General features: G+C 71.3%; 154 protein-coding genes, 1 tRNA gene and 4 pseudogenes (1 of these 159 running past the window's edge). 76 read left to right on the top strand and 83 right to left on the bottom strand.

Annotated features, from left to right (window positions below; genetic code table 11):
- Positions 1 to 247: pseudogene (locus tag HA073_RS21555) on the top strand (ATP-dependent Clp protease ATP-binding subunit ClpC); the annotation flags it as partial.
- Here the strand turns inward: HA073_RS21555 and add are convergent.
- Together add and HA073_RS21545 are read right to left on the bottom strand one after the other, a co-directional pair.
- Positions 238 to 1215, bottom strand: coding sequence for an adenosine deaminase (gene add, locus HA073_RS21550; RefSeq protein WP_205798055.1), 978 nt, complete (start codon positions 1213 to 1215; stop codon positions 238 to 240). The pseudogene HA073_RS21555 and the gene add sit on opposite strands and share 10 nt — an antisense overlap.
- Positions 1215 to 2021 (bottom strand): AraC family transcriptional regulator, encoded by an 807-nt coding sequence (locus HA073_RS21545; protein ID WP_223201160.1) that lies wholly within the window; start codon positions 2019 to 2021, stop codon positions 1215 to 1217. Before HA073_RS21545 ends, add begins: the two co-directional genes overlap by 1 nt.
- Before the next feature lie 413 nt (positions 2022 to 2434).
- Here HA073_RS21545 and HA073_RS21540 point away from each other — a divergent pair, with 413 nt between their 5' ends.
- The 10 genes from HA073_RS21540 to HA073_RS21495 are packed head-to-tail and all read left to right on the top strand — an operon-like array spanning position 2435 to position 15853.
- A complete protein-coding gene (locus HA073_RS21540) occupies positions 2435 to 3406 on the top strand; it encodes a DUF1702 family protein (RefSeq protein WP_064447377.1) in 972 nt (323 codons plus the stop codon).
- 4 nt (positions 3407 to 3410) lie between these two features.
- Positions 3411 to 5363: a CRTAC1 family protein gene (locus tag HA073_RS21535; protein WP_043325262.1), complete on the top strand. Its 1953-nt coding sequence runs from the start codon at positions 3411 to 3413 to the stop codon at positions 5361 to 5363.
- Entirely contained in the window at positions 5360 to 6331 is a 972-nt protein-coding gene (locus tag HA073_RS21530; protein WP_205798051.1) for an enediyne biosynthesis protein, read from the top strand. Before HA073_RS21535 ends, HA073_RS21530 begins: the two co-directional genes overlap by 4 nt.
- A gap of 32 nt (positions 6332 to 6363) precedes the next feature.
- Complete coding sequence (locus tag HA073_RS21525; RefSeq protein ID WP_166457154.1) at positions 6364 to 12135, top strand: SDR family NAD(P)-dependent oxidoreductase; 5772 nt, start codon at positions 6364 to 6366, stop codon at positions 12133 to 12135.
- A gap of 1 nt (position 12136) precedes the next feature.
- The gene (locus HA073_RS21520; protein ID WP_030503316.1) at positions 12137 to 12586 is read left to right on the top strand and encodes a thioesterase family protein; all 450 of its coding nucleotides are present in this window, start codon (positions 12137 to 12139) and stop codon (positions 12584 to 12586) included.
- Positions 12579 to 13142 (top strand): flavin reductase family protein, encoded by a 564-nt coding sequence (locus HA073_RS21515; RefSeq protein ID WP_233514703.1) that lies wholly within the window; start codon positions 12579 to 12581, stop codon positions 13140 to 13142. Before HA073_RS21520 ends, HA073_RS21515 begins: the two co-directional genes overlap by 8 nt.
- On the top strand, positions 13139 to 13702 hold the full coding sequence (locus tag HA073_RS21510) for a hypothetical protein (RefSeq protein ID WP_166457153.1): 564 nt from the start codon (positions 13139 to 13141) through the stop codon (positions 13700 to 13702). Before HA073_RS21515 ends, HA073_RS21510 begins: the two co-directional genes overlap by 4 nt.
- Entirely contained in the window at positions 13699 to 14394 is a 696-nt protein-coding gene (locus HA073_RS21505) for a copper resistance CopC family protein (protein WP_064447373.1), read from the top strand. The genes HA073_RS21510 and HA073_RS21505 overlap by 4 nt, the downstream gene beginning before the upstream one ends.
- A 26-nt stretch (positions 14395 to 14420) precedes the next feature.
- Positions 14421 to 15281, top strand: coding sequence for a class I SAM-dependent methyltransferase (locus HA073_RS21500; RefSeq protein WP_166457152.1), 861 nt, complete (start codon positions 14421 to 14423; stop codon positions 15279 to 15281).
- Between the two features lie 29 nt (positions 15282 to 15310).
- Positions 15311 to 15853 (top strand): EF-hand domain-containing protein, encoded by a 543-nt coding sequence (locus HA073_RS21495; RefSeq protein ID WP_030503321.1) that lies wholly within the window; start codon positions 15311 to 15313, stop codon positions 15851 to 15853.
- A gap of 55 nt (positions 15854 to 15908) precedes the next feature.
- Here the strand turns inward: HA073_RS21495 and HA073_RS21490 are convergent, their stop codons facing one another.
- From HA073_RS21490 to HA073_RS21480, 3 genes are all read right to left on the bottom strand, one after another.
- Positions 15909 to 17252 (bottom strand): cytochrome P450, encoded by a 1344-nt coding sequence (locus tag HA073_RS21490; protein WP_043325274.1) that lies wholly within the window; start codon positions 17250 to 17252, stop codon positions 15909 to 15911.
- An 86-nt stretch (positions 17253 to 17338) separates the two neighbouring features.
- A complete protein-coding gene (locus HA073_RS21485; RefSeq protein WP_030503323.1) occupies positions 17339 to 17884 on the bottom strand; it encodes a pyridoxamine 5'-phosphate oxidase family protein in 546 nt (181 codons plus the stop codon).
- A gap of 73 nt (positions 17885 to 17957) precedes the next feature.
- Positions 17958 to 19067 carry a DegT/DnrJ/EryC1/StrS aminotransferase family protein gene (locus HA073_RS21480; RefSeq protein WP_064447370.1) on the bottom strand — a complete coding sequence of 370 codons (1110 nt, stop codon included), beginning with the start codon at positions 19065 to 19067 and terminating at the stop codon, positions 17958 to 17960.
- Positions 19068 to 19537: 470 nt separating this feature from the next.
- Here HA073_RS21480 and HA073_RS21475 point away from each other — a divergent pair, with 470 nt between their 5' ends.
- The gene (locus HA073_RS21475; protein ID WP_205798049.1) at positions 19538 to 21292 is read left to right on the top strand and encodes a hypothetical protein; all 1755 of its coding nucleotides are present in this window, start codon (positions 19538 to 19540) and stop codon (positions 21290 to 21292) included.
- 43 nt (positions 21293 to 21335) lie between these two features.
- On the opposite strand, the gene HA073_RS21470 is transcribed toward HA073_RS21475, so the two are convergent.
- The 5 genes from HA073_RS21470 to HA073_RS21450 all read right to left on the bottom strand — a co-directional run bounded on the left by HA073_RS21470 (position 21336) and on the right by HA073_RS21450 (position 26368).
- Positions 21336 to 22451 (bottom strand): nucleotide disphospho-sugar-binding domain-containing protein, encoded by a 1116-nt coding sequence (locus HA073_RS21470; protein WP_166457151.1) that lies wholly within the window; start codon positions 22449 to 22451, stop codon positions 21336 to 21338.
- A 95-nt stretch (positions 22452 to 22546) separates the two neighbouring features.
- Positions 22547 to 23530, bottom strand: a complete 984-nt coding sequence (locus tag HA073_RS21465) for an NAD(P)-dependent oxidoreductase (RefSeq protein WP_166457150.1) — start codon at positions 23528 to 23530, stop codon at positions 22547 to 22549.
- Positions 23527 to 24279 (bottom strand): trans-aconitate 2-methyltransferase, encoded by a 753-nt coding sequence (locus HA073_RS21460; RefSeq protein ID WP_233514704.1) that lies wholly within the window; start codon positions 24277 to 24279, stop codon positions 23527 to 23529. Before HA073_RS21460 ends, HA073_RS21465 begins: the two co-directional genes overlap by 4 nt.
- Entirely contained in the window at positions 24276 to 25508 is a 1233-nt protein-coding gene (locus HA073_RS21455; RefSeq protein WP_166457149.1) for a class I SAM-dependent methyltransferase, read from the bottom strand. The genes HA073_RS21460 and HA073_RS21455 overlap by 4 nt, the downstream gene beginning before the upstream one ends.
- A 35-nt stretch (positions 25509 to 25543) precedes the next feature.
- Positions 25544 to 26368: a cyclopropane-fatty-acyl-phospholipid synthase family protein gene (locus HA073_RS21450; RefSeq protein WP_043325280.1), complete on the bottom strand. Its 825-nt coding sequence runs from the start codon at positions 26366 to 26368 to the stop codon at positions 25544 to 25546.
- Between the two features lie 164 nt (positions 26369 to 26532).
- Here HA073_RS21450 and HA073_RS21445 point away from each other — a divergent pair, with 164 nt between their 5' ends.
- The 3 genes from HA073_RS21445 to HA073_RS21435 all read left to right on the top strand — a co-directional run bounded on the left by HA073_RS21445 (position 26533) and on the right by HA073_RS21435 (position 28891).
- The gene (locus HA073_RS21445; RefSeq protein WP_051611109.1) at positions 26533 to 27537 is read left to right on the top strand and encodes an ATP-binding cassette domain-containing protein; all 1005 of its coding nucleotides are present in this window, start codon (positions 26533 to 26535) and stop codon (positions 27535 to 27537) included.
- A gap of 5 nt (positions 27538 to 27542) precedes the next feature.
- Entirely contained in the window at positions 27543 to 28358 is an 816-nt protein-coding gene (locus tag HA073_RS21440; protein ID WP_205798118.1) for an ABC transporter permease, read from the top strand.
- A 101-nt stretch (positions 28359 to 28459) separates the two neighbouring features.
- A complete protein-coding gene (locus HA073_RS21435) occupies positions 28460 to 28891 on the top strand; it encodes an SRPBCC family protein (protein WP_176722772.1) in 432 nt (143 codons plus the stop codon).
- Positions 28892 to 28935: 44 nt separating this feature from the next.
- Here HA073_RS21435 and HA073_RS21430 read toward each other — a convergent pair whose 3' ends face one another.
- Positions 28936 to 30339, bottom strand: a complete 1404-nt coding sequence (locus HA073_RS21430; protein ID WP_064447364.1) for an NDP-hexose 2,3-dehydratase family protein — start codon at positions 30337 to 30339, stop codon at positions 28936 to 28938.
- A 94-nt stretch (positions 30340 to 30433) separates the two neighbouring features.
- Here HA073_RS21430 and HA073_RS21425 point away from each other — a divergent pair, with 94 nt between their 5' ends.
- Complete coding sequence (locus HA073_RS21425; protein WP_205798047.1) at positions 30434 to 31159, top strand: DUF899 family protein; 726 nt, start codon at positions 30434 to 30436, stop codon at positions 31157 to 31159.
- Between the two features lie 17 nt (positions 31160 to 31176).
- Entirely contained in the window at positions 31177 to 32985 is a 1809-nt protein-coding gene (locus HA073_RS21420; protein ID WP_166457148.1) for a hypothetical protein, read from the top strand.
- Between the two features lie 12 nt (positions 32986 to 32997).
- Here the strand turns inward: HA073_RS21420 and HA073_RS21415 are convergent, their stop codons facing one another.
- On the bottom strand, positions 32998 to 33588 hold the full coding sequence (locus HA073_RS21415; protein ID WP_223201166.1) for a hypothetical protein: 591 nt from the start codon (positions 33586 to 33588) through the stop codon (positions 32998 to 33000).
- Between the two features lie 172 nt (positions 33589 to 33760).
- Between HA073_RS21415 and HA073_RS21410 the strand changes: the two genes are divergently transcribed.
- Positions 33761 to 34099, top strand: a complete 339-nt coding sequence (locus tag HA073_RS21410; protein ID WP_069087880.1) for a hypothetical protein — start codon at positions 33761 to 33763, stop codon at positions 34097 to 34099.
- A 98-nt stretch (positions 34100 to 34197) separates the two neighbouring features.
- The gene (locus HA073_RS21405) at positions 34198 to 34602 is read left to right on the top strand and encodes a DoxX family protein (protein WP_043325293.1); all 405 of its coding nucleotides are present in this window, start codon (positions 34198 to 34200) and stop codon (positions 34600 to 34602) included.
- A gap of 36 nt (positions 34603 to 34638) precedes the next feature.
- On the opposite strand, the gene HA073_RS21400 is transcribed toward HA073_RS21405, so the two are convergent.
- Both HA073_RS21400 and HA073_RS21395 read right to left on the bottom strand, forming a co-directional pair.
- Positions 34639 to 35763 (bottom strand): glycosyl hydrolase 53 family protein, encoded by a 1125-nt coding sequence (locus tag HA073_RS21400; RefSeq protein ID WP_166457147.1) that lies wholly within the window; start codon positions 35761 to 35763, stop codon positions 34639 to 34641.
- An 11-nt stretch (positions 35764 to 35774) separates the two neighbouring features.
- Positions 35775 to 36950 (bottom strand): cellulose binding domain-containing protein, encoded by a 1176-nt coding sequence (locus HA073_RS21395; RefSeq protein ID WP_166457146.1) that lies wholly within the window; start codon positions 36948 to 36950, stop codon positions 35775 to 35777.
- A 203-nt stretch (positions 36951 to 37153) separates the two neighbouring features.
- Between HA073_RS21395 and HA073_RS21390 the strand changes: the two genes are divergently transcribed.
- From HA073_RS21390 to HA073_RS21375, 4 genes are all read left to right on the top strand, one after another.
- Positions 37154 to 37432 carry a zinc ribbon domain-containing protein gene (locus HA073_RS21390; RefSeq protein ID WP_043325298.1) on the top strand — a complete coding sequence of 93 codons (279 nt, stop codon included), beginning with the start codon at positions 37154 to 37156 and terminating at the stop codon, positions 37430 to 37432.
- Positions 37433 to 37453: 21 nt separating this feature from the next.
- Complete coding sequence (gene fmdA, locus HA073_RS21385) at positions 37454 to 38707, top strand: formamidase (RefSeq protein WP_043325299.1); 1254 nt, start codon at positions 37454 to 37456, stop codon at positions 38705 to 38707.
- A gap of 13 nt (positions 38708 to 38720) precedes the next feature.
- Entirely contained in the window at positions 38721 to 39050 is a 330-nt protein-coding gene (locus tag HA073_RS21380) for a cupin domain-containing protein (RefSeq protein ID WP_064447525.1), read from the top strand.
- A gap of 75 nt (positions 39051 to 39125) precedes the next feature.
- Positions 39126 to 39539: a nuclear transport factor 2 family protein gene (locus HA073_RS21375; RefSeq protein ID WP_166457145.1), complete on the top strand. Its 414-nt coding sequence runs from the start codon at positions 39126 to 39128 to the stop codon at positions 39537 to 39539.
- 8 nt (positions 39540 to 39547) lie between these two features.
- Here the strand turns inward: HA073_RS21375 and HA073_RS21370 are convergent, their stop codons facing one another.
- Entirely contained in the window at positions 39548 to 40525 is a 978-nt protein-coding gene (locus tag HA073_RS21370) for a phosphotransferase (protein WP_043325302.1), read from the bottom strand.
- A 406-nt stretch (positions 40526 to 40931) separates the two neighbouring features.
- Between HA073_RS21370 and HA073_RS21360 the strand changes: the two genes are divergently transcribed.
- From HA073_RS21360 to HA073_RS21350, 3 genes are all read left to right on the top strand, one after another.
- Positions 40932 to 42020 (top strand): epoxide hydrolase family protein, encoded by a 1089-nt coding sequence (locus HA073_RS21360; protein WP_043325304.1) that lies wholly within the window; start codon positions 40932 to 40934, stop codon positions 42018 to 42020.
- A 76-nt stretch (positions 42021 to 42096) separates the two neighbouring features.
- Entirely contained in the window at positions 42097 to 42312 is a 216-nt protein-coding gene (locus HA073_RS21355) for a hypothetical protein (RefSeq protein WP_166457144.1), read from the top strand.
- Positions 42313 to 42696: 384 nt separating this feature from the next.
- Complete coding sequence (locus HA073_RS21350; protein ID WP_147265144.1) at positions 42697 to 43491, top strand: matrixin family metalloprotease; 795 nt, start codon at positions 42697 to 42699, stop codon at positions 43489 to 43491.
- Between the two features lie 178 nt (positions 43492 to 43669).
- Here HA073_RS21350 and HA073_RS21345 read toward each other — a convergent pair whose 3' ends face one another.
- Together HA073_RS21345 and HA073_RS21340 are read right to left on the bottom strand one after the other, a co-directional pair.
- Positions 43670 to 44566 (bottom strand): hypothetical protein, encoded by an 897-nt coding sequence (locus HA073_RS21345; RefSeq protein ID WP_166457143.1) that lies wholly within the window; start codon positions 44564 to 44566, stop codon positions 43670 to 43672.
- Positions 44563 to 44946 carry a PadR family transcriptional regulator gene (locus HA073_RS21340; RefSeq protein WP_043325311.1) on the bottom strand — a complete coding sequence of 128 codons (384 nt, stop codon included), beginning with the start codon at positions 44944 to 44946 and terminating at the stop codon, positions 44563 to 44565. The genes HA073_RS21345 and HA073_RS21340 overlap by 4 nt, the downstream gene beginning before the upstream one ends.
- A gap of 91 nt (positions 44947 to 45037) precedes the next feature.
- On the opposite strand from HA073_RS21340, the gene HA073_RS21335 reads away from it, so the two are divergent.
- Both HA073_RS21335 and HA073_RS21330 read left to right on the top strand, forming a co-directional pair.
- Positions 45038 to 46285 carry an NAD(P)/FAD-dependent oxidoreductase gene (locus HA073_RS21335; RefSeq protein ID WP_166457142.1) on the top strand — a complete coding sequence of 416 codons (1248 nt, stop codon included), beginning with the start codon at positions 45038 to 45040 and terminating at the stop codon, positions 46283 to 46285.
- Between the two features lie 8 nt (positions 46286 to 46293).
- Positions 46294 to 46770: a MarR family transcriptional regulator gene (locus HA073_RS21330; protein ID WP_233514707.1), complete on the top strand. Its 477-nt coding sequence runs from the start codon at positions 46294 to 46296 to the stop codon at positions 46768 to 46770.
- A 78-nt stretch (positions 46771 to 46848) separates the two neighbouring features.
- Here the strand turns inward: HA073_RS21330 and HA073_RS21325 are convergent, their stop codons facing one another.
- From HA073_RS21325 to HA073_RS21295, 7 genes are all read right to left on the bottom strand, one after another.
- On the bottom strand, positions 46849 to 47127 hold the full coding sequence (locus HA073_RS21325; protein ID WP_051611113.1) for a phosphopantetheine-binding protein: 279 nt from the start codon (positions 47125 to 47127) through the stop codon (positions 46849 to 46851).
- Between the two features lie 49 nt (positions 47128 to 47176).
- Positions 47177 to 47911 (bottom strand): SDR family NAD(P)-dependent oxidoreductase, encoded by a 735-nt coding sequence (locus HA073_RS21320; protein WP_069087888.1) that lies wholly within the window; start codon positions 47909 to 47911, stop codon positions 47177 to 47179.
- Entirely contained in the window at positions 47908 to 49074 is a 1167-nt protein-coding gene (locus HA073_RS21315; RefSeq protein ID WP_069087889.1) for an AMP-binding protein, read from the bottom strand. Before HA073_RS21315 ends, HA073_RS21320 begins: the two co-directional genes overlap by 4 nt.
- A 167-nt stretch (positions 49075 to 49241) precedes the next feature.
- A complete protein-coding gene (locus HA073_RS21310) occupies positions 49242 to 50126 on the bottom strand; it encodes a hypothetical protein (RefSeq protein ID WP_104114715.1) in 885 nt (294 codons plus the stop codon).
- A gap of 112 nt (positions 50127 to 50238) precedes the next feature.
- Positions 50239 to 51042, bottom strand: coding sequence for an ABC transporter permease (locus tag HA073_RS21305; RefSeq protein ID WP_166457141.1), 804 nt, complete (start codon positions 51040 to 51042; stop codon positions 50239 to 50241).
- A complete protein-coding gene (locus tag HA073_RS21300) occupies positions 51032 to 51790 on the bottom strand; it encodes an ABC-2 family transporter protein (protein WP_240925868.1) in 759 nt (252 codons plus the stop codon). Before HA073_RS21300 ends, HA073_RS21305 begins: the two co-directional genes overlap by 11 nt.
- Before the next feature lie 80 nt (positions 51791 to 51870).
- Positions 51871 to 52959 (bottom strand): ATP-binding cassette domain-containing protein, encoded by a 1089-nt coding sequence (locus HA073_RS21295; RefSeq protein WP_280841839.1) that lies wholly within the window; start codon positions 52957 to 52959, stop codon positions 51871 to 51873.
- Positions 52960 to 53034: 75 nt separating this feature from the next.
- On the opposite strand from HA073_RS21295, the gene HA073_RS21290 reads away from it, so the two are divergent.
- The 11 genes from HA073_RS21290 to HA073_RS21240 all read left to right on the top strand — a co-directional run bounded on the left by HA073_RS21290 (position 53035) and on the right by HA073_RS21240 (position 64238).
- The gene (locus HA073_RS21290) at positions 53035 to 54687 is read left to right on the top strand and encodes a condensation domain-containing protein (RefSeq protein WP_166457140.1); all 1653 of its coding nucleotides are present in this window, start codon (positions 53035 to 53037) and stop codon (positions 54685 to 54687) included.
- Positions 54688 to 55212: 525 nt separating this feature from the next.
- Positions 55213 to 56184, top strand: a complete 972-nt coding sequence (locus HA073_RS21285) for a ParB/RepB/Spo0J family partition protein (RefSeq protein ID WP_166457139.1) — start codon at positions 55213 to 55215, stop codon at positions 56182 to 56184.
- Positions 56185 to 56399: 215 nt separating this feature from the next.
- On the top strand, positions 56400 to 56570 hold the full coding sequence (locus tag HA073_RS21280) for a hypothetical protein (protein ID WP_157539106.1): 171 nt from the start codon (positions 56400 to 56402) through the stop codon (positions 56568 to 56570).
- Positions 56571 to 56725: 155 nt separating this feature from the next.
- On the top strand, positions 56726 to 57880 hold the full coding sequence (locus HA073_RS21275; RefSeq protein ID WP_166457138.1) for a nitroreductase family protein: 1155 nt from the start codon (positions 56726 to 56728) through the stop codon (positions 57878 to 57880).
- Positions 57880 to 58809, top strand: coding sequence for a nitroreductase family protein (locus HA073_RS21270; RefSeq protein ID WP_166457137.1), 930 nt, complete (start codon positions 57880 to 57882; stop codon positions 58807 to 58809). Before HA073_RS21275 ends, HA073_RS21270 begins: the two co-directional genes overlap by 1 nt.
- A gap of 10 nt (positions 58810 to 58819) precedes the next feature.
- On the top strand, positions 58820 to 59998 hold the full coding sequence (locus HA073_RS21265) for a YcaO-like family protein (RefSeq protein WP_166457136.1): 1179 nt from the start codon (positions 58820 to 58822) through the stop codon (positions 59996 to 59998).
- Positions 59979 to 60809 carry a hypothetical protein gene (locus HA073_RS21260; RefSeq protein ID WP_205798041.1) on the top strand — a complete coding sequence of 277 codons (831 nt, stop codon included), beginning with the start codon at positions 59979 to 59981 and terminating at the stop codon, positions 60807 to 60809. The genes HA073_RS21265 and HA073_RS21260 overlap by 20 nt, the downstream gene beginning before the upstream one ends.
- Positions 60810 to 60846: 37 nt before the next feature.
- Positions 60847 to 61731: a hypothetical protein gene (locus HA073_RS21255; protein ID WP_166457134.1), complete on the top strand. Its 885-nt coding sequence runs from the start codon at positions 60847 to 60849 to the stop codon at positions 61729 to 61731.
- Positions 61728 to 63299, top strand: a complete 1572-nt coding sequence (locus HA073_RS21250) for a class I adenylate-forming enzyme family protein (RefSeq protein WP_166457133.1) — start codon at positions 61728 to 61730, stop codon at positions 63297 to 63299. The genes HA073_RS21255 and HA073_RS21250 overlap by 4 nt, the downstream gene beginning before the upstream one ends.
- Before the next feature lie 10 nt (positions 63300 to 63309).
- On the top strand, positions 63310 to 63579 hold the full coding sequence (locus HA073_RS21245; RefSeq protein WP_069087898.1) for a phosphopantetheine-binding protein: 270 nt from the start codon (positions 63310 to 63312) through the stop codon (positions 63577 to 63579).
- Positions 63580 to 63689: 110 nt separating this feature from the next.
- Positions 63690 to 64238: a flavin reductase family protein gene (locus HA073_RS21240; RefSeq protein ID WP_309228051.1), complete on the top strand. Its 549-nt coding sequence runs from the start codon at positions 63690 to 63692 to the stop codon at positions 64236 to 64238.
- 90 nt (positions 64239 to 64328) lie between these two features.
- Here the strand turns inward: HA073_RS21240 and ileS are convergent, their stop codons facing one another.
- Positions 64329 to 67448, bottom strand: coding sequence for an isoleucine--tRNA ligase (gene ileS / locus HA073_RS21235; RefSeq protein WP_166457132.1), 3120 nt, complete (start codon positions 67446 to 67448; stop codon positions 64329 to 64331).
- 445 nt (positions 67449 to 67893) lie between these two features.
- On the opposite strand from ileS, the gene HA073_RS21230 reads away from it, so the two are divergent.
- From HA073_RS21230 to HA073_RS21210, 5 genes are all read left to right on the top strand, one after another.
- Positions 67894 to 68874, top strand: a complete 981-nt coding sequence (locus HA073_RS21230; RefSeq protein WP_166457131.1) for a hypothetical protein — start codon at positions 67894 to 67896, stop codon at positions 68872 to 68874.
- On the top strand, positions 68871 to 70121 hold the full coding sequence (locus HA073_RS21225; protein ID WP_166457130.1) for an amidohydrolase family protein: 1251 nt from the start codon (positions 68871 to 68873) through the stop codon (positions 70119 to 70121). The genes HA073_RS21230 and HA073_RS21225 overlap by 4 nt, the downstream gene beginning before the upstream one ends.
- Entirely contained in the window at positions 70118 to 71428 is a 1311-nt protein-coding gene (locus HA073_RS21220) for a nitroreductase family protein (protein ID WP_166457129.1), read from the top strand. The genes HA073_RS21225 and HA073_RS21220 overlap by 4 nt, the downstream gene beginning before the upstream one ends.
- Before the next feature lie 180 nt (positions 71429 to 71608).
- The gene (locus HA073_RS21215; protein ID WP_043325343.1) at positions 71609 to 71818 is read left to right on the top strand and encodes a hypothetical protein; all 210 of its coding nucleotides are present in this window, start codon (positions 71609 to 71611) and stop codon (positions 71816 to 71818) included.
- Between the two features lie 66 nt (positions 71819 to 71884).
- Positions 71885 to 72667, top strand: a complete 783-nt coding sequence (locus HA073_RS21210; protein WP_166457128.1) for an aminoglycoside adenylyltransferase domain-containing protein — start codon at positions 71885 to 71887, stop codon at positions 72665 to 72667.
- A gap of 42 nt (positions 72668 to 72709) precedes the next feature.
- Here the strand turns inward: HA073_RS21210 and HA073_RS21205 are convergent, their stop codons facing one another.
- The 4 genes from HA073_RS21205 to HA073_RS21190 all read right to left on the bottom strand — a co-directional run bounded on the left by HA073_RS21205 (position 72710) and on the right by HA073_RS21190 (position 77828).
- Positions 72710 to 75181: an ABC transporter permease gene (locus HA073_RS21205; RefSeq protein ID WP_166457127.1), complete on the bottom strand. Its 2472-nt coding sequence runs from the start codon at positions 75179 to 75181 to the stop codon at positions 72710 to 72712.
- Complete coding sequence (locus HA073_RS21200) at positions 75178 to 75927, bottom strand: ABC transporter ATP-binding protein (protein WP_166457126.1); 750 nt, start codon at positions 75925 to 75927, stop codon at positions 75178 to 75180. Before HA073_RS21200 ends, HA073_RS21205 begins: the two co-directional genes overlap by 4 nt.
- Before the next feature lie 129 nt (positions 75928 to 76056).
- Positions 76057 to 76740 carry an ABC transporter ATP-binding protein gene (locus HA073_RS21195; RefSeq protein WP_166457125.1) on the bottom strand — a complete coding sequence of 228 codons (684 nt, stop codon included), beginning with the start codon at positions 76738 to 76740 and terminating at the stop codon, positions 76057 to 76059.
- A complete protein-coding gene (locus HA073_RS21190; RefSeq protein ID WP_166457124.1) occupies positions 76737 to 77828 on the bottom strand; it encodes an FtsX-like permease family protein in 1092 nt (363 codons plus the stop codon). The genes HA073_RS21195 and HA073_RS21190 overlap by 4 nt, the downstream gene beginning before the upstream one ends.
- Before the next feature lie 171 nt (positions 77829 to 77999).
- Between HA073_RS21190 and HA073_RS21185 the strand changes: the two genes are divergently transcribed.
- The 3 genes from HA073_RS21185 (at position 78000) to HA073_RS21175 (ending at position 81098) form a co-directional block, all read left to right on the top strand.
- Positions 78000 to 79220 carry a sensor histidine kinase gene (locus HA073_RS21185; RefSeq protein ID WP_166457123.1) on the top strand — a complete coding sequence of 407 codons (1221 nt, stop codon included), beginning with the start codon at positions 78000 to 78002 and terminating at the stop codon, positions 79218 to 79220.
- Positions 79217 to 79855: a response regulator transcription factor gene (locus HA073_RS21180; RefSeq protein ID WP_166457122.1), complete on the top strand. Its 639-nt coding sequence runs from the start codon at positions 79217 to 79219 to the stop codon at positions 79853 to 79855. Before HA073_RS21185 ends, HA073_RS21180 begins: the two co-directional genes overlap by 4 nt.
- Positions 79856 to 79994: 139 nt before the next feature.
- The gene (locus HA073_RS21175) at positions 79995 to 81098 is read left to right on the top strand and encodes an FUSC family protein (protein WP_166457121.1); all 1104 of its coding nucleotides are present in this window, start codon (positions 79995 to 79997) and stop codon (positions 81096 to 81098) included.
- A gap of 20 nt (positions 81099 to 81118) precedes the next feature.
- On the opposite strand, the gene HA073_RS21170 is transcribed toward HA073_RS21175, so the two are convergent.
- Complete coding sequence (locus HA073_RS21170) at positions 81119 to 82192, bottom strand: XdhC family protein (RefSeq protein WP_166457120.1); 1074 nt, start codon at positions 82190 to 82192, stop codon at positions 81119 to 81121.
- 116 nt (positions 82193 to 82308) lie between these two features.
- Here HA073_RS21170 and HA073_RS21165 point away from each other — a divergent pair, with 116 nt between their 5' ends.
- Genes HA073_RS21165 through HA073_RS21130 form a run of 8 tightly spaced genes read left to right on the top strand, consistent with a single transcriptional unit; the run spans position 82309 to position 90470 of the window.
- On the top strand, positions 82309 to 83181 hold the full coding sequence (locus tag HA073_RS21165) for a xanthine dehydrogenase family protein subunit M (RefSeq protein ID WP_064447325.1): 873 nt from the start codon (positions 82309 to 82311) through the stop codon (positions 83179 to 83181).
- Between the two features lie 2 nt (positions 83182 to 83183).
- Entirely contained in the window at positions 83184 to 83732 is a 549-nt protein-coding gene (locus HA073_RS21160) for a (2Fe-2S)-binding protein (protein ID WP_043325358.1), read from the top strand.
- Positions 83729 to 86119 carry an aerobic carbon-monoxide dehydrogenase large subunit gene (locus HA073_RS21155; protein ID WP_113973334.1) on the top strand — a complete coding sequence of 797 codons (2391 nt, stop codon included), beginning with the start codon at positions 83729 to 83731 and terminating at the stop codon, positions 86117 to 86119. The genes HA073_RS21160 and HA073_RS21155 overlap by 4 nt, the downstream gene beginning before the upstream one ends.
- An 11-nt stretch (positions 86120 to 86130) precedes the next feature.
- Positions 86131 to 86997: an XdhC family protein gene (locus HA073_RS21150; protein ID WP_166457119.1), complete on the top strand. Its 867-nt coding sequence runs from the start codon at positions 86131 to 86133 to the stop codon at positions 86995 to 86997.
- Positions 86998 to 86999: 2 nt separating this feature from the next.
- Positions 87000 to 87578 carry an NTP transferase domain-containing protein gene (locus HA073_RS21145; RefSeq protein ID WP_166457118.1) on the top strand — a complete coding sequence of 193 codons (579 nt, stop codon included), beginning with the start codon at positions 87000 to 87002 and terminating at the stop codon, positions 87576 to 87578.
- Positions 87575 to 88444, top strand: a complete 870-nt coding sequence (locus tag HA073_RS21140) for a MoxR family ATPase (protein ID WP_166457117.1) — start codon at positions 87575 to 87577, stop codon at positions 88442 to 88444. Before HA073_RS21145 ends, HA073_RS21140 begins: the two co-directional genes overlap by 4 nt.
- Positions 88441 to 89238: an SRPBCC family protein gene (locus HA073_RS21135; RefSeq protein WP_043325368.1), complete on the top strand. Its 798-nt coding sequence runs from the start codon at positions 88441 to 88443 to the stop codon at positions 89236 to 89238. Before HA073_RS21140 ends, HA073_RS21135 begins: the two co-directional genes overlap by 4 nt.
- Positions 89220 to 90470 (top strand): VWA domain-containing protein, encoded by a 1251-nt coding sequence (locus tag HA073_RS21130; RefSeq protein ID WP_309228050.1) that lies wholly within the window; start codon positions 89220 to 89222, stop codon positions 90468 to 90470. The genes HA073_RS21135 and HA073_RS21130 overlap by 19 nt, the downstream gene beginning before the upstream one ends.
- Here the strand turns inward: HA073_RS21130 and HA073_RS21125 are convergent.
- Positions 90395 to 91351, bottom strand: a complete 957-nt coding sequence (locus HA073_RS21125; protein ID WP_064447319.1) for a LysR family transcriptional regulator — start codon at positions 91349 to 91351, stop codon at positions 90395 to 90397. The genes HA073_RS21130 and HA073_RS21125 overlap by 76 nt on opposite strands.
- A gap of 141 nt (positions 91352 to 91492) precedes the next feature.
- Positions 91493 to 92449, bottom strand: coding sequence for a YafY family protein (locus HA073_RS21120; RefSeq protein WP_166457116.1), 957 nt, complete (start codon positions 92447 to 92449; stop codon positions 91493 to 91495).
- Between the two features lie 58 nt (positions 92450 to 92507).
- Here HA073_RS21120 and HA073_RS21115 point away from each other — a divergent pair, with 58 nt between their 5' ends.
- The gene (locus HA073_RS21115) at positions 92508 to 93251 is read left to right on the top strand and encodes an alpha/beta fold hydrolase (RefSeq protein ID WP_064447317.1); all 744 of its coding nucleotides are present in this window, start codon (positions 92508 to 92510) and stop codon (positions 93249 to 93251) included.
- Between the two features lie 74 nt (positions 93252 to 93325).
- Here HA073_RS21115 and ygiD read toward each other — a convergent pair whose 3' ends face one another.
- On the bottom strand, positions 93326 to 94171 hold the full coding sequence (ygiD, locus tag HA073_RS21110) for a 4,5-DOPA dioxygenase extradiol (protein WP_043325374.1): 846 nt from the start codon (positions 94169 to 94171) through the stop codon (positions 93326 to 93328).
- Between the two features lie 129 nt (positions 94172 to 94300).
- Positions 94301 to 95524 carry an MFS transporter gene (locus HA073_RS21105; RefSeq protein ID WP_166457115.1) on the bottom strand — a complete coding sequence of 408 codons (1224 nt, stop codon included), beginning with the start codon at positions 95522 to 95524 and terminating at the stop codon, positions 94301 to 94303.
- Between the two features lie 165 nt (positions 95525 to 95689).
- On the opposite strand from HA073_RS21105, the gene HA073_RS21100 reads away from it, so the two are divergent.
- From HA073_RS21100 to HA073_RS21080, 5 genes are all read left to right on the top strand, one after another.
- Complete coding sequence (locus HA073_RS21100) at positions 95690 to 98965, top strand: BTAD domain-containing putative transcriptional regulator (RefSeq protein WP_205798036.1); 3276 nt, start codon at positions 95690 to 95692, stop codon at positions 98963 to 98965.
- A gap of 48 nt (positions 98966 to 99013) precedes the next feature.
- Complete coding sequence (gene wrbA, locus HA073_RS21095) at positions 99014 to 99655, top strand: NAD(P)H:quinone oxidoreductase (protein ID WP_064447314.1); 642 nt, start codon at positions 99014 to 99016, stop codon at positions 99653 to 99655.
- A 292-nt stretch (positions 99656 to 99947) separates the two neighbouring features.
- Positions 99948 to 101009 (top strand): SMP-30/gluconolactonase/LRE family protein, encoded by a 1062-nt coding sequence (locus tag HA073_RS21090; RefSeq protein WP_166457114.1) that lies wholly within the window; start codon positions 99948 to 99950, stop codon positions 101007 to 101009.
- 27 nt (positions 101010 to 101036) lie between these two features.
- The gene (locus HA073_RS21085) at positions 101037 to 102776 is read left to right on the top strand and encodes a PQQ-dependent sugar dehydrogenase (protein WP_166457113.1); all 1740 of its coding nucleotides are present in this window, start codon (positions 101037 to 101039) and stop codon (positions 102774 to 102776) included.
- Between the two features lie 394 nt (positions 102777 to 103170).
- Positions 103171 to 103647, top strand: a complete 477-nt coding sequence (locus tag HA073_RS21080) for a hypothetical protein (RefSeq protein WP_199744082.1) — start codon at positions 103171 to 103173, stop codon at positions 103645 to 103647.
- Here HA073_RS21080 and HA073_RS21075 read toward each other — a convergent pair.
- From HA073_RS21075 to HA073_RS21050, 6 genes are all read right to left on the bottom strand, one after another.
- Positions 103601 to 104548 (bottom strand): hypothetical protein, encoded by a 948-nt coding sequence (locus tag HA073_RS21075; RefSeq protein ID WP_043325384.1) that lies wholly within the window; start codon positions 104546 to 104548, stop codon positions 103601 to 103603. The genes HA073_RS21080 and HA073_RS21075 overlap by 47 nt on opposite strands.
- 141 nt (positions 104549 to 104689) lie before the next feature.
- Entirely contained in the window at positions 104690 to 105022 is a 333-nt protein-coding gene (locus HA073_RS21070; RefSeq protein WP_043330437.1) for a PadR family transcriptional regulator, read from the bottom strand.
- Positions 105023 to 105229: 207 nt separating this feature from the next.
- Positions 105230 to 105466 carry a hypothetical protein gene (locus tag HA073_RS21065; RefSeq protein ID WP_124778790.1) on the bottom strand — a complete coding sequence of 79 codons (237 nt, stop codon included), beginning with the start codon at positions 105464 to 105466 and terminating at the stop codon, positions 105230 to 105232.
- An 886-nt stretch (positions 105467 to 106352) separates the two neighbouring features.
- Positions 106353 to 106652 (bottom strand): sigma factor-like helix-turn-helix DNA-binding protein, encoded by a 300-nt coding sequence (locus HA073_RS21060; protein WP_158629854.1) that lies wholly within the window; start codon positions 106650 to 106652, stop codon positions 106353 to 106355.
- A gap of 14 nt (positions 106653 to 106666) precedes the next feature.
- Positions 106667 to 106867, bottom strand: coding sequence for a sigma factor (locus HA073_RS21055; RefSeq protein ID WP_158629855.1), 201 nt, complete (start codon positions 106865 to 106867; stop codon positions 106667 to 106669).
- Between the two features lie 48 nt (positions 106868 to 106915).
- Complete coding sequence (locus HA073_RS21050; protein ID WP_166457112.1) at positions 106916 to 107413, bottom strand: DUF6326 family protein; 498 nt, start codon at positions 107411 to 107413, stop codon at positions 106916 to 106918.
- Between the two features lie 232 nt (positions 107414 to 107645).
- Here HA073_RS21050 and HA073_RS21045 point away from each other — a divergent pair, with 232 nt between their 5' ends.
- On the top strand, positions 107646 to 108734 hold the full coding sequence (locus HA073_RS21045) for a histidine kinase (RefSeq protein WP_309228049.1): 1089 nt from the start codon (positions 107646 to 107648) through the stop codon (positions 108732 to 108734).
- Positions 108731 to 109387: a response regulator transcription factor gene (locus tag HA073_RS21040; protein WP_043325390.1), complete on the top strand. Its 657-nt coding sequence runs from the start codon at positions 108731 to 108733 to the stop codon at positions 109385 to 109387. The genes HA073_RS21045 and HA073_RS21040 overlap by 4 nt, the downstream gene beginning before the upstream one ends.
- 56 nt (positions 109388 to 109443) lie before the next feature.
- Here HA073_RS21040 and HA073_RS21035 read toward each other — a convergent pair.
- Positions 109444 to 110127, bottom strand: a pseudogene (locus HA073_RS21035) (multiprotein-bridging factor 1 family protein); the annotation flags it as partial.
- A 387-nt stretch (positions 110128 to 110514) separates the two neighbouring features.
- Positions 110515 to 111414, bottom strand: coding sequence for a hydroxymethylglutaryl-CoA lyase (locus HA073_RS21030; RefSeq protein WP_240925884.1), 900 nt, complete (start codon positions 111412 to 111414; stop codon positions 110515 to 110517).
- Between the two features lie 78 nt (positions 111415 to 111492).
- Here HA073_RS21030 and HA073_RS21025 point away from each other — a divergent pair, with 78 nt between their 5' ends.
- Positions 111493 to 112149, top strand: a complete 657-nt coding sequence (locus HA073_RS21025) for a GntR family transcriptional regulator (RefSeq protein ID WP_043325395.1) — start codon at positions 111493 to 111495, stop codon at positions 112147 to 112149.
- Positions 112150 to 112229: 80 nt separating this feature from the next.
- Here HA073_RS21025 and HA073_RS21020 read toward each other — a convergent pair whose 3' ends face one another.
- The 18 genes from HA073_RS21020 to hydA all read right to left on the bottom strand — a co-directional run bounded on the left by HA073_RS21020 (position 112230) and on the right by hydA (position 131491).
- Positions 112230 to 113189 (bottom strand): ABC transporter ATP-binding protein, encoded by a 960-nt coding sequence (locus tag HA073_RS21020; protein ID WP_043325397.1) that lies wholly within the window; start codon positions 113187 to 113189, stop codon positions 112230 to 112232.
- Entirely contained in the window at positions 113186 to 114217 is a 1032-nt protein-coding gene (locus tag HA073_RS21015) for an ABC transporter ATP-binding protein (protein WP_104114752.1), read from the bottom strand. Before HA073_RS21015 ends, HA073_RS21020 begins: the two co-directional genes overlap by 4 nt.
- A complete protein-coding gene (locus HA073_RS21010) occupies positions 114214 to 115080 on the bottom strand; it encodes an ABC transporter permease (RefSeq protein ID WP_073827217.1) in 867 nt (288 codons plus the stop codon). Before HA073_RS21010 ends, HA073_RS21015 begins: the two co-directional genes overlap by 4 nt.
- A complete protein-coding gene (locus tag HA073_RS21005) occupies positions 115073 to 116086 on the bottom strand; it encodes an ABC transporter permease (RefSeq protein WP_166457110.1) in 1014 nt (337 codons plus the stop codon). The genes HA073_RS21010 and HA073_RS21005 overlap by 8 nt, the downstream gene beginning before the upstream one ends.
- Positions 116086 to 116721 carry an isochorismatase family protein gene (locus HA073_RS21000; protein WP_043330441.1) on the bottom strand — a complete coding sequence of 212 codons (636 nt, stop codon included), beginning with the start codon at positions 116719 to 116721 and terminating at the stop codon, positions 116086 to 116088. Before HA073_RS21000 ends, HA073_RS21005 begins: the two co-directional genes overlap by 1 nt.
- Before the next feature lie 11 nt (positions 116722 to 116732).
- Positions 116733 to 117944, bottom strand: coding sequence for a CaiB/BaiF CoA-transferase family protein (locus tag HA073_RS20995; protein WP_043330443.1), 1212 nt, complete (start codon positions 117942 to 117944; stop codon positions 116733 to 116735).
- Between the two features lie 155 nt (positions 117945 to 118099).
- Entirely contained in the window at positions 118100 to 119521 is a 1422-nt protein-coding gene (locus tag HA073_RS20990) for an FAD-dependent oxidoreductase (RefSeq protein ID WP_043325401.1), read from the bottom strand.
- On the bottom strand, positions 119518 to 120324 hold the full coding sequence (locus tag HA073_RS20985; RefSeq protein WP_051611133.1) for an alpha/beta fold hydrolase: 807 nt from the start codon (positions 120322 to 120324) through the stop codon (positions 119518 to 119520). Before HA073_RS20985 ends, HA073_RS20990 begins: the two co-directional genes overlap by 4 nt.
- Before the next feature lies 1 nt (position 120325).
- Positions 120326 to 120847, bottom strand: a complete 522-nt coding sequence (locus HA073_RS30355) for a BMC domain-containing protein (RefSeq protein WP_309228048.1) — start codon at positions 120845 to 120847, stop codon at positions 120326 to 120328.
- A gap of 1 nt (position 120848) precedes the next feature.
- Positions 120849 to 121136, bottom strand: a complete 288-nt coding sequence (locus HA073_RS20975; RefSeq protein WP_043325403.1) for a EutN/CcmL family microcompartment protein — start codon at positions 121134 to 121136, stop codon at positions 120849 to 120851.
- A 20-nt stretch (positions 121137 to 121156) separates the two neighbouring features.
- On the bottom strand, positions 121157 to 121789 hold the full coding sequence (locus tag HA073_RS20970) for a hypothetical protein (RefSeq protein WP_043325405.1): 633 nt from the start codon (positions 121787 to 121789) through the stop codon (positions 121157 to 121159).
- Position 121790: 1 nt separating this feature from the next.
- On the bottom strand, positions 121791 to 122951 hold the full coding sequence (locus HA073_RS31200; protein WP_166457109.1) for a class I SAM-dependent methyltransferase: 1161 nt from the start codon (positions 122949 to 122951) through the stop codon (positions 121791 to 121793).
- Positions 122948 to 123715 carry a hypothetical protein gene (locus tag HA073_RS20960; RefSeq protein ID WP_051611138.1) on the bottom strand — a complete coding sequence of 256 codons (768 nt, stop codon included), beginning with the start codon at positions 123713 to 123715 and terminating at the stop codon, positions 122948 to 122950. Before HA073_RS20960 ends, HA073_RS31200 begins: the two co-directional genes overlap by 4 nt.
- Positions 123716 to 123749: 34 nt before the next feature.
- On the bottom strand, positions 123750 to 124049 hold the full coding sequence (eutM, locus tag HA073_RS20955; protein WP_104114777.1) for an ethanolamine utilization microcompartment protein EutM: 300 nt from the start codon (positions 124047 to 124049) through the stop codon (positions 123750 to 123752).
- A gap of 90 nt (positions 124050 to 124139) precedes the next feature.
- Positions 124140 to 126161, bottom strand: coding sequence for a hydantoinase B/oxoprolinase family protein (locus HA073_RS20950; RefSeq protein ID WP_166457108.1), 2022 nt, complete (start codon positions 126159 to 126161; stop codon positions 124140 to 124142).
- Positions 126158 to 128218, bottom strand: coding sequence for a hydantoinase/oxoprolinase family protein (locus HA073_RS20945; RefSeq protein WP_205798034.1), 2061 nt, complete (start codon positions 128216 to 128218; stop codon positions 126158 to 126160). Before HA073_RS20945 ends, HA073_RS20950 begins: the two co-directional genes overlap by 4 nt.
- Positions 128219 to 128352: 134 nt before the next feature.
- Entirely contained in the window at positions 128353 to 129945 is a 1593-nt protein-coding gene (locus HA073_RS20940; protein WP_166457107.1) for an ABC transporter substrate-binding protein, read from the bottom strand.
- 166 nt (positions 129946 to 130111) lie between these two features.
- Positions 130112 to 131491: a dihydropyrimidinase gene (gene hydA, locus HA073_RS20935; protein ID WP_043325410.1), complete on the bottom strand. Its 1380-nt coding sequence runs from the start codon at positions 131489 to 131491 to the stop codon at positions 130112 to 130114.
- 292 nt (positions 131492 to 131783) lie between these two features.
- On the opposite strand from hydA, the gene HA073_RS20930 reads away from it, so the two are divergent.
- Positions 131784 to 132572 carry a cupin domain-containing protein gene (locus tag HA073_RS20930; protein ID WP_166457106.1) on the top strand — a complete coding sequence of 263 codons (789 nt, stop codon included), beginning with the start codon at positions 131784 to 131786 and terminating at the stop codon, positions 132570 to 132572.
- Positions 132569 to 133027 carry a dimethylsulfonioproprionate lyase family protein gene (locus HA073_RS20925; protein ID WP_166457105.1) on the top strand — a complete coding sequence of 153 codons (459 nt, stop codon included), beginning with the start codon at positions 132569 to 132571 and terminating at the stop codon, positions 133025 to 133027. Before HA073_RS20930 ends, HA073_RS20925 begins: the two co-directional genes overlap by 4 nt.
- Positions 133028 to 133067: 40 nt before the next feature.
- On the opposite strand, the gene HA073_RS20920 is transcribed toward HA073_RS20925, so the two are convergent.
- The 9 genes from HA073_RS20920 to HA073_RS20885 form a co-directional block, all read right to left on the bottom strand.
- A complete protein-coding gene (locus tag HA073_RS20920) occupies positions 133068 to 133451 on the bottom strand; it encodes a hypothetical protein (protein WP_043325412.1) in 384 nt (127 codons plus the stop codon).
- Positions 133452 to 133552: 101 nt separating this feature from the next.
- Positions 133553 to 134845 carry a signal peptidase I gene (locus tag HA073_RS20915; RefSeq protein ID WP_166457104.1) on the bottom strand — a complete coding sequence of 431 codons (1293 nt, stop codon included), beginning with the start codon at positions 134843 to 134845 and terminating at the stop codon, positions 133553 to 133555.
- 11 nt (positions 134846 to 134856) lie between these two features.
- The gene (locus HA073_RS20910; RefSeq protein ID WP_309228052.1) at positions 134857 to 135474 is read right to left on the bottom strand and encodes a SipW-dependent-type signal peptide-containing protein; all 618 of its coding nucleotides are present in this window, start codon (positions 135472 to 135474) and stop codon (positions 134857 to 134859) included.
- A gap of 24 nt (positions 135475 to 135498) precedes the next feature.
- On the bottom strand, positions 135499 to 136116 hold the full coding sequence (locus HA073_RS20905) for a SipW-dependent-type signal peptide-containing protein (protein WP_043325414.1): 618 nt from the start codon (positions 136114 to 136116) through the stop codon (positions 135499 to 135501).
- 434 nt (positions 136117 to 136550) lie between these two features.
- Positions 136551 to 136850 carry a hypothetical protein gene (locus tag HA073_RS20900; RefSeq protein ID WP_166457102.1) on the bottom strand — a complete coding sequence of 100 codons (300 nt, stop codon included), beginning with the start codon at positions 136848 to 136850 and terminating at the stop codon, positions 136551 to 136553.
- Positions 136847 to 137185 (bottom strand): hypothetical protein, encoded by a 339-nt coding sequence (locus HA073_RS31195; protein WP_280841851.1) that lies wholly within the window; start codon positions 137183 to 137185, stop codon positions 136847 to 136849. The genes HA073_RS20900 and HA073_RS31195 overlap by 4 nt, the downstream gene beginning before the upstream one ends.
- Positions 137186 to 137362: 177 nt before the next feature.
- The gene (locus tag HA073_RS20895; RefSeq protein ID WP_166457158.1) at positions 137363 to 138574 is read right to left on the bottom strand and encodes a helix-turn-helix transcriptional regulator; all 1212 of its coding nucleotides are present in this window, start codon (positions 138572 to 138574) and stop codon (positions 137363 to 137365) included.
- 484 nt (positions 138575 to 139058) lie between these two features.
- Positions 139059 to 140600, bottom strand: coding sequence for a pentapeptide repeat-containing protein (locus HA073_RS20890; protein ID WP_240925867.1), 1542 nt, complete (start codon positions 140598 to 140600; stop codon positions 139059 to 139061).
- Between the two features lie 69 nt (positions 140601 to 140669).
- Positions 140670 to 141764, bottom strand: a complete 1095-nt coding sequence (locus HA073_RS20885; protein WP_309228047.1) for an IS110 family transposase — start codon at positions 141762 to 141764, stop codon at positions 140670 to 140672.
- A 2004-nt stretch (positions 141765 to 143768) separates the two neighbouring features.
- On the opposite strand from HA073_RS20885, the gene HA073_RS20880 reads away from it, so the two are divergent.
- On the top strand, positions 143769 to 144425 hold the full coding sequence (locus tag HA073_RS20880; RefSeq protein WP_166457101.1) for a hypothetical protein: 657 nt from the start codon (positions 143769 to 143771) through the stop codon (positions 144423 to 144425).
- Positions 144426 to 145086: 661 nt separating this feature from the next.
- Here HA073_RS20880 and HA073_RS20875 read toward each other — a convergent pair.
- A complete protein-coding gene (locus HA073_RS20875) occupies positions 145087 to 145275 on the bottom strand; it encodes a hypothetical protein (protein WP_166457100.1) in 189 nt (62 codons plus the stop codon).
- 555 nt (positions 145276 to 145830) lie between these two features.
- Here HA073_RS20875 and HA073_RS30720 point away from each other — a divergent pair.
- Positions 145831 to 146721: pseudogene (locus HA073_RS30720) on the top strand (replication initiator); the annotation flags it as partial.
- A gap of 19 nt (positions 146722 to 146740) precedes the next feature.
- Positions 146741 to 146965 (top strand): annotated as a pseudogene (locus tag HA073_RS30715) (tyrosine-type recombinase/integrase); the annotation flags it as partial.
- Between the two features lie 78 nt (positions 146966 to 147043).
- Here the strand turns inward: HA073_RS30715 and HA073_RS20860 are convergent.
- Positions 147044 to 147115: transfer RNA gene (locus HA073_RS20860), tRNA-Val, on the bottom strand.
- Between the two features lie 50 nt (positions 147116 to 147165).
- Complete coding sequence (locus tag HA073_RS20855; RefSeq protein WP_176722870.1) at positions 147166 to 147705, bottom strand: TIGR02611 family protein; 540 nt, start codon at positions 147703 to 147705, stop codon at positions 147166 to 147168.
- Between the two features lie 274 nt (positions 147706 to 147979).
- Between HA073_RS20855 and HA073_RS20850 the strand changes: the two genes are divergently transcribed.
- Positions 147980 to 148411, top strand: a complete 432-nt coding sequence (locus HA073_RS20850; protein WP_007457244.1) for an SsgA family sporulation/cell division regulator — start codon at positions 147980 to 147982, stop codon at positions 148409 to 148411.
- 72 nt (positions 148412 to 148483) lie between these two features.
- Here HA073_RS20850 and HA073_RS20845 read toward each other — a convergent pair whose 3' ends face one another.
- Positions 148484 to 149260: a glucose 1-dehydrogenase gene (locus HA073_RS20845; protein ID WP_043325516.1), complete on the bottom strand. Its 777-nt coding sequence runs from the start codon at positions 149258 to 149260 to the stop codon at positions 148484 to 148486.
- 159 nt (positions 149261 to 149419) lie between these two features.
- Here HA073_RS20845 and HA073_RS20840 point away from each other — a divergent pair, with 159 nt between their 5' ends.
- Positions 149420 to 150334, top strand: a complete 915-nt coding sequence (locus tag HA073_RS20840; protein WP_166457098.1) for an AraC family transcriptional regulator — start codon at positions 149420 to 149422, stop codon at positions 150332 to 150334.
- A 7-nt stretch (positions 150335 to 150341) separates the two neighbouring features.
- Positions 150342 to 150797 carry an Rrf2 family transcriptional regulator gene (locus HA073_RS20835; RefSeq protein WP_013284925.1) on the top strand — a complete coding sequence of 152 codons (456 nt, stop codon included), beginning with the start codon at positions 150342 to 150344 and terminating at the stop codon, positions 150795 to 150797.
- Position 150798: 1 nt separating this feature from the next.
- Here the strand turns inward: HA073_RS20835 and HA073_RS20830 are convergent, their stop codons facing one another.
- From HA073_RS20830 to HA073_RS31275, 7 genes are all read right to left on the bottom strand, one after another.
- Positions 150799 to 151410, bottom strand: coding sequence for a malonic semialdehyde reductase (locus HA073_RS20830; RefSeq protein ID WP_166457097.1), 612 nt, complete (start codon positions 151408 to 151410; stop codon positions 150799 to 150801).
- Complete coding sequence (locus HA073_RS20825; protein ID WP_043325522.1) at positions 151407 to 151970, bottom strand: flavin reductase family protein; 564 nt, start codon at positions 151968 to 151970, stop codon at positions 151407 to 151409. Before HA073_RS20825 ends, HA073_RS20830 begins: the two co-directional genes overlap by 4 nt.
- The gene (locus HA073_RS20820; protein WP_166457096.1) at positions 151967 to 153301 is read right to left on the bottom strand and encodes an LLM class flavin-dependent oxidoreductase; all 1335 of its coding nucleotides are present in this window, start codon (positions 153299 to 153301) and stop codon (positions 151967 to 151969) included. Before HA073_RS20820 ends, HA073_RS20825 begins: the two co-directional genes overlap by 4 nt.
- Positions 153302 to 153312: 11 nt before the next feature.
- On the bottom strand, positions 153313 to 154164 hold the full coding sequence (locus HA073_RS20815; RefSeq protein WP_166457095.1) for an ABC transporter permease: 852 nt from the start codon (positions 154162 to 154164) through the stop codon (positions 153313 to 153315).
- Positions 154157 to 154975, bottom strand: a complete 819-nt coding sequence (locus HA073_RS20810) for an ABC transporter ATP-binding protein (RefSeq protein WP_043325526.1) — start codon at positions 154973 to 154975, stop codon at positions 154157 to 154159. The genes HA073_RS20815 and HA073_RS20810 overlap by 8 nt, the downstream gene beginning before the upstream one ends.
- Positions 154972 to 156000, bottom strand: a complete 1029-nt coding sequence (locus HA073_RS20805) for an ABC transporter substrate-binding protein (RefSeq protein ID WP_166457094.1) — start codon at positions 155998 to 156000, stop codon at positions 154972 to 154974. The genes HA073_RS20810 and HA073_RS20805 overlap by 4 nt, the downstream gene beginning before the upstream one ends.
- Before the next feature lie 135 nt (positions 156001 to 156135).
- Entirely contained in the window at positions 156136 to 156213 is a 78-nt protein-coding gene (locus HA073_RS31275) for a putative leader peptide (RefSeq protein WP_355097166.1), read from the bottom strand.
- A gap of 264 nt (positions 156214 to 156477) precedes the next feature.
- On the opposite strand from HA073_RS31275, the gene HA073_RS20800 reads away from it, so the two are divergent.
- On the top strand, positions 156478 to 156651 hold the full coding sequence (locus HA073_RS20800) for a DUF4236 domain-containing protein (RefSeq protein WP_064498970.1): 174 nt from the start codon (positions 156478 to 156480) through the stop codon (positions 156649 to 156651).
- A gap of 114 nt (positions 156652 to 156765) precedes the next feature.
- Positions 156766 to 157284, top strand: coding sequence for a potassium channel family protein (locus HA073_RS20795; protein ID WP_113973371.1), 519 nt, complete (start codon positions 156766 to 156768; stop codon positions 157282 to 157284).
- On the opposite strand, the gene HA073_RS20790 is transcribed toward HA073_RS20795, so the two are convergent.
- Complete coding sequence (locus tag HA073_RS20790; RefSeq protein ID WP_166457093.1) at positions 157250 to 158152, bottom strand: hypothetical protein; 903 nt, start codon at positions 158150 to 158152, stop codon at positions 157250 to 157252. The two genes, HA073_RS20795 and HA073_RS20790, sit on opposite strands and share 35 nt — an antisense overlap.
- Before the next feature lie 48 nt (positions 158153 to 158200).
- On the bottom strand, positions 158201 to 158722 hold the full coding sequence (locus tag HA073_RS20785; RefSeq protein WP_043325531.1) for a VOC family protein: 522 nt from the start codon (positions 158720 to 158722) through the stop codon (positions 158201 to 158203).
- A 50-nt stretch (positions 158723 to 158772) separates the two neighbouring features.
- On the opposite strand from HA073_RS20785, the gene HA073_RS20780 reads away from it, so the two are divergent.
- Entirely contained in the window at positions 158773 to 159243 is a 471-nt protein-coding gene (locus tag HA073_RS20780) for a MarR family winged helix-turn-helix transcriptional regulator (RefSeq protein ID WP_043330503.1), read from the top strand.
- Positions 159244 to 159291: 48 nt separating this feature from the next.
- On the top strand, positions 159292 to 160896 hold the full coding sequence (locus tag HA073_RS20775) for a tetratricopeptide repeat protein (protein WP_166457092.1): 1605 nt from the start codon (positions 159292 to 159294) through the stop codon (positions 160894 to 160896).
- Between the two features lie 4 nt (positions 160897 to 160900).
- Here the strand turns inward: HA073_RS20775 and HA073_RS20770 are convergent, their stop codons facing one another.
- Positions 160901 to 161950 carry the 3' portion of a cell wall metabolism sensor histidine kinase WalK gene (locus HA073_RS20770; RefSeq protein WP_166457091.1) on the bottom strand. 354 nt of this gene lie beyond the right edge of the window, so 1050 of the gene's 1404 nt are visible here — the last part of the coding sequence; the start codon falls outside the window, past its right edge; its stop codon occupies positions 160901 to 160903.

The following is a 161950-nucleotide window of genomic DNA, read 5'->3' as shown; positions in this document are numbered from 1 at the left end:
CCTGGAACTGACCGACAACGCCAAGAAGTACCTCGCGAAGAAGGGCTTCGACCCCGTCCTCGGCGCGCGGCCACTACGCCGCACGATCCAACGCGACATCGAAGACAACCTGTCCGAACGGATCCTGTTCAACGAACTGCCCCCCGGCCAGATCGTCGTCGTGGACTGCGAGGGCGACCCCGACGACACCGACACGTCCACACTCGTCTTCCGGGCCGGCAAGCCGGTGCCGACGGGTCAGCCGTAGGCCCGCCGGCCCACCGCCATCAGATGATCACGCGTCGCGTCGTCGCAGAGCGCCCCGGCCACCCCGGCGGCGTACGCCCGCTCGGGCCCGAGCCCGAGACGCGCCGCCAACTCGTGCTCACGGCCCAGATCGGTACCGAACATCGCCGGGTCGTCGGTCCCGACCGAGCAGCGCAGACCGGCGGCGACGAGGCGGGGCAACGGATGCGCGGCCTCGGACTCCACCACCCGGGTCCGCAGGTTCGACGTGGGGCACACGTCCAGCACCACACCCCGGTCCCGCAGCTCGGCGAGCAGGTCGTCGTCCTCGGCGGCCCGGATGCCGTGCCGGATCCGGGCCGGAGCCAGCTCCAGCAGGTCGCGTACCGAATCCGGCCCGCCCGCCTCGCCGCCGTGCGGGACGAACGCCAGACCGCCGTCGCGGGCGATCGCCACCGCCCGGGCGAACGCCTTCGCCGGCGCGGCCAGCTCCGGCCCGCCCAGACCGAACCCGACCACGCCCCGGTCCCGGTACCGCACGGCTTGGCGGGCGCACTCCTCGGCGTCGGCCGGCGCCAGCTCGCGGTCCACGTCGGGCGTCAACAGCACCCGTACGCCGTGCCGCTCGTACGCCTCGGCCGCGCCGTCGGCGTACCCCTCGAAGATGTCCGCCCAGCCGACGCCCCGGCGCACCCGCTCGGCCGGCGAGAAGATGCCTTCCAGGTAGACAGCGCCGTGCGTGGCCGCCTCGGCGGCGTACGCCACCACGACGCGCCGGAAGTCGTCGGCCGTACGCAGGCAGTTGGTGGTCAACACCCAGGTGCGGACGAAGTGGTCGAAGTCGGTGAACTCGTAGAGCTGACGCAGACCCTCGACCGTCTCCGCGGGCAGCCGCTGACCGTTACGACGGGCGATGACCAGGAGCGTCTCCGGCCGTACCGTCCCTTCGAAGTGGACGTGCAGCTCGATCTTCGGGGCCGGCACGGCCATCAGGCGGTTCGGAGCGCGCGCCGCTCGGCCATCACCGGCGTCCGCCCCCGCCAGCCGGCCTGCGACACGCCCAGCAGCCAGCGCAGCGGCGTGGCCGAGAGCAGCGGCGGATCGGTGACCCGCACCTGGCGCACCGGCACCGTGAGCGTGGCCCGCGCGACGGTGATGCGCTGGGCGCTGCCCGTCTCGGCCGGTATCCGCAGGTCCGCGTCGCCGATCAGGAAGCTGTCCGGCGCGCCGTCGACGAGCGCCGAGGTGGCGTCCCGGTCCGGGCGCAGCAGCAGGACCCGGGCGCGGTGCTCGCCCGGCGGCACGGTGGCGGGCAGCGCGGCCGGCAGTGGACGCGGCGCGGCCGTCCACCATTCGTTGCGCCCCCCGTCGTGGGGCGCCACCGCGGCGAGCAGCAGCCCCGGCAGGTCCACGGTGTCGAGGTGCATCAGCGCCCGGGGGCCCTGGCCGGCGACTATCGCGCGGCTGCGGATCACCGGCAGCAGCGCCGCCACCGACACGCCCGCCAACTGCCGGGCGAGCTGGCGGAACCGCTCCGGGGGCAAACTCACCCAGCGCCGGAACTGGGTGGTGAACGTGCCGACGCTGGAGTACCCGACCTGGGCGCTGATCGCCGTGACGGTGAGCGAGGAACGCAGCAGCAGCCGTCGCGCCTCGGCCATCCGCAGGGCGGCCAGGAAACGTGCCGGTGTCATCGAGGTGGCCTGCTTGAACACGCGATGGAAATAGAAGGGGCTGAACGGGGCAAGGCGCGCCAGCGTTTCCAGCGGCAACGGCCTGCCGAGCTCTCTTTTCATGTGCTCAATCACCCGGACAATGGCGGCCGACCGGCCGTCATGTTCCTTGCAGTCGGCACCTGAAAACTGCCCCATGGCCCCTCCATCGCTACCCGGAAACCGTGACCAATAGTGCTGTGCGGCTCTTGAACGAGTCTTGATTTGCCGCACGCGGGCCGCTCGGGCGCCCTCGGCGGCAGGCGATACGTGCTGGCCGGAGCCGGTGCGGGACCCACTTCCAGGCTTGCGCGCACCCGGCTCCGCGCGCCCGCCGAAGCGGTGCCGACGGTCACCTGAGGCAACACAGCAACCTGCGAGAAGACAGTCGCCGAGGCGTTCCGCGAGTATTGGCCAGAGCGGGCACGCCAATCGAAGAACTTCTCTGCAGGCGAGCAGGATCCGCACGCGTACACCCACGGCGAATTGGACTTGCCATGGCCCGAATATTGTTGGCACTGCGACAACGAATCCTGACGCCGGATAAGCGCGAGGCGTTGTTTGACACACGCGGCTTCCATGTCAAGAACGACGCCGCGCGGCAGGCCCTGGAAAGCGCCGGGCAGAGTTTCATCGGCGGTTTCGGTGACGCCGCCGGGGCGCCGGAGCCCCGGGCCGCCGAGGAACTGCTGGAAAGCCGGCCGGCGCCGCTGCGCGGCTTCGCCTACGAGGGCGCCGCGATGGCGTACGCCCTGATGGACGGCCTCCGCCCCGGCGGCGGCCGGGGCATGGCGCGGTTCCTGGCCGGGCGCGGCGACGCGCACGTCTACATGGCCCACGTGGGCGCCGGCTGGGCCATGGCCCGGCTGCCCCGCTGGCGCCGGCCGGCGATCCTCCCGCCCGACCCGCTGCTGCGCTGGCTCGCCCTCGACGGCTACGGCTTCCACCAGGCCTACTTCCACACCGGCCGGTACGTCCACGCACGGCACCGCGACCCGGCGCACATCTGGCCGGCGGAGCTGCGGCACTACGCGCCGCACGCGGTGGACCAGGGCATCGGCCGGGCGCTGTGGTTCGTCGCCGGCGCCGACCCGGCCGAACTGGTCCGGCTGCTCCACCGGTTCCCCGCCGACCGGCACTCCGACCTGTGGAGCGGGGTCGGCCTGGCCGCCAGCTACGCCGGTGGCGCCGATCTGACGGAACTGCGAACGCTGCGCGAGGCGGCCGGCGAGCACCGGGCGGCGCTCGGCCAGGGCGCCGCGTTCGCGGCCAAGGCCCGGATGCGGGCCGGACACGTGCCGACGCACACCGCTGTCGCGGTCGGCGCGTTCTGCGTCACCAGCATCGAGCAGGCCGCCGCGATCACCGATGCCGCCCTGACCGATCTGACCGACTCGGCGTCGCTGCCCGCCTTCGCGGTGTGGCGTCAGCGGATCGCCGACCATCTCGTACTGCTGGGGAGGTGCTGACCGGGTGTCCATGATCCTGGGTTGGGGCCGACGTCATCTCGCCGGGCTGACCGCCCTGCTGCTGATCGTCGGCCTGTTCCTGATCGCCGAGCCGGCCACTGCTACCGACGAGGAACGGCGACGGGTGGCCGCGGGCTACCGGTTCACGCCGCTGTCCATCGCGATCCCGGGTGGTCTGCCGCAGCAGAGCATCCGCCGGGTCAACAAGGAGTACACGCACATCGACGCGTGGATCTCGTCGGTGGGCGCCGGGGTCGCCATGAACGACATCGACGGCGACGGCCTGGCCAACGACCTCTGCGTCACCGACCCGCGGATCGACCGGGTGGTGGTCACCCCGACGCCCGGGGCGCGCCAGGAGCGGTACCAGCCGTTCGTGCTCGACCCGGCGCCGCTGCCGATGGGGCCGCACATGGCGCCGATGGGCTGCGCGCCCGGCGACTTCAACGAGGACGGCCGCACCGACCTGCTGGTCTACTGGTGGGGCCGGACACCGGTGATCTTCCTGGCCCGCCCGGACGCCACCGGTCTGTCCGCGGCGGCGTTCCAGCCGGTCGAGCTGGTCCCCCGGCCCGCCGCCGCCGACGGCGGCTACACCGGGCCGCGGTGGAACACCAACACGGTGAGCGTGGCGGACTTCGACGGCGACGGTCACGAGGACGTGTTCGTCGGCAACTACTTCCCCGACGGCCCGGTGCTCGACCACACGGTCAGCGGCGGCGTGGCGATGAACAGGTCCATGTCGGCCGCGTACAACGGCGGGCGCGACCATGTCCTGCGCTGGACCGGCGCGACCGCCGACAGCGTCACCTTCGCCGACGTGCCGGACCTCTTCGACGACGACGTCTCCCGCGGCTGGGCACTCGCGTCGACCGCCACCGACCTCGACGGCGACCTGCTGCCCGAGCTGTACGTGGCGAACGACTTCGGCCCCGACCGGCTGCTGCACAACCGCTCCACACCGGGCCGGGTGCGGCTGGCCCTGGTCGAGGGCGAGGGCAGCCGGCTCACCGTGCCCAAGTCGAAGATCCTCGGGCACGACTCCTTCAAGGGCATGGGCGTGGACGTCGGCGACCTGGACGGCGACGGCCTCTACGACATGTACGTCGGCAACATCACCACCTCGTTCGGCATCCAGGAGAGCAACTTCGCCTTCGTCAACCAGGCCCGGGACACCGACGACCTGCGGCAGCGGCTCGCCGACGGGCGGGCGCCGTTCGTCGACCGCAGCGCCCCGCTCAACCTCGCCTGGAGCGGCTGGAGCTGGGACGTCAAGATCGCCGACCTGACCAACAGCGGCCGGCCCGACATCGTGCAGACCAGCGGCTTCGTCAAGGGCGAGGTGAACCGGTGGGCGCAGCTGCAGGAGCTGGCCACCGCCAACGACACGCTGCTGGAGCACACCTCGGCGTGGCCACGGGTCCGGCAGGGCGACGACATCGCCGGCGGGCAGCCGCTGCGCCTGCACGCCCGGATGCCCGGCGGCGCCTACGCCGACATCGCCGGCCAGCTCGGCCTGGCGGTGCCCATCCCGACCCGGGGCATCGCGCTCGGCGACGCCGACGGCGACGGCCGGCTGGACATGGCGGTGGCCCGGCAGTGGGACGCGCCGGTGTTCTACCGCAACGACAGCCCCGGCACCGGATCGCAGCTGTCCCTGAAGCTGAACCGGCCGCCGGCCGGCGACGCCGCCACCGGCTCCCCGGTGATCGGCGCGGACGTCACCGTCCGCACCCCGGACGGCCGTGTGCTGCGCGGCCGGGTCGACGGCGGCAGCGGCCACTCCGGCCGGCGCAGCTTCGAGGTGCACATCGGCCTCGGCGACGTCACCGGGCCGGTCCAGGTCGACCTGGCCTGGCGGGACCGCACCGGCGCGCCACGCGCGCAGACGGTGACGCTCACCCCCGGCCGGCACGCGCTCACCCTCGGCACCCAGGCACAGGAGGCGAGTTCATGACGAAGCCACGCGACCCGCGAGTGACAGCGCTGCGCCGCTTCGCGATCTCGATCACCGTCCTCAACATCCTCGGCTACACGGTCCTCGGCTTCGAGCAGCCCGCGCTCTGGCCGGTGTACGCCGTGCTCACCGCGTACGCCGCCGAGCTGCTGCTGGAGGCGGTGGGCGCCCGGGGTGAGGGCCGCGCCCCCCGGTACGCCGGCGGCGTGCGCAACCTGGTCGAGTTCCTCTTCCCCGCGCACATCACCGCGCTGGCGGTGAACATGCTGCTCTACACCAACGACCGGGTGCTGGTGATGCTCTTCGGCGTGCTGGTGGCGATCAGCGGCAAGTGGCTGCTGCGGGCGCCGGTCAACGGGCGGCTGCGGCACTTCATGAACCCGTCGAACTTCGGCATCGCGATCGTGCTGCTGCTGTTCCCGTGGGTCTCCATCGCGCCGCCGTACCACTTCACCGAGAACCTCTCCGGCCCCGCCGACTGGGCGATCGTGGCCGTGATCCTCGTCCTGGGCACGATGCTCAACGCGAAGCTCACCCGCCGGATGTGGCTGATCGCCGGCTGGCTGTCGATCTTCGTGGTGCAGTCGGTGGTCCGGGGCCTGGTGCTGGACACGTCGATCGTGGCCGCGCTGGCCACCATGACCGGTACCGCGTTCGTCCTGTTCACCAACTACATGATCACCGATCCGGGCACCACGCCGAGCCGGCCCGCCGCCCAGTTCGCGTTCGGTGGCGGCGTGGCGCTGGTGTACGGCGTGCTGACCGGCGCCTCGGTGACGTACGGGCTCTTCTTCGCCACCGCGATCGTCTGCCTGGTCCGCGGCACCTTCCTCTGGTCGCTGCACGCCTCGCGCCGCGAGCAGCGGCGCCGCGAGCAGGACCAACCCGTCTCGCCCGCAACGCCCGGGACACCGGTCACCGCCGGTCCCGTCTCCGCGGACAACGGCAAGCGGCCCGTGCCCGCCTGATCCGCGAATCGCACAACCCCAGGAGTGACGACATGAGCAGAATCGCGGTCGTCGGCATGAGCTGCCGCTACCCGGAAGCCGATTCGGTGGCCGACCTGTGGCGCAACGCCCTCAGCGGACGCCGCGCGTTCCGCCGGCTGCCGCCGGAGCGGATGAGCCTGGAGGACTACTGGGACGCCGACCCGGCCACCCCGGACCGGTTCTACAACCGGCACGCCGCCGTCATCGAGGGGTACACGTTCGACCGGATCCGGCACCGGATCGCCGGCAGCACCTACCGCTCCACCGACCTCACCCACTGGCTGGCGCTGGACGTGGCCGGCGAGGCGCTCGCCGACGCCGGCTGGCCGGACGGCGCCGGGCTGCCCCGGGACCGTACCGCCGTGGTGGTCGGCAACACCCTCACCGGCGAGTTCTCCCGCGCCAACGTGCTGCGGCTGCGCTGGCCGTACGTGCGCCGGGTGCTGGCCGCCGGGCTGCAGGAGCAGGGGTGGCCCGACCGGCGGATCGCGGAGTTCCTGGCGGTGACCGAGGAGCGGTACAAGAGCCCGTTCCCGCCGATCGACGAGGACACGCTCGCCGGTGGTCTCTCCAACACCATCGCCGGGCGGATCTGCAACCACTTCGACCTCGGCGGCGGCGGCTGGACGGTGGACGCCGCCTGCGCCTCCAGCCTGCTGTCCGTGGTCACCGCCGCGCGCGCCCTGGCCGACGGCGAGGTCGACGTGGCGGTGGCGGGCGGGGTGGACCTGTCCATCGACCCGTTCGAGATGGTCGGCTTCGCCAAGGCCGGCGCGCTGGCCCGCGACGAGATGCGGGTGTACGACGAGCGGTCGCAGGGCTTCTGGCCGGGCGAGGGCTGCGGCATGGTCGTGCTGATGCGCCACGACGACGCGGTGGCGCAGGGGCGCGTCGTGCACGCGACGATCGCCGGCTGGGGCGTCTCCTCCGACGGGCGCGGCGGGATGACCCGGCCCGAGGCGCAGGGCTACCGGCTGGCGCTGGACCGGGCGTACCAGCGGGCCGGCTTCGGCATCGGCACGGTCCCGCTCTTCGAGGGGCACGGCACCGGCACCGCCGTCGGCGACGCCACCGAGCTGCGTGCCCTCTCCGCCGCCCGGCGCGACGCCGGGGCCACCGATCCGGCCGCCATCGGCTCCATCAAGGCGCTCATCGGGCACACCAAGGCCGCCGCCGGGGTGGCCGGGCTGATCAAGGCGACCATGGCGTTGCGGCACGCCATCGTCCCGCCCACCGCCGGGTGCGCCCGTCCCCGCGCGGAGCTGACCGCCGCGGACCGTACGCTGCGCGCCGCGCCGGTGGCCGAGCCGTGGCCGGACGGGGCGCCGCTGCGCGCCGGGGTCACCGCGATGGGCTTCGGCGGGATCAACACCCACCTGGTGCTGGAGGCCGGCCCGTCCGCCGTGCCGGAACGTGTCCGGCGGCAGCAGTTGCGGCTGGCCCGGCACACCCAGGACGCCGAGCTGCTGCTGCTCGACGCGGCCGACCCGGTGGCGCTGCGGGAACGGGTGGCCGCGCTGCTGGATCCGCTGGCCCGGCTGTCGTACGGCGAGCTGACCGACCTGGCCGGCGCTCTGGCCGGCGAGGTACGCGGCCGGCCGATGCGGCTGGCGGTGGTCGCCGCCTCCCCCGCCGAGGCGGTGGACCGGTTCGAGCGTGCCCTGGCGGCGCTCGACCGGGGCGAGGAGGAGTTGTTCGCCGACGGGCTGGCGTTGCGGCGCACGCTGCGCCCGGCCCGGCTCGGGTTCCTCTTCCCCGGCCAGGGCTCCGGCCGCGGCGTCGACGGAGGCGCGCTGGCCCGGCGTTTCCCGGCCGCCGGCGAGGTGCACCGCCTGGCGGCGCTGCCGGCCGACGCGGACCCGGTGGCCACCGAGGTGGCCCAGCCGCGTATCGCCGCGGGTTCCCTGGCCGGCCTGCGGGTGCTCACCGAACTGGGCGTCGAGGCGCGGGTGGCGGTCGGGCACAGCCTCGGCGAGATCACCGCGCTGCACTGGGCCGGCACCGTCGACGCGGAGGCGCTGCTGCGGATCGCCGCGGCGCGCGGCGCGGTCATGGCCGGCTGCCGGGAACCGGGCACGATGGCCGGCATCGCCGCCGACGACACCGTCACCGCCCGGCTGATCGGCGCCGAACCGGTGGTGGTGGCCGGCTACAACGGGCCGCGGCAGACGGTGGTCGCCGGCCCGTCCGACGCGGTCCGGCGGGTGTGCGAGCGGGCCACCGACGCCGGTGTGCACTGGGCGGACCTGGCCGTCTCGCACGCGTTCCACTCCCCGCTGATGGCGTCGGCCGCCCGCGAGTTCGGCGACTGGCTGGAAGGGGTCCGCCTGGCCCCGCCGCGCCGGCCGGTGGTCTCCACCGTCACCGGCGCGGAGCTGACCTCCGGCACCGACCTGGCGGCGCTGCTGCGCCGGCAGATCACCGAGCCGGTGCGCTTCGCCGCGGCGGTCACCGAGGCCGGCCGGCGGGTGGACGCGCTGGTCGAGGTCGGTCCCGGCCAGGTGCTCGCCCGGATGGCCCGGGACCTGGTCGACGTGCCGGTGTTCGCCACCGGCACGGACGCGCCGACGCTCGCCGGGTTCCTCGGCACTGTCGGCGCGCTCTGGACGCTGGGCGCGCCCGTGGACCACGCCGCGCTGGTCAGCGACCGTCCGATCCGTCCGCTCGACCTGGCCGCGCGGCGGCGCTTCTTCGCCAACCCGTGCGAGGCCGCGCCCGCCGTGGCCGTGGCGGCGGCGTCCCCGACCGGGGCCACCCCGCAGGCCGCGGGCGGGCCGGTGACCGTCGACGAGACGGCCCCGGCCGGAGGCGGACCGGCGGCCGACCCGCTGGCGGTGCTGCGCCGGCTGGCCGCGTCCCGCGCGGAGCTGCCGCCCGAGAGCGTCGGCGCGGACACCCGGCTCCTCGACGGTCTGCACCTCAGCTCGATCGCCGTGGGACAGCTGGTGAACGAGGCCGCCCGGGAACTGGGCCTGCCCGCGGTGCAGGCGCCGACGAACTTCGCCACCGCCACGCTGCGGGAGATCGCCGACGCGCTGCGGGAACTGGACCCGGCCGCCCCGCCCGCCGACCGGCGGGTGGACGGCGTCGCCCCGTGGGTGCGCGGTTTCACAGTCGAGCTGGTCGAGGAACCGGTGGAGCCGGCCGGCGCCGGCCCCGGCGGCCCGGGTGCCTGGCAGTGGTACGCGCCGGCCGGGCACCCGTACGCGGAGGCGCTGCGCGACGCGCTCGCCGGTGCGGGCGTCGGCGGCGGCGTGCTGCTCTGCCCGGGCGAGGAGGTGGACCTGGACCTCGCGTTGCGCGCCGTCCAGGCGGCGGTGGCCCAGCCTCCGGGCAGCCGCCTGGTGGTCGTCCAGCACGGCCGGGGCGTCGCCGGGCTGGCCCGTACCGCCCGGCTGGAGGGCTCGGGTCTGCACGTGACGCTGGTCGAGGCGGCCCCGGCCGACGACCTGGTGGACCGGGTGGTGCGCGAGGTGGCGGCCACCGACGGGTACGCCGAGTCGCACCTCGGCCCGGACGGCCGGCGGCGGGTCCCCCTGCTGCGGCCGCTGCCGCCGCCCGGCCCGGCACGCCCGGGTCCGGCCGGTCCGCCGCTGCGGCCGGACGACGTCCTGCTGGTGACCGGCGGCGGGAAGGGCATCACCGCCGAGTGCGCGCTCGCCGTGGCCCGGGACACCGGGGCGCGGCTGGCCCTGCTCGGCCGGGCCGACCCGGCCGCGGACCCGGAGCTGGCCGCGAACCTGACCCGGATGCGGGAGGCGGGGGTGCGCCTGCGGTACGTGCGCGCCGACGTCACCGACCCGGAGGCGGTACGCGCCGCGGTGGCGCAGGTACGCGCGCACCTGGGCCCGGTCGCCGGGGTCCTGCACGGCGCCGGGGTCAACCGGCCGGCCGCCCTCGGCGCGCTGGACCCGGACACCCTGCGCGCCACGCTGGCGCCGAAGGTGGACGGCCTGACCAACGTCCTCGCCTCGGTCGAGCCGGACGAGCTGCGGTTGCTGGTGACGTTCGGCAGCGTGATCGGGCGCGGCGGCCTGCCCGGGGAGGCGCACTACGCGCTGGCCAACGACTGGCTGGCCCGGCTGACCGCCGAGGCCGGCCGGCGCTTCACCGGATGCCGCGCGGTCTGTCTGGAATGGTCGGTCTGGTCCGGCGTCGGCATGGGTGAACGGCTCTCCGCCGTCGAGTCGCTGCTGCGCGCCGGCATCACCCCCATCCCGCCGGACGAGGGCGTCCGGCTGCTGCGCCAGGTGCTGGCGCTGCCCCGGCTGCCCGCCTCGGTGGTGGTGACCGGCCGCACCGACGGGCTGGACACGCTGCGGCACGAGCGGCGGGAGCTGCCGCTGCTGCGCTTCCTGGAACGTCCGCTGGTGCAGTACGACGGCGTGGAGCTGGTGGTCGAGGCGGACCTGTCGGCCGAGAGCGACCCGTACCTCGCCGAGCACGACCTGGACGGCAACCTCCTGCTGCCCGCGGTGCTCGGCATGGAGGCGATGGCGCAGGTGGCCACCGCGCTCGCCGGCGCCACCGGCGTGCCGGTGCTGACCGGCGTCAGCTTCCCCCGGCCCGTGGTGGTGGCCCGCGGCGGGCGCGTCACCGTCCGGATCGCCGCGGTGCAGGCCGAGGCGGGCGTGGTGGAGGTGGCGATCCGCAGCGACGAGACGGGCTTCGCGGCCGACCACTTCCGGGGCACCGTCCGCTTCGAGCCGGACGAGGGCGACCGGGAGGCGCCGGGCGTGACCGGCGGGCTGCCGCCGGTGCCGCTGGAGCCGGGCCGGGATCTCTACGGTGATCTGCTCTTCCAGGGCGACCGGTTCCGCCGGCTGGTGCGCTACCACCGGGTCGCGTCCCGGCGGGCCGAGGCGGACGTCGCCACCACCGAGGACATGCGCTGGTTTCACGCGTTCCTGCCGCAGCGGCTGCTGCTCGGCGACGCGGGCGCGCGGGACGCCTTTCTGCACGGCATCCAGGTTTGCGTGCCGGACGCGACGCTGCTGCCGATCGCCGTGGACCGGGTGGAGCCGGCCGGGCCGAAGCTCGCCGCCACCGAGCAGGTCCGCTTCGTGGCGGTGGAGCGGGAGCACCGCGACGACACCTACCGGTACGACGTGACGGTCCTCGGCGCGGCCGGGACGGTGGTGGAACGCTGGCTCGGTCTGCGCCTGCGCGCGGTGCGCCACCGCCCGGCCGCCCTGCCGTGGCCGCCGGCGCTGCTCGGACCGGCGCTGGAGCGGCGGCTGGGCCGGCTGCTCGACGCCGACCTGGCGGTGGTGGTGGAACCGCGTCCGGACCGGACCGGCGGAGCACGCCGGGAGGTCACCGCCGTCGCCGTCGGACGGGCCGTGGGACGGCCGGTACGGCTGCGGTACCGGCCGGACGGGCGGCCCGAGGAGGTCAACGGCCGGCACGTCTCCGCCGCCCACAGCGAGGTCGCCAGCCTGCTGGTGGCCGGCGCCGGGCCGCTCGCCTGCGACCTGGAGGTGGTCCGGCCCCGGCCCGCCGAGGTGTGGGCCGACCTGCTCGGCCGGCACGCCGGGCTGGCCGGGCAGATCGCCGCCGACCTCGGCGAGGACGCCGACGTCGCCGCCACCCGGGTCTGGTGCGCCAAGGAGTGCCTGGTCAAGGCGGGGCTGCCGGTGGACGCCCCGCTGACGGTGGCCGGCGGCGACGGCGAGTGGGTGCTGGTGCGCAGCGGCCGGGTCACGGTGGCCACCGGCCCGGTCCGTCTGACCGGCGAGCCACAGCCGGTGGTCGTCGCCGTCCTCACCGCGACGGGGGTGTGACATGTCCGCCTGGTACGAGTACCGCCACGTGGTCGGGTTCGAGGAGACGAACCTCGTCGGCAACGTCTACTACGTCAACTACCTGCGCTGGCAGGGCCGCTGCCGGGAGATGTTCCTGCGCGAGCACGCCCCGGCGGTGGTCGACGACCTGCGCGCCGGGTTGAAGCTGTTCACGCTGCGGGTGGACTGCGAGTACCTCGCCGAGCTCGACGCGTTCGACGAGCTGCGCATCCGGATGAGCCTGACCGAGCTGACCCAGACGCAGCTCGGCCTGGCCTTCGACTACCTGCGCGACGGCCCGGGCGGGCTGGTCCCGGTGGCCCGGGGGCACCAGCGGATCGCCTGCATGCGGGAGGTCGCCGGGCAGGTGGTGCCGACCCGCGTACCGACGCCGCTGGTGCGGGCGCTGGCGCCGTACCGGGCGGCCGAGGGGGTGGCCGGCCGTGCCTGAGCGCGCCGTGGACGCGCCGCCGGCCACCGCCGCGCTGCGTACGGTGCTCGGCGAGTTCGTCACCGGCGTCACGGTGCTGACGGTCGGTGGTCCGCTGCCGCACGGGATGACGGCGAACTCGTTCACCTCGGTCTCGCTGGACCCGCCGCTGGTGCTGCTCTGCGTGAGCCGGGACAGCCTGATGTCCGCCTGCCTGTCCGACGCGGACGGGTTCGGCATCTCCGTCCTGGCCGGGGGGCAGGAGCGCCTGGCCCGGCACTTCGCCGACCGGCGCCGGCGGCCCGGGCGCGCGCAGTTCGCCACTGTCGGCTGGTCGCCGGGCGAGCGGACCGGCGCGCCGCTGCTGCACGGGGCGCTGGCCTGGCTGGAGTGCCGGCCGTGGCGCTGCCACGACGGCGGCGACCACGTGATCGTGGTGGGCCGGCTGGTGGCCGCGCGCACGGCTGCCGACAGCGACGCCCTGATCTTCCGGCGAGGCCGGTTCGACAGGTACGGGAACTCCCACCCGGCCGCCGGCCGCCGGCACGTCCAACCGCTCCTGAAGGAGGCGCAGTGACCCTGTCGGAGAAGCGCGACGCCGGCGCTTCGGGGCTCGATCTGAACGGCAGCCGGCACCGGGCGGCCCTGCAGATCTTCCTCGTCGTCGTCATCGCCCACTGGGCCGAGCACCTGGTGCAGGCCGCGCAGATCTGGGTGTTCGGCTGGTCCCGGCCGGAGGCCCGGGGCGTACTCGGCATGCCGTTCCCGTGGCTGGTGGAGAGCGAGTGGCTGCACTACGGGTACGCGCTCGTCATGCTCGCCGGTTTCTGGCTGCTGCGCGGCGGCTTCGTCGGCCGCGCCCGGACCTGGTGGATGGCGGCGCTGCTGATCCAGGTGTGGCACCACCTGGAGCACCTGCTGCTGCTGGTGCAGTCGCTGACCGGCAGCAACCTGGCCGGGCAGCCGGTGCCGACGAGCCTGCTGCAACTGGTGGCGCCCCGGGTGGAGCTGCACCTGTTCTACAACGCGGTGGTGTTCCTGCCGATGGTGGTGGCGATGTACCTGCACCGCACGCCGCTCGCCGACGAACTGGCCCGGATGCGGTGCAGTTGCCGCCGGGTGGCCGAAGTCCGGTGAGGCGCGGGCCGGGGCTGAGGTGGCTGGCGGCGGGTCTGCTCACGCTGCTCGCGCTCGGCCTGGCCGGGCTGACCCTGGCGGCGCAGCTGCGGCCGGCGCGGTTGGTGACCACCGACCCGCCGGCCGGCGCCCGGCTGACCACGGCGCCGGCGGCGGTGACGCTCACCTTCAACGGCCCGCTCGACGCCGAGCGGACCCATGTCTGGTTGATCGGCCCGGGCGGCGCGTTCGGCGCGACGGGCGCGCCGCGCTACCGCGACAACGGCGTCGAGGTGCCGGTGACGGTCGTGGGTGACGGGCGCTACCGGGTCGGCTACCACGCCCAGCTCGCCACCGGGCAGACCGCCACCGGCGTGGTCCCGTTCACCGTCGCCGCCGGGCTCGGCGCGCCGCCGCGGGCCGCCCCGGCCGCGTCCCCGCCGGCCACCGCGCCGCCGGACGGGTCCGCCGGGGGCGGCCACCACGGGGGTACGGGCGGAGCGGCCGGCCTGGCCCTGCTGCTGGCGCCGGTGGTCACCGGAGCGGTCCTGCTCGTGCTGATGGCGCGGGGACGGCGTGACCGGCCCGCCGGCGGCACGCCCTCGTCGGCCGGTCCGGGGCCGGGCGGGCGACGGCGGGCCTGGGTGCTGCGGGAGCCGGAGGACGCCGGCGACCGGCCTGCCGACCGCGAACCGGCCCGGCCGGGCGGGTGACCTGACGGACCACAGGAGGGAAAGCGATGTCCGTATCGACAGATGCCGCCGCGGTGAAGGCCGAACAGCGGCGGACCTGGGACGCCGTCAGCGACGGCTGGACCCGCGAGTGGGAGACCTTCGAGCGGGGCGGCGCGGCGCTCACCGCGCGGCTGCTGGCCCTGGGTGGCGTACGGCCGGGGCACCGCGTCCTGGACGTCGCGACCGGTCCGGGGGAGCCGGCGCTCAGCGCCGCCGACATCGTCGGCCCGGCCGGCACGGTCACCGGCGTCGACCTCTCCCCCGCCATGCTCGCCGTGGCCCGCCGCCGGGCCGAGGGCCGGCGCAACGTCAACTTCCTCGTCGCCGACCTGGAGACGGTGGAGCTGCCGCCGCACGCGTTCGACGTGGTGCTCAGCCGGCTCGGCCTGATGTTCGCCGTCGACCCCGGCGCCGCGTTCGGCCGGATCGCTCGGCTGCTCGTCCCGGGCGGCGTGCTCGCCGCGGCGGTGTGGGCGCCACCGCCGCGGGTGCCGCTGATGTCGCTCGGGTACGGCGTGCTCGCGCGCCGGCTGGACCTGCCGTCCGGGCCACCGGAAGCCCCCGGCCCGTACCGCCTGTGCGATCCGGAGGCGCTGGCGGCCGGGCTGACCGACGCCGGCCTGCGGGACGTGACAGTCGAGGAGTACCCGGTCCCGTTCCGGTTCCACGACCCGGCCGAGTACGCGCGGTTCACCCGGGCGGTGGCGCCGCCACCGGTACGCCGCCGGGTCGAGGCGCTCGATCCGGCCGGGCGGGACGCGCTCTGGGCGGAGGTGGCCGCCGCCGCCGAGGGACGCGCCGGCTCGGACGGACTGGTCGACCTGACCTCGACCGCGCTCACCGTCCGCGCGGTCGCCCCGGCCTGACCTCCATCCATCGCTACGAAAGGACCGAGATGACCACCGAACTGCAACGCCGCAAGCTGGAGAAGGTCTTCGCCTCGTACGACGCCGACGGGGACGGCGTCATCGACGGGCTGGACATCACCGCGATGGCCCAGATCTGGTGCGACACGTACGGCGTGGCGCCGTACTCGCCGGGCTGGCGGCGGATCCACGGCGCGGCGGCCCGGATGTGGCGCGGGATGCGCGGCAGCGACGGGCCCGACGGCGAGAAGCGGGTGACGGTCGCCGAGTGGGTGGCGTGGGCCGACAAGCCGGAGTTCCCGGAGTTCGTGACGAACGCGGCGGTGCCGTTCAGCCTGGCCGTGTTCGACGTGGCCGACGCGGACCGGGACGGGCGCATCAACCACGCGGAGATGTTCGCGGCGCAGAGCAAGAGCGGCATGCGCTCGGAGGACACGCAACGGATCTTCGACCGGCTCGACACCGACCGGGACGGCTACCTCACCAGCGAGGAGTACGGCCGGGCGGCGCACGAGTTCTACCTCAGCGCCGACCCGGACGCGCCGGGCAACGTGATCGCCGGGGAGCTCTGAGCGGCCGGACGCCCGGCCGCCGGTCCGTGTGGGCCGGTGGCCGGGCGTCGGTCGTTCAGCGGGTACGGCGGCGCGCGGTCATCGGCAGCGCGTCGACGGGCATGGTCATGGCCGGCACGGGCTTCGGCTCGTGGCCGGGCACCGGCTCCAGCCGCCAGCGGGCGGCGATGCTGGCCAGCGAGACGATCATCTCGGTCCAGGCGAACTGGTCGCCGATGCAGCCGTGCACGCCGGTGGCGAACGGCATGAACGCGCCGCGGGGCAGCGTCCGGGCCCGTTCCGGCAGCCACCGGTCCGGGTCGAAGAGCTCGGGCTCGGGGTAGATGCGCGGGTTGTGGTGCACGGCGTGGAAGCTGTAGAGCACGTCCGAGCCGGCCGGGATCAGGTAGCCGCCCAGCTCAGCGTCGCGGGCGGTGACCCGGTTGTTGAACAGGCCCTGGGTGCGCAGCCGCAGCGTCTCGGAGAGCACCTGGCGGGTGTACTCCAGCGCCGGCACGTCGGCGTAGCCGGCGGCCCGTCCGTCGAGCACCCGGTCGACCTCGGCGTGCAGCCGCCGCTGCACCTCGGGGTCCGCGCCGACGTGGTGCAGCGCCCAGCAGAGCGTGTTGGCGATGGTGTTGCTGCCGGCGATGAAGAACGTCATCACCTCGTCGTGGACCTGCTCGTCGCTCATCGCGGGCCGGCCGTCCTCGTCGCGGGCGAAGAGCATCATCGACAGCAGGTCGCCGTGGTCGGTGCCGGCCGCGCGGTACTCGGCGATGACCCGGCGGATGGTCGCCCGCAGGTACTCGGCCGCGGTGTCGTAGTCGCGGTTGGCCTGGGTGGGCAGGCGGGTCAGCACGCCCGTCACGTCGGTGATCCGGCGGAACAGTCCGCCCAGGACGGTGGTGGTCGCGGCCATGAACCGGGCGCGGTCCAGGCTTCGGTCACCGGCGAAGACGACCTCGACGACGTTGGTGAGGGCCAGCTCGTCCATCTCCTTCTCGACCGCGAGGCGCTGGCCGTCGCGCCAGGAGTCGAGCTTGCCGGCGACCGTCCGGCTCATCAGCTCGGTGTAGTGGATGACCTTGTTGCGGTGGAAGGCGGGCTGGATCAGCGCCCGCTGCCGGCGGTGGAACTCGCCCTCGGAGATGCCCAGGCCGTTGCCGAACATGGACCGGAAGCGCTCGGTCATCGGCCCGCCCCGGACGAAGGTGTCGCCGTCGCGCAGCAGCTCCCGCATCAGGGTCGGGTCGTTCACCACGTACGCCGGGCGCTTGCCGAGCGCGATGGTGACGACCGGCTCGCCGGACTGGAGTTCGAGCAGGAACTCGGCGGGTCGTCGTTTCATCTGCAGGCCGTGCCCGAGCACGGGCAGGCGGCCGGGCGCCGACGCGGGTGTGCGCAGGGTGGTGGTCATGGTGCGTTCCCTCGGTGTCGGGCCGCGCGGCTCGCCGCGTCGGCGGTGACGGGCCGGTCCGTCGTGCGGCGGCGGCCCGGTCGGGATCAGCGGGAGAGCAGCGCGCCGGTGGACGCGGGCCGCCCGGCGGCGTGCCAGACCCGCGACGAGCCGATGGTCTGGCCGTTGGCCAGGTCCTGAAGGGTGATCTGGACCCGCCAGGGGTCGAACTGGAGCACCTCGAAGCCGGCGTCGGCGGGGCCGTCGGGCCAGACCGCGTACGGGTCGAAGCCGCGCTGGGTCGCCTCGGCGGCGACGAGGTCCCAGACGTGGCGTTTGGTGTCGCCCGGCTCCAGCCAGGTGGCGCGGCAGTCGACGAAGACGGCGTCGTGCGCGGGTGTCCAGTAGCTGCACGAGACGTACGGGTTGCGGGCCAGGTGGGCGGTCTTGACCGGGGTGCGGGAGGTGCTGACCCAGCCGGTCGGGCCGGCGTCGCCGACCTCCCAGGAGACGTGCATGATCCGGCTGCGCGGCCGGTCGCGTCCGTCCACAGTGGCGACGGTGCACCAGCCGATCTCGGTGGTGAGCCGCAGGAAGTCGTCACGGAGGTCGGCGAAGTCGCCGACCGGGGTGCTGAACGTGGAAGGCTCCATGCCGAGATGGTAGATCCGCGCGAGCGCAGTTTGCTATATGATTCTCAATTCTTGCGGTGCCCGCTTCGGAGCGTCACCAGGCCCGAAGGATCGTGCGCAGCGCGTCGATCACCCGGGCCTGCGCGCCCTCGTCCAGCGACGGGTACATCGGCAGCGAGAAGATCTCCCCGGCCAGCCGCTCGGTCACCGGCAGTGACCCCTCGGTGTAGCCGAGGTGGGCGAAGCCGCGCATGGTGTGCACCGGCCAGCGGTAGCTGACGTTCAGCTCGATGCCGTGGCGACGCAGCGCCGCCAGGATCTCGTCGCGCCGCGGGTGCCGCACCACGTAGAGGTAGTAGACGTGCTCGTTGCCGGGCGCGGTGACCGGCAGGCCCAGGCCGGTGCCGGCGAGCCCCTCGTCGTAGCGGCGGGCGATCGCGCGGCGGGCGGCGACGTAGCGGTCCAGCCGCCGCAGCTTGCGGCGCAGGATCTCCGCCTGCACCTCGTCCAGGCGGCTGTTGCGGCCGGGCGTCTCCTCGACGTAGTAGCGGTCCTCCATCCCGTAGTACCGCAGCCGGCGCAGGCGCCGCTCCACGTCCGGGTCGGCGGTGATCGTCGCGCCGCCGTCGCCGTACGCGCCGAGCACCTTGGTCGGATAGAAGGAGAAGGCGGCGGCGTCACCGAGCGACCCGGCCACGCGGCCGTGGTGGCGCGCGCCGTGCGCCTGCGCGCAGTCCTCCAGCACCGCGAGGCCGTGCGCGGCGGCGAGCGCCCGCAGCGGCGCCATCTCGACGCACTGCCCGTAGAGGTGCACCGGGAGCAGCACCCGGGTACGCGGCGTGATCACGTCGGCGACCCGGTCGACGCGCATCAGGCAGGTCGCCTCGTCCACGTCGACGAAGACCGGCACCGCGCCCACCGCGTCGATGGCGAGCACGGTCGGCGCGGCCGTGTTGGCGACGGTGACCACCTCGTCGCCGGGGCGTACGCCCAGCGCCCAGAGGGCCAGCGAGATGGCGTCGGTGCCGTTGGCCACCCCGACGCAGTGCGGCACGCCGTGGTAGGCGGCGAACTCCCGCTCGAAGCCGCGCACGCTCTCACCGAGCACCAGCCGGCCGGAGGAGAAGACCTGGTCCACCGCGCCGAGGACGTCCTCCCGCTCGCTCTCGTACTCGGCCAGGTAGTTCCAGACTCCGATGGTCATGGCGGCGGACCTCCCCGGGAGCGTCGTCGCCGCGGCGCCTCACCCCGGCATCACCACCCCGCATCCTAGTCGCCGCCCCATCGGCTAGCTACACGTTCGTCAACCGACGTCGGTACAGGCGGCTCCCGGCCACTGGCCCGAACGGACGGAATCACCCGGGCCGCGACGCCGTCGCCGCGGACTTGGCACCAACCCTGCGGGGCGCGCGAACAGCCTTTCCCGGCAAGCCCTCAGGACCGAGCTGACCTGCCCCGACATCGGCCACTGTCGACCACCTAGGCCCCTCCGGCAATCGATGGAAATTGCGCGCAGTGGATCTCCCTGCAGTCGACTTCCCGTCAATTGACAGTTGCAATTCGGATAGTAGGCTCGCTGCCGCGGGCGCCGCTCCCCGGCACTTCTCCGTCCCCCTCGACCGCGACGCCTGGCATGTTCCGGCCTCAATCCCGCACGTGACCAGGAGGACGTCCATGCCCCGTCCACAACTGCGCGGTCCGCTCCGGCGGGCCGCCCACATCGGAGTGATCGCGCTCGTCGCCGTCAGCAGCGGCCTGGTGCCACCCCCGGCCGCGGCCGGGGCGTCCGTGCGACGGGTAACCTCGACGGTGACCGGCAGCGACGGCCAGCCGTACCGGATCACCAACCACCTCACCCGCACGGCTCAGGCCGCCGAACGTCCGGGCGCGCCCGCCCGCCAGTGGCTGCTGGTCTGGACCGGTGACGCCGCGCCCGGCCCCGACGGCAAGCCCGACCCCGACTTCCTCGCCGTCGTGGACGCCACCCCCGGCTCCCCCGACTACGGCCGGGTGGCGAACACCGTCACCGTCGACTCGGTCTTCGGCAACGAGCCGCACCACATGCAGTACACCTGGCGCAAGGGCGACAAGGTGTACGCGGGCGGCCTGCTCAGCGACACCGTCTACGTCTTCGACGTCAGCCGGCTGCCCCGGGTCTCGCTCAGCGGCGTGACGCTGCCGCACGACACCCCGTGCGGCTCGGTGCCGGACGCGTTCACCGTCCTGCGCGACGGCACCGCGTACGGGTCGTACATGGGCGGGCCCGACGTCGCCGGGCCCTGCACCTACTCCGACGGGCAGACCCGCGTGGGCAACGGCTTCGCCGGCTCCCCCGGCGAGGTGGTCCGGCTCGGCGCCGACGGCCGGGTGCTGGCCGAGATGCCGGCGGCGAAGAAGACCGCCGAGGACCCGGTCTCCTGCCCCAACCAGCCCGCGCTGCCGGTGCCGACCTGCGCCAACCCGCACGGCATCGCGCTGCGCGAGGACCTGAACCGGCTGGTCACCAGCGACTTCGTCGAGGTGCGGCACGTCGTCGCCGGCCTGGTGACCGACCCCAACCTGCAGCGCCGCACGGTCCGCACGTACGACATCAGCGACCGGAACCGGCCCCGCCTGCTCTCCCTGTCCTACCTGCCCGACGGGCCCCGGGTCGACGACGAGTACAGCCGCGAGGGTCTGCTGGCCATGGAGCCCGCGGTGACGCACCAGCCCCGGCACAAGGGAGCGTTCGTGGCCACCGGGATGGGCGCGGTCTACTACACGCCGGACATCACCAAGCGGGAGCTGACCTGGCGGCAGGTGTTCGACGACGCGACCGCCTTCCGCCGGATCTACCCGCGTGACACCCCGACCAGCGCGGCCGACGGCGGCAGCTGGCTCATGGTGAGCCCGGACGACCGTTTCCTGTTCCACACGGTGATGTTCGGCGGCAACAACTCACCGGCCGTCAACGCCGAGTCCGGCATGGTGTACGTGCTGGACATCCGCCGGCTCCTGGCCGCCGGCAGCCGCACCTCGTGCCGCATCGACACGATCGCGGAGACCGTACGCGGCGGCGCCGAGCCGGACTGTCCCGCGCTGGTCAGCGCCCTGCCCATCGTGGACACCACACTCGGTGGGCCGCACTGGGGCGCGATGGACACGTTCCGGCCGGTGGCGGGCGGGAAGCACTTCCGCCAGACCGACCAGGTCTCCCGGGTGGTCACCTCGAACTACTTCGTGGCGCCCACCGGACTCGACGGTGACGCCCGGATCTGCATGGCGCTGGTCGACCCGGCGGGCCGGCTCACCGAGGACCGCGCGTTCCGCGACGAGCACACCGGCCGGCGCTGCGTGAGCTTCGACCGGACGAGCTGGCCGCACGGCGACACCGGCAAGGCGAACCCGCACGGGCTGCTCTTCGCGGTGGCCGACGCGCAACTGCGCTGACCGCAACCGGCGGCGGGCGGCGACGAGCCGCCCGCCGCCGCGCTCACACCGCCGCGGCCAGCCGGGGCACCACCTCGGCCGGGGACGGCAGCGCCGCGATCTCGGCCCGCACCTCGCCGGTCACCCGGCCCAGCTCCGCGTCGGTGAGCAGCCGGCCGATCGCGGCGGCGTCCAGCTCGTCCACCGAGCCCAGCACGTGCGCCAGCCCCCGGCCGCGCAGCAGCTCGCCGGTGACCAGCTCGTCCGGCGAGCCGGGCAGCACCAGCTGGCGGACGCCGAGCGCGGCGCAGGTCAGCGTCGTGCCGTCGCCGCCATGGTGGATCGCGGCGGCGCAGCCGCGCAGCAACTGGTTCAGCGGCACCCAGCCGGTGGTCCGCACGTTCGGCGGCAGGTCGGCCGGAGCGGCCGACTCCCCGATCGCCAGCACGAACTCGGCGTCCAGCCCGGGCGCGGCGGCGAGCACCCGCGCGATGCCGGCGGCGAACCGGTCCGGCCCGCCGAGCGTGCCGAACGTGACGGCGATCCGGGGCCGGGCGACCGGTTCCCGCAGCCAGTCGGGCAGCACCCCGCCGCCGTTGTACGGCACGTAGCGCATGGAGATCTCGGCCGGTCCGCCCTCGACCAGGCTGGGCGGGGCGATGTCGACGGTCCGGATGCCCTCGGGCAGCGTCACCCCGTGCCGGCGCATCGCCACCGCGCCGGGCAGCTCGCGCAGCAGGTCGGGGGTGAACCGGGCCAGCCCGAGGCTGTGCGCCACCGCCGGCACCTTCAGCCGGGCGGCGACGACCGGGCCGACCGCGAAGATCGGGTCGTACACCACCAGGTCCGGCTGGACCCACTCGCCGAGCGCGACGTGGGCGTCGACGAACGGGTCCCAGGCCGACACGATGTACGGCTTGCGTTCCTCCATCTCCGCGATCGGGTCGGCGCCGATCGGCTCGAACAGGCGCGGCACGTCGCGGATGAACTGCGCCTGCATGTCCGAGGTGGTGCGTCCGGGCACCGCGTCCAGGACCGGCAGCCCGGCCCGGGCCACCGCCAGCGCGTCACCGGCGGTGACGAAGACGACCTCGTGCCCGGCGCCGCGGAACGCCCACCCGAGCGGTACCAGCGGGAACGCGTGGCCGATGGCCGGACCCGGCATGAACAGTACGCGCATGACTCCTGCCCTCCCTGTCGTCGCGGCGGCACGGCCGACGCCGTACCGCCGAGCCGGTGACGCCGGTCGCGCCACCTGTCGATTCCCCGCCGGCGCTACGGCGCCCGCTGACGCGGCGGCCCCGCCGCCGCCGGCTCCCCGTCGCCGGAGTAGCGGCGCAGCTCGTCGTGCCAGAAGTCGGTGACCGCCCGGCGCAGGTCGCGGCGCGGCCGCCAGCCGAGGGCCGCCGCAGCGGGCGCCGGGTCGACGCACGACCACCGGGTCCCGGCCCGCCAGCCGGTCGGGCCGGCACGCTCCACCACTGTCGCCTGCACCCCGCTGACCTGCACCAGGAGCCGGACCAGCGTCCGCACCGGCACCGCCTCGCCGCGGCCGATGTCGAGGACGCGGCCGGTCACCGGGCGCCCGGCGGCGGCCAGCACGGCCTCGGCGGCGTCCCGGACGTCGACGAAGTCACGCCGGGCCTCCAGCGGGGCGAGCGTCACCCGCGCGGCGACGCCGGCCCGCGCGGCCGGCGCCAGCGCGGCGGCGACCCGGCCCAGCAGGCTGGTCGCGGGCAGCCCCGGGCCGAGCGCGTTCACCAGCCGCAGCACCACCGCGTCGACCTCACCGGCGTCGGCTGCCGCCAGTACGGCCCGGGTCGCGGCCAGTTTCGCCCGGCCGTACGCGGTGTCCGGCGCGGGCGTACGGCGCGGATCGGCCGGCGCGACCGGCTGCCCGTACTCCAGCACCGAGCCGAGATGGACCAGCCGGGGGCGGCAGGCGGCGCGGCGCAGCGCGTCGAGCAGCAGTGCGCTGAGCCGGGTGCAGCGCTCCGCCATCCGGCCGGGGTCCAGTCCCCAGCTGCTGCCGGTGGAGTCGACCACGGCGACCGGGTCCTCGGCGTCCAGCAGCCGCGCCAGCGTCCCCGGACCGGTGCCGCCGAGGTCGAGCGCGGTGAACCGGTGCCGGTGGCCGGCCGGGGCGCGGCGGGCCACCGTGAGCACGTCGTGGCCGGCGTCGACGAAGGCGTCCGCGACATGGGCGCCGACGAACCCGGTGCCGCCGAGCACGACCACGCGAGGCCGGTCGCCGGTCACCGCGCACCTGCGGGCCGGGCGATCCACAGACCCCACCGGAACGGCGGCGCCGTGACGTGCGCGGCGGCGAGCCCGGCCCGGGCGAACGCGGCGGCGAAGTGCTGCGGCCGGAACAGCGTCAGATCGGTCGTCGCGGTGTCGTGCCGGATGCCGGCCTCCGGGTCGGCGTACGCCTGGTGCACTGTCATCCGGATCCGGTCGCGCGCGTCGTCGAGCCACGTCGAGTGGGACAGCCGGACCACCACCCGGTCCTGCTCCTGCACCATGTCGCGGGCCACGTAGCCGGGGACGAACGTCTCCGGCGTGTACCAGGGCTCGACCGCCAGCACGCCGCCCGGCGTCAGGTGGGCGGCCAGCCGTGCGACGGTCCGGTCCAGTTCGGCGGCGCCGCGCAGGTGCGGCACCGCGAAGAGGCAGACCACCACGTCGAAGGTGTCGGCCAGGTCCAGGTCGCGCATGTCGCCCTCGTGCAGGGCCACGTCCGGCACCCGGGCGCCGGCTCGGGCCAGCATCTCCGCGGACAGGTCCACGCCGGTCACCGGGGCGAAGTGGGTCCGCAGGTGCTCCAGGTGCAGCCCGGTGCCGCAGGCCACGTCGAGCAGCGAGGCGGCGGCCGGGTTCCGGCGCCGGACCGTCCGGGCGAGCGTGGCGGCCTCGGCGATGTGGTCGCGGCCCCGGTGCCGCATCACCAGGTCGTAGATCTCCGGGTATCCGGCGCGGTAGAAGCCGCGCGCCACCGATGCCGTCACCGTACGCGCACGGTGGGCACGTAGTGGATCCACCGGCCGCCGGCGGCCCGGAAGCCGGTCTCCTTCGCCATGATCTCCTCGGCGTGGTTCCAGGCGAAGAGCACCGCGTAGTCCGGGTAGGGGTCGGCGAATGCCTCGGGCGGGCGGACCGGGATGTGCGCGCCCGGGGTCAGCCGGCCCTGCTTGGCCGGGGTGGTGTCGCAGACGTACGAGATCAGCTCCGGCCCGAGCCCGCAGTAGTTGGTGACGGTGGCGCTCTTCGCGGTGGCCCCGTAGGCCGCGACGGTGCGGCCCTCCTCTCTCAGCGAGCGCAGCAGCGCGACCAGCTCGGACCGGGTACGCGCGACGGCGGCGGCGAACCGGCGCACCGCCGCCTCCCCGGTCACTCCCTGCTCCCGTTCCTGGCGCAGCAGGTCGGCGACGGCCGGGGACGGGGTACGCGCCCCGGCGCGGGCGAGCGTGTAGCGCACCTCGCCCCCGTGCACCGGGAGCCGCCGCACGTCCACGAGCTCCAGCCCGAAGCGGGCCGCGGCGGCCCGTACCGAGTGGGCGGTGAAGTAGTAGAAGTGCTCGTCGTAGATCTGGTCGAAGGCGGTCCGGGCGAGGATGTCGCCGAGGTACGGGTCCTCGAAAACGAGGACGCCGCCGGGGGCGAGCAGCAGCCGCGCGCCGCGCAGCACCGAGTCCAGGTAGGGCAGGTGGCAGATCGTGTTGGCGGCGTAGATGACGTCGGCCGGCCCGTCGGTGGCGAGCACGTCGGCGGCGGTCTCCTCCTCGAAGAAGTCGGTACGCACCCGTACGCCCTGCCCACGGGCCAGCTCGGCCACCCCGGCGGACGGCTCGAAGCCGAGGTGGCGTACGCCGGCCGCGGCCACGGTCCGCAGCATCACCCCGTCGTTGCAGCCCAGCTCGACGCAGAACGCGCCGGGCCGGGTCAGCTCGGTGGCGAGCAGTTCCCGGCCGGTGCCGGTGAAGTGCGCGCGCATCACCGACGACAGCGACGAGCGGTACGGGTAGTCGTGGTGGAACATCCGCTCGCGCGGCACCTCCTCGACGAGCTGGACCATCGTGCAGTCGGCGCACCGGCCCACCGCGAGGCGGTAGAAGAACTCGCCGTCGAGGTCGGCCGGGCGGGGGAACGCGTCGGAGAGGGGCTGGCGGCCGAGGTCGAGCATCTCGGTCACCGGGCCGCCGCAGATCCGGCAGCCGGTGACGGCGGGGGCGGTCATCTGCCTGCTCCTTCCGGTCACCGGTGCCGGGCGGGTCAGCGCGGCTTGTGGGCGGCGATGACGACGCAGCCGACCTTGGTGCGCAGGACGTCGAGCACGGCCGGCATCTCGGCGAGGAAGGCGTCGATCTTCTCGGCGCCGTGCGCGGCGGCGAGCGTGTCGCGCCGCTGCTGCACCCGCTCGTGGTACGCGGGGAACGAACGGCTGATCTTGTCGCCGCAGCTGAGGAACTCGTCCACCACGAATCCGGCGTCGCGGACCAGGTCGAACGCGGCCATCGGCGGGCCGGGCGGGGCGAGGGTGAAGTCGGTGAGGATCTGCCGGTCCCGCTCGGTGAGCGGGGCGTCCTCGGCGAGGTCGGTGAGCACGAGCCGGCCGCCGGGCTTGAGTACGCGGCGGATCTCGGCGAGCCACTGCCGGCGGTCCTGCGCGTGCACCAGGGACTCGAAGGCGAGCACCTTGTCGAAGGAGGCGTCGGGGTAGCTCAGCGCGGCGGCGTCGCCGAGCTCGAAGCGGACCTGGCCACGCAGCCCGGACTCGTTGACCCGTTCCCGGGCCCGCTTGAGGTGCTCGGCGCTGTTGGTGATGCCGGTGATGTCGGCGTCGCTGCGCTGGCCGAGCCGGATGGCCGGCTCGCCGGCGCCGCAGCCGACGTCCAGCAGCCGATCGCCGGGGCGCAGGCCGAGGCGGTCGCCGACGATGTCGGTGAACCGGTTGATGGCCTCCAGGAAGGGCGTGCGGTCGTCGTCGTCCTCCCACCATCCGAAGTGGATGTTTCCGCCGAGCACCTCGACGGCCCAGGCGCCGTCGTCGTAGATCTCCGCTACCTCGTCGATTTCGGTCAGCTCGCGTGTGGACACGTCCGCTCCTCCACTCTCGGCGGCAAGTTGCTGCTTGAGAATGTTATAGCTATCGACCGACGGGTGTCCATGCGACGATCACGTGGTGGCGGAACGCGCGCGACGCGCGGATCAAGAGGCGTGACCGGAGCGAAACGTCCTGCTACTATATGTTTGTGAACACAATGTCGCGTACGGCTGGGTTGTCCGCACAGCAGACCGACACTCCCGCCATCGAGATCACACGATTGCGCAAATCCTACGGCGAGGTGCGCGCGCTCGACGGGATCGATCTGCGCGTGTCGGCCGGAAGCGTGTTCGGCGTGCTCGGCCCCAACGGCGCCGGGAAGACGACGATCGTCCGCACCCTCGCCACGCTCGTCCCGCCCGACAGCGGCGAGGTCCGCGTGCTCGGCCACGACGTGGTGCGCGAGGCCGGGGCGATCCGCGACCGGATCGGGCTGACCGGGCAATACTCGTCGGTCGACGAGGAACTGTCCGGCCGGGACAATCTCGTCCTGCTCTCCCGGCTACGCGGCTTCTCCTGGAGCGCGGCCCGCCGCCGCGCCGAGGAGCTGCTCGCCACGTTCGGCCTGGAGGAGGCCGCCGCCCGGCTGGTGCGGACCTACTCCGGCGGCATGCGCCGTCGGCTCGACATCGCCAGCAGCATGATCGTGACACCCGACCTGATGTTCCTCGACGAGCCGACCACCGGGCTGGACCCGCACAGCCGCAACCAGGTGTGGGAACTCGTCCGGGGCATGGTCGGCGAGGGCGCCACCGTCCTGCTCACCACGCAGTATCTCGACGAGGCCGACCAGCTCGCCGACCGGATCGCGGTCGTCGACCACGGCCGGGTCATCGCCGAGGGCACGCCGGTGGAGCTGAAGCGGTCGATCGGTGCGAGCGTGCTGCGGGTGCGGTTGCGCGACGCCGGGCAGCGGGAGACGGCAGAGCGGATGCTGGCGGAGGCGCTGGGCACGGCGGTGCACGCCGGCGCCGACCGGATGGAGCTGACCGCGCAGGTCGCGGCCGAGGAGGAGGCCACCCGGGCGCTGGCCGCCCTCACCGGGGCCGGCGTCGGCCTGGCCGAGTACGCCTTCGGCCACGCCACCCTGGACCAGGTGTTCCTCGCCCTCACCGGGCACCGGGCGGACGGCTCGCGGACCGAGACCGAGGAGGCGGCGTGAGCAGCATGGTGGAGACCGGCACCGGCCGTGGCGCCTCGGCGCCGTCCGCGGCGCGGCCGGCACGTCCCGGCGCGCTGTCGTCCACGCTGACCTTCGCGTGGCGGGCGGTGCAGAAGGTGCGCCGGGACCCGACGCAGATCCTCGAGGCGCTCGGCGTGCCGGTCATGTTCACGCTCGTCTTCGGCTTCCTGTTCGGCGGCGCGCTGGCCGGTTCGACGTCGAGCTACATGCAGTTCTACATCCCGGGCATCGTGGTGTTCACCGGGATCATGATCAGCATGCGGATCGGCGCGGTGGTCAACCTGGACAACTCCCGGGAGGTGACCGACCGCTTCCGCGCGCTGGCCATCTGGCGGCCCGCCGCGATCGTCGGCACCCTGCTCGGCAACAACGTGCTCTACGTCGTCGGCTGCGCGGTCGCCGTGGCGGTCGGGCTCGCGGTCGGCTTCCGGCCCGACGGTGGCGTGCTCGGCGTCCTCGCCACGATCCTGATCACCCTGGTCTTCGTCTTCTCCTTCTCCTGGGTGTACGTGGTCTTCGGGCTCGCCCTGAAGTCACCGACCGCCGCCCTGAGCGCCTGCCAGGCGATCGTCTTCCCGGTGTCGTTCGTCAGCAACTTCTTCGTGCCGCAGGAGACGCTTCCCGGCTGGCTGCAGGCCGTGGTCGGCCTGAACCCGTTCGCGTTGACGGTCACCGCCGCGCGCGGCCTGGCCCATGGCACGGCGACCGCCGGTGAGGTAGGCGCGGCGCTGGTCGGCTGCGCGGCGCTGGTGGCCGTCTTCGCCCCGCTCTCCATGTTCCTGTACCGCCGGCGGGCCTGACCCCGCCACCGTTTGTACGCAGTGCCGATGACACGAGAAGGGAACACGGCTACCCCGTGGACAGCGACCGTTTGACTCAACCGCCTGCCGTCACCGCGCAGATGCTCATCCGCAGGCCCGCCGCCGAGGTCTTCGAGGCGTTCGCGGACCCGGCGGTGACCACGAAGTTCTGGTTCACCAAGAGCAGCGGCCGGCTCGAACCCGGCGCCACCGTCACCTGGGACTGGGAGATGTACGGCGTCTCCACCGTCGTCACGGTCAAGGACGTCGAGAAGAACAGCCGCATCCTGGCCGAGTGGGACCCGGAGTCCCCCACCCAGCTCGAATGGCGGTTCCTGCCGGGCGAGGGTGACACGACGCTGGTCCGGGTCACCGAGACCGGCTTCGCCGGCAGCGCCGACCAGGCCGTGGCGAAGGCGATCGACTCGATGGGCGGGTTCACCATGGTGCTCTGCGCCTGCAAGGCGCTGCTGGAGCAGGGTGTGCTGCTCAACGCGGTCGGCGACGCCCACCCGACCGGCTTCGGCGACTGACCGCCGTCGCGGCGGGCGGACCGGGCGCGACCCGGTCCGCCCGCTCAGCCGGCGTCCAGCAGCCCGCGCAGGCAGGCGATCAGGCTGCGGGCCGAGACGTTCACGTAGTTGCTGTGCCGCAGCAGTTCCGAGAGCTGGTGCAGCGTCACCCAGCGGTACTGGTCGCTCTCCAGGTCGACGTCGTCGGTCTCCACCACCAGATAGCTGCTACGGGCCCGGTAGAGCCGTCCGCCCTCCTCGGAGAGGAGCGCGCGGAACCGGACCCGCTCCGGCGGCGCGCCGAGCACCTGGTCCAGGAAGGGCGGACGCGCGGCGGCGGGCAGGTAGTCGAGCGTGGCGGGCGTGCACTGGACCGTCGGCGCCAGTTCCACCACGTCGACGAAGCCCGGTTCGACCCGGGCGTGCGCCAGCACGTGCAGCACACCGTCGAGACGGGTGGCCAGGAACGCCACCACCCCCTGGCCGCAGGGCCGCAGCATCGGCTGCGACCAGCTCGCCACCTCGCGCCCCTCGGCGTCCACGTCCACGCCGATGACCTCGAAGAACAGCCCACTGTCGTGTCGCAGGGAGACCTCGCCGAGATGCCACGCCGCCTGTCCGCGCAGCGCCGTCCGGTCGGCGTCCACCTCGGTCCGGCTGCGGACGTCGGTGATCCAGTGCAGCAGCTCGCCGGTGTGGTGCCGGCTGCCCGGCCCGGGTCGGCAGGAGCGGCGCAGCGCGGCCGTGAAGGCGTCCCCGGCCGGGCCGGCCGCCCGGGCCGTCAGCTCCGCCGGCAGGCACGAGAGCACGGTACGGATGTCCATGTTGACCAGGTCGTCGTGGCGCAGGAGCCGGTGCAGCTGGGCGAGGCTGAGCCAGCGGAACCCGGGCGGCGGCACGATGTCCTCGTCGGTGAGGACCACCATGTTGCGGTTGCGTTTGCGCAGGAACCAGGACCCGTGCTCGGACTGGCGGACGTCCACGAGCACCCGGCGCGGGTCCGGGTCGCGGAAGTGGTGCAGGAACGGCACCGGGCGGCCGCCGTGCACGCCGGTCCAGTTGCTCCGGGTGGCCTGGACGGTGGGCGCGAGCTGGTGGCCGTCCTGGTTGCCGGGCTCCGCCTTGGCCTGCACCAGCACCCGCAGCGTGTCGCCGTCGCGGCGGGCGAGCAGCCCGAGGATGCCCACCTCCGGCTGGTGCAGCACCGGCTGGTCCCAGCGGGGCACGGCCGCGCCCGGCACCTCGACGGAGAGCCCTTCCACCCGGAAGAACCGGCCGCTGCGGTGGGCCAGGACTCCGGTGTCGGCGTCCTGGCGCCAGCCGCGCAGGCCGGCCAGGGGCACGACGTCCACACGCATCGGGGCCTGGCGGCGCCAGTCGGCGAGCCACTCGTGGATGTCGGCGTCGGGGTCGGCGGTGGCGAACCGGCCGTGCTGCGGCAGCCCTGGTGGCGCGGTCGTCTCCGTCACGCGCGTACCCCCTTTGTCGACACCTACCCGTTGATCACTTCTATATCCTATAGCGAACGGCCGGCGTTAGCGCGGGTCGAGGAAGGACGAGAGGATGACTGAGGACGCGAGCGCGCCGGCGCTGCCGATGTGGCCGGACGGCGCCGACGCCGGATACGTGGCCGCGCGGCTGCGCCTCGCCGAGGCCGAACGCCGCCTGTGTGACCAGATCGAACAGGTCGCCGCCGCCCGGCGGGAGCTGCCGCTCGGCGCGCCGGTGGCCGACGTCGCGCTCACCGAGGGACCGGCCGACCTGACCGCGCCCGGCCCGTTGCGCCCCGTCCGGCTGTCCGCGCTCTTCGGCGCGCACCGCACGCTCCTCGTCTACCACCTGATGTTCCACCCGGACGCCGACGCCGCCTGCCCGATGTGCTCGATGTGGGTGGACGGGTTCCACGGCGTCGCCCACCACCTCCAGCAGCACACCGCGTTCGTGGTGGTCGGCAAGGCCCCGGCGGAGAAGCTGCGCGCCTGGGGCGCCCGGCGCGGCTGGGGCGGCCTGCGGCTGCTCTCCAGCCACGGCACCGACTTCAACGCCGACCTGCGCGCCGAGCACCCGAACGGCGACCAGCGCCCGATGGTCAGCGTGCTGGTCCGCGACGGCGACGGCGTCCGGCACTTCTACAGCCAGCCGGCCAACTTCGTCGACGGCACCGAGCGCGGCATCGACCTGCTCTCCCCGGTGTGGAACGTGCTCGACCTGCTGCCGCGGGGCCGCGGCGACTGGTACGCCGCCAACACGTATCCCCCGGTTGCCGACCCGGCCGATCGACCCGTGTGACAGCCGAGGAGACACGAGTGCCCGACCGCACCGCGACACCGCGTACCGCCGACGGTCGCCGGGGCGTACCCCGATCGGCCGGACGGCTCACCGGCGCGGCCCTCGCCGCAGTGGCGGCCACGCTGCTGGCGGCGGGGCCGGCCCACGCCGCGGACGGCGGCGGTGTCGCGCCGGCCGCCACCGGGTTCGCCGCGCTGCTCGCCCTCGCCGCGACGGCCACCACGGCTGGGCTTGTGCTGCTGCGACCGCTCGCCGCCCCGGCGCCCCGCCGCCTCACCGCCACGGCGGTGACCGCCGCCGTCGCGCACCTGCTCACCCTCGGCCTGGGCGGGGACGCCCCCGCCGCCGGAACGCTCGTGCTCGCGGCGGCCTGCCTCGCCCTGCCCGGGTGCGCCGGGCGGCGCGCGGTCGGCGTACCCCTGGCTCTGCTCGTGTCCGCCGGGGCCGGCCTGCTGGCGCTGTCCACCGCGACAGTCGCGGAGGCGACGGCCGCCGCCGGGCACGGGCTCGCCGCCGCGGTGCTGCTGGGCGGCGTCGCCACAGTGCTCGGCGCGGACTCGGCCCGGCGGCGCGTCGCCCACCGGGCGGCGCCCTGGATGCTCGCCGCCGCCACCGCCGAGGCGGCGGCCGGCGCGGTGCGGCTCGGTACCGACCACGCCGCCCTCGGCCCGGAAGGCCCCGGATGGGCCGGCCCGGCACGCTGGGTCTGCCTTGCGGTCGCCGTGGCCGGAGCCGTGGGCCTGGGCGCCGGCCTGCGACGCCGACGGCAGCCGGACCGGGCGTTGCTGCGGGGACAGGCGGTCGTGCTGCCCGCGGTCGTCATCGTCGCCGCCACCGCGACCGCCGTGGCGCTGCCCGCGCCGCCCGGCCGCCCCGGCGCGCCGCTGCTCGTCGCAGTGGACAACGGCGGCCGGGGCCTCCCGCTGGTGGTGGCGCCGCAGCGGCCCGGCTGGAACCTCGTGCACGTCGGCGCGGAGGGAGTCTCGGTCGGGACGCGGGCGGACCGCCTCTCCCCCGCCGTCCGGCTGCCCGGTGCCACCAACGGCTGGGCCCTCGTACACCTTCCGCCCGGCCCGAGCCGGCTGCACGTCGCGTACGGCGGACGCCAGGCCGTGATTCGGCTGGACGCCGGGGCGGCCGACGCGCCCGGTCCCGACCTGCGCGGTCCGGACGGGCCGGAGTGCGTCAGCGCGGCCCTCGGCGTGCTCCTGCGGGACGACCCGCAGCCGCTGTCGCGCTGCCCCGCGGACGCCCTCACCTCCGGTGACCGCGAGGACCTCGACGCCACAGTCGCCTTCCTCGTGCCCCGGGCCGAGGGCGCCCTCAGCGTCGTGGGCGACTCCTCGGCCCGCTCCGTCGCGGCGGTCGCCGCCGTCACCGACGCCGCGCGCCGCGCCGGACTGCGTGTCGTACCCCCGGGGTCCGGACGGCATCCGACGCTCGTGGTCACCGGCTGGGCCGGGGCGGAGGCGGCGCTGCGCGACGCCGCGCGGGGGCCGGGCGCGGCGGCCGGCACCTATCTGGCGCCCTGGCTGCTCACCGCCGCGGTGCTGCGCCCCGCGACCGGGCAGATGCTCGCGCTCCGGTTCGACCCGCGCGCGGAGCCGGTGTCCCGGTACGTCGCGGAGCTGGCCCGCCGTTTCCCCGGCGAACCCGCCACCGTCTCCGGTTACCTGGCCTGGCAGGGCGGCTCACCCGCCGGGCCGGCCCGGATGTACGCGGCGGCCGCGGTCTCGCTGCCCGGCCCGGTGGCGCACGGCGGGCACGGCCGTTCCGGCTTCCTGCCCGGCGGCACGGTGACCGCGGTGACCGGCCCGCTCGGCTGAGTCGCGACCGCGCTACCGCCCGGGCGGACTCCCGATGATCTTCGGACCGTCCTCGGCGGGCCGCCGCACGTCCTGGTGGTAGTACGCCCGCAGTCCGGCCCGGGCGGCCGCCGGGGCCCCGAGCCAGCGGAGCAGGTTGCGGCCGTCACTGCGGGGCGAACTCCCCGGAACGAGATTGCCCAGGCCGAGCAGCGCTCCGACGAACGCGGCGCTGAACAGCGCCAGGCGCGTCGACACCGTTGCCGTGTGCGTCGCCACGACGACGAGCGCCGCGGCGGCGCCCAGGTTCGCCACCGGGCCGCCGAGATGGAACAGCGCCATCCGCAGCGGCAACGCCGGCATCGACGCCGACGGCCGGACCGACACCTCGTTGCGCCATCCGGTGAAGGGCGCGATGTGGACCGCGACGACCGGCAGGCGCAGCAGCTTCGCCGCGACGAGGTGGCCTCCCTCGTGCAGGGCGAGGTGCAACCACAACGACAGGCAGGTGAGGCCGGCGGCGGCGATCGCACCCGTCAGGGACTCGGTGACGAGCAGCGCGAGCGCCATCGTCTCCACCGCCAGCAGCAGAGACGCGGCGACGAGCCGGCGGCGCAGCTTCACCGGGCGATGGTACGGCCTGATCGACCCATTGGGCGGCCCCGGAAATCGGATGCCTGGCCCGATCCATGATCAGCAGAATGGGGGCGTCCACCGGCGACGGGAGGTGACCGGCATGCCAGAGAGGCGTTAGTCCCGCGCATGGTGCGCGGGCGGCCGGAAGGGCGGTCGTCACATGGCCCGTACCGACATCCACCGACCCGAGCGTGTGCAGCAGCGGGATCCGTACCTGCGCCGCTGGTTCACCGACATCCACCGGCACCACCTGGGCGCCTGCGACCTGGCCGAGTTCCTCGCCGCGCCCGAGTGGATCCGCACCCGCTGCCACCGCGAGGTGTCGGCGCAGGCGCCCAACCTCTGCGGCTGCCGGCTCTGCACGTTCCAGGCCTGCCGCAGGCTCGGCCGCCGCCAGGAGCGCGTCGCCTGGCGTTCGATCCGCCGGCGGCTGCTCGCCGAGCACCGGGGCGGCGAGCGTGATCTCGACGTGCCCCCGATCCGCGGCAAGGCCTGGTAGCGGTCCGCCGGATCACCGATGAGTTCACATGTCCTGTCCGGTCTCAGCTGGTGCATCCGTTCGGATGCACCAGCTGATTCTTCAGGAGGACGAGAGCCATGAGCGTTGTCGACACCACTCCCCCGCCCGTCGCCCGTGGGCTGCACCGCACGCTGTGGGTGCTCCAGGGTTTCCTCGGCGTCTTCTTCATCGTCGCCTCGGCCGGCCCCAAGTTGTTCGGCGAGACGAACACCGTCCAGTCCTTCGAGGACATGGGCGCAGCGCCCTGGTTCCGCTACTTCATCGGCCTGGTGGAGCTGGCCGGTGGCATCGGGCTGCTGGTGCCGCGGCTCGCCGGCCTGGCCGCCGTCGGGCTGGCGCTGCTCATGGTCGGCGCCGCCATCACCCAGGCGTTCATCCTGGACGGCGGCGCGCTGGTCATCACCCCGGTGGTGCTGTTCTTCCTGTTCGTGTTCATCGCCTGGGGCCGGCGCGACTCGATAGGCCGCCTCTTCAGGCGATGAGCAGGCGGGTGCACCCGGGGTGCGGCCGGCGGCCGGTCACGGCGTCCAGCGCACCCCCGGGTTCACCCGCCCGGACCAGTCGAAGACGGCCATGTTGTCCCAGCCGTTCCCGGTGCCGTTGATGTTCGCCGGGTCCCAGCCGTTGCCGGGGACGGCGTACCAGGTCGGCTCCCAGTAGAAGACCCCGATGGCGCCGGCGTTGCGGGCGGTGTTCTGGACCCAGTCGAACTGCTGGGCCTGCCCGGCCCAGGTCGCGCTGATCCCGTCGCAGGTGACGTCGCCGATGACGTTCGGCTGGCCGTCCGCGTCGTCCCGGGTGAACGGGTACGCGGTCTCCACGATCACCACCGGCTTCCCGTAGCGGTTCCGCAGGTCGACGATGTTGTTGTAGAGGTTCGCCAGGCTGCCGTGCCACATGCAGTAGTACGACAGGGCGGTCATGTCCCACTGCACGCCCTGGGCGCGGATGCCGTCGTAGAACCAGCGGGCGTTGGCGTTGCTGTCGGCGTTGGCGGTGTGGATCATGACCGGGATGCCGCCGCCGCAGGCCTTCACCGCGTTGTAGCCCTGCTTCAGCAGGCCGGCCAGCGGGGCGAAGTCGTTGTTGACGACCTTCCCCTCGTTCCACAGCATCCCGACGTTGATCTCGTTGCCGATCTGCACGCTGTCCGGCAGCGTGCCCTGCCCGCGCAGGGCGGCGCAGACGTCGTACGTGAAGGCGTACACGTCGTTGCGCAGCTGGTTCAGGCTGTGGCCGGCCCAGGCGGCCGGCTTGTACTGCTTGCCGGGGTCGGCCCAGGTGTCGGAGTAGTGGAAGTCGATGAGGACCTTGAGGCCCTTCGCCTTGGCCGCTCTCGCCTGGACCAGCACCTTGCTCTTGTTGTTGTAGCCGCTGGCCGGGTTGTTCCAGACGCGCAGCCGGACGTAGTTGACGCCGGCGGACCTGAGGATGTCCAGCGGGTCACGGGCGACCCCGCCCGCGTCGTAGTACTTCGCCCCCAGGTCCAGGCTGCGCTGCAACGACGAGACGTCCGCGCCCCGCATGCTGAGCGTGTTCGCGGCGGAGACGGGCGCCGGCGTACCCCCGATCGTGGTGGTGACGGCGAGGACGACGGCCGTGACGGCCCCGGCCAGGGCGCGGCGGCGGTGGCGTGTGGTCACAGGACTTCCTCTCAGCCGACTGTGCAGGGGGCGCCGTTGAGCGAGAAGCCGGTCGGCGGCGCGTCGCTGGCGCCCCACCGTCCCTGGAAGCCGAAGGTCGCGGATCCGTCCGGGGCGATGACGCGGTTCCAGTCGACGTTGCGGGCGGTCACCGTGGCGCCGGTCTGCCCGACCGTGGCGTTCCACGCGTTGGTGATCTGCTGGTCGCCGGGGAAGCCGAACATGACGATCCAGCCGTCGACCGCCGCCGTCCCGGTGTTCTGGACCGTCACCGTGGCCACGAAGCCGCCGGCCCACTCGGACTGGTTCCGGTAGGTCACCCGGCAGGTCGAGGGCGGCGGTGGTGGCGGCGTGGTCGTCGTGGGCACGGTGACCGTGTTGGAGGCGATCGACACGTTGCCGGCGGCGTCCCGGGCCCGCACGTAGTACAGGGTGCGCAGCGGCGTCGACGGGGGCAGCGGCCCGGTGTACGTGGTCCCCGGCACGGTGGCGACGAGCGTCGAGGTGAACCAGCCGTCGAACCGGTAGACGTTGTACCCGAGCACGCCGACGTTGTCGGTCGACGGTGCCCAGGACAGCGTGGCGGTGGAGCCGGTCACCTCGCCGACTGTGAGGTTCTGCGGCGCGCTCGGCGGGGTGGTGTCCGGGCCGGTGTCGGTCACCGGGGTGACCACAGTCAGCGCGTCGGTGGCGGCCGAGCGGCGGCCGTCGCCGTCGCGGGCCGACACCCGGAACGAGTACTGCCGGCCCGGCTGGATGTAGTTGGTGATCGTGGTGGTGGTGACGTCGCCGAGGCTGAGGCTGTAGATCACGTCGTCGAACGCCTGGTAGTAGGTGATGTCGTACCCGACGACCGGGCAGCAGCCGCGCGTGGCGGCCGTCCAGGTGAGGGTGACCGAGGTGGTCCGCACCTGGGTGGCGGTCAGATTCGTGGGCGGGCTCGGCGGGAACGGCGTGGTGCTGGGCGTGCTGGGCGTCGACGTGGGCGGCGAGACGGTCCCGGTCGGGTCCGCGACGGGCGCCGCGGCCCCGCCGGGCGCCGGTGCGACAGCGGGGTACGCGGCGCCGGCGCCCGCCGGCGGCACCGCGGTCAGGGCGGTGCCGAGCACCGCCGTGGACACCACGACGGCCGCCGGCAGACCCGGCCGCAGACGGCGCAGAAGTGAGGACGAGGAGACGGCAGCCATACGCCGACGATGCCGCCAACGCATCGATGATCGCCAACGTATCCCACACCTCGGTCGGGGCGGCAACCCGGCGACCAAGGCACCACCTTTGCCTGATTCGTCGTTTTGCGCCGCCTATCTGAGCAATCAGCCACAATCGGAGAGACAGGGTGAGCCGCTGCGGAACGGCCACCGCACACACGAAGGCTGGACGGGAATCGGCGATGGCCACCTTCGAGTACCGCTGCCCGCAGGACGGCAGCTTCGACGTCGTGATGCCCGTCGGCACCGCGGGCCCGTCGACGAGCTGCCCCCGATGTGACGGCCCGGCGACCCGGGTGTTCTCCGCGCCCCGGCTCACCCGCACGCCGGCGGCGCTGCGCGAGGCCATCGACCGGACCGAACGCAGCGCGGAACAGCCGGCGGTGGTCGGGCAGGTGCCCGGCCGTCGCCCGGCGCGCCGCTCGACGAACCCGGCCCACGCCCGACTGCCCCGATGGTGACCACGAGAAGGGCTCAAGACCGTGCCTGAACTGCTGTTCCCCCTCGACTCCACGAAGAGGTTCACCGACCAGGAGAAGGTCGGGCACAACCGCTGGCATCCCGACATCCCGCCCGTGGCGACAGTACGACCCGGGCAGTCGTTCCGCGTCCACTGCCGCGAGTGGTTCGACGGCGCGATCCACAACGACGACTCCGCCGAGGACATCCGGGACGCTCCGCTGACCCGGGTCCACGCGCTCAGCGGCCCGTTCGCCGTCGAGGGCGCCGAGCCGGGCGACCTGCTCATGGTCGACATCCTCGACATGGGCCCGATCCCGCAGGAGTCCGGTCCGCTGGCCGGTCAGGGCTGGGGTTACACGGGCATCTTCCCCACCGGCAACGGCGGCGGCTTCCTCACCGAACAGTTCCCCGACGCGTACAAGGCGGTCTGGGACTTCACCGGCCGCAAGGCCACCTCCCGGCACATCCCCGGGGTCTCGTTCACCGGGATCGCCCACCCGGGACTGATGGGCACCGCCCCGTCCGCGTCGCTGCTCGCGACCTGGAACCAGCGGGAGGGGGCGCTGATCGCCACCGCACCCGACCGGGTGCCGCCCCTGGCCCTGCCCCCCGAGCCGCAGGACGCGATCCTCGGCAGCCTCACCGGCGCCGACTTCGACCGGGTGGCCGCGGAGGCGGCGCGAACCGCGCCGCCTCGGGAGAACGGCGGGAACCAGGACATCAAGAACTTCACCGTCGGCAGCCGGGTCTTCTACCCCGTGTACGTGCCGGGAGCCAACCTGTCCCTCGGCGACCTGCACTTCTCCCAGGGCGACGGAGAGATCACCTTCTGCGGCGCCATCGAGATGGGCGGCTTCGTCGACCTGCACGTCGACCTGATCAAGAACGGCATGCAGACGTACGGCGTCGCCGAGAACACGATCTTCATGCCGGGTGACACGCCGCCGCAGTACTCCCAGTGGCTGGCCTTCTCCGGGCTCTCGGTCACCCTCGACGGCGAACAGCGGTACCTCGACTCGCAGCTCGCCTACCAGCGCGCGTGCCTGCACGCCATCGACTACCTGACCCGCTTCGGCTACCAGCCGGAACAGGCGTACCTGCTGCTCGGCGCCGCACCGATCGAGGGCCGGCTCTCCGGCGTGGTGGACATCCCCAACTCCTGCGCGACCGTCTACCTGCCCACCGAGATCTTCGACTTCGACATCCGGCCCTCGGCCGCCGGTCCGACCCGGATCGACCCGGGCAAGGGCGCCCCGAAAGCCACCATGCCGTGAGCAGGTGACCCTCGTGCAGAAGTCATCCCTGACCGCACTGGCCCGCGAACAGCTCAAGCTCGCGCACGCCTCCTCCAGCGGCCGCAGCAGCTCCACCGTCTACGGCGGCCACGAGCACAGGCTCCGCCAGACGGTGATCGCGCTGACCGCCGGCCAGGCGCTCGGCGAGCACGAGAACCCCGGCGAGGCCACCGTCCACGTGCTGCACGGCCGGGTCCGGCTCGGCGCCGGCGAGACGTCCTGGGACGGCGCACCCGGCGATCTGCTGATCGTGCCGGACCGCCGGCACACGCTGGAGGCACTGGAGGACGCCGCGGTGCTGCTCACCGTCGCCAAGCGCTGACCGGCGAACCCGCCGTCCCCGCTGACCAGTACAGGCGGTCAGCGCTCCCGGATAATCGCTGTTACGTTGTCGTCAATGGACACCGATGATCACCCCACGGGGAACGGCGGCGCGGATCTCCCCGGCGTCGAAGCTCTACGCGCCGCCGAACGGCGTCTTCAACGTGCCCAACTGTCCTCCGACGTCGCGGCGCTGGATCGGTTGATCGATGACCGGCTCGTGTTCACCGGGCCGGACGGCCGCCTCTACTCCAAGCAGGACGACCTGCACGTGCACCGATCCGGGCAGCAGACGATCACCCGGGTGGACGAGGAGGACCTGGCGGTCCTCGTGGCCGGCGGCACCGGTGTGACGTGGTTCCTCGGCACCGTGGAGGGCACCCTCGCCGGCGAGCCGTTTCTCGCCCGGGTCCGCTACACGCGCACATGGATCCTCGACAATAACGAGGGGTGGCGGCTGCTCGCGGCACACGTCGGTCCGGCCGACTGAGGCTGCCGTCAGGTCGCGGCGAGCGCCTTGGTGATGTTCCACTCGGCCAGGTCGAGCATCCACTTCCGGTCCGGGAAGTCGGTGTCCGCGATCCGCAGTGGCCCTTCGATCAAGGACAACGTCTGCGCGTACCGGTAGAGCTCCAGCCGGTGGGGATCGAGATCGACCGGACGCAGCGCCGAATACGCTTCGCCGAAGCGCATCTGCAGCCAGGCATGATCCCATTCGACATCGAAGTACGTCAGCCCCTCGAAATCGATCATGACGGCCTCGCCGGCCGGCGTGACGAGCACGTGATCCGGGCCGAGTTCACCGTGCACCAGCCCGTACTCCACGCGTGGGGTGACCGCGCTCCTGAGACGGCGTACGTGGGCGGCGATCCGGTGATGGGCGTCGGCCAGCCGGGCGTCGCGGGCCGCTGCCGCGTCGAGGTGGCCGAGCGCTCGGTCGACGACAACGTCCTCCGTGCGCCGCGTCTGGGACGCCTCACCTCGCGCGACGGCCGCGACCTTGCCGTAGTGCGGTCCGAAGGCGGTGTGCATCCGGCGCAGGGCGTCACCGAGCGCGGCCAGCGGGGCGGCGGCGGTGGCCGGATCGTGTTCCAGCAACGTCTCCAGCCGCAGCGCGCCGGCGTCCTCGACGAGCGCGACGTCGGCGTCGAGGTAGCGGCCGTCCCGGTCGATCATCATCAGATGCGGGACACGCACACCCGCTGCGGTGAGCGCCGCGTGGCTGGCGGCGAAGAGATCCGCGCCCGACGCATCGGTGAACGGGTCGTCCGGGACGGTCGGTGACGGGGGCCAGTAGTTCTCGTCCGCGGCCCACACGTACAGCATCACGGTTGTCCGGTCGTCCAGCCGGAGCCGGTAGACGCCCTTCTTGGTGCCGCCCGTCAGCCGGTCCAGGGCAGCGAGCCGCCGGTCGGAGCCGAACTGGTCCGACACGAGGTCGTGCAGATCGTCCGGCTGCAGGAAGGTCCGCGTCATGGCCGCCTCTCGTCAGATCGAGGCAGCCAGGCTGCCAGGCCGGGGCAGCGGCACACAACCGAGTTGACGCAGCGGACTTCGCGGACCGGCCCGCCCCGGCGCTGACCGTGTTCGCGCTGCTGATGCAGGTCGGCTTCATCGGTGGTGCCACCGAGCAGCCGGCGCTTCCGCAGATGTTGGAGCCGTCCGGCGGCAGGCCAGGCGGTGGCTGCGGGGATCCGCCCCGGCCGGCAGCTGGTGGACAGGACATGCCCAGGGTGTAGGCCGTCATGGACAACGAGCCGTAGGCGTAGCCGTCGACGAGGACCTCGGTGTCGGGGATGTCTCGCCCGGATCGGAGATCGAGTCTGCAGCCTGCCCATTCGGGCGGCTGCCGAGTGACTCCTTGCGATGGAATCATGATCAGGTGACGCCCTTCCACATCGATGTGCCCGAAGCCGTCCTGGACGACCTGCGGGCTCGGCTCTCGCGGACAAGGCTCGCGCCGGCCGCCCCAGGAGAGCCGTGGGCCGCCGGCACCGACCCTGGGTACCTGGCAGGTCTGGTGCGGTACTGGCTCGACGGATTCGACTGGCGTGCGGTCGAGCGTGCCCTCAATCGGCACCCTCAGTTCGTCACCACGGTCCGGGGCACGCCGGTCCACTTCGTTCATGTCCGCTCGGCATCGCCCGACGCCACGGCGCTGATCCTGACCCATGGCTGGCCCAGCACGTACACGGAGATGCTGCCCCTGGTGTCCCGGCTCGCAGACTTCGACCTCGTCATACCGAGCCTGCCGGGCTTCGTCTTCTCCGGACCACTCGCCGAGGGCCCGACGACCGAGGCGGCTGTCGCGGACGTGTGGGCTGAGCTGATGACCCGTCTGGGCTACGACCGCTTCGGCGCCTACGGTGGCGACATCGGGTCCGGCGTGTCGACGTGGCTCGGCGCCCGCCACGCAGATCGGGTCATCGGGGTCTTCTCGCAGCACATCAAGTTCCCGCCGGCGGACCGCAGGGGCGACCTCAGCCCAGCCGAGGAGGCGTTCGTCGCCATGCTCGACGCGAAGGCCCAGGATGACTGGGGCTACGGAATCATCCAGGAGACACGGCCCGACACCCTTGCGGCCGCGCTGAGCGACTCGCCGTCCGGACTGGCCGCATGGATCATCGAGAAGTACCAGCGCTGGAGCGACTGCGGCGGCGACATCTCCCGCCGGTTCGGCTTCGACGAACTGCTGACCACCGTGATGCTGTACTGGGTCACCAACTGCATCGGCACGTCCTTCCGGCCCTACCGTGACGACCGCCTGGCCCCACCACTGCCGATCGTCGCCGTGCCCGCCGGTATCACGGTCAGCGTGGAGGACGCCGGCCTGCCCCGGTCGTTCGCCGAACGCACCTACGCCAACCTCACCCACTGGCGCGAGCCCACCGTCGGCGGCCACTTCTTCGCCCAGGAAGAGCCCGACCTGCTCGCTGCCGACCTGCGCGCCTTCTTCAGCGCGCTGCGGTGATCCAGTAGCTCAACCGGCGGCACCGCCGACCCGGACCGGTACCTGGTGGTGCCAGCTGGCGCGCCGCAGGAGCCGGGTGGCCGCGATCGTCGCCGCCCACGTCGACCAGCTACGCGCCCGCCGCTCGGAGATGGCGCGCGGGCATGCTGCGGCAGCCGGCGCGGAAACGACCAAAGAGGCCGCCGCCTCCGTCCGCCCGAAGGCAGGTGGAGGCGGCGGCCTCATCGCGTACGGGGTTATCAGGAGCGTCACGCTGAAGCTCCTGCGTAGACACATGATCGACCAGACGTAATTTCCGCACTGAGGAGCTTCCTGCTGCCTCGTCCTGTCCAGTTGTCGCGCACGGGCGAAGGACCTGAATCTTGACTAAGGGAACCCGGCCTCGTACAGTGTCCAGACATCCAAAAATTTAAGACTATGTCTCTCAACGGGGGTTGGGTGTTCCATGGCTCGAAAAGAAGGCCGTAGTAGGTCAGTTGGCACCGTAATCGCATTAACCGCTTTGATGCCTGCGGTCGCTTTGATGCCGACGACGCCGTCGTTCGCTGCCGAGATTCCATGCAGCTCAACCTTGTCACCAAGCGAGATCAAGTCGGTCGGCACTTCTTGCCAATTGGCTTCGGACACCGTCGTCCGAGTCGCCGAGGGTCTCGAGGTTGCAGTTCCGGAGCCAGGCATGGTCGCCATCGTGCAGGTTCTCCGGACGCCCGGCTCGACGGGCCCGAGCGCTGCTTCTGTCTATCGGGCGACCGACGGTCAGCTGGCGTTGCAGATCGACGAGACGCCCGCGCTTGGATCCACTGCCACAGCGGGCGCTCTCAAGCGCATCCTCGCCAAACGCGCAGAACCAGCCACCAAGCACCCAGAACCAGCCGGGGCAGCGAAGACTCAGTCATCTGGGCTCGCAGCTGTGCCTGCGTACTGCGGAAGCTCCTACGAATACAACTTCAGCGGCGGCGTATGGCAGCAATCTGTGTTTCCGTGGACCTACAACAGCCGGTCGCAGCCGGCCTCGGACGCGCTTCAAGCCATCAAGTACGGCTTCCAATTCATAACTGACACTTCTTCCGCATGCGGCACGTACTACACGTTCGCCTTCGCCGACTATCGAGGGTCAACCACCCGCTACACGTGGGGAACGAGGGACAACGGAAATGTAGTCGGATGGGCCGGATTTGATCCGGACATCTTGGGAGCCACCTACTCGTGGGTCGACGGCTCCGGCCTCAGGGTGGAGGTCGACATAGCATTCAACAACCGGGTCACGAACTGGTTCACCGGCCTTTCCGGGACTGTCCCTGCGGGGCGTTTCGACCTCATCTCCGTTGCCACGCATGAGGCTGGGCACGGCTTTGGCTTGGCGCACTACACGGGCAGCTCTTATCCGGTGATGTTCCCGACGCTCGGCACGGGAGTGAATAAGCGAGTCAAGCGAAGCGGTGATCTTACCGGGATGGGCACCTTGTACTGACAGGCAAGCCGTAGTACTCCGGCGTCGCTCGACTTCGGCGTTGGGTGTGGCGAGCCATGAGGACGGCCACCGCACGTTCATCGATGGTCTGAGGACCGCCGATGAACGTGCGGTGGCCGTGTGCCACAGTCGGCTACAGATCCCTGCCGGCCGCCGTTGTGGACCACCCGCGAGTTGGTCAGGCTCGGGTGCGCTGCCGCTGCCGGGTCGACACGACCGCGACGACAGCCATCAGGACCGCGACGACCAGGGACGGCAGGGCGTCCGGCCGGCGCAGCAACTCTCCCGTCAACCCGCTGTTGTCCAACTGGTGGAGCGTACCCAGCAGGAGGGTGGGGACGACGGCGATCAGCAGCCGCTGGTCGGCCGTGGCCACCCACAGGAATGCGGCAATCCCGGCGACGACCATGACGGCCACGACGATCCGCGGACCGGCGTCGGCCATGCGGAGGCCGCCCGCGGGGATGAGATGCAGGGCGAGGACGCCGGCGGTGACCAGGACGGCGTTGGCCCGGGGCGCCGGCGGCACGTCCGCCGGGCGCCGCAGCCCCAGCACGATCAGCGGCGCGGCGACGACCGGCGCCCACCACTGCGGCAGGCCGTTGCTGAACAGGTACGTGGAGATCACGGTCGGCACCACCGCCGCGGTCACCGCCAGGGCGGCAGCGGTACGCGCGCGGCCCGCGACGAGCGCCACCAGCGCGGCGATCAGCGCGATCTCGTGGATGCCCTGATTCCGCAGGACGGTCAGGGGGTCCGAGAGTCCGCCGAACTGGAAGGCCTCGATGATGTCGTCCAGGCCGATGAGCGCACCCAGCGCCAGCACCGCGATGGCGCCCAGGTGGATGCCCTGCCAGAACAGCACGGCGGTGGGCCGGGGCGCGGCGCCGCCGCCGTACACCCGCAGGCCGCCCCGGACGAGCGAGGCCGCCTCCCGGGCGCTGGGCCAGCGGCGGGTGGTGGGTTCGTCGCCGATCAGCGTGTCGATCAGCTCGTCGGCGCGTTCGCGGCGGTAGTCGGCGGGGTAGGCCCGCAGCAGCATCCGGTAGCGCTTCTCCAGGACATCGGAACTCATGCTGGTCTGATCCTCGCGGTAGAAGGGTGACGGGCACTTGCCTGCGATTGGACCCGGCGCGGCAGGCGGTCCATGACCACCCGGGCGGCCTGGGCGAGCCGGTCGGCCTCTTCGGTGAGTACGAGACAGCCCTCGTCGGTGAGTCGGTAGTAGCGACGGGCACGCCCGTTGACGATCTCCTCACCGTCGGCGGTGACGAGGCCCTCGCCGAGCAGCCGGTCGATCACGGAGTACAGCGATCCGGCGGCGAGGGTCACCCGCCCGTCGGACAGCTCCTTGACCCGCTTGATCACGGCATAGCCGTGGAGCGGCCCGCCGAGCAGAGCGGCGAGGACGAAGTACGACGGTTCCCGTAGCGCGGGACGCGAAGCCGATCCCATGAGGCGAATATACAACCTACTTGAGTATCCGTCCAAGGTGACTGTTCACAGTGACCTTTGCCCAAATTATCTTAATGATTAAGGTAACTGCATGAGCACATCGACGGACTTCTCGGTGGTGATCGCCGGCGCCGGCCTCTCCGGCCTCTGCCTCGCCCAGTACCTGACGCGCGCCGGCATCGACGTGCACGTCTACGAGCGGGACCCGGGCCCCTTCATCCGGCGGCAGGGTTACCGGATCATTCTCGACCGGTACGGGCTGGAGGCGCTTCGCGAGAGCCTGCCCCGCTCGCTCTACCACCTGGCGCTGGCCACCGGCGACGAGCCCGGCGGTCACCTGCGCTTCACCAACAGCCGGCTGCGGGACGCCTTCACCATCACGTTCAAGGACGAGCCGGGCGCGACCCGCCAGGTCGACCGGCTGACCCTGCGGTCGATCCTGCAGTCCGGGTTGAACGGGCGCATCCACTACGGCAAGGACGCCGTCGCGGTGGAGAGCGGCGGCCCGGCAGGGCTTCGACTGCGGTTCTCCGACGGCGAGGCCGCCGCGGCAACCGTCGTGGTGGGCGCGGACGGCGTCGGCTCGGCCCGGCGACCGCAGCTCATGCCGGACGCGGACCCGGCGAACACCTCGATGGCGGGCATCTACGGCCGCTCTCCCCTGCTGCGCAACGGCGAGAGCGTCATCCCCGACGCACTGCGTACCAGCGGGGTCCTGGCCATCGCCGACCGGCCCGGCAGCGCCTTCTTCTTCACCTCCATGCGGTTCGGCGAGAGCCCGCAGGCGGCGTTCGCACGCCTGGCCCCGGGCAACTACGCGCCCAGCGGCGACGACTACGTCATGTGGGGCCTGCTGCTCCGGCAGGAGGAACTGCCGGCCGACGTCCGCGGGAACCTGCTGGCGCTGTGGAAACTGGCCGACCGATTGAGTACGGACTTCCATCCGCTCATCCGGCGCCTGGTCGACACCGCCGAGCTGGACGCCACGGTGCTCAACCTCTTCGCCACCGGCCGACGGCCGCACCGGTGGGCGGTGCCACGGGCCACGATGATGGGTGACGCCGTACACGTCATGCCACCGTTCGGCGCCCACGGCGGCAACACCGCGCTCCGCGACGCCGCCCTGCTCGGCCGCCGGCTGGTCGAGGCGCGGGCGGGCGCCACCTCGGCGGAGGAGGCGATCGCCGCCTACCAGGACGAGATGACGGACTACGCCTTCCGCGCCGTCGACACCGCCTCCGGGCTGATGCGCCGCCTCACCGGGGGCGCGGCCGCGCCACACTGGGTGCTGACCCGCGTGCTACCTCGGCTGCACCGGGTCACCGTGCCGGAGGCATGATTGCCCGCATGTCCCACGATCCGGCCCGCGCCTCCGCGATCACCGACCTCATGCGCGCCGGGCGGGAGACGTCGCGGCTGTCCATGGTGTTCCGGTACGCCATCGCGGAGCGGCTGGGCCTCGCCGTGAGCGACCTGGAGTGCCTGGACTACCTGGCGGACATCGGCTCCGCCACCGCGGGGCAGATCGCCGAGCGGACCAGCCTCACCACCGGTGCGGTCACCAGCATGCTCCGCCGGCTCCAGCAGGCCGGTTACGTGACGGCCGAGCGCGACCCGGCAGACCGGCGGCGGGTCGTCGTCACCATACGGCCGGAGCGGATCGCCGACCTGGAGCGGCCGTACGAGCGTTTCGCCGAGCGGGCGGAACGGCTCGTCGAGGGCTACAGCGCCGAGGAGATCCGGCTGCTGGTCCGGCACCACGACCGCCTGCAGGCGATGTACCTCGCCGAGTTGGACCACCTCCGCGACGGCGACACCGCGTAGCCCGGCCGTCGCCCGTGACGACGGCGCGCCGATGGGCGCCCTTGGGAAGTCGTCCAACCTGCCGGGGAGCGGCAGTCATCACCTGTGAGGTGGGACGCTCTCCATTTGATTGCCGACGTAGACCTCCACCAACTCCCCCACCGTCCGGGGGAAGATCTCGTCCTCCAACGCGAGGAAGGGATCAAATCCCATCGACTGTTCGAGCCGCGTAACGAGGACGGCGAAGGCGAGACTGTCCAAGCCGCTGTCGGCCAGGCCGCTCTGCAGGCTGACCTCGCCGTCCTCGCCCCCTTCCTCTTTGATGAGCTTGACCACTTCACGAAGAACGATCTCCGCTACACGTTCCCGCTCGAGCACTGCGCCACCTTCCCTACGTGTTTGTCCGTCCACATTTCCGGTCCGGGCCTCATGCGGTGGAGCCGCCGTCCACGGTGATCAGCGTTCCGGTCACACCGGCGGCATCCGGGGAAAGAAGGTAGGTCACTGCGGCGGCCACTTCGTCGAGACGTGCGAACCGGCCGATCGGACTGCGCCCCTTGATGCGCGCCTGGCTCTCCGCCCCCAGGGCGCCGGTCATCTCGGTGTCAAGGAAGCCCGGCGCCACCGCATTGACCGTCACGCCGCGCCGCCCTACGTCGCGGGCCAGCGAACGGGTGAACCCCTCCAAACCCGCTTTCGCCGCCCCGTAGACGGACAGACCGCGGAATCCCGTCGAGGCAACGATCGAGGAGACGTTGACGACGCGTCCCCGGCCCGCTGAGATCATTGAGCGAACAAGATGCTTCGTCAGAACCATCGGCGACACAAGGTCGAGTTGCACTGTTTCCCAGATGGTTCTGTCCTTCACCAGCGGCAGGAGACCGTCGGTGCCGCGAGCGGCGTTGTTCACCAGCGCGTAGGGGGCGCCGTGCGCCTCCACGATTGCGCGTGCCAGGCCGGGCAAGGACTCCAGATCACTCAGGTCGGCACGGACGTGGACATAGCCCGGACCCACCTCCTCCGGCTCGACCTCGCGGCGGGCCAGGCCCACCACCCGGTATCCGTCGCTGCCGAGCCGCCGGGCCACCGCACGCCCCAGGCCACTGCTGGTTCCGGTCACTACCGCGTACGGACAGTCGCCGCGGGATTCCGCCTCGTTCACGCTCTGCTGACCTTTCCGGTGGGCGACAAGAAGAACTCGGTTACCGCGGTGATCGAGGCGGGAGTATGCGACCGGGGCAGATGGTCGGCGACGAATGACCGCAGGGCCGACTGCAGTTCGTCGGGGTCGAGCCCACTGCCGAGAGGCGAAGGCACAACCCGGGCGGTCAGGATCCAGCCCGTGATCGGGCTGCGCCTGGGCGTCACCACGGCATCATGTACTGCGGGATGCCGCCGGATCAGCTCCTCGACCCGCTCCGGCGAGACCTTGTCCCCTCCGACGTTCACCGTCTGCGACTTCCGGCCGACGAAGTAGACCCGGTCACCGCGAGGCTCGACGAGGTCGCCCGTGCAGACGAATCCGTCCGGCTGCGCCGTGCTGCTTCCCGGCGCCCGGACGAACAGGACGCCGTCGCGGATCTCCAGTGCCACACGGCCGGGAGCCGGCTCGAGAAGATGCCGGGGGAAACCTTCCCTGCCGTCGCTCACCGAGAAGGCGGCACCGGCCTCGGTGGACGCGTAGACATGCGTGACGCGCGCATCGAACCGCCGCCGCAACGCATTGATCAGCGACTGTGTCGCAATCTCACCACCCAGCGTGATCTGTTGCAGCCGGAGGTCGTCACAGGCCCTGCTGCGCAGAATCATCCGCCACATCGTCGGGGTCGCGGACAGTGCGTCGACGCCGGCTCCGGCGAACAGCTGGAGGCGCTCGTCGAGCCCGGCGGCGTGGTGGGCGTCCACCAGGGTGTCGCCGTGGATCGCCTGGAGGACGACCTGGATGCCCGCCATCCGGGTAGGAGAGAACAGGAGACCCCACCGCCGCTGCTCGCGGTCGCCGGGATTCCGCGCCGGGCGTACCGGGCGAATTCGCCGCGTCAGCGAGTCGAGACTGTGGTCGGTCGGGGTGGGGGTCCCCGTCGTGCCTGAGGAGAAGACACGCCAGAGCGTATGCACGTCGGTGCTCGCGTCGCCGGCCGACAGTTCGCCGTGGGATGCGTAGGCGGCAGCTGGGGCATCATCCCCGGCCTCGCGCAGGACCACCGCCTCCGCCGAGCCTACGGTCGGACTCAGGTCACCCACGAACTCGACCCGGGCGGCCCAGCCCTCGAGTGCGACGATGGCTGAGGCGACCAGGCGGGAACTCTGCCCCACCAGGGCCACGGTCGCACCTCGGGGTACGCGACGTCGCAGGCCGAGAACGTCAGCGTGCAGGTCGTGCGAGGTGAGCGGCGGAGACCGGCCGTCGATGACGACCGGACGACCGACGGCAGCGGCCCCCGCTCGGCCGCGCGTCCCGTCATGGTCTGCGACTTCCACCTCAGGACCGTTCATCCTGCTCCCTCACTGCACCGCGGGCCCGGCGCCCGACCGGGGCGGATCGACCGGAGCGTGAACTCGTAGAAGATCCTGCCGTCTTCGGTGACGCACGGATGAGCCGCGAACATGCCCTCGCGACTCGCGCGACGTAGCACCCGGTTACTGCCGGACCCGCAGCAGAACGCCTTGTACTCGGGCGTGAAGAAGAGGTCGGACAACAGGGCCATGGCCGGGTCGAGAATCTTGACCTCCCCGTCGGTGTCCACGAGCCGTACCCAGGAATGCAGGCCCAGGCGTGCGCCTCCGAAGATGTAGCCCGACTCCTGCTCGGCCGCCACACCACGGTCCAGCAGTTCAGACATCAGTACCTGACACAGCGAGTCGCAGTCGCCGACGCCCCGGTGCCTGGTGCCGGCGACATCGGAGGACAGGGTCATGGGTGTGAAGTGGAAGCGGTACCGCCGCAGCAGGTCGTCCCAGACCTCCCGCACCCTCGGGTCTCGCACCGTGGCGGTGTTCCCGGTCAGTTCGACCCTGCCGCGCCACTCCGCCCTGCCGGCCTGGATCTCTTCATGCTGCCACTGCACGTCCGGTAGGACAGGCGCGCTCCACTCGGACGACGGGCAGTGCTCCGCGCGGGGACACTGGGCCCAGCCGACGATCTCGTAGGCCCGCGCGGAGACCCAGTCCGCGCCGTACGACTTCAGCATCCTCGCGAAGAAGATCATGATCCGCTCCGGACTGCTGCGTCCGGTGCCGCTGAGCAGGCCAACGTTCCACACGTCGCAGTAGTCGTGTCGGCCGTCCTCCTCCACGAGGCCGGCGGCAACCAGTTGCGCCAGTTCCTCGGGCGTACACCGCAAGGTGTCCAGCGCCTCGGCCCTGCTGATCCACACCCGGTGCTCGGGTGGAGTCGGCACGACGTCCCGCAGCCCTCCGAGGAGACTCATCCGAGGGCTCCGAGAGACCGGACGACGGAATCGGCGTGGCGGCCGATGTGTTCGCACATCAGTGACCGGAGCTTTCATATCGTGAGAGCCCGTACCGGAAGACGGTCGTCCCGATCCACAGGCAGTAGATGGCGACGACCGGCGTCAGCAGCCCCAGCCAACGAGCCGGCCCGTGCGCGAGGACAGCCGCGGCGGGGAAGAAGCTCATGAACGCATAGGGCAGGACGACGGTAAGGGTGATCCGGACCCCAAGGCCGTAGATGGTGACCGGAAAACGAGCCAGTTCCCCGAAGCTGTGCATGGAGAACGCGAACATGGAGTACGGGGAACGCAACCAGAAGGCGGCGCAGTTCGTGAGGAGGTTGAGCCCGATCTTCACACCGGCCGCCGCAACCACGAGCAGCAGCCCGAGCGCGACGCGACCGACGTTCCAACTGACGTCGACGTGCCGCACCGCGGCGATCAGCAGACCGGTGCCGAGGACGAGATTGCCCAGTCCGTTCATTCCCACCGCGGAGCTGAGCACCTGGAGGACCGGTGGATAGGGCCGCAACAGCATCGCGTCCAGCTGTCCGAAGTTGACAGTCACCGCGAGAGTCCAGGCTCCCTGCGCGACCAGCACGCTCAGCCCTTCCGCGACGACCACCAGCGCGTAGATGAGCACGACTTCCCAGAACTGCCAGCCGTTGATCTCCGGGATGCTCCGGAAGATCGCCCACAGGAAGACCACGCCGACGGCCTGCACGAGAACTGCCGACAGGCTCATGATCCAGAAGTCGGCCTCGTACTGGAGAGTGGCGCGCACCTGGGCACCGAGCAGACGGCGGTAGAGCCACAGCGCTCGTCGTACTTCAGCCACCATGGACCGTCAGCTTCCGAGCGGCGGCCGACCACATCAACCGCGCCAGCCACCACAGCGCGACCGCCCAGGCCGCCTGCACCAGCACGGCGGTCGTCGCGTCGCTGCCGTCCAGTGAGCCGGTGTAGAGCAGCGCCGGGGTCGACGCCATTCCGACGAACGGCAGGTACGTGGCGATGACCCGCATCCACTCGGGCAGGAAGGCCAGCGGTACGAGTGCCCCGGAGAACAGCGTGATCAGGGCGATCCGGGCGGCCTGCACACCCACGTAGTTCTGTGTCCAGAAGACGAGCAGACCGCTCAGGTACACGATTCCGAACCGCAGGGGCAGCACCAGCAAGGCGGACAGGATGAACAGCGGCACGGTGTCCCGGTCCGGCGGCGACATGCCGCCGAAGATCGCGGCGGCTGCCAGGACGACCACGATCGCCGTGCCGGCTTCGTAGACGGCGAACCCGACGCTCTCGGCCAGGCGCGACCACTGGTAGTCGACCGGCCGAACCAGGTCCATGGCCACGTCGCCCTGCTGGATGCGGTTGGCCATTCGATAGTCGGTATAGCTGGACACCAGCGAACCGACGACGAACGCCACCAACAGGTACGCCTTCATCTGCGGCCAGTCGAATCCTTGCCGAGGGCCGGCGGCGAGTGCCGAGCGCCACAGGTACAGCATGGACAGGACGCCGAACGCCGAGGCCAGCATGCCGAAGAGGAAGCTCGTTTGATAGGCGAGAAGGCTCTTCAGCGCCATCCGGGCCATGCTCCGATAGGCACGTATCCGGCGTGATCGGGTATCAGCCGGCAACGGCACCGCACCGGCGGTCACGAATGTCATGACACGGTCTCCCGATCGACCCCGCCGCCGGGCTCGGGCCGCAACTGCCCCGCGTACACCTTCCGGACGACCGTCTCGATGGCCGGCTCGTCGATGTGCATGTCGACGATCTCCGCCTCGGCGAGCACTGCCGCCAGCACCTCTCGCGCGCCGAGCGTCATCCGGTCGAAGGTGACCGTGAGCTCGCGGTCGTCCGACCCCGCGCGGACCTGAGCGCCCGGCAGTCGCGCGGCGATCCGATCGACGCCCGCCAAGCCGGCGGCCAGCTCGAAGGACATCGACCGCTCGCGGACATGGGTGTCCTTCACCGACTGCAGGTCACCGTCGTACACCACACGTCCCGCGTCGATGATCACGATGCGCCGGCAGATGTCCTCGATGTCGGCGAGGTCGTGGGTGGTGAGCATGACCGTCGTCCCGTCCGCCACCAGCCGACGCACGAAGGAACGCACCCGGTCCTTCACCGCGATGTCCAAGCCGATCGTCGGCTCGTCCAGGTAGACGATCCGCGGTTCGTGGAGCAGCGCCGCGGCGAGGTCGGCCCGCATGCGTTGCCCCAGCGACAACTTACGGGCGACCACCGGGAGAAGGTCGGCCAAGCCGAGGACGTCGTCGAGGCGGGCCAGTGTCTCCCGGTACCGCGCGGCGCCCAGACCGTGCATGTCCCGCAGCAGTTCGAGCGAGTCACGTACGGGCAGGTCCCACCACAGCTGCGTTCGCTGCCCGAAGACGACGCCGACGCGTCGCGCGTTCTCCACCCTCGCCCGGTACGGCACCAAGCCGTCGACGAGGACCTGTCCAGCCGTCGGGACCAGGATCCCGGAAAGCATCTTCACCGTGGTGGACTTGCCGGCGCCGTTCGGACCGACGTAGGCCACTGCCTCGCCCTGTGCCACAGACAGATCGATGCCGTCCACAGCGACGTGCTCGGAGAATCTACGCTGGAGCAGGTGCCGGAGGGAACCGCGTAGCCCCGGCGCCTTCTCCGGCTTGCGGAAGACCTTACGCAGTCCTGCGACTTGGATCAATGTCACCGGACGAGCATGCACCATTTCCATCGCCGCGCCAACCACCTTGCCCCGCACGGATGCCAGCGATAGCCTTCGACGCAAGCCTCTCTCTGAATCGAATTGTTTTCGGTGTCCTGTTCAACGGAGAAGATGTCACTGCGGGACGGAGAAAAATTGGAAATTCGTTTTCGTGCGCCGTCCGGGCGAACCGCCGATCTGACCTGGGGACAGCAGAGGATGGCGCAACTGATGGCGGATCTCCAGCCGAACAACGCCTCGCTCAACCTCAAGTTCGCTCACCGGATCAAGCCGGGTCTGAAAGCCGACGAGGTCGCGTCCGCCATCAGAGGAATGGTCGAGGCCTGCGAGTCCGCGCGAACCCTGTTCGAGCCGGACGCGCCCTCCGCACAGCAAAGGGTCACAACCGAGGGAGTCCTGCACGTCGCGGTGATCACCGCCGTGACAGCCACCTTCACATCGGCTCTCGAATCGGCAGCCGAGCTGGCGGGCACCCCGTTCGGGGCCGACGACCTCCCCGTTCGCGTGGGCATCCTGACCGATCGGAGTGGCCCGGCCTTCGTCCTGCTGGCCATCAACCATCTCGCGTCGGACTACCTCGGCGCTCACTGGATGACCTGGCACCTCCGCCACGTCCTCCAGGCTGACTTCTCCGACGGCGAGCCGTCGGCGATCCACCCCGTCGATGTCAGCCACTGGGAGAGCAGTGAGGCCGGCCGGCGGGAAGGGGCCCGTGCGCTGCTCCGGCACGAACGGAGCCTTGCACGCATGCCTCAGAGCATGCTGCCCCGGCTCCCGGTCGAGCCGTTGCATCCCCGCTATCGGTACGTGGTGATGCAGACGTCAGCCGGCGCGTGGTGCCTGAGTCACCTGGCCAAGCGGCACGGGGTCAGCGAGACGGCGGTCGGCCACGCGGCCCTCTCCCTCGTGCTGGCCCACGTCAGCGGGCTGAGCCGGGCTCACCTCCAGGTGTGCGTCAGCAACCGGGCCGGTCGGGACACGACTGCCGTGGTGGGTTGCCTCACCCAGGACGTTCCCACCTGCGTGGCGATCGACGACGCCGACTTCGACGCACTGCTGCGGCGATCCGCCGGCGCCATCCACCACGCGACACTGACCGGGCGCTTCCCGCACCGAGGCCTGATGGAGGTGCGCGAGCGCGTCGAGAAGCGGCGCGGCTTCCCGCTGGATCTCTCCTACTGGCTCAACAGCCGACTGTTCGTGCCGCTCCCCGCGGAGGCACCGAACGCCGCGCGGATACGGGAGGAAGCGGCCAGGACCTCCGTCCGGTGGCTGGGCGGCGACCAGTGCAGCACGAGCACCCTCTTCTGCTACCTGGACCGCCGCGACGACATACTCGAAGTGCTGATGCTCGTCGACACCGCCTATGTCGCTCCCGGCGAGGCGGAGCAGTGGTTGCGTGCGTTCGAGTCGATTCTCGTCACCGCGGTCCTGCGACCGGAGCTCAGCGCGGACGCTCTCGTCGCGGAGACCGGCGTCGTGTCGTTCCGCGCGACGGACGACTGGGTCAAGATCGACCACAGCTGGATCCACCTACCCACCACGGCGGCACGCCTGCATGCGGCGCTTCCGGGCATGACCCTACGACTTACGGTTGAGACTCCCGGTGGTGAGGCTTCCCTGGTGGCGATGGTGGCCAGTCCTCGGAGCGGCCGCGAGACCAGCGCTCCTTCCGACACCGTTGTCGTCGAGGCGCTTCGTGGCTGCCGGGTCGGCATGCGCCCGCACCGGTTCGTCTCGAGGGCAGGGGATGTACAGGACTGATCGGCGACGTGGACCGCCTCGCGGCCCGGGTGCCCGGGCACGCGAGGACAGCAGGCCGCAGTCGCTCTCGAACCGGTCGGCGGCGCCCAGGTCGCCATGGCCCTCTCACTCCCGGAAGTTACGGAAAGGCACCGAGAATCCCGGCGCGGCAGTGATGCGGTTCCGCAGCTGCGCACGCGACACCGGGTCGCACGGCATGCCACCCGCGACCGCGTAGGTGACCCCCTGCCCTACACCACAGCGAGACCGACCGCCAAGCAGGGAAAAGAGCGTCGACGCATTGAATCCGAGAAATTTCCGGGTGCCGCGGGGCACCTGTGCAAGCGGTCAGAAGCTACAGTTGCACATGCCGCGGGCCGCCAGAGTACTCAGGATCGGCCCACTACCAGCGGCATCACCGGAGCCCGAAATTTCCGACAAGTTGTTCTCTGATTTATCGGACCGGTTCCACTCACGAGAGGCGACGACTGAGCCCAAGAAGAGCCGGTCAGCGAGGCATCAGCAGCTGTTCACGGGGAGGACAGGTTGATCGACGCCAACGATCCGCTGCAGGTTGTGGAGAGCTGGACCGAAGGAAGCCAGCAGGAGGCCGTATCGGTACCGATCCGGTCGCTCCTGCCCGGTCAGGGCCCCCGCCGGCACGGGGTCGACGAGACGCACGTACAGCTGTTGGCCCAGTCCGAACTCCAGCACCCGCCGATCCTGGTGCAGCGCAGCACCATGCGCGTCATCGACGGGATGCATCGTCTGCAGGCGGCACTGCTCCGTGGTGCGGACTCGATTCACGCGCTGATGCTCGACGACGACGACCAGATGGCCTTCCTGCGCAGCGTCACGAGCAACATCAAGCACGGCCTGCCGCTGACCCTGGCCGACCGCCGGGCGGCGGCCGAACGTCTGCTGGAGATGTTCGCGCATTGGTCGGACCGGTCACTCGGCCGCGCCACCGGGCTGTCGGCCAAGACGATCAGCACATTGAGGCAGCGCAGCGGCCAGCCGATGCCGGCCGAGCGGACCGGCCGGGACGGACGGGTCCGGCCGACAGACGCCGACGCGGGCCGGAAAGCTGTCGTCGCGCTCCTGGCCGAACGACCTGATGCTTCGCTGCGGGAAATCGCCCGGTTGGCCGGCGTCTCACCGAACACGGTCCGCACCATACGCCGCAAACAGAACGAAGGTGCGGCGGGTTTACCGTCGCCGGCACGGGCACTGTCCGCGGTCAAGGAGCCGCCCGGCGCGCCCGAGCCGAGCCGGGACGTCACCGCGTTGGCGCTGGAGAACCTCGCCAAGGATCCGTCCGTGCGCTACACCGAGGCCGGGCGCACCCTGCTGCGCATGCTGCATCAACAACTCAGCCTCGTCTCCGACCACGACATCATCAACGCTCTTCCACCGCACTGCCTCCCGCTGGTGGCCCGCCTCAGTCGCGGACTGTCGCAGCAGTGGGAGCAACTCTCCGCGCGAGCGGCGATCCGCGTCCAGACCGAGGTGGGTTGAGCGGCCAAACCCGCCGACCGTCCACACGCTGCGATCGTCCGCCCCACCGCACCTCAGCCTTGGCACTTCTTCGGCCACCGCCCGGCGCCGGGCGGTGGCCGGACGCTCGCTCGTCGCGTCGACGTCGAGGCGCAAATATGTCCGGAAGAGCCAGGACTCCGCCCGCCGCAGCTGCACTCATTGACATAGCTAAATAGCCCTGTAATGCTTTTTGCATGATGACAACCACCGCGCAGGAAATGTCCGCGCAAAACGCAGAGGTCTCCCTCAACGAGACCGCCGAGGAATCGTCCATCGACAACATCGAGGGTCTCTTCGAGGAGGTCGACCTCTTCTCGACGGCCCTCATCCAGGGCGGCTGCACCGGCGGCTTCACGTCCCTGTGATCCAACTGTCGCGTGCTAACCGGCCGTCTTTCGGCCGGTTAGCACGCGCTTTCCTGTCATCGGGCAGCCGTATCCGGGAACGCCGACAGGATGTCAATCATTCAGGTTGTCCAGAAAGTCAACCGGTCGGAGCGTACAAGAGATAGGACCCTGCTTTGGAGACGCTAGCTGAGGCTGCCGCAGAAAACGGCACCGACGCCCGTTCCGCAACGTATCGCGCGCACCCTCTTGTGCGCATCGAGCCGGCGGCCAGTGACCTGTGGCTCATCAGCCGAGACGACAGGTTGAACGGACACAAGGTTCCCGCGTCGGCTGCGGGTCTGCTCGTTGCCGCCTTCGCTCCGGGAACCATCTATTCCCTGTCGGAGCCGATCATGGCGGGGATCGGCTCCGTGCGCAGGGCCGAGCTGATCGCCGAGTGGCTGGTCGCCCACGAGTACCTGGTGCGCGATGACGACGCCGAGGCGATCAAGACGCGGCGGTGGCTGGAGTCGTGGGCCGAGAATGGATGGCGGGCCGCCTCCCGCTATCACGCGCGTACTTACGGATACCCCTTCGAGTTCTACGAGGCTGACGGCAACTCCGCGGAGGACGTACGCCGGATGGTCGCGTACAACGCGCAGCAGCCCGACGTCGATCGGGCCCGGCCCCGGCTGCACGACCAGGAGAAGGTGTACGCACTGCCGGACCCCGCCCCGGAGTTGTTCCCCGCGACCGCTTCGGCGGCGACGAACCTTGCGGTAGCGGCGCAGCCGCTGGACTACGACCGCCTTGCGTCGCTGCTCTCCCTGCTGACCCGACCGATTCGTCAGGCCAGGATGCCGTTCGCGGAATCGGCCAACCTGCTGCGGAAGACGAGCCCTTCCGGCGGTAGTCGTCATCCGACGGAGTTCTCCGTCGTCACGCATGCCGTCGACGGGATCGACGACGGTGTCTACCAAGTCGCGACCGTCGACGGTGCGCTGGACCGCATGGATCACCTCGACGCCTCGTCACGCGACCTGGCGGACCTGTCGGGTATCGCCGACGACAACCGCCCCTACGCACTCATATTCTTCAACTCCTATTTCGCCCGGAACCGCTACCGCTACCGGGAACCAAGGACCTTCCGGACGGTGCACATGGATGTGGGCCACCTCATGGGTACTGCCGAGTACCTGAGCCGCGCGAACGGTTGGGCGGTCCGGCATGCCCAGCACCTCGACGGCAAAAAGGTCGCGGACGCGCTCGGCACCGACCACCGCGTCGAGGCGACAATCGCAGCGACTCTCGTACACGCAGCCGATCAGCCTGCAGAAAGCCGGGATTGATGTCCACGACATGGTCGCCACTCCTCGTCATCCGACCCGACCGTGACGCCGCCGTTCTCGAAGACTCCCAGTCGGCGCAGTCGGTCCGCTTCGACGCCGCCGAACTCGCCCGGAAACTCGTGTCGGACGCCCCCGAGGTCGGGGCCCGCGAACTGTCTCCGTCGGACGACCTCGATTCGATCTCGACCGATTGGGTCACGAACGGGTGGCGTCCGAGCCTCGACTACTTCAACTGGTCCGAGCAGATCTCGGAGAGCAGGCGGGAGGCCCGGTATCCGGCACGCGGCAGTCAGGCTCAGCCGACGCGTCCAGCGACGTCGACGCCGCAGTGGAACTGGGCAGAAGAAGGCACTACGGCCGGCACCGGCGGGGTCAGCGTCGGTGAACTGCTGGTACGACGACGCACGGCCCGCCAATTCGAGCCGGAGCCCTTGTCGCGGCAGACCGTCGCCGCCATCTTCCGCTGCTTCTCCGCGCTCATGGCACCCTTCGAGCCGTCCGGCTCGCTGGCAGGCGTGCGTATGGCCGCCGTCGTGTACGCGATCAACGGCGTCGATTCGGGCATCTGGGCTCTCGACCTCGCCGGCGAGCGAGCCGATCAGCTGACCTCCGGCAGCTTCCGCCAGGAGATGGCCGATCTGATGTGCGGCATGCAGGCACCCATGACGGCAAGCGCCACGATCGTGCTGATCGTCGACTTCCCCCGCCGCCAGGAAATGTTCCCCTACGAGAGGGCCTTGCGCGAACTGTACGTCGAGGTAGGTCGAGTCGCGCAGAAATTCATCATCGCGGCGGAGTCGTACGACTGCGGCGCGCTGATCACCCCGGCGACAAATGACAACGTGCTGGCGGAGTTGCTCGGGCTCTCGGATGACGAGGCACCGGTCTACACCATCACCTTCGGTCGGAAGACCAGCAGGAAAGGCTGACCCACAAAAAATGGCACTCACCGCTGCGGTCGTCCGCGATGATTGGAAATGCGTCCGATTCACGAGTCCTTTCGACGGGCTCTTCGGCTCTGTCGTAGAGGCGGACGACGACGTGCTCGGCGTCGCGTGGGATCTTGACCCCGCACGGGCGGACGAGAGAGCACTGGGTGAGGCTGTCGAGCGCGCCGCGCTGCACGAGCCAGCCCTCGCACCTGTGCGTGCGTCCGCGAACGAGCTCGGCTCGAAGGCCATCCGTCTCGACGACCGGGCGACCTTCAGCCCGGAACAGTGCTCGCAAGAGCCGCTGCTCCGCCCGTTCGCATGGAACGCGCACTCCCAGAACACCTGGGTGACGATGCAGTCTCCGGACGGCGAGGTGTTCGTACCCGCCGACGTCGAGCGGATGCGGGTCCACGACTCGGATCCGACCCGCGTCAAACCGATGACCTCGATCGGCGCCGCCTGCGGGGTCGACTGGGACACGGCCCTCACCCGCGCGCTCACTGAGGTCGTGGAACGGCACGCCGTTGCGGCGGCCGTCTACTCCGGGCACCGCGCGGCCCGAGTCCGTCCCGGCGACGACCGGTACTCCGTTCACGACATCGCGGAAATTCTCGGCGGTGCGGCTGACGTGGTCGTCGGGCTGCTGCCCGGCAGCCATTTCGGATTGCAGGTCGCGCTGGCCGCCATCGTCGGCACCCGCGACGGACTGCCGGAGGTGGCCTTCGGGTCGGCCGCCCATGCGGACGCGGCGGATGCGATCCGCTCAGCGGCGATCGAAGCGGTGCACATCTTTCACCTCGGCTGGCGTCTGCTCCGCCGGGGAGACCCCGAGGAGCGGCCGGTGGGCATCAACACCCGGGCGCTGTGGTGGGCGAGGCACGGGCGCGCCCACCTGGGCGACTACTTCGTCGACCAGGTGGCCGAAGCCCAGGGCCCGACCTCGGGCGGACGTACCTGGACCGAGATCGGCGATGCCATCTCCGCAGAGGGGTTCCGCTGGGCGTACAGCGACATCACCCCGGCATGGGCCGCCGGCGCCGTGGTCGCTCGCGCGGTGGTCCCTGCCCTGCTCCATCTCCAGATCAATCCGTTCCCGCTGCTTTACGCTCCGCGCTTCCCGTCCGAGGTAGAGGCGTTCCTCCGTCGCTCGGGTGGCGGGGTGAACAATGACCATCCGTTTGTCTAGTCCAGGAACTCCGGCGGAACCGGTGCCCGCGGTCGTCGAGGAGCGCCAGATCGCCGACGCGCCGTTCACCGGCGGCGGGGCGCCTGGCGCGTCGCGGCATGGCGGAGGCCGGCCGGTGCTGCCGACCGATCAGGCCGTCGTCGTCTTCGAGTCGGGTGGGTGGCGGTCATATCCCACGTCCGGCAGTGATCGGGCACCGTGGCAGCAGCACGGATGGGGCGCCGCCTTCGACCTCGTCAGCGACGCGATGAGGAACGGCTCGTCGCCGCGCACGCTGTCGATGCCCGAGGCGCTTCCCGACCCGTCGAACATGGGAGCGGTGGTCGAGCACTACCCGCCTGTCGTGAGCGGGGCACGTCTGTCGCCCGCAGAACTCTTCGGCGCGGTGGGTCGGTGCCGCCGGCGGTATGCGGCGAAGGGGGTCGGGTTCCACGTCGCGGTTGTCGACGCCGGCGAACTGGGTCCCGGGTGGTACAGCCCGGACGGGACCCTGCTGATCCCGAGAAGCCGGCACGACCTCGGCGAGGAGTTGTCCTCCCTTCTTCCGGTCGCGTACGGCCGGGCGGAGTTCGACGTCGGCGCATCGGTAGTCGTATCAGTGTCCGTCGACGCCGAGCGGGACGCTGCCGACGAGTACATGGAGCAACTCTGGATCGGAGGACTCGCGATAGGCGAGCTCGAAGGGTACGGCTCGGACCTGGGATGGGCGACGCGCGGCAACTATGCGGTGCTCGCCGGATTCCATGACGTCGTCGGGCTGGACTCCGGCAGACAGTTGGCTGTCGGTGCTGTCTGCTGGGCAGGGCTGTGACATGGGAGCCGCGTACACGTGGGCTGCGGGAACGACCATGGAGAACGAGGGCTCCGACACCATCCGGATCAGCGCACCGGCGCTGGGCCGGTCGTGGCGCCTGGGCGCGGGCCGCGTCGAGCGGCTTCTGCACCAGGTCGTCGCCGAGGAGTTCGATGACCCGGCCGTACAGCAGTTGATCCGCCTCGGTCTCCTGGTCGAACGCGAAGGTGCCGACGGCACGTCGTGGGGGCCGGTGCGCCGCTACCACGCCTGGAGCGGAATCGATCATTTTCGCGACGGAGCGGATTCGACTGGTGGCCTCCGGGCATCGGCGCTGCGGCTGTTCTCGCAAGACGATCTCGATGCCCTGCGCGAGCCGGCTGTCCCCCAGGGTCGCCGGGAGCAGATTCCCGAACCGTGGGCGGCGGTGGTCTGGACCGCTCTCACCCGGGTGCGCGCCAATCGCCGGCGGTTGCGCGAGGCGGTGCACCCGGCCGAGCTGCTCTACAGCTACGGAGCGGCCCACGGGCTACTGATCGTGTCGCGCGTGGACGGTCGCGTCCTGGTCACTGTGGCCGACCCCGCCTCGTACGGTTCAGGAGTCCGTCTGGCGTCCATGGACGCCGCGGCGGATCCGCGACTTGACGTCCTGGCTCCCCTCGCCATCGGGGTCTTCGGCGATCTCGCCGCCTACCGGAGACGCTATCGCCACGAAAAGGCGTTCCGCGGCTTCCTCGTCGACGGCGGACGGCTGAGCGCGGAAGTCGCTCGCGCTCTTCGGGCGAAGGGCGTCAGCTCGACCACCCGCACGGGCCTCACCGACCCCGCTCTTCTGTCAGCGCTCGGCCTCCAGCCGTTCGTCCATCACCTCGCGGCCGCCTACGTCGCGGACGAGGAGGGCGCCGACCACCGATACGTCGCGACCCGGGTGGCACCGTGACGACGAGAGGGGCAGGTGGCGCGACGGACCGTTGCACGGGGACGTTCGGGCTGCTCGAGCGCGTAGCCGGGGAGGTTCCCGACCGCCTCGCGCTGGTCGAACCGTTCGTGCGTGGTCTCACCTTCGCGGAGTGGTTGCACGACTCGGTGGCGCTGGCCGCGCGCCTTTCCGAGGCAGGGATCACCAGTGGCATGCGTGTCGGTCTGCTGTTCGACCGCAGGCACTGGATCGATCTGTGCGTCGCCTACTTCGCGGTGCAACGGCTGGGCGCGGTCACTGTCACCGTCTCGGCGGGAGCTCCGGCGTCCGTCCGCGACTTCATCACCCAGGACGCCGGCATCTCCGCATGGATCGCTGCGGACTCGTCGCCGGTGGGGAACGGCCCGGGCGGCGATCCGTATCAGGTTCTTCCGGTCGAGCCTCCGCGCTGTGGGGACCGGGTTCCCCCGCCGGCGACGACCCGCCCCGAGCAGACGGCCGACATCCTCTACACGTCCGGCACGACCGGCCTGCCCAAGGCGGTCGTGACGCCGCACGCGCTCTTCACGGAGGTCTACGCCCGCCCGCCGTCCGCTCACGGCGGCATCGGCCCACCGATCCTGCACGCCTTCCCGATCGGTACGGCGGCCGCGCTCATGATGTTGTACGCCCCGTTCCAGGGCATCGACGGGCCCGGGCTCACGCATCCCATCACCAGGGCGGTCGCGGCGCTGCCGGAGTTCAACACCAATGACGTGTGCAAGGCGGTCGCCGACTGTCAGGTCACCCTGTTGTTCCTGACGCCTGCCATGCTGGCACATCTCACGACGCTCACCTCGTCGCAACGTGAGATGCTCGCGTCTCTGGAGGTAATCCACTGCGGTTCGGCGCCGCTGAATCCGGCTCATGTGGAACGAATCCGCCGGATGCTGCCGTCCGTTCGGGTGGTCAACGCGTACGGAACCACCGAGGCTTGGCCCGCGATGGTGGAGATGCCGTCAGCGGGCGCGGATCCCGATGTCGTCGGGAGACCGGCACGAGGCACCCGGATCCGCATCAGGAGCCTGGAGACGGGGCTCGTCGTCGGCCCGGGCGTCCACGGCCGCGTGGAGATGTCCTGTCCGCGGTTCCGCGGACGCCGCTCCTACCTGCACGACTCAGTGCCCTCGAAAACCTTCCTTCCGGACGGCTGGACGGCGACCGGAGACATCGGTCATCTCGACGAGGAGGGCAACCTGCATCTGAGCGACCGCGTCTCTGACGTCCTCAACGTCGGCGGGGAGAAGCTCTCGGCACGCCCGGTCGAGATCGCCCTCCTCTCGCACCCGATGGTCGAGGCCGCGGCCGTGCTCGGACTCCCGCATCCCCGGCTGGGTGAGTACGTCGCCGCGGTCGTGGTGCTCCGGCCGGGCCGGACGAGCCTGGACGACATTCGCGTGCACCTGCTCGAGCGTCTGCCACCGAAGCAGATACCGCGCCGCGTGTTCGCTGTCGGATCGATGCCCGTGACCGAGAACGGCAAGATCCTGAAGAACGATTTAAAGAATTCGATTGCGCGCGGCGAGGGCACGCTTTCGGAGCTTCGCTGAGGAGAGCGACGTGGATTCGTCTGAGGTACTCGAAACAGTTAGCGGATTCTGGCGGGAACTGCTGGAGACGGATGCGGTGGACGTCGACCACGATTTCATCGCGGCGGGTGGAGACTCCCTCCTCGCAGTGGAGCTGTTGGCGCGGCTGGAAGGAACCTTCCCCGACGCCGGCTTCGACGACCCCGCGAACGTCGGCTGGCTGACGATACGAGCGACCGCCGAGCAGATAGTGGCGAGGAGTTCCACCCGGTCGGCGATCGATGCCGGCTCCGGCGACTGAGCCGAGGCCGGTGCGCGCATGCCGCCGACCACTCACCTGACGGGGAAGGGAGCGCTGTGGATGATGCGCGACGTGCTGACGGCCCCGGTGGCTGACGGAAGAGGTGAACGGTGACAGCCGCGAAGCAGAAGCCCGTGTCCCGCGACCGCTGCGGCGGTGACCGTCACGTCGACATGCGGGCGGTGATGGGTGCGTTCGCCACGGGCGTCACGGTGGTGACGTCCGGGCGGGAACTCCCGCACGGCATGACCGCCAACGCGTTCACGTCGGTCTCGCTCGACCCGGCGATGGTGTTGGTGTGCGTGAAGCAGTCCGCCGCAATGCACAGCACAATTCTGGCGAACGGGATGTTCGCGGTGTCGATCCTCGCCGCAGGACAGGAAGAACTGGCGCGCTACTTCGCCAGTCCCAGCCGGCCGCGCGACGAGCGGGAGTTCCGTACCGTCGATTTCCGGCCCGGCGAGCACACCGGCTCCCCCATCATCGAGGGCAACCTCGGCTGGGTGGAGTGCGAGCTCGCCGCCGTGTACGAGGGCGGTGACCACTCCATATTCCTCGGCTCGGTGCTGGACATCGGCCACGGCGACCGCACCGACGCACTGGTGTTCCACATCGGGCGGTTCAGTGTTCTGGCCACGGACGTCCACGGGGTTCGCTGACCCGCCGCTCGGCCCACCGCCGGCCGATACGAAGGGCCGGGGCCACGACGCACGGCCGAACGGGCGGCGTGCTCGTGGCCCCGGCGCTCCTCATGCCTTACGCAGCCAGAACGTCAGGCCGAGCGTCTCGTCGGTGAAGGACGTCGCGTCTGCCCACGTCGGCCGCCCGAGGGTGAAGTCCGTCGCGAGCACCTCGTCGGCCACCAGCTTCTGATGCTCCGTCAACGCCGTCAGGGTGTCAGCGGTCGCCTCGTAGCGGAGTTCGATGCGATCGGCGACCTCCAGGCCGGTGGCCTTGCGGGCCTCCTGGATCTGGCGGATCACGTCCCGCGCGATCCCGGCGAGGCGGAGTTCCGGCGTGATGTCCAGATCCAGCGCCACCGTCGCACCTGCGTCGTTGGCGACCGCCCATCCGGCACGTGGAGTCTCGGTGATGACGACCTCGTCCACCGTGACGACCACCGCCTCACCGTCCACGTCGACGGTCGCCTCACCTCTCGTACGGAGGGCGTTGGCGAGGGCGGTCGGCTCGGCCGCCATAATCGCCGCGGCGACGCCTTGGACCGCCTTGCCGAACCTCTTGCCCAGGGGACGGAAGTTCGCCTTCACCGTCGTGTCCACGAGTGAACCGCTGGTGGCCGTGATGGGTGCCACCGAGACGACATTGAGCTCCGACGCGATCTCGGCGAGGAGTTCCGCCGGCAGGTCGGCGAAACCTGCCGCGGACACGACCGCGCGGGACAGCGGCTGGCGCGTCCTGATGCCGGAGTCGGCGCGGGCGGAGCGGCCGAGTTCGACGAGCCGACGCACGAGAAGCATCTGCGCCGACAGTTCCGGGTCGATCAGGGACAGGTCGCCGGTGGGGTATGCGGCGAGGTGCACGGACTCCGCCGCACCGGGCGTGACCGGAACCACCAGGTCCTGCCACACCTGCTCGGTCACAAACGGTGTGATCGGCGCGAGGAGGAGCGTCAGGGTGGACAACGTCTCGTGGAGCGTGGCCAGGGCGGCCGGGTCGCCGTGCCAGAAACGCCGGCGGCTGCGGCGAACGTACCAGTTGGAAAGATCGTCGATGAACGTGGACAGCAGCCGGCCGGCCTCGTGGGTGTCGAAGCGCTCCATCGCGGCGTCCACGTCGCGTACCAGGCTGTTGAGCTCCGACAACAGCCATCGGTCCAGCAGCGGGCGGCTACGGGGCGCGGGATCTGCCGCCGACGGCGACCAGCCGGCGGCACGGCCGTACAGCGCCCCGAAGGACACGGTGTTCCAGTAGGTCAGAAGAGTCTTGCGGACGACTTCCTGAAGCGTGTTGTGCCCGACGCGCCGGGCCGACCATGGGGAACCGACAGCGGCCATGAACCAGCGCACCGCGTCGGCACCGTGCTCGTCCATCAGCGGGATGGGTTCGAGGATGTTCCCCAGGTGTTTCGACATCTTGCGGCCGTCCTCGGCGAGGATGTGGCCCAGGCAGACGACCGTTTCGTAGGCCGACTTGTCGAAGATGAGGGTGCCCACCGCCATGAGGGTGTAGAACCATCCCCTGGTCTGGTCGATCGCCTCCGAGATGAAGTTCGCCGGGTACCGCTTCTCGAAGAGTTCGACGTTCTTGTGCGGATACCCGAATTGCGCGAAAGGCATCGAGCCCGAGTCGTACCACGCGTCGATGACTTCGGGCACCCGGCGCGCGGTGGCGCCGCATCGGCAGTCGAAGGTGACGTCATCGATATAGGGACGGTGGGGATCCAGCTCGGACAGGTCGGTCCCGGCCAGCTCGCTCAGCTCGGCCAGCGAGCCGACGCAGGTCAGGTGGTTGTCCGGGCAGCGCCAGATAGGCAACGGCGTGCCCCAGTACCGACTGCGGGACAACGCCCAGTCGACGTTGTTGTTCAGCCAGTCCCCGTAGCGGCCGTACTTGATGTTCTGCGGCTGCCAGGTCGTCGCCTCGTTCTCGCGCAGCAGCGCTTCCCGGATGGCAGTGGTGCGGATGTACCAGGACGGCTGCGCGTAGTACAACAGCGCCGTGTGACAACGCCAGCAGTGCGGGTAGCTGTGCTCGTACGCCTCCTCGCGGAAGAGCAGTCCCCGCTCGGCGAGATCCGCCACCAGGACCGCGTCGGCACTCTTGAAGAACGTGCCGCCGACGAGCGCGAGGTCGGACTGGAACGTGCCGTCCGGACGGACGGGGTTGACCATCGGAAGACCATACGCACGGCACGCGGCGAGGTCGTCAGCGCCGAATGCCGGCGCCTGGTGCACCAGGCCGGTGCCGTCCTCGGTCGTCACGTACGTCCCGAGGATGACGAAGTTCGCGTCCTCGACCTGGACCAGGTCGAATGGCCGCCGGTAGGTCCAGCGTTCCATGTCCTTGCCACTGAAGGAGTCGCCGACGACGGTCCATCCCTCACCGAGTGCGCTGCCCGCCAGCGCCTCCGCGACAACGAGCTGCTCCTGGCCGTCGGTCATTACGACGTAGGTGACGTCGGGATTGACCGCGACCGCGACGTTGGAGACCAGCGTCCATGGGGTCGTGGTCCACACGAGCAGGGAAGCCTGGCCCGCCAGGGGGCCCGAGGTGAGTGGGAACCGCACGAACACCGACGGGTCGGTGACCACCTCGTACCCCTGGGCGAGCTCGTGATCGGACAGCCCCGTCCCGCAACGAGGACACCAGGGCGCCACGCGGAAGTCCTCGACGAGCAGCCCTTTTTCGAAGATCTGCTTCAGCGACCACCACACCGACTCGATGTATTCCGGGTCCATCGTCCGGTAGGCGTCGTCCATATCGACCCAGTAGCCCATGCGTTCGGTCAGCTGGGCGAACTCGTCGGTATGCCGGGTCACCGACTCGCGGCACCGGGCGTTGAACTCCGCGATACCGAAGGCCTCGATGTCGCGCTTACCGGAAAAGCCGAGTTCGCGCTCGACAGCCAGTTCCACCGGAAGTCCGTGGCAGTCCCAGCCGGCCTTCCGCGCGACATGGAAGCCCTTCATCGTCTTGTATCGGGGAAAGACGTCCTTGAACACTCTGGCTTCGATGTGGTGCGCCCCTGGCATGCCGTTCGCCGTTGGGGGCCCCTCGTAGAAGACCCATTCCGGCCGCCCCTGCGATCTTTCCAGGCTGAGGGCGAAGACCTTACGATCACTCCAGAATTTGAGGATGCCGTGATCGATATCGGGAAAGCTCGCCTGCGCGGGCACAGCGCGGTACATGGATCCTCCAACGAAGCGGTTACCGAACTTCGGTGGAGGGACGAGGCCCGGGCCCCGCGGTACCACCCTCCTTGGCCACAGCGCGCGGCCCTCTCGTTAAGTTGTGGTCGGGTCTACTCGGCGTGACGCCTTTCTTCCGACGGCTCCAGGGTGATCTTCCCGCTGCGCACACCCCCGGGCTTCCACCATCCCCGGGTCTCTGCTGGCTGCGTGCAGTGGTACTCGTCCCTATCGACGCCTTTCCGGGCCAGTGTAGCCCATCGCGCCGTTCGGCCGATGGCGGCGGCAAGGAGGATGACGGACGCGAAAGTGGGTGGTGAACGTGCCTCACAGGCACGGCGCGCATCAACTGCCGACAGGTCGCACACCCTCGTGAACAAGCCACCCGAACGCTACGATCGGCGTCAATCTCAGCAATCAGTCGACGACGTCGAGGTGACCGCCCTTGTTCACGCCAGCTCAGCTAGGTCTGGACGATCCCGCTCGCTACGTCGAGGCAGAGGAACGGTTTTCCCGGACCGCTTCGGAATGCGCCGCTTCCGCGAATGTCGCCGGGGAGGGGCGAGCACTGCTCAACACGGCGTGGGCGGTGGAGAAGCAGGGCAGAGGGGCGGAGGCAATCAAGCTGGCGGAGACAGCGAGACATCTTCTCCGTGATTCGGAGGCCCTGTCGGCTCTCGCCGAATGTTGCCACTCCATCGGCGTATGGCGGTTTCACCACTTCGACGACGATCCGCCCGTGAACGACTTCCGCGAGGCGATCCAGGTGCGCCTCGGCACCGGAGATCTGATGGCTGCCGCCCAGTCGTGGCACAACATGGGATATGTCCAGTTGGCATCCGGTGACGTCGCGGGCGCCTGGTCCTCGTACGAGCACGCGACAGATCTCCTCCGTCAGGTTCGCGACGGCGGCGACACCGAACTCGCCTCGAAGGCGTTCCGCCAGTTCGGTTTCATCCTGTCGCACCAGGCGTTCGCTGCCGCACGTCACGACTCGGCCCGCGCCGCCCTTCAAGCGACAGGACGATACTTCGACCACGTCCGGCTTACCGGCGCCCACCGTGAGCCGGTCTACGCCTACCTCGCGCCGGGAATCGCCCTAGCCGCTTCCCGCGAGGTGCCCGAGGACGAGGCGAACGCGCTCGAGGCGCTGGTGGGCATCGCTCCAGACCCGGAGTCATGGCTGCTCGCTGCCGTCCGTCAGGCGACCGACGCCATGACGTCGCCTGTGGATACGGGCACCGGCCGGCACGCCTACCTGGGCGCCCGGATCCTCGCGCTGGCAGAGCTGGCGCGCTGGCACCACATGGCCGGGCGCGGCCGGGAGGCGGACGGACTGGTGGACTTGGCCGTGAATCTGTCGCGCGCGCGGGGATGGCACGGGGAGGCAGTGCGCGCTGCCCGCGTCTCCGAAGGATCGTCGTGACGGCCACGCCGACCGCGGATTTCACCATTGCCGGCTGCACCGTCATCGATCCGGATTCCGGCACCACCACCCTCGGCTCGTTGTCGATCATCTCCGGTTCAGTCAGCACACGCACCACCGCAGATGCCGACCTCCCACACCTCGACGGCACCGGTTTGTTCGCCGTTCCCGGGCTCATCGACATGCACGTCCACGCGACCAGCGATCCTCATGGCCGGACCGCGTCGAGCTGGTCGGACATCTCGGCCACCACCATGACGCTGACGGCTGTCGCGAATCTGGCGACCGCGCTGCGCAGTGGGATCACGACGGTCCGCGACCTGGGTGCTCCGCGTGACCTCGGGTACTCCATCCGCAACGCCTGGGCCCGGGACTTGTTCGTCGGGGCCAGGCCGTTCGTCGCCGGTCCGGTCATCACCGCAGTCGGCGGGCACGGAAGCTGGCTCGGTGTCGAGTCCGAAGGCGCCGGATCAATCGGCGCGCTCGTGCGTCGAAACGCCGCCGACGGCGCGGATGTGATCAAGCTGGTGATGCGCAGCGCGGCGCGCCGGATGGAACTCCGGCCGGAGGAACTGAGGGAGGCGGTCGCCGAGGCCCGTTGGCTGGACATCCCCGTAGCCGTACACGCGAACTTCTCGGAGCGTTCGATCGACGCGGCCGTGGAAGCCGGCTGCGACACCTTGGAGCACGGCTTCGCGATATCGGAGGCCGCTGCCGGTGCGATGTCGAAACAAGGCACCGCCCTCTGCTCCACCGCTGTAGCGCTCCAATCGATAGTGAGGCGTCCGCAGCTCTGGATCCGGCAGGGAGGCAAAAGTCTGGTGGAGATGGCCGTCAGGCAGCTCCCGGAGGCACGACGCAGCTTCGAGCGAGCTCTGGCGGCCGGCGTCACCCTCATCGCGGGGACGGACGCCGGAGCCGCCGGTGTGGGTTTCGACTCCCTGCCGTCCGAGCTGGAGGCCATGGTTGACTGGGGCGCCTCCCCGCACGATGCGCTCGCGGCGGCGACGTGCAGGGCAGCCGAGGCTCTCCGTCGTCCGGATCTGGGCTCCCTGAGCGATGGCACGGTGGCAGACGTCGTTCTGCTCCGCGCGAATCCGCTCGTCGACATATCCGCGTGCAGAGAGGTCGAAGCCGTGATCCAGGCCGGGCGTCTCGTTCGCCTGGACACACTGTCGCGGCTACACGGAATGGCGGTGTCCTCCGCTCCGGGCACAGTCCTTCCGCCCATCGGGTCGACGTCATGAGGCGCTGGGCCCCGGCAGCGGGGTGGAGCATCGAACCGGACGCCGACGGCCTCGCGTTGACCCACAGCGGCCGCCGGATGATCGTCCGCATGCCGCCCGAGGTCGGCAGGGAGATTGTCGCGGCCGTCGGCGGGCTGTCGTCCGCCCGGGAGCTCACCTCGCGAGGTGGCGAGGAGCTGGCCAAACTCGACGCCCGCGGCGTCCTCGGCGTAGAAGTCGTCCGTGAACAGCACGTACTCGCGCGGCATGAACCGGGCGCCCGCCGGGTCCGCCACTCCCCGCCGTCGCCGTACGTGCGGCCGGTTCGCGCCCTTCCGTCGGCCCACATGCGCTTCGGTCCCGACGGGCCGGAACTGGCCGGCGGGAACTCGGCAGATCGCGTCGTCCTGACCTCGACATGGGCCGTCGAGTTCGCCGCACGTCTGATCGCACGGGCGGATGTCGAGGTCGACTCTGCCCCGGAGAGTGAACTGCTCGACCTGCTGAGCCGGGCCGGCCTGTTGGTCACCGGGCGGAACCAGCATTCGGAGGAGTGGGAGTTTCACGATTCGCTCTTCCACGGGGCGACGCGCCTGGACACGAGCTTCGGGCTGTACGGTGCCAAGATCGGAACAACTCACTGGGAGGTCGACAACCCGGTCAGGCGCCCGATGACAGCGGAGCGCATCGCTCTCGGCCACGACGACCGCTCGCAGGAGGGCATGACGCTCCAGGAGGCGATTTCCGCCAGGTCATCGCTGCGCGACCATGGCGGTCCGCCCATCGGGAGCGCGGAGATCAGCGCCGTCCTCGATGCGTCACTTCGGATTCGCCGCTTGGAGCGTACCGTCGCGAGCGAGCGAGCGTGGCGTTCGATGCCGACCGGCGGGGCGCTGTCGGGGCTGTCCGCCGTCGTCATCGCGGCTTCGGCCCATGACCTGGAACGCGGGGCATATGAATACGACGCCGTGAGCCACGAACTCGCGCCGGCGTCAGGACCCGCGCCGGCGATCGACCGGTGGCTGGGCCTCGCCCATCGATTGACGGGCATCCCGCACACGTCGATTCAGGCGATGGTGCTGTTCGTGCTCGACTACGCCCGCCCCGCCCGTTCCTACGACTCCATAGTCTATGCGACCGCGTTGAAAGAGGTAGGTGCCGCGCTCCAGGCCATGGCCCTGGTGAGCGCCGATCGAGGGCTGTCCTTCTGCCCGATGGGTGGCGGCTTCGCGACGACCGCGGGACTGGGAGAGGGCATCCGAACCGGCGCCGTCATCGGTGAGGCAGTGCTGGGGCGGCCAAAAGGGACCGAACGAGCCGGCGAATGACGCCCCGGGAAGACCAGGCGTTCATTCGCCGGGCCGGGAGTCGGTCATCGGCGGAACGGCCCGGCTTCCCTGCGCGACGTCATCGATCACGAAACGTGAGCCTGCCGTCCTGCGGCGAACGGAGCAGCCCTCCGACCGTCACCACGGCGGGGCTGGCGCGTACGCCGTAGCGTCGATGGCATGAGAACGATGCTGGTGTCGCTCGCGGTGATCGTGGTGGTGGTGCTCGCGCTCGTCGTCTTCGTCGCCCGCCGCGACCGGACGAGGCGCCCGTCGGACGAGGATCCGGCCGCGGTTCGCCAGGCCGGCGCCGACCAGCACCGGCACGACGCGCAGCGGCAGATCGCGTCGGGCCTCGCCGAGCGGCACCGCAACCCGCCGAGCACGTAGGCACGACCGGCGGTGCGGGCCGGTTTATCGGTGGCCCCGCGGCGACCCACCGTGCAGGATCACCCGGTGGTCCCACCCGACACGGTTCTCTCCGACCTCCGCGAGGCGTGGCGCCGCACGCTGACGGACGACCTTCTCGGCCTGTACCTGCACGGGTCGCTCGTGGCAGGCGACTTCGACATGAACCGCAGCGACCTCGACCTGCTCGCGGTGCTCGCGAGGGACCCGGACGGGAAGCTCCTCGGCGTCCTCGCCGAACTGCACGCGGACCTCGACCGGCGGCACCCGCTGTGGGCCGGCCGGATCGAGGTGGAATACGTGTCACTGGACGCGGTACGCCTCGTTCCCGGCCGGGACCACGTGATCGCCCGGATCAGTCCCGGGGAGTCGTTGCACCTGCTGCCCGCCACCACCCACCGCGTCGTGACCTGGGCCGCCGTGCACGACTACGGCCGTACGCTGCTGGGACCGCCGGCCGGCGGGCTGCTGCCCGCCGTCGAACCCGGCCTCGTGCGCGCCGCCCTGCGGGACCACGTGCGCGACTGGCCGGACTGGGTGCTCGACATGACCCCACCCGGAGCCCAGTCGTACGCGGTGCTCACGCTCTGCCGCGCCTACCAGCGCCTGTGCGACGGGCGGCAACTGTCCAAGCGGCAGGCCGCCCAGCAGACCGCCGACGTCCTGCCGCGATGGGCGGACCTGATCGTCTGGGCGCGCGACTGGTGGTACGACTCCGGCCACGACAGCGATCCCGGCCGGTTCGACGAGGTCCGGGCGTTCGTGCACGAGGTCAGCGCCACCGTCCTGGCCGAGGAACGCAAGGCGGAAGCATCCGGCGGACACCTGTAGTTCGACGCCCTGACGATCAGGCTGCCGCACGTCCCGATGGACCTACTCCTTCAGGCCGATGTTGTCGATCGGCGGAGCGCCGAGCAGCCGCCGGACGGGCCACACCGTGCTCACCAGCGCCAGCAGTGCCGTACCGCCGAGCACCGCCGCCCACCCGAGCGGCGGCACGTACGGGATCGGGCTGCCGGTCAGCCCGTTGACGATCGCGGCCAGCGTCAGCACCGCGATCGTCGCGCCGATCAGCACCGCGGTGCCGAGCAGCCCGGCCTGTTCGGCCCGGACCATCCCGCGGATCTGACGGCGGGTGACCCCGACCAGTTGCAGCAATGCCAGCTCGCGGCGGCGGGCCAGCGCCGCCATCACCATCGTGGTGGCCGCCGCCAGCGCCGCGTACCCGACCATCACGCCGATCAGCAGCCGGTTCAGCCAGGCGCCGAGCGCCAGATCGGTGCTGAGCAGGCGCGTACGGGTGGCGGCGTCGAGAATCTCGGCGCCGGGCCGCGCCGCCGCCCACGTGGCCAACGCGGTGCCGGCGTCCGGGCCGCCGCGGACCAGCACCTCGTCGACGGTGTTCGCCGCGGTGTGCCCGGCGACCGTCTCGGCGGCCACTGTGACGTCGCCGAAGCCGAGGCCACGGTCGTAGATCGCGATCACGTCCAACGTGACCGGGGTGCCGTCGCCCAGCCAGAGTTCCGCCTTGTCGCCGACGTCCCAGCCGGACGAGGACGCCTGCATCGTGGACAGTGCGACGGTACCGGCGCGCAGCTCGGCCAGGGCGCCCTTGCGCACGGTGAGGTCCATCGTCGACGTGAGGCCCTCCGGGTCGACCGCTTGCGCGCCGACCGGCTCGATGCCGCCGAGCGCCCGCACCACGACCTGGGTGCGGCGTACCCCGGTGGCAGCCTGCACCCCGGCCAGCTCGCGGATCTCCCGGGCCGCGTCCGCCGGCAGTCCGCCCGGAGCGGTGAGCACCCGCTCGGCGAGCGTTCCGGCGCTGCTCTGCGTGGCGGTCTGCCGTTCCAGGTTGTCCTGCAGGAACCAGACCGAGCCGCCGAACCCGACGGACAGCACGAGGGCGGTCAGGACGGTGGCCATGCCCTGCGCGTTGGCCCGCAGGTTGGCTGCGGCCAGGTAGCCGCCGGCCCGCCAGATGCGCGGCAGCACCGGGGTGAGCAGGCGTGCCGCGTAGGCGTTGATCATCGGTGCGAGCAGCGCCACCGCGATGACGAACAGGTAGAGCATGCCGACCGCGCCGGCCAACGCCCCGGCCGACCCGGCGCCGCCGAGCGTGAACGCCCCGGCGCTGCCGGCCGCCATCAGCGTCAGCACGCCGGCGATCATCCGTGCCGGGCCGCTGCGCCGAGGCTCGACGGCGATCTCGCCGAGCGCCTCGATCGGCTTGATGGCGGTGACCCGGCGCGCGGCGATCAGCGCGGCGACCACCGCCACCAGGACGGCCGTACCGATGGCGGCCGGCACCGCGAACAGACCGCCCGCCATCGGGAAGCCGGCCGGCACGAACCCGCGCCCGACCAGTTCGCCGTGCACCCAGCGGGCCGCCAGCAGGCCGACCGGGCCGCCGATCGCGGAGCCGGCCAGGGCGAGCAGCGCGGCCTCGGCGACCAGCATGCGGCGCACCTGCCCCGGCGTGGCGGCGACCGCGCGCAGCAACGCCAGGTCACGTCGACGGTGCCGGACGGACAGCCCGATGGTGCCGGCCACCACGAACACGATCAACAGGACGACGTACCCGCCGAAGGCCGCCCCGGCCCCGACCAGCAGGCTCTGGGCGGCCAGGTTCTCCGACTGCTCGGCCTTCCCGCGGTCCTTTCCGGCGTACGTCGTGGCGCCGGCCGCCGACGCGATCTCGCGCACCGCGCCGAGGTCGGCGCCGGGCGCCATCCGTACGCCGATCGCGTCCACCCGGCCCGGGTGGGCGGACAGGCGCGCGGCCTGCGCGTCGGTGAAGAACACCGCCGCCGTACCGGTCTCGGCGGTTCCGCTCACCCGGTACGACCGGTTGATTCCGCCGACGACCAGCTCGATGGGGTCGCCGGGCGACACCCCGAGCCGGGTGTCGGCCACCACCTCGTCGTCGGTCCGGGGCGCGGCGCCCGCGGCGAGGCGACGACCGGTGAAGACATACGTGTCCCAGCCGTGCCCCACGGCTGCGGGTGAGCCGATCGGCACCCGGTCGTCGCCGGTGACGGCCACGACGCCCGGCACCCGGCGGATCCGGTCCACCAGGTCGGCGTCCACGGTGCCGCCCTCGGGCAGCGCCACCGTGCTCGTGGTGGTGTCACCGTCGAACTCCCGGAACGTGTGGCTGATCGTGCGGTTGGCGACGACCACGTCGGCACTCGCCCAGAGCCGCGGCTCCGGGCGGAACCGCAGCCCCGATTCGACGAGCGTGCCCATCGCCACCAGGATCAGCACGCCGACGATCAGGGCCAGCAGGGTCGCGGCGGCGGGGCCGGTGCGGTGCCGCAGCAGGCGGGCGGCGAGGCCGGTCATCGGAGGACCCGCCCGTCCAGCGACGCCAGGTGCTCGGCGATCCGGACGGCGCCGAGCTGCGGGAGGTCGGCGACCATCGCGCCGTCGGCCAGCACGAGGACCCGGTCCGCGTACGACGCGGCGATCGGATCGTGGGTCACCATCACCACCGTCTGCCCGTGTTCGTCCACGACCGCGCGCAACAGCGTCAGCACCTCCGTCGCGGTCCGCGAGTCGAGGGCGCCGGTGGGCTCGTCCGAGAAGATGACCTCGGGGCGGGTGGCCAGCGCCCGGGCGATCGCCACCCGCTGCTGCTGGCCGCCGGAGAGCGCCGCCGGCCGGTGGTGCAGCCGGTCGGCGAGGCCGACCCGCTCGACCACGTGGGTCAGCCAGGCCCGGTCCGGACGGACGCCGGCCAGACGCAGGGGCAGCACGATGTTCTCCTCGACGGTGAGCGCGCCGATCAGGTTGAACGCCTGGAAGACGAACCCGATCCGGGTACGCCGCAGCTCGGTCAGGCGCGTCTCGGACAGCCCGGACAGGTCGGTGCCGCCGAGGACCACCCGGCCGTTCGTGGGGCGGTCGAGCCCGGCCGCGATCTGCAGCAGCGTGCTCTTGCCGGAGCCCGAGGGTCCCATAACCGCGGTGAAGGTGCCCCGGCCGAAGCCGACGTCGACGCCCGCGAGCGCGGTCACCTGGTTGCGGCCGGCGCCGTACACGCGGGTGAGTTGTTCGACGCGTACCGCCGGTTCGACGGTCTGTCCCATTCTGGTGGCCTCTCTCCGTGGGCTCGGCAGGAACTGCGCGCACCAGAAACGCTATTGAGCTGGGGGAACGGCGACCATCCAGCGGGCTGCCCAGTCCGGGTACAGCAGGCACCACCTCCGACCCGTATCTCAGCGGGCCGGCGCCGGAAGGTGGAGGCGGCCGTCGTGGACCTCGGCGATCTGGTCGACGGCGGTGAGGTGCGTGCGGTCGTGGGTGACCAGGACGGTGGCGGTGGTCTGCTGGTGGGTGAGGCGGGTGATCAGGTCGATGACGGCGGCGCCGCGTTCGTGGTCGAGCGCGCTGGTGGGTTCGTCGACGAGCAGGACTGGGGGGTCGTTCATCAGGGCGCGGGCGATGTTGACGCGCTGGCGCTGGCCGCCGGAGAGCTGGTGCGGCCGGCGGTCGGCCTGACCGGCGAGGCCGACCGCGTCGAGGAGTTCCACGGCGCGGGTACGGGCTCCGGCCGGTGGGCGGCCGTCGATCTGGGCCATCACCTGGAGTTGCTCGGCGGCGGTGAGGGAGGGCAGCAGGTTGGGCTGCTGGAAGACGATGCCGATCTTGTGGCGGCGCAGGTCGGCGAGTTCGCCCCGCGTCATTCCGGTGGTGGGGGTGCCGTCGATGGTGACGGTGCCGGAGTCGGGGGTGATGAGGGTCGCGGCGACCGCGAGGAGGCTGGACTTGCCGGAGCCGGAGGGGCCGATCACGGCGGTCAGGCTGCCCTTGGGTACGTCCAGGGTGACGCGGTCGAGGGCGGTCAGGCGGCCCTCGCCGTCGGGGTAGGTGAGGGTGATGTCGGTCAGGTTCAGGCTCATCGGGCGCTCCCCAGGGCGGTCAGCGGGTCGACGGAGGTGATGCGGCGGATGGCCAGAGCGGCGCCGAGGGTGCCGAGGACGACGATCACGGCCGCGGGAAGGAGGACGGTCACCGGGGTGAGGAGGAACGGCACCGTGGACCCGGCGACGAGGGCGCCGAGCGCGGCGGCGATGCCGGTGCCGAGCAGGGTGCCGCCGGTGAGCAGGACGACGGCTTGTCCGAGGGCGTCCTTGAGGAGGTTGGCGGTGGGGGCGCCGAGTGCCTTGAGCACTGCGACGTCGCCGCTGCGCTGGATGGTCCAGACGGTGAAGAAGGCACCGATGACGAGGGCGGAGATGGCGAACAGGAAGCCGCGCATCAGCTGCAGGGAGCCGTTCTCGGAGGTGTAGGAGCCGATCGCGGACAGCGAGTCGGCCACGGAGACCGTCCTGGTGCCCGCCTGCCGGTCGGTGGCTCCCAGGTCGGCGTCCGCGGTGGTGGTGAGGGCGACGACGGTGGCCGTCTGGCTGCCGTCGCCGGTGCCGGTGGGAGGCGCGCTCTTCTGCCACACGTCCAGGCTGATCCACACCACGGGGGTGTGGCTGAAGGAGGCGTCGCCGCGTACGGCCGCCACTGTCAGTTGCTGCCCGGCCAGGGTGACGGAGTCGCCGGCCCGCACACCGAGGTCGTCGGCGGCCTTGGTGGACAGCACCGCCGAGCGGTCGTCGATCCGGCCGCTGTCGGGGGCCAGGCGGGAGCCGGGCCGGACGCCGAAGGCGGAGACCCCGACGCTCCGGTTTCCGGCGGTGGCCCTGGTCGTGGTGATGCCCAGCGGTTCGGCGCCGGTCACGCCGGGGGCCTCGGCCCACTGCTGCCACTGCCGCTCGGTGACAGTGGAGTTGGAGTAGGACACGTCCTGGCCCTCGCCGGGCGCCTGGAAGGCGATCCTGTCGGCGGGCAGGCCGGTGATGGCGGAAATGTTCTGCCGGCCCAGTCCGGCCGTCAGCCCGGACAGCAGCCCGACCAGCAGGGTGATCAGCACGATGACGGTCCCCATCAGGGCGAAGCGCCCCTTGGCGAACTTCAGGTCTCTCCAGGCGACGAACACGGCAGTGGCCTGTCCTTTCGGGCGGTGGAACGGTATGCATCCACGATCGCGGCCGGCGCCGGTGTGCGCGTCTGGCGTGGGACAGCACTTCGCGGGCCGAAAGGCGACGCCCGGGTTCTAACTTTCGATAGAGGCCCCCGGGGCGCCGGCGTCGGTAACGTGGGACGCACTGTGAGCACCGCTGCCCCTGCCCTGACCCCGACCACCCGAGCCCTGGCCTGGTGCCTGCACCTGCTGATCATCGGCCTGCTCGTCCTGGCCGCGGGCCGGGCGGTGGCCGGCGACCGGCCGCACGCCGGATCGATCGTGGCGGTGGCGGTGGCGTGCGGTCTGGCGTACGCCGTCGGGCCGCTCCTCCCCCGCATCCGGCGCTCGCGGCGGGTCGCCGCGTGGTGGCTGGCCGCTGTCGGCGCCGTGTGGCTGGTGTTGCTGGGCCTGTCCCCCGACGCGATCTGGGTGGCGTTCCCGCTGTACTTCCTCCAGCTCCACCTGTTGCCGCGCCGCGCCGGCCTGGCCGCCGTGATCGTCACCGCCGTGGCGGCCGTCGCCGGGTTCGGCGCCCACACCGGCTCCTTCACCCCGGCCACGGTGATCGGTCCCGCGCTCGGCGCCGCCGTCGCCGTCGGGGTGGTGTGGGGATACCAGGCCCTGTACCGGGAGAGCGAACAGCGCCGGCAGCTGATCGAGGAACTCACCGCCACCCGGGCCGACCTGGCCCGGGCCGAGCACACCGCCGGCGTACTCGCCGAGCGCGAGCGTCTGGCCCGCGAGATCCACGACACCCTCGCCCAGGGCCTGTCCAGCATCCAGCTGCTGCTGCGCGCCGCCGAGCGCGCCCTGCCCGGCCGGCCCGACGCCGCCTCCGGTCACGTCGACGCGGCCCGTCAGGTCGCCGTGGACAACCTCGCCGAGGCCCGCCGCTTCGTCGCCGCGCTCACCCCGCCCACCCTGGAAGGCACCACCCTGGCCGGGGCCCTGGAACGCCTGTGCAGCACCACCAGCGCCCGCCACCGCCTCACCGCCCGCTTCCACCTCACCGGCGACCCCGTGTCGCTGCCGACCGCCCACGAGGTGGCGCTCCTGCGTATCGCCCAGTCCACAGTCGCGAACACGGTCCGCCACGCCCGGGCCACGACGGCCGAGGTCACCCTCAGCTATCTCGGCGACCGCATCGCCCTGCACGTCGTCGACGACGGGCGCGGCTTCGACCCGGAACAGCTGCCCGCTCCCGACGTCGACGGCGGCGGCTTCGGCCTGGCGGCCATGCGCGCCCGCATGGCCGCCCTCGGCGGCACCCTGGCCGTCGCGTCCGCGCCCGGCCGGGGCACCGCCCTGACCGCCGAGCTTCCCCTCGCCCCGACCACCAGGACCGAGCCCGAGGGCCGACCGTGACCGACGACGTTCCCATCCGCCTCCTCCTGGCCGACGACCACCCGGTCGTACGGGCCGGACTGCGCGCCGTGCTGGAAACCGAACCCGACCTGGTCGTCGTGGCCGAAGCCGCCACCGCCGAGGAGGCCGTCACCCGCGCCGCCGCGGGCGACATCGACGTCGTGCTGATGGACCTGCAGTTCGGCAAGGGCATGGGCGGCGCCGAGGCGACCGCACGGATCACCGCCGAACCGGAAGCGCCGCGCGTGCTGATCGTCACCACGTACGACTCCGACGCCGACACCCTGCCCGCCATCGAGGCCGGCGCCACCGGCTACCTCCTCAAGGACGCCCCACCCGACGACCTGGCCGCCGCCGTCCGCACCGCCGCCGCCGGACGCACCACGCTGGCACCCACCGTCGCGAACCGGCTGATGAACCGCCTGCGTACGCCGGGCACCGCCCTGACCCGACGCGAGACCGAGGTCCTCGCCCTGGTCGCCGACGGTCTGTCGAACCACAGCATCGGCGCCCGCCTGCACCTGACCGAGGGCACCGTCAAGTCCCACCTGGCCCGCATCTACGCCAAGCTCGGCGTCGAGTCGCGTACCGCCGCCGTCGCCACCGCCACCGAACTCGGCCTCATCCGCCGCTGACCCCGGGCACGTGCGGTAGTCGGCCGCGCCGGCTACCGGCGTCAGCGATTGAGCAGGTCACAGCCGGGGTAGTGGGCCTCCTCGCGGAAGATCAATCGGCGGCCGGGTCCCGGCCTGTCCGGCGAGAGGGGTACGACCGGTGCGGAGCTGGGTACGCGACGCCGTCGCGCGGTTACGCGGCGACGGGATGACAGTGGTCGAGCTGACCGCCGCCGCTGTGGTCGCGTGGATCGTGGCGGCGGTGGTGATCCGTCACCCGGATCCGTTCTTCGCGCCGACCGCCGCGCTCGTCGTGCTCGGCGAGTCCCGCGGGCGACGGCTGCGGCAGACCGTCGAGATCCTGCTCGCCGTGGCAGCCGCCGTGCTCGTCGCCGAGCTGCTGGTGTACGCGCTGGGCCCGGGCACCGAGACGGTCCTGCTGGTGCTGCTGCTGACCACCACGACGCTCGTGGTGATCGGGGCCCGCCGTGCCCTGGTCGTGCAGGCCACCGTCTCGGCGATGTACCTGGTCGTGGTCTCCGCGCCGAACGGGACGCTGATGCCGTTCCGCTTCGTCGACGCGCTCATCGGCGGCGCCGTGGCGCTCGCCGCCAGCCAGCTGATGGCCGCCCGTGACCCGCTGGCACCACTGGTGGCCCAGGCCCGGCGCAGCTACACCGACCTGGCCGACCTGCTCGACCAGGTCAACGCGGCACTGAAGGGCTGCGACGAGGACGCCGCCCGCGCCGCGCTGGACCGGGCGCGGCAGGTGGACGACTGCGTCGCCGAGATGCAGGCCGCCGTGCTCGCCACCGGCGAGACGCTGCGGCTGGGACTGCGCCGGCGGCACCTGGGCAAGCTCGCCGAGGTGGAGGCCACGCTGCGGCAGCTCGACTACGCCGCCCGCAACATCCGGGTGCTGGCCCGGGCCGGCGTGACCCTGACCCGCCGGCACACCGCCACGCCGCCGGAGCTGGCCGCCGCGATCGGCGCGCTGACCTCCGCCGTACGGTCGGCTGGTGAGGCCATGGCCCACGACCTCACCGGCGCCGACGCCGACCGGCACGCGCAGCGGGCCGACGCGGCGGCGCTGGAGGCGGTCCGGATCGCCGCGGGCCTGCTGCGGACCGATCCGCCGCTGCCGGTCACCATGATCGTCGGGCAGATCCGGGCGACCGCCATCGACCTGCTGCGCGGTGTCGGCCACGACGACGTGACGGTGCTGGACCGGGTGGACGAGGCGCTCGGCCTGAGCCGGGGGTGACACGTTCGCCGCTGGTCCGCTCAGTGCTGGTGGATCGGGGTGTCGAGGTCCGTCAGCCGCCGGCCGGACCCTCCGGCGGCCAGGGCGACGAACTCGGCGGCGATCGCCACGGCGGTCTCCTCCGGCGTCCGCGCCCCCAGGTCGAGTCCGATCGGTGAGGAGAGCCGGGCGAGGGCGGCCTCGTCCACGCCCGCCTCGCGCAGGCGGCGCAGCCGGTCGGTATGGGTGCGGCGGCTGCCCATCGCGCCGATGTAGCGGGCCCGGGTGCGCAGGGCGACCTCCAGCAGCGGGACGTCGAACTTCGGGTCGTGGGTGAGGACGCAGAGCACTGTGCGCTCGTCGACGGCCGTCGACTCCAGGTATCTGTGCGGCCACTGCACGACGAGGTCGTCGGCGTCGGGGAAGCGCTTGCGGGTGGCGAACACCGGCCGGGCGTCGCACACCGTGACGTGGTAGCCGAGGAAGCGGCCGATCCGGGCCACCGCGACGGCGAAGTCGATCGCGCCGAACACGATCATCCGTGGTGGCGGCAGGTACGACTGCACGAACACGGACACCTCGTCGTGCCGCTGCTGCCCGCGCGTACCGAGTCGCACGGTTCCGGTGGTGCCGAGGGCCAGCATCCCCTCGGCCTGCTGCGTCACCGCGCGGTCCAGGTCGGCGTCGCCGAGGGTGCCGGCCACCCGGTCGGGCCAGACCACCATCTGGGCCATTCCGGCGGACGCCGTCGCCACCGGCGTACCCGCGCGGATCGCGGCGAGCACCGCGTCGGGCTCGGTCAGCACGACGTCCGGCTGCACCAGGACCTCGATGGTGCCGCCGCAGGTCAGGCCCACCTCGAAGGCGTCGTCGTCGCCGACGCCGTACGTCTCGGTGCGCACCTGGCCGGTGCGTATGGCCTCCCGGCACAGCTCGTACACAGCGCCCTCGACGCACCCTCCGGAGATGCTGCCGACGACCTCACCGTCGGCGCAGACCGCCATGGCCGCGCCCGGCGGTCTGGGCGCCGACTTCCAGGTCCGCACCACCGTCGCGACGGCGAACCGGACGCCGGCGGCACGCCACGCGCTCAACCCGTCGACGATGTCTCGCATTGCCGCACGATCCGTGAGCAGCCGCGGCACCGTCAACGCCGACCTAAGGACTTGCTTAGGTCGGCGTTGACTTCCGCGGGCACCGGCACCACATTGACGACTTCCGGAGGTGCGATATGCAGGTGCCGGCCCCGTTCGAGTACGAACGAGCAACCAGTGTGGACCACGCCATCAGCCTGATGGAACGGCTGGGCAGCACGTCACGGCTGATCGCCGGCGGGCACAGCCTGCTGCCGATGATGAAGCTGCGGCTGGCCAGTTTCGACTATCTCATCGACATCAACGATCTCCATGACGAGCTCGGCTACATCGAGGCGGGCCCGGACGAGCTACGCATCGGTGCGCTGACCCGGCATCGGGAGCTGCTGGAGTCCGCCACCCTGACGGCGGCCTTCCCGATCTTCGCCGACGCCGAACGGGTGATCGCCGATCCGATCGTGCGCAACCGGGGCACACTGGGCGGCTCCCTGTGCCAGGCGGACCCGTCGGAGGACCTGTCCGCGGTCTGCACCGCCCTGGACGCGAGCTGCGTGATCCGCGGGCCCGGCGGCGCCGAACGGGTGGTGTCCATGGAGGAGTTCCACGTCGGGCCGTACGAGACGGCCGTCGGCGACGGGGAGATCCTGGTCGAGGTCCGGCTGCCGGTGCGGCCCGGCTGCGGCAGCGCCTACGAGAAGGTGGAGCGCCGGGCCGGCGACTGGGCGGTGGTCTCGGCCGGCGCCGCGGTCTGGCTCGACGGCGGCGTGATCTCCGACGCGCGGGTCGGGCTGGCCGCCGTAGGCCCGAACACCACAGGTATCCCGGAGATCTCGGCGGCGCTGCGCGGGCAGACACCCAGCGAGAACCTCTTCGCGCAGGCCGGTGCGATCGCCGCGCGCAGCTGCGATCCGGCCACCGATCAGCGGGGCAGCGCGGACTACAAGCGGCACCTGGCCGACGAGCTGACCAGACGGACCCTGCGCCGGGCCGTGGAACGGGCGAGGAGCTGAGCATGCAGGTCACCATGACCGTCAACGACGTCGAGGTCACCCGGGAGATCGAGGGCCGGCTGCTGCTTGTGCACTTCCTGCGCGACGTGCTGGGCCTGACCGGCACGCACTCGGGCTGCGACACCAGCAACTGCGGCACCTGCGTCGTCTGGCTCGACGGCGAACCGGTGAAGTCGTGCACCGTGCTGGCCGCGATGGCCGGCGGCCACCAGGTGCGTACCGTCGAGGGCCTGGCCAAGGGCGCGGAGCTCGACCCGGTCCAGCAGGGCTTCATGCAGTGCCACGGCCTGCAGTGCGGCTTCTGCACGCCCGGCATGATGATGACCGCTCGGGCGCTGCTCAACCGCAACCCGGACCCGACCGAGGCGGAGATCCGCGAAGCGATCTCCGGCCAGATCTGCCGCTGCACCGGCTACGCCACCATCGTGCGCTCGGTGCGCTGGGCCGCCGTGCACGAGGCGAACGCGGCCGCCGCGGTCACCGAGACCACCGAATCACCCGAAGCCGGCGAGATCGACAACGCCGGCCGGCCCGCCGGGAGCGTCGTATGACGACTGTGCACGAGCGCGTGGACACCTTCCACGACAACGACCAGAAGCCGGTGGGCTACGGCCGGATGCTGCGGAAAGAGGATCCGCGCTTCGTGCGCGGCCGGGGCCGGTTCGTCGACGACGTCCGGCTGCCCGGGCTGCTGCACCTGGCCATCCTCCGCTCGCCGGTGGCCCACGCGCGGATCCTGAGCATCGACACGAGCGCCGCCGAGGCATCCCCCGGCGTCAAGGCGGTAGTGACCGGGGCGATGCTGGCCGAGCAGGGTCTGGCCTGGATGCCGACGCTCTCCAACGACGTGCAGGCCGTGCTCGCCACCGACAAGGTGCGCTTCCAGGGCCAGGAGGTGGCGTTCGTCGTCGCCGAGGACCCGTACGCGGCGCGGGACGCGCTGGAGCTGATCGACGTCGAGTACGACGTCCTCGACCCGGTCGTCGACGCCCGCCGCGCGCTGGAGCCGGACGCCCCGGTGATCCGCGACGACCTGGAGGGCAAGACCGACAACCACTGCTTCGACTGGGAGACCGGCGACGAGGCGGCCACCGCGGCGGTGTTCGCCCGGGCGGACGTCGTGGTCACCCAGGACCTGGTCTATCCGCGGGTGCACCCGGCGCCGATGGAGACGTGCGGCGCGGTCGCCGACTTCGACGCCGTCGAGGGCAAGCTGCGTCTCTGGTCCACCACGCAGGCGCCGCACGCGCACCGCACCCTCTACGCCCTGGTGGCGGGCATCCCCGAGCACAAGATCCAGGTGATCTCGCCGGACATCGGCGGTGGCTTCGGCAACAAGGTGCCGATCTATCCGGGGTACGTCTGCGCGATCGTCGCGTCGATCGTCACCGGCAAGCCGGTGAAGTGGATGGAGGACCGCTTCGAGAACCTGATCAGCACCGGCTTCGCCCGCGACTACATCATGCGTGGTGAGATCGCGGCGACCCGTGACGGCCGGATCCTGGCCATCCGCACCAACGTCCTCGCCGACCACGGCGCCTTCAACGGCACCGCCGCGCCGGTGAAGTACCCGGCCGGTTTCTTCGGCGTCTTCACCGGCAGCTACGACATCGAGGCCGCGTACTGCAAGATGACGGCGGTCTTCACCAACAAGGCGCCCGGCGGCGTGGCGTACGCCTGTTCGTTCCGCATCACCGAGGCCGTCTACCTCGTCGAGCGGATCGTCGACTGCCTCGCCGACGAACTGGGCATGGACCCGGCCGAGCTGCGGCTGAAGAACTTCATCCGCCCGGAGCAGTTCCCGTACACCACGAAGACCGGCTGGGTGTACGACTCCGGCGACTACGAGCCGACCATGCGGCTGGCGATGGAGATGGCCGGCTACGCCGACCTGCGGCGCGAGCAGCAGGAGAAGCGGGCCCGGGGCGAGCTGATGGGCATCGGCATCGCGTTCTTCACCGAGGCCGTCGGCGCCGGGCCGCGCAAGAACATGGACATCCTCGGCCTGGGCATGGCCGACGGTTGCGAGTTGCGCGTGCACCCGACCGGCAAGGCGGTGGTGCGGCTCAGCGTGCAGTCCCAGGGTCAGGGGCACGAGACGACGTTTGCGCAGATCGTCGCCGAGGAGATCGGCATTCCGCCGGACGACATCGACGTGCTGCACGGCGACACCGACAACACGCCGTTCGGCCTCGGCACGTACGGCAGCCGGTCCACCCCGGTCTCCGGCGCCGCGGCGGCCCTGGTGGCCCGCAAGGTCCGCGACAAGGCCCGGATCATCGCCTCCGGCATGCTGGAGGTCTCGGTCGCCGACCTGGAGTGGGACAAGGGTTCCTTCCGGGTCAAGGGCGATCCGGGTAAGAGCGTGACGATCCAGGACATCGCGATGCGGGCCCACGGCGCCGGTGACCTGCCCGAGGGCGTCGAGGGCGGGTTGGAGGCGCAGATCTGCTACAACCCGTCGAACCTGACGTATCCGCACGGGGCGTACATCTGCGTGGTGGACATCGACCCCGGCACCGCGCAGGTCAAGGTGCGGCGGTTCATCGCCGTCGACGACTGCGGCACCCGGATCAACCCGATGATCATCGAGGGGCAGGTGCACGGCGGGCTGGCCGACGGGGTCGGCATGGCCCTGATGGAGATGATCGCGTTCGACGAGGACGGCAACTGCCTCGGCGCGTCGCTGATGGACTACCTGCTGCCGACCGCGCTGGAGGTGCCCGACTGGGAGACCGGCTTCACCGTCACCCCGTCCCCGCACCACCCGATCGGCGCGAAGGGTGTGGGCGAGTCCGCCACCGTCGGCTCCCCGCCCGCGATCGTCAACGCGATCGTCGACGCGCTCGAACCCTTCGGCGTACGGCATGCCGACATGCCGTTGACGCCGTCGCGCGTCTGGGACGCGATGCGCGGCAACGCCCGCCCGCCGATCTAGGGGAGGTGGCCATGACGACTATCGCCCGCCGTACGCAGGATCTGACCGTCTCGCGCGCGCCGTTCGTGCACGCCACGGTGGTCCGGGCGCAGGACCCGACGTCGGCCCGGCCCGGCGACGACGCGGTGATCCTGCCCGACGGCACCATCGAGGGTTTCGTCGGCGGGGTGTGCGCCGAGAACTCGGTGCGGGCGGCCGCCCTGGACACCCTCCGCGACGGCAAGGCGCTGCTGCTGCGGGTCCTGCCGGACGGCACGCCCGCCTTTCCCGACACGCCGGGGGCACGGGTCGTGGTCAACCCGTGCCACTCGGGCGGGGCGCTGGAGATCTTCCTGCGCCCGGTGCTACCGGTACCCGTGCTGGGTCTGGTGGGCGACACGCCGATCAGCGCGGCGGTGGCCACCCTGGCGGCCTTCCTCGACTTCGAGGTGGCCACGTCCGGCGACTACGCCGGCGCGACAGCGGTCGTGGTGGCCGGCCTCGGCAAGGGCGAGCAGGACGCCATCCGCGCCGCCCTGGACGCCGGGGTGGGGCACATCGCGCTGGTCGCCAGCCGAAGGCGCGGGGCGGCGGTGCTCGACGAACTGGCGCTGTCCGACGCGGAGCGCGCCCGGGTCCGGACCCCGGCCGGGCTGGAGATCGGGGCGCGCTCACCACAGGAGATCGCACTGTCGATCATGGCCGAGGTGGTACGGGCGCTGCGGGTGGACGGCCTCGCTTCCTCCCCCGCACCACCCGCGGCGCTCCCCCAGCAAGCAGTCGACCCGGTGTGCGGGATGACAGTCCTGGTCGGACCGGACACCCCGCACGTGCGGATCGACGGCACCGACCACTGGTTCTGCTGCCCCGGCTGCCTCGACCGGCACGTGGCGGCGTAGCCGTGTTCGTCACCGGCCTGGTTCTGGCCGCCGGGGCCTCGGTGCGCCTCGGCGAGGCCAAACAGCTGCTGCCGTACCGCGGGCGGACGCTGCTCGACGCCACCCTCGACCTGGCCCGCTCGTGCGCCTTCGACCAGTTGCTGGTGACCCTCGGTGGCGCCGCCGACCTGGTCCGCGAACGGGTGGACCTGACCGGGGTCCGGGTCGTCGAGAACGCCGAGTTCAGCACTGGCTGCGGATCGTCGGTCCGCGCCGCGGCGCAGGCGGTGGACCCGCGCGCCGACGGGCTCGTGCTCCTGCTCGGCGACCAACCAGGCGTAGGGGCCGCCGACGTACGCCGGGTCGTGGCGGCGACCACCCCGCTCGCGGTGTGCCGGTACGCCGACGGTCTGGGGCACCCGTTCTGGTTCGCCCGCGACGTCCTGCCGGAGCTGCGTGTCCTGCACGGGGACAAGGCGGTGTGGAAGCTGCTGCACTCCGGCCGGTACCCGGTCACGGAGATACCTGTGGACGGGCCGGCGCCGATCGACGTGGACACCCGCGCGGACTACCGGCGGCTGCTCTCGGGCGAGGCGCGGTGAAGGACCCCCTGGCCGTTCGGCGCCGGCTCGACGCCGTCGACTACCTGGCCGACGACGGCATGGCGATGGCCGTCTTCCTCGCGCTCAAGCTGGGCAAGCCGCTGCTGCTCGAGGGTGAGCCCGGCGTCGGCAAGACGGCGGCGGCGAAGGCGCTGGCGCGGGCGCTGGACACGACGCTGATCCGGCTGCAGTGCTACGAGGGCCTGACGCCCGGCGAGGCGCTGTACGAATGGAACTACCAGCGGCAGTTGCTCGCCATCCGGCTGGCCGAGGCCCGGCACGCCTCGCTCACCGACGCCGACCTGTTCGCCGCGGAGTTCCTGCAGGAACGGCCGATCCTGCGGGCGGTACGCCACCCGGGGCCGGTCCCGCCGGTGCTGCTGATCGACGAGATCGACCGGGCCGACGACGAGTTCGAGGCGCTGCTGTTCGAGTTCCTCGGCGAGTCCGGGATCACCATCCCCGAGCTGGGCACGTTCACCGCGACCACGCCGCCGATCGTGGTGCTCACCTCCAACCGCAGCCGCGACCTGCACGACGCGCTGCGCCGCCGCTGCCTGTACCACTGGATCGACTTTCCGCAGATGGACCGGGCCACCGAGATCGTCCGGCGGGCCGTGCCGGGCGCCACCGAAGGGCTGATCCGCACGGCGACCGCCTTCGTCGGCGACGTACGTGCCCTCGGCCTGGACAAGGCGCCCGGCATGGCCGAGGCCATCGACTGGGTCGCCGCGCTGTCAGTGCTCGGCGCCGCCGACCTCTCCGCCGCCGACGTCGTCCGGACCATCGGCACCATCGCCAAGACCCCCGACGACCGCGCCGCCGTCGCCGCCGCGCTCGGCGCACACCAGGAGAGGCCGGCATGAAGATCACCAACGAGTTCACCGTCGACATTCCGATCGCGCAGGCGTGGGCGATCCTCACCGACCTGGAGGGCGTCGCGCCGTGCCTGCCGGGCGCCCAGTTGACCGGCGTCGACGGCGACGTCCACCAGGGCACGGTGAAGGTCAAGGTCGGCCCGGTCGTCTCCGAGTTCGCCGGCACCGCACGTTTCGTCGAGAAGGACGAGGAGCGCTACCGGGGGGTGATCGAGGCGAAGGGCCGCGACCGGCGGTCCGCGGCGAACGCGTCCGCCCTGGTCACCGCCGAGCTGCGGCCGGACGGTCAGCGCACAGTCGTCAACGTGGACACCGATCTGAAGATCTCGGGGCGGCTGGCCCAGTTCGGCAGCGGCATGATCAAGGAGGTGTCCGGCAAGCTGCTCGCCCAGTTCGTCGCCAACCTCGAAGCGAGGCTGGCGGCAGAGGAGACCGGCGACCCGCACGCGGCCACCGCGCCTGACGCATCCGAGCCCGCGCCGGCCGTCGCCGCCACGCCCGACCGCGCCACGTCCGCCGCGACCGGGCCCGACGCCTCCACGGCCCTGCCCCGTACCCTCGCGGCCGACGCGGACGCCACCCCGTCCGGGACCACCGTGGCCGGCACCCCCGTGGCCGTCTCGGCGCCCACCGGTCGACCGGATGCCGACGCCGACGCCGAACCGGAGACGCTGGACCTGCTCGACATCGCCGGTGGGGCCGTCGTCAAGCGCCTCGTGCCGGTGCTCGTCGGGATCGTCGTCGTCGGTGGGATGATCGCCTGGTGGGTCGCCCGCCGGTGAGCGGCGGTCTGCTGCGCGGCGTCGACCGCGCGGCGTTCGCGACGGCGTTCGCCGACCGGTTGCGGCGGGCCGGCGTACCCGCCGGGCTCACCGAGGCCGGTGACTTCGTCCGGGCGCTCGGCGTGTGGACGCCCGGTGAGACGACCGCGCTCTACTGGGCCGCCCGGATCAGCTTCGTGCGGCGGCACGCCGACCTCGCCGCCTTCGACCGCGTCTTCGCCGCTGTCTTCGCCGACGCGCCGCCGCTGCCGCTCACCCGGTCCGCGGCCCCGCCGGGGACCCGGGACGACGTGCACCTGCCGGTGCCCGCCGACACCGACGACACCGACGACGGTGGTGGGCTGCCGTGGGCGACGTTGCCGGCGCCCGTCGCCGAGGCGGAGCCCTCCGACGCCGGGGTGCGGCTGCCCGAGCGACGGCCCAGCGCCCTCGCCGGGCTCGCCGACCGGCCGTTCGAGGACCTCGACGCCGCCCAGCTCGCGCTGCTCGGCGACGCCTTGCGCGAGGCCGTCGCCCGCTGGCCGTCCCGGCGCACCAGGCGGCACGCCGTCGGTCCGGCCGGGCGGCGGGTCGCGCTGCGTCCGACTATCGCCCGGGCCCGTCGCACCGCGTGGGAGCCCGTCGAGGTCGTCCGCGAGCGACAGGTACGCCGACCGCGCCGGGTGGTGCTGCTGTGCGACCTCAGCGAGTCGATGCGGGCCCAGGCCCACGCGTACCTGCACCTGCTGCGGGCCTTCGCGGTGACCACCGACGCGGAGGTGTTCGCCTTCGCCACGACGCTCACCCGGCTCACCGTCGCGCTGCGGCACACGTCGGCGTCCGCGGCGATCGCGCACGCCGGCGCCGCCGTGACCGACCGGTTCGGGGGTACGCGCATCGCGACGAACCTGCGGGCACTGCTCGCGTCCCCGCACGGCGACGCGGTTCGCGGGGCGGTGGTGCTGATCGGCTCGGACGGCTGGGACAGCGACCCCTCGGACGAACTCGCCGCCGTGATGGCACGGCTGAGCCGCCGCGCACACCGGATCGTCTGGCTGAACCCACGGGCCGGCGCCCCCGGCTTCGCTCCCCTGGTGGCGGGCATGGCCGCGGCCCTGCCCTACTGTGACCGGCTGCTGCCGGCCGCGACGTTCCGGGACCTGCTGGACGCCGCCGGTCAGCTCCAGAGCGTCACGTGCACCGAGGGCCGGAAGCGGTTCACCGCGACGCCCACGCCGCGCATCATCGCCTGAATCGCCCGGGGCGTCGACGCGAAGCGGCACAGTTCCGCTGCCACGGACGGTGTGCCGGGTGTGACGAGCACCAGCGAGTGCCACACCGCCTCGGCCTTGGCGTGCGGCCCGGACAACGCCACGAGTTGGCCGCTGCGGAGATCCGGCGCGACGGTGAACGACAGCGCGGGCGCGATCCCCCGGCCGCGCTGCGCCTCACCCAGCGCCGCCGCGTGGCTCTGGAAGATCTGCTGCCGCTCCTCGGGTACGCCGAGCCGGCGCAGCATCGCCGGGACAGCGCCCACGGTGTCGGTGGCCGAAGGGCCGAGCAGCCAGGTCTGGTCACGCAGCTGCCCCGGCGAGGCCGGCACACCGGCCAGCGGATGATCCGGGCCGAGGACAGTCACCAGCCGGTAGTTCATCATCGGCCGGCCGGAGATCGCCGGATCAGCCACCGGCGGCAGCGGCCCCATCGCGACGTCCGCGGCCCGGGTCAGCAGCAGCGACTCGAAGGAGCCGGGGTCGCAGACGCTCAGCTCGATGTCGAGGTCGGCGGCGCGTCTGGCGAACAGCTCGATCAGTCTCGGCGCGGCGAACTCGGCGAACTCGCTGGAGGCGGCGACCCGCAGCATCCGGCGGCCGTGTGCCGCCGAACTGACCTCCAGGACCGTACGGTCCTGCAGGCCCAGCATCTCGGCCGCGCGGCTGGCGAGCCGCAGCCCGCCGGGGGTGAAGGCCAGCCCCGCCGCCGTCCGGGTGAACAACTGGTCTCCGAACTCCCGCCGGAGCTGGCCGATGAGCAGCGAGACCGCCGACTCGGAGACCTCCAGTTGCGCGGCGGCCTGCTTGACGGATCCCAGCCGGACGACAGCGACGTAGGCCCGTAGCTGCGTCGGAGTCATCGGCGTCGACCCGCCCTTCTGCTGCGCCGTGGACTGCTGCGGGCAGCCCGCGGTGTACCCCGATCATTCCCCGCCGATTGCCTCGCCGCCAGGGACAGCGCGCCCGGAGCGATCCGGCCGGTACGCGGGGTGAGTGCCCGATCAGGCGTCGGTGTCGGTGAGCAGCCGGGCGGCCAGGGCGCGTATCTCGTTCTTGAGTTCGTCCGGGCGCTCGATCGTGAACGACCAGCCGAGCCCGGCGAGCATCTGTGCCGCGCCGTCGAGCCGTTCCGCTCGGGCGGTGAGGCGCACTCCGCCGGGAACCTCGGTGAGCGTGCCGACCGAGGGCGGGATCCGTCGCTGCGCCTGCTCCGGGCTGGTGTGCAGCACCACGGAGATGTCGTGCGCGTACGGCACTGCTGCCAGCCCGGTGAGTACCTGCGTGGTGGGATCGAAGCCGGCCGGGATGTCGAACCTGCCCGGGGTGGGGCGGGCGGTCCCGATGCGGTCGAGCCGGAACGTCCGTACGGCCCGGCGGTTGTGGTCGTGGCCGGTGACGTACCACCGGCCGGCGTGGAAGACCAGCCCGTACGGGTCGAGCCGGCGCTCGCCGGCCTCGCCACGCCAGGCGGTGTAGGTGATGTCCACCGGTTGCTGATGCCGGGCCGCTTCCGCGAGCACCAGCAGCACCTCGATGCCGGGCGGGGCGGACTTCCGGACCCGTGCGGTGAAGTCCACGGTCTCCAGCAGCGAATCGATCCGCCGGGCGAGAACCGCTGGCAGCACCCGGCGGATCTTCGCGGTCGCGCTCTCGGCGGCCGCGCCTTCGGCGGTGACCAGCCCGGCCCGGCGGGCGGCGACGAGCCCGAGCATGACGGCGACCGCCTCCTCGTCGGTGAGCATGAGTGGCGGCAGCTTGTATCCGGGCGCGAGCCGGTATCCGCCGTAGCGGCCGCGCCGGGCCTCGACCGGGATGCCCAGGTCGGCGAGGTGCGCGGCGTAGCGGCGGACCGTGCGCTCGTCGACGCCCAGCCGACCGGCCAGGTCGGCGACGGTGAAGCCGCCGCCGGCCTGGAGGATCTCCAGCAACGCCAGTACGCGCGCGGTCGGCCGGGTCACGAATCCCCACTTCCAATCCGGGCGGAACCTGTCCGGTATTGATCGTAGCGTGTCAGGCATGACGACCTTCGTACTGGTTCCCGGGTTCTGGCTCGGCGCATGGGCCTGGCGCCCGGTCACCGCCGCCCTGCGCGGGCACGGCCACGAGGTGTACCCGCTGAGCCTGACCGGCCTGGGCGAGCGCGCCCACCTGGCCCGCCCGGACACCGACCTCGACGTCCACGTCACCGACGTGGTCAACCTGCTGCGCTACGAGGACCTGCACGACGTGGTGCTCGTCGGGCACAGCTACGCCGGCGCGGTCGTGACGACCGCCGTTGCCGACCGCATGACCGACCGCATCGCCCAACTGGTCTTCGTCGACACCGGCCCGCTGCCCGACGGGGCGGCGAACGAGGACTTCAGCCCGCCCCCGGAGCGTGACCGCAACGCGGCGATGGTGGCCGAACACGGCGACGGCTGGCGGCTGCCACCCCCGCCGTGGGCCGGGCTGGCGGCGAGCGCAGCAGACGTGGATGAATCGGTCGTCGCGTTGCTCGATGAGCGGTCGGTGGCCCAGCCGTGGGCGACTGCCACCACCCCGGTGCGGCTCACCGGCGCGTGGGAGAAGCTGCCCCGCCTCGGCGTGCTGTCGAGCTTCACCGCCGAGCAGGCACGCGAGATGGCCGCCACCGTGCCGCTGTGCCGGCACATGGCCGGCGATTCGTGGCGGTACGAGGAACTGCCGACATGGCACTGGCCGATGCTCAGCCGACCGGCCGAGCTGGCCCGGATCCTGCACGAGGCCAGGCCGACGGTGTAGCCCGCGGTGCCCGGGCGACCGCGCCCCAGGTCACCCGGGCACAAACATGGGGAACCATCGAACACAGCCGGTGCTCAGATGTTGGAGCCGTCCGGCGGCAGCCCGGGCGGTGGCTGCGGGGATCCGCCCCGGCCGGCAGCCGGTGGACAGGACATGCCCAGGGTGTAGGCCGTCATGGACAACGAGCCGTAGGCGTAGCCGTCGACGAGGACCTCGGTGTCGGGGGTGTCCATGGCGGCGGCCAGACCGGCGAGATACAACGCCGGGATGAAGTGATCCGGTGTCGGTACCGCACGGCGGAAGTCCCCGTGCGCGTCGAGGGTCGCGTACTCGCCCGGATCGGTCAACATCCGGGCCTTGGCGTCCTCGTCGAAGCGTCGCGCCCAGTCGAAGCCGTCGTCGGTCAGCGTCCAGTCCATGCCGCGCAGGTTGTGCACGACGTTGCCGCTCGCCACGATCAGCACGCCGCGCCGACGCAGTGGAGCGAGCCGGGCGCCGAGTTGAAGGTGGTAGTCCATCGGCTTGTCGGCGTTGATGCTGAGCTGGACGACGGGAATCGTCGCGTCCGGAAAGGCGTGCATCAGCACCGACCAGGTGCCATGGTCGATGCCCCAGCTGTCGACGTCCGCCCCGACCCAGGTCGGATGGACGACGTCACTGACCTCCTCAGCCAACTCGGGCAGCCCCGGCGCCGGGTACTGCACCTCGAACAGCTCCTGCGGAAACCCGTAGAAGTCGTGGATGGTCCTCGGCCGGGGCATCGCGGTGACGGCCGTGGCGTTGATGTACCAATGGGCGCTGACCACCAGGATCGCGCGGGGACGCGGCACCGCGGCGCCGAAGGCTCTCCACGCGGAGGTGTACCGGTTGACCTCGAGGGCGTTCATCGGGTTGCCGTGGCCCAGGAACGCCGCGGGCATCAACACATCCAGGGCCGGATGTACGTCTGAAGGCACGTGGACTTCCCTCCGTGGAGGACCGGATCGTACGGCGCGGCCCGCCGGACCTGAATGTCACGATAGTGCCGACCGCGACGTGACGTGGGGTGATCAGGCGGTCGGATGGGAGAGCGCCACGGCGATGGCTGGTCCGATCGCGACGCTGAGCAGGTAGGCGAGGTTGAACAGACCCAGTGCTTCGGCCCGGTGGGAGCCGGATACGACGCCGGCCGCGTGCAGGGCGAGTACGCCTTGGCCGGTCGCGGCGGCCAAGGAACCGAGCGTCATCGCCGCAAGCAGCAGCGGTACAGCGGTGGTGACCGTCGCCAGCAGCAGCGCGGCGGCGCCGGTGAGGAGCAACATGGCGACCGCGACGCGGCGTGGCACTCGCACGGATGCCGCGACCAGGAACCCGGAGCAGATGCCGCCGATCAGGTACGGCGCCAGCAGCACGAGCCCGCTCTGGGTGCCTGCCCATCCCGCGTGCTGTCGCAGCAGGTCCGGCGCGGCGTAGAGCAGAGCGAAGTTCCCCGCTCCCAGCGCGAAGGCCAGCGCGCACGCCGCGAGGAACCGGCCGTTCCGTGCCACCGCAGCAGGCAGGAAGCCGTCCGGGCGGACCTTGGTCCAGGCCACCAGCAGAGGCAGCAGCACGACGGTGGCCGGGCCGGCCACCAGCGGCCGGTGCGGAATGAGGACGGCTGCGGTGACCAGCATGGCCAGGATGGTCATCCCGAAGAAGTCGAACGGCGCCGGCGCCGCGTCCGGTGCGGTGGTGCCGCGGCGAGTCGCGGGCACGGCGAGCACCGCCAGCAGCGGCAACGCCAGCGCCGCCTGCCACGAGGAGAGGTCGGCGATCAGTGCGCCGGTCAGCGGACCGGTGGCCCCGACGACCGCCAGCGACGCGGCGACCACGCCCATCTGCCGGGCCGAGTCGGCCAGTTTCATCGCGGTCACGGTGAGGCCGGCAGACCCCAGTCCCTGCACCGCCGCACCGGCCACCATCGCCGACACGCTCGGGATCAGCACGAGGATGAGCGTCCCCGCTGCCACCAGCGCGGACGCGACGGTCAGGGCCGCTCGTACGCCGCGACGGGCGAGCAGCGCCGCCAACAGCGGCGTCCCCAACGCGATCCCCCAGCCGAAGGCGGTCACACCGGCGGCCGCGGCCTGTTCCCCACCACCCGTCGCGCGCGCCAGGTCGTCGAGCAGCAGTGCCGGTGCGGCAATCCCGAACGACAGCGGACCGGCCAGCAGGGCGAGCCAGGGTGTGGCCACCCGCCCCGGTGCGAGTTGCCTGTCGCGGCGAGCGGCTCGGCGCCGCTGTAGCTGATCCATGTCGTTCCTCCGGTGTCGGCTCGGTTCAGCCTTCCCGGGGCTCCTTACCGTCGGCTGATGGCCGGCTGACGTACGCGTCGGTGACCCCGCGTCGCTTCCCGTCGAGCAGAGCGACGGCCGGCGGACCTTCGCGGGGCGGGACAGCCGGCTGGCTAGTGTGAAGCGATGAGGTTCGGAGTGCTGGGCGACGTTGCGGTGTGGACGTCGGACGGCACACCTGTCGCCGTGCCCGGCCTCAAAGTGCGTGGTCTGCTGGCTGACCTGCTGGTTCACGAGGGGCGCCCGGTGACCGCCGACCGGCTGATCGAAGATCTCTGGGGTGACGAGGCGCCGGGCAACGCGCTCGGGGCGCTCCAGACCAAGGTGTCGCAGTTGCGGCGTGCCCTGGAGGCGGGCGAGGCGGGTGGCCGTGCGCTGGTCGAGTCCGGTGAGGCCGGCTACCGGCTGCGGACGTCGTCGGAATCGGTCGACGCCGGTCGCTTCGCCGCTCTGTTGCTACGTTCGGGCGCGCAGCGGGAGCCCGCTGTGCGGGCGGCGACGCTGACGGAGGCTCTGTCGCTGTGGCGCGGTTCCCCGTACGCCGACTTCAGTGACGAGCGATTCGTCCGCCAGGCGGTCGATCGGCTCAACGACCAGCGCCTGACCGCGCTGGAGGAACTGGCCGAGGCCCGGCTCGATCTTGGCCAGCACCACCTGCTCGCCGGGGAACTGACCGACCTGGTCGCAGGCCACCCGTGGCGTGAGCGACTACGGGCCGCGCACCTGCGCGCCCTGTACGGCTCGGGACGGCAGCATGAGGCGCTGTTCGCCTACGAGCAGTTCCGTCGGCAGGCGCGCGACGAACTCGGTGTCGATCCCGGCAGAGAGTTGGTCGAGCTGCACGGGGCGATCCTGCGCCAGGATCCCGCCCTCCAGCCGCCGGCACCGGCGTCGGCTCCGGCCCGAACCAACCTGCCGGCGCCTCTGTCGCCGGGTCCGTACGGCGGACTGATCGGGCGCGACGCGGCCGTCGAGGCGGTACGGGAGCGGCTGACGAACGAGCGGCTGGTGACCCTGACCGGTCTGGGTGGGGTGGGAAAGAGCAGGTTGGCGATCGAGGCCGCCCGGGTGCTGGGTGACACGTTCCCCGCTGGAGTGTGGCTCGTCGAGCTGGCCGGCCGGCCGTACAGCGGCGACCACGCGACCTGCACCGAGATCGTCGACATGGTGGCGGCGACGCTCGAGATCCGAGACGACAGTCCGCCCGGCCTGCCCGGTGATCGACCACCCCGCGAGCCGATGGACCGGCTGGTCGCCGCGCTGCGAGGTCGGCGGATGCTGTTGCTGCTCGACAACTGCGAACACGTGGTGGCGTCAGTCGCTCAACTGACCGAGAAACTTCTCGGCGCCGCGGCCGACCTGCGCATCCTGGCGACGAGCCGCGAACCGCTCGGGATCCCCGGCGAAGTCGTCATTCCGGTGCCGCCGCTGGCCCTGCCGGAGCCCGGAGCCGGCGCGCGGCAGATCGCCGAGGCTCCGGCGGTTCGGCTCTTCGTAGCCCGCGCCCGCGCCACCGAGCCGGGGTTCACCGTCGATCAGCGGAACACGGACGCGGTCGCCGTCATCTGCCGGCGGCTCGACGGCGTACCGCTGGCGCTGGAACTGGCCGCGTCCCGTCTGGCCGTTCTCGACCCGGACGAGCTGGCGGCACGGCTCGACGATCGCTTCCGGCTGCTGTCATCCGGCCGGCGCACCGCGCCCCCGCGTCAGCAGGGACTTCGCGCCGTGATCGACTGGAGTTGGGAGTTGCTGGCGCCTCCCGAACGCGCGGTGCTGCGCCGGCTCGCGGTCTTCGCCGACGGCGCCACCCTGGCCGCCGCCGAGCAGGTGTGCGCTGGCGGCCAGGTGGCAGCGGACGAGGTCCTTGATGTGCTGGCACGCCTGATCGACCGGTCGCTGGTCATGGTGCGGCACGGTGAGAGTCCGCGACGCTTTCGGCTGCCGGAGACGGTGGCTGCCTACGGTCTGGAACAGCTCGACAGCGCCGCCGAGCTGCCCGCAACTCGTCGCCGTTACGTCACGTGTTTCGCCCGTCTCGCCGAGCAGGCCGCCGGGCGGCTACGTGGTCACGATCAGAGCAGCGCGCTACGCGAGCTCGACGCCGAGAACGCGAACCTCCGGGCGGCGCTCGACGTCGCCGCCACTGACGGTCAGGCCCGCGTGGGCCTGGCGCTCGCCACCTCGTTGTCCTGGTACCGGCTGCTCCGGGGTCGGTTCGGAGAGGTGAGCCGGTCACTGCGAACGGCGCTGGACATCGTCCCGAGGAGCGAGGTCGACGTCGCACCGGACGGCCTGCGGCGACACGCGGAGATGTGGCTGACCGCTCTCGCCACCCGGGACGGCGATCCGACCGCTCCCCGGCAGCGGATCCTGGAGAGCTACCAGGACCACGAGGGGCCGGAGAAGGCGTTCGCGCAGTGGCTGTTCGCTTCCATGATGCTCGGCTCCGGAGATCCGGGCGCGGCGGCCGTCCTGGTCGACGCGGCGCTGGCGGCGTTCCGCGCCGGCGGGGACCGGTGGGGCATCGCTGCCGCCTGCGCCATCCGAGCGGACCTCGCGCTCGTACTCCGCAGCGACCTGCCCGCGGCGCAGCGTGACTGCGAGACCAGCCGGGCGCTGTTCGAGCAACTGGGCGACCGCTGGGGCCAAGTACATCCGACGAGCCTGTTGGGAACCCTGGCCGAGATCCACGGCGACTACGATCGCGCCGCCACGCGCTACCGGGAGGCGTTGCGCATCGCCGAACACCTGCGGCTGTGGACGTCGGTGTCCCGGCAGCTGGCATGCATCGGCCGGCTCGCCATTTTGAGAGGCGACCTCGACGAGGCCGTCGTCAGTCACGACCGCGCGCTACAGGTGGCCCAGGAACAGTCGAGCTCCTCCGCCGTCGCCTTCGCCGGCACGGGCCTGGCAATGATCGCGCGACGGCGGGGCGACCTCGACGCCGCCGAGACCCGGCAGCGGGACCTGCTCGACTGGAACCGCCGTGCCGGCTTCCTGCCGGGCTGCGCGCTCGCGCTGGCCGAGTTGGGGTTCATCGCGGAGCACCGCGGTGATGCTGTCCTCGCCGAGCGCCACCACCGTGAGTCGCTCGACGCGGCGCGCGCCACCGGTGATCAACGGGCGGTCGCCCTGGCTCTCGAGGGCCTGGCCGGGGCCATCAGCCTCGGCGGTGACAGTCGGCCCGCCGCGCGGCTGCTCGCCGCGGCACGGACGCTGCGCGAGGCCGCCGGCGCGCCGCTGCCTCCCGGCGAGCAACACGACGTCCAGCGCATCACCGCCCGCCTCCGGGAGGCGCTCGGCAGCGACGAACTCGCTGCCGAGATGAGCCGCGGCGCACAGCTCGACCTCGACGAACAGCCGTTCAGCGGCGTCGGTAAGGGGGTGGTCAGCGAACGGTAAGCCTGCTCGGCACGGTTGACCGAGTACCGAGCCGACCCAGGAGGCAGCATGCATACCGATGCCAGGATCGCCGTCATCTACTACTCCGCCACCGGCACCGTGCACCGGCTCGCGCAGGCATTTGTCGACGGAGCCGCGGACGCCGGCGCGGAGGTCCGCCTGCGCCGGGTGGCAGAGTTGGCGCCGGAGCACGTCATTGATGCCAAGCCGCAGTGGCGAGCCCACCTCGACGCCACTGGCGACATTCCGGTCGCCACCCTGGACGACCTCCGGTGGGCCAACGGGTACGCCTTCGGCACGCCGACCCGTTTCGGGAACATCTGCTCTCAGCTGCGCCAGTTTCTCGACACCACGACCGGCCCATGGCAGGCGGAGGAACTGGCCGACAAGCCGGCGACCGGTTTCACCGCCAGCTACGAGGAACACGGCGGCCAGGAGGCGACTCTGCTCAGCCTCTACCAGACCTTCCACCACTGGGGGTCGATCATCCTGCCTACGGGCTACCTGAACTACGACACCGCTCACGTCGCCGGCGGAAACCCGTACGGCGTCAGCCAGGTGGAGAGCCGCGCCAGCCGGGATCCCGAGTACGCCAGAGCTGTCCTCGAGACGGCCTGCTTCCAGGGCGCACGCCTGACCCGGATGGCAGCCGCTCTCGCCGCCGCCCGCGCGGACAGCAAGCTCGGGTAGGAGCCCGGCGGCGGGAGCAGTACGACACCGGGACGGAACCGTGAGTAGACGCGCGGGTCATGTCGAACATCGGCAGAAGGTGTACGGGCTGTCCGCGCTCAACCCGGTCACGTCATCGGCCGCCTTTCGGGGCATGCGCCGAAGGCGATCGTGGGGAACTGATGCGGGGCGCCGCTTCCTCGCCTAAGCTGCATCCGAATACATCGATACCAATCAATTGCAGGTGTCGGCAGCCGGGGCCGGTCCAGGCAGCCACGGGCCTCGCATTCACCGACCCCGATTGGAGTACCCGATGACCTGGCGTCCAACCATCGCCGCACTCACCGGCCTGTGCCTCGCGCTCACCACCGCACCAGGCCCCGCCGGCGCCGCGCCCCCGGCACCTCGGCGCGCCGCTCATGTGAACGTTCACACCTACCCGCTCGCCGGGCCGCCCGGCGCGCCCCCCGGGGTCTGCCCGGGCGGCACCGGGTACGGCCCGCCGCTGCCGGCCGGCTCCGTGTCCGCGACGAAGATCCAGGGCGGGTTCTCGTTCCTCGAAGGACCGGTCTGGATCGCCGACGGCGGCTACCTGCTGATGTCCGACATGGCCGCGGGCACCGGGCCGTACAACGTGCAGCCCTCCACGATCCGCCGGTTCACCCCGCCTTCGACCTTCGACACCTTCATCGCCGACTCCGGCAGCAACGGCCTGGCACTCAGCCCCGACGGCCAGCAGATCATCGCCGCCACCCACGACCAGCGGAACGTCTCCGCGTACCGGCTGGGCGACCGGACCCGCAGCACCGTCGCCGCCGACTACCAGGGCCGGGCATTCAACTCACCGAACGACGTCACGGTCCGCTCCGACGGCGTCGTCTACTTCACCGACCCCAACTTCCAGCGCGGCAACCGACCCGACCAGATGAGCGGACGTACCAGTGTCTTCCGCGTCTCCGGCGGCCAGGTTTCACTGGTGGACGACCGGCTGCGGCAACCCAACGGCATCGCGCTCTCGCCGGACGGCGGCACCCTCTATGTGGGTGCCTACTCCGAGAACAAGATCTACAAGTACGTCGTCCAGCCCGACGGCAGCACCGGCGCCCGCAGCGTCTTCGTCAACTACCTCGGCGGTCCCGACGGCGTCACCGTCGACTGCGCCGGCAACGTGTACTGGGCGTCCGGCTCGGACGGGCTGATCCACGTCTACTCGCCCTCAGGCGCGCAGCTCGGCACGATCCGCTCCGGCGGCGCCGGCACCACGAACGTGGCGTTCGGCGGACCCGACCGGCAGACCCTCTACATCACCTCCGGCCGGACGAACGACTCCGGCCTGTACAGCATCCGGCTCAACGTCCCCGGCTACCCGTACTGACCAAGAACCCCGGGAAGGAAAGCACCCGTGCGGACCAATCCTCACCAGCTCCGACACCGCGTACCGCTCGCCCTGCTGATCTGCGCCGGCACCGTCCTGACCGGCGTACCCGCAAACGCCGCGGCGGCCGCGCCGGCGGCCGGCAGCCGGCCGGCGGCCCGGCTCGCCGCCGACACCAGCCCGCCCACCCGGCCGACCGGCCTGCGCAGCAGCCGGCTGACCTGCCAGTCCGTCACGCTTTCCTGGTACGCGTCCCGGGACAACGTCGGCGTCGCCTTCTACGACATCTACCACGACGGCCAGCTCGTCACCTCGGTCTCGGGACGGACGCTGACCGCCACGCTCAGCGTCGTGCAGGGTGTCACCTGGGGCTGGTACGTCAACGCCCGCGACGCCGCCGGCAACGTCTCGCAGGCCAGCTCCACGCTCTCGGTCACCCCGCCGTTCTGCCAGCAGGACACGACTCCGCCCAGCACGCCGACCAACCTGGCCGCGACGGTGAACGGCACGGCCGTGACCCTCACCTGGTCGGCCTCCACCGACAACGTCGCGGTCACCGGCTACACGATCCTGCGCAACGGTACGGCCGTCGGCTCCACCACCGGCACCGGCGGAAACCCACCGGCGACCACGTTCACCGACACCGGGCTGACGCCCGACACCGACTACCGGTACACGGTGACCGCCCGCGACGCCCAGGGCAATGTCTCGGGGACGAGCGCCGCGGTCACCGCGCACACCGGCACGGGGTGCACGAGCCCGGTGTGCGGCGCCACGGTGGTCACCACCGAGAAGGACCTGCCCTGGGGCCTTGTGCAACTGCCCGACGGCACGGTCCTCTACGGCCGGCGCGACCTGTTCGACATCGTCGCCATGAACCCGGACGGCACCGACAAACGCAGCATCGGCACCGTGCCGAACGTGGCCGGCACCAGCGGCGAGGGCGGCGTGCTCGGGCTGGCCGTCTCGGCCACCTTCACCACCGACCGCTGGCTGTACATCTACCACACCACCACGACCGACAACCGGATCGTGCGCATCCGCTACGACGGCACGCTGCAGACCGGCACCAGGCAGGTGCTCGTCACCGGGATCCCGCGCAACAAGTACCACAACGGCGGCCGGCTGCGCTTCGGCCCCGACGGCAAGCTCTACGCCGCCACCGGCGACGGACAGAACCCCGACGTGGCCCAGGACACCAACAATCTCGGCGGCAAGGTGCTGCGGCTCAACCCCGACGGCACGGTGCCGGCGGACAACCCCTTCGGCAACCACGTGTGGAGCTACGGCCACCGCAACCCGCAGGGACTCGCCTTCGACTCCCAGGGCCGGCTCTTCGAGCAGGAGTTCGGCAACAACGTCATGGACGAGACCAACATCATCGTCAAGGGCGGCAACTACGGCTGGCCCGCCTGCGAAGGCACCTCCGGCGACTGCGCCAACCCGAGCTTCAGGGCCCCGATCCGGACGTACCCGGTGGCCGAGGCCTCGTGCAGCGGCATCGCGATCGTCCGGGACGTGCTCTACATCGCCTGCCTGCGTGGCAACCGGATGTACCGTGCGGAGATCAGCGGCGACACGCTCACCAACGTCCAGCAGTACTTCGTCGGGACGTACTTCCGGCTGCGCACCGTCGAACCGACCCTCGACGGCAATCTGTGGCTGACCACGAGCACCGGCGGGGACAAGGACAGCACCCCGAACAACAGCAACGAGAGAGTCCTCAAGGTGACCCTCGGCGGGGCGGCGTCCGGCCCCACGAGCTGAGAGAAGGCCTCCCGGTTGCCGGAGCGGTTGCTGGACAGCTCCACTCCACAACCGGGAGGCCTTCGTCATCACGTTCATCGACGTCATGCCTTCTCGGCCGGGTGAGGAGGCCGACGCACCAGTACCGGGCAGAGGGAGGATGGGTGGTGATAGGCAACTTGATCGCGATCGAAGAGCACTGGATCACGCCCGCGCTGACCGCCGCTGTTCAGGGCAGCGACGACAGTCTCCCGTTCGTGCTCGCGCTGACACCGCCCGGCACCCAGTCGCTGGCACCCGACGACGCGGTACGGCTCAGCCGGATAGCGAACGAGACGGCCGCCGAGGCCGTGAGCCGTCACCCACGTCGGCTGCGCGCGATGTCGAGCTGCCGATGTCGGCTCCGGACCGGGTCGTGCCCGAGCCGGAGCGCGCGGCGGCGGAGGGGCACGTCGGCACGATGGTCTACGGACGGTCCGGCGACCTGTTGCTGGACGACCCGGTGTACGAGGACTTCTTCGCCGCGGCCGAGGGGCTGGGACAGCCGGTCTCCGACTACATCCGGACGAACATCTGGATCACGACGTCGGGGATGCTGAACCCGGCGCTCCTGCAGCACGCGCTGACCGTGACCGGGTCGACCGTCGGATCTTCTCCACCGACTACCCCTTCCAGCACCCTGGCCGCGACGAGATCGACACGTTCCTCTCCCACTTCGCTCCCGACGCCCGGGACCAGGTCACCGAGGGCAACGCGCATGGGTCTGGACTGCCGGGCCTTCTGGTGGGGCGGACCGGGCGAGGGCGAGCATCACGGCAGTGCCTGGCGGGTGGCCGCGGCTTCGCTCAGCCGGCCAGCCCTCGCCGGCGCCTGTGGCCAGGCACTGCGGTGATCAGCAGCCCGCCGACGACGGCAGCCGCGCCGAGGTAGGCCAGCGGCCGGAAGAGCATGAACGTATACCCGATCCAGGCCGGTCCTGCTGGCTGGTGCGGGGCAAAGTAGCTGGCGACCAGCGCCAGGGCGCTCAGCGCAGTAGCGGGGAGAAGGGCGAGCAGTCCTGCGCCGGCTACGACTACCGTGAGGGCCCGCCGCGTTGGAGTGGCTTCCTTGATCCGCCGGAACGCCCAGGCCGCCATCAACCAACCGGCGGCAGCGCCGGCGAGTAGCCCAGCCGTGGTCAGTGGGAGCACGGCGACGGGCGTCGTACGGCTGACGGCTACTTGCAACCCATAGTGGGATTCGTCGAGGGCGCCCTCAGAGAAAACCTCCACCAGCCACCCATCCCGATAGACCGCTGACTCCGGGCAGCAACCGGACAGATCCGTTTTGGCTGGCCGCCAACCGGCCGCCCGCATGCGTTGCTCTGCCCCGTCAACCAACTGGCGCACCGGCCTGTCGTTGGGGTAGGTGAACTGGAAGAAGACCTTCCCCGCCCGGTACTCGTCGGTTCCGCCTATCAGGTACACCCATCGCGGATCGGTGTAGTCGGGGTTGTCGTCGTAGATGAAGTCCCACCGTTGCGGCACAGCCGACATCCCCGGCGGTAACGCCGGCTCAACCATTCGCAGCGCGTCGGAGTTGCTCGGCAAGGGTTGCGCGGTCTGCCAACCCAGATAGCCGCCGAGCGCGCCGAGCGCCACGGCCGTGACTGTGGCAGCGCAGATCACGCCGACTATTCCGGCTGCACCCCACACCCGGAATCGGAATCGGAGACCACCGGTGAGCAGGTCGACGACCTCGGCGCGGGTCGGCCAGGTCCTGTCGACTGGAGCGGCGTCCAGCAGTGTCGTCACGATCTCGGCGCCGCGTCGGCGTCGGTAGGACCGCGGGTACGTCAGCAGCAACCGTCGGTAGCGGCAGGTGAGCCTCGCCCGAGCGCCTGGTTCTGGCATCTGCACTCCTTGCCGATACGTGAGCACTGCTGATCAGAGGGATCAGGACGGAAGGAGACCGGGCCGCGATGTCCACCCGGCGAGACGGTTGACGGCGATCTCTGCATTGCTGCGTAGCCGGGCAGTCTCCTGCCGCAGTGCGGCACCGCCCTGTTCGGTCAGCCGGTAGTAGCGCCGCGCCCGACCATCGACCGTCTCCTCGCGGTCGATGGCGATCAGCCCTTCGGCGGTCAAGCGGTCCAACGCCGCGTACAGCGTGCCGGCGCTCAGCTTCACGCGTCCCTTGGACAGGATCGCCACCTGGCGCATCACGCCGTATCCGTGCAACGGCGGACCGGCCAACGCGGCGAGGGTCAGGAAGGTGGGTTCCCGCATGGTCACGCCAGCAATATACAGATGATCGATACAACCGAACAGATCCAGCCGGCCACAGCAACCGACCCCAGCGAGCACGGTAGACGACAAACAACGATCGGCCGCGCCGATGCCGCGTGGCACGTCAGGCAGTGCTAGCCGTCACCGAAGGCGATGGCCAGCACTGCCCGGGCGATACCGACGACGGAGTGTCGACGCGGTGTCAGGTCAGTTGACGCCGACGTTCAGGTAGAAGTGGCCGAGCTTGAGCGACAGAGAGGCGCCTCCGAAGTTGTGAATGAGCAGGGCCAGAAGTATGACGATCAAGATGCAGACGACGATCCAGATCAGGGTCCACACGAACCTTGGGATCCCGTAGCGACCGACGCGGGCCATCAGGCTCGCCCCCTCGGCGTCGGCGCTGCAGCAGGCGCCGCCACGCATGGCCTTGTCGGCTGTTGACAACTGCGTCCGACGCTAGCGGACGTCTCCATACACCCTCCTTCATCGAGGTGTCCGCGAAACTTCCCAACCGAGGCGCGCGTCAAACTGGGACGGACCCGCTGACCATCGACCGTCGAGGAATGGTCGGCGCACGAATCACTACGCCTCTCGCACGTACCCCGAGGAGTTGTGCCGCCCGGCCGCAGCGCTGGTGCTCGATTCCGGTCGCGCGATCCGCGACGTGGGCGAGGTCTCCCGCCGGAGGCCGGGGCCGGCGGGCCGGCGGGCCAGGTGACGCGCTTGAGCAGCTGCTCGCGGCTCTTGTCGTCCCCGGAGATGAAGGCCGTCGTCGCCTGAATCTCGTTGCTGAAAGCACGGTAGGTCCAGACGGACGGGAGCACGTGCTGGTCGGACTGCTCGACTTGGAGCAGCTGCCCATCCTTGACCACCAGCCGGTTCGGGTTGACGAGCGGAGCGACGCCCTGGTGCACGACAGCTATCCACGCCTGGCCTTCAGAGTTGCAGGCCCCGGGCGGGCCAGCCGTCGGTCTCGTGGCCTGGGGACCCCACCCCGCCACGAGGTAGACGATGCGCGGCTCGGCGGTGCAGGGGTCAAAGGTCGGACCTCGCTCGTGCGCCAGCCCTCCGGGACGGCGACCGACAGGCCACCCAGGCTCACCGTGGCCCCGGCGGCCTCGGACCCCCTTCGGGGGCGCACCTAGCTGGGGCAGGGCCACGACGGCCGCGGCCGCGACGGCGACGGCGACGGACCCAGCGGATCCCCAGGCACGGCGGCGGCGCTGCACGCTACGCCGTCCGAGGCGGACCAGCCGGGTGGCGGGATCAGTCTCGGCCGGCGTCACGGAGGCGGCCGCGCGGTCGAGCAGCTCGCTGACGTGGGTGGTATTCACGGCGTCTCCTTGGCAGATTCGACGAACAGGCCGCTGGCGCGCAACGCCGCCAGGGCACGGGACGTGCGGCTCTTGACCGTTCCCACCGCAACGCCGAGGGTCTGCGCCACCTCGGCCTCGGAGGCGTCGGCCCAGAACCGCAGCACCAGCACCACCCGCTGGTCGGCAGGCAACCGGCGCAGACTGGCGAGCACCTGCACGCTGAGATCCGACTGATCCGCGAACCCACCACGGGACGCGTCCGGCAGCTCCCCGGTCGGCGCCTCGTCGCGCCAGCGCCGGCGCCTGGCCCGCATCGTGGCCCGGACCATCACTGCCGGACGTACGCCTCCGGCCGCCCCTCCGGCACGCCCAACCGGTGCCACGACCGGTAGGCCGCGATCAGACCCTCCTGGGCGAGGTCCTCGCCCAGCCGGCCGTCACCGGTCAGCAGCGCGCCGAAGCGGACGATCTCGCGGTACCGGCTGGCGACGAAGTCCTCGTAGCCGGCGGGTTCCGCTCTGCGAAGCAAGCCCATACCTCATTAAGGGACCTGGACCTGCCCGTTGGTTCCCCCTGCCTAACCGGCGGTGACGGCAGAATTCCCCGCCACGTCGGCGAGGTCGCGGCCGGCGGTGGCTCGAATGGCCCGGGGCCAGGTCCATGCGGCGCGCAGGATGAAGGCCAGGAGCAGCAGTTCGAGCCCGATGGAGAAGCCGTAGAAGTAGAGGTAGGCCCAGGACTCGCCGTCCGCGTTGTACGCCGTGACGGGGATGTAGAGCGTTGCCACGACGAGGTTGGTGGCGCGGTTGACACGGGCGGGGAGCGTCGTGGAGAGCAGGATCATGAGGATCGGGACGGCCATGAGTGTGAGCGCGAGGGCGACGAAGGTCGGGCCCGTGTCGAACTCGTGCACGGCGCCGGCCAGGGTGTCGTCGATGAAGCCGGGCTTGTACAGGGCGAGGTAGTCGACGTAGATGTAGAGGAACATGAAGCTGGCCCAGGCCGCGGCGAGCTTCGCCTGGACCGGGAGGTGCGCTTCCTGGAGCGCACCGGCCCGTCTGTCGGTTCTGGTCATCACGTCTCCTGTCTGCTGGCGTCAGCCGGGTCGGCTCACTCGATGTCTCCACACTGACCAGCGTCGGCGGGCGTCACATCCGCTTGCGGGCTCGGGCTGTCCTGGCCCCGGGCGCGGGAAACTCGCCGTACTTTCGGCTGATCCGCCCGAGGGGCGGCCCCCTTACGTTCTCGGAAAAGGGGGAAGCATGCTTGCTGGGATCTGGGCTGAGCCCCGCCCCACAGGTGCGCCGGTGCGTCTGTGGCGGGACTGGGCGCTGTCCTCGGCTCTTGTCGTGATCTCGGTCGTCGAGATGCTGCTGCGCGACGACAGGGCATGGGCGCCGCTGCTGGTCGGTGTCAGCGTCGTGGTCGCGGCGTGCCTGCTGTATCGACGCACGCGACCGCTGGCCGCGGTAAGCGTTGCCTTCGGAGCCGTTCTCCTCTTCGACATCGCGAGGATCGCGGTCATCGACGCCACCGGTCTGCTGGGCATCGCAGGGCTGCTCGTGTTGCCCTACGCCCTGCTGCGCTGGGGAGCAGGTCGTGAGGCTGCCCTCGGACTCGGCATCATCCTCATCTGGCTACCCGTCACCCTCGTCGCGGAGTCGACCTCGCCCGCGGAGAAGGTCGCCGGTTACGGCTTCTTCCTGTGCTCTGCCGCGCTCGGAGCGGCAGTGCGCTACCGCACCAGAAGCCACGAGCGCGACGTCGAGCAGGTCCGGCTCCACCAGCGCAACGAACTCGCCCGCGAGCTGCACGACACGGTCGGCCATCACGTCTCGGCCATCGCCGTCCAGGCACAGGCAGGTCGCGCGCTGGCCGCCGCAGATCCGGAGCGCGCGCTGGCCACCCTGGTCACCATCGAGGAAGAGGCGTCCCGGACGCTCAGGGAGATGCGAGCCCTCGTGGGCGTGCTGCGCGACGGTACGGACGCCGATCTCACCCCTCGGCGAGGAGTGGCGGACATCGAGCGACTCGCTCGTCCCGGCGGCGAGGTGCTGGGCGTCCGCGTGCAGGTCTCCGGTGACGCCGAGGCCGTTGAGCCGGCGGTCGGCACCGCCCTCTACCTGATCGCCGCCGAGGCGGTCACCAACGCGACCCGCCACGCCCGCGGCGCCACCGGAGTCACCGTCGACGTCACCGCATCCCGCGACCAGGTGCACCTGCGGGTACGCGATGACGGCGAGGCGACCACGACCAGCTCTTCGCACGCCGGCTACGGGCTGCGCGGCATGGCCGAGCGGGCGAGCCTGCTCGGCGGCACCCTCCGGGCGGGACCTGCCGCGGACGGCGGCTGGAGCGTCGACGCCTCGCTGCCTCGGACAGCGCGCACGTCATGACCATCCGCGTGCTGGTCGCTGACGACCAGGACATCGTCAGGGCAGGGCTCTGCATGATCCTGAACGCCCAACCGGGCATCGCCGTCGTCGGCGACGCCGCCGACGGCCGCCGGGCGATCTCCATGGCCCGTTCGCTGCGTCCCGATGTGTGCCTGCTGGACATCCGCATGCCCGAGGTCGACGGGATCGAAGCCACCCGCCGGCTCGCCGGGGCCGACGTCGCCGATCCTCTGGCCGTCGTCGTCATCACCACCTTCGACCTCGACGAGTACGTCTACGGCGCGCTCAAGGCAGGCGCCCGCGGCTTCCTCCTCAAGGACGCCGGCGCCGAGATGCTCACCCAGGCCGTCCATGCCGCGGCCCGGGGCGACGCCCTGATCGCACCGAACATCACCGCGAGGCTCCTGTCCTCCTTCGCGAACAGCCGCCCGCGCTCGGTGCCACCTGAGCCTGTCGAGCCGCTGACCGCTCGCGAGGAACAGGTCCTGCTTGCTGCCGCTCGCGGGCGGACCAACAGCGAGATCGGCGATGAGCTGTCCATCAGCCTCAGCACCGTCAAGACCCACATCGCCGCCCTGATGCGCAAGCTCAACGCCCGCAACCGCGTCGAGATCGTGATGTGGGCCTACGAGACACGCCGCGTCGGCACCTGACCGACGCCCGCAGGCCCGGGTCGCGGAACCAACGCCGACCGCTTCGGTGTGAGCTGTCGGCACCAGTTCGACGGCACCACTCGCCCGGATGCCACGGCCTGCGCCCCGAGCGCAACCGCTTCGTCCGGCTGACCGGCGGCGACGAGAGCAAGTCCGAGGTCGAGGCCGCGCTCCCCCGTCACCGCGCGGATCCAGATCGGCCAGTACCGCCCGCGCCACCTGCGGCAAGTTCGCCGCCAATCAAGGTCACGAGCAGCTCGCAGCTGGGCAGCCGCAGCATTTCGCTGCCGCAGGTCGATGTGAACCGTGGCCCGCAGCACCGCCAACCAACCGCCGGCAACCAACAGCCGACGCTGTTGAGCAACTGTTACCCGTCAGTGCAGCAACCGCACCACATAGGAGAGGTGTCGTCGCACCAACGGCAACAGATCCGCCGGGGCCATCGTCGGATAGGAGCTGGCGAGGTCGTCGACGCCCTGCTCGATCCGTTCGAGCAGGGCGTTGCTGACATCAGTGGCGGCGACTCTCGCCCGCAACTCGCCTGCCTCGACCGCATGGTCGATCGGCGCATCGACCAGCCGAGCGAGCACTCCCCCGGCGTCAGGGATCCGGTCCAGGTGGCGGGCTGTGTCGACCGTCGGAGCTTCGAGCCCTGCCTCCAACTTGTGGATATGGCTCTTGCTCCGGTGAGCGAGTTGCCCGAGAGACCGAAGCGACAGGCCACGCCGCTCCCGGCTCAAGGGGCCTGGCGAATCAGCCGGCCGCCACCCCGTCGACGGTACCTAGACTCTTCACACGTGGATCTCCCATGCTCCTCACTTCTCGGTGAAGTGGCCTTGGACCTACCCCGGTCGACCTCGGGACTCGTCACCGGTTCACCCCACTGACGCAGTGTGACGCGCGGGGCGGGGCGTGGGGTTCGGCCCGGCTGACTTTCCGCCCCGGCGCCGTGGGCAGCCGGGGTGGTCGCTTCATCCGTAATCGCATCGACGGCGACAGGTGCGGGCGGCACCTGCGCCGGGATGAAGACCTCGTCCACCTGGTCGAACTTCCAGCGGAACAGCGCTCGCCCGGCGACCGCGTCGAGTAGTGAAGGGCGGGCCGGCCCACAGCCGGTCCCGATGACCTCAGGCCGGCTCGTCCGGGAACCAGCCGGCCCGGCCGAGGGCACCCGGCAGGCTGGCCTTGCCGAGCCGGTCACCGATCCAGGCCGCCGTCTCGATCACCGCACGCGGGTCGAGGCCGGTCTGGTGGCCGGAGCGGTGCAGGGCGTAGACCAGGTCCTCCGTGGCGACGTTGCCGGTGGCCGCCGGGGCGAAGGGGCAGCCACCGATGCCGCCGACGCTCGCGTCGAGCACGCTCACGCCGGCCTCGACAGCAGCCAGAGCGTTGGCGATTGCGGTGTTGCGGGTGTCATGCAGGTGCAGGCGCAGCGGTACGCCCGGCGCGGCCGCGCCGGCTGCGGCCACCAGGTGCCGCACCTGGGCGGGCACTCCCACACCGATGGTGTCGGCCAGAGCGATCTCGTCCGGCTCGCCCTCGGCGAGCCGGGCGACGAGCTCACCGACCGTCGACGGGGCGACGTCGCCCTCGAAAGGGCAGCCGAACGCCGCAGCGACGGTGACGCTGGCCCGACGGCCTGCGGCGTGGGCGGCTGCGGCAATGTCGGACCAGGCCTGGACCATGGTGTCGACCGAGGCGCCCTGGTTTCGCTGGCTGAACGTCTCGGTGGCGACCACGACGCAGTTCACCTCGTCCACCCCGGCGGCGAGGGCACGGTCGAGCCCGCGTCGGTTGAGCACCAGACCGATGTACGATACGTCGCTGCGGCGCGGCACCTCGGCCATGACGGCTTCCGCGTCGGCCATCTGGGGCACCCGGTCGGCGCGGACGAACGACACCGCCTCGACCCGCCGCGCTCCGGCCTCGACGCAGCGCCGGATCAGCTCGATCTTGCTCGCTGTCGGGAGGACCTCGGACTCGTTCTGCAACCCGTCCCGGGGGGACACTTCCACCACGCGCACCATCATCTGTATACAATCTCAGAGCGGCAGGCGGTCGGCAAGGTACCGGTCGCGACATCGCTTCAGACCACGGAGGCACGGGTGACCAATGCCGGGCAGGACGCCTACGAGGCGTTGCGGAGCGCGATCCTGAACGGATCCATCCGCCCGGGGGAGCGGCTGGGCGAGGTGGAGTTGTCCTCGCAGTTCGGGGTGAGCCGGACCCCGATCCGGGAGGCCCTGCGCCGGCTCACCGCCGAGGGCCTGGTCGTCTTCCAGCCCAACCGGGGGGCCCGGGTGGCCGAGTGGTCGCTCAGCGATCTGGAGGACACCTACGAGATCCGGGCCCGGCTGGAGAGCTACGGCGCGGCCCTGGCCGCCCAGCGCATCGACGCCGACTGCCTGCCGAGGCTGAGCCTGCTCTGCGACGAGATGGATCAGCGGGCGCAGCGGATGACCCCGCAGGATCTGGACGACATCGCCGACCTCAACGCCGAACTGCACGGTCTGGTCATCGGCGCTGCCGACAGCCCTCGACTGACCTCCCTGCTCTCGGCGGTGGTGGAGGTCCCCCTCGTGGTTCGGGCGTTCCGCCTCTACACCCCGGAAGCGCTGGCCCGCAGCATGGCCCACCACCGTGACCTGGTGGCAGCCCTCCGCGCCCGCGACGCCGAATGGGCGTCGAGCACGATGCGCGCGCACGTGCTGGCCGCCCGGCGAGTGCTGCTGGACGCCATGTCCGACAACCCGGATCTCTGAGCGCTCGGGGCGCGCCGTTCCGGCCGCGGTCCAGCCTCAGGGCCCGGTGGCCCGGAGGCTGGACGGGCCTCCGGGCCCGGTCAGCTCCCGGGTGCGCCCGGCTTGATGCAGGCCACCGCGCGGTCGGCGTCGAAGGGGGTCAGGCGCACCTCGTTTTGTACACACCGGTCCTCGCCGACCGGGCACCGACCGTAGAGGACGCAGCCGCTCACCTTCTCCGTCGGGCTCACCGGGTCGCCGACCAGGCGGGCCGGCGGCAGCTCCTGGTCGGGGTCGACGGGCAGCGCTGCGGCCAGCAGAGCGCGCGTGTAGGGGTGCTGCGGGTCGGCGAACACCCGCTCCGACGGGCCGGTCTCCACCACCCGTCCCCGGTACATGACCGCGATCCGGTCACTGACGTAGCGAACGGTGTGGATGTCATGGGAGATGAACAGATACCCCATGCCGAGTTCGGTCTGCAGGTCGGCCAGGAGTTGCAGGATCTGGGCGCGGACCGACAGGTCGAGCGAGGAGGTGGGTTCGTCGAGGACGATCAGGGAGGGCTCGGTGACGATGGCCCGCGCGATGCCGACCCGTTGCTGCTGTCCCCCGCTGAGTTCACCGGGAAATCGGCGGGCCATCTCGGGTGCCAGCCCCACCTGGTCGATGACCCTGGCGACCCGGCTCCGGCGGTCGGCCGCCGGGGTCTTCGGCTGGTGGATGGCGAGTGGCTCGCCGACGATGTCGGCCACCCGCATACGCGGGTTCAGCGACTCGAACGGTTCCTGAAAGATGATCTGCGCCTTGGCGCGCAGCTGGCGCAGTCCGGCTGCGGGCAGCGCGAGCATGTCGGTGCCCTGGAAGTGCACCGAGCCCCGGGTCGGCTCGATCAGGCGTAGGGCCAGCCGGCCCAACGTCGACTTGCCCGACCCGCTCTCGCCGATGACGGCCAGTGTCTCGCCGGCGTTCACGGTCAGCGACACGTCGTCGAGGGCGTAGACCGTGGTGGTCCCGCCGACGGAGAACTCCTTGCTGACGTTGGTCAGCTCCAGCAGGCTCACCGAGCGGCCTCCCTCTCCTGCGACAGGTGACACCAGTACGTCCGGCCCGACGCAGAGGTCGTCGGCTCCGGGAACACCTGCCCGCAGGGCTCGAAGGCGTGCGGGCAGCGGGCCTGGAAGGGGCAGCCGGCCGGATAGTCGACGAGATCCGGCAGCCTCCCGGTGAGGTGCACCAACGGATGGCCCGGCCGGGGAACGGCCCGGACCAGCGCCTGCGTGTACGGGTGCTGCGGGCTGGTGAGCACGTCACGGACCGAGCCGTGCTCGATCACCTTGCCGGCATACATCACGACCACCCGGTCGCAGTACTGGGCCACCACGCCGAGGTCGTGGGTGACCAGCAGCATCGAACGGCCGTGCTGCTGGACCAGGCCCCGGATGAGGTCGAGGATCTGCCGTTGCACGGTCAGGTCGAGGCCCGTGGTCGGCTCGTCGGCGATGACGAAGGCCGGGTTGAGCAGCATGGCCATGGCGATGACGACGCGCTGGGCCATCCCGCCGCTGAGCTGGTGGGCGTAACCGTCGAGGACCCGGTCCGGGCCCGCGATGCCGACGTCGGCCAGCGCGTCGCGGGCCCGGTCCCGGGCGATGGCGTCGGAGCGGATGCCGTGCGCAGCGAGGATGTTGGCGAACTGCCGGTGGATGCGCATCACCGGATTCAGCGCGCTGAACGGGTTCTGCGCGATGAAGCCGATCTCGGCGCCGCGCAGCCGGCGCAGTTCGGCCGCACGCAGACCGAGCAGGTCGACCCCGTTGAATCGGGCGGTGCCCTCGACCACCCGCCCCGGGGGACGGACCAGGCCGAGAATCGACCGGATCGTCACCGACTTGCCGCATCCGCTTTCGCCGACCACACCGACGATCTCGGCCCGGTCGACGTGGAAGTCGACGCCGTTGACCGCGTGTACCAGCCCGTCGGGGGTGTCGAAGCGTGTGGTGAGGCCGCTGACCTCCAGCAGGCGGGGCTCCCGGTCCGCGCCCTGGCCGGTGTTGGTGGGGCGGCTCAGCGCCTGGCGGGGGGCGCTCATCGCTGCCTCGCCCGTCCGAAGGAGTCCTGCAGCTCGTCGCTGATGGCGTTGAAACAGAGCACGGTCAGGAAGATGGCGAGTCCGGGGAAGACCGATACCCACCACTGGCCGGTCGTCATGTTCTGCGCTCCTGTCTGGATCATCGCTCCCCAGCTGGCGTCGGCGGCGTTGATGCCGATGCCGAGGAAGGACAGCGAGGCGATCACCACGATCGAGTGGGCCACCGCCAGCGACGCCTGGGCCAGGATGATGCCGGTCATGTTCGGCAGCACGTGACGGAACATGACCCGCGGCCCGGTCGCGCCGATGGCGTGGGCGGCCTCGACGTAGCGGCTCTCCCGGATGGTCAGCCCTTCGCTGCGGACCAGACGGACGAACCGGGGGACGTTGATGATGGCGATGGCCACCACGACGTTCTCGATGTTGTTGCCCATCAGGGCGACCAGTGCGATGGCCAGGACCAGCAGGGGGAAGGCCTGGAAGACGTCCAGCGCGCGGACCACGCGCTCTCCCCACGGCCCTCGGTGCAGGGCGGCCAGCCCGAGCAGTACGCCGACCACCAGCGAGATCAGCATGCCGGCGAGGGCCAGCGGGATGTCCACTCCGGCCGAGGCCACCAGGCGGCTGAAGACGTCGATGCCGAACTTGTCGGTGCCCATCCAGTGCTCGCCGTCGGGTGCGGCGAGGGTGTCGGGCAGCGGCTCGGCCGGGTCGTAGGGCAGCGGCGCGAGGTAGGCCGCCGCCAGCATGCCGGCGAGGATGCCGCTGGGCACCCACAGGCGCAGGCGGCGACGACCACGGCGGGGCTTGCGGCCCTTCGGCGCGGTGACCGTGGTGGGATCGGCGGCCAAGGTTTCAGTCATAGCGCACCCTCGGATCGAGCACCGCGACCAGGATGTCCAGTGCGGTGAAGGCCAACAGGGTTCCCAGGCCGGCGGCGAGGATGAAGCCCTGCACGGCCGGCATGTCGAGCTGGAGGATGGAGTCGATCGCCCACTCCCCGAAGCCACCCCACGAGAAGATCGTCTCGATGATCGCCGCACCGCCGAGCAGAGCGGCCAGCAGGATGCCGCCGTAGGTGAGGATCGGGGTGCGGGCCTGACGGAAGGCGTAGGCCAGCACGGTCCGCTCGGGCAGACCGCAGGCCCGGGCGAATTCGACCTGCTTGGACTCCAGGGCGAGCACCAGCGAGGCGTAGGTGCTGCGGGCGAAGTACGCCGAGTAGTAGATGCCCAGGGTCAGCACCGGCAGCATCGAGTGCGCCACCGCCGAACGGAACACCGTCATGTCACCGGCGATCAGCGAGTCGACCAGCAGTGCCCCGGTCACCGCCGGCGGCGGCTCGTCCATCAGACCGAGCCGGCCGACCGGGGCGGGAGCCCACCCGGCGAGATAGAAGCAGAGGTAGATCAACAGGAGGGCGAGGAAGAAGTCGGGGATCGACTGGAAGGTGGTGACCACAAATCGGGAGCCCCGGTCGGCCAGCCTGCCCTTGTGGTAGGCGCCCAGGGTGCCCAGGCCCACACCGAGCACCGCGGCCACGATGAGCGAGAGGATCACCAACTCCAGGGTGGCCGGGGCGAAGCGCAGGATCTCCGACAGGATCGGCCGGTCGGTGTAGTACGACGATCCGAGGTCGCCGCGGACCAGGCCGCCGAGGTAGTCGACGAACCGCTCCCACAGTGGCCGGTCCAGACCGAGACGTCGCTCGATCTCGGCCAGTTCCTCCGGGCCGGCGGCCGGCCCGGCGATGACCCCGACCGGGTTGCCCGGCAACGCGTTGACCAGGAGGAAGGCCAGCACGACGACCGAGAGCAGCCCCACGGGCAGGAAGAGCACCCGCCGTCGGGCGTAGCCGAGGACCCGCATCACAAACCTCCCGGTCCGAGCAGCGCCGTGGCTTCGTCCAGAGCCAGCACTTCGGCGTACTTGGCGCCGAGGTCGAACAGGGCGGCCTGGTGCGGTCGCGGGTCGCGGTCCAGGCATGCCTCGGCGACGACGAGGGGGACGAAGCCGTGCTGCAGGGCGTCCACCGCACTGGCCCGGACACAGCCGCTGGTCGACGCGCCGCCGATGACGAGGGCGTCCACCCCCAGGACACGCAGGGTGCTGGCCAGGCTGGTGCCGAAGAAGGCGCTGGCGTACTGCTTGGTCACCACCGTCTCGCCGGGCGCCGGGGCCAGGCTCGGCGGGGCGTCGGCGAACGCGCTGCCGTGTTCGAAGACCCGCAGGGCGGGCACCTTGCGGGCGAAGAGGCCACCGTCTGCCCCGCCCGGGCTCAGTTCCACCCGGGTGTGGATCACCGGCACGCCGTGGCGGCGCGCGGTGTCGAGCAGTGCGGCGCAGGCCCGCAGGGCCGGTGGGTCGGTGTCGCCGGCGTAGAGCGGTGAGGCCGGGTCGAGGTAGGCCCGGACGAGGTCGACCAGGAGCAGAGCTCGACGTGATCCGCGACCCAGGTCCCCGCCGAAGCCGGCCCTGCGGTAGTCGCCCTGGAGGTCATCCACCGTGTCCACCCCTAGATGACGCCGCTGGTTCGCAGCGCGTCGATCTCGGCGGACTCCAACCCGACGATGTCGGTGAGCACCTCGTCGGTGTGTTCCCCGAGCCGCGGCCCGGCCCACTTGATCCGCCCCGGGGTCGCCGACAGTCTCGGTACGACGTTCTGCATGGGGAACTCGCCGAACTCGGGGTGGGCGACCCGGACGATGGCTTCCCGGGCGGCGAAGTGCTCGTCCTCCAGCATCTCCGGGGCGCGGTAGACCCGGCCGACCGGGACGTCGTGCTTGACCATCGTGGCCATCAGGTGCTCGGTGTCGTGCTGCGCCGACCAGGTCGCGATGATGGCGTCCAGTTCGACCTGGTGGCGGCCCCGGGCGGAGTGCGTGGCGAAGCGCTCGTCGGTGCCGAGTTCGGCCATGTCCATGGCTGCGGCCAGCCGCCGGAAGACGGTGTCCTGGTTGGCCGCGATGAGCACCAGCCCGTCGTCGCGTGTGGGATAGACGTTGGAGGGGGCGATGTTGGGCAGGATGGCACCGGTGCGTTCGCGCACGTGACCGGCCAGGGCGTACTCCGGCAGCAGCGACTCCATCATCGCCAGCACCGCCTCGTAGATCGCCGAGTCGACCATCTGGCCCCGGCCGGTGCGGTCGCGGACCCGCAGCGCGAGCAGGGCCCCCAGGGCGGCGAAGGTGCCGGCCAGGGAGTCGCCGAGGCTGATGCCGACCCGGCTGGGCGGCGTCTGCGGGTCGCCGACGACGTAGCGCAGGCCACCCATGGCCTCGCCGACGGAGCCGTAGCCGGGGCGGGCGGAGTAGGGACCGTTCTGACCGAAGCCGGAGACCTGGACCATGACCAGCCCGGGATTGGTTTCGGACATCTGCTCGTAGCCCAGGCCCCAGCGCTGCATGGTGCCGGGCCGGAAGTTCTCCACCACCACGTCGCACTGGGCGATCAGCCGCTGGGCCACCGATTGGCCCTCGGGGGTGCGCAGGTCCACGGTGATGGACTTCTTGTTGCGCGCCACGATCGGCCACCACAGCGACTTGCCGTACGGCTTCTCCCGGCCCCACTCGCGCATCGGGTCGCCCTGGCGCGGAGGTTCGCACTTGATGACCTCGGCGCCGAAGTCGGCCAGGAGTTGGCTGCAGAACGGCCCCGCGAGCAGGGAGCCGAACTCGACCACGCGTACGCCGTGCAGCGGTCCCTCATGGTGCAGATCGCTAGACATGAACACCTCTCATAGCAGCCACTCAGTGGTCGTTGTATACAACAGGGAGTCGGGGCTCGCTGTCAACAGCAGTTTGGGCCGATCAGCCGCGCGCCAACGCGCTCACATTCCCACGTTTCTGCATACAGAAGTGGCCCGGGCGACCCCGACGCCTGTCACGCCCGTGCGCCCAGCCGACGGCCGAGCAGCCGCCCGAACGCCAGCGCCGGCGTCACCGCCATCCCCCCGCAGAACGCCGCGCCACTGGTGGCCCCCATGCCGATGGCCTCGCCGACGGCGTGCAGCCCGGGCACTATTGCGCCACCGGGCCGCCGGACCCGCAATTCGGTGTCCACGTCCAGTCCGCCGAAGCTGCACAGCAGCGCGGCCACCGAGCGAAGCGCGTAGTAGGGCGGCCGGACCAGGGGATGCGCGGGAGCCCGGCGGCCCAGCGGGTCCACCCCTTGCCGCACCGCGAGGTTGTAGGACCGCACGGTGTCGACCAGCCCTTGCGCGTCGATGCCCGCCCGGCGGGCCAGGCCAGGAAGGTCGTCGGCGACCCAGGCCACGTCCCCCCGCTGCGCCTCGACCCGGAACCGCTCGTGCCCCCAGGCCGGTACCAGAGGCGGCCCCGCCGCCAGGGCTTCGGAGTCGCAGACGATCCAGAACTCGCCCCCCGGCTGCTCCTGCACGGCCCGCTCGTGTCCGGTGACGTCGTCGAGGTCCTCGGCGACGAACCGTTGCCCGGCCGCGTTGACCCAGATCTCCCGGGGCGGGCGCTCGACCGGTGCGAGGTGCGCCAACTCCGACCAGAAGTCCACCCGCCCCGGCTGGGAGCGGCGTTCGAGCAGGCCGAGCCGGGGCGTGTGCAGATCAGCGAAGCGGACCTCGGCCCCCAGGGGCCTGGCCATCTCGATCGCGGCGCCGGTGGAGGTCGGCACCGCGTTGGTCACCAGCCGAGGGCCGCCCGGGGTCAGCGCGCGGAACAGCTCCGGGTTGGCGCCGTACCCGCCGCAGGCCAGCACCGTGACCCCGGCGCGGACCTCGCGGGGGCCCTCGGGGGTGTCCAGGAGCGCGCCGGTGACCGTGCCTGCGGCGCTGGTCAGCCGGGTGGCCCGCGAGCGCAGCCGCAGGGCGACCCGGCCCGCGGCCACCTGCTTGTCCAGCAGTGGACGCAGCGTCTCTCGGATCGACCGACCGTGCCCGATCCCCCAGTAGGTCCGCGGCCGGGAGTACGGGGAGTGCCCGTGGTAGACCACAGGTGTGCCCGGGGCGAACGGGAAACCATGCTCGTCGAGCCAGTCCACGACGCCGGCCGCCTCGTCGACCGCCAGCCGGATCAGCGCCGGGTCGCCGCGGTGATGACCGATGCGCAGTACGTCGGCGTAGTGCCGGTCCGGGTCGTCGTCGATACCCGCCTGGCGCTGCCGGCGGGTGCCCGCGGCGCTCATGTGCCCGGCCGAGACGCTCAGCGTGCCACCGATGTCGGTGCCCCCGTCGACCAGCTCGACGCGGAGCCCGGCCCGCGCCGCCTCGATCGCGCAGGGCAGGCCGGCGGTGCCGGCCCCGATCACCAGCAGGTCGACCTCGCCGCTCATCGCGCGCTTGCCCGGTCGGATACCAGCCGGCCCGTGGTGACGAAGGACGACAGCACCGCGGCGAACTCCTCGGGCACCCGCCAGGGCAACTGGCCGGTGGTGTCGGTCAGCCGCACGGCGACGGCGTCCGGACGGATTGCCTGCGCCAACGCGTCGCCGTCGGCCAACATGTCCCGGGCGGCGGTCAGCAGCAGCACCGGGCAGGGCAGGGCGCGCAGCGGCTCGGTCGGGTCGTAGGCGAACGCGGCCCGGTACGCCCAGTTGTACCGTTCGAAGACCGAGGCGATGTTGGCCACCGCGAGGTTCACCAACTCCGGAGGCCCCTCCCAGATGTCGAGGTAGCGGGCCCAGAGATCCTGCAGGTGTCGGCCGGCCGGGTCGATCGGCTTGTCCGGCGCCCAGGAGGCGCCGAGGCGCTCCCGCTCGGCCTGGTCCAGCACCAGCCCCGACAGGATGGCGTGAGTGACCCGGTCCGGCCCGGCGAGTTGGGCGACCGCCAGGGCCAGCGAGGCTCCGGTGTGCTGTCCGGCGACGGCGAACTCGGTGATACCGAGGGCGTCGACGGCGTCGAGCAGCAGGCGGGCGTAGCCGGGGATCTCCAGTGGGTCGCGGGGCGGGTCGGACAGCCCGTACCCGGGGGTGTCGAAGGCGAAGGCGCGCAGTGTGCGGCCGAGGGCGGGCAGGGCCGGGGCGAAGACGTTCGATGCCTGCGGCGACTCGTGGAACAGCACCAGGGCAGGCCCGCCGGTGCCGGCGGTGCGGTAGTGGATCTGCCCGCCGGGCGGGCCGACGTATCCGCGCATGTCACTTTCCTCGGGCTCGGGGGGCGGGGGGTTCGGGTGGTGGCTCGTACGGCCCGGCGGCGGGCGGACGCCGTTTCGGGGCGGTCGAGCGCGCGGCGCGCCGGGTGGGGCTCCCGCCGGCCTTTTCGGCCGATCGGCGGGCGGGCACGGCGGGCGGCGCCGCGGCGGGTCCGGGCTCCAACTCGGCCCCGCCTGCGACGGACGGTGGAGCGGTGGCCGGTGGCTTCGGCGCCCCGCCTGTCCGGGGCTCGCGCAGCAGGTCCGTCGGCACGGTCGGTCGACCGATCACGGTCGTCACGACAGTCCCGCCGATCGCAGCCACGGCCTGCCGGGCGCTCTCCACCGCGGACGTGACCGAGGCCATGTCGCCGACGAGGGAGACCGTGACAATTCCATCGCCGATGCGTTGCACGCCGATCAGCCGTACCTCGGCCGCCTTGCCCATCACGTCGACGGCGACGATCGAGGCGGTCAGCCCTTGTGTCTCGACCATGCCGAGCGCACCCGCATCCCACAGATCCACGTCAGTCCTTCACGTAGTTGAGCCACGCCTCGGTCTCCAGCCGGTCGACGATCGCGACGATGCTGGAGTCCACGGGCGCCTGACCGGGTTGCCGCAGCGCCAGCCGCGCGGCGCCACCCGTGGCGACCAGGACGACCTCTCCCCTGCCGGCGCCGACGGTGTCGACGGCGACGTAGGGCTCTCCGGCGGGCGCATCGCCCAGCGGCGCGACGACGAGCAGCTTGGCCCCGGTCAGCGCCTCCGACTTGACGGTGCTGACCACCGAGCCGATCACGCGGGCGACACGCATGCCGACACCACCTCGTTTCTCTAGCGTCGGTGCGACCAGGGCTTCGTCTCGAACGCTCGACGGACCGCGTCGCGCGCCGCCTCCACCTCCGAGTGCAGTCCGGAGATCCACAACCTGCCGAACTGGCCCACGCCCCGGACGTCGATGATCTTCACACTGGCGGACTTCTCCACCTCGTTGCCGACAGCGGAGATGTAGGCGGCGGGCTGACACTCGACCACCAGCATCGACTCGCCGGCCACCAGCAGGGAGCCCTTGCGGGAACGGTTGACCAGCTGCGCCTGGTAGGCGTCGATGTTGGAGACGACCTTCGCCGAGACCAGCTCCGCCGGCTGCGCGTCGGCCTCGGTGATCCCGAGCAGGTCCAGGATGGTCTGACCGGCCTGGCGCACCGCGTCCTGCGACATCGAGTGCAACTCGGTCATGCCGTACTGCCGCTCGACTACCTGGGAGCCAGGGCGCACCCCGGTGGCCTTGACGGCGGCGTCGACCAGGGCGTACACGTCGCTGCCCGGGGAGATCTCCAGGTAGAGCTCGGACATCCCCTCGACCACCGGGTCACCCGACATCACGCTGCCGAGCAGGGCGGCCATCTGCGGTTGGAGTCGGTCGACGAACGCGAAGGTACGCAACTCGACGTCGTTGTGGGCCATGTCAGCGCCGGCCCACGAGCAGCGCGAGGGTGCCGCTGCTGCGCCGCTCACCGCTCTGCAGCACCCGGCCGGTGGGGGTGGAGACCTCCTCGACGCACTCCCGCTTGCAGGACAGTTCGGTGCAGTCGCCGGTGAACCCGGCGTCCCGGGCGGCCTGGACCAGGTCCATGTCCCGCATCGGGCCCCAGAACGGCTCGTTGTTGTTCCAGGTGTCCCAGTCGATGAGGAACTGCACCAGCGGGTCCAACCCGGCGTAGCCCGGGAAATCCGCGTGGATCATCATCCCGCCCGGGGCGAGCAGCCGGTGGCATTCCCGCAGGACGGCGCGGACCGCCTCCGGTGGCATCTCGTGCAGCAGGATGTGCGAGACGACCAGGTCGAAGTGCCCCGACGGGAAGCCCGTGTCCTCGCCGTTGCGCTGCGCGAAGTGCACCTTGCGGCCCAGGGACTCCGCCCGGCCGTGGGCGTAGCGCAACAGAGCGGCACCGACGTCGATGCCGTGCACCTCCGCCTCGGGATAGGCGTCGACGTAGGGCAGCGTGGAGTTGCCGACTCCGCAGCCGATCTCCAGGATCCGCCTGGGGCGGAAGTCCTTGTGCACGGTCTTGAGGTAGTTGTTCACCACCGACTGGCCGTAGTCGTCGTTGAGCTCGCCCATCTGGCCCATGGCGTAGACGTAGACGCCGCGGTCGTAGAGCGCCCCGGCGGTGACGTCGTCGGGGACGTACTCGCCCCGGTAGCCGCCGGGCATGGCGTGGATGTCGATGCCCCAGAAATACCAGGGCAGGACGAAGTCGGGATCCAGCTCCAGCGAGCCGAGGGTACGGCCGGTCCGTTCCGCCCTGGCCCGCAGGTCGTCCAGTTGCCGGCCGATGCTGTCGGCCACCACGTTCCAGAGCAGGTCCTGGCTCGCCCGCCGCACCGAGCTCCAGAGCTGGTAGTACGGCTCGGGCTCCATCGCCCGGCGGACCGTCTCCCGGTCCCGGGGCGGGACGCCCATCTCCTGCTGGTACCTGGGCAGGACACGGTGCGCGTACAGCTCCCGTACCCCCGGGGTCACCTCGGTGGAGATGTGCGACTTCAGGGCCCGGACGAACGTCTCCCGGGCCAGTTCGTCGTGGTTCTCCGTCGGCAACAGGCCGTGTCGCTGCTGCTGTTTCACTTGTCCTCCCCCACCTGTGCGAAGGCCCGCCGGATGACCTCCCGGTAGGACTCCGGGGTCTCCTCCCGCACGATCTCTTCACGCCACTCGTAGAAGACCCGCAGCACCCGGGCGACGAACGCCGCCGCCTCGGCGTCTCTGGTCTCGGCGTCCTCGGCGGAGAGCGTGAAGCCGTCCACCGCGCCCCCCTCCACAACCCGCCGGTCGGCCAGCAGTTGTTCCAGGGTCATCACCCGCTCACGCAGCACCCACACCTCCGAGGTGAGGGTCACCATCGTCGAGACCAGGGCCTCCATACCCGGCTCAGCGAAGAACTGAGGGCGGGCGCCCTTGGCTTTCTTGGGCAGCAACTGTCCGGGCAGCGGTTGGGCCTGCTCGGGGCTGCCCACCCCGGGCCCGCCGTAGGCGCCGAGCGCCCGCAGCGTCTCGGTGGCGACAGTGGAGGCGTCCGCGTCGGGGTTGGCCGACACGACCGCGGCGGCGATGGTACGGATGGTCCGCTCCGCCTCCTCCGCGGCCTCGCAGCCACACGAGCAGCCGTCGGCGTCGTCGCAGCCGCCCTGGGGCTCGCCCCCGCCGGGGCCGGCCCCGGCGGGGGCGGCCGGCGCCGGTGCCGCCGACCCGCGCCGGACGTCGATGCCCAGCCCTTGGGCGATGTCCTGGGCGTGCGGGGAGATCAGGTCGCCCGGGCCCAGCAGGACTTCGCGCGGTCCGTCCGACCGGGCGATGTCTTCGATATCGACTGCAGTCCACACCCGACTCATGTCTCAGCTCCTTCGATGAGCACGCGGGCTCCGGTCAGGACTTCGTTCCGCCTCGACTCGAACCGGTCGGCAGGATCGCCTCGACCTCGTTGTGCGGGCGCGGGATGACGTGCACCGAGACGACCTCACCGAGCCGGGAGGCGCTGGCCGCACCGGCGTCGGTGGCGGCCTTGACCGCGCCGACGTCGCCACGGACGACGACGGTGACCAGGCCACCGCCGATGTACTCGGTGCCCACCAGGACGACGGTGGCGGCCTTGACCATGGCGTCGGCGGCCTCGACCGCCGCGACCAGGCCCCGGGTCTCGATCATGCCCAGCGCGGACATCTGCAGGTCAGCCATGACAGTTCTCCTTTGCGAGTTGGTTGGCGTGCGGGTGCCCGCCGTTGCCCAGGACCGTGGTGGTCTGGAAGTGGGGTGGTCTCATCGCACGGTCACCTGCCGAGCGATGTGGTGCACGAGCGCCTCCAGCGGGGACTGTGCCGGTCGCTGGGCGCGGGCGGGCCGGTCGCTGCCGCCTGCGGGCCTGGCGTCGCGATGGCGGGCCGGCGTCGCACCGGGCCGTGGGCCGGGAGGCGCCGGCTCCGGCCGCGCCCCGGCGCCCGCCGGTTCCCGGGGTGGGGTCAGTCCGGTCTCGGCGAGGCAGCGCGCCCGGAGTTCCTCCACGGTGCCGCCCCGGTTGAAGCGGGGCAGGTCGCCTCGGCCGGCGGCGAGTTCCGCGCGCCGGGTCCGGGTGCGCTCGGCATCGACCCGGCCGTCGACCAGGACCACTCCGTAGCGCCGGGCGCCGTCGACGGTGACCAGGCCCCGCTCGACGTCGTGGCGGACATGCTCCGGGTCGCGCTCGAGCGGGTCGCCCCAACCGCCGCCGCCCCAGGTGACGAAGTGCAGCAGGTCGCCGGGGCGGACCGCGACGTGGTCACACTTGGCCGGTACCACCTGCCGGGAGCCGTCGGCGCGTTCCAGGATCTTCGTGCCGCGTTCGCCGGGCTCGCCGCCGAGCACGCCCCAGGGTTTGGTGAACCATCTGTCGTCGTGGATCGAGACCTCACCCGGTTCCAGGAACCGGTAGCCGACCCGGATGCCGTTGCCGCCCCGGTGCCTACCGATGCCCCCGGAGTCGGGGACCGTCTCGTAGGACTCGATACGCAGCGGGTAGTAGGCCTCCAGGTACTCGTTGGGCACGTTGGTGAACGAGGGCCACATGGAGTGCCCGTCGAACCCGTCACCGACCGGTCGGGCGGGCACACCGCCGAAACCGATCTGGTAGAGCTGGAACCACTTGCCGTGCCGATCCAGGCCGGAGTACATCAGGTGCGGGCTGGAGGAGAACCCGGCGGCGGCGAGGAAGTCCGGCTGACACTGCCCCAGCAGTCCGGCGAGCACGTCGAAGAGCCGACCCAGGGCGTGGGTACGACAGGAGACGGCCGCCGGGCGCCGGGGCTTGAGCAGGCTGCCCTCGGGGATGCGGACGTCGACCAGGGGGTAGAACCCGTCGTTGAAGAGGATCATCGGGTCCACGGCCATGATGGTGTAGACCCCGAAGAACATCCGTAGGACGTTCTCGTTGAGCAGGAAGTTGATCGACCCCTCGGCCTGCTCGCTGGTACCGGTGAAGTCCAGCACCACCCGGTCGCCCTCGCGCCACAGCGAGCAGCGGATGCGGAACGGTCCCTCGCCGCGTCCGTCGTCGTCGACGAAGTCCTCGAAGGTGACCGGCTGCTCGGGCACGACCTGGCGGAACAGCTTCGCCATCGCCTGCCGGTTGCGCTCCAGCAGCAGCTCCAGGGTGGACAGGTAGGTGTCAGCGCCGAAGCGCTCGCAGAGTTCACGGACCCGGGTCTCGGCGGTGCGGCAGGAGGCCAGGACCGCGTTCAGGTCGGCGCGGTTCCAGCTCGGCAGGCGCACCTGGTTGAGCACGGTGTCCAGGAGCTGTTGGTCGAGGGTGCCGCCGCGGAACAACTTCACCGGCGGGACGATGACGCCCTCCTCGTGGATGGACACCGCGTCGGTGGGCAGGCTGCCGGGCACCTTCCCGCCGACGTCGCTCATGTGACCGAACATCGCCGCCCAGCCGACCAGCGCCTTCTCGAAGTAGATCGGCAGCAGCACCAGCCAGTCGTTGGCGTGGCTGATGGCGCCGTCACAGGCGTACGGGTCGGAGGTGAAGAAGACGTCGCCCTCCTCGACCGTGCCGTCGTATGCGGAGAGGAAGCCGTCGATGAAGGAGCCGAACTGTCCGGCGACCATGCGCCCGCGCCGGTCGGCGATCAACGGGAAGGCGTCGTGCTGCTCGCGGATGCCCGGTGACATCGCGGTACGCATCACCACCGCGTCCATCTCGAAACGGGCGTTACGCAACGCGTTCTCGACGATGTCGAGCACCGCGGTCTCGACCTCGACGCCACGCTCCGGGCGTACTGTCTCGACGATGACCGCACTCATCGGTTCCCTCCCTGCTCGGCGGGCAGGATGAGCAGGTTGCCCAGCCTGTCGACGCGCGCGACACAGCCCGGCAGGACCAGGCTGGTGGAATCCATCTCGACCACGATCGCCGGCCCGGACAGCTCGTTGCCGGCCCGCAGGGCGGTGCGGTCGTAGAGGGTGGCCTCCTGCCAGCCGCCGTCGACGTAGACCTGCTGACGGCCGACGATCGCCTGCGCGGCGTCGCGGTCACCGGATTCGATCTCGACCGGGGTGATCCGTTCGGCGTTAGAGACCCCGACCGCCCGGATGTTGACGATCTCGTGCCGCTCATCCAGTGCGAAGCCGAACAGGCGCTGGTGGGCCTCGTCGAAGCCGCTGCGCAGGTCGGGGATCACAGCCATGCCTCGGCCCGCGTCGACCTCGACGGAGACCTCGAAGCCCTGGCCGTGGTAGCGGACGTCGGCCTCGTATCGCACCGACCGGGCGTCGCCTGGCACCCCGGCCCGGTCGAACTCGGTGTCGATCTGGGCGGCGAGGTCGGTGAACTCGCGCCGCAGCAGTTCCTCGTCGACGTCGTCGAGAGGGCGCACCAGGGACCGGTTGGCCTCGGCCCGCACACCTGTCGAAGCGTCACCGTAGGCGCAGAGCACCCCGGGCGACTGCGGGATCACCACCGGCCAGGAGCCGAGAAGCTTGGCGAGCGCGTTGACGTGCAACGGGCCGGCGCCGCCGAAGCCGAACAGCGCGAAGCGCCGGGGGTCGTAGCCGCGCTGCACCGAGACCAGCCGCAGCGCGCCGAGCATGTTCTCGTTGACGATGTCGATGATCGCGGCGGCGGCGGCCTCCACCGACACCCCCAGCCTGCTCGCAACGGTGCCGACCGCCGTGCGGGCCTTCTCCACGTCCAGCGGCATGGCGCCGCCGAGCAGGGCGTGCGGCAGGTAGCCGAGCACGACGTTGGCGTCGGTGACGGTGGGCAGTTCGCCGCCGCGTCCGTAGGTCGCCGGACCGGGCAGGGCACCCGCGCTGGCCGGGCCCACCCGCAACGCACCGGTCAGCTCGGGGACGTGGGCGATGGAGCCGCCGCCGGCGCCCACGGTCTGTACGTCGATCGACGGGGCGCGGACGGCGAGGTCGGCCACGGTCGTCTCGCGCCGGATGGCCGGGGTGCCGTTCTCGATCAGCGCTACGTCGGTGGAGGTACCCCCCATGTCCAGGGTGAGCAGGTCCGGGTGGCCGGCGGCCGGGCCCAGCGCCACGGCGGCGGCGACCCCGCCGGCGGGTCCGCTCATCAGCAGACTGACCGGGATGTCCTCGGCCCGCTCGAAGGTCATCAGTCCGCCGTCGGAGCGCAGCACGCGGCGCTCGCCCAGGAGTCCCTCGGCGACCAGTTTCGCGCTGAGGTTGCTCAGGTAGGAGCTGACGCCGGGGCGGACGTAGGCGTTGGCGACGGTGGTCAGGGTCCGCTCGTACTCCCCGAGCTCGGGCAGGACCCCGGCGGAGGTGGAGACCGGCACACCAGGGGCCTCGGCGGCGGCGATCTCGGCGGCCCGCTGTTCGTGGGCGGGGTTGGCGTAGGAGTTGACGAAGCCGATGGCGAGGGCGTCCACGCCCTGGTCGACCAGCTGGCGGACCGCGGCCCGCACGGCCGCCTCGTCGAGGGGCTCGACCTGCTCGCCTCGGGCGTCCATGCGGCCCCGGACCTCGCGGACGTCTTCGAGCGCGACCATCTCGGCCGGCCGGTCCCAGACGATCCAGCCGCCCAGGCCGCCGGGAACGAACGAGCGGGCGATGTGCAGGATCTGCCGGTAGCCGACGGTCACCACCAGGCCCACCCGGGCGCCCCGGCGTTCCAGGACGGCGTTGGTGGCCACCGTCGTGCCGTGCAGGAACTGGCGGACGTCCGCGGCGCGGGCCCGGGCGTCGGTCAGCACCCGGGTTACGCCCTCGATGACGCCGACGGACTGGTCCTGAGGCGTCGAGGGCACCTTGGTCCGTCGGGTCTTCCCGGTCGCCTCCTCGATCAGAAGAACGTCCGTGAACGTGCCACCGACATCGACTCCTAGGCGGTACATCAGTGCACATCCTGCTTTCTCGAGTGCCGGCTCTTCTCGGGTTGCCGTTCTGCGTCGTCGCTGCGTGGTCCCCGGCCCCTGGGGTGCTGCCCACCGGGGCCGGGGATCACCGCGCCGGTGGGACGCCGGCGAGGTCAGGAGCCGCTGATGTCGTAATAGTTGACGTGGCCCTGGGAATAGCTGACGAACCCGGTCACGCCCTTCTTGAAGACGTAGTACTTCTGGGAATCGACCAGCGGGATGGCCGGCATGTCACCCACCAGGAAGTCGTTGACCTGCTTGATCAACGCGTCGCGGTCGGGACCCGGCTGGGTTTCCAGGATCTTCCGGGAGAGGTCGTCGAGGGTCGGCGAGCTGTAGTTCTGCAGGTTGGTCAGCCCACCCGTGGAGTAGAAGACCTGCAGGTAGTAGGCGGGGTCGGGCACCAGCGGGGTGCTGGTGGCCAGCCAGCTCTGCAGCTTGCCTTCACGCTTGGCGGTGTCGAAGTCCGCGCCGGAGGCGACGTTGTTGAGCTTGACCTGGATGCCCACCTTGGCCAGTTGCGAGCGCAGCAGGACGGCGACCTGCTCGCTGTGCGCTCCGACGTTGGCCGCGTTGTAGGCCAACTCCATCGGGAAGCCGTTTGGCAGGCCGGCCTCGGCCAGCAGTTGCTTGGCCCGGTCGAGGTTCTGGGCGAAGGGCTGGCTGGCCGCCGGGGCACCGAAGTCGTCGTGGATGAAGTCGTTCGAGGGCGCCGAGTAGCCCTGGTACGCGGAGTCGACGATCGCCTTGCGGTCGACGGCGTAGGAGATGGCCTCGCGGACCCGCTTGTCGTCGAAGGGCTTGGCCTTGAGGTTGGGCACCAGCACGTCGATGTTCGGGTAGAGCACACGCTCCAGCCGGGCCTGGTCGCTCTCCTCCAGCGAGGAGAGCTGGTCGAACGTCATCGCGGTGGCGACGTCGACCTGCCCGCTCTGGGCCAGCTGGAGCCGGTTGGAGGTGTCGGGGACGGCCCGGACCACCACGTCGGTGACCTTGGGCTTCCCGCGGAAGTAGTTCTCGTTGGCGGTGAGCCGGACCTCCTTGCCGGGGTCGAACGAGCGCACCTGGTACGCGCCGAAGGTGGCGGTGTTCTCCCCGAGCCACTTGTAGGCGTACGGATCGTCGGCGGTGGCGTGCTTCTTGGCCTCCACCGAGTCGTAGATGGTCATGAAGAAGGTGCTCAGGATCGACACGCTCACCGCGTTGGGCTTGGCGACGTTGATCGTGAACTTCTTGTCGTCCGTGACGGTGATCGGGTTGGCGGTGTCCCAGCCGCCGACGCCCATCAGGATCTTGGCGATCGGCACGCCGGTGCTGTTCACCATCCGGTCCACCGACCACTTCACGTCTTGCGAGGTGATCGGGTTGCCGAACTGGCTCTTGGCCTCGCGCAGCGTGAACGACATCTTCCTGCCGCCGTCGTCAAGCGTCCAGGACTCGGCGAGCTCGGGCTCGATCTGGTCCGGCGTCTGAAGTTTGGTAGCGCCGGCCTCGGGCTTCTTGAAGCGCACCAGGGTCCCGGCGGTGTTGGGAAGCAGGTCGATCGAGATGAAGCCCTGGTAGCGCTCGGAGTCGAGACTCGACAGCACCCCGGGCGCGGCGATGGTCAGCGCCTGGCCGGTGCCGGCGTCAGACTTCCCCGCATCGTCGGCGCCGCAGGCCGCGAGCGACACGCTCGCCACGGCGAGCACTGCCACGGCTCGCACCCGCACGGAACGTATTCCCATGCCGACACCTCCAAATTGTGTGCAAGCTTGAATAGGTCTAGCGCAACAACCCAGGTAGGGCGACTAACACGAGCGATGCTTGTATACAAACTTGACCCTGTCAAGGCTCCGAGCAGTCAGATCCCGCAGCCAGCCGCGTCGACACTCACGCCCGGCGACGGGCCAGGAACCGACCGGCGTCCTGCCGGCCGACAAATCGTCCACGCTGGGCGATCAGCTCCCCACGCAGATAAACCGCTTCGACCCGGCCGGGCACGTGCCACCGCTCGAACGGCGTGTAGTCACAGTTCTGCGTCATCGTCCGGGCGAGCACGACGGAGGCCGCCTCCGGGTCGAGCACGACCAGGTCGGCGTCGGCGCCCCGCCTGATGACCCCTTTTGTCGGGTACAGCCCGAACCGGCGGGCCGGCTCGGTGCAGGCCACCTCGACGAAGCGCGACAGACTCAGCCGCCCAGGGCGTACACCGTGGCCGTAGAGCAGGGGAACCCGGTGTTCGATGCCCGGCGCTCCGTTCGGGATCCGGCGAAAGTCCTCGGCTCCCAGGCTCTTCTGCCCGGACATGCAGAACGGGCAGTGATCCGAGCTGACGACACCGAGGATGCCTTCCCGCAGCCCTTGCCAGAGCGCCTCCCGGTGCTCGGCGGTGCGCAGCGGCGGGCTGACGACGTACTTGGCCGCCTCGAACCCGGGCTGGTGGTAGAGGTCGGCGTCGAGCAGGAGGTAGTGGGTGCACGTCTCGCCCGCGACCGGGCGGCCGGCCCGCTGGGCCTCGGCCACGGCGGCGACCGCGCCGGCGGTGGACAGGTGCACGAAGTACAGCGGGGCGTCGGCCAGGTCGGCGAGCGCGATCGCGCGGCGTACCGCCTCCACCTCGGTCTCGGGTGGCCGCGACAGCAGGTGCGCCAGCGGCCCGGTGCGGCCGGCCCGAACCAGCCGCTCGGCGAGGACGTCGATGACGTGACCGTTCTCGGCGTGCACGCAGAGTGTGGCGCCCAGGCGGGACGACTCGGTGAGGATGGAGAAGAGCTCTCCGTCGTCGAGCATGGCCAGACCCTTGTAGGCCATGAACACCTTGAAGCTGGTCACGCCGTCGGCCACCACAAGCGCCATGTCAGCCACCATGCCCGGGTAGGGCGAAGTGACAGCCAGATGGAAGCTGAAGTCGATGGCGGAACGACCGTTCGCCCGCCCGGCCCACCGGGCCAGCACCTCCGGCAGACGCTCACCGGCGCGCTGAAAGGCGTAGTCGACATACGTCGTGGTGCCGCCGACGGCAGCGGCCCGGCTGGCCGAGGCGTGGTCGTCGGAGGTGACCGTCCCCATGAAGGGCGTATCCATATGTGTATGCACATCGACGCCACCCGGAATGATGATCTTTCCTCGGGCGTCGACCTTCTCGACATCAGCCGATGGCGGAATCCGGCCGACACTTTCGATGCGGCCGGAGTCAACGAGCACGTCAGCGCGGTGGACACCGTCCTCGGCGACCACCGTGCCTCCGACAAGACCAAACCTTCGGGGCATCTCTTCCCCGTTCGCTGCAGATGAGGAAACGCGAGTGACAGGCGGGCTAGGCAGTGGACCGTATACAACTCGACGGGACGGCACAAGGAGTCGACTCAACCCCGACCCGACGCCGACCACCGGGAGGCAACTCCTGCCCGCAAGCCAGCCTTAGGCATTTTGCATACATTACGCCTCGATGAGGTCAGCGGCGGCGGCCGATTTCGCTGCTCAGAACCGAGTATTCACGACGACGCCCTAGACGAGCTGCGCCAGATTACATACAGTCTGGCGCAACCTGAAGGAGGTCGCCATGGCTCATTCCGGCAAGCGACGGGTCACCATCGAACAGGTACCCCAGCGGGTGTGGCGGGCATCGGGCCTGCCCTTCGGCCTACTCGTGCGGCAGATCAACGCCGACCCGGAGACCGGCGCGCAGACGCTCGTCGTCGACGTTCCACCCGGCTGGCAGATGCCCGAGCACTGGAACAGCGCCGACATCGAACTCCTGGTCCGCGACGGCGACCTGAGCATCGCCGGACGCCAGTGCCGGCGCGGGCACTACCTCTTCCTGCCCTCCGGCACCGAGATCGGCCCGGTCTCCTCGACCGACGGCGCCACGTTGATCTTCTGGACGGACTCGCCGTTCGAGGTCCGCACTGACGAACGACCCCCGCCGTCGAAACCGCTCGGAGAGACCGTCGACCTGTTCGACCCGGCCAACTGGCGACCCGTCCAGGAGGCTTTCGCGGGAGTGACCGACACCAGCAGTCACGGCGACCTCGATGTGCCCACGCAGTGCATCCGGTTGCGCAAGGTGGAGGAGACCGGCAAGGACACCATCCTGTTCGTCCTGCCACGCAACTTCGCCAAGACCGCGTTGGAGTTCCACCACAGCACCGAGGAGATCTTCTTCCTCGGCGGCTGGTGCGCCACCGACCCGGAGCACGTCTACCGTGCCGGTGAGTACCTGTGCTGGGAGCCGGGCGTCATCCACGGCGTGGTGACCGGCTGGGAGGCCATTTGCCTGTCCAAGCATCACGGACCGCTGACCAGCCCACAGATCCCCCTCGGGGCGACAAGCGTGGACGCCGAGCGGTGACGGCATTGCCCGGCCGTGGACGCCGGATCGCCGCCGGGGACGCCGGGGCGGGCGCCGTACGCCCGGCGTTCGTCGTGCACCGCGACGAACTCGCCTACGAGCTGATCTCCAGCCTCAACCACAACACCGACGACGAAGGGCTGGTGCATCGCCTCGTCGACCGGCAGCTCACCGGCGACCCGGACTGCGAGTTCCTCAATGGGGTCTACCGCATGGAGCCCGGGATGACCCACCCGCTGCACCTGCACGCCGAGTCGGCCGAGTTCTACTACGTGCTGTCCGGCACCGCGCTGTTCCGAGTGGCCGACGAGGAATTCGAGGCGGGCCCGGGCACCGCGATGTACATCCCCGCCGGTGTCGCCCACGCCATCACCACCGGCGGCGGGCACGCCATGGAGCTGCTCTACTCCTTCAGCACCCCGGACCTCAACGAGATCGGCACCAGGTGGCTGTAGCCGCCGACTGCGGATCGGCTCGCCCTGCCTACGTTCACCACTAAGGGACGCTGCAGAAGTAGAGCTCATCCGTCAGCATGCCGAGCGAACCGGTGACCGGCGCCGACGTCCAGCCGCCAGGGCCGTTCGCGTACAGGGTGAAGGTGCCGGTGCCGACAGCCAGCAGCGCGCCGGGAACGACGATCGAGGTGTCGTTGGGGCCGAGAGTGCCGCCTCCGGAGAAGCCGTCGCTCAGGGACCAGGTGAAGCCACTGCGGGCCAGGCCACCGGCGGGCAGGTTCCAGGTGAAGGTGGGCGGGGTGAGCTGGCCCGCCGTGCACGCCAGGTCGGTCGGTGGGTCGACCGTGCCGGCGGCGAGGGCAGTGCTGCCGTACTCGGTGTCGTTCCAGGCGGCCAGCGTCGACTGGGCAGGTGCGAGCGCCATGACATGGATCCAGAGCGAGAGGGCGAGGACACCCGCGAGCCAGCGTCGCCGGGCGCGGCTCTTATGTCGCCAGCTCGGCGTAGCGGGGATCCCTACGCGCCTCACGGCTGTTCCTGCCTGATCCGGTTCCTGCGCGTGGTGCCCACGAGCAGCAGGCCGACGAGCAGGGCGCCCGCACCGGCGAGCATCGGCGTCCGCAGGTCGGTGCCGGTGCGTGGCAGCGTGTCGACCTTGCCGCCTGTCGCCGCCTTGTCGCCGAGCCCGGTCGCCGTGAGGATCAGGTCGGCCGAGCCCGCGGCCGTGGAGTTCGGGAGCAGGCTCGCGGTGACGAGTACCCAACGCTGTTCGTCGGAGCGCATCGTGCTGATGGGGACCGGGCGTTCGGCCAGTCTGGTGGCGGGGCCCTCGGCGAGAACCTGCTCTCCCCGCCCGCCGGGACAGGCGCCGTTCACCCAGCGGATGGCGCAGACGGCGGCCATGACCTGGAGTCCGTTCGGCGAGACCACGAGCGGGCCCAGCGCCGACAGCGTGATTGTCACCGTGCCCGGGTGCGGGGCGTGCGCGGTGACGCCCACCTGCCACGGCACCGGCTCCTTCGGTGTCATCGATGTCATGCGGGCCTCGTCGCGGATCGATATCAGGGTGAGGTACCTGCCCCGGATGACCTCCTCAGTCGGTTCTGCCCGTGCCTGACCGGGCGTGGCCAGGACCGCGGCGGCGACGCCCGGCAGCACGGCCACCATGACGAACAACCGCCGGGCGGTCGATTCGACGTGCGCCGCTGTCCGGCCCGGCGGGGCGCCGGCCTCGGGACCTGTTCCCGCCTCGTCAGGCGTCGGAGGGCCTGTTCGCCGTCGGCGCCACGTCGTACGCCGCCGGGTCGGCGGTTCCGTGGCGCGCGGCCAGAACGCCCAGGTGACGATCACGGCGGTCCCGACCGTGATCGCACTGGTCGCGTACGGGTTCGACACGGCCCGCACCGTGTACCCGAGCCCGGGCACCGACCAGGTGACGAGCCGTACGCGGGTCACCGCGTACGGCGCGGAGTCGTTGGAGTCGTTCGCGTCCCCGCGCAGGGTGAGCAGGCGGGTGGGCCCGCCACCGTCGGCGATCTGAACGACCCGGTGGGTGATCGGTGGAAGCGGCGTGCGGTCGACGGTGACCACGTCGCCCACCTCGACCTCGGACGCGGGGATCTCACGCACCACCGCCAGCGACCCGGCGGGAATGGTCGGGCTCATCGATCCGGTCTTGAACAGGATGAGTGAGATGTCGAAGAAGAACGCCAGCGGGACGAGGACGACGCACACCGTCCCGCCGACGGCGAGCAGGGTCAGCGCCAGGTCTCCGACGCGGGCGATGACGCCTCGCCCTCGACGTGCTCGTCTCATCATGTGCAGGACCCTTACGTAGATGTGGCGGTGAATTCCCAGGTGACGGTGGCGCTCGTGCCCTGGTATGAGTTGTCTGCGCCGGCCTCGATCCGCACCTCGAAGCAGAACCGCACCTCTGGCGTCGCGCCGTCGGGAGTGGTGAGGACGGACGACACCGGTGAGCCGGGAACCGAGGTGACGTCCAGGTAGCCGGGGCCGGCGATCCACGTCGGCGCACCGGTGAAGGCGGTGGCGGAACAGGCGCTACCGGTGTCCGGGGTGCGTACCGCGCGGTATTCGAGCACCGGAAGCAGGGCCCCGGAGCTGTCCGAGGAGCTCGTCAGCGCGACCGTACCGTCGACATTCGTCATCGTGGTCGTGCGGATGTCGATCCAGGCGTACGACGAGTCCGTGGGGGACATCGCGGTCGCGTTGAACGCCAGTGTCGCGGCGTTTCCCACCGGATTGTGGCTTGCCCAGGCACTGGACGCGGTCTGCGACTCGGTACCGAAGACGCTTGCGGTGAACGACCCGGTGCCGTACTCGCTGTCGGTCCACGCCGCGAGCGTGGACGTCGTGCCCACGCCGAGGACGAGGGCGGCAGCGAGTACGGCACGGGTCCGGAGGAGCCGTGGTGATCCGGCCGGCACCCGGCGGTTGACCACGGCTGCCACCTACACGGACTCGGCGAGGAGCTGCCAGGTCTCCGTGACCGACGAGCCCTGCACCAGAGCGGCGTCCGCCGTCACGACGAAGCACAGGTACGCCGGAGCGCCAGGCGTCGTGGGAGGAGTGCCCTGCGTCAGGTTGAACGGCACCGCGCCGGCCACCGAGTCGAGCGCCGTGCCCTGCGCCACGATCCAGGTCGGGCTCGTGGGGGTCGCGCTGCAGTCCGCGAAGGTCGGCACGGTCGCGATCCCGTAGGTGAGCCCGGTGAAGGCGGGCAGGTCGGGAGTGGCCGAGGCCACCGTGACTGTCGCGTCGTACGTGGTGGCTGCGGTCAGGCGGACGGCGAACGGTGCCGCGACCACGTCGCCGGGGCTGATGTTGTCGAAGCCGGTGCTGAAGGCCAGCGCCGCCGCCGTGCCGGACGTGGAGTGCTCCGCGTAGGTGGTGTCGTCCGTGCTGCCCTCGATGCTGAAGGAGCCGGCGGTGAACGTTCCCGTGGCGTACTCCGAGTCGTTCCAGGCGGCGAGGGAGATCGTCGCGCCGACGCCGAGGGCGAGCCCTCCGGCCAGGACGGCCTTGAGCTTGCGACGCCTTCCCGGGCTGCTCGATCCGCCCGATGTCAATCTTGTCGATCCAAACAACGTGTCCTCCTCGTGCGACGCTGTGGGCTGGCCTGGGGCCGGTGACAGCCGTGCGGTGGCGGTCCGGCCGGCTGGTGCCGTCGTGGAACCGCCGTGCGAACGGGATGACCCGGCTGGGCTGTCACGCAAGGGACACGATAGGTCTCAAACCAGACAAAGCGGGCGAAAGTGTCCAAATCACCTGGCGAACCGGGCCATGTTGGCCCGACGCGCGGCGCTGCACCTGGTCCCCGCCTTCCGGGCGGAACCTCATTGCGGTTCCCCTCGTAGCGTGGAGGCCAGAGCTTGAGGGATAGAGGTTCATGGCTGAGCCGAGACGCTAGTTCGATTCGGAGTTCCGGGCGGGCGCGGTGCCCTCTTCGGTGTGAACTGTCGGCGGCGGGCGAAAGGCCGGCCGGATCAGGCTCGACGCGAGGTCAGGGGGCCTGGTGAGGGCTTGTCTCGACCGGGTTCGGCTGGCACCCTCGCTGCTGCACTACCGGCATGAGGTGGCCGCTTTCCCTGGTCCAGCCGAGGAAACGGCGGTGCAGCACGCCCGCCGGCGTCCACGGCATGTCCTCGGTGGCCTGGACGAGGTAGGCACCGAGGTAGAGGGCCAGCGACACCGGCGCATCGGCGTACTCCGCGCACAACTCCCGCTTCCGGGTAGGGCAGGGCCAGGGCAGGTCGCAGCCGCCGCAGCTCCAGACCGGCATGACCGGGCCGTGGGTCGTCACCGCACACCCTCCAGGAAGCGCGCCGTGATCGCCCGCGCCTGCCGGCTGGTCGCCCATTCCACCTGCCAACAGGGGTACGGAGTCAGCCGCGCCCACCACGCCCGGCACCCGGCACACATGCCGTCGAGCCCTAGAATGTGTACCGCGAGGATCGCCTGTTCCTGCCCGCCGGTCACTGCTCGCCCTCCTGTGGCCAGTGGCCACGATTGATCGGTATCCGGTGCCGAGCGCGGCAGGGCAGGTCGGACCCACAGCGGCAGATACGCCGCCAGAGCCGCCACGACCACACCGGCCGGTGCCTGCGAGCAAGGGTCAGCGCGGTGGCAGAAAGGTATTCGTCATACGAGACGCGCCGCACGGACCCTCCCTCGCTCACGAACGAGGGCGGTCTCCTGCCCCCGAATCTGAGGGGGACGCGGCGACCAGGCGATACTCGCACCGCCCGCCGCATCCCGTAAGCAGGACGCTACGGTGGGTCGCGGAGCGAAATGGGTAGGGTTCCTACCCCTGGATCAGGAGAGCAGCCCGACCTTGACCGCGAGGTCACGGGCGTCGTCACGGCTGGAGCGTGGGCCGTCGAGCAGGTCCAACGTGATCTGGCGGGCGTACCCGTTGAAGCGGATCGTCTCCGGGGCCGACTCGTACGCGTGCTGCAGGGTCTTCACGGCCGCTTCCTTGTCGTCCTTGCCGTAGTGCGCCCGCGCGACCTCGATGAGATGGCGTGCCCGGCGTGGCCTCGACGGGATGGCTGCCGAGTCGTGACGGCGTGCCTGGCGTACCGCTTCCCCGGACTTCTGCAACTCCACCGCCACGGTCACCGCGTGGGCGCCCATGACGACGCGGGAGAACGACGTCTGCGGCTGATAGAAGCCCTCCGGCAGACGCTGCGCCACGCGGTCCGCCCGATCCCAGTACCGCCAGGCCCGGCCTTCCTCGCCGGCACGAGCGGCGGTGTACGCGGCCTCGAAGCTGAGCGCACCCCACAACGCCAGCAGATTCGTGCCCCCATCGACCGCCCTCGGCTCCAGAGCCGACAGGACGTCGTGCGTTACCGCCATGGCGGTGTCCCAGTCCCCCGCGTCCCGATGCACCTGACACAGGAACCATGCCGCGAGGGCCACCGCCTCCGGGTCACCGGAATCCTGCGCCGCCACCATCGCCCGGTCCGCGACCCGCCACAACAACTCGGCAGCCGGCTGGTACGCAAGAAACATCTGCGTCAACCCGAACGTCTCCGCCAACAGCGACTGCGCCTGCCGACGCTCAACGCCCTCGTACACCAACGCGGCCCGCTGCACGTCGTGCAGAAGTCTCGGCAGCAGCCCACCGAGCACCGTCCGGTGATCGGACGCCTGGTGGCGCGCCCGCCACGCCACCGCAAGCCGCTCACGCAAACCGGCCAACGACTCCGGCTCAGCGTCATCGGCGAGCACGACACGGTTCACGGCGTCCCGCACCGACGCCAGCGCCGAATGCTCAGGCCCGTTCACCACAGCGGACCGGTCGCTCAGCTCGCCGGCCAGAGCAGACACGTCGACCTTGAGCGCACGCGCGATGCGATCCAGCATGTGAATGCGCGGAGGCAGGATCCGATCGGTCTCCACCGCCTTGACCCACTCGGCGCTACGACCGACCAGCCCACCCAGCACCGCGCGAGTCTTCCCGGACCGCTCCCGGTAGACCTTCAGCCGCTGCCCGAAGGTCAACTCCGGCAAGGAATCCATCCCGAACCTCCTCAAAGCGCGGGATGCGCCACCGGCCTCTTAGCCGCCGTGGCACCAACGCTACCGACCTACGTGCGGCCGCATAACCCCGAACACACCGGCATGCTGTCCGGCGCCCCGCGCTGGCTCAGACCAGCGGATCAGGGGTTGGGCCAAGACGCAAGGGTTCCAAGGCCGAACTGCAGTGAGCACTTCGGTGTGAACGTCGATCCCCCTAGCTGTCGGCTATCGACCAAGGCCGTTTCATGTCATCCCGTGAGCTCCGCCCACTGTCCATCACCACCGAGCGGCACGTGTTGCGAAGCCTCCTGCTGACTTCCTGCTGACACAGCGAGCCAACGTAAGTCCTAGCCCCCACGGCGTCGCCAGTCGTTCCGGCAAGGCCACCTTGCTGTAATTTCATACGTCACCGATCGGCCCCCTAAATGAGGTTCCTCTTAGTGTCGCCCCGCCGAAATCCGGTCGCCGATGAAACCTGACGCCATCAAACCATGTCGCCGCCGAACTCAACCACGCAAAACGACGCATCATCATGAAACTCGGCCTCATCGAACCAAACATCAGCCTTGAACTTCGCCCGATTAAAACTAGCATCCTTCGAGAAGCTTGCATGGTTAAACCAAGCCCTATCAAAAAAGCTTGCCTCCCGAAAGACAGATTCACGGGCAACTTGCAATCCTCCAAATCCCGCCCCGGCAAAGAATCCCGCCTTATCAAACCACGCACCACCTTCTATCTTCGTTCGCTCAAACCAGGCGTCCCCATGAAACTCAACGTTTCCGAAACTCGCGCCCTCTTGAATGTCCGCCTCCGCAAATACCGCCTCCCCGAGGAAGCGGACATCATAGAAGTTTGCACCCCGAGTGAACGTAGTTTGATGGAAGTCAGCCCTGCCACCAAAGGTCGCCCGGGCGAAAATGGAATCAGCGAAACTGGCTCCACCGAAATTTGAGGTTCCAATAAAGTCCGCTTGGCCGAAGTTGGCCAACCCATTGAATTGGGCGCCTTTGAAGGAAACGTCGCCACGGAAGGCCGTACGATTGAACAGGGCCAGGCCGACAAATTCTGCTCGATCGAAGATCGCATCATGCATGCTACAGTCAGTCATGTCCAAATCTAATAGGGTCGCCTCGGTGAGGTCTAAGACGATGACGCCCCAGTAGGATGGACTGGGCCCACCGGCTGTTCGCGCCGGCCTTAAATGTCGTGCAAGGATTCGCTGAGCCGCTATGCGCACTTGCCGCTCCCCCCGCAAATCATCCTCGGCTGCAGTCGTCGGCACTTCCCTGGCGGAATGAGGCGCTGACTCTAGATTCACATCAGCCTTGTGAGACTTCAGGGCGCAAGTAGCGTCAGACGCTTCCGACCCTAGCTCCGAACTAGGCGGCTTGTAAGGCATGCGTAGATAGGCGCATACTACTTCGACAATACTCTGCCGGTGGGTCGGGTTGTCCTGGGCGAGGCGCTCCAATGCATACAATCCAGCAAGTCGGACGGGCGCCTTTTCAGATCCAAGCTGATCAGCGGCCTTTACGTACAACTCCGTGACACGCTTTTCTCCAGCGTCATACTCGGCAGCTTGCTGGGTACGCTCGACTAACTGCTGTCGCCGGAAAGCCAATAACAGCGCAAAGGCGGCCACTACACCGGCGCCAACGGATAGGCCAGCACGAAGCCCTTCGACCTGCAACTGCGCGCGCTCCACCGGTCCCTGTTCTGTCGACAGACTGTGCTGTAGCCACCACACAGCCCCCCAGGTGATTACAGCGACAAGCAGGGCACCGGAAGGAATCGTCCACGATGGAAGAGGGCGTAAAGGCCTGGCCGGAGGTACTGGCGCCACCGAACCATGTCCATGCTGGGAAACAGGACGCCAAAGCAACACGCCCGTGACCGCCGACGCCACTGCAACTATCATCCCGAGCAGCAGAGGCCATCTGGCGGCCACAACATTCCGCCATGGTTCCGGGATGGCCAGCAGCGCTACACCGATCAGCCCGAGGGCACCCGCAACCACGAGGCCCATGCCAAGAGACTTCCGCATACCGCGAATCATGCCCCACCACGTCTCGCCATCCCGATGCTCCTATGGGGGTCAAGTGGTCAGGGCGGCGAAGTCTGCGCGGAGGGCGGTGTAGATGTCCCGGACGATGTAGCGCTTGAGGCAGCGCAGGATCTCTTGTTTGCTGAGACCTTCGGTGATGCGTCGTCGCTGGTAGGCGCGGGTGCGTTCGTCGTAGCGCAGGCGGCAGAGGGCGGTGGTGTGCAGGGCGTGGTTGGCGCCGCGGTCGCCTCCTCGGTGGAGGCGGTGGCGGCGCACCCGTCCGGAGTTGGCGGGGATGGGTGCCGCTCCGCAGAGGTGGGCGAGGGCGGCCTCGGAGTGGAGCCGGTCGGGGTTGTCGCCGGCAGTGGTCAGGAGTTGAGCGGCGACGTCGGTGCCGACGCCGAACAGGGCGCTGGTGCGAGGTGCGGTCCGGCGGACCAGCGGTGTCAGTTGCCGGTCGAGAGCGCGGATCTCCTCGGTCAGAGCTTTCACTCGTCGCGCGAGCCCGGCCAGCGCGGCAGCGGTGGCTTGTTCCGGGTCGTGGAGTCGGCTCAGGTCGGCGGTGAGGGTGGCGCAGCGGTTGACCAGAACAGCGGCGCTGCGTTTGGTCAGCTCAGCCCGGAGTGCTTCCGGGGCGGCGGCGACCAGGCCCCGCATCTGGTTGATCGCGGCGGTGCGGGCCTTGACCGCGCCGTGGCGGGCGACCCGTAGGGCGCGGATGGCCTCGACCGGACCGGTACGGGTCTTCGGGATGCCCATGGCCGTGCCGGCGAGGGTGGCCCTGGCGGCGGCGATGGCGTCGATGGGGTCGGACTTGCCCTTGGCCCGGCGGGTCCTGCGGTCCGGACGGTCTACCTCGACCACGGGTACCTTGCGGCTGCCCAGGTGACGGGCGAGGCCAGCACCGTAGCTACCAGTGCCCTCGACCCCGACCGCTACCAGGCGACCGAAGGACCGCATCCAGGCCAGCAGGTCCGCGTAGCCGTCGCTGGTCGCGGGGAACTCTGCATCCGCCAGGAGCCCGCCGGTGCTGTCGATGATCGCCGCGTGGTGGGTATCGCGGTGGGTGTCGACGCCACCGATGACCGATCGTTTCTTCGCTGCCATGCTGGTGAGGTCCGCCCTTCTCGGTCGCGTCGAGAACACGTGGACACGTCACCGGTCAGGCGATCCGACAACACAGTGGTGGGCGCCTCTCGCACAGGCTCCTATCAAGTCAGGACGCCTGACCGGTGACATGCAGTTGCCGGGGTCACCGAGCCGGCCGACGAATCGGGATCAGGACAGCAACCGTCGGTCTGCCGGTGAGTCAGACCAACCCGGCGACCCACCCCACCATCCTCACTGTCTGCCGCCGACCCACACACCGTGAAGCGGGCCAGGGCCAGGGCGACAAGGTGGAGCGCCCTACCGGACGTACGACCTTGTCACCCTGGCCCTGGCCCGCTCGGCTTGCCTGGGTCGGTGGTAGACGGGATGGCATCCCACCTCAACCACCCACCACCGGAACCGTTCGGCAACTCCATCTCGGAGTCGTCTGGCCCCCGCCGGAGGCACAGCTCTAACCTCGCCCTCCCCCTCCCCCTCCACCCCCTCACCACCTTCACCCCTTCCCCACCCTGGGTCTGGGCGACCGTGCGGAACCGTTCGGCAACTTCGCCTCGCCGCGGTTGGCCCGCCGGATCTCGTGCTGCTTCGGGATCGTCCGAACCGTGTGGAAGGTGTCCGCCTAGCCCTGGTCGTCCTTTGGGACTCGTCACCGGGTCACCTCACTGACCGAGGTGTGACGCGCGGGGCGGGGCGTGGGGTTCGGGCCGGTTGATTTTCCGCCCCGGCGCCGTAGGCGGCCGGGGCGGCGGCTCCGCAGGAGCCGTTTGCCGCGCCCCGGCCCGCGCCGCGCGGAGCGCGCTTGATCTAGTACAGGCGACTTCGGCAACACCTCGCTATCGAAGCGAAGAGCAAAGCCACGCACGCACGTCGCTGCGCAGGTGAGTCGAACGTGGGTGTGCAGCGATGCGGCATGTCGACTCCACGAAGGAGGGGGTCGAAATCGCCGGAATGCGGCACGCGAGTGTCGCAAAGCAGACACTGAGAGGCGTCATCTCCTCAACTAGTGTTAGCTACTTTTCTATCACTTAACCGGCTGGGACAACATGCCTGCGGTTCCTAATCACTCAGCTTGTCACGGGAGTCGGATTGCCCAAGACGAAACGAATCATTAAGGCCAGCCGCAAGCGATCCACCTCAGCGAGCAGGCGCCTATCCGTCAAATCGCTCCAGGTGGGGGCCTTACTTCTCGCGGTGGCGCTTGGAGTCCTAACGAACCTCGGGCGGGATCTGGAAGATTCAGATAAATGGGCATCGGTAGCCGGATTCATCTTGGGGCTCCTTTCACTCGCTTTCAGTTCCACGACCTGGCTTTGGCTCCGCAAGCAAGAAGAGAAAGAAGGGCCTCCGGGCAACACCTCCGAACTTAAAAGGTCTCGCATGGATCGCGGCGCGGAGAGGGGGGAGCGGTGACCGCCCCTGCACGCACTAAGCCAAGGTCCGACGATGGCCGGATTACTCCGCACTTCGCCTTGATTTTCTTGTCGGCCCTAGGAATTACTCTATTGAGCGGCATTGGGATGGTTCTCCTGTCGTGGTTTGGAAAAGAAACCGAGGCGGTTAGGTCGGCCACAGGAACCTGCGCGGACATGTTCAAGATGGGCGTGGGAGCCGTTCTTGGTCTAATCGGTGGCAAAGCTGCATCGCATAGGTAATCCAGAGACCATCCTTCGGGTGTGAAGGAACCATCCGCCGCCTGGGAACTGCGCCAGCAGCAGTGTTGAGCTGCCAGGACGGTCCACCGGCCTTCCACAAACGCCCGGCGTTGCCCGCTTCCGTCGTTACTCAGTTGGTCACCCATAAGTCCCCGCGCATCACTTGGTGTTGAACTGTCGCCGGATGCCATGCCAACCGAACAAAGGGCATCCATCCCCGTTTGAGCTGCGCGAGCACCAGGTATTGACTGTAATGGTTAGGCACCTTCAGTCAACCTTCTACGGCCTAGCGACGGCCTGACCCAATCCTGCTTGAGCTCTGGAGGGCCCCGGGCCGGCAGGAATGACGGAGCCACGCCTCGTATTCCACCCACTATAATGTCGCCCTATGGCACAGTGGTGGGAGCTAGCAATACCAGCGGGCGGAACGCTAATCGGCACCCTGTCTGCAGGGTGGCTTGGAGCAGTCTATCAAAGGCGCAACAGCGAAAGGCTTCTAGATCGCCAGGCGCAAGAGAGCGAAAGGGCGAGGTTGGCCACCTCGAAAGAGGCTGAGAAAGTTCGGAATTTCGAGGCCGAGAAAGAAAGAGAAGCCCGCAATCATGGAGAGAGAAAGCAAGCTTATATCGGGCTGTGGCAAGCACTATACGACGAAGAGAGGCTGACGGGGAAGCAGCGACGACTGGCGGATCAATATCAGGCACTCAAAAGCCAGAGCGACGCTGACGCAGATGCATTGAATAAGGCGCATCAAGAATTTACAAAGGCGACCGAGAACCTGATAGAGGCGAAGGAAGCCGCCATCGGCGCTCTGACATCACTCCTTTTTTGCGCTCCGTCCTGCATGCACAGTATCGCAACTAATATGCGGCGAGCGCGCCTCGCAATGGATGAGAAAGAACGCGAGAGGTGGCAGGCGATATTCACCGTTGTCGCCAATTATGATTTGAACTCTTCTCACTCGCAAGAGGACACAAATAAGCACTACAAAAAGATACTGCTGGCTCTTGAGGATGATGAGCAGACGCCCCCCGCAAGCCGTTGACCATCCCGTCTGCCCCGACCCGCCCTTCTGGGGAGCGGGCCGCCGCCCGGCCCGCCACGTCAAGACGGCCTTGACGCCCGTACGGACGCTGGCGGGTCGGGCGGTGGTCTGCTCGGCTCGCCCGGGTCGAGGGCAGGCGGGATGGCCTGCCGCAACCACCCACGGACCGCGACCCGCCGACGGAGCCCCGGCCATCCTGGAGCCGGAGCGCCCCCGCCGGAGGCGCAGTGACCGCAACCCCACGACCGCCGTCAGACCGCCGAAGCGGCCGGCGGGCGCTCGCCTACGCCGCGCGGGCTCGTGGCCGCGCGGCCCGGTCGGCTGCTGGCACACCACCACCCGTCAAGGGTCTGCCGTTCTGCGGCGACCCTCCGGGCTTCCCGCTGTCCGCGCCAGCCGCCGGGCATCAGGCGTGACGGCCGCAGAGCGACAGCGGCAGCGGCCGGCGCGCACGCGCCCAGGCGGCGGCGCGTGCGGCCCGTTCAGGGCCGCCTTGATAGATGTACAGAAAGCTCTCCCAAACGGGCCGGCGGCCGTGTCCGCCTTCGCCTTACGCCTTCACGCGATGGCTTCCACATGATGCGCGACACGCCGCGCGCCCCGCCCGCTAAGCGGAGGAGGTCCGCGCTCCGCTTTTAGGCGTACCGATGCGAAGTAAGCACTATCGAGCCTTCGATGCGTCTTCTTCGCTCCAGATGGAAATGACGTGCCCGTCCCCGTACTCCTCGGTCACGCCGGTCCTCGCTTCATCGAGGGATCTAGCAAGAACGCGCAGGCGAATGCCAGGCTTGTCTTCGGTCCAGATGAAGCCGACGTACTCCCGTATCGGCGGGGTCTTGTCGGCGTTCACGGGGCGTTCCTGTGGGTTGCTTCATCGAGATGTGGGTCAGTGGTACCAGCGCATGATCTCCTGGCCAGACTTATTTACGCATCCATTGTCGCCACGACCATCGGGATCACGGCCGGTTGAGGTGTCGGTACCCGGTGCTACTCTGACGCTCGTCGAGCACGCCAGCGCGGCCTTCCTGCCGGATCGCTGGACTCGACGTTGGAGATGCTAAGTGGCCTTCCTGCCGCTGATGCGGGCCACGTCCCGCCGGCTCTCAATCGCACCGGCCGCCGTGCCGTTTCTGAATCCGTTGATCGGCCCAGCACGGCCTTCCCTGCCGTCCACGATGGCCCGGCTTCGCTGATCTCCACGGGTGGGGCAGCCTGCGGCAACCCGCCGGATGCCGACATCCCAGGCTCCCCACCCGTGCCGGCCCATTACGTCCACGAGCGTGAAAGGACATGACCCATCGGCGGGAAGTGGCACGACCACGATTCCGCCCTCCGGCGTCAGCCGCCCTCTCGGCGGTGCCAGGAGACACGACGAACACCACCAGCGGACATCCGTCCACGGCTGGTGGTGCTTCGTCTCCCGTCCCTGCCACCCCCGCAAGAGGAGACAGCCATCTTCACCACCTACCGCCCCGGCCTCGCCGCCGGTCGTGACGTCCAGGTCCTGCATCGCGTCGCTACGCCGGAGTTCTCCGGCTGGCTGGAGCACACCCGCCCCGCCGGCGGCTGCTCCCGCCCGATCCGCCTCACCGGCACCATCGCCGCCGTCGACCGCGACACCGGCCGAGTCCTCAGCGAGCAGCACACCGACGAACTGCCCGACCGCACGCTCTACAAGGCGTGCGGTAACCGCCGCGATTCGGTCTGCCGGGACTGCGCCTGGGTCTACCGAGGCGACGCGTACCAAGTCGTCTGTCGCGGACTGACCGGCGGCAAGGGCGTTCCCGCCTCGGTCGGCCGGCACCCGGTCGTCTTCGCCACCTTCACCGCCCCGTCCTTCGGCCCGGTTCACCACCGGCACGTCGGCCGCCACACCTGCCGCAGCCGGCAGCGCTGCGACTGCCGACCCGCGCCCTGCCGCGCCCGCAGCAACGCCGGCATCTGCCCGCACGGGCAGCCCGTGGTGTGCTTCGCCCGTCACGACGCCGACGATCCGCGGCTGGGCCTGCCGTTGTGCCTGGACTGCTACGTCCACGCCTACCAGGTCGTCTGGAACTACTTCTCCGGCGAGCTGTGGCGACGCACCAAGCAGGCGTTCGACCGCCACCTCGCCGCAACGTGCCGCCAACGCGGCATCCCGAAGGTCGGCATCGTCACCGCCTCCGGCAAGGTCCGCTGGGTGCCGCCGGTGCGGCTGTCGCACGGCAAGGTCGCCGAGATGCAACGCCGCGCAGCCGTGCACTTCCACGTCTTGCTGCGCCTCGACGGCGTCGGCCCCGAAGACCCAGAAGCCCTCGTACCGCCACCGCCCGGCATCACCGTCGACGCGATGCGACAAGGCGAACGTCACGCCGATCACCGTCCACGACGCCAGGCGAACCTGCGCGACCCTCCTGGCCGACCTCGACGTCCACCCCAGAGTCGCCATGCAGGTGCTCAGGCACGCCCGCTTCTCGGTAACGATGGAGATCTACACGCAGGTCACATCGACAAAGACGAGAGAAGCACTCAAGCGCCTCGGCGACTCACTGAGCCGCTGACGAGAACTGCTGTACAAAGCTGCTGTACGCAAGCAGAAAGGCCACCTCCCGAAGCCGGGAAGTGGCCTTTGACCTGCGTGGGCGATACTGGGATCGAACCAGTGACCTCTTCGGTGTGAACGAAGCGCTCTCCCGCTGAGCTAATCGCCCTCAGCGCGCATGACTCTACCCGATCACCCGCCCGGACCAAAAACCGGGCCTCAGTGCGTCGCGAGGTAGTGCAGCGCCTGCGCCACGACGTCGATGCCGAGGCTGTACTTGAGTGACAGCCACACCACCACGGACACGAACACGAGCCCAACCGCGCCCAACACGAACCGCACTCCCAGTGACTGGCGCTTCACCCACTGCGTCCAGGAGTTGACGTGCCGGCGGGTGAACGCGAGCAGCCGTCGCGCCCAGTGGAACTCGACGGCCCAGACGCCGAGGCCGGCGATGACCAGCAGCCAGCCGGGCCCGGGCAGCGGGATCAGCGCGATGCCGACGGTGACCACGATCGCGCCGAGGATGCCGATGAAGATCTTCAGGGCGACGCGGCCGGTGGGGTTGGCGCGGATGAGTTCGAGGGTGGTGTGCAGGCGCAGCCGCCAGCCACGTCGGCGCCGGCGCTGCTCCGTGAGAGTGCCTCGCGACCGCCCTTCCACAGGCACCTCGTACCCCCGACTTTCGGCTGCTCGGGCCGCACCTTTCGGCGATTCGGCCGTGGTCCGCGACGTCACCGACCCGCCCCCCGTGACCATTTCCACCCCCAGTGTCGCGCGGGACCGTCACCCCTGCTGACGACTGGACGTTACCGGAGTAAGTCGACGACTGAACCACCCGTTGCCGGGCGGGACGACGGAGTGGGCGGAACCGGAAATTCTACGCGGGGCCGAGTGGTTCCCGGGGGCTTTCCGAACCCCTTCCCACCACTGGGTGAAGTCAGCGTATGGCGGAGCGTAGCCAGGAGCAGCACCTGAGTATGGGAAAAGCGGGACACGCGCGTTCCGCAGCGGTGCCGGGGGGAGAACGTCCATGAGTGTCATCCGACCGACGACCGTAGAGGTCGAGACGTCGCTAAGGCTCGTCGCGCCTGACGCCACCGCCTTGCCGGTGCGTGCCAGTCTGCGTTACGACCCTGCTGACCCGTATGCGGTCCATGTCCTGTTCCACGCCGAGTCCGCCGGCGGCGAGGCGGTGAGCTGGTCGTTCGCACGCGAACTGCTGGTCACCGGGCTCGACGAGCCGGCCGGCATCGGTGATGTGCGGGTCTGGCCGTGGGCCACACCGCGCGGCGACTTCGTCGCGCTCGCGCTGTCGTCCCCGGACGGCAACGCCCTGTTCGAGGTTCCGCGCAGCGTGCTGGTGCGCTTCCTGCGCCGGACCTACGTCGTCGTCCCGCGCGGCCGTGAGGCCGAGCACCTGGACGTCGACACCGCGGTGAACCGGCTGCTCGCCGGTCGCTGACACGGCAACACCCGGGGCCGCGCGGATCTGCCGAGTCCGCGCGGCCCCGGGCCGTCTTCACCGGGGTACGCCTCAGCCGCGCGTGGTGATTCCGCCGTCGACCGGGATGACCGCGCCGGTCAGGTACGCGCCGGCGCGCGACGCCAGGTAGATCGCCGTGCCCGCCATGTCCTCGGGTCGCCCGATCCGGCCCAGCGGCACCTGCTGCTCGATCGCCGAGCGCGACTCCGGGTCGTCGAGCGCGAACGCCATCATCTTGCTCTCGAACGGGCCGGGCGCGATCGCGTTGACGGTGATCCGCTCGCCGGCGAGCTGGTGGGCGAGGCTGCGGGTGAGCATGTGCACGGCGGCCTTGGTGGCCGAGTACGCGTACACCTCCATCCACGGCACCCGGATGCCGTCGACCGACCCGATGTTGATCACGCGGGCGGGGTCGTCGGCGCCGGCTGCGGCGCGCAGTTGCGGCAGCAGCGCGGTGGTGAGCCGGAAGACGGCCTTGACGTTGACCGCCCAGAGCTTGTCGAAGGCGCCCTCCGGGTACTCCTCCAGCGGCGCGCCCCAGGTGGCGCCCGCGTTGTTCACCAGTACGTGCAGCCGGTCGTGGCGTTCCCGCACGGCTTCGGCGAGCGCCAGCGCGCCCGCGTCGCTGCCGAGGTCGGCCGGGATCGCCTCGCAGTGCCCTTCGGCGGAGAGTTCCTTGGCGACCGACTCGCACACGTCGGCCTTGCGTGAGGAGATGATCACCTTTGCGCCGGCCCGTACGAAGCCCCGCGCGATCATCAGCCCGATCCCCCGCGAACCGCCGGTGACCAGCACCGTCTTGCCGTCGACCGAGAACAGTTCCGTCATGCTCATCCCATCGCCGTCGCCCGGCCGGGGGCCGGTCGGCCGACCCGGTGCTTACCGATCGGTAACCTAACCGTCGGCCGTGCGTGCCGACAAGACCGCCTCCGCGCGCGCGAAACCGTCGAGATGCAACGTGCGGCCGGGCCGGTTACCGTCGGGGAGATGGTCACTACCGGTCAGCCCTCCCCGGCCACCCGCACCGGCCCGCCGGAGCCGCGCCCCGGCGCCGACGAGATCCTCACCGGTGCGCTCGACGACCTCGCCGCCGAGCCCGGCTGGCCCCGGCCGGTCCTGCTCGACCGCGACGTGCTGATCCTGGTCACCCACGGTCACGGCACCGCCGAGCTGGACTTCCGGCCGGTGCCCTGCCGGCCCGGCACGCTGCTGCGCGCGTACCCCGGTCAGGTGTTGCGGTGCGTCGGCGCGCAGCTCGACGCGACAGTGGTGAGCTGGCGGCCGGACGCGCTGGCCGGCCTCGACGTCGATCCGGAGGCGGTGCCCGCCCACCGTCAGCTCGCCGGCGAGGACGAGGACGCGGTGATCAGCGAGGTCAGCCAGCTCGCGGTGGACGCCGAACGGCACGCGATGGTGCCGCCCGCCGCGGCGCTGCTGCGTCACCAGCTCGCGGTGCTGCTGCTGCGGCTGAGCCTGCTGCCGCATCCGGAGAACGGGGCCGCGCCGCGGGCCGAGACCGACACGTTCCGGCGGCTGTGCCGCGAGGTGGAACGCGGCTACCGGCACACCCGCCGGGTCGAGGACTACGCCGCCCAGCTGGGCTGTTCGGTGCGTACGCTGACCCGGGCCTGCCTGGCGGTGACCGGCCGCAGCGCCAAGCAGGTCATCGACGAGCGGGTCGCGTTGCAGGCGTGCCGGCTGCTGGCCGCCACCGACGAGTCGATCGCCCGGATCGGCCGGGACCTGGGTTTTCCCGAGCCGACGAACTTCGGCCGCTTCTTCACCCGGGAGGTCGGGGTGAGCCCGGGGACGTTCCGGGCCAACCGGGAACGGCCGCTGCCAGTCCGTCTGGTGCGACCACGGCCGCCCGCCGACTCCCCCGCACCCACCGGCCAGGCATGATGGCACTGTGCAGATCTCCGCGCGCGGCGACTACGCGGTCCGGGCAGCCCTGAGCCTGGCCACCGCGTACCCCACCCTGCTGTCCACCCAGGCCATCGCGGCGGAGCAGGACATGCCGCGCAAGTTCCTCGAGGCGGTCCTGGCCGACCTGCGCCGGGCCGGGGTCGTCCGGGCCCAGCGCGGCGCCGAGGGCGGCTACACGCTGGCCCGGCCGCCGCGCGAGATCACCATCGGGCACGTGTTGCGCGCCGTCGACGGCCCGCTCGCCGGGGTACGCGGGCTGCGCCCCGAGGAGACGCGGTACGAGGGGGCGGCGGAGAACCTGCCCCGCCTCTGGGTGGCGGTACGCGCCTCGGTGCGCCGGGTGGTCGACGAGGTGAGCCTGGACGAGCTGGTCAGCGGCCGGCTGCCGGCGCACGTGCGCAAGCTGACCGCGCAGCCGGACGCGTGGGAGCCGCGCTGACTCACAGCGTGCCGACCACCTCCTCGTAGGGCAGGCGCGGCAGCCGTTCCCGCCAGGCGTCCGGCGCCGGGCGGCCGATGTTCATCAGCAGCAGCACCCGGTGCCGCCCGCCGGGGAAGAACTCCCGCTCCACAGCGGCCGCGTCGAACCCGGCCATCGGCCCGGCGGCCAGCCCGGCGGCGCGTACCCCGACCAGCAGGTAGCCGATCTGCAGCGCGGCGTTGAACCGGGCCTGGGCCTCCCGGCCGGCCGGGTCGCCGGTGAACCAGTCGCGGGCGCCGGGGCGGTGCGGGAACAGCTCGGGCAGCCGGTCGTGCCAGTCCACGTCGGCGGCGAGCACGGCGGTCAGCGGCGCGCCGGCCGTCTTGTCCCGGTTGCCGGCGCTGACGTACGGCAGCAGCCGCGCCCGGGCCGCCGTCGAGCGCAGCAGCAGCACCCGCAGCGGCTGGGCGTTCATCGCGGTCGGGCCGTACCGGACCAGGTCGTGGATGGCGCGGACCTGCTCGTCGCCGACCGGTTCGTCGGTGAACGCGTTGGCCGTGCGGGCCGCCCGGAACAGCAGGTCCTGGGCGGCCCGGTCGAGCGCGATCAGCTCGTCGGCGGCGGTGGTCACCACGCCTCGGGCCAGTCGCCGAGCGTGGTGGTGTAGCCGCCGCGGTGGTGCAGCAGCGGGTCGCCGTCCTCGCCCGCGCCGAGCGCGAGCGGCTCGCCGAGCAGGATGGTGTGGTCGCCGGCCTCGATCCGGCGCACGACCCGGCACAGCAGCACGGCGAGCGCGTCGCCGATCAGCGGCACGCCGAACGGCCCGGTGGTCCAGCCCGGGTGGGCGCTGAACCGGTCGATGCCGCTGGTGGCGAAGATCTGCGCGATCTCCTGCTGGCCGGAGGCGAGCAGGTGCACGGCGACGTGCTCGGCCTGCTCGACGGTGGGCCAGCTCGACGAGGCGCGGCCCAGGCAGACCGAGACCAGCGGCGGGTCGAGCGAGACCGACGTGAACGAGGTGGCGGTGAAGCCGGCCGGCGGCAGGTCCGGCCGCATCCGGTTGCCGCGCAGGCCGGGGGTGGTGACCACGGTGACGGTGGAAGCCTGGCGGCGCAGCAGGCCGCGGAACGAGTCGACGTCGACCGGACGCAGCTCGACCGTTCCGGCGCCGGGCCGGTCCACGGTGGTCACGACGCCACCAGCTCACGGGTCGCGTAGACGCTGGCCGGCCGGGGCAGGCCGTAGTGCTCGCGCAGCGTGCGCCCGGTGTACGCGGACCGGAACAGCCCGCGCCGGCGCAGCAGTGGTACGACGTGGTCCACGAAGTCCTCCAGTCCGTCGGGGAGCAGCGGTGGCATGACGTTGAAGCCGTCGGCGGCGCCCTGGGTGAACCAGAGCTCGATCTGGTCGGCGATCTGTTCCGGGGTGCCGACCACGACGCGGTGGCCGCGTCCGCCGCCGAGGCGGCCGATGAGCTGCCGCAGCGTGAGCCGTTCCCGGCGGGCCAGTTCGACGACGAGCTGGTAGCGGCTCTGGTGCGACTGCACCGTGCCGGCGTCGGGCAGGTCCGGCAGCGGGCCGTCCAGCGGCAGCCCGGTCAGGTCGAGCCCAGTCATGCCGGAGAGCTGGGCGAGCGCGTGCTCGGGCACGATCAGGGCCTCCAGTTCGTCGGCGAGGTCGCGGGCCTCCTTCTCCGTACCCCCGAGGACCGGCGCGATACCGGGCAGCACCTTGACCAGTTCGGGATCACGTCCGGCGTCGGCGGTGGCCCGTTTCAGCGCGGCGTAGAACGCCTGGCCGTCGGCGAGCGTCTGCTGGGCGGTGAACACGGCCTCGGCGTACCGGGCGGCGAACGCGATCCCGTCGGCGGACGAGCCGGCCTGCACCAGCAGCGGCCGGCCCTGCGGCGGGCGGGGCGTGTTCAGCGGTCCGCGGACCCGGAACCGCTCCCCGGCGTGGTCGATCTCGTGCACCCGGGTGGTGTCGGCGAAGACGCCCGCGGCGGTGTCCAGGACCAGCGCGTCGTCCTCCCAGCTGTCCCAGAGCTTGATCGCCACGTCGACGTGCTCGGCGGCCCGCCGGTAGCGGTCGGCGTGCGCCGGGTGGTCGTCGAGGTTGAAGTTGCGGGCCTCCCGGGCCTGGGCGGAGGTGACGATGTTCCAGCCGGCCCGGCCGCCGCTGAGGTGGTCCAGCGAGGCGAACGCGCGGGCCAGGTTGAACGGTTCGGTGTACGTGGTGGAGGCGGTGGCGATCAGGCCGATGTGCTCGGTCGCGGTGGCGATCGCGGCGAGCAGCGTGAGCGGCTCGAAGACGGCCTGAATGTTGTGGCGTACGGCCGGTCCGACGGCGAGCCCGTCGGCGAGGAACACCGAGTCGAGCGTGCCCCGCTCGGCGATGCGGGCCAGGTTCTGGAAGTGGCGGACGTCGGCGAGGCGGTCCGGGTCGGCGCGGGGGTGCCGCCAGGCCGCCTCGTGGTGGCCGACACCCATCAGGAAGGCGTTGAGGTGCAGGGTCCGGGACATGGCGGTTCCTCTCAGGCGGTGGTGACGTCGACGCGCCAGGTGGAGAAGCGGCGTTCCCCGGCGACGAGGAGCTGGTTGACCACCAGCCCGATGGCGGAGATGGTGATGATCCCGGCGTACATGTCGGGGATCGCGAAGTTGTACTGCGCGTAGTTCACGAGGTAGCCGAGCCCGGCCTTGGCGCCGACCATCTCGGCGGCGACGAGCACCAGGATCGAGTACGCCCCGGCGAGCCGGACGCCGGTGAACACGGTCGGCACGGCCGCCGGCAGGATCACCTTCTGGAACAGCCGCAGGTGGTTGAGCCCCATCGAGCGGGCCGAGCGGATCAGCAGCGGGTCGACGCCCTTCACGCCGGCGACGGTGTTGAGCAGGATCGGCCAGGAGCAGGCGTAGACCACCAGGGCGATCTTCGACGTCTCGCCGAGCCCGAGGATGAGCACGAAGACCGGCAGCAGCGCCAGCGCGGCGGTGTTGCGGAACACCTCCAGCAGCGGGCTGAGCAGGTCCGCGAGCGGCCGGTACCAGCCGATCAGCAGGCCGAGCGGGATGGCGGTGACCACGGCGAGCGCGAGCCCGGTCAGCGAGCGGGTGAGGCTCGCGGCGACGTGGTCGGCGAGCTGGCCGGTGCGCAGCAGCTCCCACCAGGCGGCGAGCACCTCGGACAGCGGCGGCAGGAAGACCCGGTCGACCAGCCCGGCGCGGGGCGCCGTCTCCCAGATCGCGGCCAGCGCCAGCAGCGCGGCGCTGCGGTGCAGCGCCCGGCCGCCGAGGCCGAGCAGGCGTGCGGGCCGGCGTGGCGCGACGGCCGGGGCGGGCGGGGCGGCCACCGGCCGGGCCGGTGGGGCGGCGACGTCAACCAACGCGGGCCTCCTCGCGTACGGCGGACTGCGCGGCGCGTACCTCGTCGCGCAGCAGCGTCCAGATCTGGTGCCGGTGGTGGCGGAACGCGCCGGTGGAGCGGACGTCCTCCTCGGCCTCCCGGTCGCCCAGCTCGATGTCGATGACCTGCTTGATCCGGCCGGGCCGGGACGTCATCACGGCGACCCGCTGACCGAGGTGCACCGCCTCGTCGATGCCGTGCGTGATGAACACGATCGTCTTGCCGGTGGCCTGCCAGATCCGCACCAGCTCGTCCTGCAGCGAGTCGCGGGTCTGCGCGTCGAGCGCGGCGAACGGCTCGTCCATCAGCAGCACGTCCGGGTCGTACGCGAGGCTGCGGGCGATGGCGACGCGCTGCTTCATGCCGCCGGACAGCTCGTGCGGGTAGCGGTCGGCGAAGCCGGTGAGCCCGACCAGGTCGAGGTGGTACGCGACCCGCTCGGCGCGCTCGGCGCGGGGCAGGCCCTTGGCCTCCAGTCCGAACGCGACGTTGCCGGCGGCGGTGCGCCAGGGCAGCAGCGCGTACTGCTGGAAGACGATGCCCCGGTCCAGGCCCGGCCCGGTGACCGGGCGGCCGTCCACGAGCACCTGCCCGGCGGTCGGGGTGGCCAGCCCGCCGAGCAGGTCGAGCAGTGTGGACTTGCCGCAGCCGCTGGGGCCGACGACGACGAGGAACTCGCCGGGGCGTACCCCGAGGGTGAGGTCGTCGAGCGCGGTGACCGCGCCGCCGCTGCCACGCCGGCCCGGGAAGACCTTGCGCACCCGGTCGAAGAGGATCTTGTCGGTGCTCACGCGCCACCACCGGGGGTCGCGGCGGCGTTGAACCGGTTGGTGTAGAGGTCGGACGGTTTCGGCCGCTCGCCCTTGAGTTCGCCGGTGTCGGCCAGCCAGTCGATCCAGGTGGCGAACTCCCGGTCGGTGATGAGGCCGCCGGGCTCGGCGACGCCGCTGGACTTCCAGTACTCCACGAGCGTGGTGTCCTCGTTGCGTCCGCGCTTGGCGATGATCGCCTTGAGCCGGGCCACCACCGTCTCGCGCGGCTGGGTGCGCGCCCACTCGATCGCCTTGCCCACCGCGGTGACGAACGTCCGGACGGTGTCCGGGTTACGGGTGAGGAAGTCGTCGCGGAAGACGTAGCTGCCGGCGCTGAACGCGCCGAGCAGTTCGTAGTCGGTGAAGACGGTGCGGATGCCGCCGTTGGCGACCGCCTTGTCGCGGATCACGCCGCCGAGCACGGCGACGTCGATCTGCCGGGCGCGCAGCGACTGCTCGGTGTTCACCGGCGGCAGCGCGACCAGCTCGACAGTGGCGATCTCGGCGGCGGTGAGGCCGCCGCGGGCCAGCCAGGTGCGCAGGACGGCCTCGGCGTGCGCGCCGAGCGTGTTCATGCCGACCCGCTTGCCGATCAGGTCGCGCGGGCCGCGGATCGGGCTGCCGTCGAGCACGTAGTAGCCCTGGAACGTCTGCGCGTCGGAGCCGTAGTAGCTGACCACCGCGGTGATCGGGGCGTTGGCGGCCTGGAGCTTGACGATCGCACCGTTGAACGCGCCACCGAAGTCGCTCTGGCCGGTGGCGGTGGCCTGGATGTCGGCCGGGCCGCCGGTGACGTTGCCGATCCAGTCGAGCGTGACGTCGCCGAGGTAGCCGAGGTCGGCGGCGAGTTCGGGGAGGGTCACCTGGCCCACCGAACCCTGGTAGCGCAGTTCCTTGGTCTGTGCGCCGGCGGCGGCGTCGGCGCCGCACGCGGTGGCGGTGGTGAGGGCGAGCAGGGCGACGGCGGCGGTGAGGGCACGCCGCGGTGATCGGGTCGAGGGCATGGCGGAGTCTCCTGATCTGTCCACGATGCGGTGGAGGGGGCCCGCGCGGGGCCGGGGAGCACGCCGTGCCGCGCCGGGCCACGGTGCGCCGGCTGCGGGAACGGACGGGCGGAGAGGGAACGACGAGCGCTCGGCTCAACAGAGCGCGCTCGCGTGCCGGACCAGGTCGACGTGCACGCGAGCGGTGAGGAGAAGCTCGTTCCGCTGCGACATGCCCTCATGCTGCCGACCGTTCTCCACGCCGGTCAATGCCCTTCCAGACAGTGAGACTTTCATCGCTGGCTTTGTTACGACCCGCCTCCACCAGCATTTACGACTCCTTAACACCTACCCGTTGAATAGAGATTTTGCCGGGCGGCAGTCCCACCGTCCAGAGCGGACCGGGCAGGGTTTCGCGAATCGTCGATCCGGGCATGTTCGATGCCGCGAAGGCACGCAGACGACTGCAGAGGCAGGGAGACGAAGGAGGCACCCCCGATGGGCGTCCAGTTCCGCAAGCGTAAGAAGTACGGGCCGCTGATCCTCCACTTCACCCAGAACGGCTTCTCGTCGTGGAGCATCAAGATCGGCCGCTGGTCCTGGAACTCGAACACCCGCGCCCACCGCGTGGACCTTCCGGGGCCGCTGTCGTGGAAGCAGGACAAGGCCTGACCTTCCCAGGCGACGAGCGGGGTGCCGGCGACGTGCCGGCACCCCGCTCGTCGTCTGCGGGCCGGGTTCGCGGTTCCGCCCGCCACCGCGTCCCCGTGACCGGAGAATCGCCGCATGACGGACCTGTCCCTGCGGCGGATACGACGGCGGGCCGTGGCGGCCTGCGCGCTCATGCTGGTCGGCTACTTCCTCGTGCCGGTCGAGGCCGACCCGAACGGCCTGCGGCTGGCCCTGCGCTCGATCGGCACGGCGGTCCTGGTGGCCGTGATCGCGTTCCTGGTCACCGGTCAGGTCCGCCGCCAGCTCGTCAAGGACCAGCCGACCGGCCGGGACGAGGACCGGGCGCTCACCCGGCTCGCGGTCGCGCTGATCGCCGGACTGCTGGTCTTCGCGCTCGGCGACTACGTGGTGGCGAACACCCGGCCCGGCGAGTTCGTCGGCCTGCGCACCCGGGTCGACGCGCTCTACTTCGCGCTGGCCACCCTCACCACTGTCGGCTACGGCGACGTGCACGCCCAGGGCCAGATCGCCCGCATCGCGGTGTGCGCGCAGATGGTGTTCAGCATCGGTGTGGTCGCCACCGGAGCCTCGATAGTGGTCAAGCAGATGACCCAGCGTTCGGGGCGGCGCTGATCAGCACGTCCCCGCCGAGCCGGCCGTGCTCGGGATCGCGGGTCGCCGCGCCGGAGGCGAGCAGCGAGGCCAGCGCCCGGTTGGCGTCGGCGGCCCGGTAGACGGTCGCCGTGGTGGCGAAGCGGCGCAGCTCGGTGACCGTACGCGGACCGGAGCGGGCCAGCTCGGCCAGCAGTTCCCGGCGCAGCGGGCCGGGCTCGGGTTCGAGCGAGATGTCGAGCAGCCGTCCCTGCGGGTCGGCCGGGTCGCGGTAGCGCACCCCGGCGTACTCGTCGACCGCCCAGAGCGCCTCCTTGACCGTCTCCAGCCCCTTGTCGGAGCCGGTGGCGTAGCCGAGCAGCCGCGCCGGGGCGTCCCCGTCGGGCACCAGCTCGACCTCGGTGGCGAGCGGGAACCCGGCGGCGCTCAGCGCCGGGCGCAGTGACCGGCCGGGCACGGTGACCAGCAGCAGCTCGGCCGGGCGGCCGGACGCGGCGGCGGCGAGCAGGGCCGGGTCCGGGTCGGCGCCGTCGGCCACGGTGAGCAGCGGCGCGCCGGCCGCGCCCGCGGCCTTGAGCGCCACCGGCAGCCGGTCCGGTCCGCCGGGCACCAGGTGCACGGCGACGTCGGCCGGCAGCGCGGCCTCGGCGGCGCCGAGCCGCGTCGCCAGGTCGGTGCCGTCGTCGGCCACCACCAGCACGGTCAGCCGCCGCCCGCGCAGCCGGTCGGCTAACTCGGCCACCACCCGCAACGCCTCTTCCGCGCCGGTGGCGTCACCCCCGGCGTACGCGAGCGCGAGCGTGGCCCGCCGCGCCCGGTGCAGCGCGGCGGGGAGCCAGTGGTCGAGCTGGCGGACGAGCAGCTCGCGCAGGACGGCGTCGGTCGACATGGTGCCGTTTCTACCGCACGGCGCGGCGGGACCGGCCGTGAACCCCGCTCAGACCGGGACGGAGATGCCCACGCCGCCGCGGGTCTGCCCGCCGTAGCGCTGCCGCTCGCGGTCCAGGTCGAGCCGCCCGATGCGGGTACGCGCGGCCAGCGCGGCGTCGTCGAGCAGCTCGGCCGGGACGATCCAGACGATCTCGAACTCCAGGCCGTCCGGGTCGCGGCCGTAGAGGCTCTTGGTGGTGCCGTGGTCGGACGCGCCGACCAGCGCTCCGGCGGCGGCCAGCCGCTCGGCGGTGGCGCCCAGCTCGTCGAGCGTGTCCAGCTCCCAGGCCAGGTGGTAGAGGCCAACGGTGGCCCGGCCGGCCTGGGACGCCCCGGCCGCCGCGCCGATCTCGAACAGCCCGAGGTCGTGGTCGTTGGTGGAGTCGGGCGCCTGGAGGAACGCGGCGCCGCGGAAGCCCTCGGGCGTCATCGGGACCCGCCGGAAGCCCAGCACGTCGCGGTAGAAGGCGACGCTGCGCTCCAGGTCACTGACGTAGAGGACGGCGTGGTTGAGTCGGTGGATGCCCATGCCACCGACCGTACCCCGGTTTTGTTGAGCGTTCAACTATCGGCGCTATGATGGGCGTCATGACCCGGTGGCTGGACCCCGACGAGCAGCGGACCTGGCGCGCCTTCCTGACCGCCTCCCGGGCGCTGATGGACGCGCTCGACCGCGAGCTGCAACGCGACGCGGGCATGCCGCACGCGTACTACGAGATCCTGGTCCGCCTCTCCGAGGCCCCGGACCGGCGGCTGCGGATGAGCGAGCTGGCCGAGCTCACCGGCTCCTCGCGCAGCCGGCTCTCGCACGCCGCCGCCCGGCTGGAGGCGTCCGGGTGGATCCGCCGCGAGGACTGCCCCACCGACCGGCGCGGGCAGATCGCCGTGCTCACCGACACCGGCTTCGCCACCCTGGCCGCCGCCGCGCCCGGCCACGTCGAGGGGGTACGCCGGCACCTGTTCGACGCGCTCAGCCCGGCCCAGGTCGACCAGCTACGCCGGATCAGCGAGACGCTCGCCGACCACTTGACGGATTCGGGACCAAACTGATCCACTCCGGGTCTTGTACATACCGTCGCCGGACGAGCACGATGGGGCGTGTCCTCCGGCTTCGCTGACCTGACCGTCCAGGCGCACCAACTGGTGTCCGAAGGCGACCTCACCGGCGCGGAGCGGCTGCTCGCCGACGCGCTCAGCGACGCCGATCCCCGCCCCGACAACGCCTCCCCCGAGCTGGCCGAGGCGGCCGGACTCCAGGCCCGGGTGCTCGTCGCGCTCGGCGAGCCGCACTCCGCCCGCGGCTGGGCCGCATTCGCGTACGCGGCCGCCACCCGGCTGTTCGGCCGCTCCGACGAGCGCACAGTCACCGCCGCCGCGACGCTCGCCGCGGTGCTGCACCGGGTCGGCAGCGACGCCCGGGCCGCCCGGCTCTACTCCGACGTCATCATCGAGCTGACCGCCCGCGACGGCCCGGAATCGCAGCGGGTGCTCGCCGCGCACGCCGACCTGGCCACCGTGGAGTACGCGCGCGGCCAGTGCGAGGTGGCGCGCGACCGGTTGCAGGACGCCTGGGAGCTGCACCGGGAGGTCTACGGCGACGGCCACCCCAGCGGCATCAAGATGCTGGCGAAGCTCGGCGCGATGGAACGCGACTGCGGCCGGTACGCCGAGGCGCACGAGCACCTGACGCTCGCCGAGGAGCTGTGCCGCCTGCACCTGGACCCCGACGACCCGCTCGCCGCCCAGGTGGCCGGGCTGGCCCGCGCCGCCGCCGACCCGGACCACGTCTGCCCCGCGCCCCCGCCCGCTCCCGCTCCCGCGCCCGCTCCCGAGCCGCCGCCCGCCCGCACCACGCCGGTGGTGCCCGCCGCGCGGGTCCCCCCGCAGGACGAAGGGCCGCACGACCTGCCGCCGTACAGCCCGCCCGCGCTGGACGAGCCGGTCGAGACGCCGCTCTACCACCCGCCCGGCCGGGCCGCCGAGACCGCGCACGTGCCGACGCCGCGTACCGCGCCCGACGCCGACGCCGACCCGCTCGACGACTACCCGTGGCCGCCCGACGAGCCGGCCGACCAGCTGTGGCGCCCCGGCGCGGACCCGCTGCCGCCCACCGTGGTCGGGCTCACCGGCGACGAGCCGGACGGCGTACGCCGGGTGCCACCGGCCCCGCCCGAGCCGCCGTCGCGCTACCTGCCGGTGCACGTGCCCCGGCCACCGGCCGCCGAGCGGCGCACACTGCCCTGGCTGCCGCTCGTGGTGCTCGGCGTGGTGGTGGCGCTGCTGCTCGGCACCATCGCGGTGATCGCCGGGGTGTCCCGGGTGGACGACCGCCGCGACACCCCGCCACCGGCCACCGGCGCACCGGCGTCCAGCGCGCCGCCGCCCACCTCCGCCGGTCCCGCGCCGTCCACTCCCGCCGCCGCCAAGCCCGGTACCCCGCCCGGCAGCTTCACGCTCACCGACCGCCGCGACAGCATCGTGCTGAGCTGGACGTACCCGGCCGGCGCGGAAGGACCGGTGGTGGTCGCCGGCGGCCGTGCCGGGCAGCCGCAGGGCACGTTCGCCACGCTGCCCGCCGGGTCGGCCGACTACATCGCCTACGGGCTCGACCGCACCACCGACTACTGCTTCACCGTCGCGCTCGTCTGGTCCACCGACACCGTCGCCCGCACCGGCCCGGTCTGCACCACTCGCCGCCGCTGACCGCTCACTCCGGGTCCGGCTCGGCCAGCGCGGGCAGCCGTACCGTCGCCCGCAGCCCCGGCGCGGCGGCGCCCGGCGTCGCGTCGGCCAGCTCCACCGCGCCGCCGGCCCGGCGCACCAGCTCACGCACGATCGCCAGGCCCAGGCCCGCGCCGCCCGCGTCGCGGGCCCGCGCGTCGTCCAGCCGGGTGAACCGGGCGAACACCCGCTCCCGGTCCGCCGCCGGGACGCCCGGCCCGTCGTCGGTCACCGTGACCAGGTGGTACGCCCCGTCCGGCCCGCTCACGGCCAGCTCCACGCCGGTACGCGCGTGCCGCAGCGCGTTGTCCACCAGGTTCACCAGCACACGGCGCAACTCCCCCGCGTCCCCCTCGACCCACAGCGGCCCGTCCGGGAGCGTCAGCCGCAGCGGCGGCGACGGGTAGCGGGCCGCCACCGCGCGCGCCAGCTCGCCCAGCTCCACCGGGCCCACCGGCGCCGGGCGGGCGTCCTGCTCGTCCAGCCGGGCCAGCAGCAGCAGGTCGTCCACCAGGCGGCTGAGCCGCTCGGTGTCGGCTAGCAGGTCGTCGGCGACCGCCGGCCAGTCGGTGTCGTCGCCGAGCCGCCGCGCCACCTCCAGCTCGGTACGCATGTTCGTCAGCGGGCTGCGCAGCTCGTGCGCGGCGTCGGCGACGAACGCCCGCTGCCGGTCCCGGGACGCGGCCAGCCGGTCCAGCATGTCGTTGAGCGTGACCGCGAGCCGGTGGATCTCGTCCTGCCCGGCCGGTACGGGCAGCCGCTCCGCCCCGGCCCGGCCGGTGATCTCGGCGGCGCCGCTGCGCAACTGCTCGACCGGTCGCAGCGTCGCGCCCACCACCCGCCAGGCCACCACCCCGAGCCCGGCCACCAGCAGCGGGAAGCCCACCAGCAGCAGGTTGCGGACCACGCGCAGGCTGTGCCGCACGTCGGTGAGCGACTTGGCGACCAGCACCGTACGCGGCTCCTGCGGCGTGCCGGCCGGCACCGTGACCACCCGGACCGGGCCGGGCATGCCGGCGCGCCGCCCGTCCACCAC

This window comes from Micromonospora sp. CMU55-4 (genome assembly GCF_011602315.1).
In the GTDB taxonomy this organism is placed as follows: Bacteria; Actinomycetota; Actinomycetes; order Mycobacteriales; family Micromonosporaceae; genus Micromonospora; species Micromonospora chalcea.
This window is presented reverse-complemented; position numbering and strand designations above follow the sequence as displayed.

Excerpts from the sequence above, each read along its gene's own strand:
- HA073_RS21010 (WP_073827217.1), bottom strand. The coding sequence starts at position 115,080 with ATGACTGAAACCTTGGCCGCCGATCCCACCACGGTCACCGCGCCGAAG.
- HA073_RS21070 (WP_043330437.1), bottom strand. The coding sequence starts at position 105,022 with ATGCGGGAACCCACCTTCCTGACCCTCGCCGCGTTGGCCGGTCCGCCG.
- HA073_RS21425 (WP_205798047.1), top strand. The coding sequence starts at position 30,434 with ATGACTGAGGACGCGAGCGCGCCGGCGCTGCCGATGTGGCCGGACGGC.
- ileS (WP_166457132.1), bottom strand. The coding sequence starts at position 67,448 with ATGTACCGCGCTGTGCCCGCGCAGGCGAGCTTTCCCGATATCGATCAC.
- HA073_RS21520 (WP_030503316.1), top strand. The coding sequence starts at position 12,137 with ATGTCCGCCTGGTACGAGTACCGCCACGTGGTCGGGTTCGAGGAGACG.
- HA073_RS20960 (WP_051611138.1), bottom strand. The coding sequence starts at position 123,715 with ATGAGTCGGGTGTGGACTGCAGTCGATATCGAAGACATCGCCCGGTCG.
- HA073_RS20800 (WP_064498970.1), top strand. The coding sequence starts at position 156,478 with ATGGGCGTCCAGTTCCGCAAGCGTAAGAAGTACGGGCCGCTGATCCTC.
- HA073_RS21030 (WP_240925884.1), bottom strand. The coding sequence starts at position 111,414 with ATGGTGCGCGTGGTGGAAGTGTCCCCCCGGGACGGGTTGCAGAACGAG.
- HA073_RS20950 (WP_166457108.1), bottom strand. The coding sequence starts at position 126,161 with ATGAGTGCGGTCATCGTCGAGACAGTACGCCCGGAGCGTGGCGTCGAG.
- HA073_RS21330 (WP_233514707.1), top strand. The coding sequence starts at position 46,294 with ATGTCCCACGATCCGGCCCGCGCCTCCGCGATCACCGACCTCATGCGC.
- HA073_RS21060 (WP_158629854.1), bottom strand. The coding sequence starts at position 106,652 with ATGCGGGCCAGGCGCCGGCGCTGGCGCGACGAGGCGCCGACCGGGGAG.
- HA073_RS21335 (WP_166457142.1), top strand. The coding sequence starts at position 45,038 with ATGAGCACATCGACGGACTTCTCGGTGGTGATCGCCGGCGCCGGCCTC.
- HA073_RS20820 (WP_166457096.1), bottom strand. The coding sequence starts at position 153,301 with ATGTCCCGGACCCTGCACCTCAACGCCTTCCTGATGGGTGTCGGCCAC.
- HA073_RS21350 (WP_147265144.1), top strand. The coding sequence starts at position 42,697 with ATGGTCGCCATCGTGCAGGTTCTCCGGACGCCCGGCTCGACGGGCCCG.
- HA073_RS21305 (WP_166457141.1), bottom strand. The coding sequence starts at position 51,042 with ATGGTGGCTGAAGTACGACGAGCGCTGTGGCTCTACCGCCGTCTGCTC.
- HA073_RS21215 (WP_043325343.1), top strand. The coding sequence starts at position 71,609 with ATGAGAACGATGCTGGTGTCGCTCGCGGTGATCGTGGTGGTGGTGCTC.
- HA073_RS20890 (WP_240925867.1), bottom strand. The coding sequence starts at position 140,600 with ATGGGCCTCGTGGTTGCGGGTGCCCTCGGGCTGATCGGTGTAGCGCTG.
- HA073_RS21440 (WP_205798118.1), top strand. The coding sequence starts at position 27,543 with ATGGTGGAGACCGGCACCGGCCGTGGCGCCTCGGCGCCGTCCGCGGCG.
- HA073_RS21195 (WP_166457125.1), bottom strand. The coding sequence starts at position 76,740 with ATGAGCCTGAACCTGACCGACATCACCCTCACCTACCCCGACGGCGAG.
- HA073_RS21300 (WP_240925868.1), bottom strand. The coding sequence starts at position 51,790 with ATGGCGCTGAAGAGCCTTCTCGCCTATCAAACGAGCTTCCTCTTCGGC.
- HA073_RS21165 (WP_064447325.1), top strand. The coding sequence starts at position 82,309 with ATGCAGGTGCCGGCCCCGTTCGAGTACGAACGAGCAACCAGTGTGGAC.
- HA073_RS21100 (WP_205798036.1), top strand. The coding sequence starts at position 95,690 with ATGAGGTTCGGAGTGCTGGGCGACGTTGCGGTGTGGACGTCGGACGGC.
- HA073_RS21150 (WP_166457119.1), top strand. The coding sequence starts at position 86,131 with ATGACGACTATCGCCCGCCGTACGCAGGATCTGACCGTCTCGCGCGCG.
- HA073_RS21260 (WP_205798041.1), top strand. The coding sequence starts at position 59,979 with ATGACCATCCGTTTGTCTAGTCCAGGAACTCCGGCGGAACCGGTGCCC.
- HA073_RS21290 (WP_166457140.1), top strand. The coding sequence starts at position 53,035 with ATGTCACTGCGGGACGGAGAAAAATTGGAAATTCGTTTTCGTGCGCCG.
- HA073_RS21530 (WP_205798051.1), top strand. The coding sequence starts at position 5,360 with ATGACGAAGCCACGCGACCCGCGAGTGACAGCGCTGCGCCGCTTCGCG.
- HA073_RS21435 (WP_176722772.1), top strand. The coding sequence starts at position 28,460 with ATGCTCATCCGCAGGCCCGCCGCCGAGGTCTTCGAGGCGTTCGCGGAC.
- HA073_RS21525 (WP_166457154.1), top strand. The coding sequence starts at position 6,364 with ATGAGCAGAATCGCGGTCGTCGGCATGAGCTGCCGCTACCCGGAAGCC.
- HA073_RS21455 (WP_166457149.1), bottom strand. The coding sequence starts at position 25,508 with ATGACCGCCCCCGCCGTCACCGGCTGCCGGATCTGCGGCGGCCCGGTG.
- HA073_RS21005 (WP_166457110.1), bottom strand. The coding sequence starts at position 116,086 with ATGCGGGTCCTCGGCTACGCCCGACGGCGGGTGCTCTTCCTGCCCGTG.
- HA073_RS31275 (WP_355097166.1), bottom strand. The coding sequence starts at position 156,213 with ATGTCGCAGCGGAACGAGCTTCTCCTCACCGCTCGCGTGCACGTCGAC.
- HA073_RS21540 (WP_064447377.1), top strand. The coding sequence starts at position 2,435 with ATGGCCCGAATATTGTTGGCACTGCGACAACGAATCCTGACGCCGGAT.
- HA073_RS21445 (WP_051611109.1), top strand. The coding sequence starts at position 26,533 with ATGTCGCGTACGGCTGGGTTGTCCGCACAGCAGACCGACACTCCCGCC.
- HA073_RS21220 (WP_166457129.1), top strand. The coding sequence starts at position 70,118 with ATGAGGCGCTGGGCCCCGGCAGCGGGGTGGAGCATCGAACCGGACGCC.
- HA073_RS20805 (WP_166457094.1), bottom strand. The coding sequence starts at position 156,000 with ATGCCCTCGACCCGATCACCGCGGCGTGCCCTCACCGCCGCCGTCGCC.
- HA073_RS21475 (WP_205798049.1), top strand. The coding sequence starts at position 19,538 with ATGCCCCGTCCACAACTGCGCGGTCCGCTCCGGCGGGCCGCCCACATC.
- HA073_RS20880 (WP_166457101.1), top strand. The coding sequence starts at position 143,769 with ATGGCACAGTGGTGGGAGCTAGCAATACCAGCGGGCGGAACGCTAATC.
- HA073_RS21410 (WP_069087880.1), top strand. The coding sequence starts at position 33,761 with ATGGCCCGTACCGACATCCACCGACCCGAGCGTGTGCAGCAGCGGGAT.
- HA073_RS20930 (WP_166457106.1), top strand. The coding sequence starts at position 131,784 with ATGGCTCATTCCGGCAAGCGACGGGTCACCATCGAACAGGTACCCCAG.
- HA073_RS21090 (WP_166457114.1), top strand. The coding sequence starts at position 99,948 with ATGACCTGGCGTCCAACCATCGCCGCACTCACCGGCCTGTGCCTCGCG.
- HA073_RS21205 (WP_166457127.1), bottom strand. The coding sequence starts at position 75,181 with ATGACCGGCCTCGCCGCCCGCCTGCTGCGGCACCGCACCGGCCCCGCC.
- HA073_RS21105 (WP_166457115.1), bottom strand. The coding sequence starts at position 95,524 with ATGGATCAGCTACAGCGGCGCCGAGCCGCTCGCCGCGACAGGCAACTC.
- HA073_RS20780 (WP_043330503.1), top strand. The coding sequence starts at position 158,773 with ATGGGCGTCATGACCCGGTGGCTGGACCCCGACGAGCAGCGGACCTGG.
- ygiD (WP_043325374.1), bottom strand. The coding sequence starts at position 94,171 with ATGCCCGCGGCGTTCCTGGGCCACGGCAACCCGATGAACGCCCTCGAG.
- HA073_RS20790 (WP_166457093.1), bottom strand. The coding sequence starts at position 158,152 with ATGTCGACCGACGCCGTCCTGCGCGAGCTGCTCGTCCGCCAGCTCGAC.
- HA073_RS20785 (WP_043325531.1), bottom strand. The coding sequence starts at position 158,722 with ATGGGCATCCACCGACTCAACCACGCCGTCCTCTACGTCAGTGACCTG.
- HA073_RS21375 (WP_166457145.1), top strand. The coding sequence starts at position 39,126 with ATGGACACCGATGATCACCCCACGGGGAACGGCGGCGCGGATCTCCCC.
- HA073_RS21270 (WP_166457137.1), top strand. The coding sequence starts at position 57,880 with ATGTCCACGACATGGTCGCCACTCCTCGTCATCCGACCCGACCGTGAC.
- HA073_RS20920 (WP_043325412.1), bottom strand. The coding sequence starts at position 133,451 with ATGGCGCTCGCACCTGCCCAGTCGACGCTGGCCGCCTGGAACGACACC.
- add (WP_205798055.1), bottom strand. The coding sequence starts at position 1,215 with ATGGCCGTGCCGGCCCCGAAGATCGAGCTGCACGTCCACTTCGAAGGG.
- wrbA (WP_064447314.1), top strand. The coding sequence starts at position 99,014 with ATGCATACCGATGCCAGGATCGCCGTCATCTACTACTCCGCCACCGGC.
- HA073_RS21050 (WP_166457112.1), bottom strand. The coding sequence starts at position 107,413 with ATGACCAGAACCGACAGACGGGCCGGTGCGCTCCAGGAAGCGCACCTC.
- HA073_RS21345 (WP_166457143.1), bottom strand. The coding sequence starts at position 44,566 with ATGAGTTCCGATGTCCTGGAGAAGCGCTACCGGATGCTGCTGCGGGCC.
- HA073_RS20975 (WP_043325403.1), bottom strand. The coding sequence starts at position 121,136 with ATGCGTGTCGCCCGCGTGATCGGCTCGGTGGTCAGCACCGTCAAGTCG.
- HA073_RS21125 (WP_064447319.1), bottom strand. The coding sequence starts at position 91,351 with ATGACTCCGACGCAGCTACGGGCCTACGTCGCTGTCGTCCGGCTGGGA.
- HA073_RS21280 (WP_157539106.1), top strand. The coding sequence starts at position 56,400 with ATGATGACAACCACCGCGCAGGAAATGTCCGCGCAAAACGCAGAGGTC.
- HA073_RS21155 (WP_113973334.1), top strand. The coding sequence starts at position 83,729 with ATGACGACTGTGCACGAGCGCGTGGACACCTTCCACGACAACGACCAG.
- HA073_RS20970 (WP_043325405.1), bottom strand. The coding sequence starts at position 121,789 with ATGGCCCACAACGACGTCGAGTTGCGTACCTTCGCGTTCGTCGACCGA.
- HA073_RS21485 (WP_030503323.1), bottom strand. The coding sequence starts at position 17,884 with ATGGAGCCTTCCACGTTCAGCACCCCGGTCGGCGACTTCGCCGACCTC.
- HA073_RS20915 (WP_166457104.1), bottom strand. The coding sequence starts at position 134,845 with ATGATGAGACGAGCACGTCGAGGGCGAGGCGTCATCGCCCGCGTCGGA.
- HA073_RS21160 (WP_043325358.1), top strand. The coding sequence starts at position 83,184 with ATGCAGGTCACCATGACCGTCAACGACGTCGAGGTCACCCGGGAGATC.
- HA073_RS20840 (WP_166457098.1), top strand. The coding sequence starts at position 149,420 with ATGGTCACTACCGGTCAGCCCTCCCCGGCCACCCGCACCGGCCCGCCG.
- HA073_RS21480 (WP_064447370.1), bottom strand. The coding sequence starts at position 19,067 with ATGACCATCGGAGTCTGGAACTACCTGGCCGAGTACGAGAGCGAGCGG.
- HA073_RS20795 (WP_113973371.1), top strand. The coding sequence starts at position 156,766 with ATGACGGACCTGTCCCTGCGGCGGATACGACGGCGGGCCGTGGCGGCC.
- HA073_RS20895 (WP_166457158.1), bottom strand. The coding sequence starts at position 138,574 with ATGGATTCCTTGCCGGAGTTGACCTTCGGGCAGCGGCTGAAGGTCTAC.
- HA073_RS20850 (WP_007457244.1), top strand. The coding sequence starts at position 147,980 with ATGAGTGTCATCCGACCGACGACCGTAGAGGTCGAGACGTCGCTAAGG.
- HA073_RS20995 (WP_043330443.1), bottom strand. The coding sequence starts at position 117,944 with ATGTCTAGCGATCTGCACCATGAGGGACCGCTGCACGGCGTACGCGTG.
- HA073_RS21370 (WP_043325302.1), bottom strand. The coding sequence starts at position 40,525 with ATGACGCGGACCTTCCTGCAGCCGGACGATCTGCACGACCTCGTGTCG.
- hydA (WP_043325410.1), bottom strand. The coding sequence starts at position 131,491 with ATGCCCCGAAGGTTTGGTCTTGTCGGAGGCACGGTGGTCGCCGAGGAC.
- HA073_RS20985 (WP_051611133.1), bottom strand. The coding sequence starts at position 120,324 with ATGCGCGGATACGTCGGCCCGCCCGGCGGGCAGATCCACTACCGCACC.
- HA073_RS21015 (WP_104114752.1), bottom strand. The coding sequence starts at position 114,217 with ATGAGCGCCCCCCGCCAGGCGCTGAGCCGCCCCACCAACACCGGCCAG.
- HA073_RS21170 (WP_166457120.1), bottom strand. The coding sequence starts at position 82,192 with ATGCGAGACATCGTCGACGGGTTGAGCGCGTGGCGTGCCGCCGGCGTC.
- HA073_RS21405 (WP_043325293.1), top strand. The coding sequence starts at position 34,198 with ATGAGCGTTGTCGACACCACTCCCCCGCCCGTCGCCCGTGGGCTGCAC.
- HA073_RS21545 (WP_223201160.1), bottom strand. The coding sequence starts at position 2,021 with ATGAAAAGAGAGCTCGGCAGGCCGTTGCCGCTGGAAACGCTGGCGCGC.
- HA073_RS21115 (WP_064447317.1), top strand. The coding sequence starts at position 92,508 with ATGACGACCTTCGTACTGGTTCCCGGGTTCTGGCTCGGCGCATGGGCC.
- HA073_RS21495 (WP_030503321.1), top strand. The coding sequence starts at position 15,311 with ATGACCACCGAACTGCAACGCCGCAAGCTGGAGAAGGTCTTCGCCTCG.
- HA073_RS21470 (WP_166457151.1), bottom strand. The coding sequence starts at position 22,451 with ATGCGCGTACTGTTCATGCCGGGTCCGGCCATCGGCCACGCGTTCCCG.
- HA073_RS20845 (WP_043325516.1), bottom strand. The coding sequence starts at position 149,260 with ATGACGGAACTGTTCTCGGTCGACGGCAAGACGGTGCTGGTCACCGGC.
- HA073_RS21390 (WP_043325298.1), top strand. The coding sequence starts at position 37,154 with ATGGCCACCTTCGAGTACCGCTGCCCGCAGGACGGCAGCTTCGACGTC.
- HA073_RS21135 (WP_043325368.1), top strand. The coding sequence starts at position 88,441 with ATGAAGATCACCAACGAGTTCACCGTCGACATTCCGATCGCGCAGGCG.
- HA073_RS21265 (WP_166457136.1), top strand. The coding sequence starts at position 58,820 with ATGGCACTCACCGCTGCGGTCGTCCGCGATGATTGGAAATGCGTCCGA.
- HA073_RS21490 (WP_043325274.1), bottom strand. The coding sequence starts at position 17,252 with ATGACCACCACCCTGCGCACACCCGCGTCGGCGCCCGGCCGCCTGCCC.
- HA073_RS20990 (WP_043325401.1), bottom strand. The coding sequence starts at position 119,521 with ATGAGCGGCGAGGTCGACCTGCTGGTGATCGGGGCCGGCACCGCCGGC.
- HA073_RS21040 (WP_043325390.1), top strand. The coding sequence starts at position 108,731 with ATGACCATCCGCGTGCTGGTCGCTGACGACCAGGACATCGTCAGGGCA.
- HA073_RS20855 (WP_176722870.1), bottom strand. The coding sequence starts at position 147,705 with ATGGTCACGGGGGGCGGGTCGGTGACGTCGCGGACCACGGCCGAATCG.
- HA073_RS20945 (WP_205798034.1), bottom strand. The coding sequence starts at position 128,218 with ATGTACCGCCTAGGAGTCGATGTCGGTGGCACGTTCACGGACGTTCTT.
- HA073_RS21500 (WP_166457152.1), top strand. The coding sequence starts at position 14,421 with ATGTCCGTATCGACAGATGCCGCCGCGGTGAAGGCCGAACAGCGGCGG.
- HA073_RS21395 (WP_166457146.1), bottom strand. The coding sequence starts at position 36,950 with ATGGCTGCCGTCTCCTCGTCCTCACTTCTGCGCCGTCTGCGGCCGGGT.
- HA073_RS21255 (WP_166457134.1), top strand. The coding sequence starts at position 60,847 with ATGGAGAACGAGGGCTCCGACACCATCCGGATCAGCGCACCGGCGCTG.
- HA073_RS21200 (WP_166457126.1), bottom strand. The coding sequence starts at position 75,927 with ATGGGACAGACCGTCGAACCGGCGGTACGCGTCGAACAACTCACCCGC.
- HA073_RS21340 (WP_043325311.1), bottom strand. The coding sequence starts at position 44,946 with ATGGGATCGGCTTCGCGTCCCGCGCTACGGGAACCGTCGTACTTCGTC.